Below are 200,629 nucleotides of genomic sequence, written 5' to 3'. Positions count from 1 at the left end.
GCTTCCTTTGTACTCACCCCAGAACACTCTCTGCGGCTTTCCTCCGGGCTTCCCTTCGGTGTTTCCGACTCTATCAGAACCTTTCGGCTCCGATTTCCTCGGCCGCTTTCCAGTCAAGCGCTTTACGCGCTTTTCTTTCCGGCGGGCCCGACTTTATCAGAGACTCTGAGTCGGAATTTCCGTCCCGATCGAGGTGTCCGTACACGCGAGCGTGTGGGCTTCCCCTTCGGGCGGAGCCGTAAACGTACTGGAGCGGGGCGCCCCGATGCAAATCGAGGGGCCCCGCTCCCAGTTCACGTCTCGTCAGACCTCGACCACGACGGGAAGGATCATCGGCCGTCGGCGGTAGTTGTCCGAGACCCACTTGCCGAGGGTGCGGCGGACCAGCTGCTGCATCTGGTGGGGTTCGACCACGCCGTCCTGCGCGGAGCGTTCCAGGGCTTCCTGGATCCTCGGCACGACGTCGCCGAACGCCGCGTCCTCGATGCCGGAGCCACGGGCCTGGATGTGCGGGCCCGCGGTGATCTTCCCGGTACTGGAGTCGACCACGACGAAGACCGAGATGATGCCTTCGTCTCCGAGGATGCGCCGGTCCTTCAGTACGGGTTCCGTGACATCGCCGACGGAGAGGCCGTCCACGTACACATATCCCGCCTGGACCTTGCCGACGATCTTCGCCTTGCCCTCGACGAGGTCCACGACGACGCCGTCCTCGGCGATGACGATCCGGTCGTGCGGGACGCCGGTGAGGGCGCCCAGTTCAGCGTTGGCGCGCAGATGGCGCCATTCACCGTGGACCGGCATCAGGTTGCGTGGCTTGCAGATGTTGTAGAAGTACAGCAGTTCGCCGGCCGAGGCGTGGCCGGAGACGTGCACCTTGGCGTTGCCCTTGTGGACGACGTTGGCACCCCAGCGGGTGAGGCCGTTGATCACGCGGTAGACCGCGTTCTCGTTGCCGGGGATGAGTGACGACGCCAGGATCACCGTGTCGCCCTGGACGATACGGATCTGGTGGTCGCGGTTGGCCATGCGGGACAGGGCCGCCATCGGCTCGCCCTGGGAGCCCGTACAGACCAGGACGATCTCGTGGTCGGGGAGGTCGTCGAGGGTCTTGACGTCGACGACGAGGCCCGGTGGGACCTTGAGATAGCCGAGGTCCCGGGCGATGCCCATGTTGCGGACCATCGAGCGGCCGACGAAGGCGACCCGGCGGCCGTACTCATGGGCTGCGTCGAGGATCTGCTGGATGCGGTGGACGTGGCTGGCGAAGCTCGCCACGATGATGCGCTTGCGGGCGCCGGCGAAGACCTGCCGCAGGACGTTGGAGATGTCCCGCTCGGGCGGGACGAAGCCCGGGACCTCGGCGTTCGTGGAGTCGGAGAGCAGAAGGTCGATGCCTTCTTCGCTCAGCCGTGCGAAGGCGTGCAGGTCCGTGAGGCGGCGGTCCAGCGGGAGCTGGTCCATCTTGAAGTCGCCGGTGTGGACGACCATGCCCGCGGGGGTGCGGATGGCGACCGCGAGGGCGTCCGGGATCGAGTGGTTGACGGCGATGAACTCGCAGTCGAAGGGGCCGATCCGCTCGCGGTTTCCCTCCGCCACCTCCAGGGTGTACGGACGGATGCGGTGCTCCTGGAGCTTGGCCTCGATGAGGGCGAGGGTCAGCTTGGAGCCGATCAGCGGGATGTCCGGCTTCTCGCGGAGGAGGAAGGGGACACCGCCGATGTGGTCCTCGTGGCCGTGCGTGAGGACGATGCCCTCGATGTCGTCGAGGCGGTCTCTGATGGACGTGAAGTCCGGCAGGATCAGGTCGATTCCGGGCTGCTCCTCCTCGGGGAAGAGCACTCCGCAGTCGACGATCAGCAGACGGCCGTCGTACTCGAAGACGGTCATGTTGCGGCCGATCTCGCCGAGGCCGCCGAGCGGGGTGACCCGCAGGCCGCCTGCCGGGAGCTTGGGCGGGGCGCCGAGTTCAGGGTGCGGATGACTCAAAAGACTCTCCTGACCATGCGCGCCACGTACCCGTGGCACGTGGCGCGCATGTCGTTCGTGCATAAGCAGTTGTCGGTGGTCGGACGCGGGACGACGTGGGGTTCGGGCCCGCGGTGGTGCGTATTCAGTTGTGAAGTTGTGAAGTCTGTGCTGACGGGTGTACCCACCCGGGGTTACAGGTGTACCCCGCCGGCGGCGAGATCGATCTTGAGCTGGGCCGTCTCCTCGGGTGTCAGCTCGATCATCGGCAGCCGCAGGGGACCGCCGGGCAGGCCCTGGAGGGCGAGTGCGGCCTTGGTGGTGATGACGCCCTGGGTGCGGAACATGCCGGTGAAGACGGGGAGCAGCTTCTGGTGGATCTCGGTGGCCTTGTGGACGTCGCCTGCGACATACGCGTCGAGGAGGGCGCGCAGGTCGGGTGTGACGACATGGCCCACCACGGAGACGAAGCCGACGGCGCCGACCGAGAGCAGCGGGAGGTTGAGCATGTCGTCGCCGGAGTACCAGGCGAGGCCGGAGCGGGCGATGGCCCAGCTCGCGCGGCCGAGATCGCCCTTGGCGTCCTTGTTGGCGACGATCCGCGGGTGCTCGGCGAGCCGGACGAGTGTCTCGGTGTTGATGGGGACGCCGCTGCGGCCGGGAATGTCGTAGAGCATGACGGGCAGCCCGGTGGCGTCGGCGATGGCCGTGAAGTGCCGGAGCAGGCCCTCTTGCGGGGGCTTGTTGTAGTACGGGGTGACGGTGAGCAGGCCGTGGGCGCCGGTCTTTTCGGCCGCGCGGGCGAGTTCGATGCTGTGCCGGGTGTCGTTGGTGCCGACTCCGGCGACGATGTGGGCGCGGTCGCCCACCGCGTCCAGTACGGCTCGGACCAGCTCGGTTTTCTCCGCGTCGCTGGTGGTCGGGGACTCTCCGGTGGTGCCGTTGATGATCAGGCCGTCGTTGCCTGCGTCCACCAGATGGGCGGCGAGCCGCTGCGCGCCGTCGAGGTCGAGAGCGCCGTCCGCCGTGAACGGCGTGACCATGGCGGTGAGGACCCGCCCGAAGGGGGTCTGCGGAGTGGAGGTCGGAGCCATGGGTAATACGCTACTCGCTGCTCAGCGCGGGGTCCCCCCTCGGGGGATGCGGTCGGATACGACAAAACGCCGGTCGATGTGACAAAGAGCTGCCGGGACGTGACGAGGAAGAGGAGCCCGGCACTGCCTGCTCGGGGGTTCAAGCAGTGCCGGGTCCGTTTGATCAGGCTAGATGAACTTCTCGAAATGCCGCAATACGGACACTTCGCCGCGTTGATCCGCACATCTGTGCCGTGCGGGCCCCGGGCCTGGTGCTACGGAGCCACGCGTCCGTTCGCATTGAAGGCCGCGTGGGTCAAGGGCATGAGCGCCGCCCAGTGCTGTTCCATCTTCTCGCCGACCATCTCGATCTCCCGCTGCGGGAAGGACGGGACCTTGGCCAGTTCGTGCTGGGTGCGCAGGCCGAGGAAGTGCATCAGCGACCGGGCGTTGCACGTGGCGTACATGGAGGAGAAGAGGCCGACCGGGAGGACCGCACGGGCCACCTCGCGCGCGACACCGGCGGCGAGCATCTCCTGATACGCCTCGTACGCCTCGCGGTACGAGTCCTCCATGACGCGGCCGACCAGCTCCTGCTGGGCCTGGGTGCCCTCCACGAAGACGTACTTGCCGGGACGCCCCTCCTGGACCAGCTTGCGGGACTCGTCCGGCACGTAGAACACGGGGTCCAGTTGGCGATAGCGGCCCGATTCCTCGTTGTACGAGTTGTGGACGACGATTCCGTTGGCGAGGAAGTTGTGCCAGGGCCCTTCGACCGAAAGGTCGTACGTCATCTCCTCGCCGTCCGCCTCGATGGCCACGATCGGGTCCGGAACGGCCTTGGCGATCGTGCCGTCGCACCGGAGCAGCGCCTGCTCACCGGCGCTCTTGACGGCATGGCACGGCTCACAGGCCGGGGCGAGGTTCTTCTCGTCGAGGGCCTGCGTCAGATCGTCCGCGGCCGGGACCACATGGTCCAGGGCGAGCTGATCGCGGGGGAAGTCGTGGCCGCAGAGGTGGCAGGTGTCGGTTTCCTTGATCAGCCTCTGTCGCTGCAGGGAGGTCCATACGCCGATGCCGCGCCGCAGGCTCGGCGGGACCGGCGCCTGCGAAGGGCGAGGAGCCGTGCCGGCGGCCATGACGGCTTCCCCGACCGTGAGTTCCCCTGCCTTGCACCAGCCTTCGGGGGTGAACACCGCGTGGTCGACGGTGCACCGGAGGGTCTTCCCCGAGGCCGTGGTGATCTTGATGAGGGGCTTGACGCCGGACTCGATCACATCGACGATCCTGGCCCGCTGGGCGAGCAGGGTCTCCTCGTCGTAACAGCGGACGTGGTTGCGGCGCACCGATTCGAGCTTGCGCAGCCGCGTACTCGGATGCTGTTCGCGGAACTCCGCGACGGCCGACTCGGCCGCCTCCCGGCTCTCGTACAGCCCGAGGTAGTGGTTGGTCTCGCCACGTTGGACCTGAGCCGTCCACTTGCCCGCCCGGCTGTGCCAGGTCACGCCGCCTGCGGAGTGCGGGAGGCGGTCCTCGACGTCCAGATGCCAGAGCTGGTGCAGTTCGGCGATGGTCCGGCGGCGGAGGTTGCCGGCCTCGCCCTCCAGGGTGATCTCCGTGTCACCCGCGAGGCACCAGCCGACCCTGTGGCGCATGAACTCGCGGAAGACGAAGATCGGGGCGCTGATGAAGAAGGTCATCGAGTTGTGCTCGAAGGGGCTGCCGTGGCGGTCTCGCATCAGGTAGTTGATCAGGCCCTTGGAGCGCTCCGGGTCCTTCTTCAGCTCGTCGAGCGACTGCTCTCCGACGGTGGAGACACGGGCGGCGAACAGCACGTCCGAGTCCGTCGCCGCGTGCTTCACCAGTTCGACGGAGACATCGCCGCGGAAGCTCGGCTTCTGATCGTCGGCCGGGGTCTGGGTCACGGTTGGGGGGTCCTTCCCATCACATCCATCGGGCGGCGCCCACTCTACGACCCGGCGCTGACAATCGGTCGTTCGGCCACGAGCGCCGACATAGCCGCGCCGATCGCACCGAATCTCATGGAACTTCTGCGAATTCGGTGAAACAGGGCACCTCTCGCGGGGTTCGTGCGTCTGTATGGGTGACAGTGTCCCGTTCGACACCCGAGGACCCGACACCCCTTCGACACCCGAGGAGACGTGCTTCCCATGTTCCGTCGGCGCGAGCCCGTTCCGTTCGCCTTCATCGCCGAAGCCGACACTTTCCGCAGCAATGTCACACCGCCGCCCCGCGAGCGGGCGACGGCGAGCCAGATGGTCGGCCGCACTCTGATAGGTCTCACCGTGGTGGGTGGCCTGGTCGGCGCCGTGATCTTCGGGCTGCCCGCCCTGTCGGCCGAGCAGTCACCTGCGACGACGCAGCACTCCGAGGCGTCGGAGAACCGCTGACTCGTCCGGACCCCCAAGGGTGGTGGGCGTGGTCACGGCTCGGTTAGCCTCACCGGGCACAGCCCGTGCGTGGATTGAGTGAGGACCAGTCGTGCCCCTGCCCTTTCTGACGGCCGACCGCGCTTTCGACGAGACCGCGGCCGATGTCGCGCTGCCGTTCGACGACCGTGACCGCTGGCGTCGGCCGTATCGGCCCGGCCCGTGGCGAGTGGGGGCCGCCGCGCTCCTGCTGCTGCTCGCCTCGTACGTCCTGTTCGCCGCGATGATCATCGCCTTCGCGGGCGGTCTGTCCGGCGCGACGGCCTGCGGAGCCGGCGCGCTGCTGATCATCGCCGCCGCGCTGCGGCTGCTGCGGATGGGGATCTGGGTGAGCGCGCGGGGACTGCGGCGCGTGGGCTTCCTGAGCACGCAGACGCTGCCGTGGACGCGGGTCACCGCCGTGCGGACGGTTCAGCAGCCCGTGCGGTGGCTGGGGCTGCCGCGCACCGTGCAGGGGCAGGCGCTCGTACTGGTACGGAGCGAGCGGCGGAGTGAACCGGCGGCGCCGCTGTTGACGACGCACAACGCCGACTTCCTGGCGCGCGCCGAGGCGTTCGAGCGGGCGGCGGACTCCGTCGAGGTGTGGGCCGAGGAGTACCACCGCGGCTGACCGACATCCTGGGCTGACCGACATCCTGGACAGCGCCCTGACGGAGTCGCGCTCAGGCGTTGAGCGGCTTTCCGGCGTGCAGCGAGATCGCCCGCTGCATCGCCTTGCGGGCGCGGGGTGTGTCGCGGGCGTCGTGGTAGGCGACCGCGAGCCGGAACCAGCAGCGCCAGTCGTCGGGGGTGTCCTCGGTCTCCGCCTTGCGTTTGCGGAACACGGCGTCGGCCGAGTCGCGGTCGATCCGGCCGCTGGGGGTGCGGACCAACTCGTCGACGGGCAGGCCGCCTTCGGCCTCCAGGGCGGCGGCGAGCCGGTTCGCGTCCCGGACGAACCGGGTGTTCTTCCAGAGGAACCAGACCCCGATCACCGGCAGCACCAGCACGGCGAGGCCGAAGGTGACGGTGAGCGGGGTGCCGTTCCGGATGAGCAGCACGCCACGGCTGCCGACCAGGACGAAGTAGCCGACGAGGACGGCCGCCGTGACGGCGTAGGTGATCTTCGCGCGCATCAGGGTCAGCCGAGGTCCAGGAAGTGTTCCAGGCCGAAGGTGAGGCCCGGGGTCTCCACCACGCGGCGCACCCCGAGCAGGATGCCCGGCATGAAGCTGCTGTGGTGCAGCGAGTCGTGGCGCACGGTGAGTGTCTCGCCCTCGCCGCCGAGCAGCACCTCCTGGTGGGCCAGGAGCCCGCGCAGCCGTACGGAGTGCACGGGGATGCCGTCGACGTCCGCGCCGCGCGCGCCGTCGAGCGCGGTGACCGTGGCATCGGGCTGCGGCACGCTGCCGGCCCGCTCACGGGCGGCGGCGATGAGCTGAGCCGTCCGGGTGGCGGTGCCGCTGGGCGCGTCGGCCTTGTTCGGGTGGTGCAGCTCGATGACCTCGACCGATTCGAAGTACGGCGCCGCGAGCTGCGCGAACTTCATGGTGAGGACCGCGCCGATGGAGAAGTTCGGGGCGATGAGGACACCGGTGCCCGGCGAGGCGGCCAGCGAGGTGTCGAGCTGCGCGAGGCGGTCGTCGGTCCAGCCGGTGGTGCCGACGACGCAGTGGATGCCGTGCCGGACGCAGAAGTCGAGGTTGCCCATGACCGACCCGGGTGTGGTCAGTTCGACGGCGACCTGCGTACCGGTCTCGGCGAGGGTCTCCAGCTTGTCGCCGCGGCCAAGCGCCGCGACCAGTTCCATGTCGTCGGCGGCCTCCACGGCGCGTACCGCCTCCGAGCCGATTCGGCCCCTGGCGCCGATGACCGCCACGCGCAGCTTGCTCATGTGCTTGTTCCTTACGGGGAGTTGGGCGGTTCGGAGCTTCAGGAGACCGCTTCGTGCAGGCGGGCGGCCTGCTTGTCCTTGAGCGGGCCGATGACCGAGAGCGACGGGCGCTGTCCCAGGATGTCGCGGGCGACGGCGCGGACGTCGTCCGGGGTCACCGCGGCTATCCGGGCCAGCATGTCGTCGACGGACATCTGTTCGCCCCAGCACAGCTCGCTCTTGCCGATACGGTTCATCAGCGCGCCCGTGTCCTCCAGGCCGAGGACGGTGGAGCCGGCGAGCTGGCCGATGGCGCGGCCGATCTCGTCGTCCGGGAGGCCGTTCTCGGCGACCTGGTCGAGTTCGTCGCGGCAGATCTTCAGCACGTCGTGGACCTGGCTGGGGCGGCAGCCCGCGTACACCCCGAAGAGGCCGCAGTCGGCGAAGCCCGAGGTGTACGAGTACACGCTGTAGGCGAGGCCGCGCTTCTCGCGGACCTCCTGGAAGAGGCGTGAGGACATGCCGCCGCCGAGTGCGGTGTTCAGGACGCCGAGTGCCCAGCGGCGCTCGTCGGTGCGGCCGAGGCCCGGCATGCCGAGGACGACATGCGCCTGCTCGGTCTTGCGGCCGACCAGTTCGACGCGGCCCGCGGTGCGCAGGGCGCGCCGGCCCTCGCGGGGCGCGATCGGCTCCGCGTCGGTCCGCTCCAGCGCGCCGGCCCTGTCGAAGGCGGCGCGGACCTGGCGTACGACCTTGTGGTGGTCGATGTTGCCCGCGGCGGCGACGACGAGGTGCGTCGGGTCGTAGTGCTTCTTGTAGAAGCGGCGGATGCGGTCGGCGCCGAGGGCGTTGACCGTGTCGACGGTGCCGAGGACCGGGCGGCCTAGGGGGGTGTCGCCGAGCATGGTGTGCGCGAACAGGTCGTGCACGCAGTCGCCCGGGTCGTCCTCGGTCATCGCGATCTCTTCGAGGATGACGCCGCGCTCGGCGTCGACGTCGTCCTGGAGGATCAGCGAGCCGGTCAGCATGTCGCAGACGACGTCGATGGCGAGGGGCAGGTCGGTGTCGAGCACGCGTGCGTAGTAGCACGTGTACTCCTTGGCCGTGAACGCGTTCATCTCGCCGCCGACCGCGTCGATCGCGGAGGAGATGTCGAGCGCCGACCGCTTCTTGGTGCCCTTGAAGAGGAGGTGCTCCAGGTAGTGCGTCGCGCCGTTCAGCGAGGGGGTCTCGTCGCGGGAGCCGACGTGGGCCCAGATGCCGAAGGTCGCGGAGCGTACGGAGGGCAGGGTCTCGGTGACGACGCGGAGGCCGCCCGGCAGGGTCGTACGGCGGACCGTGCCGATGCCGTCCCTGCCCGCGAGGAGGGTTTGGGTACGGGCGACGGCCCGCGTCTCCGAGGAGACACGGGCCGTCGCGCGAGGACTACGGGACGTCACTTGTCGGAGTCGTCCTTCTGGTCCGAGGAACCGTCGGCGTCGCTCTCGCCCTCGACGACGGGGATCAGCGACAGCTTGCCCCGGGAGTCGATCTCGGCGATCTCGACCTGGACCTTGGCGCCCACGGCGAGCACGTCCTCGACGTTCTCCACGCGCTTGCCGCCGGCGAGCTTGCGGATCTGCGAGATGTGCAGCAGGCCGTCCTTGCCGGGGAGCAGGGAGACGAACGCGCCGAAGGTGGTGGTCTTGACGACCGTCCCCAGATAGCGCTCGCCGACCTCCGGCATGGTCGGGTTGGCGATCGAGTTGATCGTGGCGCGCGCGGCCTCGGCCTGCGAGCCCTGGGCGGCACCGATGTAGATGGTGCCGTCGTCCTCGATCGTGATGTCGGCGCCGGTGTCCTCCTGGATCTGGTTGATCATCTTGCCCTTGGGGCCGATGACCTCACCGATCTTGTCCACGGGGATCTTGACGGTGATGATCCGCGGGGCGTTGGGGGACATCTCGTCCGGCGTGTCGATGGCTTCCATCATCACGTCGAGGATGTGCAGACGCGCGTCGCGGGCCTGCTTCAGGGCGGCGGCCAGGACCGACGCCGGGATGCCGTCCAGCTTGGTGTCGAGCTGGAGGGCGGTCACGAACTGCTTGGTGCCGGCGACCTTGAAGTCCATGTCGCCGAAGGCGTCCTCCGCACCGAGGATGTCGGTGAGCGTGACGTAGTGCGTCTGGCCGTCGATCTCCTGCGAGATCAGACCCATGGCGATACCGGCGACGGGGGCCTTGAGGGGCACACCCGCGTTCAGCAGGGACATGGTGGAGGCGCAGACCGAGCCCATCGACGTCGAGCCGTTGGAGCTGAGGGCCTCGGAGACCTGGCGGATCGCGTAGGGGAACTCCTCGCGCGTGGGGAGCACCGGGACGAGCGCGCGCTCGGCGAGGGCGCCGTGGCCGATCTCGCGGCGCTTCGGGGAGCCGACGCGGCCGGTCTCGCCGGTGGAGTACGGCGGGAAGTTGTAGTTGTGCATGTAGCGCTTGCGGGTCACCGGCGACAGGGTGTCGAGCTGCTGCTCCATGCGGAGCATGTTCAGCGTGGTGACGCCCAGGATCTGGGTCTCGCCGCGCTCGAACAGCGCCGAGCCGTGCACGCGCGGGATGGCCTCGACCTCGGCGGCGAGGGTGCGGATGTCGGTGACACCGCGGCCGTCGATGCGCTTCTTCTCCTTGATGACGCGCTCACGGACCAGGGACTTGGTCAGCGAGCGGTACGCGGCGGAGATCTCCTTCTCGCGGCCCTCGAACTGCGGGAGCAGCTTCTCGGCGGCCAGACCCTTGACGCGGTCCAGCTCCGCCTCGCGCTCCTGCTTGCCCGCGATGGTCAGCGCCTGGGCCAGCTCGTCCCGCACGGCGGCCGTGAGGGCCTCCAGGACGTCGTCCTGGTGGTCGAGGAAGATCGGGAACTCGCCGGTCGGCTTGGCGGCCTTCGCGGCGAGGTCGGCCTGGGCCTTGCACAGGACCTTGATGAAGGGCTTGGCGGCTTCCAGACCGGCGGCGACGATCTCCTCGGTCGGCGCGTCGGCGCCGCCCTCGACGAGCTTGATCGTGTGGTCGGTGGCCTCGGCCTCGACCATCATGATCGCGACGTCGCCGTCCTCCAGGGTGCGGCCCGCGACGACCATGTCGAAGACGGCGTCCTCAAGCTCGGTGTGCGTCGGGAACGCCACCCACTGGCCGCTGATCAGCGCGACGCGGACGCCGCCGATCGGACCGGAGAAGGGCAGTCCGGCAAGCTGCGTGGACGCGGACGCGGCGTTGATCGCCACGACGTCGTACAGATGGTCGGGGTTGAGCGCCATGATCGTGGCGACGACCTGGATCTCGTTGCGCAGGCCCTTCTTGAAGGACGGGCGCAGCGGGCGGTCGATGAGGCGGCAGGTGAGGATCGCGTCCTCGCTGGGCCGGCCCTCGCGCCGGAAGAAGGAACCGGGGATCTTCCCGGCCGCGTACATACGCTCCTCGACGTCCACCGTGAGGGGGAAGAAGTCGAGCTGGTCCTTGGGGTTCTTGGATGCGGTGGTGGCCGACAGCACCATGGTGTCGTCGTCCAGGTACGCCACGGCGGAACCGGCGGCCTGCTTGGCCAGGCGGCCCGTCTCGAAGCGGATGGTGCGGGTGCCGAAGGGGCCGTTGTCGATGACGGCCTCGGCGTAGTGGGTCTCGTTCTCCACTAGTGATTTCTCCTCGTCTTCGTCCTCTGCCCGTGTGGCCGGGGACGGTGGCGGAGAAGCGCGCCTTGTGTGCGGGCCGGTCTTCGATCGAAGCACCCGGGGTCCTGTTTCTTCCCGGGGGCCACTACCGAGGACCGGCGGCGGCCGGGGGCGCTTCTCCTCGTTCGGTAATGCGTGGTGCGACCAGACTACAAAGCCGCGGTGACACCGCGCACGCAGAGCGGGCGCGGTGGCGTCGTACGGGTGGTACGGAACGGCGAAGGGAGCGGCCCCCGGCTTGGGGAACCGCTCCCTTCACGGCGTGCTACTTGGCGCCCGCCGCACCGCGCCGGATGCCCAGGCGGTCGACCAGCGTACGGAAGCGCGCGATGTCCTTCTTCGCCAGGTACTGCAGGAGGCGGCGGCGCTGACCGACCAGGATGAGCAGACCACGACGGGAGTGGTGGTCGTGCTTGTGGGTCTTGAGGTGCTCGGTCAGGTCCGAGATCCGGCGCGAAAGCATGGCGACCTGGACCTCGGGGGAGCCGGTGTCACCTTCCTTGGTGGCGAACTCGGTCATGATCTGCTTCTTCGTAGCGGCGTCGAGCGACACGCGTACTCCTCGTTTTCGTCTTCGTGAGGCCACCGAGTGCCCCTGGTCCACATCTCAGGGGAGCTTCCATGACTCGGGAGGCTGGGATCCGCTGGGCGCGGCCCCCGGGATCCCGTGGATTCCGAGGGTGCGTACACATACGGCCGTCGACCAGAATACCAGGGCGGGTGGGCGCCCCCCGCCGGGCTCCGGTAACTCCCTGTGGCGGTTCCGGGGCGCCCAGTAGGGTGCCTGCTGGAATTGCCGCACCGCCGGAAACGGCACGGGCGGAACGGTACGGGAGAGGGGTCGCGGGAGCATGACGGAACCGCAGGGGCACAGCGAGAGCGAAGAGGCCGTGAAGGCGCGCAAGGAGCGCGAGAAGGACGAGCTGTACGGGCTCGACATCTCGGGTGTGGAGTGGCTGAGCGCGCCGGGTACCGAGGAGCACGAGGAGCGCGTCGAGATCGCGTATCTGCCGGGGGGCGCCGTGGCGATGCGGTCGTCGATCGACACGGAGACCGTGCTGCGGTACACCGAGGCCGAGTGGCGGGCCTTCGTACTCGGGGCGCGGGACGGCGAGTTCGACCTCCAGCCGGCGCCGGACGACGGGCCCGCACAGTAGGGCACGGGGCCTGATTCGTGCGTGTGGGCATGTCTTCTGGGCAGGCTGTGACGTAACGGGCGGTGTACGGGGCCGGATGGGCCTGCCCCCGGGGTGGTCGGGGTGATTAGGCTGGGTCCGGGCGCGTCGGTGGAACCTGTCAACGGGTTGCCGGTGTCCCAGGGGGAGAGCCCGGCGGATCTGTCGGATCCGGCGGTCTCGGACGGCGCGAAGCGGTCGCCCCATGACGACTTGAGGGTGCTCGACCACACAGGAGGAATTGTGAACAGCGACCGGGACGGGAACCGCGGGGGCTGGGCCACACCCGACGATGACCGGCCCGACGCCGAGAACCCGGCCGAGACGACGGGCGAGTTCACCCTCGATTACGCGCCGCCGGCCTGGTATACGCAGAACGCTTCGGGGAGTGCCGGGGAGACGCCTTCCGAGCCGCCCGCTCCCCCGGTCGCGTCTGCTCCTCCAGTGACGCCCGCTCCGCCGGTGGCTTCCGTTCCTCCGGTACCGGGTCCTCCGGTTCCTGTTCCGCCCGCGCCCGTGCCCGTGCCCGCGGTTCCTTCCGCCGATGCGGGGAGCGCCACCGCGGTGCCGAATCTGGTGGGGCTCGGGTTCCGTCCGGCGCCCGACGCGCCGGACTCCGGTGACGAGGGCGACGGTGACTCCGCGTCAGGTGATCTGGAGAGCGGTGCCACGATGCGGTTCTCGGCCGTGGCGCTGAAGCGGGAGATCGCCGAACGGACCGCCGCGGACGAGTCGTCCGATGAGCCGTCCGGGGAGTCGGAGGCGTCCGAGGAGCCGGAGGCGTCCGAGGAGCCGGAGGTGTCCGGGGGTGACGATGCCTCGGTGGTCGAGCCCGCGGCCGAGGCCGAGGTCGACGACTTCTCCGCTGCCGAACCCGCCGAATCAGCCAAGGCCGACGCCCCCGACAGCACCGACATCGCTGCCGACCTGGACGCCGACGAAGACGAGGACGAGGTCGCCGACGCCGTCGTCGTCGTGGACGACGTCCAGGACCGGATCCCCGTACCCGAGCCGGTGCGGGACGCGCCGCCCGCCTGGACCCCGCCGCCCGTCGCCCAGGGTGGGGTGCCTCCGCTGCCGCCCGCCTTCCAGCCCGCCGCAGCCGCGCCGGCGCCCGCCGGTCAGTGGCCCACGGACGCGCCGCCCGCGCAGCCGCCGGTTCCGCCGTCCTACGCGCCGCAGCCGCCCGAGCCGCAGACCCCGGCCCCACAGCCGCCCGCGCCCCAGTACCAGCGGCAGCCGGTCGGCCAACCGCAGCCTCCCCAGGCTCCGTTCCAGCCGCAGGCCCCGCAGCCCGCGCCGTCGGCCTGGCAGGCGCCGCCCGCCCCCGTCCCGCCACAGACACCGCAGGCTCCCGGTGGATACGGCTTCCCCACCCCGGGCACACCGCCCGCCGACCCGAACCCGCCCGTCCCGCCCACCGGTTACGGCTTCCCGCAGCCCGGTGCCGCCCACTCGCCCGCCCAGCAGGGCGGTTACGGGTTCCCGCAGGCACCCGGTACGCCGAACCTTCCGGCACCGGTCGCCCGTAACCTCCCGGCGCCCCCGGAGCAGCCGCAGGCCCCCGTACCGCCGCAACCGCAGCCCCACGCGCCGTACGTCCCGCAGGGACAGCAGCCCGGCGGTTACGGGTTCCCGCAACAGGGTCAGCAGGCGGTGCCCGGTCAGCCCGCCCAGGGCGGTCAGCCGCAGCAGCCGCCGCAGCCCCCGGTCGACCCCCGTGCCGGTGCCGCCTGGCCGCAGCCCGTGCAGCACGATCAGCGGGAGCGGACGCATCCGGGTGCGCCTCTCGGGTACACGGCCGCCGTCGAGCTGTCGTCCGACCGGCTGCTCAACAACAAGAAGCAGAAGGCGAAGAGCGGGCGGCCCGCCGCCGGTGGGTCGCGGTTCAAGATCGGTGGCAAGAAGGAGGAGGCCGAGCGGCGGCAGAAGCTCGAACTGATCCGTACGCCGGTCCTGTCCTGCTACCGCATCGCCGTGATCAGCCTCAAGGGCGGCGTCGGCAAGACGACCACGACCACCGCGCTCGGCGCCACGCTCGCCAGTGAGCGGCAGGACAAGATCCTCGCGATCGACGCCAACCCGGACGCCGGTACGCTCGGCCGCCGGGTACGCCGGGAGACCGGTGCCACGATCCGCGACCTGGTCCAGGCGATCCCGTACCTCAACTCGTACATGGACATCCGGCGGTTCACCTCGCAGGCGCCGTCCGGCCTGGAGATCATCGCCAACGACGTCGACCCGGCCGTGTCCACGACGTTCAACGACGAGGACTACCGGCGCGCGATCGACGTGCTCGGCAAGCAGTACCCGATCATCCTCACGGACTCGGGCACCGGTCTCCTCTACAGCGCGATGCGCGGTGTGCTCGACCTCGCCGACCAGCTGATCATCATCTCGACGCCGTCCGTGGACGGTGCGAGCAGCGCCAGTACGACGCTGGACTGGCTGTCGGCGCACGGGTACGCGGAGTTGGTGTCGCGGTCCATCACCGTGATCTCGGGGGTCCGCGAGACCGGCAAGATGATCAAGGTGGACGACATCGTCAGCCACTTCGAGACGCGGTGCCGCGGTGTGGTGGTCGTGCCCTTCGACGAGCATCTGTCGGCCGGTGCCGAGGTCGATCTCGACATGATGCGGCCCAAGGTCCGCGAGGCGTACTTCAATCTGTCGGCGATGGTCGCCGAGGACTTCGTACGCGCGCAGCAGGTGCAGGGGCTGTGGACGTCGGACGGGAATCCGCCGCCGCAGCTCGCACCGCCGATGCCGGGGTATCAGCAGCAGAGTCCCGCCCAGCCGGGGCAGGTCCCGCCGCGGCAGTACCAGCAGCCGCAGCCCCAGCCCGGACAGCCTCAGCCTCAACCTCAGCCCGGCCAGGTCCCGCCCGGGACCGGCTACCCCGGCTCGCCCCCGGCCTGGCAGCACCCGCAGCAGCCTCAGCAGCCCGCGCCGCAGGCGATCCCCCAGCAGCAACCGCAGCCGCAGCCGCCGCACCCCGGAGCCCAGTTCCAGCCGGGCCAGCCCTTCCAGCCGAACCAGCCGGCCCCCGGGCAGCCCTTCCACCCCCATCAGCCGGCGCCCGGCCAGCCCGTACCGCCCGGCGGCCTGCACGCACCCGTCCCGCACCAGCAGCAGCCGCCGGAGCAGCAGCACCAGCCGCCGCCCCCGCAGCAGTAGCCACCACGCCCCCGCACCGGTCCTCCCACCCCGGTCGCACGCCGCACAGAAGTCCGACTCCAGGGCCCGTACCGACCTCCGGTGCGGGCCCTCGTCGTGGCGTGCGGGCCGCATACCGAGACCTGGGGCGCCGTGCGCCGCCACCCCGTGGCCTGGGGGGCTTCAGTGGTCTCGACCAATGTGCGTGAAATGCCGGTCAACTCGTTATTTCCGCAGGCCACATGGGGTTCACCCGCCGTTGACGCGCGCAGACCGGCGCTGGTAGACACACACATCACCAGCTGGCGTCTCATGATCCATCAGACATCCCTGCATCCCTGCGCGAGCGATGACGCGAGGTCACCGACCCATGGACACACAAGATCAGCACGGCAGATCCCCCCTACGCCCCCGGGCGCGTGGCGCTCGGCGCGGCGCCCGTGACGGCGTTCCCGACCGCGCCCGCGCCGCCGGTCGCGCCCGCCTCCGAGGTCTGCGGCTGCTCGCGGCCGGTGGCGCCGCGGCGTTCACCCTGACGGCCGGCCTCGCGACGCCACTCAACCCCGCGCCCCGGCAGGCCGAGGCCGCGGACGGCAGGACCACGCTCACGGTGGCGGTCTCGCAGAGCGTCGACTCGCTGAGCCCCTTCCTCGCCACCCGCCTGGTCAGTACGAGCATCAGCCGGCTGATGTACGACTACCTGACCAACTACGACCCCAAGGACAACCACGCCGTCCCGGGTCTGGCGACCAAGTGGGAGCCGTCGCCCGACAAGCTGACGTGGACGTACACGATCCGCGAGAACTCCAAGTGGTCGGACGGCGAGAAGGTCACCGCCGAGGACGCGGCCTGGACGTTCAACAAGATGATGACCGACGAGGGCGCCGCGACCGCGAACGGCAGCTTCGTCGGCAACTTCAAGGCGGTCACCGCGCCCAGCCCCACCGAGCTGGTCATCGAGCTGAAGAAGCCGCAGGCCACGATGGCGGCGCTCGATGTGCCGATCGTGCCGAAGCATGTGTGGGAGAAGGTCGACGACTTCTCGAAGTTCACCAACGACAAGACCTTCCCGATCGTCGGCAACGGCCCGTTCGTCGTCACGGACTACAAGGCCGACAGCTATGTGAAGCTCGCGCCGAACAAGTCGTTCTGGCGGGGCGCCCCCAAGTTCGACGAGCTGGTCTTCAAGTACTACAAGGACGGTGACGCGGCCGTCGCGGCGCTCCAGAAGGGCGAGGTGTCCTTCGTCCAGGGGCTGACGCCCGCGCAGGCGACGGCGCTGAAGAGCCAGTCGGACGTCAAGGTGAACGACGCGCCGGGCCGCCGTTTCTACGCGCTGGCCACCAACCCGGGCGCGCAGGCGAAGGACGGCACGAAGTTCGGCGACGGACACGAGTCCCTGAAGGACCAGAAGGTACGGCAGGCGCTGTTCCTGGCGGTCGACCGCGAGACGATCATCGACAAGGTGTTCCAGGGGCACGCGGTGATGGGCGAGGGCTACATCCCGCCCCGCTTCTCGACGTACTTCTGGAAGCCTTCCGACGCGCAGAAGCTGGCGTACGACCCGCAGAAGGCGGCGCGGCTGCTCGACGAGGCCGGGTACAAGAAGAACGGTGACGGCAAGCGCGTCGGCAAGGACGGCAAGCCGATCACGTACCGCATCCTGTGCCACGCGACCGACCCGAACGACAAGGCGATCGGCAAGTACCTCCAGGAGTGGTACGGCAAGCTCGGCATCGGTCTGACGGTGGACTGCCTCGACAACGTCACCGACCCCTGGCTCGCCGGGAAGTACGACCTCGCGTTCGACGGCTGGTCGGTCAACCCGGACCCGGACTTCGTCCTGTCGATCCACACCTGCGGCGCGCTCCCGGCGACGCCGAAGGACACCGGCGCCACGGACAACTTCATCTGCGACAAGCAGTACGACGACCTGTACGCGCAGCAGCTCGCCGAGTACGACGAGGGCAAGCGGGCCGACCTCGTCAAGCAGATGGAGTCGCGGCTGTACGACCTCGGGTACATGAACGTCATGGCGTACCCGAACGCCGTCGAGGCGTACCGGACCGACCAGATCAAGTCGATCACGACGATGCCCGAGGCCGCGGGGAACATCTACGGGCAGGACGGCTACTGGAGCTGGTGGTCGGCGGTTCCGGCCGCTTCCGGTGAGTCCTCCGACAACTCCAGCTCCACGGGCGTCATCATCGGGATCGTCGCGGCCGTCGTCGTCCTCGCGGGTGTCGCCGGGTTCTTCGCGATGCGGCGTCGATCCACCGCGGAAGACCGTGAATAACCGGAGGACTGTGAACCACGTGAACCATGTGAACCGCGTGAACAGTCGGGACGGGCGGACCGGGCGCCATGGCAACTGACAGCACATCGGCGCTCGTGGAGAGCGCGGAGCCCGACGGTCCGGCCCAGGCCGGGCCGTCGGCCCGCGGTCCGCGGGCCCGCGCCACCACCGCGTATCTGCGGTATGTGGCGGGCAAGCTGGCCGGCGCGGCCGTGTCGCTGCTCGCCGTGCTCGTGACCAGCTTCTTCCTGTTCCGGCTCATCCCGGGCGACCCGGTCAAGTACATGACGGGCGGGCGCCAGGTGTCGGCCGAGCAACTCGCCTCCTACCGGCGGGAGTTCGGGCTCGATCTGCCGATGTGGCAGCAGTTCACGGAGTACTGCGGCAAGGCGCTCACCGGCGATCTGGGGACCTCGTACCAGTTCCGCGCCCCGGTCATCGACAAGATCACCGAGGCGCTGCCGAACACACTGCTCCTGACGGGGACCGCCTTCGTCCTCTACACCGCGCTCGGGATCTTCCTCGGTACGCGCTCCGCATGGCGCAGCGGCAAGCTCGGGGACCGGGTGAACACCGGGCTGGCGCTGACCCTGTACTCGCTGCCGAAGTTCTGGCTCGGTCTGCTGCTGATCATCGTGTTCTCGGTGGGCATGGGCCCGATCCCCGGACTGTTCCCGACGGGCGGGATGGAGTCGGGCGGCGAGACGGGCTTCGCGTACGTCCTCGATGTCGCGCACCATCTGGTGCTGCCGGTGATCACGCTGGTCGCGGTCGAGTACGGGCAGACGCTCCTGGTGACCCGGTCGGCGCTGCTGGACGAGATGGGCAGCGACTATCTGACGACGGCGCGCGCCAAGGGCCTGCGGGACGATCTGGTGCGGCGGCGGCACGCCGTGCCGAACGCGATGCTGCCGACCGTGACGCTGATCTTCGTCAATCTGGGCGGGGTCGTCGCGGGCACCATCCTGGTGGAGACGGTGTTCTCCTGGCCGGGCCTGGGCGGGCTGTTCTACCAGGCGCTGAGCGTGCCCGATCTGCCGCTCGTCCAGGGCCTGTTCTTCGTGTTCGCCGCCGCCGTGATCGTGATGAACACCCTCGCCGATCTGATCTATCCGCTGCTCGACCCCCGGGTGGGCCGATGACGACCGAGATCACCCCGCCCACCCCGGCGGACACCGCTGCCCCGGCCGGGAGCCCGCAGGGGCCGCGCTCGCCACGGGCGCTGGCCTGGCAGCGCAGACGGCACTCCGTCGTCCGCTTCTGGCAGCAGTACCGCACCCACCGCTCCGGTCTGTTCGGCCTGGCCGCGCTGGTCGCCTTCGCGGTGATCGCGCTGACCGCGCCGCTCACCGTCGGCTCCGACGTGCAGAGCGTGACGAACGCGCCGGGCGGGCCGATGGAGCGTCCGAGCGGTGAGTTCTGGCTGGGCACGGACCAGTTCGGCCGTGATCTGTTCGGTCTGGTGCTCTGGGGCTCGCGGGTCTCGCTGATGGTGGGCCTGCTCGCGGCGGTGCTCTCCGTCGCGATCGGCGCGCTCGTCGGCATCACGGCCGGGCACTTCCGGGGCTGGTACGCGACCGTCATCATGCGGGTCACCGACTGGTTCCTGGTGATGCCGACGCTGGTGCTGGCCATCGCCCTCGCGACCGTGATGTCCCGTTCGCTCGGCACGATCATCCTGGCCATCGGCGTGACCACCTGGCCGACCACGGCCCGCCTGGTGCGCGCCCAGACGCTCGCCGTGGAGTCCCGGCCGTACATCGAGCGCGCCAAGGCGCTCGGCGGCGGCCACGGTCACCTGATGAGCCGGCACGTCCTTCCGAACGTCATGCCGCTCGTCCTCGCGCAGACCACGCTCGGCATCTCCAACGCGATCCTCTCCGAGGCGACGCTCGCCTTCCTCGGGCTCGGCGATCCGACCGTCACGTCCTGGGGCGGGCTGCTCCAGGACGCGCGTGAGGCGGGCGCGGTCAGCTCGGGGCACTGGTGGTACCTGGTGCCGCCGGGTCTGGCGATCGCCGCGGTGGCGCTCGCCTTCACGCTGTGCGGACGCGCGGTCGAGTCCGTACTCAACCCCAAGCTGGGGGTGGCCTCATGAGTACGTCACTGCTGGACGTACGGGACCTCGAAGTGACGTACGCGGGCGGGGCCGCCGCCGTGCGCGGGGTGAGTCTGACGCTGGACGCGGGCCAGAAGCTCGGCATCGCGGGCGAGTCCGGCTGCGGCAAGTCGACGCTGGCGCTGGCGCTGCTGCGGCTGCTGCCCGCCGGGACCAAGGTCTCCGGGCAGATCCTGCTCGACGGCGAGGACGTGCTCGCCATGAAATGGGGGCAGGTGCGGGCGGTGCGCTGGGCGGGCGCGTCGATCGTGTTCCAGGGCGCGATGCACTCGCTCAACGCGGTGCACCGGGTCGGGGACCAGATCGCCGAACCGATCCTGCTGCACAAGAAGGCGACGCCCGGGGCCGCGCGGAAGCGGGCCGGGGCGCTGCTGGAGCAGGTGGGGCTTCCGGCGGCCCGCCTGGACGCGTATCCGCACGAGCTGTCCGGCGGGCAGCGACAGCGGGTGATGATCGCGATGGCGCTGGCCTGCGATCCCCGCCTCGTCATCGCCGACGAGCCGACGACGGCGCTCGACGTGATGATCCAGGCGCAGATCCTGCGCCTCATCGAACAGCTCGTCGCGGAGCAGGACGTCGGCCTGGTGATGATCAGCCACGACCTGGCGGTCCTCTCCGACACCTGCGACCGGCTCGCCGTGATGTACGCGGGCCGCGTCGTCGAGGAGGGCCCGGCCCGGCAGGTGTACGAGGACGCGGTCCATCCGTACGGGAAGGCGCTGTCGGCCGCGTTCCCGCGCATCGGCGATCCGGCGTCGCGGTTCGCACCGCGCGGGCTGCCCGGTGATCCGCCGGATCCGTCGGCGCTGCCGGCGGGGTGCGCGTTCCATCCCCGGTGCGGGGTCGCCCTTGAACCATGCGCGACGGACGACCAGGTGCTGCGGGAGGCGGGGGGCGCGGGACGTCGGGCCGCTTGTGTGCATGTGGGGGCGGTGGTGCCGGGGCAGGCGGCGGAGTCCGCTGACGGCCCGGTCGGCGAGAGCGGTGCCGGGCCGGCCGCGGAAGAGGCAAGGAGCACACCATGACCACCAGCCCAGCGGCCCCCTCGGCGGACGCCGAACCGGTGCCGGACCGGGTCGCCGCCGAACCGCTGCTGAGCGCCGGTGAGCTGCGGGTCGCCTTCCCCGGCCGGCAGGGTGCCGCCACGGCGCGTGCCGTGGACGGGGTCGACCTGGACATCGCGCCCGGTGAGATCGTCGCGCTGGTCGGCGAGTCGGGCTGCGGCAAGACCACGCTGGCCCGCGCGCTCCTCGGTCTGGTGCCGCCCACCTCGGGCCGGGTGACCTTCGGCGGCCGACCCCTCGACTACGGCGCCCGCGCGCTCAAGGCGTACCGCAAGCGGGTGCAACTCGTGCTCCAGGACCCGAGCGGGTCGCTCAACCCCCGGCACACCGTCTACGACGCGGTGGCCGAGGGGCTGCGGATCCACAAGTACGGCGGGGACGAGCGGGCCGCTGTCGCCGGGGCGCTGTCGCGGGCGGGCCTCCGGCCTCCGGAGCGCTTCTTCCTGCGCTATCCGCACGAGCTGTCCGGCGGGCAGCGGCAGCGGGTGGTGATCGCGGGGGCGCTCGTCCTGGAGCCCGAACTCATCGTCGCGGACGAGCCGGTGGCCTCGCTCGACGCCTCCGTGCGCGGCGAGATCCTGGCGCTGCTGCTGAGGCTGCGGGACGAACTCGGGCTGTCCGCGCTGGTGGTGACGCACGACCTGGGTCTCGCGTGGAACATCGCGGACCGGGTCGCGGTGATGTACCTCGGCCGCATCGTGGAGACAGGCGCGGTGGAGGAGGTGCTGACGGCACCCCGACACCCGTACACCCAGGCACTGTTGTCCGTCCTCCCGGAGGCCGAGGGCGCTCCGGTGATCCTCACAGGCGAGCCCCCGGACCCGTCCCGCATCCCTTCCGGGTGCCGCTTCCACGCCCGCTGCCAGATCCTGGCGTCGGGCGAGGCGGAACGGGCCGGGGTGGCGGAGGCGTGCCGTACGGAGGATCTGCCGGTGTTGACCGGGGGGAGCGGGGCGCAGGTGGCTTGCCATTGGGCGAGGGCTTCGGGGGGCGGCGGCTAGCTGGTACTTCAGGGGCGGCGGCCGACAGAGGGCGCGCGATCACCGCGCGCCCTTTCTCGTGGTCGAGCACGAACATGTTCGTCAGGAACGTGCCTGGCCAAGGTGCACACGGGCGGCCAGGCGATGCGCGCTCTCGACAAGCACGCGCGCGTGCTGCGCGGGGCTGCGGACGACACCGGCGACCCTGCTGGGCGACACTGCGCACCTAGTGTCCGCGTACGCCGGCGAGGGCACCAATCCGGCCATGATCGACGGCGCGGACCTCGGCAGCCGCTGGACATGTCCGCGCGGCGTTCGGACGCGTGAGCGGGAACTCCGCGCCCGCCGGAAACCGGCCCGGTCAGGCGCCTACGCCAACAACTCCCGGCACCGCTTGACGTCGTCCCCCATCGCGACGAGCAGCGCCTCGATCGACTCGAACTTCAGTTGGCCCCGTACGAAGGCCAGGAAGTCGACGGAGACGTGCAAGCCGTACAGGTCGAGCCCGACGCGGTCGATCGCGTACGCCTCCACGGTCCGTTCCGTGCCGTCGAAGGTCGGGTTGGTGCCGACGGAGATCGCGGCGGGCATCGCCTCGTCGCCGACGTTCAGCCACCCGGCGTAGACGCCGTCGGCGGGGATGGCGGTGTGCGGGAGGGTTTCCACGTTGGCGGTGGGGTAGCCCAGCTCACGGCCGCGCTGGGCGCCGCGTACGACGATGCCCTCGACGCGGTGCGGGCGGCCGAGGATCTCGGCGGCGCCCTCGACATCGCCCTCGGCGACCAGCCGCCGGGTCAGTGTGGAGGAGAACGGTTCGCCGCCGCCGGCCTCGCCACGGACGACCAGGTCGATGACGTCGACCTCGAAGTCGTAGTCGGCGCCCAGCTCGGCGAGGACGGTCACATTGCCGGCCGCCCGGTGTCCGAAGCGGAAGTTGGGGCCCTCGACGACGGCCTGGGCGTGCAACTTGTCGACCAGCACCTTGACCACGAAGTCGGCGGGTGACAGCTGCGAGAACTCGGTCGTGAACGGCAGGATCAGCAGCGCGTCCACGCCCAGGTCGGCCATCAGCTCGGCGCGCCGGTGGTGCGGGGCGAGCAGCGGCGGGTGGCTGCCGGGGCGGAGGACCTCGCTGGGGTGCGGGTCGAAGGTGACGACGACGGACGGGACGCCCAGCTCCCGCGCGCGCCGTACCGCACGGCCGATGATGAGCTGGTGCCCGCGGTGGACCCCGTCGTAGGACCCGATGGTGACGACGCTGCGCCCCCAGTCCTCGGGGATGTCCTCCAAGCCACGCCAGCGCTGCACTGTGACCGCTCCTCGTAGAACCTGTGCCGTGTTGATGTCCGGTTTCCGGTGTCCGGCGGGTCAGGGTGCCCGCCGAATCCGCAGGTCTAAGAGTGCCATGCCCGCTGCCCGCGACCGGCATCGGCATGGTGCTGTGACGAGGCGCACGCTCCGGGTGCCGGGCGGCCCCGAGCACGGGCGGTCAGGCGGGTACGCGTACGCCCGCGAGGTCCTCGATCGTGCGGCGGGCGCTCGGGCCGACGAGCGCCGCCCACTCCTGCGGCGCTCCGGTGAGCCAGCGGGCGGTCAGCGCGGCGAATCCGGGGACCGCGCGGGCGCGCTCGACCAGGGTCCGGTCGAAGGCGACGGCGCCTTCGGGGGTGCGGACGAGGGCAACGCCGACGCGGTGCACCAGCTCCCGGGTCCGGGCGTCGCCGCGCGCCGCCGCGCCGTCGGCGAGGGCCCGCAGGACGGCGGTGAGGACGTCGGGTTCCCGCTCGGCCGCGAGCAGGGTCTCCAGGAGTTCGGCCCGCAGCGCGCGCGAGGGCTGGGTGCCCGTCGCGGCGAGTACGGGGGCGAGGGCGGCGCGCACCGCAGGGGAGCCGCCGTGCAGGGCACCGGACACCAGCGGGACCAGCGTGGTCCGCGCCGACGGCCCGTGTTCGAGACGCAGCGCGACGAACCCGGCGACCTGAACGGCCGGCTCGGGCCGCCGCCCGAGGAGTTCCCGCACGAGGGCGGCGACCCGGCGGGCCGGGCCGGGCGCGGTGACATCGGCGAGGGTCCGCAGGGCGTCGGCCACGATCGCCGGGGGCGCGTCCCGCAGCCGCTGCGCGAAGGCGGCGAGCACGGGCTCCGGATGGGTACCGAGCGCGGGCGCGAGGGCCGCCGCCGGCAGGGCCGCGTCCCCGGCCGCGAACCGTTGCAGGGCGCGCGGCAGATGGCGGGCACGGGTCCGCGGATCGCGGACGAGGAGGGCGAGCGCCGCGCCGTGCAGGGTGCGGCCCGACGGCCGGGCGAGCAGGGTGAGCGCGGCGTGGCGGAGACGGTCGCGGTCGGCGTCCCCGGTGGCGTAGGGGACGACCTTGACGCCGTACGCGGCGGCGGCGACGTGCCGGTCCGGGCGGATGTCGTGGGCCCAACGGTCGACGGCGCGGCAGAGCGCGGAGGGCTCCTCCTCGGCGAGGACGGTGAGGAGTTCACCGGCGCGCGGATGCGTACAGACGACGAGGGCTTCGGTGAGGTCGTCCATGGCCCGGTGCCGGTGGGTGTGGAGCAGCGCCTGGGCGGCGGTCGCCACGGTGGCGTCGGGCGCCGCCCGCAGGGGCCGTTCGTCGGCGAACCAGCGGGTGAGGTGGGGCTGGACGGCGGCCGGATCGGCGACGAGGAGGGTGGCGGCGGCGTCGAGGTGGCGCTGCGGGGCGGTGGGCGGCCGGGCGCCGCTGTCCTGGGGCGCGTCGGCGACGACGAGCCTGCGCAGCAGGTCCAGCCGCTCCCCGTCCGGCAGCGGCAGCGCGCACCAGAAGGCCGGTCCGAACGCGCCGTCGGAGCCGGGCACCCGCCCGGCGGCGATCCGGTCGGCGAGATCCCGCAGCACTCCGAGGTACGAGGTGGTGTCCCGGACCCGGAGGAGGACACCGGTGAGCAGGCGGGTGGCCCACCAGAGGGAGTCGGACGCCACGCCTTCGACCGGTACGGGCACCGCCTGTCCGGCCGACTCCGCCACGGGAGCGGCGCCCTGCGCGGGCACCCGCACGGCTTCGGAGGCCTCCGGACACGCCGGACCATCCGACCGACCCCGATCCAAGGCGGCCGTCAACTCACCCAGCATCACGGCGAGTTGAGCGTCTCCCCGTTCCCGTCCGAACAGCAGCAGCGCCTGCACCACAGGCCCGATCCGGTGCCGCGGCACGGGCGGAACCGCCCGCCCCCGCCCCCGCCCGGCTCCCACCAGCGCCTCCAACGCCGCCTCCAGATCGAGGTGCGCCCCCTGGATCCAGTCGGCCACCTCCTCGTACGCGAACCGGAAACCGCTGCCCGCCGGGGTGAGCAGCCCTTCCGTGAGGACGGCCGACGCCCAGCCGGTGCGCCAGGGGAACACCGTTTCGAAGGTCGCCCGGTCCAGCTCACCCTGTCCGGGCCCGAGACAGCTCCGTGCCGCCTTGTGGACCTGCCCGGAGACCTGGGCCGCGAGCCTGCGTACGGCGGTGCCGCGCAGGCCGAGCGGGGCGGCGAGGCGTACGGCGATCCGCAGGCACATCAGATCGAGGTACGCGGTGAGGACCTGGTCGCGGTCGGGCTGTCCGTCGGGTGCGCCGGGTGCGCCGGGCGGCGTCGCGGCCCCTACTTCGGCGAGGAGGGCGAGGGTCAGCGGGTGGCGGGCGTCGGCGGGCGGCAGGGTGCCGTCCGGGATGCCGAGCCAGGCGCGGACCTGGTGGGCCTCGGTGTCCGAGAGGTCGCCGAGCGGGACACGGGTGGTGAGGTGGGCGGGGATGTGTGCCTCGGCGTGTTCCCAGTACTCGGGTCGGCAGGCCAGCGCGAGCCGGGCGCCGTGCTCGCACAGCCATGCGGTGGTGCGGGCGGTCCAGTCGGCGAGGCGGTGCGCCAGCGCGGGCGGCATCTCCTCGGGTCCGTCGAGCACCAGCACGAGGGGCCGCCCGCACTCCCGGGCGACCCGCGCGATCCGCTCGGGCGACACGTCCCCGAGGTCGACCTGCCGCACGGCCACCCCGTCGGACACCCCGCCGCACACCCCATCGCCCTCGTACGGCTCCCCCGCCCCCGCTCCCCCGCCCCGCCGCGCCCCCGACGAAGCCCGATGCGCTCCGGCGCCACGGACCCCCCACGCCCGCCCGCCCCGCACACCGGCCCGCTCCCCGGCCCCGGCCCCGGCCTCGCCCCCGGCCGGTTCCGGCCGCACGTCCGGCACCGTCCCGGCGATCCGTGCCGCCCGGGTCAGCGCGCGCAGTGCCGCGTCCGCGAGCGAGGCGTCGTCGGCGTGCAGATCGGCGCCCCGCAGCCACAGGGTGGGCGCGGGCTCCGTACCGCCGGACCGCCGTGCGGCGAAGGCGGCGAGTTCGGTCGTGCGGCCGGTGCCGGGCTCGCCGACGAGCGCCAGCACCAGGGCGCCGGTACCGCCCGCCTCGAAATCCGCCAACTCCCGTACAAAATACGGGCGTTCGACCGTACGGGTCAGGGGCGGGCGGGGCCCGTCGGAGCCCGTCGATGTCGCCGTCAGATGCAGGACGCCCGCGAGATTCAGATCCGTCCCGTACGCGGGCACGGTCCAGGCGTTGACCGCGAGCAGTTCGCTCAGCGCGCCGAATCCGGCCCCGGCGGCCTCCGCGCCCACGGTCCGCAGGGGCACAGCGAACCCCGCCGCGCTGCGCCCGGCCTCCAGCGCCGTCCCGATGACGGCGACCACCGCCCCCGTCCCGGCGTCGATGACCGGTCCCCCGGCCGCGATCCCGCCGAGCCGCAGCGCGTCGCTTCCGGCCGTGCCGACGGCCAACTCCATGGCGGAGCCGATGAGATGGAAGCGGTCGGTCGCGGTGTACGTCACCGGGGTCGTCCCCAGCACCCGCGCCTCACGCCAGCCGCCCGCCGCGATCCGCACATAGGTGCCGGTGGGGATGCGGTCCCGTACGGTCACGGGCAGCGGTACCAGGTCGAGGCCTTCGGTGTGGACGAGGGCGAGTCCGGCGGCGGGCAGGGGGACGACGGCGTCGGACGTGACCACGCAGGTACGGCCGCCGTCGGTGTGGAGCACTATGCGCGGCAGGCCGTCGACGGTCTCATGGGCGGTGACGACGGTACCGCGGTCGTCCGCCGCGAAGCCGACGCCCCGGGGACGCCCGGCCAGATCGCATATCCGGACCAGACTCCGGTCCGGCGCCCCCCGGTCCCCGAGGTCCCCGTGGTCTCCGTAGGGCAGGTCCCGTACCGTCATGTCGACCTCCCGCAGCGCCCCGTTCTTCCGACGGTAGGCGCCCGGTGATCACCGGGACAGGGCGCGGCTCGAACGCGCCCCCTTCCGCTCCCTCGGTTCACTCCGAGCGCCTGCCCGAAGGGGTGAACGGAACGGGCCTCTCGGATACATCCTGGAGGAGGGGGACCGTGGAGCGGCGCGCGGACGGGCAGTCCGCCCGCCGCTCCACAGGAAACGCCACACCGGAAACGTCACGCCGGAAACATGGCGCCGGAAACATCGCGGCGCAAGGCGCTCAGACGAAGACAGCCACGCTCTTCGCCTTGCCCTTCGACTCCTCCACGAGCAGCAGGAACCGCCCGTCCGGGTCGAAGACGGCGACGGGGCCCACGCCCGCGTAGCCGTCCGGCATGTCGAGCCGGACGCCGTTGAGCAGCAGCCGTGCGCGCCGGGCGTCGACGTCCCAGCGGGGAAAGGCCGCGGCGGCGGCATCGGCGAGCGGCATCACCGTCAGCTCCTGCTGCAACGCGTCGAGGGTACGGGCCGCCTCCAGCCGGTACGGGCCCACGCGAGTGCGCCGCAGCGCCGTGAGATGCCCGCCGACACCGAGGTCGGCGCCGAGGTCGCGGGCGAGGGCCCGGATGTACGTACCCGAGGAGCAGACCACCGAGACGACCAGGTCGAGAACGGGGGTGCCGTCGTCGGCGACGGCTTCCCGGACGTCGTACACCGCGAACGAGGAGACCGTCACCGGGCGCGCCGGGATCTCGAAGTCCTCGCCGTCGCGGGCCCGCTTGTAGGACCGCTTGCCGTCGATCTTGATGGCGCTGACCTTGGACGGGACCTGCATGATGTCGCCGGACAGCTTGGCGACTCCGGCGTCGATGGCGTCCCGGGTCACCGCCGACGCGTCCGTGGACGACATGAGGTCGCCCTCGGCGTCGTCGGTGACGGTGTCCTGGCCGAGCCGGATCGTGCCGAGATACTCCTTCTCGGTGAGCGCGAGATGGCCGAGGAGCTTGGTCGCCTTCTCCACACCGAGTACGAGGACGCCGGTGGCCATCGGGTCGAGCGTGCCGGCGTGGCCGACGCGGCGGGTCCGCGCGATCCCGCGCATCTTGGCGACCACGTCGTGCGAAGTGAAGCCCGACGGCTTGTCGACGATGACAAGGCCGTCGGGCGTCGTGTCCTTGCTGGTCATGCCGTGGCGTCGCCGTCCTCGTCACGGTCCGCGCCCGGCTCGCCGTCCTCCTCGTCGGGCTTGCGGTACGGGTCGGCGTCCCCCGCGTACCGCGCGCCGGCCGATGCCTCGCGTACCTTCTCGTCGGAGGCGCGTGCCTTGTCGAGAAGGTCCTCGATGGTCTTGGCGTTGTCGGGCAGGGCGTCGGCGACGAAGGCCAGCGTCGGGGTGAACTTCACGCCCGCCGCGCGGCCCACCTCGGAGCGCAGGACGCCCTTGGCGCTCTCCAGGCCCGCCGCGGCGGCGGCCCGCTCCTCGTCGTCCCCGTACACCGTGTAGAAGACGGTCGCCTCCCGCAGATCACCCGTGACCCGGGTGTCGGTGATGGTCACATGCGTACCGAGCCGCGGGTCCTTGATCCCGCGCTGGAGCTTCTGGGCCACCACCTCCCGGATGAGGTCCGCCAGCCTCTTCGCCCGCGCGTTGTCGGCCACTGGTCCGTCTCCTTCTTGAGCCTGTGCTCGTACTGCTTGCTACTTGCCACGTACTGCCTGCTACGTACTGCTTGCCACTTGCTGTGTTCAGTCTTCGTCGTTGTGGAGCCTGCGTCGCACGGAGAGCAGATCCACCTCCGGGCGCCCCGCGACCAGGCGCTCGCACCGGTCGAGTACGTCGGTGAGGTGCCCGGTGTCCCCGGAGACCACCGCGACGCCGATCTCGGCCCTGCGGTGCAGGTTCTGATTGCCGGTCTCCGCCACGCTCACCGCGTACTTCCGCTGGAGTTCCGCGACGATCGGGCGGACGAGAGAGCGTTTCTCCTTCAGTGAGCGAACATCGCCGAGGAGCAGATCGAAGGACAGTGTCCCCACATACATGTATGCCCGGATGTCCCGCCGGTTCGGGTTCAAGGGCCCCGCCAACCACTTGGCAGGGACATCAGAACCGTACACGCAAGGACCGGGGCCGATCGACGGGAATTTCTTCCCGCCGACCGGCCCCGGACCGGGATGCGTCAGCTACGGAGAGCTACCGCAGCCGGTGAGCTGCCGTGCGCTCAGACGCGCGGCTTCTCGCGCATCTCGTACGTCGCGATGACGTCGTCGATCTTGATGTCGTTGAAGTTTCCGAGGTTGATACCGCCCTCGAAGCCTTCGCGGATCTCGGTGACGTCGTCCTTGAAGCGGCGCAGGCCGTCGATGTTGAGGTTCTCCGCGATGACCTTGCCATCGCGCAGGAGACGGGCCTTGGTGTTGCGCTTGACCTCGCCGGAGCGGATGAGGACACCCGCGATGTTGCCCAGCTTGGACGAGCGGAAGACCTCGCGGATCTCCGCCGTGCCCAGCTCGACCTCTTCGAACTCCGGCTTGAGCATGCCCTTGAGGGCCGCCTCGATCTCTTCGATCGCCTGGTAGATGACCGAGTAGTACCGGACGTCCACGCCTTCGCGCTCGGCCATCTGCTGTGCGCGCCCGGCGGCGCGCACGTTGAAGCCGATCACGATGGCGTCCGAGCCCATCGCCAGGTCGATGTCGGACTCCGTGACCGCACCGACGCCGCGGTGCAGGACGCGGATGTCGACCTCTTCGCCGACGTCGAGCTGGAGCAGCGAGGACTCCAGGGCCTCGACCGAACCGGACGCGTCGCCCTTGATGATGAGGTTGAGCTGCTGGATCTCGCCGGCCTTGAGCACCTTGTCCAGGTCCTCCAGGGAGACGCGGCGCACCCGCTTGGCGAACGCGGCGTTGCGCTCGCGGGCGGCCCGCTTCTCGGCGATCTGGCGTGCCGTGCGGTCCTCGTCGACGACGATGAAGTTGTCGCCGGCGCCCGGGACGTTGGTCAGACCCAGGACCTGGACCGGTGTGGACGGTCCTGCCTCGTCGACCGTGTTGCCCTGGTCGTCGTGCATGGCGCGCACGCGGCCGTAGGCGTCGCCGACGACCATCGTGTCGCCGACGCGCAGGGTGCCGCGCTGGACGAGGACGGTCGCGGTGGCACCGCGGCCCCGGTCGAGGCGGGCCTCGATCGCGATGCCCTGTGCGTCCTGCTCCGGGTTGGCCCGCAGGTCGAGCGAGGCGTCCGCGGTGAGGACGACGGCCTCCAGGAGGCTGTCGATGTGCAGACCCTGCTTGGCGGAGATGTCGACGAACATGGTGTCGCCGCCGTACTCCTCGGCGACCAGGCCGAACTCGGTGAGCTGACCGCGCACCTTGGTCGGGTCCGCGCCCTCGACGTCGATCTTGTTGACCGCGACCACGATCGGCACGTCGGCCGCCTTGGCGTGGTTCAGCGCCTCGATCGTCTGGGGCATCACACCGTCGTTGGCCGCCACCACGAGGATCGCGATGTCGGTCGACTTGGCACCACGGGCACGCATGGCGGTGAACGCCTCGTGACCCGGGGTGTCGATGAAGGTGATCTTGCGGTCTTCGCCGTTGACCTCGGTCCTGACCTGGTAGGCACCGATGTGCTGGGTGATGCCGCCGGCCTCGCCCGCGACGACGTTCGTCTTGCGGATGGCGTCGAGGAGGCGGGTCTTGCCGTGGTCGACGTGGCCCATGACGGTGACGACCGGGGGACGCGAGACCAGGTGCTCCTCGCCGCCCTCGTCCTCGCCGAACTCCAGGTCGAAGGACTCCAGAAGCTCGCGGTCCTCCTCCTCGGGGCTCACGATCTGGACGGTGTAGTTCATCTCCGTCGCCAGCATTTCCAGCGTGTCGTCGGAGACGGACTGGGTCGCGGTGACCATTTCGCCGAGGTTCATCATCACCGCGACGAGCGACGCCGGGTTGGCGTTGATCTTCTCCGCGAAGTCGGTGAGCGACGCACCGCGCGACAGGCGAATGGCTTCGCCGTTGCCGCGAGGCAGCATCACGCCGCCGACCGACGGGGCCTGCATGGCCTCGTACTCCTGGCGCCTCTGCCGCTTCGACTTGCGACCGCGACGCGCGGGACCGCCGGGACGGCCGAAGGCGCCCTGCGTGCCACCGCGGCCACCGGGGCCGCCGGGACGGCCGCCGAAGCCGGGACGGCCACCGCCGCCACCGCCGAAGCCGCCGCCACCACCGCCGCCACCGGGACGACCGGCGAAGCCGCCGCCGCCACCGGGACGACCGGCACCGGCGCCACCGCCGCCACCGGGGCGTCCGGCGAAGCCGCCGCCGCCTCCGGGACGACCGCCGCCACCGCCGCCGCCGGGACGGCCCGCGCCTCCCGGTCCGCGACCGCCACCGGGGCCACCGCCGGGGCGGGGGCCGGCAGCGGGACGCTGCGGCATCATGCCGGGGTTCGGACGGTTGCCACCGGGGCCGCCGGGGCCGCCGCCGGGACGGGGCGCCTGCGGACGGGGCATGCCGCCCGGGGTGGGACGCGCGCCGCCGGGACCGGACTGCGGGCGGGGACCGCCCTGACCGGCGCCTTGGGGACGCTGGCCGCCGGGACCGCCGGGGCGGTCGCCGCCGGGACGCGGGGCGCCGCCGGGACGGGGCGCCTGGGGGCGCGCCATGCCGGTGGAGCCGCCGGACGTGAAGGGGTTGTTGCCCGGACGCGGGCCCGCGGGACGGGCGCCGCCGGGGCGCGGGGCCTGGCCGCCGGAGCGCGGGGCGCCCTGACGGTCACCACGGCCCTGGCCGCCACCCTGGCCACCCTGACCGCCCTGGCCGGGCGCCGGACGGGCGCCGGGCTTGGGGCCGCCGGGACGGGCGGGACCCGAGGAGCGCGGAGCCGCGGGGGCGGCGGGCGCCGAGGAGGCCGCGGCCGGAGCCGGGGCCGACGGGGGTGCGGTGAACTCCGGGACGACCGGGGCGGCCGGAGCGGGCTTGGGAGCCGGCTTCGGGCCGGGCCGGGGGCCGGAGGCGGGTGTCGCGGGAATGCTGGGTGCCGCGGCGGCGGGCGCGGGGCGCTCGGCCACGGCGGGCTTGGGCGCCGGCGGCCTGGGGGCAGCCGGACGTGCCGCCTGCGCCGGGGAGGGCGCGGCGGGCCTGGGGGCGGCCTTCTTGGGGGCCGAGGGGCGCGCGCCGGACTTGCCGGAGCCGTTGCCCTGCTGGAAAGCGTCGGTCAGTTTGCGTACAACGGGCGCCTCGATCGTCGACGACGCCGAACGGACGAATTCACCGAGTTCTTGGAGCTTGGCCATGACGACCTTGCTCTCCACCCCGAACTCCTTGGCGAGTTCGTATACCCGGACCTTAGCCACTTCGCTCCTTTTAGGTCCGGGTTACGCCGGACCGTCGCTACTTCATGGGCGTACTCATCGCGTACTCATCGAGTGCTCATCGCAATCTCGACCTACTTCCGACTCGCGAGGTACCAGAACCGCACGGGGGTTCCGTACGGCACGTCTTTCGGTGTTGCCTTGGTGTTGCCTGCGTCAGCAACGGTCCTGGACGGCCAGGCGCAGCGCTTCCGTGTCGAGCTGTCCCCGGGCGCGGAAAGCCCTGGTGAAAGCCCGACGGCGCACCGCCAGGTCGAGACAGACCGGAACGGGGTGAACGTAAGCACCCCGGCCGGGCAGCGTACCGCGAAGATCGGGGACGCATGCGTCCTCGATCCGTACGATCCGCAGCAGATCGCTCTTGGCCGCTCGCTCCCGGCAACCCACGCAGGTTCGCTCAGGGCAGGCCCGGGTGTGCGTCCGGCCAGACACGCTTTAGTCTACCTCCCCGCGCCGACCTCACCCCTTTGGGGGAAGATTCGAACACTTGCCGGTCCCATACTGTCGTGATCTCGGCGGATCGCGGCCGGGATTTTTCCCCGGCGCTGGTCCGCCGGTGGTCAGCCCCGGTCTTCGGACCGCTCTTCCGGCTGCTCGGTGTCGGGCCTGATGTCGATGCGCCAGCCGGTGAGGCGGGCGGCGAGGCGGGCGTTCTGGCCCTCTTTGCCGATGGCGAGCGACAGCTGGTAGTCGGGCACCGTCACGCGCGCGGAGCGGGCGGCGAAGTCGACTACGTCGACGCGGGAGACCCGGGCCGGCGAGAGCGCGTTGGCGACCATCTCGGCGGGGTCGTCGGACCAGTCGACGATGTCGATCTTCTCGCCGTTCAGCTCGGCCATCACATTGCGGACCCGGCCGCCCATGGGGCCGATGCAGGCGCCCTTGGCGTTGAGCCCGGACCGGGTCGACCGTACGGCGATCTTGGTGCGATGGCCCGCCTCGCGCGCGATGGCGGCGATTTCGACGGAGCCGTCGGCGATCTCCGGGACCTCCAGGGCGAAGAGCTTCTTCACCAGGTTGGGGTGGGTGCGCGACAGGGTCACGGACGGGCCGCGTACGCCCTTCGCCACCCGGACGACGTACGACCGCAGCCGCAGGCCGTGCTGGTAGTCCTCGCCGGGCACCTGTTCCTGCACGGGCAGGATCGCTTCGAGCTTGCCGATGTCCACCAGGACGTTCTTCGGGTCGCGGCCCTGCTGGACGACGCCCGTGACGATGTCGCCCTCGCGGCCCGCGTACTCGCCGAGGGTCGCGTCGTCCTCGGCGTCGCGCAGCCGCTGGAGGATGACCTGCTTGGCGGTCGTCGCGGCGATCCGGCCGAATCCGGAGGGGGTGTCGTCGAACTCGCGGGCCTCCTGGCCCTCCTCCAGGTCGGAGGGGTCCTCCTTGGCCCAGACGGTCACATGGCCGGTGTCGCGGTCGAGCCGCACGCGCGCGTGGCGGCGGCTTCCCTCGGTGCGGTGGTACGCGATGAGGAGCGCCGACTCGATCGCCTCGACCAGCAGGTCGAAGGAGATCTCCTTCTCCCGGACCAGACCCCGCAGGGCACTCATGTCGATGTCCACGGCTACGCCTCCTCTGCCTCTTCGTGCGTGTCGTTCGTGTCGTCGTGCTTGCGGTTGAACTCGATCTCCACGCGCGCCTTGGCGACCGCGTCGAAGGCGAGCCTGCGTGAGGTGGGCTTGCGGCCCTTGACGCCGGGGACTTCGAGGTCGAGCCCGTCGTCGTCGACCGTGAGCACGCGGGCGACGACTTCACCGCCGTCGTGGAGCTGGAACTTGACGAGACGGCCCACCGCGCGCGCGTAGTGGCGGTGTTCGGTGAGCGGGCGGTCGGCGCCGGGGGACGTCACTTCGAGGACGTACTCGCCGGAGCCCATGGCGTCGGTCGCGTCGAGCCGGTCGGAGATCTCACGGCTCAGTTCGGCACAGGTGTCGAGCAGCACGCCCTCGTCGGAGTCCACCACGATGCGCAGCACACGTCGCTTGCCGGCCGGGGTCACTGTGATCTCTTCGAGATCCAGGTCCTGGGAGCTGACGAGCGGTTCCAGTAGTTCCCGCAGCCTCTCGCTCTGGGTGGTGCTCATCCGGGTGACTCCTCGGCCGCGTGTGCTGTTGTGGGAAGGTCCTGTGTCAGGTCAAAGGGTATCCGGTCGCGGAGGGTGTTGCCGTCCACCGACCGGGACCTCCCGGGTACCGTGATCAACGCCGAATCACCCTCCGCACTCCCTTCGCCACACCCTCCCTTCGTGAAGCCCAGAGGACGTCTGCCGTGTCGTTCACCATGCCGTCGCGCTCCCGGTCCGGGCCGCGCCGTAGGAGTCTGCTCGCCGGGATCGCGGGCGCCGGGGCCGTGCTGCTCACGGGCTGCTCGGGCGACGAGTCGCCGGACGGCGGGCCGGGCCGCCCGTCGGCCGTGGTGCGGGCACGCGCGCGTGCGGCCCGGGACAGCGTCGCGCTGGCCGAGCGGTACGACGCGGTGCTCGCGTCGCATCCCGGGCTCGCGGACCGGCTCGCGCCGCTGCGGGCCGAGGTCGAACGGCACGCGGAGGCGTTCGGGCACGAGGAGCCGAAGCGCGCGGAGCCGGAGAAGTCCGCGTCACCGGGATCTGTGGAGGCCGCCGCCGCTTCCTCCTCGCCCTCGTCCGCTCCGTCGGCGGCCTCCGTACCGGCCGATCCGAAGAAGGCGCTCTCGTGGCTGGCGGCTGCGGAGCGGGAGACGGCCGACCGGCGGGTGACGCAGTCGCTGGACCTGCCGGGTGAGGACGCGCGGCTGCTGGCGTCCGTGGCGGCGGCGGGCGCCGCGCACGCGTATGTGCTGACGGAGGGCGACAAGTGACGGACGTGACGAAGGCTCCGGCGGCGCGCGGGGAAAGCGGTGCCGCGAAGAAGGCCGAGCTGAAGGCCGTACAGGCGGCGCTCGCGGCGGAGCACGCTGCGGTCTACGGCTACGGCGTCGTGGGCGGCCGGATCCGCGACGGCCGGTCGGACGACGCCCGCGCGGCGTACGACGCCCACCGCGCCCGGCGCGACGAACTCGCCCGTGCGGTACGGGACTTGGGCGGGCAGCCCGAGCCGTCGGCGGCGGCGTACGCGCTGCCGTTCCCGGTGCCGGACTCGGCAGCGGCGGTGCGGCTCGCCGCGGATCTGGAGGAACGGATCGCGGGTGTGTACGCGGATCTGGTGCGGGCGGCCAAGGGTGAGCGGCGGCGGGCGGCGGCGGACGCCCTGCGGGACGCGGCGGTGCGGGCGGTGCGCTGGCGGGGCGGCAGCGTAGCCTTCCCTGGTCTCGCCGAGCGGGCCGGTACCCCGGAGTCGACGGCGAAGGCGACGCCGCACACGTAGCACGGCCGGACCGCCGTGCCGCTGTTCCGCCCGGAAGGACTGCACGCACCCATGGCTTTCGAACCGCCGGAGCGCCTCACGAGGGCGCTCGGCGAGGCGCGGTACGCCGGTGGCTCCGCCGAAGCGGACGGCACGCGCGCGTGGCTGGAATCGCTCGGTAAGTACGTCGACGAGGCCGTCGAGCGGGGCGGGCTGACCGTCGAGCGGGTGCATGTGCCCGGGGGCCGCAGCAGCGTCGTGGTACTGGTCAGGCGCGCGGACGGCACGCCCGCCGTGCTGAAGCTGGCGCCGGCGCGGTGTCGCCCGGAGAGTGAGCGCGCGGCTCTCGCGCACTGGAACGGTACGGGTGCGGTGCAGCTGGCGCCGGACGACGACGGCTCCCCCGGGGTGCTCCTGCTGGAACGGCTCCAGCCAGATGTCTCCGTGCGGTCGCTGCCGGAGGCGAAGTCGATGCTGGAGGCGGCCGGGACGCTGCGGCGGCTGTGGGTGGAGCCGCCCGCTGACGGCGTCCATGTGTTCGAGACGGTGGCGGAGCGGACCGGGCGGCAGGCCGAGGCGATGCGGGCGTCCGCCGGTGCGGAGGTCGGGGGGCTGGTCGACGCGGCGCTCGCGGCGCGGGACGAGTTGTTGGCCGCGCCGCCTGAGCGGAGGTTGCTGCACGGGACGTTCCGGCAGAGCAAGGTGTTGGCCGGGGAGCGGTTTCCGTGGCTGGCCGTGGGGCCCGATCCGGTGGTGGGTGAGTGTGCGTTCGATCTGGCGCGGTTGGTGCGGGACCGGGTCGAGGATGTGATCGCTTCGCCGTCGGGGGCATCGATCACTCGGCGGCGGGTGAAGCGGCTTGCCGAGTCGCTGGATCTTGATCAGGACCGGGTGCGGGGGTGGGCGTTGTTTCGGGCGGTGGAGTCGGGTGTACGGGCACTTCGCGTGGGGCGGTCGCGGGATGCGGAGCTTTTGTTGGAGTTCTCCGGGTGGCTTTGAGGCCCCCCGGTCCCCCGGGGCCCGTGCCGGGCCGGGCTTTCCTTCCGGGTCACCGGTGGATCGGGCTGTGCCCACCCGTTCCGCCGTGCGGAACGCCTGCCCACAGCGGGTCGGGGCGGGAAGGCGGGTGGGCGGGAGCGGGTCGGCGGGAACGCCTGCCCACAGCGGGGACGGCGGAAGGGTGGGTGGGTTCCTTGGGATCAGGCCGTCAGCCTCGTCAGGGCCTCTTCCGCTGTCAGCTCTTCCCGCGCCCCTGTCCTGCGGTCCTTCAGTTCGAGGATTCCTTCTGCTGAGCGGCGGCCCGCGATCAGGATGGTGGGGACGCCGATGAGTTCCGCGTCCGTGAACTTGACGCCCGGGGAGACTCCGGCGCGGTCGTCCACCAGGACCCGTACGCCGGCGGCCGTGAGGCGTTCGGCGACGTCGAGGGCGAGTTCCGTCTGGAGGGCCTTGCCTGCGGCGACCACGTGGACGTCGGCGGGTGCGATCTCCTGGGGCCAGCACAGGCCCTGGTCGTCCGCCGTCTGCTCGGCGAGTGCCGCGACGGCGCGCGAGACCCCGATGCCGTAGGAGCCCATGGTCACGCGGACCGGCTTGCCCTGCTGGCCGAGGACGTCGAGTCCGAAGGTGTCCGCGTACTTGCGGCCGAGCTGGAAGATGTGGCCGATCTCGATGGCGCGGTCCAGCTTGAGGCCGGTGGAGCAGGCGGGGCAGGGGTCGCCCTCTTCGACCACGACGACGTCCAGGTAGTCGTCGACCTCGAAGTCCCGGCCGCACACCACGTCGCGCGCGTGGGTGTCCTTCTTGTTGGCGCCGGTGATCCAGGAGGTGCCGGGTGCGATGCGCGGGTCGGCGATGTAGCGGATCTTCTCCAGGCCCTGCGGGCCGACATAGCCGCGTACGAGATCGTCGCGGCCCTCGAAGTCCTCGGCGGTGACGAGTTCCACGACGGCGGGTGCGAGGTGTTCGCCGAGCTTGCCGAGGTCGACCTCGCGGTCGCCGGGGACGCCGACGGCGACGATCTCGCCGTCGACCTTGACGAGGAGGTTCTTGAGGGTGGCCGACGCGGGCACGCCCAGGTGCTCGGCCAGGGACTCGATGGTCGGTGTGTCGGGGGTGTCCAGCTCCTCGACGGGCCCGTGCGCGGCGCCGTCGACCGGCTTGAGCGGGAAGGTGACCGCTTCGGTGTTGGCGGCGTAGTCGCAGGCGGGACAGTCCACGAAGGTGTCCTCACCGGCGGCGGCGGGCGCGAGGAACTCCTCGGACGCGGAACCGCCCATCGCGCCGGAGACGGCGGAGACGATGCGGTAGTCGAGACCCAGGCGCGCGAAGATCTTCTGGTACGCGGCGCGGTGCAGCCCGTACGCCTCGGCGAGACCTTCGTCGGTGGTGTCGAAGGAGTACGAGTCCTTCATCTGGAACTCGCGTCCGCGCAGGACGCCGGACCGGGGGCGGGCCTCGTCGCGGTACTTGGTCTGGATCTGGTAGAGCATCACGGGCAGGTCCTTGTAGGACGCGACCTGGTCCTTGACGACGAGCGTGAAGATCTCCTCGTGCGTCGGGCCGAGCAGATACTCGCCGCCCTTGCGGTCCTTGAGGCGGAACAGCAGGTCGCCGTACTCCTCCCAGCGCGCGGACGCCTCGTACGGCTCCTTGGGCAGCAGGGCGGGGAGCAGGACCTCCTGGGCGCCGATGGCGTCCATCTCCTCGCGGACGACGCGCGAGATGTTGTCGAGGACCTTCTTGCCGAGCGGCAGCCAGGTCCAGATGCCGGCCGCGTTGCGGCGTACGTAACCGGCGCGGACCAGCAGCTTGTGGCTGAGCGTCTCGGCGTCCGCCGGGTCGTCGCGCAGCGTCTTGATCATCAAGCGGGACATGCGCTGGACCTGGGCCATGGTGAACTCCTGCTGCGAAAGGGTGATGGGCAGGAGGTTAGCCGGGGCCGCCGGGCCCGAGGAAATCGGTTGTTACCCGTACGGCTCCTCGCGGCGCAGCAGAGGCAGCGGCGCCCCCATGACCGCGTACGGTTTCGGAGCGCTCGGGAACTGGACCTGGCGGGCCAGGTCGCGGTAGCCGAGGGAGCGGTACAGGGCGCGGGCCGGGCTCTCGATGTCGATGGCCGACAGGATCGAGCGGGGCTGCGCGGCGGTGTCGGTGAGGCCGGTGATCAGGCCGCGTCCGATGCCCCGGTTCTGGTAGCCGGGGTGGACGTGGAGTTCCGTGATCACGAAGGACCCGTCGAGCCAACCGTCGTGCCCCTGGAGGCGCAGATAGGGCTGGACGACGGTGGACCACCAGTGGGCGCGGTCGTTGGGCATGCCGTAGACGAAGCCGACGAGCCGGCCGTCCGCGCGGGTGGCGCCGAGTGCGCGGGCCCCCGGGTAGGTGAGGTGCCGCAGCACGATCTGGCGCCGCACGCTGATCTCGTCGTCGCTGAGTCCGAAGGCGTGCGCCTGCACGGCCAGGGCCTCGTCCACGCGTGCCGCGAGGTCCAGCGGCCCGAGAAAGACGTCGTCGTCGGGGATACGGGAGCCGGACCCGGGAAAGCGCAGCATGCCGGGGAGACTACCTCGGGGGCGGTGGGTCGGGGTGGGTCGCGCGGGCGCGCGCCCGGCGGCCACCGGGTCAGAACAGGACACTCATGAAGGCGCCGACCTCCTGGAACCCCACGCGCCGGTACGCGGCCCGCGCCGCCGTGTTGTAGTCGTTGACGTAGAGGCTGGCGACGGGGGCGACATCGGCGAGCGCGTACCGCAGGACGGCCGCCATGCCGGGCGCCGCGAGTCCCTGGCCCCGGTATTCGGGGGCGACCCAGACGCCCTGGATCTGGCACGCCTGCGAGGTCGCGGCGCCGATCTCCGCCTTGAAGACGACCTTGCCGTCCTGATCGACGCGGGCGAACGAGCGCCCCGCGCCGACGAGTTCCGCGACCCGGGCCTGGTAGAGCAGGCCGCCGTCCCCGGCGAGCGGCGATACGCCGACCTCCTCGGTGAACATGGCCACGCACGCGGGCATGATCGTCTCCATCTCGTCCTTGCGGATGCGGCGGACGTACGGATCCGGGGCGACGGTGTCGGAGAGCCGGTCGGTGACCATCAGGGGCTGGTGGGCGCGTACCTCGCGCGCGGGGCCCCAGTTCGGTTCGAGGAGCCGCCACAGCAGGGCGGTGGGTTCGGCGGGGCCGACGATCGAGGAGCAGCGGCGGCCGGCGCGGCGGGCCCGGTCGGCGAAGCCGCGCACCGCGCGCGGGGTCGCGCAGAGCGGGACGAGGTTGGCGCCCGCGTAGCAGAGGGATTCCAGCATCCCGTCCTCGTACCAGCCCCACATCTCGCCGCCGAGGCGCCAGGGGTCGAGTCCGGCGATCTGGACGCGCGAGGTGACGAAGGCGTTGGCCACCGGCTCGCGGTCGAGCACGGCGAGCGCTGCGTCGAGGTCACTCGGTTCGAGGACCCTGGTGGTGGTCTGAGTCAACACGTTCGCGGGGGCCTCACCATACGGTCTGCTGGTCCTGGCACTGTACCTGGCGAGGTTGTGGGGCGCCGCCCGGTGGAGAGGAGCCGCCGGGCGGCGCACCGTGGTGGGGAGGGTCAGCCGTGGCTCTTCGGGTGGCCGTGTCCGACCTGGATCTCGTCGATCTGGAGCTGCTGGTAGAAGCGGGGCACGGTCGGCGAGGACCACGTGGTGGCGACATCGAGCCGGACGTAGCGGGTGCGGACGCCGTCGGTGCCGAGGTCGATGAAGCGGATGCCCCGCGCGCTCTCCAGGACCCCGGCCCGCACCTGCCGCCAGGTGGTGCCGTCCTCGCTCACGGACACGGTGTAGTCCTTGATACGGGCGGAGTCCTCGGGGCGCCCGAAGGTCTCCCGGTTGTACGTGGGTGACCACTCGCGCTGGTTGATGCCGAGGTAGGCGGCCCGCTTCACGCGCCCCAGGTCGAGGGTGAGCGAGGCGGGGAGCGTGCCCTTGTTGTCCCAGTAGGTGGTGAAGTCGCCGTCGGTGAGGGCGGGTTCGCTCGCCTTGACGGAGCCCGTGGGGTAGACGCCTTCGCGGTGCGGCAGGGTCTCGACCTTGAGGACGGTGTCGTACGGGTCCCAGTCGGTCACGGACCGGACGGTGAGGGTGCCGTCGCGCTGGTCGAAGGGGTACCGCTTCCCGGTCCGCAGGTCGGTGACGCGCTTGACGCGGTAGCCGTTGTCCCGGACGCGTACCTGGTCGCCGGTGGTGGGCTTGGTGGTCACGTGCAGGTACTGGGTGGTGGGGCGGGTCCGGCTGACGGTGACATAGCCGTAGGCGCCGTCGTTCCAGGCGCCGGGCTGCATGCCCCCGTACAGATATCCGCCGCCGTCGACGCCGTGCAGGGATTCCCAGATCGGTGGCAGGTAGTCCTTCATGAAGTCGGTGAACGCCTGCTGTTTCGGCGGGAACCTTCCGTCGACCATGGCGGTCAGGTCCATCAGGGACCGGATCGAGGTACCGGCGTTGGCGACATAGCGGCCGACGTTGAGCCCGGTGCTCACCGGCCGGTCCTGGCCGTCGTACCACCAGGAACCGGTGTCCGGGACCTTGTAGCAGGACTCGGTGAGCCGGGGCAGCGGGGTCCAGATCGCGGCGGGCTGGTCGTAGGGCGGGACCATGCCCGTCTTCTGCTCGTGGGACACCATGTCCATGATCGGGGTGTCCTCGTTGTTGTTGCTCAGCGTCATGTCGGGGCGCAGCTCGCGGATCTGCTCGTAGAGCTGGTGCTGTTCCCAGTACGCGTTGTCGTTGTCGATCCAGAAGCCCGCCAGCTTCGGGTAGTTGCGCATGACCTCGAAGAAGTTCTCGTACGAGAATTCCCCGAAGCCGTCCCGTGTGGTGAGGTCGACGTCCTTGCCCTTGTGGGCGGAGTAGGCGGCCGAGTCGAGGGTTTCGATGCCCTGTTCGGCGTGCCACTGGGGGTCGTCGGTCATGTAGAGGATGGTCTTGAGGCCCTGGGCCTCGGCCGCGTCGACGAGTTCGCCGAGGATGTCCCGCCGGGTGGAGCAGGAGCCGGGGATGGCCGATGGCCAGGGGCGGGCGTAGCCGAGGCGGGAGTGGAAGGTGGCCAGGACGATGTAGCTCGCCTTGAGCTTCTTGGCCTCGTCGACCCAGTAGTCCGGGGTCCAGCCGCTGTCGGTGACGGCCTTCTCCCAGGATTCGCAGGTGTAGTGCTTGGGCGCGGTGAACATGCCCCAGTGCAGGAAGAGCCCGGCGGTGGCGTTCCGGAGCATGGATTGGCGGGCCGGGTCGGCGGGTGCGGTGTCGTGGGCCTGGGCGGCGGGGGTGACGGCCAGGAGGAGGCCGGCGAGGAGGGAGAGGACGGCGGCCCACAAGGGGGCTCTGCGGGAGGTACGGGTGGTACGGGTGGTTCCGGTGCGGGAGGTGCGGGTCACGCGGTCACCTCGGTTCCGTAGACGTGGAGGGCGTCGCAGTCGGCCTTGGCGGTTGGCGCGCGCTCCTGGTCATCCGATGAATGGCTGCACTGAACCTCGTATCCGAAGGGGGTGGAACGCTAACAAAGGGCAGCCAGCGCTTTCTTCAGCCGACACGCCCGAATAAGTTGCTGCCAGACATCGGATCTGTCAAGACGATGTGCGGAGAGGGACCGGAGTGAACCCGGACATGGAACCCGGACATGGCTGTGCCCCGCCGCGCGATGCGGGCGGGGCACAGTAAGTACCGGGCGGGCTCAGCCGCTGACGGAGACCTCCGGCTCACCGGACGCGATGCCGTCCCGCTCCATCTGCTCGGCGATCTTCATCGCCTCCTCGATCAGGGTCTCCACGATCTTCGACTCGGGCACCGTCTTGATGACCTCGCCCTTCACGAAGATCTGACCCTTGCCATTACCGGACGCCACACCGAGATCCGCCTCACGGGCCTCACCCGGACCGTTCACGACACAGCCCATCACCGCGACCCGCAACGGCACCTCCATGCCGGTCAGACCCGCCGTGACCTCCTCGGCCAGCTTGTAGACGTCGACCTGGGCGCGTCCGCACGAGGGGCACGACACGATCTCCAGGCCGCGCTGGCGGAGGTTGAGGGACTCCAGGATCTGGTTGCCGACCTTGACCTCTTCGACGGGCGGCGCGGACAGCGAGACGCGGATGGTGTCGCCGATGCCCTCGCTGAGCAGCGCACCGAAGGCGACCGCCGACTTGATCGTGCCCTGGAAGGCCGGGCCCGCCTCAGTGACGCCCAGGTGCAACGGGTAGTCGCACTGCGCGGCCAACTGCCGGTAGGCGTTGACCATGACCACCGGGTCGTTGTGCTTCACCGAGATCTTGATGTCCCGGAAACCGTGCTCCTCGAACAGCGACGCCTCCCACAGCGCCGACTCCACCAGAGCCTCCGGCGTCGCCTTGCCGTACTTCTTCAGCAGCCGCTGGTCCAGCGATCCCGCGTTCACCCCGATACGAATCGGCGTACGCGCGTCATTCGCCGCCTTCGCGATCTCCTTGACCTTGTCGTCGAACTGCTTGATGTTCCCGGGATTCACCCGCACCGCCGCACAGCCCGCGTCGATCGCCGCGAACACGTACTTCGGCTGGAAATGAATATCCGCGATCACCGGAATCTGCGACTTCCGCGCAATCACCGCCAAAGCATCCGCATCATCCTGAGTCGGACACGCGACCCGCACGATCTGACACCCCGACGCCGTCAGCTCCGCGATCTGCTGAAGCGTCGCCCCGATGTCCGACGTACGCGTCGTCGTCATCGACTGCACCGACACAGGGGCGTCCCCGCCCACCGCCACGGAGCCGACCTGGATCTGCCGGCTGTGCCGGCGCTCGGCGAGCTTGGTCGGAACGGACGGCATGCCGAGAGAAATCGCAGTCATCTGCTGTGCAACCCCAAGGTATGGATCAAGGTCCCGTCGTCGGCGGGCTCCAACCCCCGAGATTACGGCACCGGCGGGAAACGGCCGACATCACGTCCCCGAACCCCCCGCAATGGTGGACGGCCGGACAGGTATTCTGTCCGGCCGCCATGAATGAACCGTGATCAGGAGATTCTGACCGGGTTAACGACGTCGGCGATCAGCACCAGGATCGTGAAGCAGATGAAGATTCCGGCGACCACATAGGCGACGGGCATGAGCTTCGCGACATCGAACGGGCCCGGGTCGGGCCGCTTGAACACGCGGGCCGTGTGCCGCCGCACCGACTCCCAGAGGGCTCCCGCGATGTGCCCGCCGTCGAGCGGGAGCAGCGGCAGCATGTTGAACAGGAACAGCGAGAGGTTGAAGCCCGCGACGAGGAACAGCATCATCGCGATCTGGTTCTCCGGCGGGATGTCCAGCGTGAACACCTCGCCGCCGACCCGGGCGGCGCCCACGACACCCATCGGCGAGTCCGCCTCGCGGGGGCCGTCACCGAAGGCCGCGTCCCACAGGGCGGGGATCTTCGAGGGCAGGGCGATGAGGGATTCGACGCCGTTCTGCATCATGTCGCCCATGCGGTTCACGGAGTCGCCGAAGCCCTGCTGGACGATGCCGGACGCGGGCGTGAAGCCGAGGAATCCGGCGTCCACGTACTTGCCCTCGACATAGCCGCCCTGGCCGTCGGTCTTACTGACCTGGTTCTTGATGAGCGTCGCGTGCAGGTCCTGGCGCTTGCCGTCGCGCTCGACCGTGATGGTGGCCGGGCCGATGGTGTCGCGGATACGGGACTGGAGCGTGGACCAGTCGTCGACGGGCTGCCCGTTGAACGCGACGATCTTGTCGCCGCCCTGGAGCCCGGCCTGCTTCGCCGGGGCGACCTCGTCGCTCTTCTCACAGGTCGTACGGTTCTCGCTCTGCTGGATGACGCAGTCCGAGACCTTGCTCACCGTGGTGGTCTGGGTCTGCACACCGAACGTCATCATCACGCCGAGGAAGATCGCGACGGCCAGGATCAGGTTCATGAACGGCCCGGCGAACATGACGATGACCCTCTTCCACGGCTTGCGCGTGTAGAAGAGGCGGCTCTCGTCGCCCGGTTCCAGCTCCTCGAACGCCGCCGACCTGGCGTCCTCGACCATGCCGCGCCACGGCGAGGTGGAGCGGGCCTCGATCCGGCCGTCGGCCCCCGGCGGGAACATCCCGATCATGCGGATGTATCCGCCGAGCGGGATGGCCTTCACGCCGTACTCCGTGTCGCCCTTCTTGCGCGACCAGATCGTCGGGCCGAAGCCGACCATGTACTGCGGAACGCGGATGCCGAAGAGCTTCGCCGTCGACAGATGCCCCAGCTCGTGCCAGGCGATCGAGATCAGCAGCCCGACCGCGAAGACGACTATGCCGAGGATCATCATCAGGGTCGTCATGCACGAGCCTCCGCCGTGTTGTCCGTCGCGTGCGCCGTCAGTTCACGGGCCCGAGCGCGCGCCCAGGTCTCCGCTTCGAGGACGTCCGCGACGGTGAGCGAGGTTCCCGTACGCGGTGTGCCGTGTTCGGCGACGACCTCGGTGACGGTCTCCATGATGCCGTTGAACGGCAGGGCGCCGTTCAGGAACGCGTCCACGCACTCCTCGTTTGCGGCATTGAACACCGCCGGAGCGGTTCCCGCGAGCTGCCCCACGTGCCGGGCGAGCCCGACCGACGGGAACGCGTCGGTGTCGAGGGGGAAGAACTCCCAGCTCGACGCCTTCGTCCAGTCGAAGGCGGGGGCCGCGTCGGGCACCCGCTCGGGCCAGCCGATGCCGATGGCGATGGGCCCGCTCATGTCGGGCGGGGTGGCCTGGGCGAGCGTGGAGCCGTCGGTGAACTCCACCATCGAGTGGACGTACGACTGCGGGTGCACGACCACCTCGATCCGGTCGAACGGGATGTCGTAGAGGAGGTGCGCCTCGATGACTTCCAGACCCTTGTTGACGAGGGTCGCGGAGTTGATCGTGATGACCGGTCCCATAGCCCAGGTCGGATGGGCGAGCGCCGCGTCGGGCGTGACGTCGGCCAGCTCCGCCTTGGTCCGGCCGCGGAACGGCCCGCCGGACGCGGTGACGATCAGCTTCCTTACGTCGGCGCGGGTGCCGGCGGCCAGGGCCTGGAAGAGGGCCGCGTGCTCGGAGTCGACGGGGATGATCTGCCCCGGCTTGGCCAGCGCCTTGACGAGGGGCCCGCCGACGATCAGCGACTCCTTGTTGGCGAGCGCGAGGGTACGGCCGGCCTCCAGGGCCGCGAGGGTGGGGGCGAGCCCGATGGACCCGGTGATGCCGTTGAGGACGGTGTGCGCGTCCGACGCGGCGAGCTGGGTGGCCGCGTCGGGCCCCGCGAGGATCTCCGGCAGCGGCTCCCCGGCCCCGTACGCCGCGCGCAGTGCCTCGCGCAGCGCCGGTACGGCGTCCTCGCGGGCGACGCCGACCGTGCGGACCCGCAGCCGGTGCGCCTGCTCGGCGAGGAGCCCGACGCGTCCGCCGGCGGCGGAGAGAGAGGTGACGCGGAAGCGGTCGGGGTTACGGAGCACGAGGTCGATGGCCTGGGTGCCGATCGACCCGGTGGACCCGAGGATGACGATGTCCCGGCGCCCGTCCACGGGGTCGAAGACGAGATGCGGGTCGGCGAGTGGGGCAGGACTGTCGGTCATCCCCCCATTGTGTCCGCACCACACCCCCGCCCGGACAGGGCGCCCCCGACACATTCGGGTCGGGGGTCGCCGCCGACGCGGGACGGGGGGCCGGACGGCGTCAGTGGACGGACCGGTGGACGTTCTCCTTGCCGGTCGGGCCGGGGGTGGCGTCGGCGATCCAGGGGCCGTCTCCGCTGGGGTCGACCACGCCCTCTTCGAGCCAGGTGTAGGCGCCGGTCATGACGCCCTTGACGACCCTGCGGTCCAGGTCGTCGGTGTTGGTCCACAGGCGGGCGAAGAGTTCGTCGGCGCGGACGCGGGCCTGGCGGCAGAACGCGTCGGCGAGCTGGTACGCCTCGCGGCCGTGGTCGCCGGAGGTGCGGAGCAGTTCGGCGCGTACGCAGGCGGCGCTCATCGCGAAGAGTTCGGCGCCGATGTCGACGATCCGGCCGAGGAAGCCCTGCTTGGTCTCCATACGGCCCTGCCAGCGGGACATGGCGTAGAAGGTGGAGCGGGCGAGTTTGCGGGACGCGCGCTCGACGTACCGCAGATGTGTGGACAGGTCGGTGTGTCCCGCGGGGTGGAACTCGGCGTAGGAGCGCGGGAGCTGGCCGGGGCCCGCGACCAGTTTCGGCAGCCAGCGGGCGTAGAAGCCGCCGGCCTTGGCGCCCGCCCTGGCCTTGTCCTGGAGGGACTTGTCCGGGTCGATGAGGTCGCCGGCGACCGACAGATGCGCGTCGACGGCCTCGCGGGCGATCAGCAGGTGCATGATCTCCGTGGAGCCCTCGAAGATGCGGTTGATCCGCAGATCGCGCAGGAGCTGTTCGGCGGGGACCGCCCGCTCGCCGCGCGCCGCCAGCGACGCGGCCGTCTCGAAGCCGCGTCCGCCCCGGATCTGGACAAGTTCGTCGGCCATCAGACAGCCCATCTCGGAGCCGTAGAGCTTGGCGAGCGCGGCTTCGATCCGGATGTCGTTGCGGTGCTCGTCGGCCATCTGCGAGGACAGGTCGACCACTGCTTCCAGGGCGAAGGTCGTGGCCGCGATGAAGGAGATCTTGGCGCCGACGGCCTCGTGGTACGCGACCGGCTTGCCCCACTGCTCGCGCGCGCCCGACCATTCGCGGGCGATCTTCAGCGACCATTTCCCGGCGCCGACGCACATCGCGGGCAGCGAGAGCCGGCCGGTGTTGAGGGTGGTGAGCGCGATCTTCAGGCCCGCGCCCTCGGGGCCGATACGGTTGGCCGCGGGCACCCGGACCTGGTGGAACCGTGTGACCCCGTTCTCCAGGCCGCGCAGCCCCATGAAGGCGTTGCGGTTCTCGACCGTGATGCCCTCGGACTCCGCCTCCACGACGAACGCCGTGATGCCGCCCTTGTGCCCTTCGGACTTCGGCACCCGCGCCATGACGACGAGCAGATCGGCCACGACCCCGTTGGTCGTCCACAGCTTCACACCGTCGATGACGTAGTCGTCGCCGTCGGGTACGGCGCTGGTGGCGAGCCGCGCCGGGTCGGAGCCCACGTCGGGCTCGGTGAGCAGGAACGCGGAGATGTCCGTACGGGCGCAGCGCGGCAGGAAGGTCTCCCGCTGCTCCTGGGTGCCGAACTGCTTCAGCGGCTGCGGTACGCCGATGGACTGGTGTGCGGAGAGCAGTGCGCCGATCGCCGGGCTGACCGAGCCGACGAGGGCGAGCGCCTTGTTGTAGTACACCTGGGTGAGACCGAGGCCGCCGTACTCGCGGTCGATCTTCATGCCGAGCGCGCCCAGTTCCTTGAGGCCCTTGATGGTCTCGTCGGGGATCTGCGCCTCGCGTTCGATCCGCGCGGCGTCGATCTTCGTCTCGCAGAATTCGCGGAGCGTCGCGAGGAACTTCTCGCCGCGCCGCACGTCCTCGGCGGCGGGGAGCGGATGCGGGTGGATCAGATCGAGGCGGAACCGTCCGAGGAACAGCTCCTTCGCGAAGCTCGGCCGGCGCCAGTCCTGCTCGCGCGCGGCCTCGGCCACCTGGCGGGCTTCCCGCTCGGTGACGGTCGGTCGGGGGGTGGGGGTGTTGGTCTGAGCGGTCATGAGGGGGCTCACCTCGCCGCGAGTCGGTCGGACACGGCCGATGCGTTACCGACCGGTTCTACTCCTCCGTATGTACCCCAATCCCCCGCACCCGGCCAGCCCTCGCGCGGCGTTCGGCTCAACGCTCCGCTGGTCGACCGGTACGAAAGCCTCGGGCCGTCTGTGGGCGGTTGCGCAGTTCCCCGCGCCCCTAAAAGATCGCGCAGTTCCCCGCGCCCCTTGAAAAGTGCGCAGTTCCCCGCGCCCCTTAAAAGATTGCGCAGTTCCCCGCGCCCCTCACAAAGTGCGCCCCCGTTCCCCGCGTAGGTACCGCCACAGGCCCAGTACCAGCAAGCCTCCCAGGCACCAGCTAGCCAGCACGTCCAGGGGCCAGTGGTAGCCCCGCCGTACCAGGCCCAGGCCTACGGCGAGGTTGATGACGTAGTAGGCAGCCGTCAGTTCTCGGCGGGCGTGGGGGCTGAGCAGGGGGAGGAGGAGCAGGGTTGCCGCGCCGTAGGCCACGGTTGCCGTCGCGGTGTGGCCCGAGGGGTAGAAACCGGTGCCGGGTCCCATCACGGGCGGGCCCGGCCGGGCGATCAGTTCCTTCAGTGGGATCACGAGGAGCGGTACGGCGGCCATCGGGACCAGCGCGGCCACAGACGGGCCCCACCAGCGCGGCTCGCCCGCACCTCGCGCCCGCCATGCCACGTACCCCGCGACCAGGACGAGGACCGGTACGGCCACGGCGACACTGCCGAGGTCGGCGAGGAGTTCGGCGATGCCTTGCGGGAGCCGGCCGGCGAGGGCGGCGCGGCTCCAGCGCTCGTCCGCGCGGGCCAGCGGGCCGCCGGCCGCCACCTGCCAGGTGATGACCGCGAAGAGTGTGCCGAGAAGGACGGCGAGAAGGGCGGCCGGGTACGCCGACGGCCGCCCCGGAACAGGGGGGGTCGTTCCGAAGCGGCCGTTCTGATCGGTTTGCCGCACGCCCCGGGGGGTTTGGGGCGGGCGGCCATCCGATCGGTGAGGAAATCCGGAGCCTGAAGCTCCGGGTGTGTGCGCGAAGGCACGACCCGAACGCGACTGGGGAGGCCACGTCCAGGTGTCGCCCACAGTCTCCTGTGAGCGGGGTGTTTCTCTCATCTGCGCCAAACCTACGGGAGGGAATGGGGGACCAACAGCCGGAAGGGTGCCCCGCCATCGCCCTCGCACACGTTCTTCACAGCGTCTGACTCTTCACAGGTCGACAACAGCGCTCAGAGCTGCGAGAACGCGCCTTCGAGGATGTCCAGACCCTCGTTCAGAAGGTCCTCGCCGATCACCAGCGGCGGCAGGAAACGGAGCACATTGCCGTAGGTGCCACAGGTAAGGACCAGCAGGCCCTCCGTCTGGCACGCCTTGGCGAGCGCCGCCGCGGCCTGGGCGTTGGGCTCCTTGGTCGCGCGGTCCTTCACCAGCTCGATCGCGATCATCGCGCCCCGGCCGCGGACCTCGCCGACGATGTCGAACTTCTCCTGGATCGCCGCGAGGCGGGCCTTCATGACCTCGCCGATCCGCAGCGCCCGCGCGTTGAGGTCCAGCTCCTTCATCGTCTCGATGGCGCCGAGCGCACCCGCGCAGGCCACCGGGTTGCCGCCGTAGGTGCCGCCGAGGCCGCCCGCGTGCGCGGCGTCCATGATCTCCGCGCGGCCGGTCACCGCCGCCAGCGGCAGACCGCCCGCGATGCCCTTGGCCGTGGTGATCAGGTCCGGCACGATGCCCTCGTCCTCGCACGCGAACCACTGGCCCGTACGGCAGAAACCGGACTGGATCTCGTCCGCGACGAACACGATGCCGTGGTCGGCGGCGAACTGGCGGATCGCGGGCAGGAAGCCCTTCGCCGGCTCGATGAAACCGCCCTCGCCGAGCACCGGCTCGATGATGATCGCGGCGACGTTGTCCGCGCCGATCTGCTTGCTGATCATGTCGATGGCCTGCGCGGACGCCTCGGCACCCGCGTTCTCGGGGCCGGTCAGCCAGCGGTAGGCGTAGGCCACGGGCACCCGGTAGACCTCGGGCGCGAACGGGCCGAAGCCGTTCTTGTACGGCATGTTCTTCGCCGTCAGCGCCATCGTCAGGTTGGTCCGACCGTGGTAGCCGTGGTCGAAGACGACGACGGCCTGCCGCTTGGTGTAGGCGCGGGCGATCTTCACGGCGTTCTCGACGGCCTCGGCGCCCGAGTTGAACAGCGCCGACTTCTTGGCGTGGTCGCCCGGGGTCAGCTCGGCGAGCGCCTCGGCGACGGCCACGTACCCCTCGTACGGCGTGACCATGAAACAGGTGTGGGTGAAGTCGGCGAGCTGCGCGGACGCGCGGCGTACGACGGCTTCGGCGGAGGCGCCGACGCTGGTCACGGCGATACCGGAGCCGAAGTCGATCAGCCGGTTCCCGTCGACGTCCTCGATGATGCCGCCGCCCGCGCGGGCGGCGAAGACGGGGAGCACGGAGCCGACACCCGCCGCGACCGCGGCGGCGCGTCGGGCCTGCAGCTCCTGCGACTTGGGGCCGGGGATGGCGGTGACGACGCGGCGCTCCTGCGGAAGTGCGGTCATGTCGGGCTCCTGGGGGGTGGTGCGGACGCGGGTTGGACTGATTTCACAGCTTTCTTCCGCAGGCTAGAGCGGGGCCGGAGGACTGGGCATGCTCCATGAGGGAGTTGTTCACGCGGAAGGTTGTCCGTCATGGACATAGTCCCTCGCGGTCGCGGGCCGGGCCCGGCGGCGGCACATTCCCGCAGGCGGGGCGCGTAACCGGGCGCGTAGCCGGTGAAGTCCCCCGCGTGGGCACTAGATTGACCGCAGTTCGACCGCGCTACACGGAGACCGGCAGGTCAGGGGGCAAGGGCCATGGACACCGACGGCACGCAGGACGCTCGCGGTACGCACGCCACACCGGTGCCGCGTCCGGCGGGACCGCCGAACGGGTCGGGCGCCGAACCGCCCCCGCCCAGGCCGGTCCGGCCGCCGCGCCCCACGGGCGCCCCGGGCGGCAGTGCGGGTACCGCCACCCCGCCCCTCCCCCACGGCGGCGACTTCCTCGCCTGGCTGCGCGCCCCCCGCCCCGAGGCGGCCCCCGGCGTCTGGCGGCTGCGGCACACCCCGCGGCCCGAACAGGAGCCCGAGGTCACCCCGGCCCGCCAGCTCGTCACCGGCGCCGTGATCGCGTTCCTGGTGGGCTGGCTCGTCTGGTCCCTGCTGTGGAACGGCTACCTCGGCGGCTGGTGGCTGCTCCCCCTCTACGCGGCGATCCCCGACTCCTGGGCCGAGCCGCACACCCTCGGCGCCGTGATCGTCGTCTACGCGTACTACGGCGCCGTCGCCTTCGGCCTCATGATCGCCGTCGGCCGGCTCGGCCGCTGGGGGGAGCTGTGGCGCCGCTTCGGCCCGCCCGCGTGGCGCCGCGCCGCACCGGCCGCCCCGGTCCGCCCCCCGGCGCCCGGCGAGGACCCCGCCGAGTGGCCGGAGCTGCGGGCGGCCGGTGCCGTGGCCGCAGCGGACCGGCTCGCCGCCGATGCCCGTACCGGACTGATGCGGGATGTCGACCTGGCCCGGATCGCCCGTGCCTGGCAGGGCGTGCGCAACGGGCGGCACAGCATGGCCGACTTCGCGCGGGCCGTCACCGACGAGGGCGCCGCCGCCTGCCTGCACCCGTCCGGCGCCCGTGACCTGCCGGGCCGCTCGGCCCGGCACGACCTGCTGACCGCCCAGGTCCGGATCGGCACCACCGCCGACGACAGCCGCAACCCCTACCACTACCGGGGCGCCGGGCTCGGCATCGGGCCCGATCTGCTCGGCACCGGGCTGCTCGCCGTCGGTCCTGCCGGATCGGGCAAGACCGGCAGTGTGGTCTGGCCGCTCACCGAGTCGCTGTGCCTCCAGGCGCTCGCCGGGCGCGCCGCCGTCATCGTGGTCGGCGCGGCGGGCGCGGGGCTCGGCGCGGCCGAGGGCTATGACGTCGTCGTCCGGATCGGACACCCCGACTCCGTCTACGACCTCGATCTGTACGGCGGCACCACCGACCCCGACGAGGCGGCGGCGGTCCTCGCCGAAGCCCTTGTCGGCGACCTCGCCGAGCCGCACCCCGGCGGCGACAGCAGGCGCTCCACGACGATCCTCGCCCAGCTCATCGGCCCGTTCCGCGCGGTGCACGGCCGCTTCCCCTCCGTCCCCGAACTGCGCGGCCTGCTCGACGGCGCGCCGGGACCGCTCGACGCGCTCCGCAAGGCGCTCACCGAGAGCGGGCAGGACGCCATGCTCCGCGAACTCGACGCCCGCGCACGGCAGTCGGGCCACCCCGGCGATGTCGGCGGGGTCCTCGCGGACCGGGTCGCGCTGCTCGACCGGCCCGCGTTCGCCGGGTTCTTCGACACGGCGGGCCAGGGGCGGCCCTTCTCGCTGCGGGCGCTCGACCACCCCGTACGCGTCCGTATCGACCTGCCGCAGCGCGGCCACGCCGACGCGTCCCGCATCCTCGCCCGGCTGGTCCTCGCCCAGTTCACCGCGAGCGTCGCGGTCCGCGAGGACCGCTCCCTGTTCGCGTGTCTCGTCATCGACGACGCGACCGGCGTCATCACCCCCGACGCGGTACGCGGCATCCAGCGGCTGCGGTCCTCGCACGCCGGGGCCGTCCTGACCCTGCGCACCCTCGACGACGTGCCCCGGCCGCTGCGCGGGCCGCTGCTCGGCGCGATCGGCTGCCGGATGGCGCTGTCCGGGCTCACGCCGTGGGACGGGCAGGACTTCGCGGAGGTGTGGGGCAAGGAGTGGACGGAGGCGCGGGACGTCACCGACCGGCAGATCATCGCGGAGACCCCGCTCGGCAAGACCGTGCACGCGCTGCGTCGGGTGATCACCGGTCGCGCGGTGACCGCCCGCGCGGTGACCGTACGGCAGGTGGAGCGGGAGCGGTGGTCGGCGTCGGAGCTGGCCCACGCGGTGCCGCCGGGGCACGCCGTGCTGTCGCTGACGACGGTCCGGGGCGAGCACGCGCCGCCGCTCCTTGTCGATCTGCGGAGGTGAGTCCGTCCCTACCACCTGCCCCCTCAGCGCGTCAGCCTGAGGAGAGCGGTTTCACGCGGAGGAGCGGTGCCGCCGGCATCGTACGGTGAGGCAGAATCGGTAAAGCCGTTCATACGCGGCGGCCAAGAGATCACCCCCGTATCACCAAGATCACGCCAAAGCACCTCCTCCGCGACCTGAAGGTCCCATGCCCCCCACGCTCGCCTCGCTCGTCCAGCACTCCGCGCTCAAGCTCACCGTGCGCGCGGGCGAGGACCGTCTGGACACCCCCGTCCGCTGGGCCCACGTCAGCGAGCTGGCCGACCCCGTGCCGTACATGGAGGGCGGGGAACTGCTCCTCGTCACCGCGCTCAAGCTCGACGCGGAGGACCCCGAGGCGATGCGCCGCTATGTGAAGCGGCTCTCCAAGGCGGGGGTCGTGGGGCTCGGCTTCGCCGTCGGCGTGCACTACGACGACATCCCCGACGCCCTGCTCACCGCCGCCCGCGAGGCCGACCTGCCGCTGCTCGCGGTACCCCGGCGCACCCCCTTCCTCGCCATCAGCAAGGCCGTGTCCGAAGCCATCGCGCGGGAGCAGTACCGGTCCGTCACGGCCGGTTTCGCCGCCCAGCGCGAGCTGACCAAGCAGGCGCTGAGCGACGGTCCCGACGGTCTGATCGCCGCGCTCGCCGTGCAGGTCGACGGCTGGGCGGCGCTGTACGACGCGTCCGGGGCCCTCGTCTCCACGGCGCCCGACTGGGCGTCCCGCAGGGCCACCCGGCTGACCGCCGACGTGGAGCGGTTGCGGGAGCGGCCTGCGCCCGCGAGCGCCGTCGTGGCCGGCAGCGACGACCGCGTCGAGCTGCACTCGCTCGGCACCGGGCGGCGGCCCCGCGCCGCGCTCGCCGTGGGCACCGCCTCCACGCTGGGCACCGCCGAGCGGTACGCCGTGCACTCCGCCATCGCGCTGCTCACCCTCACCACCGAGCGGTCCCGCTCGCTGCACGCCGCCGAGCAGCGCATCGGCGGCGCCGTCCTGCGGATGCTGCTCGCCGGGGAGCCGGATCACGCGCGGGCCGTCGCGGGCGGGCTGTACGGGGATCTGCTGGACGCGCCGTTCCGGCTGATCATCGCCGAGTCGCCGTCGGCTTCCCTCACGGGGACCGCGGCCGACGGCGGCGCGGCGTCGGCGAAGGCCGGCTCCGGCGACAGTCCGCTCGACGCCCTCACCGACGCCGTCGAGTCCGCGGCGGCTCGGGCCGGTGAGGCGGTGCTGGTCGTCCCGGAGGGCGAGCGGCTGCTGCTCCTCGCGGTCGACGGCGGGGCGGCGGTCGAGGCGTGCACGCGGTACGCGGAGTCCGTCGAGGCGACCCGGGCCGGTGCGGGCGGCGCTGCTGACGAGGCGGCCGGGGCTTCGGTGCCGGAGGGCGACGACCTGGTCGTCGGGCTGTCGGCGCCGGCCGGACCGATCGCCGCCGCGACCGCGTACAAGCAGGCCGAACAGGCGCTCTCCGTCGCCCGCCGGCGCGGCCGGGCGCTGGTCGAGCACGAGGAGCTGGCGGCCGGTTCGGTGCTGCCGCTGCTCGCCGACGACGCGGTACGGGCCTTCGCGGACGGTCTGCTGCGCGCGCTGTACGAGCACGACGCGAAGGGCCGGGGCGATCTGGTGGACTCGCTGCGGGCGTGGCTGTCGCGGCACGGGCAGTGGGACGCGGCGGCGGCGGACCTCGGCGTCCACCGGCACACGCTGCGGTACCGCATGCGACGGGTCGAGGAGATCCTGGGCCGCTCCCTGGACGATCCGGACGTCCGGATGGAGCTGTGGCTGGCCCTGAAGACGACGATGGCGAGCGGTACGTGAGCGCTCCGCTGGAGGCCGGTGTGTCGACTGCGGGTCCGTCGTGGCTGGTCGCGCAGTTCCCCGCGCCCCTTCAAGGCGGACCCCGCAACGCGCGACACCAGACACTCCGCCGGAACCCCCGTGCATCACCTCCGGGTCCGTCGTGGCTGGTCGCGCAGTTCCCCGCGCCCCTTCAGGGCGGACCACGCAACGCGCGACACCACACGCCCCGCCGAAACCCCAGCACATCACCCGCGCGTCCGCCGTGGCTGGTCGCGCAGTTCCCCGCGCCCCTTCAGGGCGCCTCCGACGCCGGAACCCCAGCACATCACCCGCGCGTCCATCGTGGCTGGTCGCGCAGTTCCCCGCGCCCCTTCAGGGGGGACCCCGCAACGCACGACACCGGACGCCCCGCCAAAACCCCAGCACATCACCCGCGGGTCCGCCGTGGCTGGTCGCGCAGTTCCCCGCGCCCCTTCAGGGCGCCCCGCTACGCACGGCACACCGACAATCCGGCCAGCGTCACCGGCGTACCACTCCGTGGCGGACAAACCACCGACCGCCCCTCCGCGCCTACGGTGAGAGTGACCACGACACACCTCACGCGGAAGGGCCGGGACTCGACAATGACTTCCACCCATGCCTTCTGGCTCGCCGGGCGCCAGGCCACCGGCGAGACCGTCTTCGACGTCACCTCGCCCTGGGACGGGCGGCTGGTCGGGCAGGTCAGCGAGCCGACCGAGGCCCAGGTCGAGGAGGCGGTCGCCGCCGCGTACGCCGTGCGGGACTCCTTCGCCGCGACGCCCGCCCATGTCCGCGCCGCCGCCCTCGACCATGTGTCGAAGCGGCTCGTGGAGCGCACCGAGGAGATCGCCCAGTTGATCTCCGCCGAGAACGGCAAGCCCGTGAAGTGGGCGCGGGGTGAGGTCGGCCGCGCGGTCTCCGTGTTCCGGTTCGCCGCCGAGGAGGCGCGTCGATTCAACGGTGGCGAGGCGCAGCGCCTGGACACCGACGCGGGCGGTCAGGGCCGTCTCGCCCTCACGCGCCGCTTCCCCAAGGGCGTCGTCCTGGGCATCGCGCCCTTCAACTTCCCGCTCAACCTGTGCGCCCACAAGATCGCCCCGGCCATCGCCGCCGGTGTGCCGATCATCCTGAAGCCGGCGCCCGCGACCCCGCTGTCCGGGCTGATCATCGGCGACCTGCTCGCCGAGACCGAGCTGCCCGAGGGCTCCTGGTCGATCCTGCCGGTCGGCAACGACCGCATGCCCGCCCTGGTCCAGGACGAGCGCCTGCCGGTGATCTCCTTCACCGGGTCCGAGACGGTCGGCTACGCGATCATGGATTCGGTGCCGCGCAAGCACTGCACCCTGGAGCTGGGCGGCAACGGCGCGGCCGTCGTCCTCGGCGACTACGCCAGTGACGCGGATCTGGACTGGGCGGCGACCCGTATCGCCACCTTCTCCAACTACCAGGGCGGCCAGTCCTGCATCTCGGTGCAGCGCGTGATCGCGGACGCCTCGGTGTACGACCGTCTCGTGCCCCGTATCGTCGCGGCGGTCGAGGCCCAGGTCACCGGGGACCCCGCCGACTCGGCGACCGACGTCGGTCCGCTGGTCAGCGAGGCCGCCGCGCAGCGCGTCGAGTCCTGGGTGGACGAGGCGGCGGCAGCGGGCGCCACGGTGCTCACCGGTGGCAAGCGCGACGGCGCCTCCTACGCGCCGACCGTCCTCGCCGACGTACCCGGCGATGCCACGGTCGCCCGCGAAGAGGTCTTCGGACCCGTTCTCCTGGTGACGAAGGTGCACGGCGAGGCGGAGGCGTTCGCCGCCGTCAACGAGTCCAAGTACGGCCTCCAGGCGGGCGTGTTCACGCACAACGTGCAGACCGCGTTCCGGGCCCACCGCGCGCTGGAGGTGGGCGGAGTCATCGTCGGCGACGTCCCGTCGTACCGCGCCGATCAGATGCCGTACGGCGGCGCCAAGCAGTCCGGTGTGGGCCGCGAGGGCGTCCGCTTCGCGATGGACGACTACACGTACGAGCGCGTCCTCGTCCTCACGGGCCTCGCCCTCTGACACACCGAGAGCCGCAGACGGCCCCTCCGAGACCCTGGTGCGCCCGGGGCCGCGGAGGGGCCGCTGTGCTCAGCCGAAGTACGCGTCGAAGTTCTTCGAGAACTCCCAGGCGCTGAAGCGGTCCCAGTTGATCGACCATGTCATCAGGCCGCGCAGCGCGGGCCAGGTGCCGTGGGTCGTGTAGGAGCCGCAGTTCGTCTTCTTGGTGAGGCAGTCGAGGGCCTTGTTGACCTCGCCGGGCGCCACATAGCCGTTGCCCGCGTTGACGGAGGCGGGCATGCCGATCGCGACCTGGTCGGGCCGCAGCGGCGGGAACACGTTGGCCGCGTTGCCCGCGACGGGGAAGCCGGTCAGGAGCATGTCGGTCATGGCGATGTGGAAGTCGGCGCCGCCCATCGAGTGGTACTGGTTGTCCAGACCCATGATGGGACCGGAGTTGTAGTCCTGGACGTGCAGCAGGGTCAGGTCGTCGCGCAGGGCGTGGATGACCGGGAGGTAGGCGCCCGCGCGCGGGTCCTGGCCGCCCCAGGGGCCGGTGCCGTAGTACTGGTAGCCGAGCTGCACGAAGAAGGTCTCGGGGGCCATGGTCAGGACGAACTTGGCGCCGTACTTGGCCTTGAGGGTCTTCACGGCCTGGATGAGGTTGACGATCACCGGGGTCGTGGGGTTCTTGAAGTCGGTGTCGTTGGCGTTGAGGGACAGCGAGTGACCCTCGAAGTCGATGTCGAGGCCGTCGAGTCCGTACTCGTCGATGATCTTCGAGACGGAGCTGACGAAGGTGTCACGGGCGGCCGTGGAGGCGAGCTGGACCTGACCGTTCTGGCCGCCGATGGAGATCAGGACCTTCTTGCCGGCGGCCTGCTTGGCCTTGATGGCGGCCTTGAACTCGGCGTCGCTCTCGACGTTCGGGCACTCGGTCTGCGGGCAGCGGTTGAAGCGGATGTCGCCCGAGGTGACCGAGGTGGGTTCGCCGAAGGCGAGGTCGATGACGTCCCAGCTGTCGGGGACGTCGGCGAGCCGGGTGTAGCCGGAGCCGTTGGCGAAGCTGGCGTGCAGATAGCCGACGAGGGCGTGCGCCGGGAGGTCGCCCGAGCCGCCTCCGCCGCCGGTGCCCGTCGTCGCCGTGACGGCCGTGGACTTCGCGGACTCTCCCGCGTCGTTCACGGCCGCGACCTGGAAGCTGTACGCGGTGGCCGCCGTCAGACCGCTGACGGTGGCCGAGGTGCCGGTGACCGTCTGGACCTTGGTGCCGTCGCGGTAGACCGCGTAACTCGTGGCGCCGGTGGTGGCGGACCAGGACAGGGCCACGCTGGACGAGGTGACCGTGCCGGTCCTCAGACCGGTGGGGACGGCCGGCGGCTGTCCGGCGTCGACGCCGGGTCCGACGAGGGAGATGTCGTCGGCGTAGTAGGCGGGGGTTCCGTACCAGCCGTGGGTGTAGAGGGTGACCTTGGTGGTGGTGGTTCCGGTGCGGAAGGTGGTGGAGAGCTTCTGCCAGTCGGCGGCCGACGCGGTCCAGGTGGAGACGTCGGTGGTACCGGTGCCGGAGGCGCCGAGGTAGACGTAGCTCCCGCGTACGTAACCGCTGATCGTGTACTGGGAGTCGGGTTTGACGGTGACGGTCTGGGAGCACTGCGCGTTGTCGCTGCCGGCGGGGGTCGCGCGGAGCGCCGAAGTGCCGCTGCGCACGGGCGAGTTGACGACGGCTCCGCTGCCCGCGGTGCAGGTCCAGCCGTCGAGGCCGGACTCGAATCCGCCGTTGCGGGCGAGGTCGGCATCGGCCGCACGGGCGGCCGACGACGTCACGGTGATGCCGGGCACGGCGACCAGCGCGGTCGTGGCGAGCACGGCGAGAAGTCTCGGACGGACGAAGCCGCGTACGGGGGGACGTACGCGTGGTCTGGTGCGATCCACAACGGCCTCCGGGCATGGGGGATTTGGAGTGGGCGGAGCGCGCTCAATTTGGTCCAGACCAATTCGGTTGTCAAGACCTCTGACAGCAATCCGTCACGTTCACCCCCCTGCCGCCGCCTCGTGCATCGCCAGCTCCAGGACCGCCGGATCGGTGAGGGTTCCGCTGCCGTCCGGCGGGATCAGCCAGCGCACGCCACTGTTGGCCGCGCGGCCGGGGTACGGGACGACAATCCAGGTCCCGGTCCCGGCCGTGCGGATCCCGGTACCGACCCAGCGGGCCGCGGTGCCCGACGGCACGAAGAAACCCATCCGGGAGTCGCCGAAGTCGGCGAGCACGGGGCCCGGACGGTCGATGACGCGGGTGAGGACGTCGAGGGTGGGGTACCCCAGCTCCCCCGGCAGGATGAGGACGTCCCAGAGCCTGCCGGCCGGGAGCAGCGCGACCCCGAGGGGGTTGCGCTCCCACTCCCAGCGGCAGGCGTCGGGCTCCGGTGCCACGGACACCAGCCACTCCACGGCCGCTTTGACGGTCGGACCGGTCATGTCGATCTCCCTTGTGTCTGTGATCGCGGTGTGCGGATCACCAGGGAGAGGGGGCGGGGGCCGCAGCATTACGCGGGTTTCCGTACTTACCGGTAGTGAACTGGGTCACACCGGCTGACCAGTACGGACACCCACGCGCATGCGCTAGCTGTCGAAACCGAGCCCCAGCCGGTCCATCGTCCTGAGCCAGAGGTTGCGGCGGCCGTCCTGCTCGTCGGCGCGGGCGAGCGACCACTTGGTGAGGGAGATCCCCGTCCAGGCGAACGGCTCGGGCGGGAAGGGCAGCGGCTTCTTGCGGACCATCTCCAGGTCCGTGCGCTCGGTGCGCTCGCCGGAGAGCAGGTCCAGCATCACGTCCGCGCCGAACCGGGTCGCGCCGACACCGAGGCCGGTGTAGCCCGCCGCATAGGCGACGCGTCCGCCGTGCGCGGTGCCGAAGAACGCCGAGAAACGTGTGCAGGTGTCGATGGCGCCGCCCCACGCGTGGCTGAAGCGGACGCCTTCGAGCTGCGGGAAGTACCGGAAGAAGTGCCCGGCGAGCTTCGCGTACGTCTCGGGCCTGTGGTCGTGCTCGGCGCGCACCTGGCCGCCGAAGGGGTAGATCGCGTCGTAGCCGCCCCACAGGATGCGGTTGTCCGCCGAGAGCCGGAAGTAGTGGAACTGGTTGGCGCTGTCGCCCAGGCCCTGCCGGTTGCGCCAGCCGATCGAGGCGAGCTGGTCGGCGGTGAGCGGCTCCGTCATCAGCGCGTAGTCGTAGACCGGCACGGTGTACGGGCGTACGCGCTTGACGAGCGACGGGAACACATTGGTGCCCAGGGCGACCTGGCGCGCGAAGATCCGGCCGTAGGGCGTGCGGACGCCCATGCCGGCGCCGCGCTGCGTGAGGGAGAGCGCGGGCGTGTGCTCGTACACCCGGACACCGAGGGAGAGGCAGGCGCGCTTCAGGCCCCAGGCGAGCTTTGCCGGGTGGAGCATGGCGACGCCGTCGCGGTCCCAGAGGCCCGCGAGGAACGCCGGCGAGTCGACCTCGGCGCGGACCGCGTCCGTGTCGAGGAGTTCGGTGCCCGACGCGAGGCCCCGGCGGCGCATCTCGCCGTGCCAGGCACGCAACTCCTCGGCCTGGTACGGCTCGGTCGCGACGTCGATCTCGCCGGTGCGTTCGAAGTCGCAGTCGATGGAGTAGCGGGCGACCGCGTCCTCGATCGCGTCGAGGTTGCGGGCGCCCAGCTTCTCCAGGGTGCCGATCTCGTCCGGCCAGCGGCTGAGGCCGTTGTCGAGGCCGTGCGTGAGGGACGCGGCGCAGAACCCTCCGTTGCGGCCCGACGCGGCCCAGCCCACCTCCTGGCCCTCGACCAGGACCACCTCGCGGGCCGGGTCGCGCTCCTTGGCGATCAGCGCGGTCCACAGCCCGCTGTAGCCACCGCCGACGACGAGCAGATCGCACTGCTCGGTGCCGGTGAGGGCGGGCTCGGCGCGCGGACGGCCGGGGTCGTCCAGCCAGAAGGAGACGGGCTGCGCGTCGGACAGGGCCGCGGTCCAGCGGGTCATGGCGCTCGGGGCCATGATTTTCAACTCCCTACAGGGTTATGCCTTGTGCGGGTTGATCGTTGTGCGGGTTATGCCTTTTGCTTGCCACGGCGGTTGCTGATGACCATTCCGGCCAGGACGAACAGTACGGCGATGATGAACATGGCCGTGCCGATGACATTGATCTGAACGGGCGTTCCGCGCTGCGCCGAGCCCCAGACGAACATGGGGAACGTGACGGTCGAGCCCGCGTTGAAATTGGTGATGATGAAGTCGTCGAAGGACAGCGCGAAGGCGAGCAGCGCACCCGCCGCGATACCGGGCGCGGCGATCGGCAGGGTGACCCGGACAAAGGTCTGGAAAGGGCCCGCGTAGAGGTCCTGGGCGGCCTGTTCGAGGCGCGGGTCCATCGACATGACCCGGGCCTTGACCGCGGTGACGACAAAACTCAGGCAGAACATGATGTGCGCGATCAGAATGGTCCAGAAACCCAGCTGGGCGCCCATGTTGAGGAACAGCGTGAGCAGCGAGGCGGCCATGACGACCTCGGGCATCGCCATCGGCAGGAAGATCAGCGAATTGATGGCGCCCCGCGCCCGGAAACGGTATCTGACCAGGGCGAACGCGATCATCGTGCCGAGAATGGTCGCGCCGAGCGTGGCCCAGGCGGCGATCTGGAGGCTCAGGGACAGCGAGCCGCACATGTCGGCGACCCCGCACGGGTCCTTCCAGGCGTCCGTGGAGAAGTTCTGCCATTCGTAGTTGAAGCGCCCCTTCGGTTTGTTGAAGGAGAACACCGTGACGATGACGTTCGGCAGAAGCAGATAGCCGAGGGTCACCAGACCGGCGATGACGACGAGATTCCGCCGGAACCAGCGTACGAGAGCCATCAGACCAGATCCTCCGTCCCGGATTTACGGATGTAGAGCGTGACCATGACGAGGATCGCGGCCATGAGGATGAACGAGAGCGCGGCGGCCGTCGGATAGTCGAGAATCCGCAGGAATTGCGTCTGGATCACATTGCCGACCATGCGGGTGTCGGTGGAGCCGAGCAGATCCGCGTTGACGTAGTCACCGGTCGCCGGGATGAAGGTGAGCAGGGTGCCGGAGACCACACCGGGCATCGAAAGGGGGAACGTCACCTTGCGGAAGGTGGTGGCCGGCTTCGCGTACAGGTCACCGGCCGCCTCGTGCAGCCGTCCGTCGATCCGTTCGAGCGAGGTGTACAGCGGCAGGATCATGAACGGCAGGAAGTTGTACGTGAGACCGCAGACCACGGCGAGCGGTGTGGCGAGCACCCGGTCCCCCGCCGTCATCCCGAGCCAGCTCGTGACGTCCAGGACGTGCAGGGTGTTGAGGGCGCCGACGACCGGGCCGCCGTCCGCGAGGATCGTCTTCCAGGCGAGCGTACGGATCAGGAAGCTGGTGAAGAACGGCGCGATCACGAGGATCAGCACCACATTGCGCCAGCGTCCGGCGCGGAAGGCGATCAGATACGCGAGCGGATAGCCCAGGATCAGACAGAGGATCGTCGCGGAACCGGCGTACAGGACCGAGCGCAGGAACTGCGGCCAGTACTCGGACAGGGCGTCCCAGTAGGTCGCGAAGTGCCACGTGACCTTGAAGCCGTCCTCCAGGGAGCCCGTCTGCACGGACGTGGACGCCTGGTAGACCATCGGCAGCGCGAAGAACACGAACAGCCACAGGATGCCGGGCAGCAGCAGCCAGTACGGAACGAGCCTGCCGCGTCTGCGGGGCTTACGGACCTTCTCGGTCTGCTCGGGCTGCTGGGGCTCGGCCGGCGGGGCCTCGGTGACGGCGGTCATGCCGCCTCCTCGACCGACTCGACACCGGCGTCGATGTCCTGCGTCGCGTCGAGCCCGAAGGTGTGGAGCGGGTTCCAGTGCAGGACGACCTCGGCGCCGGGCACCAGGCGGGGGTCGCGCTCGATGTTCTGCGCGTAGACCTCGAAGTCGGGGCAGACCGGGCTGTTGACGACGTACTGCGTGGAGACGCCGATGAAACTGCTGTCGGCGATCTTCCCGGTGATGCGGTTGCGGCCGTCGGGGACCGTGTCCGCGTCGTCGATGTGCGTGAGCGAGATCTTCTCGGGGCGGATGCCGACGAGGACCTTGCCGCCGCTGGTAGCGGGCGCCGAACATCGCGCGGCGGGCAGCACCAGCTTGCCGTCGCCGGCCCTGAGGACGAGGTCGTCGCCGGAGGTGGAGTCCACGCGGGCCTCGATGAGATTCGAGGTGCCGAGGAAGTTCGCGACGAACGTCGTCCTCGGGTTCTCGTAGAGGTCGGCGGGCGCCCCGAGCTGTTCGACACGGCCCGCGTTCATCACGGCGACCGTGTCGGCCATCGTCATGGCCTCCTCCTGGTCGTGCGTGACATGGATGAAGGTGATGCCGACCTCGGTCTGGATGCGCTTGAGTTCCAGCTGCATCTGACGGCGCAGCTTCAGATCGAGCGCGCCCAGCGGCTCGTCCAGGAGAAGCACCTTGGGGTGGTTGATCAGGGCGCGGGCCACGGCGACGCGCTGCTGCTGGCCGCCGGAGAGCTGGTGCGGCTTGCGGCGCGCGAAGTCACCGAGCTGCACCAGGTCGAGCATGTCCCCGACCTGCTTCTTCACGGACTTGATACCGCGGCGGCGCAGCCCGAAGGCGACGTTCTCGAAGATGTCGAGGTGCGGGAAGAGCGCGTACGACTGGAAGACCGTGTTCACGGGCCGCTTGTAGGGCGGCAGCGCGGTCACGTCCTGGTCGCCGAGCGCGACCGTGCCCGATGTGGGCTCTTCGAGGCCCGCGATCATCCGCAGCGTGGTCGTCTTGCCGCAGCCGGACGCGCCGAGCAGGGCGAAGAAGGAGCCCTGCGGGACGGTCAGGTCCAGCGGGTGGACGGCGGTGAAGGAGCCGTACGTCTTGCCGATCCCGGTGAGGCGGACGTCGCCACCGTGGTCTGTCGTCATGATGGATCCCGGAGTTGAGGGACGGTGAAGGACTGGGGGACGGAGAAGGGCACCCTGGGGTGCGTACGGGTCAGGCGCCGGTGAGCTTGGCGAACTTCTCCTCGTACGCCGTCTCTTCCTTGGAGCTGAGCGAGCGGAAGGCGTGCGACTTCGACGCCATCTCCTTGTCGGGGATGATCAGCGGGTTGTCCGCCGCGCCCTGGTCGATCTTCGCCAGCTCTTCCTTGACGCCGTCGACGGGGCACACGTAGTTGATGTACGCGGCGAGTTCGGCGGCGGCCTTCGGCTCGTAGTAGAAGTCGATGAGCCGCTCGGCGTTCTCCTTGTGCCGTGCCTTGTTCGGGACCAGCAGGTTGTCCGAGGCGATCATGTAGCCGCTGTCCGGGATGACGAAGTCGATGTCCGGGCTGTCGGCCTGGAGCTGCACGATGTCGCCCGCCCACGCCGCACACGCCGCGAGGTCGCCCTTGGCCAGGTCGGACGTGTAGTCGTTGCCGGTGAAGCGGCGGATCTGGCCCTTGTCCACGGACTTCTGGATACGCGCGATGGCCGCGTCGAAGTCGTCGTCCGTGAACTTGCCGGGGTCCTTGCCCATGTCGAGCAGCGTCAGACCCATGGTGTCGCGCATCTCGGAGAGCAGCCCCACGCGCCCCTTGAGCTTGGGGTTGTCGAGGAGGTCCGACATGGAGGTGACCGTCTCGCCGTCGAGAGCCTTCTTGTTGAAGGCGATGACGGCCGGGATACCGGTCCACGGGTACGAGTAGGCGCGCCCCGGGTCCCAGTCGGGGCTGCGGAACTGCTGGGACAGGTTCGCGTACGCGTGCGGCAGGTTCGACGGGTCCAGTTTCTGGACCCACCCGAAGCGGATGAGGCGCGCGGCGAGCCAGTCGGTCACATTGATCAGGTCGCGCCCGGTGTCCTGGCCCGCGGCGAGCTGCGGCTTGATCTTCCCGAAGAACTCGACGTTGTCGTTGATGTCCTCGGTGTACTTGACGGTGATCCCGGTACGGGCGCGGAACTGGTCAAGAGTGGGGTGCTTACGGCCGCTGTCGTCGACGTCCATGTACTCGGTCCAGTTGGAGAAGTTCAGCCGCTTCTCCTTGGCCGAGTGGTCCTCGGACGAGACGCCGTCGGTGTTGCTCGCCGCGGCGGGTATGCCGCAGCCGCTGAGCGCGCCTATGCCACCGACGGCGAGCGCCCCGCCGGTGGTCGCCCGCAGCAGTGAACGGCGGGACAGCGATGCCCTGCCGTTGCGCATGCTGCGCCGCATCGCGGCCACCTGGGCCGGGGAGAGGGGTTCAGGCTCGAACTGCATGCGCGTGGGTGCCCTTCCGGGAGGGTGGGGCCGACCGCGCGCTGTGGCGGCGGCCCCGGCGGCCGAGGCCGCCTGTCGAATACTTAGCGGTCCCCGAAGATCGTGCGGTGCCAGTCCTTTCTGGCCACCGCGGTGTTGTCGAACATGACGTGCTTGATCTGGGTGTACTCCTCGAAGGAGTACGTGGACATGTCCTTGCCGAACCCGGACGCCTTGTAGCCGCCGTGCGGCATCTCGCTGATGATCGGGATGTGATCGTTGATCCAGACGCAGCCCGCCTTGATCTCGCGGGTCGCCCGGTTGGCGCGGTACACATCACGGCTCCACGCCGACGCGGCGAGGCCGTAGGGGATGTCGTTGGCGAGCCGGATGCCCTCGTCGTCGCTGTCGAAGGGTACGACCACGAGGACGGGGCCGAAGATCTCCGACTGGACGACCTCGCTGTCCTGGGCGGCGTCGGCGATCAGGGTGGGCCGGTAGAAGGCGCCCCGGGCGAGGTCGCCGCCCGGTGCGGTGCCGCCGGCGACCACGCGCGCGTAGGAGCGCGCCCGTTCCACGAAACCGGCCACCCGGTCGCGTTGGGCGTGCGAGACGAGGGGGCCGAGGTCGGTGGCCGGGTCGAACGGGTCGCCGACTCGGACGGTCTCCATGAGGTCGGCGACACCGGCGACGAACGCGTCGTACAGCGGGCGCTGCACATACGCGCGCGTGGCGGCCGTGCAGTCCTGCCCGGTGTTGATCAGGGAGCCCGCGACGGCGCCGTGCACGGCGGCCTCCAGATCGGCGTCGTCGAAGACGACGAACGGCGCCTTGCCGCCGAGTTCCAGGTGCAGCCGCTTGACGGTCGCGGTGGCGATCTCGGCGACCCGCTTGCCGACGCCGGTGGACCCGGTGAACGAGGTCATGGCCACGTCCGGGTGCCCCACCAGATGCTCACCGGCGTCCCGTCCCGCCCCCGTGACGATATTCACGACACCTTCCGGGATGCCCGCCTCGATCGCGGCCTCGGCGAACATCAGCGAGGTCAGCGGGGTCAGCTCGGCGGGCTTCAGGACGATCGTGTTGCCGGCCGCGATGGCCGGGAGCACCTTCCAGGCGGCCATCTGGAGCGGATAGTTCCAGGGCGCGATGGAGCCGACCACGCCGATGGGCTCCCGGCGCACATACGACGTGTGGTCGCCGGAGTACTCCCCCGCCGACTGGCCCTGGAGATGACGGGCGGCGCCCGCGAAGAAGGCGGTGTTGTCGATGGTCCCCGGCACGTCGAACTCACGGGTCAGCTTGATCGGCTTGCCGCACTGGAGGGACTCCGCGCGCGCGAACTCGTCGGCGCGGTCGGCGAGCACGGCGGCGAACCGGTGCATCGCGTCGGACCGCTCACCCGGAGTGGTGGCCGACCAGCCGGGAAACGCGTCCCGGGCCGCGCCGACAGCCGCGTCGACATCCGCCGGTCCCGCCAGCTCGTACGTGTAGACCGCGTCGCCGGTCGCCGGGTCCACGACCGCGTAACTCTGTCCGGATGTGCCCTTGGCGGGCCGCCCCGCAACGAACTGGGCACCGTCCGCGAAGCGGTCCTGTGCCGGGAAGCGATGGCCCGGGTTGTGCATGACACTCTCCTCCGCCGTCCTCCCCGTCCCACGGGGGTCGGCGTAGCTCCACCTCGATTTGAGTGCCGATCCTGACAGAGCAGTACTACTCCAACAAGTGATTCCGTTGTTGCCTTTTGGTTACGCGACGGAATCTGTCGACCAGGTGTCGAGTCCCAGCGGAAAACCCAGGACGGAGTGTCAGTGGTGCGTGCCACAGTGGCATGCATGAAGACACCCGATGTACACAGCGTGTCCGACGCCCCGGGAACAGCGCCCAGAGACGCCCTGGTGACGGCGGTGCGCGAGGGCGCCCGGGTGAAGTACGTGCACTTCTGGGGCCACCGCCCACGCCCCGACGGCCGGATCGCGGAGAGCTGCCTGAGCCAGTGGTGGCCCTCACCGTTCACGGTGGACGGCGTGGCGTACGCGACGGCGGAGCACTGGATGATGGCCGCCAAGGCCCGCCTCTTCGAGGACGAGGAGGCGGAGCGCATGGCCCTGGAGGCCCCGAACCCGGCACTCGCCCAGAAGGCGGGCCGCCTGGTGAAGAACTTCGACGAGACGGTCTGGGCCCGGGAGCGCTTCGAGATCGTGGCAGAGGGAAACGTCCACAAATTCAAGTCCGACACCGCCCTGCGCACCTACTTGCTCACCACAGGCGACCGCGTCCTAGTTGAGGCCAGCCCAAGAGACCGAACCTGGGGAATCGGCCTGGCGGCGGACGACGAGCGAGCGGGGGTGCCGGAGCGGTGGCTGGGCTTGAACCTGCTGGGGTTCGCGTTGATGGAGGCGAGGGCGCGGCTGAGGTAACCCGCTTTTTTCAGGGGCGCGCGGAACGGAGGCGGTCACTTTTCAGGGGCGCGGGGAACTGCGCACCCAACCACGGCCGACCCGCACCACGAAGGACGGCGATCACCCCCCACTTCCAGGGGCGCGGGGAACTGCGCAAACGGCGCGCGGCACGCGCCGCCCCCGCTCAGGTCAGCGCCCAGCGCCCCGCCGAATCCACCCTTCCCAACGTCGAGAACCCACTCTCATCCACCGGCCCCTCGTCCTCGTACGAGTTCACCCCCGCGATCACAGTCGCCACCAGCAACATCAGAGCCAGTGCCAGCCCCACGGAACCGCAGATGATGCCGGCAAGCGCCTGCCCAGGATTCGTGGCCTCGCCCCGCCGAGCCTTCGCCCGGCTGACACAGCCGAAGACCACCGCGAGGATGCCGAGGATGATCGCGACCGGCCACAGGCAGAACCCGACGACGGAGATGATCCCGACGACCAGCGACGCCGTACCGAGCCCGTTGCTGGGGGCCACCGGCATACCGGACCAGCCGTACCCGGAGACACCACCCGGCACCCCGGGGAAGTAACCGGCGGGTGCGCCGGGGACGGGCTGCCCGGGGTAGGGGTACGGGGCGGGACCCGGGTACCCGTACGGCGCCGCCTGGCCAGGACCCTCCGGGGACAGCGGGGGCGCCGGAACCTGGCCGCCCGGTATGCCCCCGGCCACCGGGGGATGGCTGTGCGGCGACGCGGTGCCGGACGGCGGGGCGTACGGATTCGCGGGGGACGGCGTCGCGTCCACCGGCGCCGCCCAGGGATCCGGCCCGCCGACCGTCGCTCCGGGGGCTCCCGAATCCGCCGGCGGCGTCTTGCCCAGCGACACAGCCGCCCCGGCGTCCCCGTCCCGTTCCCGCTCCCCGGCCGGCGCCCACGGATCGGGCTTCTCCCCACTGCCCTGAGCGCCACCGCCCTGCGAGCCACTGCCCTGCGCGCCCCCCGGCGCCCCCCACCGATCGCCACTCATCTCGTCACTCACCGCAGCGCCCCCTCCGTCATGCGTCCCGACATGCTACGGCCCCCCTCACCAGCGCCCCGAGCCGCCTACGATGTCTGCGAACCACCGATCAGCCGATCACCGCGCCGACCATGGGCGCCGTTCCCGGGGAGGACCCCTTGACCGATCTGCACGCCTTCATCGCCGGGCTGCCGAAAGCCGAACTCCATGTGCACCACGTAGGTTCGGCCTCTCCCCGTATCGTCTCCACCCTGGCGGCCCGGCACGCCGACTCGAAGGTGCCGTCCGACCCGGAAGCGCTGGCGGACTTCTTCACGTTCACGGACTTCGCGCACTTCATCGACGTGTACCTGTCCGTCGTGGACCTGATCCGCACCCCGGAGGACGTACGGCACCTGACGTTCGAGGTGGCGCGCGAGCTGGCGCGGCAGAACGTCCGGTACGCGGAGCTGACCGTCACCCCGTTCTCGACGACCCGTCGGCGGGTCCCCGAGCGGGAGTTCATGGCCGCCATAGAGGACGCCCGCAAGGCGGCCGAGGCCGAGCTGAACGTGATGATGCGCTGGTGCTTCGACATTCCGGGCGAGGCCGGTTCCGAGGCCGCCGAGGAGACCACGCGGCTCGCCGTGACCGACGGACTGCGTCCCGAGGGGCTGGTGTCGTTCGGGCTCGGCGGCCCCGAAATAGGTGTCCCCCGGCCGCCGTTCAAGCCGTACTTCGACCGCGCCATCGCCGCGGGCCTCCACTCCGTACCGCACGCGGGCGAGACGACCGGACCGCAGACCGTGTGGGACGCGGTGCGGGAGCTGCGGGCCGAGCGGATCGGACACGGCACCAGCAGCGCCCAGGACCCGGAGCTGCTGGCGTACCTCGCCGAGCACCGCATCGCCCTGGAGGTCTGTCCGACGTCCAACATCGCCACGCGCGCGGTACGCACGCTCGAAGAGCACCCGATCACGGCGATGGTGGAGGCCGGCGTCCTGGTCACCATCAACTCGGACGACCCGCCGATGTTCGGCACCGACCTGAACAACGAGTACGCCGTCGCCGCCCGCCTGCTGGACCTGGACGAGCGGGGCGTCGCCGCGCTCGCGAAGAACGCCGTGGAGGCGTCCTTCCTGGAGCCCGCCGGCAAGGCGACACTCACCGCCGAGATCGACACGTACACAACGAACTGGCTCGCCCGCTAGGGGCGTATCGAGAAACGGACCCATGCGCACCCTGACCGCCGTCGCCCACCGCGGCGACCCCTACCGCGTCCGCGAGAACACGCTTCCGTCCCTGCGCTCGGCGCTCGACCGGGGTGCGGACGCGGTGGAGATCGACGTACGGCTCACCCGCGACGGCGTCCCCGTGCTGCTGCACGACGCGACGCTGGAGCGGCTGTGGGAGCACGAACGCCCCCTGTCGGCGCTGTCCGCGGCCGAGGTGCGCGGGCTCACCGACGGGGGCGTGCCCACGCTGGCCGACGCGCTCGACGCGACCGGTGACGGCCGGATCATGGTCGACCTGCCGGGGGCGACGCCGGCGGCGGTACGCAGGATCGTCGGGGTGGTGCGGGACTGCGGCGCGCAGGAACGGGCGTACTACTGCGCGGGCCCGCAGACCATGCTCGCGGTCCGCGCCGCGGACCCGGCCGCGGAGATCGCCCTGACCTGGACGACACTCGCACCGCCACGCCCCGGCCTGCTCGAAGCAGTGCGGCCCCGGTGGCTCAACTACCGCTTCAGCCTGGTCGACCGTGACCTGACGGCCCGGGTCCACCGCGACGGCTACCTCTTGTCGGTGTGGACCCCGGACACCCGCCGCGCGATGCGCCGCCTCATCGAAGCGGGCGTCGACTCGATCACGACGAATCGGGTCGACGTCCTGCACGACCTGCGCAGCCGCGAACTGTAGGGGTTCACGCCCCCGCGTGGGCCTGCGGGGGTGCGATGGCCTGGGCATCCACCCGCTCACCGACCCACAGCCCGATCAGCAGCGCCGCCGTCGCCTCAAGCAGCCCGGCCCGGTCAAGCCCGCCCGCCGCGTACGGCACACAGCCGAGATCGGTGGTCAACTCCCGTACGAGACCCAGCGCGTGGGCGTCGTCACCGGCGAGCGGTACCCCGAGCGGACGGCCGTCGAAGACGGGCGGGGTCAGCCGCCAGACGCCCTCGTGGCACAGGTTGAACGCCTTGACGACGTGCGCGCCCGGCGCCGCCGCCGCGATCCGCAGTGCCGCCGCCGGACCGCCATCGGTGAGCAGGCCGAAACCGGGCCCGACCGGGTTGCAGCAGTCGATGAGCGCCCGCCCGGTGAGAACGTCGGCGAGTTCCGCCGCGACCTCCTCGCCCGCCGGGAACGGCACCGCGAGCAGCACCACGTCCCCGAAGCCCGCCGCCTCCCGGAGGCTGCCCGCACGCCCCCCGACCCGCGCGGCCAGCGCCTCCGCCCGATCCGGACTCCGCCCACCCACCCACACGTCGTGCCCCGCACGCGCCCACCGGGTGCCCAGCGCGTCCGCCATGTTTCCCGTACCGAGAAGTCCTATCCGCATGCGCCGACCGTACGGAAACCGACAGGCACCGATCGGTAAGTGTCGGGCACCATGCCGTAGGTGACGAGCGACGACTTCCTGGCGGACTGCCGTGCCCGCCTCGCCTTCGATCTGCTGGCGCCCACGTGGAACGGTGTCGTGCTCTGGGCGCTGCGCCACGGCCCGTACCGCCCGGGTGACCTGCGGGAACGCATAGGCGGCATCAGCCCGAAGGTCCTCACCGAAACCCTCCGCCGCCTCCAGCACCACGGCCTGATAGAACGCCACGCCTACAGGGAGGCCCCACCAAGAGTGGAGTACCACCTGACCAGCCTGGGCCGCTCCCTACTCGTCCCGCTGGAGGCGATAGGCACCTGGGCATCCACCCACGGAGACGAGGTCATGGACGCGTTGGACCGGCGAGAACCGGGAGAGCCTCACACCGCCCCATGACGGCACCCCCCAGCGGTCACCGCGTATGCCCGTCCCCTACAACCCCGCGATCCCATTCCACCGCTTCGCGAACTCCACCCGTTCGTTTGGAGTGATGTCGCGGGCTATCGCGAGGCGGTCGCGCATCGCGTCGTCCGGGAAGATCAGGGGGTCCTCCGCCAGGGCGGCGAGGTCCTTGTCCTTCGAGGAAGCGAGGACGTCGCGGGCGGCGGGGACCGGGCAGACGTAGTTGACCCAGGCGGCGAGTTCGGCGGCGACCTCGGGTTCGTAGTAGTAGTCGACGAGTGCTTCCGCGTTGCCCTTGTGCGCTGCCAGGTTGGGGATCATCAACGACTCGGACCAGAGTTCGGCGCCCTCGTCGGGCACCACGAACTCGATGTCGGGGTCGTCCGCCTGGAGCTGGATGACGTCGCCGGAGTACGCCTGGCAGGCGAGGACGTCTCCGCTGGAGAGGTCCTTGATGTAGTCGTTGCCGGTGAAGCGGCGGATGTGCTGCGTCCGCACCAGCTTGTCGACCTGCTCGCAGACCTTGTCGAAGTCGGCGGCCTTCCAGCGGGTGATGTCGACCCCGTTGCCCTGCATCAGCAGCGCGAACGCCTCGTCCAGGCCGGACAGCAGCGTCACGCGCCCCTTGAGGTCGTCGGCCCACAGGTCGGACACGTGCCGGATCTCCCGGCCGACCCGGCGCTTGTTGTACGCGATTCCGGTGATGCCGGACTGCCACGGCACGGTGCACTTGCGGCCCGGGTCGAAGTGCGGGGAACGCAGCAGCGGGTCCAGGTACTTGGTGACGTTGGGCTGCCGGGACCGGTCCATCTCCTGCACCCAGCCGAGCCGTACGAAACGGGCGCACATCCAGTCGCTGATGACGATCAGGTCGCGCCCGGTGCGCTGGTGGTTCATCAGGGAAGGGCTGATCTTCCCGAAGAACTCGTCGTTGTCGTTGATCTCCTCGGTGTACTTCACCGAGATGCCGGTCTCCTTCTGGAAGGCGGCGAGCGTGGGCCGCTTCCCGGGATCGTCGTCGTCGACGTCGATGTACAGCGGCCAGTTGGCGAAGGTCAGCCGCTTGTCGTGCGCGGAGCGGTCGTCGGCCGAGCGGTCCCCCGGCGCGATGTACGCGGCGGGCACCCCGCACCCCGCGAGCGCGCCCAGGGCCCCGGCGGTGCCGAGCGATCTGAGCACCGTACGACGTGACAGCGCGTGACGCGCGTGATCCACCATGCCTCCACCCTCCCCAGGAAGCGGCGGGGCGGGCAATGGACAAGGTGTCCACTGCCCGCCCCGCGAACTCGTCGTTCGAACCGGGACCGTCAGCCCCCGGTCGGCAGACCGGAAGACATCAGCCCTCGATCGACGTCATCACGTGCTTGATGCGCGTGTAGTCGTCGAAGCCGTACGCCGAAAGGTCCTTGCCGTAACCGGACTTCTTGAAGCCGCCGTGCGGCATCTCGGCGACCAGCGGGATGTGGGTGTTGATCCACACACAGCCGAAGTCGAGGACCTTGGACATGCGCATCGCGCGCGCGTGGTCCTTCGTCCACACCGAGGACGCGAGGGCGTAGTCCACGCCGTTCGCGTACGCCACGGCCTGGGCCTCGTCCGTGAAGGACTGGACGGTGATGACGGGGCCGAAGACCTCGTTCTGGATGATCTCGTCGTCCTGCTGGAGGCCGGAGACGACGGTCGGGGCGTAGAAGAAGCCCTTGTCGCCGACGCGGTGGCCGCCCGCCTGGACCTTGGCGTGCGCGGGCAGCCGGTCGATGAAACCGGTGACCTGCGCGAGCTGGTTGGGGTTGTTGAGCGGGCCGTACAGCACGTCCTCGTCGTCCGGCTGACCCGTCTTGGTGTCGGCGGCGGCCTTGGCGAGCGCCTGGACGAACTCGTCGTGGATGGACTCGTGGACGAGTACGCGGGTGGCTGCGGTGCAGTCCTGGCCGGCGTTGAAGAAGCCGGCGACCGAGATGTCCTCGACGGCCTTGGCGATGTCGGTGTCCTCGAACACGACGACGGGAGCCTTGCCGCCCAGCTCCAGGTGGACCCGCTTGAGGTCCTTCGACGCGGACTCGGCGACGGACATGCCCGCCCGCACCGAACCGGTGATGGAGGCCATCGCCGGGGTCGGGTGCTCGACCATCGCGCGGCCCGTGTCACGGTCGCCGCAGATGACGTTGAAGACGCCCTTGGGCACGATCGACCCGATGATCTCGGCGATCAGGACGGTCGACGCCGGGGTGGTGTCGGAGGGCTTGAGGACGACGGTGTTGCCCGCGGCGAGCGCCGGGGCGAACTTCCAGACCGCCATCATCATGGGGTAGTTCCAGGGGGCGACCTGGGCGCAGACGCCGATCGGCTCGCGCCGCACGATCGAGGTCAGACCCTCCATGTACTCGCCGGCCGAGCGGCCTTCGAGCATCCGGGCGGCGCCCGCGAAGAACCGGATCTGGTCGACCATGGGCGGGATCTCTTCGCTGCGGGTGAGCCCGACCGGCTTGCCGGTGTTCTCGACCTCGGCGGCGATCAGCTCCTCGGCCCGCTCCTCGAACGCGTCCGCGATCTTGAGGAGCGCCCGCTGACGCTCACTGGGCGTGAGGTCGCGCCAGGCGGGGAAGGCGGCATCGGCCGCGGCCATGGCCGCGTCGACGTCCGCCGACCCGGACAGCGGTGCCGTGGCGTACGCCTCGCCCGTCACGGGATTGACCACCTCGGTGGTCCGTCCGTCGGCGGCGTCCCGGAACTCTCCGTCGATGTAATTACGCAGACGACGCAACTCGGTGGTCACTGCCAGGCCCTCCAGTCAGATGTCCGATGGGTGAGACATCCACCCTAGTCGGATGCTAGTGAGTGACTAACGCTTTCAACATACCCGGCCAGTACTCGCTACGAAATCCGTGACACCAGAAGTCTCAAACAACGAATTTCATCGATTGAGCCTTGCGGAACCGACGAGACCTCGTGCACAGTGACCTGGTGGCCAGTCGCAGCGCAGACCCCAGGGACACCAGGAACGGGAACGGCACCCCCCAGCTCGACGCCGTCTCCCTAGCCATCATCGAACAGCTCCAGGAGGACGGCCGCCGGCCGTACGCCGCCATAGGCAAGGCGGTGGGCCTCTCCGAGGCGGCCGTGCGCCAGCGCGTCCAGAAGCTGCTCGACCAGAACGTGATGCAGATCGTCGCCGTCACGGACCCGCTCACCGTGGGTTTCCGCAGACAGGCCATGGTCGGCATCAACGTCGAGGGCGATCTGGACCCCGTGGCCGACGTGCTGTCGGACATGGCCGAAGTCGAGTACGTGGTGCTGACCGCGGGCTCGTTCGACCTCCTGGTGGAGATCGTCTGCGAGGACGACGACCACCTCCTGGACGTCATCAACAAACGCATCCGGGCCCTTCCCGGGGTGCGCTCCACCGAGAGCTTCGTCTACCTGAAGCTCAAGAAGCAGACCTATATGTGGGGAACCCGATAGCCGTGAGCAAGGACCTCAGCCGAACCGCGTACGACCACCTGTGGATGCACTTCACCCGCATGTCCTCGTACGAGAACGCGCCCGTTCCCACCATCGTGCGTGGCGAGGGCACCTACATCTACGACGACCAGGGAAAGCGCTACCTCGACGGTCTCGCGGGTCTGTTCGTCGTCCAGGCCGGACACGGCCGCACCGAGCTGGCCGAGACCGCCTTCAAGCAGGCGCAGGAACTCGCCTTCTTCCCGGTGTGGTCGTACGCGCACCCGAAGGCCATCGAGCTGGCGGAGCGCCTGGCGCACCACGCGCCCGGCGACCTCAACAAGGTCTTCTTCACCACCGGTGGCGGTGAGGCGGTCGAGACCGCCTGGAAGCTGGCCAAGCAGTACTTCAAGCTCCAGGGCAAGCACACCAAGTACAAGGTGATCTCCCGCGCGGTGGCCTACCACGGCACCCCGCAGGGCGCCCTGTCCATCACCGGCCTGCCCGCCCTGAAGGCGCCCTTCGAGCCGCTGGTCCCCGGCGCGCACAAGGTGCCGAACACCAACATCTACCGCGCCCCGGAGCACGGCGACGACCCCGAGCGGTTCGGCCGCTGGGCCGCCGACCAGATCGAGCAGCAGATCCTGTTCGAGGGCCCGGAGACGGTCGCCGCGGTCTTCCTGGAGCCCGTGCAGAACGCGGGCGGCTGCTTCCCGCCGCCGCCCGGCTACTTCCAGCGGGTCCGCGAGATCTGCGACCAGTACGACGTACTGCTCGTCTCGGACGAGGTCATCTGCGCCTTCGGCCGCCTCGGCACCATGTTCGGCTGCGAGAAGTTCGGCTACGTCCCGGACATGATCACCTGCGCCAAGGGCATGACGTCGGGCTACTCCCCGATCGGCGCCTGCATCGTCTCGGACCGCATCGCCGAGCCGTTCTACAAGGGTGACAACACCTTCCTGCACGGCTACACCTTCGGCGGGCACCCGGTCTCGGCGGCGGTCGCGCTCGCCAACCTCGACCTGTTCGAGCGCGAGGGCCTGAACAAGCACGTCCTGGAGAACGAGGGCGCGTTCCTGTCGACCCTCCAGAAGCTGCACGACCTGCCGATCGTCGGCGACGTCCGCGGCAACGGCTTCTTCTACGGCATCGAGCTGGTGAAGGACAAGGCCACCAAGGAGTCCTTCAACGACGAGGAGTCCGAGCGGATCCTCTACGGCCATGTCTCCAAGAAGCTGTTCGAGAACGGCCTGTACTGCCGGGCCGACGACCGAGGCGACCCGGTCATCCAGCTCTCGCCGCCGCTGATCTCGGACCAGTCCACGTTCGACGAGATCGAGCAGATCGTCCGCGGTGTCCTCACGGAGGCGTGGACCCTGCTCTGATCCGACGGCCGGTTCCGAACCGGCGACCGATTCTGATCCGATCAGCTGTACGACACCGGCCCGTGCGCGCCCATTCGAGTGAGAAGGGCGCGCACGGGCCGTGTGCTTCCCGGGACCCCCGCCCGCGGTTCCCTACCGTGCCGAGTGACCGATCGGCCCAGCCTTCGTTCGCCCGTACGGGGGAGCGGAACTGAACGGAACCGAGGTGTTCGCCATGGAGGCCCCGCCGGACAACGATGTGCTCTGGGCGCGAGCCCTGCACTTCTCGCACAGCGGCTCGCCCGCGCTCACGGGCGTTTCGCTCGGGGTCCGTGAGGGCGAGATCCTCGCCGTCAGCGGCCCGCGCGGCAGCGGGAAGTCGACGCTGCTGCGGTGTCTGTCCGGGCAGTTGCTGCCCCAGCAGGGCGAGGTGTGGTTCAACAGCACGCCCGTGCACACCATGAGCACGATGGTCCGCGACCGGCTGCGCCGTGACCGGTTCGGCTGGATCGACCCGCGCCCCGGACTGGTCCCCGAGCTGACCGCGTGGGAGAACACCGCGCTGCCTCTGATGCTGGCCGGGACCCCGCGCCGGGCCGCGAAGACCGCGGCCCTTGAGTGGCTGGAGCGCCTGGACATCGGCCACCTCGCCCGGAAGCGCCCGCACGCCCTCCTCCAGGCGCAGCGCCAGCGGATCGCCTTCGCGCGCGCCCTGGTCGCCATGCCGTCGGTGGTGTTCGCGGACGAGCCGACCGCTCCCCTGCACCGCGCCGACCGCACCCACGTACTGCGCACGCTGATGAGCGCGGCGCGCTCGCACGGCATCACCGTCGTCCTCGCGACGCACGACCCGGACACGGCCGCGCTGGCCGACCGGACCGTGTCGCTGCTCGACGGGCGGCGCGTCACCACGGTGCATCTGCCCGCCGTCGAGGTGGAGGAGGGCCGGGCCGCGTGCTCGCTCTCCGTCTGACGCGCGGCGCCCGCCCCTCCGTCCAGGCCCGCAGGCTCCTGGTCGCGGCGGCGTCGGCGGGTACCGGTTTCCTGCTCCTGTGCACGCTCGGCTACGCGCTCGGGCACCCCGAGGCAGCGCCCGGCTCCTCGCTCCGGCTCGCCTGGTGCGTCGCCCCGCTCGCCGCGACCGTGTATCTGGCGGTCTCCGTCGCCCGTACCGACCCGGCGACCCAGCCGCGCCCCGGACTGTCCGCGGTGGGGCTCGGGCCCGTCCAGCGGATGGTCCTCGCGGCCGTGTCGACGGCCGTGGCGTGCTCGCTCGGCTCGGTGGTGGCGCTGCTGCTCTTCCTGCATCTGCGCGGCGACGGGACGGGGCTGCCGTTCGACGGTGCCGCTTCCGGGCTGCTCGCCGCCGGCTGGGAGCTGCCGCTCGCCGGGACGCTCACGCTGCTCGCCCTGGTACCGATCGCCGCGTCCGTGACCACCGCCGTGGTGCTGCGTCCCCGGCCGGTCAAGGCCGCGGCCGACACGGACGACCCCGACCGGCCCGAGGCCCCGGCCGGCCCGCCGGCCGGACTGCCCTGGGGCGTGGCGCTGCTCGCGGCGGGGCTCGCCGTCGAGACGTACGCGGGCCGCACAGGACCGGCCCCCGGGCTGCGGCTGCCCGGCGGGCTCGCGGGCAGCTCCCTGGGCGTCCTGGTGGGCTGGGCGGTCACGGCCGTCGGTCTGGCGCTCGCCGGGCCAGGGCTCACGTATCTGTGCGGGCGGCTGCTCCAGGCGGGCAAGCCGGGCGCGGTACGGCTGCTCGGCGGCCGGGTCCTCCAGCAGGAGGCGGTCCGTATCGGGCGCCCGCTGGGTGTCGTGTGCGCGGTGGCGTCGGGGGCGTTCGCCGCCGCCACGCTGTACACCGGGACCGAGCCGGACACCGGTCCGCTGAGCACGCTCGGCGCGCTGCTCGTCGTGGGCTGCGCGCTCGCGACGCTCGGGATGGCGTCGGTCGAGGCGAAGCACGCGCGGTCCCACACGACGGCGGCGCTGCTGCGGCTCGGCGCGCCCGCCACGGTGCTGCGCACGGCCGTCGCGATGCGCGCGGGCGCGCTGCTCCTGCTGTTCGGCCCGCTGACCTGGCTGATCGCGGAGCTGGCGGCGGCCCCGCTGGCGGGCTGACGCAGGCGGCGACCCGACCGCGCCACCGCATCGACGGTGCTCAGGACGGGACGGGGGCCGGGGTCGGCGCCGGGTCGGGGTCACGGCCCAGGACGACGACCTCCGTCGCGTCGAAGGTGACCCCGACCCGGTCCCCCGGTTCCGGCGCGTCGCGCAGACCGCACGCCGCCTCCAGGCGCGGCCCGTGCGCGGGCTGGAGGTGGACGGCGACATGGGTGCCCCGGAAGGTACGGGCCGTCACCGCGCAGGCCAGACCGTCCCGTTCGGGTACGAGCCGCACTCCGGCCGGGCGTACCAGGAGCTGACGGGCCCCCTGGGGCGCCCCCGCCGGGACCGGCACCTTGCCCCACTGCGTCTCGGCCCGCTCGCCCGCCACCGTCGCGTCGGTGACGTTGTCGAAGCCGAGGAAGCGGGCCACGAACGCGTCGGCGGGCCGCTGCCACACCTCCAGCGGCGTACCGCTCTGCGCGATACGCCCGTCCCGCATCACCACGACCCGGTCGGCCAGCGCGAACGCCTCCCCCTGGTCGTGCGTCACGGCGAGCACGGTGGTGCCCAGCGCGGCGAAGAGTTCCCGCAGTTCGACCACGAGCCGTTCCCGCAGGGTCCGGTCGAGCTGACCCAGCGGCTCGTCGAGCAGCATCACCCGGGGGCTCGGCGCGAGCGCGCGAGCCAGGGCGACCCGCTGCTGCTCGCCCCCGGACAGCGTGCCGACCGCGCGCCCGCCCGCGCCGGGCAGACCGACCAGGGACAGCAACTCCTCGACGCGTGCGCCCTGTTCGGACCGTGTGGCGCCCCGCATCCGCAGCCCGAAGGCGACATTGCCGCCGACGTCCCGGTGCGCGAAGAGCTGATGGTCCTGGAACATCAGCCCGACGCCCCGCTTGTGCGCGGGCACCCTGCTCTGGTCCCGGCCGCCGAGCAGGACCCGTCCCGCGTCGAGGTCCTGGAGCCCGGCCACCGCGCGCAGCAGTGTCGACTTGCCGCTGCCGCTGGGGCCGAGTACGCACACGATCTCGTGCTCGGCGACATCGAGACCGACGCCGTCGAGGACGGTCCGGTCGCCGAACCGGACGGTGGCGGCGTCGAGGCTGAGCGTCATCAGAACTCCCCCGTGTGATCGGTCCGGATGCGTTCCAGGAGCAGCAGGGACACCGCGCACACCACCATCAGCAGGGTCGAAAGGGCCATCGCCTGGCCGTAGTTGAGGTCCCCGGCCCGGCCCAGGAGGCGGGCGACGGCGACCGGCAGGGTCGGGTTGTCGGGGCGGGCGATGAAGACGGTCGCCCCGAACTCGCCCAGGGACACGGCGAAGGCGAACCCGGCAGCGATCAGCAGCGCGCGCCGCACCATCGGCAGATCCACCTCACGCCAGGCCCGCAGCGGTGACGCCCCGAGCACGGCGGCGGCCTCCCGGAGACGCCCGTCGACCGCGCGCAGCACGGGCAGCATGGTCCGTACGACGAACGGCACACCGACGAGGGCCTGGGCGAGCGGTACCAGGATCCAGGAGGTCCGCAGGTCGAGCGGCGGTTTGTCGAGCGTGATGAGGAACCCGAACCCGACGGTCACGGCGGACACGCCGAGCGGCAGCATCAACAACGCGTCGAACCCGCGTACGAGACGGCCCGCACGGCGGGTCAGCGCGGCGGCGGCAAGTCCTCCGACGACGAGGGCGATGGCGGTGGCCGCGAGCGCGTACAGGAGGGAGTTCCCGATGGCGTGGATGGGGGCGACGAGGAAGATGCCGCCGTCGGCCGAGGTCAGCGCCCGGTAGTAGGTGAGGCCGTAGCCGTCGGGCCCGTCGAACGAGCGCTGGACCAGCACGCCGAGCGGGACCAGGATCAGGGCCGTGACCGTGAGCAGGACTCCGCCGAGGAGGGCCCACTGGCCGGCGCCGCGCGGCCGGCGGGCGGTCGTGGCGGCGTCGACGAGGCGCAGCGCCGTCTCGCGGCGGCGCACGGTCCAGGCGTGCACGGCGAGGATCAGGCCGACCGCGGCGAACTGCACGAGGGTGAGCACGGCGGCCGTGGCCAGGTCGAAGATCTGCGAGGTCTGCCGGTAGATCTCGACTTCGAGGGTGGAGAAGCCGGGTCCGCCGAGGATCTGCACCACACCGAAGGAGGTGAAGGTGAACAGGAACACCATGAGGGCCGCGGCGGCGACGGCGGGCGCGAGCGCGGGCAGCGTCGTCGTGCGCCACGCGGCGAACCGTGAGGCGCCGAGTACCCGTGCGGCCTCCTCCTGGCGGGGGTCGAGCTGGGACCAGAGGCCGCCGACCGTGCGGACGACGACGGCGTAGTTGAAGAACACGTGCGCGAGCAGGATCGCCCAGACCGTGGTGTCGAGGCGCACCCCCGCCAGCCCGTCGAGAAGACCGCCGCGGCCGAGCAGCGCCAGGAAGGCGGTGCCCACGACGACCGTGGGCAGCACGAACGGCACGGTGACGACGGCCCGCAGCATCTGCTTGCCGGGGAACGCGAACCGGGCGAAGACATACGCCCCCGGCAGCGCGATCAGCAGCGTCAGCCCGGTCGACGCGAGCGCCTGCCAGGTGGTGAACCACAGCACGTGCTGGACGTCGGACTGCGCGAGGACCTCACCGATCCGCCCCAGCCGCCACACCCCGTCGACCTTCAGCCCACGGGCCACGATCGCCGTGACGGGATAGGCGAAGAACAGCGCGAAGAACGCGACGGGCACGGCGAGCAGCCCGAGCCGCGTCGCGTTCCTCCGTACTCCCGTACGGGAGCCGCCCCCTACTTCGGCCGCTGCTTCGGCCGCTACTTCAGTACGAGAGCTGTCCACGCCTTGACCCACTGGTCACGATTGGCCGCGATCTTCTCGGGAGCCATGGTGTGCGGGTCCTTGATCTCCACCGCGTACTTGGCGAAGTCGGCGGGCGCCTGCGCGTCCTCGCTCACCGGGTCCACGAACATGTTCAGCGGCATGTCCTCCTGGAACTCCTTGCCGACCATGAAGTCGATGAGCGCCTTGCCGCCCGCCGGGTTCTTGGCGTTGCTCAGCAGACCCGCGTACTCGACCTGCCGGAAGCAGGTGCCCGTGGCGACACCGGTGGGTGCCTCCTTCGGCTGCGGCTGCGCGTAGATGGCCTCGACGGGCGGCGACGACGCGTACGAGACGACGAGCGGCCGGTCGCCCCCGGCCTTCCTGCCGCCGGCCGACCCGGAGAACTCCTCGTTGTACGCCTGCTCCCAGCCGTCGACGACCTTGAGGCCGTTGGCCTTCAGCTTGTCCCAGTAGCCCTGCCACCCCTCGTCGCCGTACCGCGCGGCGGTGCCGAGCAGAAAGCCGAGACCGGGCGAGGAGGTGGACGCGTTCTCGGTGACGAGCAGGTTCTTGTACGCGGGCTTCGCCAGGTCGTCCAGGGACTGCGGCGGCGCGAGCTTGTGGTCGGTGAAGTACTTCTTGTCGTAGTTGACGCAGATGTCGCCGGAATCGATCGGGGTCACCCGGTGCCCGGCCTGGTCGGCGCGGACCTCGGGCCGGATCCGGTCGGCGCCCTTGGCCTCGTACGGCTGGAAGAGGCCGTTGTCGAGGGCGCGGGACAGCAGGGTGTTGTCGACGCCGAAGAAGACGTCGCCCTGCGGGTTGTCCTTGGTGAGGATCGCCTTGTTGACGGCCTGTCCGGCGTCGCCGTCCTCCAGGATCTTCACCTGGTAGCCGGACTGCTTCTCGAAGTCCTTCAGCACGCTCTTCGACGCGGCGAAGGAGTCATGGCTGACGAGCGTCACCGTCTTCGACCCGGAGCCGGACCCGGAGCCCGTGCCCGACGCGCCGTCGCCGGATCCGCCGCCGCATGCGGCGAGCGTGCCGATGCCGAGCCCGGTCGCCAGGGCGACGACCGAGAACTTCCTGATGGTGCTCACTGAGATGTCCTCCTGGAGTGGACCAGGAAGAGACGCGGCCCTGCCCGCGACCTCGGGGGTACGCGGGCAGGGCGCAACAGCTTGAGTGGTGACCGAACTTCCTACCCGGAATGACCCGGGCGAGGTTCAGAGGGTCTGCGGCCCACCGGTTCCCCGGCTGCCACACTCTCAGCGCTGTGGCGCTCCCCTGTCGGAATATGAAGATGTACGTACCGGCCCCAGCGTACCCGCAGCGTTCACCGGCAGGTCCACGGGAGGTTTCCGGCGCCGGTCTACCTCTCCGAGGCCGCGAGTTGGCCGCAGGCGCCGTCGATCTCCTGACCGCGGGTGTCCCGGACGGTGACCGGCACGCCGTGCGCCGCGATGGCCTCGATGAAAGCCTTCTCGTCCTCGGGGCGGGACGCCGTCCACTTGGAGCCGGGCGTCGGGTTCAGCGGGATCAGATTCACGTGCACCCGCTTCCCCTTGAGGAGCCGCCCGAGCCGGTCGCCGCGCCACGCCTGGTCGTTGATGTCGCGGATCAGCGCGTACTCGATGGAGATGCGGCGGCCCGACTTCGCGCCGTACTCCCAGGCCGCGTCGAGGACTTCGCGGACATTCCAGCGGGTGTTGACGGGCACGAGGGTGTCGCGCAGCTCGTCGTCGGGCGCGTGCAGCGACAGGGCGAGGCGGCACTTGAAGCCCTCGTCGGCGAAGCGGAGCATCGCGGGGACCAGGCCGACCGTGGAGACGGTGATGCCGCGCTGCGAGATACCGAGGCCGTCGGGCTCGGGGTCGGTGAGCCGGCGGATGGCGCCGACGACGCGGTTGTAGTTGGCGAGGGGCTCGCCCATGCCCATGAAGACGATGTTGGACAGCCGCTCCTGGCCGCCCGGCACCTCGCCGTCGCGCAGGGCACGCATGCCGTCCACGATCTGGTGCACGATCTCGGCGGTCGACAGATTGCGGTCGAGCCCGGCCTGCCCGGTGGCGCAGAACGGGCAGTTCATTCCGCAGCCGGCCTGCGAGGAGATGCACATGGTGACCCGGTCCGGATAGCGCATCAGGACGGACTCGACCAGCGTGCCGTCGTGCAGCCGCCACAGAGTCTTCCGGGTGGCGTCGTCGTCGCAGCTGATGTGCCGTACGACGGACATCAGCTCCGGCAGCAGCGCTTCCTGGAGCTTGCCGCGCGAGGCCGCCGGGATGTCGGTCCACTGCTCGGGATCGTGGGCATACCGCGCGAAGTAGTGCTGCGAGAGCTGCTTGGCACGGAACGGCTTCTCACCGACCGCGGCGACGGCTTCCCTGCGCTCGGCGGGCGTGAGATCGGCGAGGTGCCGCGGCGGCTTCTTGGCTCCACGGGGCGCGACGAAAGTGAGTTCTCCGGGTACTGGCATGGTCGTACCAGTGTCGCAGAGATACGAGAAGGGGCTCGCCACCCTGTGGACAACGAGCCCCCGGACCACCTTCTTGACGGGAAAAGCGCAGGTCAGACGGCCGTACGAAGATCAGACCGGCACTATGCAGCTCAGGCCGACCCCACGAAGACCACAAGGAGCAGCCACACCACCGGCGCCGTCGGCAGCAGGGAGTCGAGCCGGTCCATGATCCCGCCGTGCCCCGGCAGCACGGTGCCCATGTCCTTGATACCGAGATCCCGCTTGATCATCGACTCGCCGAGGTCGCCGAGCGTGGCACTGGCCGCGACGGCGAGGCCGAGGAGCAGCCCCTGCCACCAGGTGCCGTCGTCGATGAGGAAGTGCATGCAGACCGCGCCGGCCGCCATCGCGAAGGTGACGGCGCCGATCAGGCCCTCGCGCGTCTTGCCGGGGCTGATGCGCGGGGCGAGCTTGTGCTTGCCGAAGCGCCAGCCGATGGCATAGGCGCCGGTGTCGCTGACGACGGTCAGGAGCAGGAAGGTCAGCACCCGCTGGGGCCCGTCGTGAGCGGTGAGCATCATCGCCACGAAGGTCGCGAGGAAGGGCACGTAGAAGGCGGCGAAAACGCCGGCCGTGACGTCCTTCAGATAGCCGTCGGGCGGTTCCGTCATCCGCCAGACGAGCACCGCGAGCGCGGTGAGCGCCATCGCGACCCAGGCGCCCTCGGCACCGCGCGCGTACCCGGCGACGACCATGGCGGCGCCGCCGACGGCGAGCGGGATCAGGGGCGCCTCGATGCCCTTGCGCTCCTTGAGCCGCGACGTCAGCTCCCACAGACCGACGACGACGGCGACCGCGATGACACCGACGAACACGGCCTTGACGATGAACAGCGACGCGACAATGACCGCACCGAGTCCGACGCCGACTCCTATGGCCGCGCCCAGGTCACGTCCCGCGCTCTTCTTCTGCGGTGCGGAGGGCGGCGGCTGGGGGGCGCTGGGCATGGGCTCCTGTGACCTGTGCGGCGTCACCGGCGGCGGTGACAGGTGGAGGCTGTCGTCGCGGCCCGGGGGACCGCTCAGCCGAGCGGCCCCCCGGTCGTCGTCCTGGTTCCCGCCGGGCGCGGGTATGTCGGGCACGGTGGGCATGGGCCGCTTCTCTGAAGGATGCAGGGCTTCATGCGCATCGTATGCAGGACCCGCCGGGGCCGCCCCCCGGGCGGGTCCCCGGTCGGCCGGGGCCCATGGCCCGGCGTACCCGGCCTGCGACGGCGCGCCCCAGGAAGAGTCGTTCATCAGACTTCGAGCAGCTCGGCTTCCTTGTGCTTCAGCAGCTCGTCCACCTGGGCGACATGCTTGGCCGTGGTGTCGTCCAGCTCCTTCTCGCCGCGGCGGCCCTCGTCCTCACCGACCTCGCCGTCCTTGATCAGCTTGTCGATGGTCTCCTTGGCCTTACGGCGCACGGCGCGGATCGAGATCTTCGCGTCCTCGCTCTTGGTGCGGGCGACCTTGATGTAGTCCCTGCGGCGCTCTTCGGTCAGCTCCGGGAAGTTCACCCGGATGATGTTTCCGTCGTTGCTCGGGTTGACACCGAGGTCCGAATCGCGGATGGCCTGCTCGATGTTGCGCAGCGCGCTCTTGTCGAACGGCGTCACGATGGCCATACGCGGCTCGGGCACCGAGAACGAGGCCAGCTGGTTGATCGGCGTCATCGCGCCGTAGTAGTCGGCCACGATCTTGTTGAACATCGCCGGGTGCGCACGGCCGGTGCGGATCGCGGCGAAGTCCTCCTTGGCGACGACGACGGCCTTCTCCATCTTCTCCTCGGCTTCAAGGAGGGTCTCTTCGATCACCACTTGCTCCTGCGTGTCTTGAGTAGGCCCGGCTCCCGTGGGCGGCGGCCGGCTGCGTCGTGTCTTTTCCTGCACGGTTCCCGACCGGCAGGGCTTTGTCCATCCCTCCAGGGCGAGGGCGGCCCCCGGGTCCTCCAGAGCGGTCCCCGGACTCCTCCGGGGTGCTGCCCAGGTTCCTCCAGGGTGCTGCCCGGAACCGTCCCGGGCGGCCTTGGGTCAGGTCCGGGAGCCCTGGTCGCCCACGAGCGTGCCGATCTTCTCACCCTTGACGGCGCGGGCGATATTGCCTTCGGTGAGGAGTTCGAAGACGAGGATGGGCAGCTTGTTGTCCCGGCAGAGGGTGACCGCGGTGGCGTCGGCGACCTTGAGGTCCCGGGTGATGACCTCGCCGTAGCCGAGCGCGTCGAACTTCACCGCGTCGGGGTTGGTCTTGGGGTCGGAGTCGTAGACCCCGTCGACGCCGTTCTTGCCCATGAGGAGCGCCTCGGCGTCGATCTCCAGGGCGCGCTGGGCGGCGGTGGTGTCGGTGGAGAAGTACGGCATGCCCATACCGGCGCCGAAGATGACGACGCGGCCCTTCTCCAGGTGCCGTACGGCGCGCAGCGGGATGTAGGGCTCGGCGACCTGTCCCATGGTGATGGCGGTCTGCACGCGCGAGTCGATGCCTTCCTTCTCCAGGAAGTCCTGGAGGGCGAGGCAGTTCATGACGGTGCCGAGCATGCCCATGTAGTCGGAGCGGGCCCGGTCCATGCCGCGCTGCTGGAGTTCGGCGCCGCGGAAGAAGTTGCCGCCGCCGATGACGACGGCGATCTCGGCGCCGTCCCGGACGACGGCGGCGATCTCGCGGGCGATCTTGTGCACCACGTCGGGGTCGACGCCCAGTCCCCCGCCGCCGGCGAACGCCTCGCCTGAGAGCTTCAGCAGAAAGCGCCCGGCGATCTTGCCGTCGCCGCTCTTCGCGCCCTTCTCGGCGCCCTGGGCTTTGGTGGTCATGGAGTTCTCGCCCCTTTTACTTGGTGCACGTATACGTGGTGCACATACGAAGAAGGCCATTGCCGGTGGGGTGTTGGTGGCAACCCATGCGCGGCAATGGCCTCCTCGTCAGATCTGCGGTCGTCCGTCGCGTGCGTGCCGCACGTGCCGTGCGCGACGCACAGGCCGGACGTCCGTACGTCACGTACGGCGGTCCGTACGCGGGCGACTGCTGTCGACCCTAGCGGGGTCGGCGGCGATCGCGGTACGGACTCAGATGCCGACCTTGATGCGCGTGAAGCGCTTCAGGGTGACACCGGCCTCGTCCAGGACCTTACGGACGGACTTCTTGTTGTCGTGCGCGAAGGGCTGGTCCAGGAGGGTGACCTCCTTGAAGAAGCCGTTGACGCGACCCTCGACGATCTTGGGGAGCGCGGCCTCGGGCTTGCCCTCGTTGCGCGAGGTCTCCTCGGCGACGCGGCGCTCGGCCTCGACGACGTCGGCGGGGACGTCCTCGCGGGAGAGGTACTTCGGCGCGAAGGCGGCGATGTGCTGCGCGACGCTCCGGGCGACGGCGGCGGCCTCGTCGTTGTCCTTGTCCAGCTCGACCAGGACACCGATCTGCGGCGGGAGGTCGGGCATGGTGCGGTGCATGTACGCCGCGACATAGCCGTCGGTGAACTGCGCGAAGCGGTCCAGGACGATCTTCTCGCCGAGGTTGGCGTTGGCCTCGTCGACGTACGCCTGGACGGTCTTGCCGGGCTCGATCTCGGAGGCGAGGAGCGCCTCGATGTCGGCCGGGGAGGTCTTGGCGACATGCGTGGCGAGAGCGTTCGCGACGGCCTGGAACTTGTCGCCCTTGGCGACGAAGTCGGTCTCGCACTTCAGCTCAAGGAGCACGCCGGAGGTGTTGTCATCGGCGATGAGGGAGACGACGGCGCCGTTCTCGGCGGAGCGGCCCTCGCGCTTGGCGACGCCCTTCTGGCCCTTCACGCGGAGCAGCTCGACGGCCTTCTCGACATTGCCGTCGGCCTCGTCCAGCGCCTTCTTGCAGTCCATCATGCCGGCGCCGGTCAGCTCACGGAGCTTCTTGACGTCGGCGGCGGTGTAGTTCGCCATGAGTCTTGAATCTTTCTCGAAGTCTGGAAGATCGAAGATCTGCGGGGTCACCGGGATCTACGGGGGACACCGGCTAGCTGTGCAGGCCGGTGTGTCCTCCCGCCGACCTACGGGTGGACGGCGGGGGCGGAGTGGATGTCACCGCCCCCGCCGTCGTGTCCGGTCTCGGATCAGCCCGGCTCGCGGCCTGCCGTGGCCTGCGGTCAGCCCTGCTCGGCGTCGGCGGCCGGGGCCTCGACGGCGGGAGCCTCGGCAGCGGGGGCCTCGGCGGCCGGAGCGTCGGCGGGAGCCTCGGCGGCGGCCTCGGCCGGCTTCTCGGCGGCAGCGGCCTCGGCGGGCTTCTCGGCCTCGTCGTCGGCCTTCTTCTCGCCTTCGAGCAGGTCGCGCTCCCACTCGGCCAGCGGCTCGCCGACGGCCTTCTCGCCCGGCTTCGAGTCACCGGTGGCGACACCGGAACGGGCGATGAGGCCCTCGGCGACGGCGTCGGCGATCACGCGGGTGAGCAGGGTGACGGAGCGGATCGCGTCGTCGTTGCCCGGGATCTTGTAGTCGACCTCGTCGGGGTCACAGTTCGTGTCGAGGATGGCGACGACGGGAATGTTGAGCTTCCGGGCCTCACCGACAGCGATGTGCTCCTTCTTGGTGTCCACGATCCAGACGGCGCTGGGCACCTTGGACATCTCGCGGATACCGCCGAGGGTCTTCTCCAGCTTGGCCTTCTCGCGCGAGAGGACCAGCAGCTCCTTCTTGGTGAGGCCGGAGGCGGCCACGTCCTCGAAGTCGATCTGCTCAAGCTCCTTGAGGCGCTGGAGGCGCTTGTAGACGGTCGAGAAGTTGGTGAGCATGCCACCCAGCCAGCGCTGGTTGACGTAGGGCATGCCGACGCGGGTGGCCTGCTCCGCGATGGCCTCCTGCGCCTGCTTCTTCGTACCGACGAACATGACCGTGCCGCCGTGGGCGACGGTCTCCTTGACGAACTCGTAGGCGCGGTCGATGTACGACAGCGACTGGAGCAGGTCGATGATGTAGATGCCGTTGCGCTCCGTGAAGATGAAACGCTTCATCTTCGGGTTCCAACGGCGGGTCTGGTGACCGAAGTGGACGCCGCTTTCCAGCAGCTCCCGCATCGTGACGACGGCCATGGCCGTGTTCTCCTTGGTACTCGGTTGTCGCATCCGCCGGACGGCGGTCGCGCCTGACGCCCCGGCGCGCTGTGCCACAAGGGACCGAGGAGCGCGGACATGGCCGAAGAGGGGCTCATGTCGGGGCGTGCGAAGTCGACCCGGTGACCCGGATCGCCACATGAAGTGTACGGGACCCGCGAGGCACCGGGTGACGGCGTTGTCCACAACTGGCCGGTAGTCCACAGATCACGGCCATGATCCCCACATCCCGCTGCGGTACGGGACCGTTCGGGGATGGAATGCGAACGGGGAGGGAGCGGCGCCCGAGGTGCGCCCTGGCGCAGTTGGGCCGTCGGCTTCGTGGCGCTGGTGACCGTGTGGGCGCTGCTCGCGGCGGCGCCGGGCGGCGCGGGGTCCGGCGGTGCGGTGGGTGCGGTGGGTGCGGTTCCGGCGGTGGGCCGCGGGTGGCCGGTGGGGGTGCGCCCGGCGGTGGTACGGGGCTGGGAACCGCCCGTCACCGAGTACGGCGCGGGCCACCGGGGAGTGGACCTGGCGGCGGCGCCCGGTGCGGCGGTGCGCGCGGTCGCCGCGGGCCGGGTGTCCTTCGCGGGCCGGGTCGCGGGACGCGGCGTGATCGCACTGGAGCTGACCGCGACGGGGGTCCCGCCCCTGCGCACGACGTACGAGCCGGTTCGGGCGGTGGTGGAGCGGGGCGACGAGGTCGCGGCGGGGCAGATCGTGGGCCATGTGGAACGCCCACCGGGTGCTGCGCCAGGCGGGGCCGGTGCGGGCCGGGTCGGCCACTGCCCGGCGTCCTGCCTGCACTGGGGCCTGCTCCGGGGCCGGACCTATCTGAACCCGCTGTCCCTGCTCCCACCCTGGCTACTGACCAGAGGACCGTCCCGCCTACTGCCCCTGACCGGCGGGTCGAACTCGGATCCAGGGGCAGGCAGACGCACCGCTGGGGTTCCGGGGCGCACGGCACCGCGCACCGCACGGCGCACACGCCGGCGGTTCAGCCGCCCACGCCCCGCAGCGCCATCGCGACCGCGGCATCGGCGATGGCCGATGGCTCCTCGGCCGCACCCAGCTCGACCCGTCGCGCTGCCGCATCCACGATCCCCTGGAGCAGCATCGCCGCGAGCCTCGGCTCCTCGTGCCCCAGCGCACGCAGCGCCTCGGCGATCATCGCGACCAGCCCGCCGTGCGCGGCCCGGATCTTCTCGCGGGCCCCCGCGTCCAGTTCGCTCGCGGAGATCGCCACCACCGCGCGGTGCCGCCGGTCCCCGACCAGCGCCAGCTGCTGCCGGACATACGCCTCGATCTTGCCCTCGGGGCTCGCGGCGCCGGCCATGGCGGCCTCGACCTCGGCGGCCCAGACGGGGAAGTCGACCTCGCAGAGTTCTTCCACGACGGCGGCCCGGGACCGGAAGTACTCGTACACGGAGGACCGGGCGAGACCGGTGCGCTCGGCGAGGGCGGGGAAGGTCAGCGCCTCCGTACCCCCTTCGGACAGCAGCGACCGTGCGGCGTCCAGGAGGGCGCCGCGCTGCATCGAACGGTGCTCGGCCACAGAGGCCGCTCGAATCCTTGGCACGCCCCTACTGTACGGACGCGGACCCCACCACGGGAACGGGCACGGTACGGATCTGTCCTGATCAGCCACCGAGGACACCTGGTCGGCGGGGTGCGGTCGCGCCCGCCGGGCGGACGGCAGGGACGATTCAGCGCCCTGCCGACGCACGGGTCACCGGCCGAAACTCGCCAGCTTGGCCCGGAGCTGAAGGACCGATTTGGTGTGGATCTGGCTCACCCGGCTCTCGGTCACGCCGAGGACGTGTCCGATCTCGGCGAGGGTGAGGCCCTCGTAGTAGTAGAGGGTGACGACGGTCTTCTCGCGCTCGGGCAGCGTGTTGATCGCGCGGGCGAGGAACCTCCGCAGCTCCCGGTCCTCGGCGACCTCGACGGGGTTGTCGGCGGCGTGGTCCTCCAGGGTGTCCATCAGGCTGAGCCGGTCGCCGCCCTCGCCGCCGACGTGCAGCAGCTCCTCCAGGGCCACCACATTGGCCAGCGACAACTGGCTGAACACCGCGTGCAGTTCCTCCAGCGCGATACCCATCTCGGAGGCCACCTCGCTCTCCGAGGGGGTGCGCCGGAGCTGCGCCTCCAGCGTGGCGTAGGCCCGCTCGACGTTGCGCGCCTTCTGCCGTACCGACCGGGGGATCCAGTCCAGGGCGCGCAGCTCGTCGATCATCGCGCCCCGGATCCGGGTGATCGCGTATGTCTCGAACTTGATCGAGCGTTCGACGTCGAACTTCTCGATCGCGTCGATGAGCCCGAAGACGCCCGAGGACACGAAGTCGGCCTGTTCGACATTGGGCGGGAGCCCGACGCTCACCCGGCCCGCGACGTACTTCACCAGCGGTGAGTAGTGCAGGATCAGCTGCTCGCGCAACCGTCCGTCGCCTGTCGCCTTGTACGACCTCCACAATTCGTCGAGTGTCGTCGGGGCGGGCGGGCGCACGCTGCCGCGGGCTGCGGGGGGAGCAGCCGCCCGGTCAGACCCGGAGGTGTGCTGGGGCATTCGTCGCCTTGTGCCGTTCTGCCGTGTGCTGGGTGGGGCCGATGAGGTGTCCGCACGGTTCAGGACACCTGACGAGGCCGTCTGTGCGCCGTCGGTCGGAGTCGGAATCCTTGTGAGCGTAGCGTGACTGGAGTGTCGCAGTGTGCGAAGGCCAGGGGATCACACCTGCGCAGATACGTTCCGTTAGGACATCGGACGCGTCGGATCACTCACTCAGCGCGACGGTGACACTGCGTCACTTCATCCATCTCCCGAGGTCAAAGCGATTCTGCACATGCCAGGGGTTGTATCGATCACTCTCCGTACCCAAGTCGTGGTGTCGCGCTTATTGTCTGGCGTGTCAACTGCCAGCCGTCGCCGTGTCGTTCGACGAACCCCAGTGAGTGAAGCTCGTACAGTCGGCCGATCGCGTCGTCCTCGGTCGTCGTCGCGTCGCGCGCGATGTCCGCCGGACCCGCCGGGCGGTCGGCGGGCAGCGCGGCGAGCACACGGGCGGTGGCCGGGGCGAGCAGATCGCGTGGCAGGACGGGCCCGCGCCGGGGTGGCGCCAGCTCCCCGATGCCCCCGACGAGTTCCACGACGTCCGCCGCGTCGGTGACCAGGACGGCATCGGTCCGCAGCAGCTCGTGCACCCCCGCCGAGAGCCCACTGGTGGCGGGCCCCGGCACGCCCATGGTGATCCGCCCGAGGTGCCCGGCGCTGCGGGCCGTCGAGAGAGCACCACTGCGGTACGCGGCCTCCACGACGACCGTGCCCCGGGTGAGCGCGGCAATCACACGGTTGCGCAGGATGAACCGGCTCGGGGTCGGATGGTCACCGGGCGGCAACTCACCCACGACCAGCCCCTGTTCCGCGATCCGCCCGATCAGCCGGGCGTGCCCCCGGGGATAGGGCCGGTCGACCCCGCAGGCCAGCACCGCGACCGTGGCCCCGCCCGCCCCGAGGGCGCCGCGATGTGCGGCACCGTCGACGCCGTACGCCCCGCCCGAGACGACGACCCAGCCCTGTTCGGCGAGGCCCGCCGCGAGGCGGGCGGCCATGTGCGCGCCGTACTCGGTACAGGCCCGCGCGCCGACCACGGCGACGGAGCGCAGGGCCCATATCCGCAGGCTGGGACCGCCCCGCACCCACAGCCCGGTGGGCCGGGTGTCGCCCAGGTCGTCGAGCTGGGCCGGCCATTCACCGTCACCGGGGCACAGGAACCGCACCCCGGCCTCCTCGGCGGTCGCCAGATCCCGGCGCGGACGCATCCGCTCGGCACGGGCACACAACCCTGCCCAGCGGACCGCGGTGACCCCGGGCAACGGCTCCCCGCCCCGCCGCAACCGCCGCGCCACGGTCACCGGCCCGTACTCCCGCAGCCACCGTCCGCCCACCTCGTCACCGGGTTCGATGACTCGGGTGAGGGCGATCCGGGCGAGCCGCTCTTCGTCATCGGCGGGTCCGGGGCCGGCGGCGGGGGCCATCCCAAGGACAGACGCCGACCCGTCGGACGGGCCGGCGCCGTCGTCAGGGCAGGTACCGCCGACCGGCTCGGCGCCCTTATCCGGCCCGGCGCCGTCGCCGGGGCCGGTGGTCGCCGTCATCCCGGCGCCCCGATCGCCAGGGGCACCCCGCGGGGGACTCCGGTCCGCAGTTGCAGGGCCAGGTCGACGTCGGTCTTGTCGGGTCGGCCGCGCCCCGCCAGGTCCGCGATCGTCCAGGCCACGCGCAGGACCCGGTCCAGTCCCCGTGCGGTCAACAGCCCTCGCTCCAGGCACCGTTCGGGCTCGGCCATGGAACCGGGCTCGGGGCGCCAGCGGGTGCGCAGCAGATGGCCGGGCACCTCGCCGTTCGTCCGCCAGGGGGTCTCCCCCAACCGCAGGGCCGCCCGCTCCCGCGCCGCGCGGACCCTGTCGGCGACAGTTCTGGTCGTCTCGCCCCCGGTGCCCACCGCCGTCAGTTCGGCCCGGGTGACCCGCTCGACCTGGACACGGAGGTCTACGCGGTCGAGCAGCGGCCCCGAGAGCCGCGCCTGATAGCGGCGGATCGCCGACGGCGTGCAGTCACACCCGTCACCGGCCTGGTTGAAGCGTCCGCAGGGGCACGGGTTCGCCGCCAGCACCATCATGAACTGGGCCGGAAACCGCACCACCCCGGCGCTGCGCGCGATCACCACATGCCCGGACTCCAGAGGCTGCCGCAGGGCGTCCAGGGCCTGCCCGCTGAACTCCGGAGCCTCGTCCAGAAACAGCACACCCCGGTGGGAGAGAGACACGGCTCCGGGGCGGGCGATGCCCGCGCCGCCGCCGACCAGTGACTGCATCGTCGACGAGTGGTGCGGGGCGCAGTACGGCGGGATGTCCACCAGGGGCTTGCCCGGGGGCAGCATGCCCGCGACGGAATGGATCGCCGTGACTTCCAGGGACTGGGCCCTGGGCAGCGGCGGCAGGATCGACGGCAGCCGCTCCGCGAGCATCGTCTTGCCCGCGCCCGGCGGTCCCTGGAGGAACACATGGTGGCCGCCGGCTGCGGCCACCTCCACCGCCGTACGCGCCGACTGCTGGCCGACGACGTCCGCGAAGTCATGGGCCTGATCGAGGCCGCCCGCGCCGAGCGCGGACAGACCTCCGCCCAGCCCGGCCCCGGGCAGACACAGACCGGCGAGCAGCGGGTCGGGGCGGCCCGTCTGGTCGGGTTCCTCGTGCGGCACGGGCTCGTCGGTGAGTACGGCGATGAGCTGGCGCAGGCTGCGCACGCCCAGCACCGAGATGCCGGGCACGAGCGACGCCTCCGCCGCCGTGCTCTCCGGGACCACCACCTGTTCGTACCCCGCGTCGGCCGCCGCGAGGACCGCCGGCAGGACGCCGCGGACCGGGCGGACCCGGCCGTCGAGGCCCAGTTCGCCGATCATCACGATGTCGGCGAGCACCCGAGGGTCGATGCGCTCGGACGCGCCGAGCACCGCGCTCGCCACGGCGAGGTCGAAGCCGCTGCCGCTCTTGGGGACGGAGGCCGGGCTCAGCCCCACCGTCAGCTTCTTCTGCGGCCACTCCCCGCCGGAGTTGACGACCGCGGCCCTGACCCGGTCGCGGCTCTCACTCAGGCTCTTGTCGGGCAGGCCCACCAGGGTGAAGGCGGCGACGCCCGGTTCCAGGTCGGCCTGGACCTCGACGACGACACCCTCGACACCGACCAGGGCCACCGAGCACGTACGGGCGAATCCCATCAGGCCGCCCCCCGCACATGCTCGACCTCGGGTGCGCCGCGGCGCGGGACGAGGATGCCGACGAGGTCGATCCGGACACCACCGGGTGGCGCGCCCCCGTGTTCCTGGACCCAGCGCTCCGCGAGCCCCCGCAGACGCTCCGCCTTGACCGGGGTGAGCGCGGCCATCGGATGCTGGAAGGAGCGCTCCCTGCGGGTCTTGACCTCACAGACCACCAGGGTGTCGCCCTCGCGGGCCACGATGTCGATCTCTCCGGTCCTGCCCGAGCGCCAGTTCCGCTCCAGGACCGTCATACCGGCCTCGGTCAGCCGCCGCGCGGCCAGCTCTTCGCCGTACTTGCCGAGTGCACCTCGTGCGTTCATGTCGGCACCACCTCCGGCACCCACAGTGCGGCCGGAGCGGCAAGCTATTGGATCTTGGTGGACAACCTCGCGATTGTGGACAATCGCGTCACCCGTCCGAGCGAAGCACCGTCACCCCTCGGGCCCCGTGACGGACCCCCTCAGGCCCCGCGACGGACCCTCCAGGCCCGGTCACGAACCCTCCAGGCCCGCTCAGCCCCCCGGAAGCTCCAGATCACTCTTATTCAGCTCCTCGATGTTCACGTCCTTGAACGTCAACACCCTCACCTGCTTCACGAAGCGGGCCGGCCGATACATGTCCCACACCCAGGCGTCCGCCATCGACACCTCGAAGAACACCTCGCCCTGGACCGAGTGGACCTGCATCTCGTAGTCATTGGTGAGGTAGAAACGCCGCTCGGTCTCGATCACGTATTTGAACAGACCGACGACATCGCGGTACTCCCGGTAGAGCTTCAGCTCCATCTCGGTCTCGTACTTTTCGAGGTCCTCGGCGCTCATGGCATGTTCCCCTTCAGCCGTGCGTCCCCCCATTGTGCGCCAGCACCGCGTGCCCCTAGACGATTTCGGTGTCCAAGGTCTCGGGAACGGCCGGGGGGCCTTCGTCGAGCAGCCTGCGGAGCAGCTCGGCGAGTCTGGTCGGGTACACCGTCTCATGCGCCTCGGCCAACTCCTGGCACGTCCACCAGCGTGCTCCCGCGACACTGCGCCGTTCCAGGTCGGTCAGCGCGGTCGCGGCGGTCGCCGTCTGTGTCGTACGGGCCAGGTAGTACCACTCGTCCTGGTCCCAGCGGCGCCCCGCGAAGGGGAAGGAGCAGACCCGGTGCCACAGGACCGGACCCAGTGCGACGTCCGTGATGCCGGTCTCCTCGGCGAGTTCCCGCAGCGCGGCCTGTTCGCGGGTCTCGTCGCCCTCCAGACCGCCGCCGGGCGTGAACCACCAGGCGTCGGACGGGTCCTCCGGCTCATGACCGTGCAGCAGCAGGATCCGCTGGTCCGGGTCGAGCAGCACGACCCGCGCCACCCGCCGCAGCGCGACATCCCCGCGTGCCGCGTCCCGTGCCACCGCCCGCGCCGCGTCGCCCGTCGGCTCCCCTCCCGACTCAGCCGACACCGGCCGGCTCCCTCCGCCGCGCGGCCCGTTTCGCCAGCGGCCCGTACGCGGCCCCGCCCAGTACCAGGACCGCCCCCACCACGACCAGCGTGAGCATGATCCGCAGGGGCCCCGGCTGCGACAGACCGCCGGGCACCACGTCGAAGCCGTGCGGCCGTTGCAGCATGCCGTCCATGGGCCAGACGACGGCATCCACGCGCGCGGTCACCGCGCTGCGCGGTACGGCGCCACCGCCGACGTCCTGGAGGTGGGCCGTCGAGTCGAGGGAGCCGCTGCGCTCGTCGCCGAGGAGGAAGAGGCGGCCCTCGGGGACGACCGTCTTGGGGATGCCGGTGAGGGAGGCCGCCTGGCCGGCCGGCAGATACGGTTCGTCGATCCGCTTGCCGTTGACGGTCAGCTTGCCGTCGGTGCAGCAGGTGACCGTGTCACCGCCGACCGCGACGACCCGCTTCACCATGGGGAGGTCGCCCCAGGTGGTCTGGTTGAACACGACCACGTCACCACGGTGCACCTGGTCGCCGTCGATGCGCTCGGCGAGCACCCGGTCGCCCGCGCCGATCGTCGGCGTCATGGACTCGGTCGGCACGGTGTACGGCTGGTACACGAGGGCACCCCACACGAATCCGCCGAGGAAGAGCACACAGCCGAGGGCCACGGCCAGTCCCGACAGCACGCTGCCGAGCCTGCCATGGCCCTCGTCCGTACGACGTGTCCCGCTCATGTCCGGTGCTCCCCAGGTCGGAGACCGATGTCCCCGCCGGGTACGCGGCCGGGGATGATCGGCGATCTGGGACGGCACCCTACCCGGCGGTACCCCCGCCAGAAACCCTGGTGTCCGGCGCCGTCGGGACCGCAGACGTCACCGTGGTGTCCGCCGCCGCACCCCGGGCGCCCGCCACCGAAGGCCGGCGCCGGAGCCACAGGACGATCGGCACCGCGCCCGCGAGGCCCAGCGCACCGGGTGCCGCACCGAGCGCCCTGTTGAGGCCCGGCTGGTCGAAGGTGTCGGGCACCGGCAGCGTGGCCCAGCGGGTGGGCGGCCAGGCGATCACGACGGCGCGGCCGACGACATTGTCGACGGGCACCGCACCATGGTCCTTGTCCTGCTGGTGGTACCGGGAGTCCAGCGAGTTCTGCCGGTGGTCGCCCATGACCCAGATTTTGCCCTTGGGCACCGTGATCTTGAACTGGCCGCCCTGGTCGTCGACGCTGCAGGGCGTGTTGCCGGGGTACACATACGGCTCGTTCAGCGCTTTGCCGTTGACCTTCAGCGGGCCGGTGCCCTTGCACTCGACCGTGTCGCCGCCGACGCCGATGACCCGCTTGATGAGGTCCTTCTCCTCGGCGGACGGCATCAGGCCGATCCAGCTGAGGCCCTTCTGCACCGGGTTCACCTCGGGCGTGGGCTCGCCCGCCAGCCAGTTGTCCGGGTCGTGGAAGACGACGACCTCGCCACGCTCGGGCTCGGACCCGAACCACGGTGTCAGTTTGTCGACGAGCACCCGGTCGCCCTGCTGGAGGGTGTTCTGCATCGAGTCCGAGGGGATCGAGAACGCCTGGACCAGGAACGTCTTGATGATCAGGGCGAGGACCAGGGCGATGACGATGAGGAGCGGCAGCTCCTTCCAGAAGGAACGCGGCTTCTTGGGCCGCGCGCCCTGGGAGCCGGTTTCGTCGTCGCCACCGGATCCACCGTCGCCACCGGGACCGTTCGGACCGGGCTTCCCGCCGTCAGGGCTCCTGCCGTCCGGGCCCACACCCTCGCCGTACGCACTCTCGCCGTACGCACCGCCGGGGCTCATGCCGTCAGGGGTCCTGCCCTCCGGGGGATTGCCGGTGCCCTCGGGGTTGTCCGGCCGCTCTTCGGGGCCATCGTGTCCGGATCGTGCGCCGACCGCCAAATCCCCCACATCCACTCCTCACTCCGTGCCGCCGCCTGCCCCGGATGCGACGCAGGCCCACCACTCCCATAACGAGCGGGAGTTCCGCAGGGGTCGGGAGCGGGATCATTCCATTGAGATCCGCGGGGGCCACCCTATGCGACGCCGCTGTGGCGGCGCCCGGCCCGCCACCCGCGTCGGGCACGCGCGCGTAGGTCTCGGGCTCCTCAAGGGCGCGCCAGTGATCGAAGGGGTACGCGATCCAGCGCGCCCGCCCCACGACGCTGTCCTCGGAGACGGTGCCGCTGTACGCCTCGGTGCGGTGGAAGCGCGAGTCGGCGGAGTTGGCCCGGTGGTCGCCCATCACCCACAGCCGCCCGGGAGGCACCTTCACCTCGAAGGCGAACTCGGAGGGCTTGTTGCCGGGGTTGATGTACGGCTCGTTGAGCGGGACGCCGTTGACGGTGACGCGGCCCTGGCCGTCGCAGCATTTGACGGTGTCGCCGCCGACCGCGACGACGCGCTTGATCAGGTCGCGTTCGTTGTCGGACGGCAGCAGTCCGATGAAGGTGAGGCCCGCCTTGATCTGCTTGATGACGACGGGGTCGTTCTTGGGCGGGGCCGTCTCGTCGTCCAGCCAGCCGCCGGGGTCCTTGAAGACGACGACGTCACCGCGCTGGGGCTTGGCGCCGAACCAGGGCGTGAGCTTGTCGACGAGGACGCGGTCACCGATCCGGATGGTCTGTTCCATGGACCCGGACGGGATCACGAACGCCTGCACGAGGAACGTCTTGAGGACCAGGGCGATGACAAGGGCGACGCCGATGAGGAGCGGTATCTCCTTCACGGCGGACCGCTGTCTGCGCCGTTTCACCTTGCGCGCGAGCCGGCGCCGGTCGGCCCGTCCGGGCAGGACGGGTCCGCTGGTCGGCCGGGACCCGGTGGGCAGCCGCGTATCACCCTGGCTGCCGCGCGGGCGGCCCCGGTTACCCATGGGCCCCGCCACCACTGGGCGCGGGCACGCGCGCGTAGGCGTCGGTCGGCTCCAGGGACGTCCAGCGCGAGAAGGGCCACACGATCCAGTCGGCGCGGCCGACGACGGCCGTCACGGGGATCATGCCGCCGCCCGGTGAGCCCAGGTGGTCGCGGGAGTCGCTGGAGTCGCTGCGGTGGTCACCGAGGAGGAAGAGCCTGCCGTTGGGCACGACCACGTCGAACGGCACCTGGGACGGTGCGTCCCCCGGGTGCAGATACGTCTCGTCGACGGATCGGCCGTTCACCTCGACCCTCCCCTGGCTGTCGCAGCACACCACACGGTCTCCCCCCACACCGGCCACGCGCTTGACGTAGTCGGCACCACCGAAGTATCCGGTGCCGTCGAACACGACGACGTCACCGCGCTGCGGCTCGGAACCGAAACGGTACGCCACCTTGTTGACGAGTACGCGGTCCCCGATGTGCAGTCCGGGCTCCATGGAGCCGCTGGGGATCTCGAAGGGCTGGAGCACGAAGCGGCTGAGGAGGAACAGAAACACCAGGCAGGACAGCGCGGTCAGGGTGATCCGGCCGCCGGGTACCGCCTGCGCCAGCTTTCCGGGGCCCTTGGTGCGGCGGCCCGGAAAAACAGAACGCGACCGCTCCTCCTGGTCCTTCGGCTCCGCGGAATCGGGTTCCGCGGGGTCGGAGGGACGGGAGGGGCGGTCGCGCTCGGTGTGCTGTGCTGCGGTGTCCATCGGGGCCAGATGCTATCCGGCCCCGCGGGAGCACCGCGCGCGAGGAGGCCGTGATGCCGCGCACCGGTCGGTCGGCGGCGGCGCCGCGCACTCAGTTGTCGCGCTTCTCCTTGATCTTCGCGGCCTTGCCGCGGAGGTCGCGCAGGTAGTACAGCTTCGCGCGACGCACGTCACCGCGGGTGACCAGTTCGATCTTCTCGACGATCGGGGTGTGCACCGGGAAGGTGCGCTCGACGCCTACGGAGAACGAGACCTTGCGGACCGTGAAGGTCTCACGGACCCCGGCGCCCTGGCGACGGATGACAACGCCCTTGAACTGCTGCACACGGGAGCGGTTGCCCTCGATGACGCGCACGTGGACGTTGACGGTGTCGCCCGGACGGAAGGCCGGGATGTCGGTGCGCAGCGAAGCGCTGTCGACGGTGTCGAGCAGGTGAGTCATGATCGTCTGCTTTCCTCGCCCATGCCACAGGTCATCGGCGGAGTGTCGAAGAGTGAAGTGAACTGCCGTGCTGCGCGGGCGGGCGTCGTGTCCCCCTGTGGCAGGGGCGCACGCCAGGCGGCGCACAGCAGCGGCCTATTCTTCCACGGCGTCCGGCCTGCGCCAAAATCGGCCGTCGGGGCCGGGCGCCCAGCCCAGGATCGAGAGGGTTTCCCGGTCCTTCTTGTCGAGGGCCGAGGGGTCGCAGCGCTCGATCAGGTCGGGCCGGTGGGCGCTGGTGCGCCGCAGGGCCTCGTCGCGGCGCCAGCGGGCGATCCGGCCGTGGTGGCCGCTGAGCAGCACCTCGGGGATCTCCCGGCCGCGCCACTCGGGCGGCTTGGTGTAGACGGGGCCTTCCAGGAGGTCGGCCATGGCGCCGGGGGCGAAGGAGTCGTCGCGGTGGGACTCCGCGTTGCCGAGGACGCCGGGCAGCAGCCGTACGACGGCCTCGGTGACGACCAGGACGGCGGCTTCCCCGCCGGCCAGGACGTAGTCGCCGATGGACACCTCGTGGACGGGCAGCCGGGTCGCGTACTCGTCCATGACGCGGCGGTCGATGCCCTCGTAGCGCGCGGGCGTGAAGATCAGCCAGGGGCGGGCGGAGAGCGCGACGGCGCACTCCTGCGTGAAGGGACGTCCACTGGGGGTCGGGACGACGAGTACGGGGTCGTGGGCGCCGTTCTCGTAGCCGTCGGCGAGGGTGGTGTCGAGCGCCTCGCCCCAGGGTTCGGTCTTCATGACCATGCCGGGGCCGCCGCCGTAAGGGGTGTCGTCGACGGTGTGGTGCCGGTCGCGTGCCCACGCGCGCAGGTCGTGGACCTGGACGTCGAGCTGTCCCCGCGCGCGTGCCTTGCCGACGAGGGAGACGTTCAGCGGTTCGAGGTACTCGGGGAAGATCGTGAGGACGTCGAGACGCATCAGGTGGCGTCCTTCGCGTCGTCCGCCGGGCCGTCCGCCGCGTCGTCGGGGTCCTCGACCGCCTCCACACTGTTGTCGTCGATGAGGCCGGGCGGGGGATCGATGACCGCGCGCTGGGCGTCGAGATCGATCTCGGTGACGATCTCCTCGACGAACGGGATCAGTACCTCGCTGCCGTCGGCGCGCTCCACGACGAAGAGGTCCTGCGAGGGCAGATGGGAGATCTCGGTGATCCGTCCGACGGGGGTTCCGTCCCCGGTGACGACGTCGAGGTCCATCAGCTGGTGGTCGTAGTACTCGTCGGACTCCTCGGGCCGCTCGTCGGGGTCGACGTCGGCGATGAGGAGGGTGTTGCGGAGCGCTTCGGCGCCGGTCCGGTCGCGTACGCCCTCGAAGCGCAGCAGCAGCCGCCCGCTGTGCACGCGGCCGGTCTCGATGGTCAGGGGGCCCGTCGCGGACGGGTCGGTGGTCAGTACGGCACCGGGCGCGAGCCGCAGCTCCGGCTCGTCGGTCCGTACCTCGACGGTGACCTCGCCCTTGATGCCGTGGGCGCGGCCGATCCGTGCGACTACCAGCTGCACTGCTCGTTCTCCTGTCGGACACGACTTCGGACACGACTACGGGCCGGGGTGGGCCGTGAAGCCCTCCCCGGCCCGAGCCGGTGCTGCGTACTGCCTGAGTAAGGCGTCAACTGCCTGGTCGCGGTGTCAGTGGACCTGGTCGACGTCGACGAGGTCGACGCGGACTCCCCGGCCACCGATGGCGCCCACGACGGTGCGCAGGGCGCGTGCCGTGCGGCCGTTGCGACCGATCACCTTGCCGAGGTCGTCGGGGTGCACCCGGACCTCCAGGACCCGCCCTCGGCGCAGGTTGCGCGAGGCGACCTGCACATCGTCCGGGTTGTCGACGATGCCCTTGACGAGGTGCTCAAGAGCCTCCTCGAGCATGCTCAGGCTCCGGTCGACTCAGAGGCGGAGGACTCGGCGGTGGCGTCGTCCTTCTTCTCAGCCTTCTTCTTCTGGGTGATGGCCTCACCCTTGGCGCTGTCGTCGCCGCCGAGGGCGTCGAACGACGGGCGCGTGGCCTTCTCGGCCGGCTGGAGCAGCGGAGCCGGGGCGGGCTCGCCCTTGAACTTCTGCCAGTCGCCGGTCTTCTTGAGGATGGCCATCACGGGCTCGGTCGGCTGCGCGCCGACACCCAGCCAGTACGCGACCCGCTCGGCGTCGACCTCGATGCGCGACGGGTTCTGCACCGGGTGGTACAGGCCGATCTCCTCGATGGCCCGGCCGTCACGGCGGGTACGGGAGTCGGCGATGACGATGCGGTAGTGAGGCGAACGGATCTTGCCCAGACGCTTCAGCTTGATCTTGACTGCCACGGAAGTGGTGTCTCCTGGTCTTGACGGGGTTGGGCACGGGCGGACGGCCGCGTGGGGTTGCGGTACCCGAGTGCCCGATGGACGCGTCAGCCGGAGGAGAGAGGGGTCCTGTTCGACTGTCGAGTACAGCTAGCCATTGTGCCATACGCCCTGAGGGCCGCCGACGCGCGGGGCAGCCCCCGCCGACCGGCCCGCACCGGCCCGGACCGGCGCGGCAGCTCGCGCGCGGGTTCCTGGCGGGAAGCGGACCGGTCGGCGGCCGGCCTTCACCTCTGGGCTTTCGAGCGGCCCTAACTGGCCACGGCGACCGGTTCGGGGATGCGGAAGGGCTTGCCGCAGCCGCCGCAGACGATCGGCGCCTGGGCGAGGACCGACGGGACGACGCGGACATTGCGCCCGCAGTCGCACACCGCCTTGACGCGCACCCCTCCGCCGGAGGAGCCGTGGCGCGCGGCGGGGCCGCGGAAGCTGCGGGCGGTGTCGGACTCGGTGGCCGCGGTGTGCGCCTTGAGGGCACGCTGCAACCGCTCCATCGTCGGCCGATACCGCTTCTTCGCCTCGGGATTGAGCGTGACCAGCGAGAAGCCGCTGCTCGGATGCGGTTCGTCGGGGTGGTCCAGACCCATTTCCTCGGCGATCGCAAGGAATCTGCGGTTGTGGTACCGGCCGGCGCGCGAGGTGTCGCGGACACCTCGGGCGGCGGCGATGCCGTGGACTGCCTCATGCAGCAGTCGTTCGAAGGAGAGTTCGTGCCCGCAGGCGGACGACGACTCCCCGATCAGGGACTCGGGCGCGGCAAGATCGGGCAGTTCGGGGTGGTGCCGCTGAATATCGGCCCACGCCCCTGCCAGCTCTGCGGCGAGAACAGGTGGTGTCGTGCTCACGTCGTGACAACGAGCCGGGGTGCCTCTGTGTTCCTATTCCGGGGCATCCCAAATAATTTGCACGTACCCGTCAGTTGCCGCTGATGCACAGGGACGAGGGCGGGTGCGCTGATCTGCGGAGAAGCCTCACAGGACACCGCAAGGTGGTACGTAGTCGCCCGTACGCCGCAATGCGTAGACATTGTCGTACGTGAGTGGCCGGGGTCCCGGGGTGTGCGGGGACGAAACGGGCGATCCGCAACGGGCGATCAGTAGGCGCGGGCCACGACGGCGACGTTACCCGGTGCGTCCTCGTCGTCCGGTACCGACCCGTCGTCGGCGACCAGACACCGTACGGTCACGGCGTGCTCGGCGAGCTTGGCCTCGCCGTCGGCGCCGAGCGCGGCCCAGGGGATGCGGGCCCAGCCGCCGGCCGTCGTGGCTTCGACGGCCTCGTCCACGCCGGTCACGTCGGAGGTACGGGACTCCCTACGCGCGCGTGCCTGCGTCAGGAGCAGCGCCTGGTCCTCCTCCAGGATCCCCGGCAGCAGTCCGGCCAGGGCGTCGAGACGGACGGGCTCCTTGCCGCCGGGGATGCGGCGTACCAGCATCGCGGTGCCGTTCTCCAGGTCGCGGGGGCCGATCTCGATCCGCACGGGGACGCCCTTCAGCTCCCAGTCGACGGCGCGGCGGCCGAAGGGGGTGTCCGTACGGTCGTCGACATGGACGCGTACGCCCGCGGCCTTGAGGCGGTCGCCCGTCTCGCGGACGGCGGCCAGGACGGCGTCGTCGCCCTTGATGGCGAGGACGACGGCCTGCACGGGCGCGAGGCGGGGCGGTACGCGCAGACCGTTGTCGTCTCCGTGCATCATCACCAGGGCGCCGACCATGCGGGTCGTGGAGCCCCAGGAGGTCTGCCAGACGAACTCCTGCTTGCCCTCCTTGGAGAGGTACTGGGTGCCGAACGCCTTGGCGAAGTTCTGGCCGAGTTCATGGCTGGTGCCGAGCTGCAGCGCCTTGCCGTCGCCCATCATCCCTTCGAGGGTGAGGGTGTTGATGGCGCCGGCGAAGCGTTCCTTGGCGGTCTTGCGGCCCAGGACGAGGTCCATGGCGAGGACGTTCTCCATGAAGGACGCGTACACCTCGCGGTGGATGTGGGCGGCGTACTCGCGCGCGTCCTCGTAGGTGGCGTGCGCGGTGTGGCCCTCCTGCCAGAGGAACTCGCTGGTCCGCAGGAAGAGCCGGGGCCGCAGCTCCCAGCGGACGACGTTGGCCCACTGGTTGATCAGCAGGGGCAGGTCCCGGTAGCTCTGCACCCACTTGGCGAAGTAGTCGTTGATGATCGTCTCGGAGGTGGGGCGGACGACGACCGGCTCCTCCAGTTCCTTGCCGCCGCCGTGCGTGACGACGGCCAGTTCCGGCGCGAACCCTTCGACGTGCTCGGCCTCGCGGGTCAGGTACGACTGCGGGATGAAGAGCGGGAAGTACGCGTTCTGGGCGCCGGCCTCCTTGATGCGGAGGTCCATGTCCTGCTGCATCCGCTCCCACAGGCCGTAGCCGTACGGCCGGATGACCATGGTGCCGCGCACCGGTCCGTTGTCGGCCAGTTCGGCCTTGCTGACGAGGTCCTGGTACCAGCGGGGGAAGTCGTCGGCCCGGGGCGTGAGAACGGGTGCCTTTGCCATCCGCGCATGGTACGGCGCCGCCCGCGCCGAGCGTGAATCGGACAGCGGGGCGTGCGTCCGGCGACGGGCCGGGCAAGGTCGGGCAAACGTCCTGAGTTCCCCCTGGACGCATCGGCGGTCGCGCAGTTCCCTGGCATACGGGGGGCGGTACGCGCGCGACTCACGGGGGTGGGACGGACGGACGGCACGGCAACTCTCGGCGGATGGGGGCCCTTTCGATGACACCTTCGCTCGTGCGGCAGCTCCACGGGACCACGGCACCGGCCTCCCGCGCGGACGGGCGCTCCCGCGCGCGTGACTGGGCGGAGATCCAGGAACGGATGCTGGTCCCGCTCTACGAGGCGGTGTACGAACGGCTCGACGTGGGGCCCGGCACCCGGCTGCTCGGCCTCGGCTGCGGCTCGGGTCTCGCGCTGCTGATGGCGGCGGCGCGGGGTGCGCCGGTCACCGGTGTCGAGGACGCGGAGCCCGAACGGCTCGCGCTGGCCCGTGAGCGGCTGGCGCACTCGGACGACGGACCCCGTCTGGTCGAGGGGCGTCCCCCGGCCACGCGGGACGGCCGCCCGTACGACCTCGTGACCGCCTTCGAGCCGGTGGGCGGGGCGTCCGGAGACAGTGCGGGGATCGGGGAACTTCTCGCCGAGGCCGGGCCGTTGACGAGACGAGGGGCCGCGGTGGTGCTGGCGGGGTGGGGTCCGCCGGAGCGGTGCGCCACGGCCTCGGTGCTGCGGGTCGCCGGGGATCCGCAGCAGGGGTCGGGCGGTCGGCGTCCGGCGGCGAGGGACGGATTGGAGGAGGTGGCGGAGCGAGTGGGGCTGACGCCCGACGGGTCGGGACGGGTCGCCTGTCCCTTCGGGTACGCGGACACGGACAGCGCGGTGCGGGGGCTGCTGTCGACGGGCCTGTTCGACGCGGCGGCGGACGCGACGGACACGGTGCAGGTGGACAAGGAACTCCGGGAGGCGCTGCATCCGTACGAGCGGGCGGACGGCACGGTGTGGATGCCGAATGTGTTCCGGTACCTGATCGCGCGTACGTGATCGTGCGGGCTTGATCGCGCGCGGGCGGTCGGGGCGCCGGTGGGACGCGCACGGGTGGCGGCCGGGGGCGGGTGGCAGCCGGGGGCGAGTGGGTGGCGCGGGTCAGGTGTTCTTGTGCAGGCGGGTGATTCCCGCGACGCGGTAGGCGTCCGCCTCGTCCAGGGTCTCGTTGGCCAGCAGGGCGGTCGCGAGGGCGTCCAACTGGTCGCGGTGGTCGCCCAGTTGGCGGCAGGCGTCCTCGTAGCACTCGTCGACGATGCGGCGCATCTCGCCGTCGATCGCGTCCAGGGTCCCCGGTGCGGCGGCCAGGCCGTACGCCTGCTGGGCGTCGCCGGGGAGCGCCGAGAAGCGGCCGACGCGCGCGCTCATGCCCCAGCGGCCGACCATGCCGCGCGCGATGTTCGTGACCTGTTCGAGGTCGCTCTCGGCGCCCGTGGTGATGACGCCGAAGACGACGTGCTCGGCCGCCATGCCGCCGAGCGCGCCGATGATGCGCCCGCGCAGATAGTCCTCCGTGTAGGCGTACTTGTCGGCGTCGGGGGTCGACAGGGTGACGCCGAGTGCGCGTCCGCGCGGCACGATGGTGATCTTGCGGACGGGGTCGGCGCCGGGCTGGAGCATGCCGAGCAGGGCGTGGCCGCTCTCGTGGTAGGCGGTGCGGCGGCGCTCCTCGTCGGACATGACGAGCGGGCGTTCGGCGCCGAGCTGGACCTTCTCCAGGGCCTCGGACAGATCGGCCGGGGTGACCTGGTCCTGTCGGCGTTTGACGGCGATGAGGGCGGCCTCGTTGGTGAGGTTGGCGAGTTCGGCGCCGGTCATGCCGGGTGTCGTACGGGCGACCTGGCCGAGGTCGACATCGGGGGCGAGCGGGATGTCGCGGCTGTGGATCTTCAGGATGGCCTCGCGGCCTGCCCGGTCGGGCGGGTTGACGTGGACGATCCGGTCGAAGCGGCCGGGGCGGGTGAGGGCGGGGTCGAGGACGTCGGGGCGGTTGGTCGCGGCGATGACGACGACTCCCTCGGAGCCGGAGAAGCCGTCCATCTCGGTGAGGATCTGATTGAGGGTCTGCTCGCGCTCGTCATGGCCGCCCATGCCGCTGCCGCCGCCTCTGGCCCGGCCGATGGTGTCGATCTCGTCGATGAAGACGATCGACGGGGCGACCTTGCGGGCCTCCGCGAACAGCTCCCGTACGCGCGAAGCGCCGACGCCGACGATCATCTCGATGAACTCCGACGCGGACGCCGAGAAGAAGGGCACGCCCGCCTCGCCGGCGACGGCCCGCGCGAGCAGGGTCTTGCCGGTGCCGGGCGCCCCCGCGAGCAACACGCCGCGCGGCATCTTGGCGCCCATCCTGCGGTAGGCGTCGGGGTTCTTCAGGAAGTCGACGACGTCGTTCAGCTCGCCCTCGACCTCGTCGATACCGGCCACGTCGGCGAAGGTGGTGCGCCGGGCGCCCGGTTCGAGGGCGACGGGTTTCGGGGGCTGCTTGCGGCCGAGCATGCCGCCCGCTCCGCCCATGCCCTGGCTCATCCGGCGGGCGATGAACACCCACAGCAGCACGAGGAGCAGCATCGGCGCGAGGGAGATCAGCAGGTTGACGAAGACGCTGCGCTCCTGGACCACGGGCTGCGCAGTGACGACGACCTGGTGTTTCTCCAGGTTCGCCCAGAGGTTGTCGTCGGCGAAGGACGGCCGCTGGGTGGTGAACTTGGTGTAGTCGCCGCTTCCGCTGCCGCTCGGCTTGGGCTGCTTGTTCTTGAGCTGGCCCTGGATCGAGTCGCCCTTGGAGTAGATCTTCGAGACGTTGTTGTCGGCGACCTGCCTGCTGAACTCGGTGTACGAGATGGTGGGCTCGTTGCCCTCGTTGACGTAGGACAGCACCAGGTTGGCGACCAGGTACACGAGGAGCGCGGCGAGGACCAGCCGGGGCCAGCCGCCGGGCAGCCTTCGCCGGGGCGGCGGCGCGGGTTCCGGGGGCGGCGCGCCCTCGGATCGCCAGGGCTGGTCGGTCCGGTCGCGCGGGGGTACGGGGTTGGCCACAGGCCCATGACCGCACAGGTCACGGACCCTTGCCAGTATCCAGAATCCTGGTTACTGTCTGGATCGTGAACGGTTTCGACGAGCGTTTCCTCACCCGTAACGGCTTCGCCGCCCGGCAGCTCGCGGTCCTGCTGCTCGGCCACGAGCCGGACACCCGGCTGCCCCGCGTGCGGGACTTCGCCGAGGAACTGGGGTGCGGGAACGGCACCGTCCAGGCCGCGCTCCAGCTCCTGGAGGAGGCCGGGGCGATCGTGACGACCGCGCGCGGGCACCTCGGCACCTTCCTGGTCCGCTCGGACCGCGCCATACTCTGGCGGCTCTCCGGCCTCGGCACCCTGCTCGCCGCGATGCCCCTCCCCTACTCCCGGCGCTACGAGGGCCTGGCCACCGGCCTCCGCTCCGCGTTCGAGCAGGCCGGGGCGCCCTTCGCGATCACGTTCATGCGGGGCGCCGGCGCCCGGACCACCGCACTGCTCGACGGCAAGGTCGATCTCGTGGTCCTCTCCCGGCTCGCCGCCGACCGGCTGATGGAGAAGCACCCCGTGCAGCTCCTCGCCGACCTCGGACCCGCGACCTATGTGGGCGCGCACGGCCTGCTGCTGCGCGAGGGCGCCCAGCTCGACGCGCCGGGGCTGCGGGTGGCCGTCGACCACGCGTCCGAGGACCAGCGGGTGCTCGCCGAGCGCGCCTTCGCCGGGCGCTCCGACATCGAGTGGGTCGAGTCCTCGTACATGCAGTTGCGGGACCTGTTCGCGAGCAAGCAGGCCGACGCGACCGTCTGGAACCTGGACGAGGTGCAGGGGCGGCTCGGGATGGCCGTGGACGTACTGCCGCTGGGTGACGAGGTCACCCGGGACCTGGCGCTGCGCAACTCCAGTGCGGCGATCATCGGCAGGAAGGAGGGCGCGCAGGCGCTGGCCGCCGTGCGCGACACGCTGGATCTGTCGGTCGTGACCTCCTTGCAGACCGAGGTACTGAAGGGCGAGCGCATGCCTTCGTACTGAGATGGCGGACGCGGACGGGCGGACGACCCTCAGCTGTCGCTCAACAGCCCTTTCCCCAGGGCATTTTGACGGCTCGAATATCCAGAATCCCGATTACTGTCGAATTTAGGAGGGCTCCGATGGACGACACGCTCGCTCTGCGGCTGCGGCTGTTCCGGGAGGGCGGTGAGGTCCGGCCCGAGGTCGTCGACTTCGTGACCGCCGAGCTGGACGCGCTGGCCGCCGAGGGCAGGACCGTCACGGAGGCCACCGCCGGCATGCTCACCAGCCATCTGGTGATGGCGCTCACCCGGCTCCTCGACGGTGAGCCGATCGAGCAGTTCCTCACCGACGAGCAGGTGGCAGCCGAACTCGCCGGGCATCCGGAGGCCGTCGCGCGCGCTTCCGCCGTGTCCGAGCACGCCACGCGCGAGCTGGGCGCCACGCTCCCCGCGTCCGAGATCAACTTCCTCGCCATGCATCTGGCGGTACTGGCCCAGCAGCCCGCCACCTGAGACTCCCGAGCCAACCGAGCTTTCCAGGCTTACCGAGCTTTCCGAGAGAAGGAATCAGCCATGAAGAAGATCCTCACCGGCGGTGTCGGCAAGGTCGAGGTCACGCAGGCCGTCAAGGGCCTCGGGCTCGACGGCATCGACGTGACGCAGTCCAGCGACATGGACGCCGCGATGAAGCTCCGTACCGGACAGGCCGACTACTACCTCGGTACCTGCCATACCGGCGCGGGTGCCTCGCTCGGCGTGCTCGTCGGACTTCTCGGCAAGCCCGCGTGCCACACGTTCGGGCGGTCCGTGCCGAGCGAGGAGGAGATCGCCGCGCTGCTCGCCCAGGGCGTGAAGGTATTCGGCTTCTCGCTCGACCAGATCGACGCCATCGCCCCGGCCATGGCCCGCGCCATCGCGGCCCGCGGCTGACCCCACCCGCACCAGAAGCCGAACCCGAACCCGTACGCAAGCACCGGTACGCAAACACCCGTACCCCCCGCTCATACACAGGCCGACCGCTCCCCCACCGGACAGGCCACCGACCCCGGCCGACGGGCGCCCCGCCTCCGGTCGAGCAGGCCCCCGCCCGGGTCTCGCCGCATCTCTCACCCCGGGCATGAAGGAGTGACCCCGTGAGCACCACTCTCGCCGCAGGCGCCAGTCTGGATTTCTCGCTGGCGCAGCAGTTGACCGTGATCGCCCTGTGTGCGCTGACCGCGTTCATCTCGCACATGGCGCTGGCCGTCTTCAACGACGGCGTGCGCCCCTTCCTCCTGGACTTCATCCAGGGCCGGTCCAAGCGCAGCGCCACCACCGCCGTCTCCTTCGGCCTGTCGGCGGGCTTCATCTTCGGGCTCGGCGCGCCGATGGCCCTGTCCACGGGCGTCCTCAACCCGTGGCTGCTGTTCCTGCCGACGGACATCCTCGGTCTGCTCGCGCCCAAGAAGTGGCTGGCGCCGATCCTGGGCGGGGCCTGGGGCGCGGTGGTCGTCTTCGGTCTGAACGGCGCCAACAACGTCGCGCACGACCTGCCCGTCGACTTCCTGACCGCGATGCAGCAGATGTCGACGCCGATCCTGTTCCTGTTCACGCTGTTCCCGGTGCTCGCGATCACCAAGCAGTTCGGGCGGATGTGGGGCGGGATCGCGGGCGTCCTGGAGTTCGCGCTGGTCGTGTTGACCATGAAGGTCTGGCCGAACATGTTCGCGGGGGCGCTCGCGATGGCCGTCGGCGTGCTGATGCTCATCGGTCTGGCGGTCGCCAAGGACCTCAAGCAGCGCAAGGCGGACCGTGCCGAGGGGATCGCCGAGCCGGTGCCCGACGGCGACGACCCGATGGCCTCGCTGTTCAGCGCCAGTGCGACCCGGCTGCGCAAGTATCTGCCGCTGTTCATGGTGCTGGGCGCGGGCGTGTGCGTACTGGCGCAGATGCACATATTCGGCGGCGGTGAGGCCACCAGCTTCCTGATCGCCAAGGGGCAGTACTCGGAAGCGGCGCAGGTCGACTTCTACCGGGTGTTCGGGTTCATCCCGCTGATCGCGACGACCGCCCTTGCCTCGGGCGCGTACGGCATCGCGGGCTTCACGCTGGTGTACCCGATCGGCTATCTGATGCCGAACCCGTTCCTCGCGGCGATCGTGGGTGCCGCCGTGTTCGCCCTTGAGGTGCTGGCCCTGTCGTCCATCGGCAAGGTGCTCGGCAAGCTGCCCAGTGTCCGGGACTCCTCGGAGCATCTGCGCGGCGCGATCACCGACACGCTGCAACTGGCCATCCTCTTCGGTTCACTGATGGCCGCGAACGCCATGGGCGGCGGCCTCGGCATCCTCGTCGTCGGCGGGCTCTACCTGCTGAACGAGGCCATGGGGCGCCCGATCGTGCGCATGGCGGCTGCGCCCGCCGCGGTGATCGTCGGCGGCATCCTCCTCAACGTCCTGTACTGGCTCGACCTGTTCACGCCGATCAAGAGTTGATCCATGTTGATCGGGATTTGATCCCCCGCCGCTCAGGAGCCGAGGCCGGGACCGCGAGGCCGGGACCGCATGCCGGAAGGAACCCCCCACTCATGACCAGCAACAGGACCCCCGTGGTCCGCACCGTCACCGGCCCCCTCGCGGCGGCGGCCGTACGCGGACCGGTCCTCGCCCACGAGCATCTGGTGCTCGACCTGGACCGGGCGGGCGACCGGGCCGCCATACTCGACGCGGAGCGGCACGGCCCGGCCGTCACCGCCGAACTCGCCGCGCTGCGCGAGGAGTTCGGGCTCGGCCTGGTGGTCGAGCTGACCTGCCGGGGCATGGGACGCGACCCACGCGCCCTGGCCCGTGTCGCCCGCGACGCCGGGGTTCCGGTGGTCGCGGCGACCGGTTGGTACTACGAGCCCTTCCACACCCCGGAGCTGGCCGGCGCGGATGTCGCCCGGCTGACGGAGACGCTCGTACGGGAGATCGAGGACGGTTTCGACACCAGCGGAACCGGAATCGGTACGGAGGCCAACAGTGCTGACACCCCCCGTACGGACACCTCCCGTACCGACACCCCCCGTATCCACCCCGGCGTCCTCGGCGAGGTCGGCAGCCACGGCGACACACCCAGCGAGCCGGAGTCCCGCGCCCTCCGGGCCGCCGCACGCGCCGCCCTCGCCACCGGCCTCTCGGTCGCCACGCACGCCCACCTCGGCCACGGCGGACGCGCCCAGCTCGATCTGCTCACCGCCGAGGGCCTGCCCCCGCACCGCGTGAGCATCGGCCACCAGGACCTCCTGGACGACCCGGCGGCCCACAAGGAGCTGGCGGCGAGCGGGGCGTACGTCGCCTTCGACACCGTCGGCAAGGAGAGCTATCGGAGCGACCGCACCCGGCTGCGGCTGCTGCTCTCCCTCATCGACGCCGGGCACGCCGACCGGGCCCTGCTGAGCTGCGACATCTCACGCCACGGCTACCTCCTGACGGAGGGCGGCCAGGGCTACGGGCATCTGTTCCGCTCCTTCCTGCCCGCGCTCCGGGCGGCCGGCGCGGACGACGACCTGATCGACCTGATCATTCGGCGCAACGCCCTGCGGTTCCTCACCGGAGCGGACCCGGAGGAGTCGACGCGACCGACGGAGGAGACCCCCGTATGAACACCGAAGGCCGCCCCGCGAGCGCCGCGGGCCCCCGCCTCCCCGAGACCCACCCCCTCCCCACCGTCTCCCTGGAGGACGCGGCGGCCCGGCAGTTCCGGCTCATGGAGTGCGTCGCCGCGCACTTCGAGGGGCCGGAGCTGTTCAGCGCGGACGCCGGGGTCGTCCCCGGGCTCGGTCGGCCCCGGACCACCGGGCGGGTGGAGTCGGTCCTCGCGGACTTCTTCGGCGCCGACGCGGCGGCGCTGGTGCAGGGCGCCGGCACCGGGGCGATCCGCGCGGCCCTGGCGGCGTCGCTGAACACGGGCGATCCCCTGCTCATCCACCGCGCCCCCGTCTACCGCACGACCGAGGTGACTCTGCGCGGCCTCGGCGTACGGACCACGGAGGTCGACTTCAACGACCGGGACGCCCTGCGCGCCGCACTCGCCTCCGGCCGGTTCGCCTGGGCGTACGTCCAGCACTCACGCCAGCGGCTCGCCGATTCCTACGACCCGGCCCAGGTCCTCGCGTACTGCCGGGCGGCCGGCGTCCGTACGGTCGTCGACGACAACTACGCGGTGATGCGGGTACCCGCATCCGGCGTCGAACTCGGCGCGGACGCCTCCTGCTTCTCGCTGTTCAAGCTGCACGGCCCGGAGGGTGTGGGTGCCGTGGTGGGCGCCCGTGACCTGGTGGAGCGGGTCCGCGAGGACAACTACTCGGGCGGCGGGCAGGTCCAGGGCCATCAGGCGCTCGACGCGCTGCGCGCCCTGACCCATGTGCCGGTGATGTGGTCGCTCCAGTCCCGGGTGGGCGCCGAGATCGCGGACCGGCTCGCGGCGGGCGAGGTGCCGGGGGTCGCCGAGATCCGCGTCGCCAACGCCCAGGACCGCTGCCTGCTCGTCCGCCTCGACCGGCCGGTGGCCCGCGAACTGCCCGCCGTGGCCGCCCGGTTCGGGGCCGCGCCCTACCCCGTCGGCGCCAACTCGCGCTACGAGATCGCGCCGCTGTTCTACCGGATGTCCAGCTCGTCCCTGGACGACGCACCCGAACTCGCCGACTGGACCGTCCGCGTCAACCCGATGCGGGCAGGCGCCGACCTGGTGATCGACATCCTGCGGCGCGCACTCGCCGCCCTGGACGAACCCCACCGCCTCACGCCTCCGCCGAACGACCCGTACGAAACCCCCGATCCGCGCAACACGATCAACCCGATCAATCTGATCAACCCGATCAACCCGCACGACGCGATCAACCCGATCAACCCGCACCACGCGAACGACTTGAAGGACTGACGACCGTGTTCCTCGACACCCTGCTCACCCGCAACCCCGAGCTGGTCGACACGGCGGCCACGCTCCACCGGCGCGGCGACATCCCGCCGGACACCTATGTGATGGACCTGGACGCCGTCGAGGCGAACGCCGCGCTCCTCGCCGCCGGAGCCGAACGCCACGGTCTGACGCTCTGGTTCGTCGTCAAGCAGCTCGGCCGCAACCCCGAGCTGATCCGCGCCGTGGCCCGGCACATCCCTGCCTTCGCCGCGATCGACGCCCCCGAGGCCCGCACCCTGCACGCCACGGGCGCCCGCGCCGGAAACCTCGGCCACCTGGTGCAGATCCCGCACCGGGCGCTGCCCGAGATGCTGGCGTGGCGGCCCGAGACGGTCACCGTGTTCGACCTCGCCAACGCCCGCGCGGTGTCCGACGCGGCACGGGCGCTGGGCTTCCGGCAGGACGTACTGATTCGCCTGGAGGGCGCCGAAGGCACCGTCTACCCGGGGCAGGAGGGTGGCGTTCCGCTCACCGTCCTCGACGACTTCGCGGCGGCGGCCGAGCGGCTGCCGGGCGTACGGATCGCGGGCGTCACCGCCTTCCCGTGCGTCCTGTGCGACCGCGAGACCGGCATCCCGCAGGCCACCCCGAACTTCGAACTCCTCGTCAAGGCAAGGGAGTTGCTGGCGGCACGCGGCCACCACGACCTCAAGCTCAGCGCGCCCAGCGCCACCTGTATGGCCTCGCTGCCGCTGCTCGCCGAGCGCGGCGCCACCCACGGCGAGCCCGGCCACTCCCTCACCGGCACCACACCCCTGCACGCCCTCGACCCGCACCAGCCGGAGAAGCCCGCCTACGTGTACGTCACGGAGGTCGCCCACACCCTCGCCGACGGCCGCCCCGCACTGTTCGGCGGCGGCTTCTACCCCCGGGCCCACATCGGCAAGGCGCTGCTCCCCCGCACCGGCACCCTCCTGCCGGTCCAGGACGCGCCCGCCGAGAACATCGACTACTACCGCCTGCTCGACCCACCGGCCGACCCCGGCACCGCCCGAGCCGGCGACACAGCGCTGCTCGCCTTCCGTACGCAGATCTTCGTGACCCGCTCGACGGTCGCGGTCGTCGCGGGCCTCGCCTCGGGCAAGCCGCGCCTGACGGGTCTGTACGACGCTCAGGGCAGGGCACTGTGACCGCCGCCGGAACAGACAGCGACCGCACCGGCCGCGTGGTGATCGTCGTCATCGACGGATTCGGCATCGGCGCCATGCCGGACGCCGGCGCCCTGCGCCCCGGCGATCTGCGCGCCGACACCTGCGGCCACGTCCTCGACCACGCCCGCACCGCGCTCGGCCGCCCCCTGCGGCTGCCCGCGCTCGGCGCGCTCGGCCTGGGTCTCGTCCACCCGCATCCGGACCTGGCGCGGAGCACCCGGCTACCGGTGGCCGTGGGCCGGGCCGCGCTCGGCTACCCCGGTGCGGACACCTTCGCGGGCCACCAGACCATGATGGGCGCCGACTTCAGCCGGGTGACGGTGGCCCGGCTGGGCGATCACATCGAGGAGGTGACGGCCGCGCTCAAGGCGGCGGGCCACCGGGTCACGCTCCTAGAAGGGAAGCCGGTGCTGCTCGTGGACGACGCGGTCCTCGTCCACGACAACCTGGAGGCCGACCCGGGCATCAACTGGAACGCCTCCGCCCGCCTGGACGACCTCCCCTTCGGCGGCCCGCACGGCATCCTCGCGATCGCCCGCACGGTACGCGAGGTCGCGCCGGTAGCCCGGGTCATCGCCGTGGGCGGCCACGCGGACGGCCCGCTGCCCTCGTACGTACGGGACGGGGACGGCGGCACGGTCGGGCTCGACACCCCGGCGACCGGTTTCTACCGCAACGGCGGTCTGGAGGTGCGGCACCTCGGCGCCCGGATCGACCACACCCGCCAACTGCCCGACCTCGCCGCACGGGCCGGCATCCCGGTCACGCTGGTCGGCAAGGCGGCGGACATCCTGGCCTGCGACGCGGCGGTACGCAGACCCGCCGTGGCGACCGCCGACGTCCTGGCGGCCACCCTCGACGCCGTCCGCGCGGACGGTCCTTCACTGGTCGTCAGCAACGTCCAGGAGACCGACCTCGCGGGCCACCAACAGGACGCCGAGCGCTACGGAGCCGTCCTGGAACAGCTCGACACGGGCCTGGCCGCCCTGATCCCCCTCCTGACGGCCCCCACCGACCGCCTGATCATCACCGCAGACCACGGCAACGACCCCACGATCGGCCACGCGTACCACACACGGGAGTACGTACCGGTCCTGATCCACGGCACCCGCGACCCGGGCTACCTACAGGACGCAAACTCCTTGGCAGACGTGGGCGCGACAGCGGCAAGGTCTCTGGGCTTGTCACCGAACGACCTGGCCACGGGCACCGTCACCCGCCCCGTACCCGTTGTGGGCAGGCGTTCCGCTGGGGGTCCCCCCAGGCCCTTAAGGCACTGGGGGAGGAACGGGTGGGCACAACCCGAGTCGACGGGCCCCTGAAAGTACCGCTAGCCCATGAACTTCTTGAACTCGTCCGGCAACTCAAAATTCGGGTCACCCTGGCCTGGAAGGCCAAACGCATTACCCTGCGTCTCCGCCTGCTCCCGCCGCGCCACAGCCTCCTGCTCCTGCTGCTTCCGCTTCATCGGGTTCCCGGACCGCTGCTTGCCCTTGGCCTGCTTCTGCTTCTTCTTCTGACGCCCGGGACCGCCCCCCATGCCCGGCACCCCGGGCATCCCCGGCATGCCGCCGCCCTGCGCCATCCGCGACATCATCTTGCGGGCCTCGAAGAACCGCTCCACGAGCCCCTTCACGGCGCTGACCTCAAGCCCGGAACCCTTGGCGATACGGGCCCGCCGCGAGCCGTTGATGATCGTCGGGTCCTGGCGCTCGGCCGGGGTCATCGACTTGATGATCGCGGCCGTCCGGTCCACGTCACGCTCGTCGAGGTTGTTGATCTGGTCCTTGATCTGCCCCATGCCGGGCAGCATGCCGAGCAGCTTGCTGATGGAGCCCATCTTCCGGACCTGTTCCATCTGGTCCAGGAAGTCGTCGAGCGTGAAGTCCTTGCCCTTGCTGGACGCCAGCTTGGAGGCCATCTTCTCGGCCTCTTGCTGCGAGAAGGTCTGCTCGGCCCTCTCGATCAGCGTGAGCATGTCGCCCATACCGAGGATGCGGGACGCCATACGGTCCGGGTGGAACGCGTCGAAGTCGTCCAGCTTCTCACCGTTGGACGCGAACATGATCTGGCGCCCGGTGACATGCGCGATCGACAGGGCGGCGCCACCGCGCGCGTCACCGTCGAGCTTGGAGAGCACGACACCGTCGAAGCCGACGCCGTCACGGAACGCCTCGGCGGTGTTGACCGCGTCCTGGCCGATCATGGCGTCCACGACGAAGAGGACCTCGTCGGGCGAGACCGCGTCACGGATGTCCGCGGCCTGCTGCATCAGCTCCTGGTCGATACCGAGGCGGCCCGCGGTGTCGACGATGACGATGTCGTGGACCTTGGTCTTCGCGTACTCGATGGAGTCCTTGGCGACCTGGACGGGGTCCCCGACGCCGTTGCCCGGCTGCGGGGCGTACACGGCGACGCCCGCGCGTTCGGCGACGACGGCGAGCTGGTTCACGGCGTTCGGCCGCTGGAGGTCGGCGGCGACGAGCAGCGGCGAGTGCCCCTGACCCTTGAGCCAGAGGCCGAGCTTTCCGGCGAGCGTGGTCTTACCGGCGCCCTGGAGGCCCGCGAGCATGATCACGGTCGGCGGCTGCTTGGCGAACCGGAGCCGCCGGGTCTCGCCGCCGAGGATGCCGACGAGTTCCTCGTTGACGATCTTGATGACCTGCTGCGCCGGGTTGAGCGCCTGCGACACCTCGGCACCGGTCGCGCGCTCCTTCACCTGCTTGATGAAGGCGCGGACCACGGGCAGCGCGACATCCGCTTCGAGCAGCGCGATACGGATCTCGCGCGCCGTGGCGTCGATGTCCGCCTCACTGAGGCGACCCTTGCCGCGGAGGTTCTTGAATGTCGCTGCGAGGCGATCGGAAAGAGTGTCGAACACGGCGGTCGCGAATCCTCGGGTCGAAGGCGGGCGGACAGGTCGCCCCCCAGAGTAATCGGTCCGACAAGCACCGGACATGCAGCCGACGGATACGGACGCCCCATCTACCCGGCGCACAGCCGTTGTGGGCAGGCGTTCCGCACGGCGGAACGGGTGGGCACAACCCCATCCAACGGTGCTCCGGATGAAACCCCAGCCCTACTTCCGCAACCCCACCTCAAGCCCCCGAGCAACCTCGGCAGCCCTCCCCCCGGCCAACGGTGCCCCATCCTCACCGGTCACATAAAACGCATCCACCGCATTGGCCCCCAACGTACTGACATGCGCACTACGAACCCGCACCCCCGCCTCCTCCAACGCCCGCCCGATCCGGTGCAGCAGCCCCGGTGCGTCCTGGGCCCGTACCTCGATCACGGTCGCATGCCGGGACGCGGCGGACGCCACGGTCACCCGGGCGGGCGGCGCCACCGTCCCCCGCCGCCGCGGATACGCCGCGTCCCGCTCCGCGAGCCGCCCGGGAATGTCCAGCGACCCGTCGAGCGCCCGTACCAGATCGGCCCGCAGCCGCGCGGCCTGTGGCAGTGACCCGTACTCGGCGGCGACGCGCCAGTTCAGCAGCAGGACGGACCCGTCCATGCCGTCGGGCAGATCGAGCGCCCGCAGCTCGGCGGTCCGTACCGCGAGCCGGTGCATCGCGAGCACCCCGGCCGCCGCGGGCAGCACCCCGGCCTGGTCGGGGACGGCGATGATCAGCTCGACCCCGAGCGGCTCGGGCTCCCCGGGGGCGGCATCGGCGCCCTCGGTGGCCTCGGCGACCGGCTCCGTCTGGGCGCGCAGCGCGAGCACGGGACCGCCGGTGCGGAACGCCTCGACGGCGAGCCGTTCCTGCTCGGCCGTGGGCGCCCCTGGCTCGGGTTCACCGGGCTCGTCGCCGCTGAACAGGGCGGCGACCCGGCGTACCAGGTCGCTGACGAGGGACCCGCGCCATGACGACCAGGCGGCGGGCCCGGTGGCGAGCGCGTCGGCCTCGGTGAGCGCGTGCAGCAGCTCCAGGGTGCCCGGTGACCCGACGGCCTCGGCGACGGACTTCACCGTCGCGGGGTCCTCCAGATCGCGCCGGGTCGCCGTCTCGACAAGCAGCAGATGGTGGCGTACGAGGGTGGCGAGTACGGCGATGTCGGCGCGGTCGAAGCCGATCCGGGCGGCGACGTCGCGCGCGATGATCTCGCCGGCGACGGAGTGGTCGCCGGGCCAGCCCTTGCCGATGTCGTGCAGCAGCGCGGCGACGAGCAGCAGGTCGGGCCGGTGGACACGGCGGGTGAACGCCGACGCGCGGACGGCCGTCTCGACCAGGTGCCGGTCGACGGTCCAGGTGTGCACGGCGTTGCGCTGCGGCCGGCACCGCACCCGCTCCCAGTCGGGCAGCAGCCGGGTGATCATGCCCTCGGCCTCCAGCGCCTCCCACACGTCGACGGTGGGGCGTCCGGCGCCGAGCAGCGTGACGAGCTGTTCGCGGGCCTCGGCGGGCCAGGGCGTCGGCAGCGGCCGGGCGGCGGACGCCATCCGGCGCACGGCGTGCAGGGAGAGCGGCAGCCCGGCCTGGGCAGCGGCGGCGGCGGCGCGCAGCGGCAGCACGGGGTCGCGTTCGGGCCGGGCGGTGCGGGCGAGTCCGACCTCGCCGTCCTGTTCGACGACGCCTTCGGCGAGCGGGGAGCGTTCCTGTGCGGGCTTGGAGCCGCCGAGCATGGCGCGCAGCCGGGGGCGTACGGCGCGGGAGCGCAGGACGCGGCCGACCTCGCGCCAGGTGACGTCGGAGGCGTAGGCGATGGTGCGGGCGGCCTCGTACACCTGGCGGAGCAGGGTGTCGGCGTCGAGGAGGCCGAGTTCGGCGGCGACCTGGTCCTGTTCCTGGAGGGCGAGGCGGTCGGTGGCGCGGCCGGTGGTGAGGTGCAGGGCGTCGCGTACGTCGAGGAGGCGGCGGCGGGCGTCGGCGAGGCCGTCGCGGGGGGCGTCGGCGAGCCAGGAGGCGGCGACGGCGGAGAGCGCGGTGGCGTCGCGCAGCCCCCCGCGGGCCTCCTTGAGGTCGGGTTCGAGGAGGAACTGCAACTCGCCCTGGCGCTGTGCCCGTTCGGCGCAGAGTTCCTGGAGTTCGGGCAGGCGTTTGGGTGCCTGGTTGCGCCAGTCGGCGAGGACGGCGGTGCGCAGCCCGGCGGTCAGTCCGAGGTCGCCGGCGAGGTGGCGGGCGTCGAGCAGGCCGAGGTGCACCTTGAGGTCGTCGCCCGCGGTCTTACGGGCTTCGGCGGGGGTGCGGACCGAGTGGTCGAGTGCGAGTCCGAGGTCCCAGACCGGGTACCAGATCTGATCGGCGAGTGCGGCGACGGCCTTGGCGTCGCTCTTGGTGACGCTCTCGTCGTGGAGCAGGAGCAGGTCGAGGTCGCTGCGCGGGGAGAGTTCCCCGCGGCCGTAGCCGCCGACGGCGACGAGGGCGACGCCGCGCAGGTCGGCGGCGGCGGTGGTGAACAGTCCGCTCAGCCAGGTGTCGGTGAGTGCGGACAGGGCGGTACGGCGCGGCGGCCCTGGCTGCGTCTCCCCTTGGAGGAGGCGCAGCCGGGCCGCCGCGTAGCCGCTGGGTTTCGGTTCCTGGGGTTCCTCGGACTCTTCCTCGCGTACGCCCACACTCGTCACCCAGCGACTCCGTTCTGTTTTTTATCCGGCCGGCCTGGTCACAGGGCGTCCGGGCCGCGCTCGCCGGTCCTGACCCGGACCGCCGTCTCGACGGGCAGGGACCAGACCTTGCCGTCTCCGATCTTGCCGGTCCTGGCGGCCTTCACGACGACGTCGATGAGCTGTTCGGCGTCGTCGTCCTCGACCAGGACCTCGATCCGGATCTTGGGTACCAGGTCGACGGTGTATTCGGCGCCACGGTAGACCTCGGTGTGTCCGCGCTGCCGGCCGTAGCCGCTGGCCTCGGTCACGGTGAGGCCGTGCACCCCGAACGCCTGGAGGGCTTCCTTGATCTCGTCAAGCCGGTGCGGCTTGACGACGGCGGTGATGAGCTTCATGCGTCCACCTTCTTGTTCTGCGAAGCCTCCTGGACCGGGGTGGGCACGGCGGAGCGGGACGAGGTGCCCCCGCCGGCGCCGCTGAAGTCGTACGCGGTCTCCGCGTGCTCGACCTGGTCGATGCCCGCGACCTCGTCGTCCTCGGTGACGCGCATCCCGATCGTCTTGTCGATGAGGAAGGCGAGGACCGCCGAGGCGATGAGGGAGTAGGCGAGGACGCCGCCGACACCGGCGAGCTGCTTCCAGAGCTGGCTGAGGCCGCCGCCGTAGAAGAGGCCCGCGACGTCGGACTGGCCGCCGCCGGTGGCGAAGAAGCCGATGAGGACGGAGCCGGCGATGCCGCCGACGAGGTGGACACCGACGACGTCCAGGGAGTCGTCGTAGCCGAACTTGTACTTGAGGCCGACGGCCATGGCGCACAGGAGACCGGCGATGGCGCCGACCGCGATGGCGCCGAGCGGGGAGATCGCGCCGCCGGACGGGGTGACGGCGACGAGGCCCGCGACCGCGCCGGACGCGGCGCCGAGGGTGGTGAAGGCGCCGTGGCGGATCTTCTCGTAGATGAGCCAGGCGAGCATGGCGGCGGCGGTGGCGACCTGTGTGTTGACGAACATCAGCGCGCCGACGCCGTCGTCGTTGCCGAGCCAGGAGCCGGCGTTGAATCCGAACCAGCCGAACCACAGGAGGCCGGCGCCGAGCATCACCAGGGGCAGCGAGTGCGGGCGCATCGGGTCGCGCTTGAAGCCGACGCGCTTGCCGATGACGAGGATCACGCCGAGCGCGGCGGCGCCGGCGTTGATGTGCACGGCGGTGCCGCCGGCGAAGTCGATGACGCCGAGGTCGAAGGCCCAGCCGCCGGTGCCCCACACCCAGTGCGCGATGGGGAAGTAGACGAGCGTGGCCCACAGGGCGACGAACAGGCCCCAGGCGCCGAACTTGACGCGGTCGGCGAGGGCGCCGCTGATCAGGGCGGGCGTGATGATGGCGAACATCAGCTGGAAGACGGCGAAGACATAGATCGGAATCGTGTAGCCGTCCCAGAGCTGGGTGAGGCCGATTCCGCTGAGTCCCACATAGTCCGATGACCAGCCGACGATGCTGCCGTGGTCGGTGCCGAAGGCCATGGAGAAGCCGTAGAGCACCCACAGAATGGTGACGATCCCCAGGCTGATGAAGCTCATCATCAGCATGTTCAGGGTGCTCTTGACGCGGACCATGCCTCCGTAGAAGAAGGCGAGGCCCGGGGTCATCAGCATGACCAGGGCGGAGCAGATGAGCATGAACCCGGTGTTGGCGGCAGACAGCGTCGGGGCGTCTGCGGCTAGCGTGATGCCTGGGGGCATCGGCGTCTCCTCGTGTTGGTACGGCCCCGTGCGGGCGAAGCCTGAGCGGTGGTGTGAGGGGCGGGCCGGTTATGCGCCAGAGGTTGTCGCAGCGCCGTTTCCGTGGATGCCGCTCGATGTTTCACCGCAGTGACGAAGAGGTCGCGGGTGTTACGCGTACATGAACTGCCGGATCCGATGGCAGGGGATCGTTATCGTGGCGCAACCTTCCGGGTACGGCCCGGACGGCGACGCGAACCGGCCGCGACTGCCCTCCGGGGTGCCTGGCGTGGGGGTGCCTGTTCGGGCTGTTCCGGGAGGGTCGCCGCGGCCGGCGTAGGGGGTCAGACCGCTTCGGCGGTCTCGGGGAGCTGCACCGCCAGACGCTCGGTGAGCTGGACGACGTCGGCGACATCGCCGAAGTCCCGCACGGCCGTGTCGACGGTCTTGCGGATACGGGTGTTGACGCGCTCGGAGCGGACCTTCCTGGCGACGGTGAGCGCTTCGACGGCGAGCTTGGCGCTCTGCTCCGGCTCACGCTGGAGCAGGTGCACGGTCGCCATGCCGATCAGATTGAGTGCGTACGACCGCTGGTGCTCCGAGTCGTCGCCGAAAAGGGTCACCGCGCGGGCCATCACGGGCTCGGCGAGCGAGGCGTAGGTGGGGCTGCGGCCCGCGACATAGGCGAGATCGCGGTACGAGTGGGCGTTCTCGCCGTTCAGCTCGGCCTCGGAGAAGAAGCGGATCCAGTCGGGCTCGGGCTCGTCGAACTCCAGCGCGTCGTGGAAGGTCTCGTCGGCCATCCGGACGGCCCGCTTGCACTTGCCGGGCTGGCCCATGTTGGCGTAGGCGCGCGCTTCCATCGCATACAGCATGGCCTGGGTGCGGGGGCCCGCGCAGTCGCGGCTGCCGTACTGCGCGAGGTGGATGAGTTCCAGGGCGTCGTCGGGGCGTCCGAGGTGGATCATCTGGCGGCTCATGCTGGACAGGACGTACGAGCCGAGGGGCTTGTCGCCGGCTTCCTTGGCGGCGTGCAGAGCGAGCACGAAGTATTTCTGGGCGGTGGGCTGGAGGCCCACGTCATAGCTCATCCAGCCGGCGAGTTCGGCGAGTTCGGCGGCGACCTTGAAGAGCCGCTTGGTGGTGGCCTCGGGCTGGGGCTCCTGGAGCAGGTCGGTCACCTCGTGGAGCTGTCCTACGACGGCCTTGCGGCGCAGTCCGCCGCCGCACTGGGCGTCCCACTGGCGGAACATGACGGTGGTGGACTCCAGGAGGTCCAGCTCCGGCTTGGAGAGCTTGTGGCCGCGCCGCGCCGCCGCGGACTCGGGCTCCACGGGCTCCTCGCGCGGGGCGCCGGGGGTGGGCACCAGCCAGCGCTGCATGGGTTCGACGAGCGACGGCCCCGCGGCGAGCGCCAGTGAGGAGCCGAGGAAGCCGCGCCGGGCCAGCATCAGGTCGCTGCGGGAGAACTCGCCGATGAGCGCGACGGTCTGCGGGCCGGTCCAGGGCAGGTCGACGCCGGACACGGACGGCGACTGGTGGGCGGCGCGCAGGCCCAGGTCCTCGACGGCGACGACGCAGCCGAACCGCTCCGAGAACAGCTCCGAGAGGATCCGCGGGATGGGTTCGCGGGGGTTCTCGCCGTCGAGCCAGCGGCGCACCCGGGAGGTGTCGGTGGAGATGTGGTTGGCGCCCAACTGCCGTGCCCTGCGGTTCACCTGGCGGGCCAGCTCGCCCTTGGACCAGCCGCTGCGCACGAACCAGGAGCCCAACAGCTCATTGGGGCGCTTCTCAGCGTTCGTACCGCTTTCGCCGTTGCCGCCCACCGGAACGCCCCCATCCGTCATGCCACTTGTGCGCGGTCGCCCGCACACGGTCACGTCAAGCCTTAACAGAATGCCGTGTGTCACGGCCGCCCGTCCGCCAGTTGTCACCCGTCGAACTGGAAACCGACATGCCCCCGGCATACCCACGAGCGCACCCACTCCAGGGCGTGTGTACCGAAAGTAATCCTACGATCACCCTTCCGGCGAGGCCGACTGCGGAAACGCCACCATTCGCCACCCCTTCGAATGAACCCAGGGCCTCCCGCACACGATTGACTTGACAGTGGACGGTCGGGATGGGTGCAGCGATGCACACAGGGGCGCGCGATACCGGGCGCACCACCCCGAACGCCTCCGGAAGCCGTCGCGGACCGTACGGCATCCGGGCATCCGCACGACATCCGGGCATGAGGTCAACGGACGGTAAACGCGGCGCTCCACATCGTGACCGGACGCTCGTAACCACCGGCGCGCTGGACCTGTTGGAGGGGGCATGGGCTTCACGATCGGCGGCATCCGCGACATCCGGTCGGGTTCGCGTCGGCGCGGACGCACGGCAGAGTGCACGACGGTGGCCGAGTTCACCGGGCTGTGGGGCTGGGACGTGGTGCCCGGCGCGCGGGCCGCGGCGGGCGTCTGCTCCTGCGGCAAGGCCGACTGCCCCGCACCGGGCGCGCACCCCCTCGACTTCGCGCCGGTGGTCCCGGCCGGCACCACGCTCGACGAGGTCGCGGAGATCTGGGGCGAGTTCCCCGGCGCCTCGGTACTGCTGCCGGTGGGCGGCGCCTTCGACGTCCTGGAGGTCGCGGAGACGGCCGGGCGGCGGGCGCTGGTGCGGCTGGAGCGGATGGGGCTGCCGCTGGGTCCGGTGGTGGTGACGCCGGAGGGCCGCGCGCAGTTCTTCGTGGCGCCGGGCGCCGCCGCCGATCTGCCGGAGCTGCTCTACCGGATGGGCTGGGACGACGCCTCGCTCGACCTGCACGGCCTGGGCCCCGGCGACCATGTCACGGCGCCCCCGTCGGACCGCGCGGACCTGGGCCCGTCCCGCTGGCTGCGCCCCCCGGCCCTGGACTCGGCGACGAACCCGCCGCAGGCCCGGCTGCTCCTGGGGACTCTGGCGTACGTGACGCACCGTTCGCGCGCGTAGGCCCCCGGGGCGACAGGGATACGTTCCCCCGGCCCCGAGGGTGCCTTCTTCCTACGGGATCTCGCTGATCCCTGCTGGTCCTACGGGGAGGCTCAGTCCCCGATCAGCGCGTCCACGAAGGCCCCGGGCTCGAAGGGCGCGAGGTCGTCCGCGCCTTCGCCCAGGCCGATCAGCTTCACCGGCACGCCCAGCTCCCGCTGGACCGCGATGACGATGCCGCCCTTGGCCGTGCCGTCGAGCTTCGTGAGCACGATGCCGGTGATGTCGACCACCTCGGCGAACACACGGGCCTGTACGAGCCCGTTCTGCCCGGTGGTGGCGTCGAGCACGAGCAGGATCTCGTCCAGCGGCGCGTGCTTCTCGACGACCCGCTTGACCTTGCCCAGCTCGTCCATCAGCCCGGTCTTGGTGTGCAGCCGCCCCGCCGTGTCGATGAGGACGACGTCGGCGCCCTCCGCGATGCCCTCCTTGACGGCGTCGAAGGCGATGGACGCGGGGTCCCCGCCCTCGGGCCCGCGTACCGTACGGGCGCCCACCCGCTCGCCCCAGGTCTGGAGCTGGTCGGCGGCGGCGGCCCGGAAGGTGTCGGCGGCGCCGAGCAGGACGTTCTTGCCGTCGGCGACGAGTACGCGCGCGAGCTTGCCGGTCGTGGTGGTCTTGCCGGTGCCGTTCACGCCGACGACCATCACGATGCCCGGCGTCTCCAGGCCCGACTCGGTGTTCACGGTCCGGTCGAAGTCGGGCACGAGCAGTGTCAGCAGCTCCTCGCGCAGCAGGGCGCGCAGCTCCTCGGGGGTGCGGGTGCCGAGCACCCGGACCCGCTCACGCAGCCGCTCGACCAGTTCCTGGGTGGGCTGGACGCCGACGTCGGCGGTGAGGAGGGTGTCCTCGATCTCCTCCCAGGTGTCCTCGTCCAGGTGCTCGCGCGACAGGAGCGTGAGCAGACCCTTGCCGAGCGCGTTCTGCGAGCGCGACAGCCGGGCGCGCAGCCGCACCAGGCGGCCCGCGGTCGGCTCCGGGATCTCGATCGCGGGGGCCGCGGCGGCCTCCTCGACCGCGACGGGCGCTGACGGCTCCTGCCCGGGGCCCGGCAGGTCCACCTCTTCGACGGTGCGACGGTCCTCGTCGCTCGGCGCCCCGGCCTCCTCGCCGATGTGCGGCTCGGCCGGCGGGGCGGTGAGGTCGGGCGTGGTGGGGGGCGCCTGCGGCGGCAACTGCTTGCGCCTGCGGCTGCCGACGACGAGCCCACCGAGCGCGCCGATCACGACCACGGCGATGACTACAGCAAGGATGACGATGTCCATAACGCCATCAGTATCGGTCATGGGCCCCCAGGGCACGGACGCTGTGCCATCCTCCAAGGAATGGCCGGGGACATAAGGCACTTCTCGGACTAACGTACGATGGTCCGGTCGCTCCCCCACCGGCTCCCCGCACCGAGCCGAGCGAGAGGTAACCCCCCGTTCCATGAGCACTCCCCCGCCCGAAGGCACCCTCACGCCCGAAAATCCCGCCGCCGGCGGCCCCACGGCACCGCGCACCATCACGGCACCGCATACGGCCACGGCACCGCACACGACCGTCGAGACCCGGGGCATCGAACCCGTTCCGCTCGCCGAGCGCCGGGGCCGGACGCGGGAGCTGTTCCCCACCTGGGTCGCCGCCAACATCAGCGTGCTGCTGCTCACCATGGGCGCGGGCCTGGTCGTCACGGGCGGGCTGAACTTCTGGCAGGTCCTGATCGTCGCCCTGGTCTCGCCGGTCCTCAGCTACGGACTGGTCGGGCTGATCTCGATCGCCGGCAAGCGCGGCGGCTCCCCCGGGATGACGCTCTCGCGCGCGGTCTTCGGGCAGCGCGGCAATCTCTTCCCCGGCGCGCTGATCTGGGTCGCCCGCTGGGGCTGGGAGACGATCAACGCAGTCACCGGCGCCTATGCCGTGCTGACCGTGCTCGACCTGTGCTTCGGGATCAAGAGCACCACCGCGCTCACGGTCGTCACCCTGATCGGTTTCGTCGCCGGTACCTTCCTCATCAGCGGACTCGGCCGGAAGGTCCTCCAGGTGTGCAGCACCTGGTCGACGTACCTCTTCGGCGCCTTCAGCGTCCTGGTGCTCGCCTATCTGCTCGCCGAGACCGACTGGTCGGCCGTGTTCGACAAGCCCGCCGGGTCCACCGCGATGGTCGTCGCGGGCATCGGCACCATCGCCGCGGGCGGTCTGAGCTGGGTGCCCTCGGCCCCGGACTTCACCCGCTATCTGCCGCCGAGCGCGTCCGGCAGGGCGCTCGTCGGGCACTCGGTGGGCGGCGCGGGCATCGTCGTCGTACCGCTGGTGCTGATGGGCGCCGTGATGGCGGTCGGCACGCCCGATCTGTCGTCCGCTTCCGACCCGGTGTCGTTCCTGGGCGCGCTGCTGCCGACCTGGCTGGCGGTGCCGTATCTGGTGATGGCCCTGGTCGGCATGTTGCTGATCAACTCGATGTCGATGTACTCGGCGGGCTTCACCGCGCAGACCCTGGGAATCAGGGTCCCGCGCGCGTGGGCGGTCAGCGTGAACGCCGTGATCAGTCTGGTCCTCGGCTATCTGCTGATGAACGTCGCCACCGGCTTCCTCGGCTCGTTCGTCTCCTTCCTGACGCTGCTCGCGGTGGCGTTCTCGGCGTGGATCGGCGTCTTCGGCGTCGACATGCTGCACCGGAAGACGTACGACGCCGAAGCGCTGATGGACACCGGGCGGACCAGCGCGTACTGGTACCGGGCCGGGTTCGCCTGGCAGGCGATGACGGCGTGGGGCGTGGCGCTGGGGACCGGGCTGCTGTTCACCCGTGTCGACTGGTTCAGCGGCCCGCTCGCCGAGTCCTGGGTCGGCCGCAACGGTCTCGGCTGGCTGGTGACCATCCTGGTCGCCGCCGGACTGTACGCGGCCCTGCCGAGGAACCGCTCTCCGAGGCCCGCACCCCTGGCCATCTGACGCTGCGTCAGTTACGGTCCCCCCGCTCACCGCATCCAGGCTGAGAGGGACGTCCGCCATGCCCGTCACGGTCGTACGGTTCAATCTGGTCGACCCCGCCGCGACCCCGGAAACGCTCGGTGCCCGCTACCGCGCCGCCGTCGAGATGGCCGCGTACGCCGACGAGCGGGGGATCTCCACGGTGCAGACCGAGGAGCACCACGGCGTCGCGAACAACTGGCTGCCGTCGCCCTTCGCCTTCGCGGGCGCGGTGTTCGGCGCGACCCGGAACATCGCGGTGACGGTCTCGGCGGTGATCGGCCCGCTGCACGACCCGCTGCGCCTCGCCGAGGACATCGCCGTCCTGGACCTGCTGAGCGGCGGCCGGCTCGTGACGGTCGCGGGCATCGGCTACCGGCCCGAGGAGTACGCGGCCTTCGGCGTGGAGTGGAAGCGGCGCGGCCGGATCCAGGACGAGGTCCTGGACACCCTGCTCCAGGCGTGGACGGGAGAGCCGTTCACCTTCCGGGGCCGCACGGTCCGCGTCAGCCCGCGCTGCTTCACCCAGCCGCATCCGCTGCTCCTGGTCGGCGGCTCCTCACGGGCGGCGGCGCGCCGGGCGGCCCGGCTCGGCCTGCCGTTCTTCCCGAGCGCGCATCTGCCGGACCTGGAGGCGTACTACCACGAGCTGCGCGCGGAGTACGGGACCGAGGGCTGGACGATGATGCCAGCGGCCGAGACCCCGCTGCTGCACATCGCCGACGACCCGGACCGGGTCTGGGCCGAGTACGGCACGCACTTCCTGCACGAGGCGCTCACCTACGCGTCCTGGCAGTCCGGGGACATCACCTCGGCGGTGCGCTCGGCGGCGACGACGGTGGACGAGCTGCGGGCCGAGGGCGTGTACCGGGTGCTCACGCCTGACGCGTGCGTGGAGCTGGGCGGGCGCGAGGGCGTGAGCCTGGTGCTGCACCCGCTGTGCGGGGGCATGCCGCTGGACGAGGGCCGGCGCAGCCTCCAGCTCTTCGCGGAACAGGTCGTACCGCGTTTGAAGGACTGACGGGACCGCCGCGACCACCGGGACCGCCGGGCAGGGGCGGGCTCAGCCCATCTCCTCCAGCGTCTTGCCCTTGGTCTCCTTCACGAACAGGAGCACGAAGGGGATCGACAGCGCGGCGAAGCAGGCGTAGATCACATAGGTCGCCGAGAGGTTCCAGTCGGCCAGGGACGGGAAGCTCGCGGTGATGGCCCAGTTGGCGATCCACTGCGCCGACGCGGCGACGCCGAGCGCGGCGGCGCGAATCCGGTTGGGGAACATCTCGCCGAGGAAGACCCAGACGACGACACCCCAGGACATCGCGAAGAAGAACACGAACCAGTGGGCCGCGATCAGCGCCACCCAGCCCTGGACGTTGGGGAGTTTGCCGTCCACCAGGCTGTACGAGAACGCCCACGCCTCCAGGGCGAGTCCGATGGCCATACCCGTCGAGCCGATCAGCGCGAGCGGTCTCCGCCCGATCCGGTCGACGAAGATCATCGCGACGACGGTACCGATGATGTTGATGATCGACGTGGTGAAGGAGTAGAAGAACGACGTCGTCGGGTCGACGCCGACGGACTGCCACAGCGTCGAGGAGTAGTAGAAGGCGACGTTGATGCCGACCAGTTGCTGGAAGGCGGAGAGACCGATACCGACCCAGACGATCGGCAGGAAGTAGAACCGGCTGCCCTTCAGGTCCTTGAACGTCGACTTGTGCTCGCGCCGCATCGCCGTCTCGATCTCCGCGACCCGCGCGTCCATGTCGATCTTGTCGCCCTCGACGTCCGCAAGCACCGTACGGGCCTTGTCGTACTTGCCCGCCGAGATCAGATAGCGCGGCGACTCCGGGATCGCGAGGGACAGCAGCCCGTAGAGCACGGCCGGGATCACCATCACGCCGAGCATGACCTGCCACGCCTCAAGGCCGATGATCTTGCCGCGCTGATTGCCGCCCGCCGCCTGGAGGATCGCGTAGTTGACGAGCTGCGAGACGGCGATGCCGATGACGATCGCGGCCTGCTGGAAGGAGCCGAGCCGGCCCCGGTAGGCGGGCGGTGAGACCTCGGCGATGTACGCGGGGCCGATGACGGAGGCCATGCCGATGGCGAAGCCGCCGACGATCCGCCAGAACGCGAGGTCCCAGAGCGCGAAGGGCAGCGCGGAGCCGACGGCGCTGATGGTGAACAGGACGGCCGCGATCTGCATGCAGCGGATGCGGCCGATGCGGTCGGCGATCCGGCCCGCGGTCGCGGCGCCGATCGCGCAGCCGATCAGGGCGATGGCGATGACCTGCGCGAGCGCCGCTGACCCGATGTTGTAACGGCTGCGGATGGCCTCGACGGCACCGTTGATGACCGAACTGTCGTAGCCGAACAGGAAGCCGCCCATGGCCGCCGCCGCCGCGATGAAGATGACATGGCCCAGGTGCTCGGGATGGGCCGTACGGGCGTCCGGCGGCGGTGCTGTGCTGGTCACATGTACTCCTCTGGCAGCAACCGGCAGCACTGCCGGGGTGGGCGCGAGCCCTTCCAGTGGCGCACACGTCGGCGCCACCCACCACCGGAAGATCACCCGTCACCACCGCGAGATCACCCGACCGCGCCACCCGGCGGCCCGTCAGGTCACCCGCTCAGCGCAGTCGCTGGCTGATCACCTTCGACACGCCGTCGCCCTGCATGGACACGCCGTACAGCGCGTCGGCGACCTCCATCGTCCGCTTCTGGTGCGTGATGACGATGAGCTGGGACGCCTCCTGAAGCTCCTGCATGATCCGGATGAGCCGCTGAAGGTTGGTGTCGTCGAGCGCCGCCTCGACCTCGTCCATCACGTAGAACGGGCTCGGCCGCGCCTTGAAGATGGACACCAGGAGCGCCACGGCCGTCAGCGACCGCTCGCCGCCGGACAGCAGCGACAGACGCTTGACCTTCTTGCCGGGCGGCCGTGCCTCGACGTCCACGCCCGTCGTGAGCATGTTGTCCGGGTCGGTGAGGATGAGCCGCCCGTCACCACCGGGGAAGAGCCGCGAGAACACGCCTTCGAACTGCCGTGCGGTGTCGCGATACGCCTCGGTGAAGACCTGTTCGACGCGCTCGTCCACCTCCTTGACGACCTGGAGCAGATCGGTACGGGTCTTCTTCAGGTCTTCGAGCTGTTCGCTGAGGAACTTGTGCCGCTCCTCCAGCGCCGCGAACTCCTCCAGGGCGAGCGGATTGACCTTCCCCAGCTGCTGATACGCCCGTTCGGCTGACTTGAGCCGCTTCTCCTGTTCGCCCCTGACGAAGCGGACCGGCTGGTTGCGGGGGTGCTCGGGGTCCTCGGGCAGCTCCTCGCCCTCGGCGGGCGGCGAGGGCGGTACGGGCTGGTCGGGGCCGTACTCGGCGACGAGCCCCTCGGGCTCCACGCCCAGCTCCTCCAGCGCCTTGGTCTCCAGTTGCTCTATCCGCATCCGCTTCTCGGCGCCCAGCACCTCGCCCCGGTGCACCGAGTCGGTGAGCTTGTCGAGTTCGCCCTTGAGATCGCGTCCGGTGCCCCGGGCGACGGTCAGTTCGCTCTCCCGCTCGGCCTTGGCCCGCTCGGCGGTGGCCCGCTCCTCCTCGGCCCGTACCAGCGACACCTCGACATGGGCGAGAAGCTGGCGGGCGCCGGACGCGACGGCCCCGGCGACGGCGGCCTCGTGGCGCAGCCGGGCCCGGCGCTGCTCGGCACGCGCGCGTGCGTCACGTTCGGCGCGCGCGGCCCGGTCCAGCGAGTCGGCCCGCCCGGCGAGCCCCTTGACCCGCTCCTCATGGGTACGGACCTGGAGGCGGGCCTCCATCTCGGTCTGGCGCGCGTTGGCCCCGTCGGCGGCGAGCCGGTCCCGTACGGAGGTGTCGGGCTCCTCATCGGCGTCCTCGGCGGACTCCTCGGCGACGGCGAGCCGTTCGGCGAGTTCTTCGGCGTCCTCGACGGCCTTGTCCAGGGCGTCCTGGGCCTTCGCCGCCGCGGCAGTGGAGCGCTCCGCCTCGCCCGCGGCGCCCCGCGCCTGCCCGGAGAGGCGGCCGAGCTGCTGGGCGACGGCCGACTTCTCGCGGTCGGCGGCCCGGCGCCGCTCCGCCAGCTCCTCGACGAGCGCGGCGCACTCCTTGCGCTGTTCGCCCGCGAGGCGCTGCTCGTCGGCGAGCGTCCCGCACCGCTCGCCGAGTTCGACCAGCTCGGCGGCGGCCTCGTCCACGGAGGCCTGGACCTCCAGGAGGCTGGGCGCCCCGGCGGACCCGCCGTGCGCGAAGTGCGCCCCGAGCAGATCGCCCTCGGCGGTGACGGCGGTCAGCGCGGGGCGGGCGTAGACGAGGTCCTCGGCGTCTTCGAGGGTCCCGACGACGACGATGCCGCGCAGCAGCCGCCGTACGGCGGGCATCAGCTCCTGCGGCCCCCGGACGAGGTCGGCGGCCCGCAGTCCGGCGGGCGGTGCGGGGGTGTCGGCGGGGTCGTCCGCGGGGTCGGGTTCGGGGGCTCCGGTGAGCAGGAGCGCGGCACGGCCGCCGTCCTGTTTGCGCAGCAGGCGAATCGCTTCGGCGGCGGACGCGGGGGTGGTCACGGCGATGGCGTCGGCCGCCGCGCCGAAGGCCGCCGCGAGGGCGACCTCGTGGCCGGGGGTGACGGTGAGGAGTTCGGCGGCGGGGCCGAGGAGTCCGGTCAGCCGGTCCCGGGCGGCGAGCAGGGCGCCGGTGCCGTCCTTGCGGCGCAGGCCGAGTGCGAGGGTCTCGTGCCGGGCGGCGACGGCCGCGCGGCGGCGTTCGGCGCCGGTCGCGGCCTCCCGTGCGGCGGTCAGCGCGGCTTCGGCTTCGGCGAGCTGTTCCCGCGCGGTGTCGTGCCGGGCCCCGAGATCCTGGTCCCCGGCGTCGAGCCCGTCGACCTCGGCCTTGAGCTGTTCGTACTCCTCCTGCGCGGCGGCGGCACGTTCCTGCGCGCCGTCCCGCGCGGCGGCCAGCCGGTCGATCTCGGCCTGCGCGGACGCGGCGCGGCTGCGGGCGGCGTTGACCTGGCCGTGCAGCCGGGCCAGTCCCTCACGGCGGTCGGCGATGGCACGTGCCACGTCCTTGAGCCGCCGCTCCTCGACCGTCAACTCGCGCTCCAGTTCGGCGCGGTGGGAGACGGTGTCCTCCAGGGCGCGCTGGGCGGCGTCCAGGGCGGCTTCGAGTTCGGCCTCCTGCTCACGGATCCGCGCGGCCTCGCGCTCCATGTCCTCGGGGTCGCGCCCGCGCCGCTCGTCGGGGGGCGCGGAGGTCGCGCTCTTCACGCGCGCGTCGGCCAGCGAGATCGTGCCGCGTACCCGCTCGGCGAGCTGGGACAGCTCGAACAGGGTCTGCTGGGCGCGCTGGAGGCGGGGGGTGAGCCGGCGGACCTCGTCCTCAAGGGTGGCTTCCCGGGCGAGCGCGGCCTTGAGCTGCGCCTCGGCGGTCTCCTTGCGCAGCTTGAGTTCGGCCTCGTCGGCGATCTCGGTACGCAGCGCGTCCCGCAGCCGTACGAGGTCGTCGGCGAGCAGGCGCAGCCGGGCGTCGCGCAGGTCGGCCTGGATGACGGCGGCGCGGCGGGCGACGGCGGCCTGTCGGCCGAGGGGCTTGAGCTGGCGGCGCAGTTCGTCGGTGAGGTCCTGCACGCGCGCGAGGTTGGCCTGCATCGCGTCGAGCTTCCGCAGCGCCTTCTCCTTGCGCTTGCGGTGCTTGAGGACGCCCGCGGCCTCCTCGATGAACGCGCGGCGCCCCATCGGGTCGGCGTGCAGCACGGAGTCGAGCTGGCCCTGCCCGACGATGACGTGCATCTCGCGGCCGATACCGGAGTCGGAGAGCAGCTCCTGGATGTCGAGGAGCCGGCAGGTGTCGCCGTTGATCTGGTACTCGCTGCCGCCGTTGCGGAACATGATCCGCGTGATGGTGACCTCGGCGTACTCGATGGGCAGGGCGCCGTCGGAGTTGTCGATGGTGAGGGACACCTCGGCGCGGCCGAGCGGGGGGCGCCCGGTGGTGCCGGCGAAGATGACGTCCTCCATCTTGCCGCCGCGCAGTGATTTGGCGCCCTGTTCGCCCATGACCCAGGACAGCGCGTCCACGACATTGGACTTGCCGGAGCCGTTGGGTCCGACGACGCAGGTGATGCCCGGCTCGAACCGCAGCGTCGTGGCCGACGCGAAGGATTTGAAACCGCGCAGGGTCAGGGCCTTGAGGTGCACGCCGCCGGACTCTACCTCTCTCCTGTCGCCCGCCACGGTTCTCGCGGGGCGCTGCGCGTCACACGCGGAATTCCGCGTGTCTCACAGCGTGAACTTGCGGTTTCACCGATGAATGCGAAGGGCACATCAGACGTTAAAGGAAGGGGGGCGGTCAGTGGGGGCGGCAAGACAGAAGGGACGCCGAAGCGTCCCTTGCAGTTCGGAACATAGCGGCTGACAGGGCAGCCCGACCACGGTCCAGCTCTAGCGGTGGTTCAGGAGTTGTGGTCAGGTGAGCGCAGGCTCCGCCTGGGGTACGTCGATGCTCTTGAGGAGCGAGTCGCTGTCGTGAGAAGCGGCAGCCGCCAACGCGTCGTTCTCGGCCTGGATCCGTACAAGCTCGGATTCGAGGTCCTGGACGCGTTGCTGGAGCCGTCGCATCTCGGCGAGGAGTCGCGGGTCGGAGCCGCCGACGTAACCGAGAAGCGCCTTTGCCATGATGGATGGTCCTCCACACTGAGTGACCGACCGAAGCGGTGTGGGTCGTGAGGGAATCGCACCCGCGGTGCTTGGCACTCTGGAGTTCTGACTGTCGTTCTTACATGCCAAACAGCTAAGGTGCGCGGGGCTTCCAGAGTCTCACCAAAAAGTTTGACGGTCAACACGATCACGCCCCGTACCGGCGGGCAACCCGGGGGCTCTGGGCCGTTGTATGACCGGCCTGGCCTCTGCTGCGGGGCCCTGGGGGCGTGGAGATCATCCTTCCCTGCCGGACCCTCCCACCGCAAGTGTTTCTCGGCAACCACCAGGCTCTTTCCACCCCGGGCGGGGGTCACGGACCTGCCGTGCGCCCCCTCCCCGGGGCGGGCCGGGGTGGTCTCGTTCAGCGGATCGCGAAGCCGTCGTAGCCCCCGCGCGGGGTGGCCCAGATCTCCGTCACTCCGTCGACCCTCCCCGGCGTGTCGCCGTCCCTGAGCCACTCCAGAAGACCTTCACAGGACCCCCGCGCGCCCTCCGCCACCACCTGCACGCGTCCGTCGTCCAAATTGAGAGCAAAACCACTCAGCCCCCCTAGCTCCAGCGCCTTGGCACGCGTGTACCAGCGGAAACCCACTCCCTGTACTCGACCGCGTACCCAAGCGGTGAGCCGAACCTCTTCATTCATGGCTGCACGCTAACGGGCCAAATGCACCTATGGGCCCTTCGTCCCTTTCCGCCATGGGGTACCGTCCCGACGCAATGAGCCTCACTCGTTCGGGTGAGACACATTGACCGCATGGACGAGGAAGGCCAGGACATGGGACGCCACCGACGCTCGGACGCCGGCCGCGCCGCCACAGGTCGCGCCGCGGGTACGGATTCCTCCACGGACCACGCCCCCGGGTCGACACCCGGTGGAACGGCCGACGAGATGCCGACGGCCGCGTATCTGCGCGCCGACGCCGCCGAGGCCCAGGCCGCCGCCCGCGCGGACTACTACACGGACGACGCGTACGGGTACGGGCAGCCGCAGGTCGCTCCTCACGGCGGTCCCGCGTACGGATATGGGTACGGGTACGGCGACCAGGCCGCGTACCGCGAGTCGTCCGCCGCCGCCGAGGCCATCGCCGCCTCGGCCTTCCCCGAGCCGGGACCCCGCGACGCGTACGCCTGGGACACCCCTGTGTCGGAGGCCGAGACCGCGACCATGCGGGCGTTCTTCGGTGACGAGGTCGCGCACGGGGGCGACGGGGGCACCGCCGTCTCGCGGGACTCCGGTCACCGGCGCCGTCCCAAGAAGCGGATGTCCACCCCGGTCCGCACCGGACTGCTCGGCGTCTCCGCGGCCGTCGCCATGGGCACCATCGCGATGGCCACCGGCGTGCTGCCCGGCGGCGGCTCCCTTCCCGTAGTCGGGGGCGGCGCCTCATCCGGCAAGGTGCAGACCGGGGACTCGCCGACGGACCTCGAAACCCAGGGCGGTGCGTCGAGCACGCCGGAGGGCGAACCGTCGAGCCCCAGCCAGAGCAGCGACCAGCCCTCCTCGCCCGCGCCCTCGGCCACCGAGTCGAGCGCGAAGCCCTCGGAGAAGCCGTCGGAGAAGCCCTCGCCGCCGAAGACCTCGGAACCGTCCGGCTCGGCGGCGGGCACGGGCACCTCCGCGGGCGGCTCCCAGAAGACGGCCACCCCGCCCAAGGCGCCCGCTCCCGCACCGAAGGCGCCGTCCACGTCGGCGAAGCCGCCGGCCGGGACGAACTCCGCCGAGGCCCAGGTGCTCAGCCTGGTCAACCAGGAGCGCGCCAAGGTCGGTTGCAGCCCGGTGACCGCCGATGCCCAGTTGGCCGCCCTCGCCGAGAACTTCAGCGAGGACATGGCGGCCCGGGGCTTCTTCGACCACACCGACCCGGACGGCGCGTCGCCGTGGGACCGCGCCGACAAGGCGGGGATATCGGGTCTGGGCGGCGAGAACATAGCGCGGGGTCAGGCCGACGCCGCCGCCGTGATGGACGCCTGGATGAACAGCCCCGGCCACCGCGCCAACATCCTCAACTGCGACTTCAAGACCCTGGGCGTGGGCGCACACTTCGCCCCCGGCGGCCCTTGGTGGACCCAGGACTTCGGGTTCTAGGACTTCCCGGACGCTAGGACTCCGTGTTCAGCGGCCCGTTCCCCCGCTTCCGAGCGGTCCAGTAGGCCATGCCCTCGGCGCCGAAGCCGGCCACGAGGAGCAGGGGGAACAGCCAGAAGAGCGACGTGCTCTCCCGCTCCAGGCTGAGGAACAGCGCCAGCATGGCGAGGGTGGACAGCAGCACCCCACCGGCCTCCCACCGCCGTCCCCTGCGCACCTGGTCCACGGTGACGGCCAGCCCGAGCACCGACAGTATTGTCGCGACGATCCACATGGCGCCCAGTCTGTCGTGCCCATGCCCGACGCGCCTCACCTTCCGTGCGAACAGCGCGGCAATTTCCCGGGTCATGTCAGTGAATGGTCGGCTTACCTTTCCACAGCGCACTCTCGCAGTCAGCGCTGAGCCCCCGTACGCTGCTGCCATGGATACCGACACGGACGGCGGCGCCGCCCTCGCCTTCGACGTGTTCTCGCGCGTCTGCCCCTCGCGGGGCACCCTGGAGCACGTCACGGGCCGCTGGGGTTCTCTCACGCTGGGCGCGCTGTACGACGGCACGTTCCGCTTCAACGAGCTGCGGCGCCGCGTGGACGGCGTGAGCGAGAAGATGCTGTCGCAGACACTGCAGGCCCTGGAGCGCGACGGTCTCGTGCACCGCGAAGCCCAGCCGACGAACCCGCCGCGCGTCGACTACACCCTCACCCCGCTCGGCCACCGCGTCACGGAACAACTGATCGCCCTCATCCGCTGTGTCGAGGACCAGATGGGCGACGTACTGGCGGCGCGTGAACGCTACGACGCGCGCGGCGGTCGCTGACAGCGCGGGCAGTAGTAACTGGAGCGGTTCATCCACGACCGCCTGCGGATCGGGGTGCCGCAGCGGCGGCACGGAAGGCCCTCGCGCCCGTAGGCGTCGAGGGACCGGTCGAAGTAGCCGGACTCGCCGTTCACGTTCACGTACAGGCTGTCGAAGCTGGTGCCGCCGACGGACAGGGCGGCGTTCAGCACGTCCCGCACATGGCCGAGGAGTTCGGCGGTACGGGGGCGGGTGAAGGTCGCGGTCGGCCGCTCGTAGTGCAGCCGGGCGCGCCACAGCGCCTCGTCGGCGTAGATGTTGCCCACTCCGCTGATCAGCGACTGGTCAAGGAGTGCCCGCTTGATCGTGGTGCGCTTGCGGCGCAGCGCGTCGTGGAACGCGGCGTCGTCGAACAGCGGGTCCAGCGGGTCGCGGGCGATGTGCGCGATGACGTCCGGGAGCCCGTCGGGGGTGTTCTCGTGCAGGGACAGGCCGCCGAAGGTGCGCTGGTCGACGAAGCGGAGTTCGGTGCCGACCGCGTCCGCGAACCGGACCCGGATGCGCAGATGCTTCTCGTCGGGCGCCTCGTGCGGCTGGACCAGGAGCTGGCCGCTCATCCCGAGGTGGGCGAGGACCGAGGAGGTGGTGTCCTCCAGCGGAAGCCACAGGTACTTCCCCCGGCGCATGGGACCGCCGAAGCGGTGCCCCTTGAGGCGGTGCGCGAAGTCGTCGGGCCCGGCGACATGGCGCCGGACGGCACGCGGGTGCAGCACCTCGGCCTCGGCGACGGTCCGATGGGCGACCCAGCGGTCCAGACCCCGCCGTACGACCTCCACCTCGGGCAGCTCGGGCATGGTCTCCTCCGGAGGGTCACCGGGATCGCCGGGGTCGCGGCGGCCGACGGCACGTGTGCCCGCCCCTGTACGGGAGCGGGCACACGAGTCGCACCTCGGTACGTGTCAGTACGTGGCAGTACGTGTCTGTACGTCAGGCGGAAGTGGGGTCCGAGGCCGGCTCCTCCGAAGGGGCGTCGGTGTCCCCGTCGGTCTCCGCCGCCGCGGTGGTCGCCGCCGAGGCGGCCCGTTCGTCCGCCGCCGCGCGAATCGCGCGCCAGGCGGACTCCGCTGCCTGCTGTTCCGCTTCCTTCTTGCTGCGGCCGGTGCCGGTGCCGTACGAGACGCCTCCGACGCGGGCGGCAGCAGTAAAGGTCTTCTCGTGATCGGGGCCGGTCTCCGAGACCAGGTACTCGGGAACGCCGAGCCCTTCGGTCGCGGTCAGCTCCTGGAGACTGGTCTTCCAGTCCAGGCCGGCGCCCAGATTCGACGACTTCTCGATCAGAGGGTCGAAGAGCCGGTGCACCAGCTCCGCCGCCACGTCGAGTCCCTGGTCGAGATAGACCGCGCCGATCACCGCTTCCAGGGTGTCGGCGAGGATCGACGCCTTGTCCCGGCCGCCCGTGCCTTCCTCGCCCCGGCCGAGCCGGATGAAGGCACCGAGGTCGAGCCCGCGGCCCACCTCCGCCAGCGCACGCGAGTTGACCACCGCGGCCCGCAACTTGGCCAACTGGCCTTCGGGCAGGTCGGGGTGGGTGCGGTACAGCGTGTCCGTGACGACGAGGCCGAGCACGGAGTCCCCGAGGAACTCCAGCCGCTCGTTCGTCGGCAGACCGCCGTTCTCGTACGCGTAGGAACGGTGGGTCAGGGCACGCACCAGAAGGGCGGACTCAAGGTGGTACCCGAGCCGCCCTTCCAGAAGCGTGTGGGACGAGGCCGCGTCCGCCCTTTTCCTGGCGTCGTCCGCCTTCTTGATGACGGCGTCCGCCTTCTTGGCGTCTGGCATCGTGCCTCTCACCAGCCGCTCAGACCTCGATGACCTGACGCTTGTTGTACGTGCCGCAAGCCGGGCACGCGATGTGCTGCTGCTTGGGCTCGTGGCAGCGCTCGCACGCAACCAGGGTGGGGACCGCAGCCTTCCACTGCGACCGGCGGTGGCGCGTGTTGCTGCGCGACATCTTCCGCTTCGGAACAGCCACGGCTACTTCTCCTGCTTCTCGGCGGCGCGTGCTGACTTGGGCGCTTCGCCGCTCATCTCGTCCTTCTCGCCGTCCTGGACGGAACTGGCGAGTCCCTGCAATGCCGCCCACCGGATGTCGACGGCGTCATGATGGTGGTCCGGGTCGTCCGCGAGCCGCACTCCGCACTGGGAGCACAGACCCGGGCAGTCGTCCTGGCACACCGGCTGCATCGGCAGTGCGAGCACCACCGCATCACGCAGCACGGGTTCGAGGTCGAACAAGCCGTCCTCGATGAAGAGCCTGTCCTCGTCCTCCTCGGCGTCGACGTCGTCGGCCGGGCGGGCGACCGCACGGCCCCGCTCGTCGGCGTCGGGGTACGAGAACATCTCCTGGAAGTCCGCTTCGAGCGACAGCTCCAGCGGCTCCAGACACCTTACGCACTCCCCCTTGGCCGTGGCACGGACGGTGCCTGTGACAAGCACCCCTTCCATGACCGACTCAAGGCGCAGATCGATCTCCACCGGCGCGCCCGCGGGCACTCCGATGACGCCCTGGATGCCGAAGACGGCGTCCCCGGCGGGCGCATCGACCGAGCGGGTCAGCCGCTGGAGCGCACCTGGACGCCGCCCCAGCTCGTGCGTGTCGAACACGAGGGGGTTGCGGTGGTCAAGGCGGGCGTTCAGGGCCATTCCTGCTTTCGGTCGGTGAAGCCGCGGAAAAGATCGACGCCGCGGGCTCGAATGGGGGGTGGATGCTGCAAAGGGATCGATCGCGGGCATGCGCACGCGACCGAAGAGCCAGGATACTGGACCTTTCGCTGTCGGCCCAATCCGGCCCCGACCTGGTCCGGACCTAGGTCAGGACCGGCCTCAGCGCCCCTGCTCGTACTGGCGCAGCTGCTCCGCGCTGATCATGCTCGTGTCGAAGAGGCTGGTCTCGTCCAGCGCGGCGGCGGACGCCGGCTGCTGCTGCCCGTACCCCTGGGCCTGCACCTGAGCCTGGGCCTGTGCGGGGTCGTAGGTCTGTGCCGGGTCGTACGCCTGCTGCTGGTAGCCGTAGGGGTCCTGGTAGGCGTACGGGTCCTGCTGCTGTCCGTAGGCCTGCTGCTGGTACGCGTACGGGTCCTGCTGCTGGTACGTGTACGGGTCCTGGGGCGCGTAGGGCTGCTGGTCCGGGACGGGTGGTGCGGCCGGCTGTTCGGCGGCGGGCTCGGGGCGGGGCTGGGACCGGCGCGCGTCGGGGCGGTCGCTCATCTCGGCGAGGTCCGCGAGGTAGTCGGCGTCGCTGGTGTGCACGCCGGCGTCGCCGAGGGAGCCCAGCTCGTCCGTGACGACACGGCCCTGGAGCTTCTGCCGGCCCCTGCCGACCGCGTCCAGCGTCTTGGCGAGGACCGCCTCGAAGGCGCCGAGCTTGACGTCGACGTACTCGTCGGCCCGCTGCCGCAGGGTCTCCGGGTCGTGGCTGCGCTCGGGGGCCTCGGCGTAGTCGGGGTCCTCGTAGCCCTGGGGGTCGAGCCCCTGGCCGGTGCCGAGGAGCTTTTCGCGGCCCCGGCCGACGGAGCCGAGGGTCTTGGTGAGGACGACCTCGAAGTTGGCGAGCTTGGAGTCGACGTAGTCGTCGGCCTCGGCGCGGATCTCGTCGGCCTCCTGGCGGGCCTCGGAGACGATCCGCTCGGCCTCGTTCTGGGAGCGGCGGGCGACCTCCGTGTCGGAGATCAGGGAGCCGCGCTCGGCGTGCGCGGTCTCGATGATCCGCTCGGCCTCCTGGCGGGCCTGGGCGACGACCTGCTCACGGCCGCCGATCAGCTCCTCGGCCTGGGCGAGGGAGCCGGGCAGCGCCTCGCGCACCTCTTCGAGCAGCGCGAGCAGCTCGGCCCGGTTGACCACGCACGAGGCCGACATGGGCATGGACCGGGCGCTGCCGACCGCCGTGACGATCTCGTCGAGCTTCTTCTGCACGTCCACCGTGTGCTCGCCACTCTCTGTGCCTTGGACGGACCCCGTACGACCCGGGGGAGACGGACAAGGCGACTGTACGGGCAGTCGGTGCCGGGCCGACACCGGGTGACGGACTGTCAGGAGTTCACTGCTCACCGAGGCGTTTGGTGAGGGCTTCCAGAACCGGCGGGGGTACCAGGTGGGAGACGTCGCCGCCCCAGGTCGCGACCTCCTTCACCAGGGACGAGGAGAGGAAGCTGTACGTCGGGTTGGTGGGCACGAAAAGGGTCTCGACGCCCGAGAGGCCGATGTTCATCTGGGCCATCTGCAGCTCGTAGTCGAAGTCGCTGACCGCCCTGAGGCCCTTGACGATGGCGGGGATGTCGCGCTGCTTGCAGAAGTCGACGAGGAGGCCGTGGAAGGACTCGACCTCGACATTGCCGAACTCGGCGGTGACGTCACGGATCAGCGCGATCCGCTCGTCGATCTCGAACAGGCCCTTCTTGGACTTGTTGATCATCACGGCGACATGCACCACGTCGTAGAGCTTGGAGGCGCGGGCGATGATGTCGAGGTGGCCATTGGTGATGGGGTCGAACGACCCCGGACAGACGGCGCGGCGCAACTGAAGTCCCTCGCTCTCCGGTCCGCTCATGGTGCGGCTTCGCACATAGAGGCGTCTTCGCTGGTGACGGCGGCGCGACCGTACCAAAACGTTCCCTCGCCGTAGCGACGGGACCGGATCGCTTCGAAGCCGTCCGGCCAGGGGAACACGCCACCTCTGGTACCGCGTTCAACGGTGACGACGGCTTCGTCCGCTAGCCAGCCCTGGGCGCGGAGTGTGAGGAGTATCTCGCCAAGATCGCCGTTCGTAACGGCGTAGGGCGGGTCCAGGAACACGAGGTCGTACGGCTCGTCGGGGGCCGGTCCCGTGACGATCTGCTCGGCCTTGCCGGAGCGGACGTCGGCGCCCGGGAGGCCGATCGCGCGGACGTTGTCCCGGATGGTGCGCGCGGCGCGGGGGTCGGCCTCGACCAGAAGGGTGTGGGCGGCGCCCCGGGAGAGGGCTTCGAGTCCCACGGCGCCCGAGCCCGCGTAGAGGTCGGCGACGCGGACGCCCCGGAGGGTGCCGAGCAGGGACTCCCAGGTGGAGAAGAGCCCTTCGCGCGCGCGGTCGGAGGTGGGCCGGGTGCCGTTCCCCGGCGGCACGGCCAGTCGGCGTCCACCGGCGCTTCCGGCGATCACGCGGGTCATGGGGTCCTCGGGGTCCTGGAGTGCGGAGGGGGTGCGGGGTGTTGCGGTGCGCGGGTGCCGGGGTGCCGCGAGTACGGAGTACCGCGGTCGGCGGCGCCGGCGCTGGTCACGTCCACGATAGGGCGTTTCGACGGCTCGGCCCCCTGCCGCCCCGTCCTCAGCCCTTCGCAGCCTTCCTCAGCCCTTCTCAGCCTTTCTCCAAGTACTGCTCCCGCTCGGCGTCGAGCAGGGCGTCCAGGGCCGTGCGCAGGGCGGGCAGGCCGGTCAGCTCGGGGTCGGCTGCGACGACCTTGACGGCCTCCTCGCGGGCCTCGGCGATGATCTCCTCGTCGTCGATGACGGCGAGCATCCGCAGCGAGGACCGCACCCCGGACTGGGCCTGGCCGAGGACATCGCCCTCGCGGCGCTGTTCGAGGTCGATCCGGGACAGCTCGAAGCCGTCCTGCGTGGACGCCACGGCGTTCAGCCGGGTGCGCGCCGGGCTCGCCTCGGGCGCCTCCGTGACCAGGAGGCAGAGTCCGGGCGCGGAGCCCCGGCCGACCCGGCCGCGCAGCTGGTGGAGCTGCGATACGCCGAACCGGTCGGCGTCCATGATCACCATCGCGGTGGCATTCGGCACGTTGACCCCGACCTCGATGACCGTGGTGGCGACCAGGACGTCCGTCTCGCCCGCACTGAAGCGGCGCATGACGGCGTCCTTGTCGTCGGGTGCCATCCGACCGTGCAGCACCTCGACGCGCAGCCCCTGGAGGGGGCCGGCGGCGAGTCCTTCGGCGACGTCGAGGACGGCGAGCGGGGGGCGCTTGTCGGCGTCGGCCCCGGCCCCGGTCTCGGCTTCGGAGGACGCCTTCTTGGCCTTCGCCTTGGCGCCCTTGCCGGTGCCCGGCTCGGCCGCTTCGTCGTCGGAGTCGCCGATGCGCGGGCACACCACGTACGCCTGATGGCCCTTGGCGACCTCCTCGCGGACGCGCTCCCACGCGCGGGAGAGGAAGTGCGGCTTGTCGGCGGCGGGCACGACATGGCTGGCGATGGGGGAGCGCCCGGCGGGGAGCTGGTCGAGTACCGAGGTCTCCAGGTCACCGAAGACGGTCATCGCGACCGTACGCGGAATGGGGGTGGCGGTCATGACGAGGGTGTGCGGGGTCCGCTTCTCGTCTCCGGTGCCGCCCTTGCCGCGCAGGGCGTCCCGCTGCTCGACGCCGAAGCGGTGCTGTTCGTCGACGACGACCAGGCCCAGGTCGTGGAACTGGACCTTGTCCTCGATCAGCGCATGCGTCCCGATGACGATGCCCGCCTCGCCGGTGACCAGGTCCAGGAGCGCCTGGCGGCGGGCGGCGACCCCCATGGAGCCGGTGAGCAGGACGACCTTGGTGGCGTGCTCCGCGCCGCCCAGCATGCCGCCCTCGGCCAGCTCCCCCATCATCTCGGTGACCGACCGGTGGTGCTGCTGGGCCAGGACCTCGGTCGGCGCGAGCATCGCGGCCTGTCCCCCGGCGTCCACGACAGCGAGCATCGCGCGCAGGGCGACCAGGGTCTTGCCGGAGCCGACCTCGCCCTGGAGCAGCCGGTGCATCGGATGCTCGATCGCCAGGTCGTCGAAGATCTCCCCGGTGACCTTCCGCTGCCCCTCGGTGAGGGTGAACGGCAGCTTGGCGTCGAAGGCGTCCAGCACCCCGCCGGGCGTCGGGCGGCGGGCGGTCGCGGGGAGCTGTGTCTCGGCGAACCGGCGGCGGGCCAGGGCGACCTGGAGGACGAACGCCTCGTCCCACTTCAGCCGCGCGCGGGCGTCCTCGATGTCGGCCTTGGTGTGCGGGCGGTGGATCTTCAGCAGCGCCTCGGGCAGGGGGACGAGGGCGCGTCCGTCACGCAGGCCCGGCGGCAGCGGGTCGACGGCGTCGCGCGCGCTGGGCAGCACCGCGTCGACCGCTTTGGCGATCTTCCAGGACTCCAGTTTGGCGGTGGCCGGATAGATCGGGATGAGCGCGCCGGCCCAGGAGTCCACGGCGTGCTCGGTGGGCTCGGCGCTCTCGGGGTCGTCCGGGTCGTCGGGGCGGGCGCGCAGCAGTTCGTACGCCGGATGGGCCAGTTGGAGTTTGCGGTTGAAGAGGGAGACCTTGCCGGCGAACATCGCGCGGGTGCCGGGCAGCAGGTCCTTGTGCGGCTTGTGGACACCGCGGCCGAAGAAGACGAGTTGGAGCCGGCCGCTGCCGTCGGTGATGACGACTTCGAGGCGCTGTCCGCTGCCGCCGTTGAATCTCAGGACGCGGGCGGTCTCGACCTGGGCGACCACCGTCACATGCTCGTCCAGGGGCAGTTCGGCCAGGCGGGTCAGCTCGCCGCGCTCCGCGTACCGCCGGGGGTAGTGGTGCAGGAGGTCGCCGACGGTGTGCAGGTCGAGATGCTCGGCCATCACCTTCGCGGTGGCGGATCCGAGCACCTTCTTGAGCGGTTCTTCGAGCACGGGCACGAGATCCATTGCACACCACCCCACTGACATTGCCGCATACGTCCTGGAAATCCGCTGGTCAGACGGCTCGTTCGGACCTAGGATTGCCCGCTCCGGCCCTCACCGCGGTCACTCTTCGGAGGACCGCCCGACCCGCGCCGTCGCCTGTCCCCCCACCGGCGCAGCGACGATGAACTCACAGACACCTCAGTCACCCCAGGCACCTCAGCCCTCTCCTTCGTCTCAGACGCCTCAGTCGTCGCCTGGGACACCCGGACCGTCGTCCTCGGCGCCGCGGTCCGAGGGGTCGCCGCACGCCTTCCAGGTCGATCTGCGCGGCCTGGTGGACCTTCTCTCGCACCACCTGTACTCCAGCCCCAAGGTCTATCTGCGGGAGCTGCTGCAGAACGCCGTGGACGCCATCACGGCCCGCCGCGCCGAACAGCCGGACGCCCCGGCCCGGGTGCGGCTGTACGCGGAGGACGGCGCCCTGCGCGTCGAGGACTCCGGCGTCGGGCTCACCGAGTCGGACGTGCACAGCCTGCTCGCGACGATCGGCCGCAGTTCGAAGCGGGCCGGCGGTCTGGAGGCGGCGCGCTCGGACTTCCTCGGGCAGTTCGGCATCGGCCTGCTCGCCTGCTTCGTGGTCGCCGAGCGCATCCGTGTGGTGAGCCGTTCGGCGCGTACGCCCGACGCGGTGCCGGTCGAGTGGACGGCCACCGACGACGGTTCGTACACCGTGCGGACCCTGCCGGACGCGGCCCGCGCGGAGCCGGGGACCACGGTGTACCTCCAGGCGCGCGCGGGCGCGGACGAGTGGCTGACCGAGGAGCGGGTGCTGTCCCTGGCCCGCGACTTCGGCACGCTGCTGCCGTACGACGTGCGGGTCGGCGACACGGCGGTGACGGAGCTTCCGGCGCCCTGGGACCGCCCCTACCCGAGCCCGGCGGCGCGACGGGTCGCGCTGGCCCGGCACTGCCACGACCTGTTCGGGTTCACGCCTTTGGACTCGATCGCGCTGGACGTGCCGGTCGCCGGCGTCCGGGGCGTCGCCTATGTGCTGCCGCAGGCCGTCAGCCCGGCGCAGCGCGCGCGTCACCGAGTGCACCTCAAAGGCATGCTGCTGACCGAGCGGGCCGAACAGGTGCTGCCGGACTGGGCGTTCTTCGTACGCTGCGTCCTGGACACGGACAGCCTGCGGCCCACCGCGTCGCGGGAGGCCCTGTACGAGGACGAGACTCTGGCCGCCGTGCGCGAGGCGCTCGGTGAGCGGATCCGCGGCTGGCTGACCGGACTCGCGGCGGGCGACCCGGAGCGGCTCGGCGCGTTCCTGTCGGTGCACCACCTGGGCGTGAAGTCGCTGGCCCGGCACGACAAGGACATGCTGCGCACGATGCTGCCGTGGCTGCCGTTCGAGACGACGGACGGGCGGCTGTCCCTGGAGGAGTTCGCGCTGCGCCATCCGGTGGTGCACTTCACGCGGAGCGTCGAGGAGTACCGGCAGGTCGCCCCGATCGCGTCGGCGCAGGGCATCGGCGTCGTCAACGGCGGCTACACGTACGACACGGAGCTGGTCGAGGCGCTGCCCTCGGTGCGCCCTGCCACCGTCGTCGCGGAGCTGGACGCGGACACGGTGACCGCGCACCTGGACACCGTCGAACCGGGCGAGGAGCTGGCGCTCGCCGGGTTCCTGGCGGCGGCACGGGCCACGCTCGACCCCCTGGGCTGCGACGTCGCCCTGCGCGCGTTCCACCCGCTGTCCGTCCCGGCGCTGCATCTGGACGACCGCGCGGCCCGGCACGAACAGGCGCGCGCGGAGGCCGAGGAGGGCGCCGACGACCTGTGGGCGGGCATCCTCGGCTCGCTGCGCGGCAGCACCCCTCGCGCGCGGCTGGTGCTGAACCACCTCAACCCGCTGATCCGGCGCATCAGTTCGCTCGGCGACCCGGAGCTGATCGGCACGGCCGTCGAGTCCCTGTACGGGCAGGCCATGCTGATGGCTCAGCGGCCCCTGCGGCCCGCGGACTCGGCGCTCCTCAACCGCGCCTTCATCGGCCTGCTCGAATGGGCCACCCACACCGATCACGGGGAGAGCGGCCGATGAGCCACGCCACGGGTCCCGTCATGGACTTCGACACGCTGCGCCGGGCGATGGCGGAGAACAACGCCCGTCCGGAGGGCCCCGCGCGCAACGCGCGCGCGGAGGCGCTGCTCGCCGAGGCCGAGAAGCTGGGCATCCCGCTCGCGGTCATCGAGGCGCTGGGCCACCAATTGCAGACGTACAACTACAGCTCCGAGAAGGACAAGATGTTCGTCCCCTTCGCGCGCCTGCTGCGCATGTGGGACGAGCGGCCCGACGACTTCGACGCGTACGAGACGCACTCCCTGCACTGGGTGTTCAAGTGGATGTCGGCGGGCATGCTGGGCCAGCCGCACATCCCGCTCGCGTCGATCGAGAAGTGGCTGTCCGAGATGGAGCGCCGCTACCGGATCGCGGGGCACTCCGAGCGGGCGGTGCGCGGCAGCGAGTACAGCGTGGCCCGGCACATCGGCGACCTGGAGCGCGCCGAGCGCGCGTACACGGCGTGGCTGGCCGCCGACCGCGACGACATGAGCGACTGCCACGCGTGCGAGCTGCACGACCAGGCGTCGTGGAAGGCGTACGGGAGGCACGACGCCGAGGCCCTGGAGCTGTGGCGTCCGGTCCTGGACGGCGAGTACACCTGCGCGCACGAGCCGCACGCCGCGCTCGCGTCGACGCTGATACCGCTGGTGCGCCTGGGCCGCGCCGACGAGGCCCGCGCGCACCATCTGCGGGGGCTGCGCCTGGTCCGCTCGATGGAGAGCATGCGCAGCGCGTACGCGCAGCACGTGGAGTTCTGCGCGCTCACGGGCAACGAGGCGCGGGCGCTGGAACTCCTCGCCGAGCGGCCCGCGTACTTCACGGACACCGGCGACCCTCTGAGCCGGATGAACTACTTCGCGGTGGTCACCCTGCTGACCGACCGGCTGGTCGCACTGGGGCTCGGCGAGCAGCCGGTGCCCGGTCCTTCCGTACCCTCGGGGCGTACCTGGACGGCGGGTGAACTCGCCGGGCACGCGCGCGGGGAAGCCCTCGCGCTCGCGGCCCTCTTCGACGCGCGCAACGGCACCGACCACATCAGCGCGGACGTCCTGGAGCGCATGGCACGACAGCCCCTCCTCGACCGCCTGCCCCTGGGCGTACGGACGGCCCGGCCCCTGTCTGTCCCCAAGGCGCCGGTATCCGTGCCCACCGCGCGCGATGCGGCGCCCGAGTCCGGAGGGCTCGAAGGGCTCCTCGTGGAGGCGCGGCGGCTGACCGAGGCACGGCATCCGGACGCGTCCCGGGCGTGGGCGGCCGTCGACCGCATCGCGCGCGAGGAGGGCGCCGAGCTGGCGGCTCGGGACCGCGCCGAGGTCGCCGACCACGAGGCGATGGCACAGGACCCGGCGGACCTCGCCCTGTTCGCGCGCGCGGCCGAGCTGTACGAGGCGGCCGGCGACCCGGCGGAGGCGGCGGAGGCACGCGCGCGGGGCGCGTACACCCGGGCCCTGGAGGGCCGGGTCACCGAGGCGCTGGCGGCGCTCGCCGAGCCCTGCGCGCGGGCGATCGCGGAGTACGAAGCCGCCGTCGCCGAAGCGGCGGACGGGCGGCCCGACCGCCGGACGGCCCGGCACGCGGCCTCGATGCTGTTCTACCGCGCGCGGGTGCTGCTCCTCGCGGTGCACCAGGACGTGAACAAGGACACGGACGAGGACGCCACCGGGGGCGCGAAGGAGCCTGTGGAGCCGTCTGCCGAAGCCGCCGTCACGGCCGTCGAGGAAGCCGTCGGACGGCTTCTCGCGGTCGCCGAACGCGACCCCGACGACCCCCGCCTCACGGCCCGCGCGGGCGCCGCACAGGCCATGCGCGCCGAACTCGCCTCCCACGGCGGCGACCCGGAGACGGCCGCCGGGCTCTACGCGCGCGCGGCGGACGCGTACGTGGCCGCGGGGGTGCCCTGGTACGCGGTGGAGCCGGAGTCCCGGCGCGCCGCCATCGCCGGGCACCTCGGCGACCTGGACACCGCCGAGCGCGCGGGCCGGGCGGCCCTGGAGCACGGCGGGCCGTTCCTGGAGCCGCAGGGGCACGCCCGGCTTCACCTCCAGCTCTCCGACGTGCTCGCCGCCACGGGCCGCTTCGACGAGGCGTCCCGGCACGCCCTGGAGGCGGCGCACTGGGCCGACGAGGGCGGCGAGGGCGCGGAATTCGGCGCCTGGGCACGGCACAAACTCGGCGGACACCTGCTGCGTCTGGGGCGGTACGCCGAGGCGGCCGAGGTCCTGGAAGGGGCGCTGCCCGATCTGACCGAGGAGACCCACGGGGACGGCGCGCTCGTACAGACCCGCTGGTGGCTCGGCGACTGCCTGCGCGAGCTGGGCGGCCACCGCGAGGCCGCCGAGCAATGGCTCCTGGCGGCGGACATCGCGCGCGGGTGGCCCGAACAGCGCGACCACGCGATGCTCGCGCACATGGCCGCCGAGGCCCTGGGCAGCGCGGGACTGTCCGCCCAGGCCGACCGGGCGTACGAGCGCGCTGCCGAGCTGTGGCGCTCCCTGGGCAACACCCATGGGCTCGTCCGCTCCCTGCGCGCCCGCGCGTGGCTGACCGTCGACACGGACGCCGACGCCGACGGCGCGGGCCACCTCGCGGACGCCGGGCTCGACGAGGCCAGGGCGCTGATGGAAGCGGCGCTGAGCGCGTGCACGGAGGCGGTGGAGTCACTGACCGACACCCCAGATGCCGCCGGAGGCCCGGACGACCCGGCCGAGATCCGCGACGCCCTCGTCTCCGAACGCGCCCAGACCCACCGTCAGTTCGGCGAACTCCTGGCCCGCGCCCGTTCCGGTCCCCCGGGCGAGGACGCCACCACGCGCGCGGGGTTCGAAGAGGCGCTGGAGCACCTGGAGCGCGCGGTCATCGGTTTCGGCTCACTCGGCGCACCCGCCCGCGACGACCGCACCGCCGCCGAACTCGCCGCCGGCTGGCTGGAGTCGTCCCTCGGCCACCGTGACCGGGCGGCGGCCCGCGCGCGTGGCGTCATCGCGGTGTACGGGGACGAGAGCGACGGCGCCGCCGCGGCCCGCAGAGCGAACGCCGAGGAACTCCTGGAGCACACAGAGGAGTAGCGCCCGCCGGGACGGAGTTACTCCACACCGATCAGCAGCAGCGCCGCATGACGCCCACCCCGGTAGACCACCGTGTCGACCGCGAGGTGGGCGTCGCGCACATGGCGTTCGAGCCGGTCGGCGACCGTGTCGGGCAGGTCGTCGCCGACGACGAGGGTGACCATCTCGCCCCCGGCCGCCAGCATCCGGTTCAGCACGGTGACCGCGGTCTCGGTCAGGGCGGTGTCGGCGAGCGGGTCCCCGGCCGCTCCGGAGGTGCCGATGACGGCCACGTCCCCGTCGATCAGCCCGAGGACGTCCCCGGCCTGGCAGACGCCCGCCGAGGTCCAGGACTGCCGCTCGGCGACGGCCAGTTCGGCGTAGCGGGTGGCACCGGCGGCCGAGGTCATCGCGACGACGTCCTCGTCGAAGCGGCGGTCCGGCTCGTGGACGGCGAGCGCGGCGATGCCCTGCACGGCGGACCGCGTCGGGATCAGCGCCACCCGCACCCCCTCGGTACGGGCCTGCTCGGCAGCGGCGGCGGCGGTGTGCCGCAGGTCGGCGTCGTTCGGCAGCAGCACCACCTCGCGCGCGTGGGCACGCCGGACCGCCTGCACGAGTTCACCGCTGGCGGGCGGTTCCCCGGGCCGCGCGAGGACGGTGGTGGCGCCCGCGTCGGCGTACAGCGCCGCCAGACCTTCGCCTGGCACGACGGCCACGATCCCGCGCTGCACCCGCTCGCCGGGCGGCCTGCCGTCACCGCCGGGCGGCGCCGTGTGCACGTCCCCGACGCCGAAGTGCGTGATCCGGATCCGGTACGGCCGTCCGGCCTCGACCCCGGCCTCCACGGCGGCGCCCGCGTCGTCGACATGGACGTGGACGTTCCACAGCCCGTCCCCGCCGACGACGACGAGGGAGTCCCCCAGGCCGTCGAGGCGGGTCCGCAGCCGGTCGACGGCGCGATCGGCGGCCTCCAGGAGATAGATCACCTCGTACGCGGGCCCGCCGACCGTTGCCCCGGCTCCCCCGGTGTCGGACCCCGTGTCCGCGCAGGGCTCGGGCACGCGCGCGTGGGCCTCGTCACCGGCGGAGGCGCCCCCGAACACCCCGCCCCGCGCGCGTACGGGCACCCCGGCGGACGGCCGCTCCCCCGTGAACGTCTCCACGAGCGCCCCCAGGACCGCCACCAGACCCCGCCCGCCCGCGTCCACGACACCGGCACGGCTCAACACCGCGAGCTGGCCGGGAGTGGCCTCCAGGGCCCTTCGCGCGCCCGCGTAGGCGGCCCTGGCGACGGCCGCGCAGTCGCCTTCGGCGGACGCGGCGGCGTCCCCCGCCGCGGTGGCCACGCTCAGTACGGTGCCCTCCACGGGGTGTGCCACGGCCTCGTACGCGGACTCGGCGGCCCGTCGCAGCGCGTGCCGCAGCGCTGTCGCGTCCCCGGCCGCGTCCCCGGCCGCGCCCTCCGCCGACAGCACCTCTGCCGACAGCACCTCCGCCATGCCGCGCAGGAGCTGCGCCAGGATCGTGCCGGAGTTGCCGCGCGCGCCGATGAGCGCGCCGTGCGCCATCGCGCGTACCGCCTCGGCGGCCGTCGGACGCTCGGGCTCGTGCCCCGCGAAGGCCGCCTCGACAGCCTGGGCGGCCGACTCCAGGGTCAGATAGAGATTGGTGCCGGTGTCCCCGTCGGCGACGGGATAGACATTGATCGCGTCGATCTCCTCGCGCGCCCTGCCCAGCGCCTCCAGGGCGAGTCCGCACCAGGCACGCACCGCGACGGCATCCAGGGTCTGCGGCACCCGCGCCTCCTCGGTCACTCCCCGACGATCACTCCCGACGACCCCCCTGCTCGATCGTCCGGACTGCGAGGCAGCGTAGACCCCACCCCCGCCCCGGCGGGAACAGGGCCGAGGCCGCGGTCGGAGGCCGGATCCGCCATGGTAGTTTCGTTGTACGGACGCAGTCGTTGTATGCTGCTCCGGTTGCCCGATCCACATCGGGCCTTCCCCCTGGCACCGCCACTCGGATCACTGATTCCGGCATGCCGGGATCAACCGTAAGTGCATCTGAATGCATCTGAAGTCTTTGGAGTGACCCGTGGCTGCCAACTGCGACGTCTGCGGCAAGGGGCCGGGCTTCGGCAACAACATTTCGCACTCGCACCGCCGTACGTCCCGTCGCTGGAACCCGAACATCCAGCGCGTGCGTGCCGTGGTCGGTCGGACGCCGAAGCGGCTCAACGTCTGCACCTCGTGCATCAAGGCCGGCAAGGTCTCGCGCTGACGTAACGCTCAAGCGCGGCCACCCTTCCCGGTTGCTGCACAGCCGGTCCACCTCACGGTGGGCCGGCTTTTTCACGTGCCCGCGGGCGCCCTACGCGCGCTCCCTGAACCGCCACCCGTGATCCACCGGCCCGATCCCCCGCCCCAAAGCGAATCCGGCCGCGATCGCCCCGGTCACGTACTCCTTCGCCGCCGCCACCGCCTCCGGTACCGCGAGACCCTGCGCGAGGCCCGCCGCGATCGCGCTGGCGAGGGTGCAGCCGGTGCCGTGCGTGTGCCGGTTGTCCAGGCGTGGTGCGCGCAGCCAGTGCTCCGCCGAGCCGTCCGTGAGGAGGTCCACGGCGTCCCCGGTGAGATGCCCGCCCTTGATCAGCGCCCACCTCGGCCCGTACGCCAGGATCGCCGCCGCGGCCTCCCGCAGCCCGTCATCGGACGTGACCTCGACGCCGGTGAGTTGGGCGACCTCGTCCAGGTTGGGTGTGGCCACGGTCGCCGTCGGCAGCAGCCGGGTGCGGACCGCGTCCAGCGCGGACGCGGCGAGCAGCGGGTCGCCGTGCTTCGAGACGCCGACCGGGTCCACGACGACCGGCGCGTCCGTGCCCGCGAGCAGGTCGGCGACGGTCTCGACGAGTTCGGCGGACGACAGCATGCCCGTCTTGACGGCCTGCACCCCGATGTCGTCGACGACACTGCGGTACTGGGCGCGCACCGCCTCGACGGGCAGCGCCCAAACGCCCTGGACGCCCAGGGAGTTCTGCGCGGTGACGGCGGTGAGCACGCTCATCCCGTGCGTCCCGAGCGCCAGCATCGTCTTCAGATCGGCCTGGATGCCCGCGCCGCCACCGGAGTCGGACCCCGCGACGGTCAGCACCCGGGGCGGCGCCGTGGCAGCCGTAGCGGCAGGGGTGGCGGATCCGGCCATGATCAGTCCTCGATGTCGCTGAAGTGGTCCCAACCGCCCTTGGCGGTCCACGGCGCCCCGTCCACCGTCACACGCGGCAGCGCCGACGGGTTGAGGACCTCGCCGATGATCTTCCAGCGCGCGGGCAGCTTCACATCGGGCGGGAACGTCGCCACGATCGCGTGGTCCTCACCGCCGGTGAGCACCCACTGGAGCGGGTCGACGCCGACGGCCTGCCCGATGTCGTTCATCTGCGAGGGCACGTCGACCGCGCCCGAGCGGATGTCGATGCGGACCTTGCTCGACTCGGCGATGTGCCCGAGGTCGGCGATCAGCCCGTCGCTGACATCGGTCATCGCGGTCGCGCCGAGCCCGGCGGCGGCGGGACCCGCGTGGTACGGGGGCTCCGGCCTGCGGTGCGCCTCGACGAACGCGCGCGGGGAGCGGAACCCGCGCGAGAGCACCGCGTGCCCGGCCGCCGACCAGCCCAACCAGCCCGTGACGGCGACGACATCGCCGGGCTGCGCGCCGGCCCGGGTGACCGGCTCGTGGTTACGGAGATCGCCGAGCGCGGTGATCGCGACGGTGATGGTGTCCCCGCGTACGACATCGCCTCCGACGACGGCCGCTCCGGCCACCTGGCACTCGTCGCGCAACCCGTCCATCAGCTCCGACGGCCAGGTCGCGGGCAGTTCGGCGGGCACCACCAGACCGAGCAGCAGCGCGGTCGGTACGGCGCCCATCGCGGCGATGTCCGCGAGGTTCGTCGCCGCCGCCTTGCGCCCCACGTCATAGGCCGTGGACCAGTCACGGCGGAAGTGCCGGCCTTCGAGCAGGACGTCCGTGCTCGCGACGACCCGCCGGTCCGGCGCGCTCACCACCGCGGCGTCGTCGCCGGGCCCGAGCCGTACCGCCGGGGTGGTGGTGAGCCGGGAGGTGAGTTCCCTGATGAGCCCGAACTCCCCCAGCTCTCCCACGGTGCCCTTCATACGTGTGCTGCCCCTTCTGCGCCGGTCTGCCTGCCGGATATGACCCCGCTCGCCTTGCGGTCGCGGGCCGTCCCTGTCGTCGGTACCGTCGACGTGACCGTCAACGTGTGTTGTCCGTACCACCCGGTCCGCACGCCACAGCCCCCGCGGGTCTCCCCGCTGCGCGCGACGACGCGATACCGTGGCGTCTCTTCTCCCCACATGATCCTCGTGGCCGCCCTGGAGGTTCCGTGGTACAGGCGTACATCCTGATCCAGACGGAGGTCGGCAAAGCGTCGACCGTCGCCGACACGATCAGCAAGATCCCGGGGGTGATCCAGGCCGAGGACGTGACAGGACCGTATGACGTGATTGTCCGCGCCCAGGCCGACACCGTAGATGAGCTGGGCCGCATGGTGGTCGCCAAAGTCCAGCAGGTGGACGGCATCACCCGCACACTGACCTGCCCGGTCGTCCATCTGTAACCCCCGTCTACCCTTGGCCGATGAGCTTCTTGCGCCGTCGGCCCGTACCGTCGCTCGTCGGGCCGTCCGCCCTCGCCCTGCTGCTGATCACTGTCGCGGGCTGCTCCTCAACGGACGGCCCGGCGAAGGCGGCGGTTCCCTCCCCGGACGGGAAGGTCACCGAGCTGTGCCGGAATCTGCACGAAGAGCTGCCGGAACGGATCGACGGTCTCGCCAGGAAGGACCCGGCGCCCGCGTCCGAACTCACCGCGGGGTGGGGTGATCCGGCGATCATACTGCGCTGCGGTATACCGAAACCCGCCGAGATGAACGACGCGGAGTCCGACGGTGTCGAGGCGGACGGTGTCGGCTGGCTCATGGAGCAGCGGGACGACGGTTCGTTCCGCTTCGTCACGACCCTGCGGCGCGCGTACGTCGAGGTGAGCCTGCCGAAGTCCCGTGCGGACGGCGGTCTGAGCCCGCTCACCGATCTCGCTCCGCCCATCAAAAAGGCGATCCCCGAGGGGATCGCCGACTGAGCCGAGCGACAGCCGGGCAGCAGCCTGACCGACAGCCGGGTCGACCGGGGAGCACGCGCGCGGGATGCGCCGCCGGGCGGACACACCCCTACGCGCGCGTGCGTGCCTCTCAAGCCTGTCGCTAGCGGAGCCCCGTGGAGCGGTTCAGGGCCGCCTGGATGAGGCGGTCGACCAGCTCCGGATAGGAGACGCCGCTCTCCTGCCACATCCGCGGGTACATGGAGATCGGTGTGAAGCCGGGCATCGTGTTGATCTCGTTGATCACGAACTGGCCGTCGTCGGTGAGGAAGAAGTCCGCGCGCACCAGGCCCTCGCAGGACGCGGCCTCGAACGCGGCCACGGCGAGCGCCTGCACCTCGGCGGTCTCGTCATCGGTGAGCGGCGCGGGCACGATCCCGGACGCCGAGTCGATGTACTTCGCCTCGAAGTCGTAGAAGTCGTGTGCCTGGACCGGCGGGATCTCGGCGGGCAGGCTCGCGCGCGGCCCGTCGTCGAACTCCAGGACCCCGCACTCGATCTCCCGGCCGCGCAGCAGCGACTCGACGAGGATCTTGGGGTCGTGGCGCCGTGCCTCCTCGATCGCCTCGTCCAGGCCCTCGAAGGAGTCGACCTTGCTGATGCCCATCGAGGAGCCCGCGCGCGCGGGCTTGATGAACAGCGGCCAGCCGTGCTCGCCGGCGAACTCGGCGATCCGCTTACGGGCGGTGGCCTCGTCGCGCTCCCACTCACGGGCGCGGATCACGACGTACGGGCCGACGGGCAGGCCGAAGGACGTGAAGACGCGCTTCATGTACTCCTTGTCCTGGCCGACGGCCGACGCGAGCACACCGGAGCCGACGTAGGGCGTCCCGGACAGCTCCAGGAGGCCCTGGAGGGTGCCGTCCTCGCCGTACGGGCCGTGCAGCACCGGGAAGACGACGTCGACCTCGCCGAGCGCCTTGGGCACCGCGCCGGGTTCGGTGTACACGACCTCGCGGCTGGACGGGTCGACGGACAGCACCACGCCGCCGTCGGACGATTCGGCGAGCTGTTCTACGCTCGGTACCCGCCGGTCGGTGATCTCCATCCGTTCCGGCTCGTCGGCGGTGAGGGCCCAGCGGCCGTCCCGGGTGATCCCGATGGGCAGCACGTCGTACTTGGTCCGGTCGATGGCGCGCAGGACGGCACCGGCGGTGACGGTGGAGATGCCGTGCTCGGAACTGCGCCCGCCGAACACGACGGCCACGCGCGGCTTGCGGTGTCCAGGGCTCTGGGGTGAGGTGTCGCTGCTCATATCGCGTTGAGGGTACCTGCTGGTAGCCGCCTCGTCAGCGACGCTCGGGCTTGGCGCTGCGCGCCATCAGCTCCTTCAGGGCGACGACCGGCGGCTTGCCCTCGTGGACGATGCCGACGACGGTTTCCGTGATCGGCATGTCGACACCGTGCCGGCGCGCCAGATCCAGCACGGACTCGCAGGACTTGACGCCTTCGGCGGTCTGCCGGGTGACCGCGATGGTCTCCTCCAGGGTCATGCCCTTGCCGAGGTTGGTGCCGAAGGTGTGGTTGCGCGAGAGGGGTGACGAGCAGGTCGCCACCAGGTCGCCGAGGCCCGCGAGTCCGGAGAAGGTCAGCGGATCGGCGCCCATCACCAGGCCGAGCCGGGTGGTCTCGGCGAGGCCGCGGGTGATGAGGGAGCCCTTGGCGTTGTCGCCGAGGCCCATGCCGTCGGCGATGCCCACGGCGAGCCCGATGACGTTCTTGACGGCGCCGCCGAGTTCGCAGCCGACGACGTCGGTGTTGGTGTACGGGCGGAAGTACGGGGTGTGGCAGGCGGTCTGGAGGCGCTGGGCGACCGATTCGTCACGGCAGGCGACGACGGCCGCCGCCGGCATCCGGGCGGCGATCTCGCGCGCGAGGTTGGGTCCGGTGACGACGGCGACGCGGTCGGGGTCGGCCTTGGTGACGTCCTCGACGACCTCGCTCATCCGCATGGTGGAGCCGAGTTCGACGCCTTTCATCAGGGAGACGAGGACGGTGTCGGGCGCGAGCAGCGGCGTCCAGGCGGCGAGGTTGCCGCGCAGGGTCTGCGAGGGCACCGCGAGCACGGTGAAGTCGGCGTCGGCCGCGGCCTCGGCGGGGTCGGTGGTGGCCCGCAGATTCGCGGGGAGTTCGACGCCGGGGAGGTAGTCCGGGTTGCTGCGGGTGGAGTTGACGGCCGCGGCGAGTTCGGCGCGGCGGCCCCACAGGGTGACGTCGCAGCCCGCGTCGGCGAGCACCATGCCGAAGGCCGTACCCCAGGATCCGGTGCCGAAGACGGCCGCCTTGACGGAGTTGGTCACGTGCCGCCTTCCGATTCGTCGCCGCTGCCGGTCGACACGGTGGTGCTGGTGGGGGTGGTGTGGGGGGTGGTGCCGGAGGGAGGGATGCTACGGGAGGGGGGCTCGTTTCCGGAGGGAGACTTGTTTCCGGAGGTGCTGGACGGAGAGGTCGCGTCCTTCTCCTTGGCCGCCGCCCTGCGCCGCTGTTCGATCCGTACCTGGCGCGGGTCGTAGGGGGTCGCCGGTGCCTTCTGGCCGCGCAGCACCTCAAGCTGCTCGGTGATCGCGGCCATGATGACCTCGGTGGCCTCCTTGAGGAGGTCCGGGGTGATCTCCCGGTCGTAGAACCGCGAGAGGTCCACGGGCGGTCCGGCGAGCACGTGGTGCGTCTTGCGGGGCAGCACCTGGGGCTTCTTGGCGTACGGCGGCAGCAGCAGGTTGGCGCCCCACTGGGCGACCGGGACGACCGGGCACCTGGTCTCCAGGGCGACCCGGGCGGCACCGGTCTTGCCGGTCATCGGCCACTGGTCGGGGTCGCGCGTGATGGTGCCCTCGGGGTAGAACGCCACGCACTCCCCGCGCTCCACGGCGGCGATGGCGGCCCGGAAGGCGCTCAGCGCGTCGGTGCTCTCGCGGTAGACGGGGATCTGTCCGGTGCCGCGCATCGCGGCGCCGACGAAGCCCTTCCTGAAAAGGCCGTCCTTGGCCAGGAAACGCGGTACCCGCCCGGTGTTGTACTGGAAGTGGGCATAGGCGAGCGGATCCACATGTGAATTGTGGTTCACCGCGGTGATAAAGCCGCCGTCGGGCGGAATGTTCTCCATTCCGCGCCAGTCCCGCTTGATCAGAACCACCAGGGGTGGTTTGCACAGGACCGCCGCGAGGCGATACCAGAAGCCGATTCTGCGGCGGGACACGCTGGACACCTTCCTTCAAGGACCTGGTCAGCCGCACAAGTGTCGCTCCAGGCCGCCTCTCTGTCGAGGACACCGTACGCCCGGGGCCGCGCGGCCACCTCCTGCCGGGGAAGGGAATTCCACGGGGGCCCGACGGGCCCGGTCCGCCCGGCGGGTCACAATGGGCGCGACGCGACGGGACGGAGCGCTTGTGCAGTGGACCCTGGTCATCCCGCTGAAACCCCTGGTGCGGGCGAAGAGCAGGCTCTCGGACACCGCGGGCGACGCCGTGCGTCCGGCCCTCGCCCTCGCCTTCGCGCAGGACACGGTGGCCGCGGCGGTGGCCTGCCGGGCCGTGCGGGATGTGGTGGTCGTCACGGACGACGCCGTCGCCGGGCGGGAGCTGGCCCGCATCGGCGCCCGGGTCCTGCCCGACACACCGGCCGCCGGACTCAACGCCGCCCTGGCGCACGGCGCCTCCTCGGTACGGGCCGATCGCGCCGATGCCCACGTCGCCGCGCTCAACGCCGATCTGCCCGCCCTGCGCCCCGCCGAATTGGCCCGGGTCCTGAACGCGGCGGCGCAATTCCCGCGCGCTTTCCTGCCGGACACCGCCGGAATCGGAACGACCTTGCTTTCGGCACGTTCCGGCAGCGAATTCCGGCCGTGTTTCGGTACGGATTCCCGGGCCCGGCACCTCGCGTCGGGCGCCGTGGAACTCACGGTGGACGGTGTCGTATCGGTACGGCAGGACGTGGACACGGGCGACGATCTGCGGGCGGCACTGGCCCTGGGCGTCGGCCCGCGCACGGCAGCGGCGGCGGCCCGGCTGCTGATCGCGGACTGAGGGGGTGCGGGAGCGGGCCGGAGCGGCCCGCGCGTACAGGCCCTAGGGTGCAGTCATGCAGGCAACCGCGTACACGTACGACCCCGAAACCCGCAGTGGCAGTGTGCTCCTGGACGACGGGACCCCGGTGCCGTTCGACGGCCCGGCGTTCGACGCGGGCGGGCTGCGGCTGCTGCGGCCGGGGCAGCGGGTGCGGATCGAGGTGACGGGCGAGGGCGGGGCCCGCCGGATCACGCTGGTGACGCTGCAGACGTTCTGAACCGCGGCCCGTCGCCGGCGGAACCCCCCGGACACGCCGCGGGCCGGGCTCCCCGAGGGGAGTCCGGCCCGACGCGTGAGTGCCCGGCGCCCTGTGGGCCCCGCAAGGGCGCGGGGAACTGCGCGACCAGCCACAGTCGGCCCGCAGTATCCGCACCGGTCGTCCAGCGGAGCGTCTAGCGGGCGGTGGCCTTCTTGGCGGTGGTCTTGCGGGCGGTCGACTTCTTGGCCGGCGCCTTCTTGGCGGTCGCCTTCTTGGCCGGGGCGGTCTTCTTCGCCGTGGCCTTCTTGGCGGTGGCCTTCTTCGCCGTGGCCTTCTTCGCCGTCGTCTTCTTGGCGGCGGTCTTGGTCGCGGCGCGGGTGGCCGTGGCCTTCTTGGCCGTGGCCTTCTTCGCCACCGTCTTCTTGGCGGCGGTGACCTTCTTGGCGGTGACGCGCTTCGCGGTCGTCTTCGCCGTGGCCTTCTTGGCGGTGGCCTTCTTGGCCGCGGCCTTGGCGGTCGTCCGGGTGCCGCCGGAAAGGCTGCCCTTGGGCGCCTTCTTGACGGACACCTCGCCACCCCGGGGCAGCTTCTTCGAGCCGCTCACCAGGTCCTTGAAGCCCTGGCCCGCACGGAAGCGGGGCACCGAGGTCTTCTTGACCCGGACGCGCTCCCCGGTCTGCGGGTTGCGGGCGTAACGGGCCGGGCGGTCCACCTTCTCGAACGAGCCGAAGCCGGTGACCGAAACACGGTCCCCCGCGACAACTGCGCGCACGATGGCGTCGAGTACGGCGTCGACCGCCTCGGCGGCCTGCTGACGTCCGCCGACCTTGTCGGCAATCGCTTCTACGAGCTGCGCCTTGTTCACGTCTTCCCCTTCGGAGACATTGCCAGAACGAATGTGTTCAAGCTTTTTCGCACGTTAGGCAGATATATACCGCAAATCAAACACGAAACGGGCTAATCACCCTTGTGCCGCAACGAACTCGACCGCGGTCGACTTCGCCACTGCCCCGATGCGGCGTGAAGCTCAGGCGTCTTCAGGGAAACGACCGTCGTCAGCCCCGCCGAGTTCGTCCAGCTCCACGCTCAATCGCTCCAGACGCCTTGCCGCATCGGCGAGATCGTGCTTGGCCGCGGCCGTGATGACCAGCAGCTTCCGGGTCAGCGCCATTCGTACGCCCTCCGGGACTTGCAGTGTGCGCACCCTTGTGTGCGCTTCCTTGAGTTGGTCCGCGAACGCCCCGTAGAGCTGGAGTTGGTCGTCGCGATCCATGCACCGATTGTGCCATCTGGGGCGAGTTGTCGCCTCCGCAGGGGGCAACTGCCCAGCTCCGGGCCATTTTCCGGGAGTGTCGGCGGCTCATCCCACAAGGCGTCTTTCGGCCTCTTCTCACTGTGTGTTCAAGGGAGTTGGGATGCCATCCGGCGCGCCGGGGGTGGTGCGCGGGCGCGAAAAAGAGCGCACATGGATGTACCCCCAACCGTGGCACGGATGGGGGTACATCGGGGTCCTGCGGTGGGTCCCGGGGGGTCCGGCGGTGGGTCCCGGGGTCGGTCCGGCGGAGCGGTCAGACCTGCACGGTGCGCGGCTTGTAGGAGGGCCGGCGGGACTCGTACGCGGTGATGTCCGCCTCGTTCTGGAGGGTGATGCTGATGTCGTCCAGGCCGTTCAGCAGCCGCCAGCGGGAGTTCTCGTCCAGCTCGAAGGGGGCGGTGACGCCCTCGGCGCGGACTTCCCGGTCCTGGAGGTCGACGGTGATCTCGGCCGTCGGGTCGTCCTCGACCAGGTCCCACAGGGCGTCCACGACCTTCTGGTCGAGCACCACGGTGAGCAGGCCGTTCTTCAGCGAGTTGCCGCGGAAGATATCGGCGAAGCGGGACGAGATGACCGTTTTGAAGCCGTAGTTCTGCAGGGCCCAGACGGCGTGCTCGCGCGAGGAGCCCGTACCGAAGTCGGGGCCCGCGACCAGGACGGAGGCGCCCTGGCGCTCGGGGCGGTTGAGGACGAACTCGGGGTCCTTGCGCCAGGCCTCGAAGAGGCCGTCCTCGAACCCGTCCCTGGTGACCTTCTTGAGCCAGTGGGCGGGGATGATCTGGTCGGTGTCCACATTGCTGCGGCGCAGCGGGACGGCCCGGCCGGTGTGTGCGGTGAAGGCTTCCATGTCTCAGACTCCTGCGGGCGTGGCGGCTGCGGACCGTGACGGACCGGAGAGGTCGGCCGGGGATGCCAGATGGCCCAGCACCGCGGTGGCGGCGGCGACCTGCGGGGACACCAGATGGGTCCGGCCGCCCTTGCCCTGCCGTCCCTCGAAGTTGCGGTTGGAGGTGGAGGCGGAGCGCTCGCCGGGGGCGAGTTGGTCGGGGTTCATACCCAGACACATGGAGCAGCCCGCGTGCCGCCACTCGGCGCCGGCCTCCTTGAAGACCTTGTCCAGACCCTCGTCCACGGCCTGGAGACCGACCCGCGCGGAGCCGGGCACGACCAGCATCCGTACGCCGTCGGCGACTTTGCGGCCCGCCACGATCGAGGCCGCCGCGCGCAGGTCCTCGATACGGCCGTTGGTGCAGGAACCTACGAAGACGGTGTCCACCTTGATGTCCCGCAGCGGCTGTCCGGCGGTCAACCCCATGTATTCCAGGGCCTTTTCGGCGGCGTGCCGCTCCGAAGCGTCCTCGTACGAAGCGGGGTCGGGGACGTTCGTCGACAGGGGCGCGCCCTGGCCCGGGTTGGTGCCCCAGGTGACGAACGGCGACAGCGCGCTCGCGTCGATGACGACCTCGGCGTCGAAGACGGCGTCCTCGTCCGTCTTCAGCGTCTTCCAGTACGCGACCGCCGCGTCCCAGTCCTCGCCCCGCGGGGCGTGGGCGCGGCCCTCGATGTAGTCGAAGGTGGTCCGGTCCGGGGCGATCATGCCCGCGCGGGCACCGGCCTCGATGGACATGTTGCAGATGGTCATGCGGGCCTCCATCGAGAGCTTCTCGATGGCCGGGCCGCGGTACTCCAGGATGTAGCCCTGGCCGCCGCCGGTGCCGATCCTGGCGATGATCGCCAGGATCAGGTCCTTGGCGGTGACGCCGTCGGGCAGCTCGCCCTCGACCGTGATGGCCATGGTGCGCGGGCGGGCCAGCGGCAGCGTCTGGGTGGCGAGGACGTGCTCGACCTGCGAGGTGCCGATGCCGAAGGCCAGCGCGCCGAACGCGCCGTGCGTCGAGGTGTGCGAGTCGCCGCAGACCACCGTCGTACCGGGCTGGGTGAGGCCGAGCTGGGGGCCGACGACATGGACGACGCCCTGCTCGATGTCGCCGAGCGGGTGCAGCCTGACCCCGAAGTCGGCGCAGTTCTTGCGCAGGGTCTCCAGTTGGGCGCGGGAGACCGGGTCGGCAATCGGCTTGTCGATGTCGAGGGTGGGGGTGTTGTGGTCCTCCGTCGCGATGGTCAGGTCGAGGCGGCGCACCCCTCGACCGTTCTGACGGAGCCCGTCGAACGCCTGCGGGCTGGTCACCTCGTGCAGCAGGTGAAGATCGATGAAGAGGAGATCGGGTTCGCCTTCGGCGCGCCGGACGACATGGTCGTCCCAGACCTTCTCCGCGAGTGTCCTACCCATCGCTTTCCCTCCGGCCGGCTTCTTCGTGAGCCGACCCAACTAGAGATGTGTGCGCCTTCGCCCGTACCCCTCGTACCGGACGTCGTCCGCCGGGCCCGCTGGTCGTGGGGGCCGCGTCTGTGTACAGGGTGACAAGTTCCCTGGAAAATTGAACTTGCGTTTCACAGAGTGAGACGCGAATATCGTTGCATGGACAACTCTAGCGGCGTCGGCGTTCTCGACAAGGCTGCTCTGGTACTGAGCGCCCTGGAGTCCGGTCCGGCCACCCTCGCCGGGCTGGTCGCGGCGACCGGGCTCGCACGGCCCACGGCCCATCGTCTCGCGGTGGCGCTCGAACACCACCGGATGGTGGCGCGGGACATGCAGGGCCGCTTCATCCTGGGCCCGCGCCTCGCGGAGCTGGCCGCCGCCGCCGGCGAGGACCGCCTCCTCGCGACGGCGGGCCCGGTGCTCACGCATCTGCGGGATGTGACGGGTGAGAGCGCGCAGCTCTACCGCCGCCAGGGAGACATGCGGATCTGTGTGGCCGCCGCGGAGCGGTTGTCCGGACTGCGGGACACCGTGCCCGTGGGTTCGACGCTGACCATGAAGGCCGGTTCGTCGGCGCAGATCCTGATGGCCTGGGAGGAGCCGGAGCGGCTGCACCGGGGCCTCCAGGGCGCCCGCTTCACCGCGACGGCCCTTTCCGGGGTACGGAGGCGGGGGTGGGCGCAGTCCATCGGCGAGCGGGAGCCGGGCGTGGCGTCCGTGTCGGCGCCGGTACGGGGACCTTCGAACCGGGTGGTCGCGGCGGTGTCCGTGTCCGGACCGATCGAGCGGCTCACCCGGCACCCCGGGCGGATGCACGCCCAGGCCGTCATCGACGCGGCGGCTCGGCTGTCCGAGGCCCTGCGTCGGACCGGCTGACGTCTCCGGCGGTCCGGTGCTTGAGGCGGTCCGCGGCGCGGTCGCCTCTGCGGGAGACGGGGACCGTGCCGTAGGCGCTGCCCAGGCCGTAGCTCGGCATGTGGACGTAGACGTTCTCGTAGTGGCCGTCGGGGACCAGATAGGTCTCGTGCCAGATGCCTACGTGCCCCCCGCCCTTCCGCGCGTGGCGGTTGAAGGAGGACCAGGCCGGGCGGTGCTCCTTGGCGGTGTCGGAGGCGTAGGCGAAGAGCTTGTGCCGGCTCTGCCAGTACTGGACGACACCGAAGTCGCGGGGGCCGCCGAGCGTCACGCGGTAGCCGAGAAGGCCCGCTTCCCGGTCCCGGGACAGCTCGCGCAGCATGCGGAACATGGCGAGGAGTACGGGCAGCCAACTCCACGGCGCCCAGTAGTGGTTGATCCGGCTACCGATGAGGAAGACGACGACATCGCCATCGGCGGCGGCCGTCATCCGCCCCTGGACAGGCTTCTTGCTCGTGACGCTGCCCATGACGTCGCTCGCGGCGTTGCTCATGGTGTTCCCCCTTGAGACGATGGACGAGATGATTGGATAGTGACGCTATCTATTCTTGGATAGTGCCACTCCCCAAAGAGAGGCGCAAGCGGAGATGAGACTTGCCGAGCTGAGCGAGCGCAGCGGGGTCTCGACGGCCACGATCAAGTACTACCTGCGGGAGAAGCTGCTGCCGCCGGGGCGCCGGGTCAGTGCCACGCAGGCCGAGTACGACGACGCGCATCTGCGGCGGCTGCGGCTGGTGCGGGCGATGATCCAGGTCGGCAGGATCTCGGTGGCGCGGGCCCGCGAGGTCCTGGCGGCGGTCGACGACGACTCGATGGACCACCATCTGCGGATGGGGACGGCGGTGTGGTCGCTCCCCCACCATCCGGACCTCGGGGATGCGGAGGACGCGGACGATCCGGCGACCGGTGCGGCGCGCGCGGAGGTGGCGGCCCTGATGGAGGAGGTCGGCTGGACGTTCGCCGCCGAACAGGGCGAGGAGTCGCCGGCGTACCGGATGCTGGTCGGGGCGCTGAGGGAGCTGGCGCGGCTCGGATATCCGTGGGACGTCGAGCACTTGGAGCCGTACGCGCGGCTCGCGGAGCGGATCGCGGTCGCCGATCTGGACATGGTGCAGGCGTACGGGTCGGCCGAGGAGCAGGTGGAGGCGGCGGTGGCGCTGACGGTGCTGTACGAGCCGGTGCTGCTGAGTCTGCGGCGGCTCGCGGACGCGGAGGAGTCCAACCGGCGTGCCGACGGCGGAAGTTGAGCGGTACGGCACGGCGGCGACCATGAAAAAGACCCTCCCCGCGTGGGGAGGGTCTCGACTTGTACCCCCGACCGGATTCGAACCGGCGCTACCGCCTTGAGAGGGCGGCGTGCTAGGCCGCTACACAACGGGGGCCTTGCGGATACGAGATCCGCGGTTTGCAGATGAAGCTCTGCGAGCTGGCCTACCAGGACTCGAACCTAGAATGACGGTACCAGAAACCGTAGTGTTGCCAATTACACCATAGGCCAAAGTGGTTTAGACCAATGCAAGCCCAGACCATCTCGTACCCCCGACCGGATTCGAACCGGCGCTACCGCCTTGAGAGGGCGGCGTGCTAGGCCGCTACACAACGGGGGCCTTGGCGATCCCACCCGGCTCGTCGCCGGGTGATGTCACCGCTGGATCAAAGGGAGCGACCCGAATTGATCACGCGGGATGGATCTGTACCCCCGACCGGATTCGAACCGGCGCTACTGCCGTGAGAGGGCAGCGTGCTAGGCCGCTACACAACGGGGGCTTTGCAGATAAGCTCTGCGAGCTGGCCTACCAGGACTCGAACCTAGACTAACTGAACCAGAATCAGTCGTGCTGCCAATTACACCATAGGCCACCACAACGCAACCCCCCGTGGGGATCTTGTTGGGTATTGTGCCTCCCGGCCGGACCTCTCGGCCCTTCGCGGGCGGCGCAGGAAGAACATTACCCGAAGGTGGACGGCGCTCCAAAACGGGTATCGGCGCGCAACAGGGCGGGGAGTTCGGCCAGCGAGGAGATCCTGCGCAGTCCGGCGGGGAGGTCGCCGGACCGGTGTCCGCGGTCGACCCAGACCGAGAAGAGGCCGGCTGCTTCGGCGCCGGCGCCGTCGATCTCCGGGTGATCACCGACGTACGCCACTTCGTGCGGGGGCAGGCCCAGGGCGTCGCAGGCGGCGTGGAAGGCGTCGGCGGAGGGCTTGGAGACCCCGAGTTCGGCGGCGCACAGGACGGTCTCGAAGCGGTCGCGCACCCCGAGCATGCGCAGCTTGCGGTCCTGGTTGTGCAGGCTGGAGTTGGACAGTACGCCGTGGCGGTGGCTGTCGGCGAGGGTGTCGAGGGCGGGCAGGGCGTCCGGGAAGAGCGCCCAGCCCTCCTCGTAGTGGGCGACGTACCGGCCGAACCAGGCGTCGGCCTCGGTGTCCGTGAGGCGCTGGTTGAGGAAGGCGCGCACGCGGTCGCGGCGCTGCTCCTCGAAGGTGGCCTCGCCCGCCGCGAAGCGCGCCCACTGGAGGTCGGTGATCTCCCGCCACAGCAGCAGGGCCCGCTCGGCCGTGCCGTACCGGTCGAGCAGGCCCTCGGCCGCCAGATGCGTCCGCATGCCCCTGCGGTCGGCCGTGGTGTAGTCGAAGAGCGTGTCGTCGACGTCCCACACCACGGCCTGAATGCTCATGCCACGACCGTACCTGGGCGGTCCCGCCTACGGCAGAAGCGGCTGGCCCGCGAGCTTGGTGAGTGCCCTGTCGATACGGGGCAGGGTGCGGTCCTTGCCCAGGATCTGGAGGGATTCGAAGAGCGGGAGGCCGACCGTGCGGCCCGTGACCGCGACGCGGACCGGGGCCTGGGCCTTGCCGAGCTTGAGTCCGTGCTCCTCGCCGGCGGCGAGCACGGCCGCCTTGAGGGAATCGGCGCTGTTCCAGTCCGCCGTCTCCAGCTTGGCGCGGGCGGTGCGCAGCAGATCGGCCGCACCCTCCTTCATCGCCTTCTGCCAGGACGCCTCGTCGTCGACGGGCTCCTCGCGGAAGAGGAAGTCGACATTGGCGGTGATGTCGGACAGGACGGTCAGCCGGGTCTGGGCGTAGGGCGCGATGGCCTCCCAGGCGGACTGGTCGAAGTCCTCGGGCGCCCAGTTCGCGTGCGGGGCCTCCAGCCAGGGTCCGCACGCCTCGGTGAAGGTCTTCACGTCGAGCATGCGGATGTGGTCGGCGTTGATCGCCTCGGCCTTCTTGAGGTCGAAGCGGGCCGGGTTGGCGTTGACATCGGCGAGGTCGAAGCGCTCGACCATCTCCGGCATCGTGAAGACGTCCTGGTCGGCCGAGTAGGACCAGCCGAGCAGCGAAAGGTAGTTGAGCAGGCCCTCGGGCAGGAAGCCGCGCTCGCGGTAGAGGTTGAGGGACGACTGCGGGTCGCGCTTGGACAGCTTCTTGTTGCCCTCGCCCATGACATAGGGCAGATGACCGAACTGGGGCACCGCCTTGGCGAGACCCAGCTCGATCAGCGCCTTGTAGAGCGCGATCTGGCGCGGGGTCGAGGAGAGCAGGTCCTCGCCGCGCAGGATGTGCGTGATCTCCATCAGGGCGTCGTCGACGGGGTTGACCAGGGTGTACAGCGGGGCGCCGTTGGCGCGCACGATGCCGTAGTCCGGGACGTTGTCCGGGGTGAAGGTCAGCTCGCCGCGTACGAGGTCGGTGAAGGTGATCGTCTCGTCCGGCATCCGGAAGCGGACGATGTGGGTCCGGCCCTCGGTCTCGTACGCCGTCTTCTGCTCGGCGGTGAGGTCGCGGCAGTGGCCGTCGTATCCGGAGGGGCGGCCGGCGGCGCGGGCGGCGTCGCGGCGGGCGTCCAGCTCCTCGGTGGTGCAGTAGCAGGGGTACGCGTAACCGCCGGCGAGGAGCTTGTCGGCGACGTCCCGGTAGATGTCCATCCGCTGCGACTGCCGGTAGGGGCCGTGCGGGCCGCCGTCGCCGTGGCCGGTCGCGGTGTCGAACGGCGCGGGGCCCTCGTCCCAGTCGAGCCCGAGCCAGCGCATCGAGTCGAGCAGCTGCTCGTAGGACTCCTCGGAGTCGCGGGCCGCGTCGGTGTCCTCGATACGGAAGACGAGGGTGCCCTGGTGGTGGCGGGCGTACGCCCAGTTGAACAGGGCGGTGCGGACCAGGCCCACATGGGGGTTGCCGGTCGGCGAGGGACAGAAACGGACGCGGACGTTCGCGTTAACCACGCTTGATCACCTTGTTGGTGAGAGTGCCGATGCCTTCGATGGTGACGGCGACCTCGTCGCCGACGTTGAGCGGGCCGACCCCTGCCGGGGTGCCGGTGAGGACCACGTCGCCGGGGAGCAGCGTCATGGCCTCGGTGATGTTGACGATCAGATCCTCGATGGAGTGGATCATCTCGCTGGTGCGGCCGAGCTGGCGCTGCTGCCCGTTCACGGTGCACTGGATGGTCAGGTCCGACGGTTCGAGGTCGGTCTCCACCCAGGGGCCGAGGGGGCACGCGGTGTCGAAACCCTTGGCGCGGGCCCACTGCTTCTCGGACTTCTGCGCGTCCCGCGCGGTGACGTCGTTGGCGCAGGTGTAGCCGAGGATGACCTCGCGGGCGCGCTCGCGCGGCACCTCGCGGCACATCCGGCCGATGACCACGGCGAGTTCGGCCTCGTAGTGGACCTCGCGCGAGAACGACGGGTACTGGATGGCGTCGCCGGGACCGATCACGGAGGTCGACGGCTTGAAGAAGGCGTAGGGCGAGTCCGGGACCTCGTTGCCGAGTTCCTTCGCGTGCGCCGCGTAGTTGCGGCCGAAGGCCACGACCTTGTTGGGGAGCACCGGCGGCAGCAGCCGGACCTTGCTCAGGGGGACCTTGGTGCCGGAGAGTTCGAAGTCGGCGAAGGGGATGCCCTTGATGATGTCGAGGACGAGGCCCTCGGTCGACCCGGGAGGACTGTCGCCCTCGACCGCGCCGAAGGCGACATTGCCGTCGATGGAGAACCTGGCGATCCGCACGGTGTGGCTGCGCCCCTCTTCAGGTGGTGGCTGAGGTTTCAGGGCTCCTAGGCTAACGCGGGTGCCTGCGGCGGGCTGACCGGTGGTATTCGACCGCCTGCGGCGGGCCGATCATTGGCTCGGGGGCGCCTTCTGCGGGCCGCTGATCGGCCCGTGGCGTGTGGGCGCCTCGCCTGCGGCGGGCCGGGGCGACAGGCGGTAGCGGAGTGTGTCCCAGCTCGGGACATCGCTGATTCCGCCGGACCCACTGCGTGGGGGCTGAGCGCCGCTGCGGCGGGACAGGAAGTTGCGGCTTGCCGAGCCGCCGAACGAACGCGCCGGGGGCGAGCGCCCAGTGGCGTATGGGCGCCTGCGGCGGGCCGGGGCGACCGGCGGTAGCGGAGTGTGTCCCAGCTCGGGCCGTCGCTGATTCCGCCGGACCCACTGCGTGGGGGCTGAGCGCCGTTGCGGCGGGAGATGGGGCTCGGCTTGCCGGGCCGCCCACTGCGTGGGGGCGAGCGCCGTCACGGCGGGCTCGGGCTGTGGCTTGCCTAGCCGCCCAACCCGCGGGGGCGAGCGCCGCTGCGGCGGGACACGGGACGCGGCTTGCCCCGCCGCCCACTACGTGGGGGCGAGCGCCGTCACGGCGGACACGGGCTGTGACTTGCCGGGCCGCCCGCCGCACAGGGGCGGGCCCCGTCGCTGGGCCGGACACAAGCTGCCGGTTGGCGGGAGCGCCCGCCGCGTGAGGCTGAGCAGCATCGTGGCGCGACACGAGCCGTGGCTTACCGAGCCGCGCGCCGCACGGGGGGGCCGAGCCCCGTCGCTGGGCCGGACACAAGCTGCCGGTTGGCGGGAGCGCCCGGCACGTGAGGCTGCGCAGTATCGCGCCGCGACACGAGCCGTGGCTTACCGAGCCGCGCGCCGCACAAGCGCCGACGCGCGGCCGGCCACAGACCGCGACCTGCCCGGCCCTCCCACCGCATGGGGGCTGCGCGCCGTCGCAGCGCGACACGAGCTGTGGCCTACCAAGCCACCCACGCGTGAGGGCTGAGCGCCATCGCGAGGCGGGGCGCGAGCTGCGGCTTACCAAGCCACCCACCGCACGGGGCCCGAGCACCGCCGCGCGGCCGGACATAGACCGCGACTTGCCGGGAGCGCCCGCCGCGTAAGGCTGAGCACCATCGCGGCGCGACACGAACCGTGGCCTACCGAGCCGCGCGCCGCACGAGCGCCGACGCGCGGCCGGCCACAGACCACGGCTTGCCCGGCCCACCCCGCCGTCACGGTAGGACACGAGACTCAGTTCGCCGGGGCCACGTCCCCACGGCGCGGGAGATGAGCGTAGTCGCGGCACCGTCGCGAGGGCGGACGCGGACCGCGACCTGCCCGGCCCTCCCACCGCGTGAGCGCTGAACACCGTCGCGGCGGAACACGCGCTGTCGGTTGCGGGACCGCTCTTCGCACAGGGACCCGGCACCGTCGTGGCAGGACACAAGCCGCCACTTACCCCGCCGCCCACCGCACGGAAACCGAGCGGCACCGCGGCGGGACACGAGCTAAGGGCTACCGGGCCGAGCACCCTCGCGGCGAGTTGCCGGGGGCCCACCCACCGCGCTGAGGTCGAGCACCTGCGCGGCCGTACGCGTGCCCCCCTACCGCTCGACGGCCGCCGCGGACAAGCCCGCCCTAGACCGGGGCGACCGTCGTGTTTTCCGGGGCTTCCGTCAGGATGGTGCGGCGGGGGTTCGCCGTGTGGGGCGGGAGGTCCGTGGTGTGGTTCGGGAGGGGCGAGCCTGTCTCCAGCGCTCCGGCGTCCTCCAGGTGCGCGAGGGTGGTGCGGCGGGGGTTGGCTATGTTGCGGAACATTCCTGACGTCACGGTCGTCTTCATGTGTAGTGCGGACCCTGTCGTTGCGGGCGTCGGGGGCCGCCAAGGGTGGCTGCCCGGACGCAGGTTGTCGTTTTCGCCGTCCTTGTAAAGCGACAGGCTAGACACGCAATTCCCTGCCAAAGGCAGGAAGACTCAGGCATCGGCATGTGAGTTTGCTCACGAAGGGAGGGATAAACCTGGCATTTTGCCCTGCAGGTGGCGGTCGATGAATCGGACATGCCTCGCTGAAGCCACCATTCCGCTCCCGATCATGGCGACTGGGACACCCCGTACGCACCCCGCACGCCCTTGGGGAACGTCGACAAAGGTCCGGTATGTACGAGATGACTTTCTACGTCTCGTGACACGACCCTTACAACGCGTCACCGAGGTCACAGGCTGGCACATGGGCCTTGTTGGAGATCCGGCACTGTGCTGGAATTCCCGGGACCGCCGCGGGATGGAACCGGCGCGCAGGGGCGCAACGCAGCGCCGAGCGGCGGTGGGAAAGGGGGAGCAGCGCCGGTCACTCACGACCACCACAGGGGCGCGGCAGCGCCCTGTTGACGCCGACACCGTCCCGCCGTACGCGGAGGGGCGCCTGGTCCAGAGGTTGCGACGCTAGTGCAGGGACGTTTCAAGAGGGATGGCAGCGCTGCGGCGGAGCCGGAGCCGCGCGGCGGGACCGACCGTGGCTCCTCGCCCCAGCACGCCCAGAACCCCGGACCCGTATCTTCCGGCTCTCCCGGTGACCGTGGTGACGGCGCCCCGCGCCCGTCCGGCGCAGGCGTGAGCGCACCCCCGCCCCCCAAGGCGAAGCCGAAGGCCCCGACCGGCCCCGGCTCACGAATACTGCTGCGCAACTGGCGTATCTCCACCCGTCTGGTCTCGCTGCTCGCGCTCCCCGTGGTGGCGGCGACGTCGCTCGGCGCGCTGCGCATCAGCCAGTCCATGGACGACATCCAGCAGCTCGACAACATGAAGCTGCTGACGGACATGACCAAGCAGGCGACCGAGCTTGCGGTGGCGCTCCAGGACGAGCGCGACAAGTCCGCGGGCCCGCTGGCGCACGGTGCCAAGCCCGACGACTTCGACGTCAAGGGCCCCCGTGAGCGCACCGACCGGGCCCGTCAGTCCTTCCTCGAAGGCACCCAGCAGATCGACGACGCCGGTGACCGCGAGGGCATCCTCGGCGTGCGCACCAGCATCCTCACGATCTCCGGGCAGCTCGCCAACCTCAAGGGCATCCGCGAGGAGGCGTACAAGGACCCGTCGTCCTCCTCGCAGACCGTCGACGCCTACAGCCAGCTCATCGAGCAACTCCTCGCGCTCTCGCAGGACATGGCGCAGGCGACCAGCAACCCCGAGATGATCCAGCGCACCCGCGCCCTGGCGGCGTTCTCGTCCGCCAAGGAGTACGCGTCCGTGCAGCGCGCCGTCATCGCGGCGGCCCTCCCGCCGAACAACACGGACGTCGGCAAGCTCTCGGAGACCGACCGCCGGTACGCGCTCAACGCGTTCGGCAAGGAGGACTCGCAACTCGGCAGCTTCAAGGGCATCTACGGGACCGGCGCCGCCGAACTGCTCAAGCCGATCGACGACGGCAACCCGACGATCAAGGACGCGTCGACGTACGCCCAGCGGGTGCTGCTCCAGGAGAACGGGATGAAGTCCCGGGAGAAGCGCTCGTACAAGGACTGGATCGACGCGGACTCCACCAAGATCCAGGCGATGTCCACCATCGAGCTGACGCTGCTCAACGAGATGGAGCAGAAGGCCCGCGAGCTGCGCAACGAGTCCGAGCGCGGCGCGATCATCTCCGGTGCCTTGATCCTGGTCGTCCTCGGTGTCTCGCTCGTCGGCGCCTTCGTGGTGGCCCGCTCCATGATCCGCTCGCTGCGGCGCCTCCAGGACACGGCCACCAAGGTCGCCCAGGACCGGCTGCCCGAGCTGGTCAAGCAGCTCTCGGAGGCGGACCCGCAGGACGTCGACACCTCCGTCGAGTCGGTCGGTGTGCACTCCCGGGACGAGATCGGCCAGGTGGCCGCGGCCTTCGACGACGTGCACCGCGAGGCCGTCCGCCTCGCCGCCGAGCAGGCGCTGCTGCGGGGCAACGTCAACGCGATGTTCACCAACCTCTCCCGCCGCTCCCAGGGCCTCATCCAGCGTCAGTTGTCGCTCATCTCCGAGCTGGAGTCCCGCGAGGCCGACCCGGACCAGCTCTCCTCGCTGTTCAAGCTCGACCACCTCGCGACCCGTATGCGCCGGAACGGCGAGAACCTTCTCGTCCTCGCCGGTGAGGAGCCGGGCCGCCGCTGGACCCGCCCGGTCCCGCTGGTCGACGTGTTGCGCGCCGCCGCGTCCGAGGTGGAGCAGTACGAGCGCATCGAACTGTCGGCCGTACCGTCGACCGAGGTCGCGGGACGCGTCGTCAACGACCTCGTGCACCTGCTCGCCGAGCTGCTGGAGAACGCCACCTCCTTCTCGTCGCCGCAGACCAAGGTGAAGGTCACCGGTCACGCCCTGCCGGACGGCCGGGTGCTGATCGAGATCCACGACACCGGTATCGGCCTCTCGCCCGAGGACCTCGCGGCGATCAACGAACGTCTCGCCTCGCCGCCGACCGTGGACGTGTCGGTCTCCCGCCGCATGGGTCTGTTCGTGGTCGGCCGCCTGTCGCAGCGCCACGGCATCCGTATCCAGCTCCGCCCGTCCGACTCGGGCGGCACGACCGCGCTGGTCATGCTGCCCGTCGACGTCGCCCAGGGCGGCAAGAAGATCCCCGGCAAGCCCGGTGGTCCCGGTCCGGTCGGTGGCCCGGCCGCCGCGCAGGTCGCGGCCGGTGCCGCGGCGGCGCGTCGCGGGGTCGGTCCCGGTGCGCCGGGCAACCCGGCGGTGGGCGGCGCTCCCGCGCCCGCAGGCCGGCTCGGCGCCGGGGTCACGGGCCCCCGTGCCGCGCTGCCCAGCAGGGACGGCGGCCAGGGCGGCCAGCAGGGCGGCGCCTTCGGCGGTCCGCCCGCTCCCCCGACCGCGCAGGGCCGGCCCGCTCCGGCGGGCGCCGGCGCCTTCGGCCAGGCCCCGGCGGGTCCGGGTGGCCTCCAGGCCGCGGGTACGGGGATGTCCGGCGCCGGACGCCCCGGCGGCGGATTCGACGGTGTCCAGTCCGGTCGCGGTACGGCCGGCGGCAACGACTTCCGGCCCGCTCAAGGCGCGGGTCAGGGCGCAGGCCAGGGTCCGGGTCAGGGTCAGGGGCAGGACGGTTCCGGTGACCGGGGGCGCCGGCCGCAGCTTCCGCCGCGCGGTGGTCCGCGCGCCGAGCTGCCGGGCGGCAACCCGCAGCCCCGGCTGCCGAGCTGGAGCGACGACAACGCCCAGCCGCCGGTCCCGCGCAACCCGATGGACGCCCCGCGCGGCCACGAGGAGCCGGACTCCACCCAGCAGTTCCCCGCCTTCGACGACCGTCAGGGCCCCGGCTCCACCTCGGAGTTCGCGCGGCCCGACTACAACGCGCCCCGCCCGGGTCAGAACTCCGGGTACGGCGCCGGTCCGAACGCGGGCCACAACCCCGGCCAGAACCCCGGGCAGTTCGTCCGCTCCGACGTGTTCGGCGGCCAGGACCCTTCCGGCACCGGCCAGTTCGCGATGCCGGGCTACGACAACCGGCCGCAGGGACGCCAGGACGGCTCGTCCACGGGCCAGTTCGAGCGGCCCCCGGTCAACGGCGCCCGGCCCCCGGGTGGTCCGGGCCTGAGCAGCCACGGCCAGGGTCAGGGCGGTTACCAGCAAGGCGGTTACCAGCAAGGCGGTTACCAGCAGGACGGTTACAGCCAGGGCGGTCAGAGCCAAGGCGGCCAGGGCCAGTCGGGTCCCGGTCAGTCCGGCCTCGGTCAGTCCGGCCTCGGTCAGTCCGGTCCGGGTCAGGGCGCGTGGGACACCGGCAACCAGCAGCGTCAGCCGCTCCAGCGGCCCGGCGGCGGCCCCGTACAGCCGCCGCGTCAGCCGGAGCCCGACGCGCTGCCGCCGGCCGGTCCCGGTGACGGACGGACCCCGCTCTTCGACACGCTGGAGACGGACTGGTTCCGAGGCCAGCGCGCCGAGCGCGCCCCCGAACCGGCCGCGCCGTCGCCGGCCACGCCCGCCCCGGCCGCCCCGCAGCCTCCGCAGGCCGCCCCCGAGCAGAACCGCGCGCCCCTGCCGCCCCGTCCGGCCACGCCCGCTCCGGCGGCGCAGGGCGGTACGAACGGTGCGGGTACCGGCTCGTGGCGGACCTCACCCAACGACGAACTCGTCCGGCAGGCCGAGCGTGTACGTCAGCCCTCAGCGGGCGGCGTCACCACCTCGGGGCTGCCGCGACGGGTGCCGCGCGCGAACCTCGTCGCCGGCACGGCTCAGCAACAACAGCACCAGGCCGGTCCGCAGGTCTCGCGTGCGCCCGACGACGTACGCGGGCGGCTGACCAATCTCCGCAGGGGCATCCAGCAGGGTCGGCAGGCCGGTACCGGCCCGTCGACCGGCAGCTATCCCCGCCCCACTCACCAACAGGAGCGTTAGTTGAGCCCGATGAGCCAGGCGGCACAGAACCTGAACTGGTTGATCACCAACTTCGTGGACAACACCCCCGGGGTGTCGCACACGGTGGTGGTCTCCGCCGACGGACTCCTACTGGCGATGTCCGAAGGCTTCCCGCGCGACCGCGCCGATCAACTCGCCGCGGTCGCGTCCGGACTGACCTCGCTGACGGCGGGCGCGTCCCGCATCTTCGAGGGCGGGACCGTCAACCAGACGGTGGTGGAGATGGAGCGCGGCTTCCTCTTCATCATGTCGGTCTCGGACGGCTCGTCGCTGGCCGTGCTCGCGCACCCCGAGTGCGACATCGGCCTCGTCGGCTACGAGATGGCGCTCCTGGTCGACCGCGCGGGTGCGGTCCTCACCCCGGACCTGCGCGCCGAACTCCAGGGAAGCCTGCTCCACTGATCCGCCCGCCCGTGCATCGCCCGTACGCCGTCCGTCCCACCAGTTCCTGTAGTTGTCCCTTCTTACTCCGAAACCCGCCGACACTGAACCGCCTTACACAGAACCTCCTCACCCAGAACCGTCCTGCACAGAACCGCCGTACAACGACCGTACGCACCACCTCACCGTCCGGCCGCCACATATCGACGCCCCCCACCGGCTCTGTCAGACGGCACGCAGACCATTTGCTGTCCCGCCCGGAGGATTCATGACCCCGCCCACCGCCTCTCACGATCCGTACGGAGCCTCTCACCACGCGCCGTACGGTCCGGAAGGCGACCAGCCGCTGGTGCGTCCGTACGCGATGACCGGCGGCCGGACCCGGCCGCGGTATCAACTGGCCATCGAAGCTCTGGTGAGCACGACAGCCGACCCGGCCCAGCTCATGGGGTTGCTCCCGGAGCACCAGCGCATCTGCCACCTGTGCCGCGAGGTGAAGTCGGTGGCGGAGGTGTCGGCCCTGCTGTCGATGCCTCTCGGGGTGGCCCGGATCCTGGTCGCCGACCTGGCGGAGGCCGGGCTCGTCGCCATCCACCAGCCCGGCGGCGACGAGAATGCCGGCGGTCAGCCGGACGTGACACTGCTCGAAAGGGTGCTCAGTGGACTTCGCAAGCTCTGACGGAGGCGGGCGCTCGACGACCTCCGCGAAGATCGTGGTGGCCGGCGGTTTCGGCGTGGGCAAGACCACGTTCGTCGGCGCGGTCTCGGAGATCAACCCGCTGCGTACCGAGGCCGTCATGACGTCCGCGAGCGCGGGTATCGACGACCTGACCCACACCGGGGACAAGACCACCACCACGGTGGCCATGGACTTCGGCCGTATCACCCTGGACCAGGACCTGATCCTGTACCTGTTCGGTACGCCCGGACAGGACCGGTTCTGGTTCATGTGGGACGACCTGGTACGCGGCGCGATCGGCGCCGTCGTCCTCGTCGACACCCGCCGCCTCGCAGACTGCTTCCCCGCGGTCGACTACTTCGAGAACTCCGGACTTCCGTTCGTCATCGCGCTCAACGGCTTCGACGGACATCAGCCCTACACGCCCGACGAGGTGCGTGAGGCGTTGCAGATCGGTCCGGACGCCCCGATCATCACGACGGACGCCCGACACCGTGCGGATGCGAAGAGTGCGCTGATCACGCTGGTCGAGCACGCTCTGATGGCACGGCTGCGGTAGTACCAAACATGCCTCGGTGTACGGCAGTTGTCGTAGCCGGACTGGAACCGGCTGTGTCGTTTGACACGGCCGGTCACAGTGTTCATAACATTTCGACAGAGAATTGTGGCGCCTTAGCCACGCGTCGCGGTCATGCGGTGCCGCTGCGCCACAAGAGCCCCGCCATTTGGCGGGGCTCGCTCTTTATGACCGTTTTATCTGGGCCCCCGCGGAGGCGGAACCAACGCTTCCGACTGTTTGGAACACCACTGCCTGACGTGCTGGAATGCGCTGAACTGCCCAGTAGGTAGGGGCAGCCTGGAGACAATGCGGCACAAGGATTGGTGCCGACGCCGAGAGGTTGTTGGTCGAGTGAGGCGAAGCAAGAACAGTCCCGAGCCCTCGGCGCGGGGCAACTTCACCCCGCCGCCCCGAGCGGCTGCTCCACCCTCGAACGTGCCCGGACCCGAGCCGGTCACGATCCCCTCACCGAGAGGCGGACGCCTCTCCCCGCGCAACTGGCGCGTGCCGACCAGGCTGAACGCGATCCTGCTCATCCCCGTGGTCGTCGGTCTGGTGATGGGCGGCTTCCAGGTCAAGGGCTCGATAGACACCTGGCGCGAGGCGGAGGACGCGGAGAACACCGCCGTCCTGGTGCAGGCGTCCCTGACCTACGCCAACGCGCTCATCGACGAACGGGACGTCACCGCAGCGCCGCTCCTCCAGGGCAAGAAGGACGACCCGGCCGTCGTCAAGGCGCGCGCGGCCACCGACAGGGCCGCCGGGATCTTCGACGCCGCCGCCCGGAACATGCCGGACAAGCCGGGCCTCCAGCGGCGTCTGGAGGGCTTCCGCAAGGTCGAGCCGGGCCTCGCGGACCTCCGCGCCGCCGCGTACACCGCGAAGCTCGACGGAGTGAAGACCGAAGAGGGCTACGTCGGTGTCCAGCACCCGCTGATGGAGTTCGCCAACGAACTCGGCCTCGGCACCGGAAACATCACCAGCTACGGCCGTACGGTCTACGCCGTCTCGCTCTCCAAGGCCGCCCTGTCGCTGGAGCGGTCCGTCGGCATGCACCTGCTGATCAAGCCGGGGCCCGACGCGTCGAGCCTGGCCCGGCAGCGCATCGCGCTCAGCTCGTACGCGTATCTGGAGAACATCGCCGTACAGGAGTACGTCGGCGGTGGCACGCCCGCCGATGTCGCCAAGCTCGAAGAGGTCACCAAGAAGATCGAGGCCGACGGCGCCGCGCAGGCGACGGCGGCGGCGGACGCCGCGAAGGCCAAGGGCGAGAGCTATGTGCCGCCGCCGGCCATCCCGGACATGGTCGCGAAGATGTCCGCGCTGCCGAGCACCCAGCCGAGCGCCCGGGTCGCCCTGGCCCAGGAGGGCATCACGCCCGAGAACTGGTGGGCGGTCAACACGCTCAAGTTCAACGGCTACCGCTCCATCGAGTCCGACCTCGCGGACAAGGCGGTGAGCGAGGCGGGCGACATCGCGAACACCGCGAAGCGGGACACCTTCATCACCGGTGCGGTCGTCGTCGTCGCGCTGCTCGCCGCCTTCCTCCTGGCCGGACTCATGGCCCGCCAGATGAGCCGGTCGATGCGCCAGCTCCGCAACGCGGCCTTCGGGGTCGCCGAGCAGCGGCTGCCGATGCTGGTCGACCAGCTCTCGCGCACCGAGCCGGGCCGCGTCGACACCCGGGTGCAGCCCATCCCGATCAGCTCCACGGACGAGATCGGCGAGGTCGCCCGCGCCTTCGACCAGGTCCACCGCGAGGCGGTCCGGCTCGCCTCCGAGCAGGCCATGCTGCGGGGCAACATCAACGCGATCTTCACCAATCTGTCGCGCCGCAACCAGTCCCTCATCGAGGGTCAGCTCACCCTGATCACCGATCTGGAGAACAACGAGGCCGAGCCGGACCAGTTGGAGAACCTCTTCCGTCTGGACCACCTCGCGACCCGGATGCGCCGCAACGGCGAGAACCTTCTCGTCCTCGCCGGCGAGGAGCCGGGCCGCCGCTGGGACCAGCCGGTGCCCCTGGTCGACGTGTTGCGCGCCGCGTCGTCCGAGGTCGAGCAGTACGAGCGCATCGAGCTGTCCGGCGTCCCGGAGGCCGAGATCCACGGCCGCGCGGTGACCGACCTCGTGCACCTGCTCTCCGAACTCCTGGAGAACGCCACCACGTTCTCGTCGCCGCAGACCAAGGTCCGCGTCACCGCGACCCGGCTGCCCGACGGCCGGATCATGATCGAGATCCACGACAAGGGCATCGGCCTGACCGCCGAGGACTTCGCGGACATCAACCACAAGCTGGCCAACCCGCCGACCGTGGACGCCGCGATCTCCCAGCGCATGGGCCTGTTCGTGGTCGGCCGCCTCGCCGACCGGCACGGCATCCGGGTCCAGCTGCGGCCCTCGGGCGAGCAGGCGGGCACGACCTCCCTTGTCATGCTCCCGGACGCGATCACGCACGGCGGCGGTGGCGAGCAGCAGCAGCTCCCCGACGACGACCTGTCCGCGATGTCGGAGTTCGCCGTCACGCAGATCGTCCCGGAACAGGGCGGCTACGGAACGCCGGGTCCGATGCGGACGGCCGCGGAACTCGGCTTCGACGACAGCCGCTACACCGATGTCCCCGACGACATAAGGGAACTGGACCCGGTGGGCCGCTCCCTGATGCGCGAGGAGCGCCGCGCCGCCCTGGAGGCCCAGACCGGCACCGGGGACGCACAGGACCTGTACGGCGACGCCACCGGTCAGGACGTACCGGCGGGCTACGCCGATCCTCAGGCCGCGTACCCGCAGCAGACGGCGTACGACGGGCAGGTCGCCTACGACGAGCCGCAGCAGGGCGCGTACGGGACGGCGGGCCAGGACGGCTACGACGGTACGCAGCAGCCCAGTTACGCCGAGGCGTCCCGGGCCGGCTACGACGACCCGTTCTTCCAGTCCTCGCACGGCTATCAGGAACCCACCTATGCGGAGGCGCCCCAGCAGGATCTTCCGGGCATCGCCGAGGAGCCGTACGGCGGTTACGACGCCCAGCCTCACCAGGACGAGTGGCAGCCGCAGGAGGGCTACGCGGACTCGTTCCCGAGCGAATACGAACAGAATCCGGAATCTGTACGGTCCGCTGACGCGGCTGATCCCGACCGCGTAGGCTTCGACCGTCAGGGGCCAGCGCCCAGCTCCGGTCATACACTGACCGATGCCGGTCTCCCGCGCCGTGGCTCCGCCGCGGCGGGCGGAGGCTCCCCCACCGGTGGTCAGCAATGGCCGACGGCCACCGATCAGGACGACAGCGGTCAGCAGAGTGCGGAGCAGGCCCCGCCCACTGCCGACGGCAACGGTGTCCCGGACTGGCGCTCGGCCAACGACCAGCGGTGGCAGCGCGCCGAGCAGCTCCGTAAGCCCAAGGCGGGCGGGGTCACCTCGTCCGGTCTGCCGCGACGGGTGCCCAAGGCGAATCTCGTGGAGGGCGCCGCAGAGCAGACCCCGCAGGGCGGCCCCTCGGTCTCCCGCGCTCCCGAGGACGTCCGGGGCAGGCTGAGCAATCTGCGCCGGGGAGTCCAGCGGGGGCGTGACAAGGCAGGAAGTGACCAGAACGGCCAGGCCACTGGGAATCACCACAGTGGTCCTGGAAGCACCTACAACCAGGAGCGTTAGTGTGAGCCCGATGAGCCAGGCGGCACAGAACCTGAACTGGTTGATCACCAACTTCGTGGACAACACCCCCGGGGTGTCGCACACGGTGGTGGTCTCCGCCGACGGACTCCTTCTGGCGATGTCCGAAGGCTTCCCCCGTGACCGCGCCGACCAACTCGCCGCCGTCGCCTCCGGCCTGACCTCACTGACCGCGGGCGCGTCGCGCATCTTCGAGGGCGGCAGCGTGAATCAGACCGTTGTGGAGATGGAGCGGGGATTCCTGTTCATCATGTCCATCTCCGACGGTTCCTCGCTCGCGGTTCTCGCACATCCCGACGCGGACATCGGTCTCGTGGGGTACGAGATGGCCCTTCTCGTCGACCGTGCGGGCACCGTTCTCACCCCGGACCTCCGCGCGGAGCTTCAGGGAAGCCTTCTCAACTAGCAGACAGCGGTGCGATTTCGCGCCGCGTGGCCGTAAGGTTTCGGAACGCGGCTCCACAGGGATGGGTGCCCGGCACAGTCGGAGGAGGAAGAAGTGACAACACCCCCGGACGGTTCATCAGGCGCCTGGCCCTACGGCCAGGGCCAGGGCGACAACGGACGCAACCGGTACAACTTCCCCTCCACGCCAGGACACCGGCGCTCCCCCTACCCGCAGCAGCCGCAGCAACCGAGCCCGTACGACCAGCCGCACGCGCCACGGATCCAGCCGGTGCAGCCGCACCGGCGGGTCCCCGAACCGGCGCCCGCCGGTTCGGCCAGCAATCCCCTGGTGCGCCCGTACGCCATGACGGGCGGTCGCACCAGGCCGCGGTACCAGCTCGCCATCGAGGCGCTGGTGCACACCACCGCACAGCCGCATCAGCTCCAGGGCCAGTTGCCCGAGCATCAGCGGATCTGCAATCTGTGCCGGGAGATCAAGTCGGTGGCCGAGATCTCGGCTCTGCTGACCATCCCTCTCGGTGTGGCCAGGATCCTCGTCGCCGACTTGGCGGAGGCGGGCCTGGTCGCCATCCATCAGCCCGGCGGCGACGAGACCGCCGGCGGCCAGCCAGATGTGACATTGCTCGAAAGGGTGCTCAGTGGACTTCGCAAGCTCTAGCGGCGGATCCGCCCGGTCGACCACCAGCGCGAAGATCGTGGTGGCGGGGGGCTTCGGCGTGGGCAAGACCACGTTTGTAGGCGCGGTCTCGGAGATCAACCCGCTGCGTACCGAGGCCGTCATGACATCGGCGTCGGCCGGTATCGACGACCTGACCCACACCGGGGACAAGACCACCACCACGGTGGCCATGGACTTCGGCCGTATCACCCTGGACCAGGACCTGATCCTGTACCTGTTCGGTACGCCCGGACAGGACCGGTTCTGGTTCATGTGGGACGACCTGGTACGCGGCGCGATCGGCGCCGTCGTCCTCGTCGACACCCGCCGTCTCGCGGACTGCTTCCCCGCGGTCGACTACTTCGAGAACTCGGGTCTCCCCTTCGTCGTCGCCCTCAACGGCTTCGACGGCAGCCAGCCGTACACCCCGGACGAGGTCCGTGAGGCGTTGCAGATCGGCCCCGACGCCCCGATCATCACGACGGACGCCCGGCACCGCGCCGACGCCAAGTCGACGCTGATCACGCTGGTGGAGCACGCACTGATGGCGCGTCTGCGGTAGCGGTCCCTCCGGTCAGCAGAAAGGTCCCCTCACCCGATTGGGTGAGGGGACCTTTCCGGTTACCGGTACTGGTGTGTCAGCGCCAGCTGTGGGGCGCCCGGAAGCCGGGTTCGCGCTCCAGACGGCGCCAACCCGCCTTGGTGCGGCCCCGGTGCGGTGCCGCGGGCTCGGGGCGGGCGGCGGCGCGGGCCAGCAGGACCGCCGTGATGGCGGCGAGTTCCTCCGGCTCTGCGTGTCCCTTCTCGACCCTCAGGACGTCGTCCTGGCCGGGAGCGGGAGTGTCTGAAGTACTCATGAGTCAGGGTCTCCGTCACGAGGAGGGGAGGTCCGCAGGGTCACTGCGGCGGGTTTCCGTGCTTGCGCGAGGGCAGGTCCGCGTGCTTGGTGCGCAGCATCGCCAGCGAGCGGATGAGGATCTCGCGGGTCTCGGCGGGATCGATGACGTCGTCCACCAGTCCGCGCTCGGCCGCGTAGTAGGGGTGCATCAGCTCGGCCTTGTACTCCTTGACCATGCGCGTACGCATCGCGTCGGGGTCGGTGGCCTCGGCGATCTGCCGGCGGAAGATGACGTTGGCGGCACCGTCGGCGCCCATCACCGCGATCTCGTTGGTCGGCCAGGCGTAGGTGAGGTCGGCCCCGATCGACTGGGAGTCCATGACGATGTAGGCACCTCCGTACGCCTTGCGGAGGATCAGCGAGATCCTGGGCACGGTGGCGTTGCAGTACGCGTACAGCAGCTTGGCGCCGTGCCGGATGATTCCGCCGTGCTCCTGGTCGACGCCCGGGAGGAACCCGGGGACGTCCAGCAGCGTCACGATGGGGATATTGAAAGCGTCGCACATCTGGACAAAGCGCGCAGCTTTCTCACTCGCCTCGATGTCCAGTACGCCCGCGAGGGTCTGCGGCTGGTTGGCGACGATGCCGACCACCTGGCCGTCGAGGCGGGCCAGGGCGCAGATGATGTTGCGGGCCCAGCGCTCGTGGACCTCCAGGTGATCGCCGTCGTCGACGAGCTCCTCGATGACCTTGGCCATGTCGTAGGGCCGGTTGCCGTCGGCGGGCACCAGGTCGAGCAGGACGTCGGAGCGGCGGTCCGCCGGGTCCTCGGACGCGGCGTGCGGCGGGTTCTCGCGGTTGTTCTGCGGCAACATCGAGAGCAGGTACCGCACTTCGGCGATGCAGGTCTCCTCGTCGTCGTACGCGAAGTGCGCGACGCCCGAGGTCTCGGCGTGCACATCGGCGCCGCCGAGGCCGTTCTGGGTGATCTCCTCGCCGGTGACCGCCTTGACCACGTCGGGCCCGGTGATGAACATCTGCGAGGTGTCCCGGACCATGAACACGAAGTCCGTGAGGGCGGGGCTGTAGGCCGCGCCGCCCGCGCACGGGCCGAGCATCACCGAGATCTGCGGGATGACGCCCGAGGCCCTGGTGTTGCGCTGGAAGATGCCGCCGTAGCCCGCGAGGGCGCTGACGCCTTCCTGGATACGGGCGCCGGCGCCGTCGTTGAGGGAGACCAGCGGGGCACCGGCCGCGATGGCCATGTCCATGATCTTGTGGATCTTGGTGGCGTGCGCCTCACCGAGGGCGCCTCCGAAGATCCGGAAGTCGTGCGCGTAGACGAAGACGGTCCGGCCGTCGACCGTGCCCCAGCCGGTGATCACACCGTCGGTGTACGGCTTCTTGGCCTCCAGGCCGAATCCGCTGGCGCGATGCCGGCGCAACTGCTCGACCTCGTTGAACGAGCCCGGGTCGAGCAGCAGCTCGATGCGCTCCCGCGAGGTCAGCTTGCCCTTGGCGTGCTGCGCCTCGGTCGCCTTCTCGCTGGGCCCCCGCAGCGCCAGCTCACGGATCGCGTGCAGCTCGGCCACGCGCCCGCGCGCGTCGGTGGGCTCGTCGCCGGACCCCGGGGAACCCGAGTCGGTCTCGTCCAAAACGGTCATGTAGCGACCATACGAAGTCCACCAAGAAAAACAGGCCGTCGACTCCGTACAGTCTCCGGCCCGTTTTCCTGGTAACCCCGAACAGAACTGTTCCGCCATGCAGCCGAACCGACGGCTCAGGACCGGTTCGGCTTGTGGGGTCCTTACAAAGGGGTCACTGGGGGGTCAGACGGGGTTCACCGGAGTGTCACCTCGCAGCGGTGGGTCGCGCAGGCGGTTCCCGGGGTGATGCGCAGCCGCAGCTCACGGCCGGTGGAGACCACCTCGACGGAGGGGTCGTGGGCGACGACCCGGCGTACCGGACGGCGCCAGACGATCTCCAGGGGCTGCCCGGTCCTCGGCGGTTCGGCGATGTGCAGGGTAGCGGTACGGCCCCGGCCGCGCACCAGGACGCTCGCGGGAGCCGTTGAGGTGAGCGGGCCCGCCGTACCGGCCTGCCAGAAGTTCACGGCGGTGACGCCGAGCGAGTGAATGCTCACTCCTTGTGCGCGGGAATCGTTGGCGAGGACCGACAGCCAGTGCCGGTCGGCGGCGCGGGCCGCGACGGCGCGGCGGGACGCCCCGGGCAGGACGAGATAGGCGTACGCGGCGTCGGTGGGGTCGGTGCCGTGGTCGAGCCAGAGGGTCTGCCAGCGGCGGGTGCGGCGCTCGGTGGAGCTGGTGGTGTTGATGTCGGACCAGGCGCCGGTGCGGTCCTCGCGCAGGGTGCGCAGCGCCGCGCCGCCGGGCAGCACCCAGCCGCCGTGCCCTGCGAGGTGGGCCCAGCGGGGGCGGGAGCGGCCGTCCGTGGTGAAGGCCGGTTCGCCGCCGTCGCCGCCGAGGTTGCGGTTGTCGACGACCGTCTCGACGGGCACCCCGTCGGTGGCCGTGATGCCCGCGCCGAGGCAGATCACGGCGTCGTCCGCGAAGAACCACGACTTGCGGGCCTGGAGGGTGGAGCCGAGGCCCTTGAGGTGCTGTCCGACGGCCGCGAACTCGCCGTCGGTGGTGCCGCCGACCCACTGGACGGCGGGTTTCGGGGCGCCCCACTCGCCGCCCGCGCGGTCGGCGAGCCGCTTGGTCGAGACGGTGGTGCCGGGCAGCCGGTACCAGTCGACGGTGGGCCAGAACCAGTCCGTGTACTGGTCGCTGGGGCGGCCCGACGGCCACCAGTAGAGCATTCCGGCGCCGGTGTGCCAGCCGCGCGGGTTCTCGCCGTTGCCGCACTCGTACGCGGAGATCCGCTCCGACGCCATGGACAGCCCGGCGGCGAAGGCGGGTCGGCGGTGCACGGCGCGGTCCATCGCGGCGAACAACTGGTGCCCGACGGGTTCGGGCGCGGCCGGGACGGCGGAGGCGGCGACCGCGTGCAGCCGGGACAGGTCGCCGACGCCGAACTGGTCGCCGGAGAGGATCGGGGTGACGGTGTCCCGTTCGATCCAGCCCTTGATCCTGCCGTACCAGCGGTCCCGTTCGGCGGGGCTCGCGCCGCCCGCGAGGAGCGCCATGGCGGCGATGATGCCCTGGCCGTGGAAGTGGTCGCTGCGCATCACCTGGCGGTCGTCGCTCTTGAGGTAACCCCGGCTGATGGCGCGGCCGTTGACGCTGTCCATCACGAGGCCGTCGACGATCAGCGGGGCGTAGGCGTGTTCGACGCTGTCGAGGATGATCTGCTTGCCGGGGTCGGTGACCTCCCAGTCGGACCCGGCGAGCAGCGCGAAGAGCCGGCCGAGGCCGTCGAGCATGACCTGTCCGTAGGTGCCGGAGTAGGCGACCCAGGTGTGCTGGATGAACGAGCCGTCGGCGTAGAGGCCGTCGCCTGACGTGACGTACGGGAAGACCGGTGAGAGCGCGTCGCGGGCGAGGGCGATCTTCTCGGGGGCGCGGCCGTTGATGCCGCGCAGGGCGACCGAGCGGCAGAGGTCGACGCGGTTGGCGCCGGTCGAGGTGCCGGAGTAGTCGCGGAGCATGGCGTCGGGGACGAAGTGGTCGACGGCGGCGCAGGCGGCATCGCGCTGGGCGGGGGTGAGCGTGTCGTGGAGGGCCGCGACGATGTCCATGAGGAGGCGGGGGCTGCCGATCTGCCACTCCCACCAGTTGCCGTAGCGCGTGGTGGACGGGTTGTAGACGGTGGCGCCGACGTGGTCGAGGCCGCGCAGGATGTCCGCGAGCAGGTCCGCGTCGCCGGTGGATCCGGTGCCGTCCTGGACGTACGCCTGGGTCATCGTCCACAGCCTGCTGTAGCTCTGGGTGATGCCGCTCGGCGGGTCGAACGGGTACTGGGGCCACAGCGAGCGGGCGGCGGGCGCCATGGTGGAGCGGAAGCCGCGCGCGAGGTCGCCGGTGTTCTTCAGGCGCGACGCGTACGGTTCGGCGCTCGCGTCGTAGCCGGTGCCGAGGGCGAGATCCAGCCAGCGGGCGCGGAGCGTGTCGTACGCGTCATCGGCCGCCGTGGAGGCGCTTTCCGCGGCCGATGCGACGGGGGCGAGTGCGAAGGGGGCTCCGGAGGCGGTCAGCGAGGCGGCGAGAAGGAAGGTGCGACGCGATGGAGTCATGGACATGCCCTATCAGCCGGGGGAAAGCGCTGTCTACGGTGGCGGCACCATGGCCCCACGGGTGGGTGGGGCCATGGTGCGACAGGCCGGAGCGGGGTGCGCTCCGTCGGCGGTGGGTCAACTCCCGCAGTGGAAGCGGGCGTTGCCCCAGTCGGCGTGGTCGTTTCCGTTGCCGTCGCCCCCGTCGCCGACCACCAGGTCGACATAGCGGGCGCCGCCGATGTCCGCGCTCAGCGACCACGCGGGGTCGGTGGCCTTGAGCACGGGGGACTTGATCTTCTCGGTGCCGTCGGCGACGACGCCGAACTGGACGCTGCCGCGCGCCGTCTGGACGTCGTCCACGCCGACCTCGGCCGTGAAGGAGGAGCACCGGCCGCCGAGGTAGTAGCGGATCTTCGCGGGCGCGTGGGTGCCGAGCCCCTTCGCGTAGGTCACTCCCCCGATCCGCAGCGGACCGCCGTCGCCGGTCCCGGTCTCGCCGTTGGACAGGTCCCGTTCGACCGGCCCCCAGCCGTTCTCGCTGTCGGTCCAGTCGAGGTCGCTCGCCCAGGCGTCGGCGGTGGGCGGCGGCGGAAGGGTCCGCAGCGAGGTGTCGGCGGTGAGGGTACGGGCGCTGCCGCCCGCGGTGTACGTCGCCTTGGCGCCGAGCGTGTACGCGCGGTACGGGGCGTCGACCGGCGGGGTCACCTGCCAGGTCGCGGTGGCCTTGGCGCCGGGCGCGACCGGGTCGAGGGTGACGGGTCCGGCGGGTTCGGCCGTCCAGCCGTCGGGCAGGTCGAGCCGGACCGCGAGGTCCCGGGCGTCCGTCGCCTCGTAGTTGGTGACCGTGGCCGTGATCTCGTTCTTCGCGCCGGGCTCCAGGGTCGCGGACTTGGCGGCGACGGCGAGCGTGCCGCAGGCGGGCTGCTCGGCGGCGGGTCCGAGGTCGGTGACGGTGAAACCGTCCAGGACGAAGTCGGCCTTGTCGGAGGCGTCGTCGCGCATCCGCAGGCCCACCCAGGTGTCGCCGCAGCCCGCGGTGACCGTCTCGGTGAAGCGCCCGGTGGTGCGCTGCTGCCCGATCGCGGTGCGCCGGGTCTCGACGGACTGCGGGGCGCCGTCGGCGAGCCGGTCGTAGCCGGTGACCCACTCGAAGGCGCCGGAGTGGCTGGACTGGTAGTCGTAGGCGACGCGGTAGGCGTGTCCTGCCTTGAACGGGACGGTGGCCGGGGTGGTGCGGTAGACGAGGCCGTTGTTGCCCTCGTGGGTCTTCAGGGACTGGCCGCCGCCGATGACGTCGTCGATGAGCTTCCCGTTCCAGCCGGCCTGGGTGTACGGGGCGTGGAGCTGGGAGATGCTGGTGCGCGGGTCGGTGACGCCGCCGCCGGAGCCCTTCACGAAGGGGCCCCAACCCTGGTCGACGTTCTCGAAGTCCTCGGAGACGAGGGTGCCGGACACCTGCGCCGGGTCGTTGCGGACCACGCGGACGTCGTCCACCCGCACCCGCGCCGCCGACCCGGCCGCCGCCTCGACGCGCAGGGTCACGCGGCCGTCCCGTGGCGCGGTGAAGGTCACCTTGGCGCGCTGCATGTAGGTGCTGTGCCAGTCGCTCGCGGCGACCGTGTTCTTGAGCGTGGACCGTTCGACGGCCACGGACGCGCCGCCCGCCGACAGCGTGGTACGGCGCTCCTTGCCGGGTTCGACCTCCAGCCAGGCGGACGCGGTGTACCGCTTGCCGGGCGTCAGACCGGTCAGCCGCTGCTCGACGGCGGCCTGGGAAGTGCCCGTCAGCGAGGCGCTGTTGCGGCCGTTGCCGTCGGTGTCCCGGGCGACCGTGCCGGTGGTCCGCCAGTCGCCGAGCCGGGCGTCGTTGAAGCCGGGGTCCCTGACGGGCGTGCCCTCGCCCCAGGCGGCGTCCGCGGCCTTCGGGGTGCGGCCCACCGGGTAGAGGACGTAGGGCTGTCCGGCCTCGGCGGCCAGGGTGACCTTGCCGCCCTTGGCGCGCACGGTGCCGGTCTTCACGCGTCCGTTGTCGGTGAGCTTGTACACGGTGTACGAGGTGCCGGGCACCGCCCAACTCGTCGTACCGCCGGACTTGTTGTAGTGGTACAGCTTCTTGCCACCGTCCCAGGGCAGCAGGTAGTCCGTGCCGTCGAGGACCTTCCTGCCGTGGTCGTAGTAGGTGCGGCGGCCGTCCTCGACGGTGCCGCGTACGGCGCCCGTGAAGGTGATGTCGTCGCCGTTCCAGCGGGTGATCTGCTCCTGCTGGAGGTACTTGGCCGGGAGGTCGCGCTGCCAGATGGTGTCGTAGAAGGCGTTCCAGTCGTTCTCGCCGGTCCAGCCCTCGAAGTCCTGGAGGGCGGTCTGGCCGAGGACCGGGTCGTTGTTCCAGACGTCCTTCTCGCTGTTGCGGATGAAGCGGATGATCTTCGAGTTGAGGCCCTTGGCGGTGGGGCCGCCGTAGTCGAGGTCGTTGGCCCAGTGCGACCAGAGGGACTGGCGCTCGAACTTGTCCGCCCACTCGGTGGCCAGACCCCAGCCCTGGTCGCGTATGACGTCGGCGGTCTGCTCGGCGATCCAGCCGTGCGTGTAGTACACGTCGACGTAGATCATGGACAGGTTCGGGTCGGTCTCGTCGCGCAGCTCCTTGAAGCGGCGGGCGAGTTCACCGCTGTTCAGATCGCGGCGCTGGTCGATGTAGTAGCTCTGGTTGAGCCAGTCCCAGCCGGGCCTGGACTTGTCGACGAGCTGTTCGCTGAAGTTCTTGGCCTCCGGGTACGCCTCGGTGGCGTTGACGTGCACGCCGAAGGTCGCGCCCCACTTCTTGCCGTTCTTCAGCAGCTTGTTGAGGTCGGTGAGGCCGCCGGCCCGCTGGTTGATGTTGCCGCCGTAGTCCGGGTGGGCCGAGTCGTGGCCCTCGGACGCGTACCCCTTGAGCAGCGCGAACTGGCCGAGCCCGTCGGTGGCGAGGGAGATCCGCTTGACGTCGTCCAGGGTGCGCAGGAAGGGGTGCGTGGCCTGGCTGGCGAAGTTGAACGGGATATGGCTGATCACCCGGTCGGGCGTCTCGTCGGAGCCCTGGGCCTTGACGCCGATGGTGCGGAAGGCGACGGCGCCGTCCTGCCAGTCGACCGTGCCGTCCCCGTTGGCGTCGGGTGTGACGACGACCTTCGCCCAGGGCAGCGCGTCGCCCTTGGCGGGCGCGGGCGCCCCTTCGCCCCGGTAGGTCCACTGACCCGACCAGACCCCGACCCGGGTCGAGCCGTCGGCGTCCTTGCGGGCCTGGTGCCAGAACCGGGCGGCGTCCCCGCCGGTGGCCCCGCTCGGCTTGTCGTACGTGGAGTTGGACTCGACGGCGGCGGCGAGCGTGCCGGTGTTGACCAGCGCGTAGGACGCGCCGACCGGTGCGGCGTCCGCCGGGGTCGCCCCGGTGACCTCGCCGAAGACATCGGCGGTACGGGTCGAGTCGTCGTCGATCCGGGTGAACGCCGTCCGGGCACCGCCGTCCGTACTGCCGACGGACACCAGGTCGTGCCCGGGGATGTCGAGGGTTCCGACACGGAAGGCGGCGGTGTCGCGGACGGCGGTCACCTTGAAGGTGGTGGCGCGCCCGGACACGGACAGCGAGGCGTCGATCTCGACGCCGGGCAGATCGGGGAAGGCCAGCGTGTACGCGGCCGATGACCCCCGGATCACGGGGGCGCCGGTGAGGCGTACGGCGTGGGGCGCCCCGTTCAGGGTGACCTCGGTGACCGGCCGGGTCGAGCCGAGGAGCCGGGCGCCGGTGGCGCGGTCGGTGTACGCGAGGACGCGCGGGAAGTCGTCGGCGACGGTGACGGTGAGCCGGGAGGAAGCGATGTCGGCACCGGCGGCCCGGGGGGCGACGGCTGCCGATGGGGTGGGGGCGGCACCGGCGGGGAGTGCGGGGCCCGCCAGGGCGAACACGACGGACGAAGCGGCGGCAGTGACGCACGCGGCACGGAATCTTCGCGACATGGGGACTTGGGTATCGGCGGCGTGACCACGGGGTCAACGGACGGAGACCGGAAGGGCGGCGGCAGTCCAAGTACCGCTGTCGTTAAGTCCAAGCGACGCCTCGCGGGGCGGCCGGGCACCCCTGGCTTGGGGTACCCGGCCGCGAACCGTCGGTCTGCCGGACTAGCAACCGCCGCAGTTGTAGTACGTGACGTCCCAGTGGTTGCCCTCGTCCGCGTAGACGTTGCCGGAGCCGGACTGCCACTGCGGGGAGCCGTCACCGCGTACGCCTATGTAAGTGAACGTGTTCTTGATGTAGTTGGTGACACAGGTGTTCTTGCCGTAGTCGAGCTTGTAGCCGTTCCAGTGCGAGTACGTGCCGCTGGCGTGGCCGGTCTCGGTGCCTCCGGTGATGTTGAGGGCGCAGCCGGTGGCCCGCTTCAGGGTCTGGGCGCCCTGGGCGGAGGTGAGGTTGAGCTGGTCGAAGGACGTACAGGTCGCCACGTTGCGGTTCGAGCAGCCGCCCGACGACGACCAGGTGATGCCGACCTGGCTGAACATCGAGGTCGCCGTGGCGTGGGTGATCTTGGTGGCGGCGAACGCGTCGCCCGCGCTGCTCAGGACGCCGAATCCCGGCGCCAGGAAAGCGCCGGTGACCAGGGCCAGTGTGGTGATGACGGAACGGAGCCTCGGACGGTGGTTCATGTGGGGGTTCCTCCCTGCTGATGACCGTGCTGTGGGGTGGGACAGCTGAGGACGTGCGGGACCGGACACGGCTGATGACCGTGCCGGCCCTGGTGCGGCTGTGCAGGTGGAGCAAGGAGATGGTGCCCGAGGTCTACGCGCGTCCGCCAGAGGGCAGGCATGAGCACCGCGAAGTAACCGCCACGACACACACCGTTTGATGTTGAAACTTGAACGGAATGGGTCTAGGGTCACTGTCATTGAAGTTTCAACAGCTTCGGCGGAGCCGGGGCTCGTCCCCAGAGGAGCAGTCATGGGAATCTTCGGCCGCAAGAGCGACAACCCCGACGCGGGCCCGGCGGCGGCGACCGATGTCAGCCCGGATCTCGCGGCGCTGACCGGCGACTACACGCTCGACCCGGCGCACACCTCGATCGGTTTCGTGGCCCGGCACGCGATGGTGACCAACGTCAAGGGCAGCTTCCTCCAGTTCGAGGGCGCGCTGCACCTGGACGGCGCGGACCCGTCGAAGTCGACCGCGTCGATCGATGTCTCCATGGACAGCATCGACACGGGCTCGGCCGACCGGGACGGGCATCTGAAAAGCGCGGACTTCTTCGACATCGAGAAGTACCCGAAGATGACGTTCCGTTCGACCGGCGCCGAGGCGCTCGGCGGCGACGACTACCGCATCACCGGCGACCTCTCGATCCTCGGCACGACCAAGCCGATCTCGATCGACCTGGAGTTCAACGGCGCCGCGAAGGACCCCTTCGGCAACGAGCGCGTCGGCTTCGAGGGCAAGACCGAGCTGATCCGCTCGGAGTGGGGCCTGACCTGGAACGCCGCCCTGGAGACCGGTGGCGTCCTCGTCTCGGACAAGATCAAGCTGGTCTTCGACATCTCGGCGATCAAGACGGTCGCCGTCTGAGCCGGAGCGGGCGCCGGCACGGGGGACGGGCGACTCGGGCGACGGGCGGCACGGGGGCGGCTCAGAAGCCGCCCCCGAAGTCCCCTCCCCCGCCGAAGTCCCCGCCGCCACCGAAGTCCCCGCCACCGCCGAACCCGCCGCCGAAGTCGCCCGGGTCGAAGTCGGTGCCCGAGACATCGCCGCCGTCGTATCCGGCGCCCGCGCCGAAGTCCCCGTATCCGGAGCCGTAGTCGGCGGCATAGGCGGGGCTCGCCATCATGCTGCCGAGCATCGTGCCGACGAGCAGTCCGGGCAGCAGCCCGCCGCCGAAGTAGCCGCCCGCCCACGGTCCGTACGCCGGGCCCGCCTCGTAGTAGGGGCGGCGGCCCGTCTCCGTGTCGACCTCGCGGACCATCGGGTCGACGCCGTCCCGCAGCCGGGCCTCGTCCGCCGCGCACACCGGCACCTCGCGCTCGGCGCCCGTCGGCGGCGCCCACACCGCGTCCGTCACGGACGGGCCGTGGCGCGGGTCGAAGAAGCAGGGCGGGCGCCGCTCGGGCAGCGCGCGCCCCTCGCGCCGCGCGGAGAGCTGCGCCAGCGAGAAACGGCCGTCCTCCAGGGCCTGCGTGACCCCCCGGACGTCCTCCGGGCGCTGGGCCGACGCCATGGCCGACTTCGCGTTCTCGTAGGCGTCCAGGGCCCTCTCGTAGTCACCGCGCATCGCGTCGTCCGCGCCCTGCTCGGCGGGGTGGAAGTCGAGCCGGTCCAGCTCCTCGCCGAACGCGGTGATGTCCTCGTCGACGACGACCCGCAGCTTCTCCAGGCCCGCGCGCTGCTCCTCCTCGCGCCGGCGGGTGTTCCGGCGCGACACGGCGTACGCGCTCGCCCCGCCGATGACGACGACCGCGCCGACCCCGATCAGCGCCCCGGTCGGGAACGACGATCCCGGCGACCCCGAACCGGAGCCGCCCCAGGAAGCGGGCGCCGAACCATGGGCCGTCCGCACGGCCCGGTCCACGAAGTCGCTGAGCTGCGTCGCCGTGACGGTCTCGCCCTGGACGCTGGTGACCAGATTGCGGACGGCCGTCTGCGGCATCACGGCGCTGTCCGCGCGGGCGCTGAACTGATCGCCGAGACGGACGCCGTAGACGCCGGTGATGCCGGTGTCGGCGCGCAGGTCGCTGAACAGGTTCTGGGTGGGGAAGCCCTGCGGGAGTACGGCCACGAAGACGGGCTTGTCCGCGTCCTTGATCTTCTTGGCCAGGGCGTTCGCGTCGGCCGTCGACAGTTGGGCGGAGGCGGCCGGGTCGACGTAGACGGGGTTCTGGCGGAGCGCGTCCCCGATGGTGCCGACGTCGGTCGCCGCGGTGGTCGTCGTGGCGGTCGTGGTGGCGGAGCCGGTGGCCGCCTCGGCGGGCGGCGCGGTCAGGGGCAGTGCCACCATCGCGGCGGCGACCAGGAGGAACGCCGGACCCCGTAGCACCCGGAGCCCTCTGTGCGGTGCGGCCATCATGCTTTCGACGCTACCTGAAGCCGTACGGGAACGACCTGGCACGAAGATCGCGAAGAACGCGAAGAGACAGCCCGTCCCGGGTCCGCACCTTGCCCGGGACGGGCTGCCTCGCTCAGGGGGCCCTCGCCAGGGGGCCCTCGATCAGGACCCGGTCACCGCCCGGTACGCGGCCGTCAGCTTCACCACCGCGTCCTTGAAGCGACCGGTGAGCAGCAGATGGTCGGCGTCCGCGAACGGCTTCGCGACCGCCGCCGTCATCGTCCCCCCGGCCTGCCCTCCGACCTTCTGCTGGACCAGGAGCCGCGCCTGTGTGACAGCCTCGCGCCCCGCCCGCTCGGAGTGCGCCTTCTCGGCGACCGACGCCGCGAGCTGGAGCACCTTCAGCGTCAGCTCGCCGCCCCCCGGCACCCGTGTCTTCGTGGTCAGCCCCCAGCCGTACGGGAACTGCGGGTCGTACGCGGCGTCACCGACGTTGATCGGAAGCTGGGCCTCCGACCTCGGCCAGGTGACCGGGAGCTGCCCGGTGAAGGGCCGCTTGCCGTAGACCACGTCCGCGACGCCGTCGCCCTCGGTACCCGGCAGCCACGACGCCACCAGCGCGTCGATGTCACCGAGCCGGTCGCCGATGAGCTGGGGGCGCCCGGAGACGATGAGCACCGCGCACTTCATGGCCGCGCACACCCGGTCGACGGCGGCCCGGTCGGCGGCGCTCAGCTCCAGGTCGTGGCCGTTGCCGACATCGCCGATGCCTTCGGCGTACGGGGTCTCGCCGACGACCACGACCCCCACGTCGTAGCCGTCCATGGCGGCGGACGCGTCCTTGCTGTACGCGATGTCGGCGCCGGGTGCGGCCTTCCTCAGCCCCTGGAGGATCGTCGTACCGTCGGTGGTCTTCCCCGACGCGCCCTGCCAGGTGATGGTCCAGCCGCCGCTCTGGTTGCCGATGTCGTCGGCGTTGGACCCGGCGACGTACACCTTCTGCGACGGCTTCAGCGGGAGGACGCCGCCGTCGTTCTTGAGCAGGACCTGCGACTCGGCGGCTGCCTGGCGGGCGACCGCGCGGTGTTCGGCCGAGCCGATCTTGTTCTGGAGCGAGGTGTCGGCGTACGGCTTCTCGAAGAGGCCGAGCTTGAACTTCTGGGTGAGGATCCGCGCCACGGCGTCGTCGATCCGCTTCATGGTGATCCGGCCCGCGCCGACCTCGGCGGTGAGCGTCGAGTGGAAGGCGGCGTACTCCGTCGGGACCATGATCATGTCGAGTCCGGCGTTGACCGAGGTCCGTACGTCGGACGCGTAGTCGCCGGGGATCTGGTCGATGGCCTGCCAGTCGCTGATGACGAAGCCGTCGAAGCCCATCCGGTCCTTGAGGACGCCGTTGATCATCTCGGCGTCGGCGTGCATCTTCACCGGGGCCTTGTCGTCGCCGATGATGTCGACCGACGAGTAGGACGGCATGACGGTCCCGACACCCCGTTTGACCGCCTCCTCGAAGGGCGCGAGGTGCACGGCCTCCAGCTCCTGCCGGGTGACGCGGGTGACGCCCTGGTCGATGGTGTACGAGCCGGTGGTCGAGGAGCCGTACGCGGTGCCGCCGTCGCCGACGTAGTGCTTGGCCGTGGCCAGCACCTTGTCGCCCCGGGCGAGGTCCTTGCCGCTCGGGTGGCCCTGGAAGCCCTGGACGACGGTCTCCAGCGATGCGACAAGCGCCGGGTCCTCGCCGAAGGACTCGTACGACCGTCCCCAGCGCTCGTCCCGTGTCACGCACAGGCAGGGCGCGAAGTCCCAGGGGATGCCGGTGGCGCGGACCTCGGCGGCGGTGACGGCGCCCGTCTTCTCGGCGAGCGCGGGGTCACGGGTGGCGCCGATGCCGATGTTGTGCGGCATGACGGTGGCGCCGGCGAGGTTGTTGTGGCCGTGCACCGCGTCCACGCCATAGATCAGCGGGATCTGGAAGCGGGTCGCCTGGGCGCGCAACTGGAAGCCGTCGATCATCTTCGACCAGGCGGCGGGCGTGTTCGGGTTGGGCACCGAGCCGCCGCCGGAGAGCAGCGAGCCGAGGTCGTAGGAGGCGATGTCGCCCGGGGTCTTGAGGGCGTTGCGCTCGGCCTGCGTCATCTGCCCGGCCTTCTCGGCCAGCGACATCCGCGACACGAGGTCGGCCACCCGCTTCTTCACGGGCAGCTTCGGGTCGAGATACGGCAGTCCGTGCGCGTCGATGACGACCTGGGGGCTCTCGGCGGGCGGCTTGGCGCCGGTGACGGTCAGCTTCAGCGGAATCGTCTTCGCGGACTCGGCCGCCCTGTCGCGGAGCGTCTGGACGGAGACGGTGCGCGAGGCGCCGGACGCGGTGCCCGCGGGGAAGGTGATCTCGCCGCTGACCGGGGTGTAGTCCTCGCCGGCCGTCGCGGTGCCGCCCTCGGTGGTGTAGGCGACGGTGACCGGCTCTTCGAGCGGGACGGTCCCGGTGGTGGCGACGGAGATCCGCACGTCGGCCCTCGCGCCCTCCTTCACCGGGTACACGGCCGCGTCGGTGAGGACGTTCGCCTTCAGGGACTGGTCGGCCTTGCCGTACAGCTCGACGTGGTCCATGGCGAAGGCGCCGGGGGCGCCGGTCGGGAGGGTGACCGCGTAACCCCACATCTCGGTGAGACCGAGGATGTGGTCGATGCCGCCGACGGGCTGGTAGTCGGTGCGGTACGCGAAGTCGGCGAACGGGATCTCGACCTGGTGCCAGCCCTCCCAGTCGTCCGTGAACGACGTCGTCCACAGCTCGGACGCCTCGCCGTGGGCGCCGCCGTCCTTGATCTCGAAGTTGATCTTCTTGCCCGAACCGGGCGGCAGCGGCGCGGTGTTCTGGCCGTACCACCAGAAGCGGATGCCCTTCGACGCCGACCAGTCGTGGGCGGGCTCGTTCGCGGCGAAGTCGTGGGTGAAGCCGCCGTAGCCGCTGATGTCGTACGTGCCGGAGAGCACCTTGGCGCCCTCGGGGGCGTCGGCGCGGTCCTCCAGCTTCAGCGTGGGCGGGTCGTCCGCGTCGCCGCCCCACGTGAAGATGCCCTCGGCGGGCTGGCCGCCGAACGGCACCTCGCCCTCGAAGCGGTCGACGGAGACGGGTGCGGGGTCGTCGGCCCCGGTCGCCGGTCCGGCGGCGGCGAACGGCAGCAGCCCGGCGAGGAGTCCGGCGGCGACGAGCAGGGCGGTGCGCCGCCTGCCGGTCCCCTCCGGACGGTGGGCACGGGTCCCCACCGGACGACGGGTACCGGTCCCCTCCGGACGGCGGGGGTCAACTCTTCGCATGGGTGTCCCTTCGAGCGGGGCGGCTCACAACCCTCACTGAACTCTCATGACTTAGATCAGGGCGTGAGTTAACTGGCGCGCATTGCGGCCCGTCAAGACTTCACGTCAGATCCGGTACACAGCCAACGTTCCGGCGGCGGAACGCCTTTGTGTGTTCAGCTTATGAAGTCCGCCCCTCTTGACGGGTACGCCACGTCGTCATTTACTCACGCCTCGCACGCGCCTTCACCTTCCCTCACCCCCCATCAGAAGGGTGGCGCTCGATGAGAACCCCCACCAGAGCGGGCCGGATCACCCGGTCCCTGCTCGCCGGATTCCTGGTCGCCGGCGGCCTGACCGGCGCCTTGTCCACTCCGGCGCACGCGGCCGGCGAACAGGTCACGGCCTATCTCACGACGACGGACGACAGCGGCGGACGCCATGTCGTACGGGGTCTTGAGGCCCAGGCGCCGTTCGCTTTCCAGCCGAACAGCGGCGGCAGTGGCGAGAACATCTCGGTCGACGAGAACACCCGGTACCAGACGTTCACGGGCGGCGGCGCGTCCTTCACGGACACGGCGGCGTGGCTGATGAACAGCAGCGGCGCGCTGAGCCAGGCGACGCGGGACGCGACGATGCGCAAGCTGTTCTCGCCGACGGACGGCATCGGCCTGTCGTTCCTGCGCAACCCGATGGGCGGCTCGGATCTCGCCCGGTTCGGCTACACGTACGACGACATCCCGGCCGGGCAGACCGATCCGAATCTGAACCAGTTCACGATCGCACACGATCTCGCGGACGTCGTCCCGCTGACGAAACAGGCCAGGTCGCTCAATCCGGCGCTCACCGTGATGGCGTCGCCGTGGACCGCGCCCGCCTGGATGAAGGACAACGGGCAGCTCAACGGCGGCTGGCTGAAGGCCGAGAACTACGGCGCGTACGCCTCGTACTTCGTGAAGTACGTGCAGGCGTACCAGGCGCAGGGCGTGCCGATCGCTTACGTCACCGCGCAGAACGAGCCGACGTGCTGTGCGGGCTATCCGTCGATGAGCTGGAACGGCTCCGGGCTCGCGTACTTCACCAAGAGCGAGCTGCTGCCGAAGCTCCAGGCGGCGGGCCTGTCGACGAAGGTCCTGGCGCACGACTGGAACTGGGACACCTACGACGCCTACGCGGCGGCGACCGTGAACGACGCGGCGGTGCGCGCGCATCCGAACTTCGGCGGGATCGCGTGGCACGGGTACGGCGGTGACGTGGCGAAGCAGACGGCGGTGCACAACCAGTATCCGCAGCTCGACGCCTTCGGCACCGAGCACTCGGGCGGCACGTGGATCGCCAACCAGCAGCGCGAGGACATGAGCAACATCATCGACTACACCCGCAACTGGGCGAAGTCGGTGACGAAGTGGTCCCTCGCCGTGGATCAGAACAGGGGGCCGCACAACGGCGGCTGCGGCACCTGCGACGGTTTCATCACCGTCCACAACGGGGACGCGCGGCACGGGCAGGTCGACTACACGATCGAGTACTACACGATGGGCCATCTGACGAAGTTCGTCCGGCCGGGCGCCCAGCGCATCGCGTCGACGGCGAGCGCGTCGGTGCCGAACGTCGCGTGGCGCAATCCGGACGGCTCCAAGGCCCTGATCGCGTACAACGACTCCGCGTCGGCGAGGACGGTCACCCTCAACTGGGGCGCGCAGCACGCCACGTACTCGCTGCCGGGCAAGACGTCGGCGACGTTCACCTGGTCGGGTACGCAGTCGGGCGGCTCGGAGACCTCGGGCGCCTTCACCGGGCTGGCGGGCAAGTGCCTGGACGTGGCGGGCGGCTCGGCGGCGAACGGCACGGCGGTGCAGCTCTACGACTGCAACGGCTCGACCGCGCAGCGCTGGACGGTGAAGGCCGATGGCTCGATCCAGGCGCTCGGCAAGTGCCTGGACGTCACCGGGGCGTCCACGGCGGACGGCGCGAAGATCCAGCTGTACGACTGCAACGGGACCGGCGCCCAGCGCTGGACGTACAACGCGTCGACGGGCAATGTCGTGAACGCGGCGGCGAACAAGTGTCTGGACGTCACGGACAACTCGTCGGCGAACGGTGCGAGAGCCCAGATCTGGGCGTGCACGGGCGCGGCGAACCAGAAGTGGCGCCTGGGGTGACCAGTCCACCGGCGGGGGGGGGGGGGCGCCCCCGGGGGGGGGGGGGGGGCCCCCCCCGGCGGGGGGGGGGCCCCCGCCGGGGGGGGGGGGCGCCCGGGGGGGGCCGCCCCCCCGCCCCCCCCCCGCCGGCG

At 71.0% G+C, this 200,629-nt stretch carries 163 protein-coding genes, 5 tRNA genes, 4 pseudogenes and 1 riboswitch; of the genes and pseudogenes, 57 read left to right on the top strand and 115 right to left on the bottom strand.

What is annotated here, in order from left to right:
* Positions 1 to 303: 303 nt before the first annotated feature.
* From ACIQNU_RS26590 to ACIQNU_RS26570, 5 genes and pseudogenes are all read right to left on the bottom strand, one after another.
* Complete coding sequence (locus ACIQNU_RS26590) at positions 304 to 1,989, bottom strand: ribonuclease J (RefSeq protein WP_401371110.1); 1,686 nt, start codon at positions 1,987 to 1,989, stop codon at positions 304 to 306.
* A gap of 173 nt (positions 1,990 to 2,162) precedes the next feature.
* Complete coding sequence (dapA, locus tag ACIQNU_RS26585) at positions 2,163 to 3,062, bottom strand: 4-hydroxy-tetrahydrodipicolinate synthase (RefSeq protein ID WP_401371107.1); 900 nt, start codon at positions 3,060 to 3,062, stop codon at positions 2,163 to 2,165.
* 254 nt (positions 3,063 to 3,316) lie between these two features.
* Positions 3,317 to 3,766: pseudogene (gene thyX, locus ACIQNU_RS26580) on the bottom strand (FAD-dependent thymidylate synthase); the annotation flags it as partial.
* 3 nt (positions 3,767 to 3,769) lie between these two features.
* Positions 3,770 to 4,696: pseudogene (locus ACIQNU_RS26575) on the bottom strand (HNH endonuclease); the annotation flags it as partial.
* Positions 4,676 to 4,966, bottom strand: a pseudogene (locus tag ACIQNU_RS26570) (FAD-dependent thymidylate synthase); the annotation flags it as partial. The pseudogenes ACIQNU_RS26575 and ACIQNU_RS26570, both read right to left, overlap by 21 nt.
* Before the next feature lie 246 nt (positions 4,967 to 5,212).
* Here ACIQNU_RS26570 and ACIQNU_RS26565 point away from each other — a divergent pair.
* Both ACIQNU_RS26565 and ACIQNU_RS26560 read left to right on the top strand, forming a co-directional pair.
* Complete coding sequence (locus ACIQNU_RS26565) at positions 5,213 to 5,452, top strand: hypothetical protein (RefSeq protein WP_401371104.1); 240 nt, start codon at positions 5,213 to 5,215, stop codon at positions 5,450 to 5,452.
* 91 nt (positions 5,453 to 5,543) lie between these two features.
* Complete coding sequence (locus tag ACIQNU_RS26560; RefSeq protein ID WP_401371102.1) at positions 5,544 to 6,101, top strand: hypothetical protein; 558 nt, start codon at positions 5,544 to 5,546, stop codon at positions 6,099 to 6,101.
* Between the two features lie 52 nt (positions 6,102 to 6,153).
* On the opposite strand, the gene ACIQNU_RS26555 is transcribed toward ACIQNU_RS26560, so the two are convergent.
* The 5 genes from ACIQNU_RS26555 to rpsO form a co-directional block, all read right to left on the bottom strand.
* Positions 6,154 to 6,606, bottom strand: a complete 453-nt coding sequence (locus ACIQNU_RS26555) for a hypothetical protein (protein ID WP_401371099.1) — start codon at positions 6,604 to 6,606, stop codon at positions 6,154 to 6,156.
* A gap of 5 nt (positions 6,607 to 6,611) precedes the next feature.
* On the bottom strand, positions 6,612 to 7,364 hold the full coding sequence (gene dapB, locus ACIQNU_RS26550) for a 4-hydroxy-tetrahydrodipicolinate reductase (protein ID WP_401371096.1): 753 nt from the start codon (positions 7,362 to 7,364) through the stop codon (positions 6,612 to 6,614).
* 38 nt (positions 7,365 to 7,402) lie between these two features.
* Positions 7,403 to 8,782 (bottom strand): M16 family metallopeptidase, encoded by a 1,380-nt coding sequence (locus ACIQNU_RS26545; RefSeq protein ID WP_401371094.1) that lies wholly within the window; start codon positions 8,780 to 8,782, stop codon positions 7,403 to 7,405.
* Positions 8,779 to 11,007, bottom strand: coding sequence for a polyribonucleotide nucleotidyltransferase (locus ACIQNU_RS26540; protein ID WP_401371091.1), 2,229 nt, complete (start codon positions 11,005 to 11,007; stop codon positions 8,779 to 8,781). Before ACIQNU_RS26540 ends, ACIQNU_RS26545 begins: the two co-directional genes overlap by 4 nt.
* A 304-nt stretch (positions 11,008 to 11,311) precedes the next feature.
* Positions 11,312 to 11,599, bottom strand: coding sequence for a 30S ribosomal protein S15 (gene rpsO, locus ACIQNU_RS26535; protein ID WP_401371089.1), 288 nt, complete (start codon positions 11,597 to 11,599; stop codon positions 11,312 to 11,314).
* Positions 11,600 to 11,897: 298 nt separating this feature from the next.
* On the opposite strand from rpsO, the gene ACIQNU_RS26530 reads away from it, so the two are divergent.
* From ACIQNU_RS26530 to ACIQNU_RS26500, 7 genes are all read left to right on the top strand, one after another.
* Entirely contained in the window at positions 11,898 to 12,203 is a 306-nt protein-coding gene (locus ACIQNU_RS26530) for a DUF397 domain-containing protein (protein WP_401371086.1), read from the top strand.
* Between the two features lie 261 nt (positions 12,204 to 12,464).
* Positions 12,465 to 15,398 carry an SCO5717 family growth-regulating ATPase gene (locus ACIQNU_RS26525; protein ID WP_401371083.1) on the top strand — a complete coding sequence of 978 codons (2,934 nt, stop codon included), beginning with the start codon at positions 12,465 to 12,467 and terminating at the stop codon, positions 15,396 to 15,398.
* 349 nt (positions 15,399 to 15,747) lie between these two features.
* Entirely contained in the window at positions 15,748 to 17,673 is a 1,926-nt protein-coding gene (locus ACIQNU_RS26520) for an ABC transporter substrate-binding protein (RefSeq protein WP_401371080.1), read from the top strand.
* A gap of 68 nt (positions 17,674 to 17,741) precedes the next feature.
* Positions 17,742 to 18,815 carry an ABC transporter permease gene (locus ACIQNU_RS26515; protein WP_401371077.1) on the top strand — a complete coding sequence of 358 codons (1,074 nt, stop codon included), beginning with the start codon at positions 17,742 to 17,744 and terminating at the stop codon, positions 18,813 to 18,815.
* Positions 18,812 to 19,771 carry an ABC transporter permease gene (locus ACIQNU_RS26510; protein WP_401371074.1) on the top strand — a complete coding sequence of 320 codons (960 nt, stop codon included), beginning with the start codon at positions 18,812 to 18,814 and terminating at the stop codon, positions 19,769 to 19,771. The genes ACIQNU_RS26515 and ACIQNU_RS26510 overlap by 4 nt, the downstream gene beginning before the upstream one ends.
* On the top strand, positions 19,768 to 20,817 hold the full coding sequence (locus ACIQNU_RS26505; protein WP_401371071.1) for an ABC transporter ATP-binding protein: 1,050 nt from the start codon (positions 19,768 to 19,770) through the stop codon (positions 20,815 to 20,817). The genes ACIQNU_RS26510 and ACIQNU_RS26505 overlap by 4 nt, the downstream gene beginning before the upstream one ends.
* A complete protein-coding gene (locus ACIQNU_RS26500; RefSeq protein WP_401371068.1) occupies positions 20,814 to 21,857 on the top strand; it encodes an oligopeptide/dipeptide ABC transporter ATP-binding protein in 1,044 nt (347 codons plus the stop codon). Before ACIQNU_RS26505 ends, ACIQNU_RS26500 begins: the two co-directional genes overlap by 4 nt.
* 348 nt (positions 21,858 to 22,205) lie before the next feature.
* On the opposite strand, the gene ACIQNU_RS26495 is transcribed toward ACIQNU_RS26500, so the two are convergent.
* From ACIQNU_RS26495 to rimP, 9 genes are all read right to left on the bottom strand, one after another.
* Positions 22,206 to 23,144: a bifunctional riboflavin kinase/FAD synthetase gene (locus ACIQNU_RS26495; protein WP_401371065.1), complete on the bottom strand. Its 939-nt coding sequence runs from the start codon at positions 23,142 to 23,144 to the stop codon at positions 22,206 to 22,208.
* Between the two features lie 181 nt (positions 23,145 to 23,325).
* Entirely contained in the window at positions 23,326 to 27,072 is a 3,747-nt protein-coding gene (locus ACIQNU_RS26490; protein WP_401371062.1) for a serine protease, read from the bottom strand.
* A gap of 274 nt (positions 27,073 to 27,346) precedes the next feature.
* Entirely contained in the window at positions 27,347 to 28,252 is a 906-nt protein-coding gene (gene truB / locus ACIQNU_RS26485; protein ID WP_401371059.1) for a tRNA pseudouridine(55) synthase TruB, read from the bottom strand.
* On the bottom strand, positions 28,249 to 28,725 hold the full coding sequence (gene rbfA / locus ACIQNU_RS26480) for a 30S ribosome-binding factor RbfA (protein WP_401371057.1): 477 nt from the start codon (positions 28,723 to 28,725) through the stop codon (positions 28,249 to 28,251). The genes truB and rbfA overlap by 4 nt, the downstream gene beginning before the upstream one ends.
* An 87-nt stretch (positions 28,726 to 28,812) precedes the next feature.
* Positions 28,813 to 29,106 carry a DUF503 domain-containing protein gene (locus tag ACIQNU_RS26475; RefSeq protein WP_401371055.1) on the bottom strand — a complete coding sequence of 98 codons (294 nt, stop codon included), beginning with the start codon at positions 29,104 to 29,106 and terminating at the stop codon, positions 28,813 to 28,815.
* 179 nt (positions 29,107 to 29,285) lie between these two features.
* Positions 29,286 to 32,423 carry a translation initiation factor IF-2 gene (gene infB, locus ACIQNU_RS26470; protein WP_401371052.1) on the bottom strand — a complete coding sequence of 1,046 codons (3,138 nt, stop codon included), beginning with the start codon at positions 32,421 to 32,423 and terminating at the stop codon, positions 29,286 to 29,288.
* Positions 32,424 to 32,597: 174 nt separating this feature from the next.
* Positions 32,598 to 32,873 (bottom strand): YlxR family protein, encoded by a 276-nt coding sequence (locus tag ACIQNU_RS26465; protein ID WP_401371050.1) that lies wholly within the window; start codon positions 32,871 to 32,873, stop codon positions 32,598 to 32,600.
* A gap of 128 nt (positions 32,874 to 33,001) precedes the next feature.
* Positions 33,002 to 34,006 (bottom strand): transcription termination factor NusA, encoded by a 1,005-nt coding sequence (nusA, locus tag ACIQNU_RS26460; protein WP_401371048.1) that lies wholly within the window; start codon positions 34,004 to 34,006, stop codon positions 33,002 to 33,004.
* A gap of 2 nt (positions 34,007 to 34,008) precedes the next feature.
* Positions 34,009 to 34,527 carry a ribosome maturation factor RimP gene (gene rimP, locus ACIQNU_RS26455; protein ID WP_401371046.1) on the bottom strand — a complete coding sequence of 173 codons (519 nt, stop codon included), beginning with the start codon at positions 34,525 to 34,527 and terminating at the stop codon, positions 34,009 to 34,011.
* 185 nt (positions 34,528 to 34,712) lie between these two features.
* On the opposite strand from rimP, the gene ACIQNU_RS26450 reads away from it, so the two are divergent.
* From ACIQNU_RS26450 to ACIQNU_RS26440, 3 genes are read left to right on the top strand one after another with little or no spacing between them, the layout of a single operon-like run.
* Positions 34,713 to 35,279 carry a hypothetical protein gene (locus ACIQNU_RS26450; protein WP_401371043.1) on the top strand — a complete coding sequence of 189 codons (567 nt, stop codon included), beginning with the start codon at positions 34,713 to 34,715 and terminating at the stop codon, positions 35,277 to 35,279.
* 5 nt (positions 35,280 to 35,284) lie between these two features.
* Positions 35,285 to 35,785: a ferritin-like domain-containing protein gene (locus ACIQNU_RS26445; RefSeq protein ID WP_401371153.1), complete on the top strand. Its 501-nt coding sequence runs from the start codon at positions 35,285 to 35,287 to the stop codon at positions 35,783 to 35,785.
* A 51-nt stretch (positions 35,786 to 35,836) separates the two neighbouring features.
* Positions 35,837 to 36,763 (top strand): aminoglycoside phosphotransferase family protein, encoded by a 927-nt coding sequence (locus ACIQNU_RS26440; protein WP_401371040.1) that lies wholly within the window; start codon positions 35,837 to 35,839, stop codon positions 36,761 to 36,763.
* Between the two features lie 200 nt (positions 36,764 to 36,963).
* Here ACIQNU_RS26440 and ACIQNU_RS26435 read toward each other — a convergent pair whose 3' ends face one another.
* From ACIQNU_RS26435 to gabT, 10 genes are all read right to left on the bottom strand, one after another.
* Complete coding sequence (locus tag ACIQNU_RS26435) at positions 36,964 to 38,658, bottom strand: proline--tRNA ligase (RefSeq protein ID WP_401371037.1); 1,695 nt, start codon at positions 38,656 to 38,658, stop codon at positions 36,964 to 36,966.
* A 72-nt stretch (positions 38,659 to 38,730) separates the two neighbouring features.
* On the bottom strand, positions 38,731 to 39,318 hold the full coding sequence (locus ACIQNU_RS26430) for a GNAT family N-acetyltransferase (protein ID WP_401371034.1): 588 nt from the start codon (positions 39,316 to 39,318) through the stop codon (positions 38,731 to 38,733).
* 70 nt (positions 39,319 to 39,388) lie between these two features.
* Positions 39,389 to 40,237, bottom strand: a complete 849-nt coding sequence (locus ACIQNU_RS26425) for a GNAT family N-acetyltransferase (RefSeq protein ID WP_401371031.1) — start codon at positions 40,235 to 40,237, stop codon at positions 39,389 to 39,391.
* A 113-nt stretch (positions 40,238 to 40,350) separates the two neighbouring features.
* A complete protein-coding gene (locus tag ACIQNU_RS26420) occupies positions 40,351 to 42,174 on the bottom strand; it encodes an alpha-L-fucosidase (RefSeq protein WP_401371029.1) in 1,824 nt (607 codons plus the stop codon).
* 296 nt (positions 42,175 to 42,470) lie between these two features.
* Positions 42,471 to 43,628 (bottom strand): flavodoxin-dependent (E)-4-hydroxy-3-methylbut-2-enyl-diphosphate synthase, encoded by a 1,158-nt coding sequence (gene ispG, locus ACIQNU_RS26415; protein ID WP_401371027.1) that lies wholly within the window; start codon positions 43,626 to 43,628, stop codon positions 42,471 to 42,473.
* Positions 43,629 to 43,792: 164 nt separating this feature from the next.
* Positions 43,793 to 45,094, bottom strand: coding sequence for a M50 family metallopeptidase (locus ACIQNU_RS26410; protein WP_401371025.1), 1,302 nt, complete (start codon positions 45,092 to 45,094; stop codon positions 43,793 to 43,795).
* Positions 45,091 to 46,353, bottom strand: coding sequence for a 1-deoxy-D-xylulose-5-phosphate reductoisomerase (gene dxr, locus ACIQNU_RS26405; RefSeq protein ID WP_401371024.1), 1,263 nt, complete (start codon positions 46,351 to 46,353; stop codon positions 45,091 to 45,093). The genes ACIQNU_RS26410 and dxr overlap by 4 nt, the downstream gene beginning before the upstream one ends.
* A gap of 100 nt (positions 46,354 to 46,453) precedes the next feature.
* Complete coding sequence (locus tag ACIQNU_RS26400; protein ID WP_401371021.1) at positions 46,454 to 48,403, bottom strand: acyl-CoA dehydrogenase family protein; 1,950 nt, start codon at positions 48,401 to 48,403, stop codon at positions 46,454 to 46,456.
* Between the two features lie 276 nt (positions 48,404 to 48,679).
* Positions 48,680 to 49,366, bottom strand: a complete 687-nt coding sequence (locus ACIQNU_RS26395; protein WP_401371018.1) for a phosphatase PAP2 family protein — start codon at positions 49,364 to 49,366, stop codon at positions 48,680 to 48,682.
* 269 nt (positions 49,367 to 49,635) lie between these two features.
* On the bottom strand, positions 49,636 to 50,970 hold the full coding sequence (gene gabT / locus ACIQNU_RS26390; protein WP_401371015.1) for a 4-aminobutyrate--2-oxoglutarate transaminase: 1,335 nt from the start codon (positions 50,968 to 50,970) through the stop codon (positions 49,636 to 49,638).
* 294 nt (positions 50,971 to 51,264) lie between these two features.
* Between gabT and ACIQNU_RS26385 the strand changes: the two genes are divergently transcribed.
* From ACIQNU_RS26385 to ACIQNU_RS26375, 3 genes are all read left to right on the top strand, one after another.
* Entirely contained in the window at positions 51,265 to 53,436 is a 2,172-nt protein-coding gene (locus ACIQNU_RS26385; protein WP_401371014.1) for an ATP-binding protein, read from the top strand.
* Positions 53,437 to 53,623: 187 nt separating this feature from the next.
* Positions 53,624 to 55,276: a PucR family transcriptional regulator gene (locus tag ACIQNU_RS26380; RefSeq protein WP_401371011.1), complete on the top strand. Its 1,653-nt coding sequence runs from the start codon at positions 53,624 to 53,626 to the stop codon at positions 55,274 to 55,276.
* A 605-nt stretch (positions 55,277 to 55,881) separates the two neighbouring features.
* The gene (locus ACIQNU_RS26375) at positions 55,882 to 57,327 is read left to right on the top strand and encodes an aldehyde dehydrogenase family protein (protein WP_401371009.1); all 1,446 of its coding nucleotides are present in this window, start codon (positions 55,882 to 55,884) and stop codon (positions 57,325 to 57,327) included.
* A 69-nt stretch (positions 57,328 to 57,396) separates the two neighbouring features.
* Here the strand turns inward: ACIQNU_RS26375 and ACIQNU_RS26370 are convergent, their stop codons facing one another.
* The 8 genes from ACIQNU_RS26370 to ACIQNU_RS26335 form a co-directional block, all read right to left on the bottom strand.
* Positions 57,397 to 59,241 carry a chitinase gene (locus tag ACIQNU_RS26370; RefSeq protein WP_401371007.1) on the bottom strand — a complete coding sequence of 615 codons (1,845 nt, stop codon included), beginning with the start codon at positions 59,239 to 59,241 and terminating at the stop codon, positions 57,397 to 57,399.
* 99 nt (positions 59,242 to 59,340) lie between these two features.
* Positions 59,341 to 59,784 carry a hypothetical protein gene (locus tag ACIQNU_RS26365; protein ID WP_401371004.1) on the bottom strand — a complete coding sequence of 148 codons (444 nt, stop codon included), beginning with the start codon at positions 59,782 to 59,784 and terminating at the stop codon, positions 59,341 to 59,343.
* Positions 59,785 to 59,928: 144 nt separating this feature from the next.
* Complete coding sequence (locus tag ACIQNU_RS26360; RefSeq protein WP_401371002.1) at positions 59,929 to 61,347, bottom strand: NAD(P)/FAD-dependent oxidoreductase; 1,419 nt, start codon at positions 61,345 to 61,347, stop codon at positions 59,929 to 59,931.
* 53 nt (positions 61,348 to 61,400) lie between these two features.
* Positions 61,401 to 62,201 (bottom strand): ABC transporter permease, encoded by an 801-nt coding sequence (locus ACIQNU_RS26355; RefSeq protein WP_401371000.1) that lies wholly within the window; start codon positions 62,199 to 62,201, stop codon positions 61,401 to 61,403.
* Positions 62,201 to 63,139, bottom strand: coding sequence for an ABC transporter permease (locus tag ACIQNU_RS26350; protein ID WP_401370997.1), 939 nt, complete (start codon positions 63,137 to 63,139; stop codon positions 62,201 to 62,203). The genes ACIQNU_RS26355 and ACIQNU_RS26350 overlap by 1 nt, the downstream gene beginning before the upstream one ends.
* A complete protein-coding gene (locus tag ACIQNU_RS26345; protein ID WP_401370995.1) occupies positions 63,136 to 64,284 on the bottom strand; it encodes an ABC transporter ATP-binding protein in 1,149 nt (382 codons plus the stop codon). Before ACIQNU_RS26345 ends, ACIQNU_RS26350 begins: the two co-directional genes overlap by 4 nt.
* A gap of 70 nt (positions 64,285 to 64,354) precedes the next feature.
* A complete protein-coding gene (locus tag ACIQNU_RS26340) occupies positions 64,355 to 65,599 on the bottom strand; it encodes a PotD/PotF family extracellular solute-binding protein (RefSeq protein WP_401370994.1) in 1,245 nt (414 codons plus the stop codon).
* A gap of 83 nt (positions 65,600 to 65,682) precedes the next feature.
* Positions 65,683 to 67,206: a gamma-aminobutyraldehyde dehydrogenase gene (locus ACIQNU_RS26335; protein ID WP_401370991.1), complete on the bottom strand. Its 1,524-nt coding sequence runs from the start codon at positions 67,204 to 67,206 to the stop codon at positions 65,683 to 65,685.
* Positions 67,207 to 67,413: 207 nt separating this feature from the next.
* Here ACIQNU_RS26335 and ACIQNU_RS26330 point away from each other — a divergent pair, with 207 nt between their 5' ends.
* The gene (locus tag ACIQNU_RS26330) at positions 67,414 to 67,998 is read left to right on the top strand and encodes an NADAR family protein (protein WP_401370988.1); all 585 of its coding nucleotides are present in this window, start codon (positions 67,414 to 67,416) and stop codon (positions 67,996 to 67,998) included.
* A 166-nt stretch (positions 67,999 to 68,164) separates the two neighbouring features.
* Here the strand turns inward: ACIQNU_RS26330 and ACIQNU_RS26325 are convergent, their stop codons facing one another.
* Positions 68,165 to 69,007, bottom strand: coding sequence for a DUF4190 domain-containing protein (locus tag ACIQNU_RS26325; protein ID WP_401370985.1), 843 nt, complete (start codon positions 69,005 to 69,007; stop codon positions 68,165 to 68,167).
* A 110-nt stretch (positions 69,008 to 69,117) separates the two neighbouring features.
* Here ACIQNU_RS26325 and ACIQNU_RS26320 point away from each other — a divergent pair, with 110 nt between their 5' ends.
* Together ACIQNU_RS26320 and ACIQNU_RS26315 are read left to right on the top strand one after the other, a co-directional pair.
* Positions 69,118 to 70,176, top strand: coding sequence for an adenosine deaminase (locus ACIQNU_RS26320; protein WP_401370982.1), 1,059 nt, complete (start codon positions 69,118 to 69,120; stop codon positions 70,174 to 70,176).
* A 22-nt stretch (positions 70,177 to 70,198) separates the two neighbouring features.
* Positions 70,199 to 70,885 (top strand): glycerophosphodiester phosphodiesterase, encoded by a 687-nt coding sequence (locus ACIQNU_RS26315; RefSeq protein WP_401370980.1) that lies wholly within the window; start codon positions 70,199 to 70,201, stop codon positions 70,883 to 70,885.
* Between the two features lie 4 nt (positions 70,886 to 70,889).
* Here ACIQNU_RS26315 and ACIQNU_RS26310 read toward each other — a convergent pair whose 3' ends face one another.
* Positions 70,890 to 71,525 carry an NADPH-dependent F420 reductase gene (locus ACIQNU_RS26310; RefSeq protein WP_401370977.1) on the bottom strand — a complete coding sequence of 212 codons (636 nt, stop codon included), beginning with the start codon at positions 71,523 to 71,525 and terminating at the stop codon, positions 70,890 to 70,892.
* Positions 71,526 to 71,585: 60 nt separating this feature from the next.
* Between ACIQNU_RS26310 and ACIQNU_RS26305 the strand changes: the two genes are divergently transcribed.
* The gene (locus ACIQNU_RS26305) at positions 71,586 to 71,957 is read left to right on the top strand and encodes a winged helix-turn-helix transcriptional regulator (protein WP_401370974.1); all 372 of its coding nucleotides are present in this window, start codon (positions 71,586 to 71,588) and stop codon (positions 71,955 to 71,957) included.
* A gap of 36 nt (positions 71,958 to 71,993) precedes the next feature.
* Here ACIQNU_RS26305 and ACIQNU_RS26300 read toward each other — a convergent pair whose 3' ends face one another.
* The gene (locus tag ACIQNU_RS26300; protein ID WP_401370971.1) at positions 71,994 to 73,181 is read right to left on the bottom strand and encodes an extracellular solute-binding protein; all 1,188 of its coding nucleotides are present in this window, start codon (positions 73,179 to 73,181) and stop codon (positions 71,994 to 71,996) included.
* A gap of 118 nt (positions 73,182 to 73,299) precedes the next feature.
* Positions 73,300 to 74,739 (bottom strand): gamma-aminobutyraldehyde dehydrogenase, encoded by a 1,440-nt coding sequence (locus ACIQNU_RS26295; RefSeq protein WP_401370968.1) that lies wholly within the window; start codon positions 74,737 to 74,739, stop codon positions 73,300 to 73,302.
* A 173-nt stretch (positions 74,740 to 74,912) separates the two neighbouring features.
* Between ACIQNU_RS26295 and ACIQNU_RS26290 the strand changes: the two genes are divergently transcribed.
* The 4 genes from ACIQNU_RS26290 to ACIQNU_RS26275 all read left to right on the top strand — a co-directional run bounded on the left by ACIQNU_RS26290 (position 74,913) and on the right by ACIQNU_RS26275 (position 78,889).
* Complete coding sequence (locus ACIQNU_RS26290) at positions 74,913 to 75,425, top strand: Lrp/AsnC family transcriptional regulator (protein ID WP_401371150.1); 513 nt, start codon at positions 74,913 to 74,915, stop codon at positions 75,423 to 75,425.
* Complete coding sequence (locus ACIQNU_RS26285) at positions 75,410 to 76,789, top strand: aspartate aminotransferase family protein (protein ID WP_401370965.1); 1,380 nt, start codon at positions 75,410 to 75,412, stop codon at positions 76,787 to 76,789. The genes ACIQNU_RS26290 and ACIQNU_RS26285 overlap by 16 nt, the downstream gene beginning before the upstream one ends.
* Before the next feature lie 214 nt (positions 76,790 to 77,003).
* The gene (locus ACIQNU_RS26280; RefSeq protein WP_401370962.1) at positions 77,004 to 77,741 is read left to right on the top strand and encodes an ABC transporter ATP-binding protein; all 738 of its coding nucleotides are present in this window, start codon (positions 77,004 to 77,006) and stop codon (positions 77,739 to 77,741) included.
* A complete protein-coding gene (locus ACIQNU_RS26275) occupies positions 77,723 to 78,889 on the top strand; it encodes a hypothetical protein (RefSeq protein ID WP_401370959.1) in 1,167 nt (388 codons plus the stop codon). The genes ACIQNU_RS26280 and ACIQNU_RS26275 overlap by 19 nt, the downstream gene beginning before the upstream one ends.
* A 40-nt stretch (positions 78,890 to 78,929) precedes the next feature.
* On the opposite strand, the gene ACIQNU_RS26270 is transcribed toward ACIQNU_RS26275, so the two are convergent.
* The 9 genes from ACIQNU_RS26270 to rpsB form a co-directional block, all read right to left on the bottom strand.
* The gene (locus ACIQNU_RS26270; RefSeq protein WP_401370956.1) at positions 78,930 to 79,991 is read right to left on the bottom strand and encodes an ABC transporter ATP-binding protein; all 1,062 of its coding nucleotides are present in this window, start codon (positions 79,989 to 79,991) and stop codon (positions 78,930 to 78,932) included.
* A complete protein-coding gene (locus tag ACIQNU_RS26265; protein WP_401370954.1) occupies positions 79,991 to 81,697 on the bottom strand; it encodes an ABC transporter permease in 1,707 nt (568 codons plus the stop codon). Before ACIQNU_RS26265 ends, ACIQNU_RS26270 begins: the two co-directional genes overlap by 1 nt.
* Entirely contained in the window at positions 81,673 to 82,779 is a 1,107-nt protein-coding gene (locus ACIQNU_RS26260; protein ID WP_401370951.1) for a thiamine ABC transporter substrate binding subunit, read from the bottom strand. The genes ACIQNU_RS26265 and ACIQNU_RS26260 overlap by 25 nt, the downstream gene beginning before the upstream one ends.
* An 80-nt stretch (positions 82,780 to 82,859) precedes the next feature.
* Positions 82,860 to 82,978: riboswitch (TPP riboswitch) on the bottom strand.
* 73 nt (positions 82,979 to 83,051) lie between these two features.
* Positions 83,052 to 84,158: a 23S rRNA (adenine(2503)-C(2))-methyltransferase RlmN gene (rlmN, locus tag ACIQNU_RS26255; RefSeq protein WP_401370949.1), complete on the bottom strand. Its 1,107-nt coding sequence runs from the start codon at positions 84,156 to 84,158 to the stop codon at positions 83,052 to 83,054.
* Positions 84,159 to 84,289: 131 nt separating this feature from the next.
* Positions 84,290 to 85,438, bottom strand: coding sequence for a phosphatidate cytidylyltransferase (locus ACIQNU_RS26250; RefSeq protein WP_401370946.1), 1,149 nt, complete (start codon positions 85,436 to 85,438; stop codon positions 84,290 to 84,292).
* Positions 85,438 to 85,995, bottom strand: coding sequence for a ribosome recycling factor (gene frr, locus ACIQNU_RS26245; protein ID WP_389894303.1), 558 nt, complete (start codon positions 85,993 to 85,995; stop codon positions 85,438 to 85,440). The genes ACIQNU_RS26250 and frr overlap by 1 nt, the downstream gene beginning before the upstream one ends.
* A 216-nt stretch (positions 85,996 to 86,211) precedes the next feature.
* A complete protein-coding gene (pyrH, locus tag ACIQNU_RS26240; RefSeq protein WP_401370943.1) occupies positions 86,212 to 86,988 on the bottom strand; it encodes a UMP kinase in 777 nt (258 codons plus the stop codon).
* Between the two features lie 252 nt (positions 86,989 to 87,240).
* A complete protein-coding gene (gene tsf / locus ACIQNU_RS26235; protein WP_401370941.1) occupies positions 87,241 to 88,086 on the bottom strand; it encodes a translation elongation factor Ts in 846 nt (281 codons plus the stop codon).
* Positions 88,087 to 88,289: 203 nt separating this feature from the next.
* Entirely contained in the window at positions 88,290 to 89,228 is a 939-nt protein-coding gene (gene rpsB / locus ACIQNU_RS26230) for a 30S ribosomal protein S2 (protein WP_401370938.1), read from the bottom strand.
* A 276-nt stretch (positions 89,229 to 89,504) separates the two neighbouring features.
* On the opposite strand from rpsB, the pseudogene ACIQNU_RS26225 reads away from it, so the two are divergent.
* Positions 89,505 to 90,134: pseudogene (locus ACIQNU_RS26225) on the top strand (peptidoglycan DD-metalloendopeptidase family protein); the annotation flags it as partial.
* A 91-nt stretch (positions 90,135 to 90,225) separates the two neighbouring features.
* On the opposite strand, the gene ACIQNU_RS26220 reads toward ACIQNU_RS26225, so the two are convergent.
* The 18 genes from ACIQNU_RS26220 to proS all read right to left on the bottom strand — a co-directional run bounded on the left by ACIQNU_RS26220 (position 90,226) and on the right by proS (position 105,416).
* On the bottom strand, positions 90,226 to 90,783 hold the full coding sequence (locus ACIQNU_RS26220) for a TetR/AcrR family transcriptional regulator (RefSeq protein WP_401370935.1): 558 nt from the start codon (positions 90,781 to 90,783) through the stop codon (positions 90,226 to 90,228).
* A gap of 174 nt (positions 90,784 to 90,957) precedes the next feature.
* Positions 90,958 to 91,794, bottom strand: a complete 837-nt coding sequence (gene whiG, locus ACIQNU_RS26215) for an RNA polymerase sigma factor WhiG (RefSeq protein ID WP_389894293.1) — start codon at positions 91,792 to 91,794, stop codon at positions 90,958 to 90,960.
* Between the two features lie 293 nt (positions 91,795 to 92,087).
* On the bottom strand, positions 92,088 to 93,260 hold the full coding sequence (dprA, locus tag ACIQNU_RS26210; RefSeq protein ID WP_401371147.1) for a DNA-processing protein DprA: 1,173 nt from the start codon (positions 93,258 to 93,260) through the stop codon (positions 92,088 to 92,090).
* A 116-nt stretch (positions 93,261 to 93,376) separates the two neighbouring features.
* Positions 93,377 to 95,002, bottom strand: coding sequence for a YifB family Mg chelatase-like AAA ATPase (locus ACIQNU_RS26205; RefSeq protein WP_401370932.1), 1,626 nt, complete (start codon positions 95,000 to 95,002; stop codon positions 93,377 to 93,379).
* Positions 95,002 to 95,364: a YraN family protein gene (locus ACIQNU_RS26200; RefSeq protein ID WP_401370929.1), complete on the bottom strand. Its 363-nt coding sequence runs from the start codon at positions 95,362 to 95,364 to the stop codon at positions 95,002 to 95,004. The genes ACIQNU_RS26205 and ACIQNU_RS26200 overlap by 1 nt, the downstream gene beginning before the upstream one ends.
* Before the next feature lie 192 nt (positions 95,365 to 95,556).
* Positions 95,557 to 95,865, bottom strand: a complete 309-nt coding sequence (locus ACIQNU_RS26195) for a DUF2469 domain-containing protein (protein ID WP_003965949.1) — start codon at positions 95,863 to 95,865, stop codon at positions 95,557 to 95,559.
* Positions 95,866 to 95,920: 55 nt separating this feature from the next.
* Positions 95,921 to 96,430, bottom strand: coding sequence for an NUDIX hydrolase (locus ACIQNU_RS26190; protein ID WP_401371144.1), 510 nt, complete (start codon positions 96,428 to 96,430; stop codon positions 95,921 to 95,923).
* A 37-nt stretch (positions 96,431 to 96,467) separates the two neighbouring features.
* Complete coding sequence (gene lepB, locus ACIQNU_RS26185; RefSeq protein WP_401370927.1) at positions 96,468 to 97,199, bottom strand: signal peptidase I; 732 nt, start codon at positions 97,197 to 97,199, stop codon at positions 96,468 to 96,470.
* A gap of 79 nt (positions 97,200 to 97,278) precedes the next feature.
* Positions 97,279 to 98,388, bottom strand: coding sequence for a signal peptidase I (gene lepB, locus ACIQNU_RS26180; RefSeq protein ID WP_401370924.1), 1,110 nt, complete (start codon positions 98,386 to 98,388; stop codon positions 97,279 to 97,281).
* Positions 98,285 to 99,352: a signal peptidase I gene (gene lepB / locus ACIQNU_RS26175; RefSeq protein ID WP_401370922.1), complete on the bottom strand. Its 1,068-nt coding sequence runs from the start codon at positions 99,350 to 99,352 to the stop codon at positions 98,285 to 98,287. Before lepB (ACIQNU_RS26175) ends, lepB (ACIQNU_RS26180) begins: the two co-directional genes overlap by 104 nt.
* A complete protein-coding gene (gene lepB, locus ACIQNU_RS26170; protein ID WP_401370920.1) occupies positions 99,345 to 100,091 on the bottom strand; it encodes a signal peptidase I in 747 nt (248 codons plus the stop codon). The genes lepB (ACIQNU_RS26175) and lepB (ACIQNU_RS26170) overlap by 8 nt, the downstream gene beginning before the upstream one ends.
* 91 nt (positions 100,092 to 100,182) lie before the next feature.
* Entirely contained in the window at positions 100,183 to 100,533 is a 351-nt protein-coding gene (gene rplS, locus ACIQNU_RS26165; RefSeq protein ID WP_401370917.1) for a 50S ribosomal protein L19, read from the bottom strand.
* Between the two features lie 135 nt (positions 100,534 to 100,668).
* A complete protein-coding gene (gene trmD, locus ACIQNU_RS26160) occupies positions 100,669 to 101,490 on the bottom strand; it encodes a tRNA (guanosine(37)-N1)-methyltransferase TrmD (RefSeq protein ID WP_401370914.1) in 822 nt (273 codons plus the stop codon).
* Positions 101,490 to 102,071: a ribosome maturation factor RimM gene (gene rimM, locus ACIQNU_RS26155; protein ID WP_401370911.1), complete on the bottom strand. Its 582-nt coding sequence runs from the start codon at positions 102,069 to 102,071 to the stop codon at positions 101,490 to 101,492. The genes trmD and rimM overlap by 1 nt, the downstream gene beginning before the upstream one ends.
* A 126-nt stretch (positions 102,072 to 102,197) precedes the next feature.
* Positions 102,198 to 102,437, bottom strand: a complete 240-nt coding sequence (locus ACIQNU_RS26150) for an RNA-binding protein (RefSeq protein ID WP_030361979.1) — start codon at positions 102,435 to 102,437, stop codon at positions 102,198 to 102,200.
* Between the two features lie 2 nt (positions 102,438 to 102,439).
* Positions 102,440 to 102,868 carry a 30S ribosomal protein S16 gene (rpsP, locus tag ACIQNU_RS26145; RefSeq protein ID WP_401370908.1) on the bottom strand — a complete coding sequence of 143 codons (429 nt, stop codon included), beginning with the start codon at positions 102,866 to 102,868 and terminating at the stop codon, positions 102,440 to 102,442.
* 290 nt (positions 102,869 to 103,158) lie between these two features.
* Complete coding sequence (locus ACIQNU_RS26140) at positions 103,159 to 103,752, bottom strand: hypothetical protein (RefSeq protein WP_401370906.1); 594 nt, start codon at positions 103,750 to 103,752, stop codon at positions 103,159 to 103,161.
* A 248-nt stretch (positions 103,753 to 104,000) separates the two neighbouring features.
* Complete coding sequence (gene proS, locus ACIQNU_RS26135; RefSeq protein WP_401370903.1) at positions 104,001 to 105,416, bottom strand: proline--tRNA ligase; 1,416 nt, start codon at positions 105,414 to 105,416, stop codon at positions 104,001 to 104,003.
* 218 nt (positions 105,417 to 105,634) lie between these two features.
* Here proS and ACIQNU_RS26130 point away from each other — a divergent pair, with 218 nt between their 5' ends.
* A complete protein-coding gene (locus ACIQNU_RS26130; protein WP_401370900.1) occupies positions 105,635 to 106,456 on the top strand; it encodes an SAM-dependent methyltransferase in 822 nt (273 codons plus the stop codon).
* 102 nt (positions 106,457 to 106,558) lie between these two features.
* On the opposite strand, the gene ftsH is transcribed toward ACIQNU_RS26130, so the two are convergent.
* Entirely contained in the window at positions 106,559 to 108,496 is a 1,938-nt protein-coding gene (gene ftsH / locus ACIQNU_RS26125) for an ATP-dependent zinc metalloprotease FtsH (RefSeq protein WP_401370898.1), read from the bottom strand.
* A 65-nt stretch (positions 108,497 to 108,561) separates the two neighbouring features.
* On the opposite strand from ftsH, the gene yhfZ reads away from it, so the two are divergent.
* The 8 genes from yhfZ (at position 108,562) to ACIQNU_RS26085 (ending at position 116,889) form a co-directional block, all read left to right on the top strand.
* Positions 108,562 to 109,500, top strand: a complete 939-nt coding sequence (yhfZ, locus tag ACIQNU_RS26120) for a GntR family transcriptional regulator YhfZ (RefSeq protein ID WP_401370895.1) — start codon at positions 108,562 to 108,564, stop codon at positions 109,498 to 109,500.
* Between the two features lie 119 nt (positions 109,501 to 109,619).
* The gene (locus tag ACIQNU_RS26115; protein WP_401370892.1) at positions 109,620 to 109,994 is read left to right on the top strand and encodes a PRD domain-containing protein; all 375 of its coding nucleotides are present in this window, start codon (positions 109,620 to 109,622) and stop codon (positions 109,992 to 109,994) included.
* A gap of 60 nt (positions 109,995 to 110,054) precedes the next feature.
* Positions 110,055 to 110,411: a DUF2620 domain-containing protein gene (locus tag ACIQNU_RS26110; RefSeq protein WP_401370890.1), complete on the top strand. Its 357-nt coding sequence runs from the start codon at positions 110,055 to 110,057 to the stop codon at positions 110,409 to 110,411.
* 203 nt (positions 110,412 to 110,614) lie between these two features.
* A complete protein-coding gene (locus ACIQNU_RS26105) occupies positions 110,615 to 111,952 on the top strand; it encodes a YhfT family protein (RefSeq protein ID WP_401370887.1) in 1,338 nt (445 codons plus the stop codon).
* Positions 111,953 to 112,044: 92 nt separating this feature from the next.
* Complete coding sequence (locus ACIQNU_RS26100) at positions 112,045 to 113,100, top strand: phosphotriesterase (protein ID WP_401370884.1); 1,056 nt, start codon at positions 112,045 to 112,047, stop codon at positions 113,098 to 113,100.
* On the top strand, positions 113,097 to 114,377 hold the full coding sequence (locus ACIQNU_RS26095) for an aminotransferase class V-fold PLP-dependent enzyme (RefSeq protein WP_401370880.1): 1,281 nt from the start codon (positions 113,097 to 113,099) through the stop codon (positions 114,375 to 114,377). The genes ACIQNU_RS26100 and ACIQNU_RS26095 overlap by 4 nt, the downstream gene beginning before the upstream one ends.
* Before the next feature lie 5 nt (positions 114,378 to 114,382).
* Positions 114,383 to 115,546, top strand: a complete 1,164-nt coding sequence (locus tag ACIQNU_RS26090) for an alanine racemase (RefSeq protein WP_401370877.1) — start codon at positions 114,383 to 114,385, stop codon at positions 115,544 to 115,546.
* Positions 115,543 to 116,889: a phosphopentomutase gene (locus ACIQNU_RS26085; RefSeq protein WP_401370875.1), complete on the top strand. Its 1,347-nt coding sequence runs from the start codon at positions 115,543 to 115,545 to the stop codon at positions 116,887 to 116,889. The genes ACIQNU_RS26090 and ACIQNU_RS26085 overlap by 4 nt, the downstream gene beginning before the upstream one ends.
* An 8-nt stretch (positions 116,890 to 116,897) precedes the next feature.
* On the opposite strand, the gene ffh is transcribed toward ACIQNU_RS26085, so the two are convergent.
* From ffh to ACIQNU_RS26060, 5 genes are all read right to left on the bottom strand, one after another.
* Positions 116,898 to 118,448 (bottom strand): signal recognition particle protein, encoded by a 1,551-nt coding sequence (ffh, locus tag ACIQNU_RS26080; protein WP_401370872.1) that lies wholly within the window; start codon positions 118,446 to 118,448, stop codon positions 116,898 to 116,900.
* A 198-nt stretch (positions 118,449 to 118,646) separates the two neighbouring features.
* Complete coding sequence (locus tag ACIQNU_RS26075) at positions 118,647 to 121,124, bottom strand: [protein-PII] uridylyltransferase (RefSeq protein WP_401371141.1); 2,478 nt, start codon at positions 121,122 to 121,124, stop codon at positions 118,647 to 118,649.
* Positions 121,125 to 121,171: 47 nt separating this feature from the next.
* Complete coding sequence (locus ACIQNU_RS26070) at positions 121,172 to 121,510, bottom strand: P-II family nitrogen regulator (protein ID WP_007493361.1); 339 nt, start codon at positions 121,508 to 121,510, stop codon at positions 121,172 to 121,174.
* Positions 121,507 to 122,853: an ammonium transporter gene (locus ACIQNU_RS26065; protein ID WP_401370868.1), complete on the bottom strand. Its 1,347-nt coding sequence runs from the start codon at positions 122,851 to 122,853 to the stop codon at positions 121,507 to 121,509. Before ACIQNU_RS26065 ends, ACIQNU_RS26070 begins: the two co-directional genes overlap by 4 nt.
* Positions 122,854 to 123,176: 323 nt before the next feature.
* On the bottom strand, positions 123,177 to 124,658 hold the full coding sequence (locus ACIQNU_RS26060; protein ID WP_401371138.1) for a hypothetical protein: 1,482 nt from the start codon (positions 124,656 to 124,658) through the stop codon (positions 123,177 to 123,179).
* A gap of 493 nt (positions 124,659 to 125,151) precedes the next feature.
* Between ACIQNU_RS26060 and ACIQNU_RS26055 the strand changes: the two genes are divergently transcribed.
* Entirely contained in the window at positions 125,152 to 125,805 is a 654-nt protein-coding gene (locus tag ACIQNU_RS26055; RefSeq protein WP_401370865.1) for a bifunctional DNA primase/polymerase, read from the top strand.
* Positions 125,806 to 125,897: 92 nt separating this feature from the next.
* On the opposite strand, the gene ftsY is transcribed toward ACIQNU_RS26055, so the two are convergent.
* The gene (gene ftsY, locus ACIQNU_RS26050) at positions 125,898 to 127,109 is read right to left on the bottom strand and encodes a signal recognition particle-docking protein FtsY (protein WP_401371136.1); all 1,212 of its coding nucleotides are present in this window, start codon (positions 127,107 to 127,109) and stop codon (positions 125,898 to 125,900) included.
* Positions 127,110 to 127,272: 163 nt separating this feature from the next.
* Here ftsY and ACIQNU_RS26045 point away from each other — a divergent pair, with 163 nt between their 5' ends.
* Together ACIQNU_RS26045 and ACIQNU_RS26040 are read left to right on the top strand one after the other, a co-directional pair.
* Positions 127,273 to 128,775 carry a purine-cytosine permease family protein gene (locus ACIQNU_RS26045; protein ID WP_401370862.1) on the top strand — a complete coding sequence of 501 codons (1,503 nt, stop codon included), beginning with the start codon at positions 127,273 to 127,275 and terminating at the stop codon, positions 128,773 to 128,775.
* Positions 128,776 to 128,833: 58 nt separating this feature from the next.
* On the top strand, positions 128,834 to 129,814 hold the full coding sequence (locus ACIQNU_RS26040; protein WP_401370860.1) for an LLM class flavin-dependent oxidoreductase: 981 nt from the start codon (positions 128,834 to 128,836) through the stop codon (positions 129,812 to 129,814).
* Between the two features lie 42 nt (positions 129,815 to 129,856).
* On the opposite strand, the gene ACIQNU_RS26035 is transcribed toward ACIQNU_RS26040, so the two are convergent.
* From ACIQNU_RS26035 to ACIQNU_RS26020, 4 genes are all read right to left on the bottom strand, one after another.
* Complete coding sequence (locus tag ACIQNU_RS26035) at positions 129,857 to 131,269, bottom strand: sugar porter family MFS transporter (RefSeq protein ID WP_401370858.1); 1,413 nt, start codon at positions 131,267 to 131,269, stop codon at positions 129,857 to 129,859.
* A 154-nt stretch (positions 131,270 to 131,423) separates the two neighbouring features.
* The gene (gene smc, locus ACIQNU_RS26030; protein WP_401370855.1) at positions 131,424 to 134,999 is read right to left on the bottom strand and encodes a chromosome segregation protein SMC; all 3,576 of its coding nucleotides are present in this window, start codon (positions 134,997 to 134,999) and stop codon (positions 131,424 to 131,426) included.
* Between the two features lie 267 nt (positions 135,000 to 135,266).
* A complete protein-coding gene (locus ACIQNU_RS26025) occupies positions 135,267 to 135,476 on the bottom strand; it encodes a hypothetical protein (RefSeq protein WP_389894231.1) in 210 nt (69 codons plus the stop codon).
* A gap of 385 nt (positions 135,477 to 135,861) precedes the next feature.
* The gene (locus ACIQNU_RS26020) at positions 135,862 to 136,143 is read right to left on the bottom strand and encodes an acylphosphatase (protein WP_401370852.1); all 282 of its coding nucleotides are present in this window, start codon (positions 136,141 to 136,143) and stop codon (positions 135,862 to 135,864) included.
* A 111-nt stretch (positions 136,144 to 136,254) separates the two neighbouring features.
* On the opposite strand from ACIQNU_RS26020, the gene ACIQNU_RS26015 reads away from it, so the two are divergent.
* On the top strand, positions 136,255 to 137,586 hold the full coding sequence (locus ACIQNU_RS26015; RefSeq protein ID WP_401370850.1) for a CAP domain-containing protein: 1,332 nt from the start codon (positions 136,255 to 136,257) through the stop codon (positions 137,584 to 137,586).
* Positions 137,587 to 137,599: 13 nt separating this feature from the next.
* Here the strand turns inward: ACIQNU_RS26015 and ACIQNU_RS26010 are convergent, their stop codons facing one another.
* On the bottom strand, positions 137,600 to 137,935 hold the full coding sequence (locus tag ACIQNU_RS26010) for a hypothetical protein (RefSeq protein WP_401370847.1): 336 nt from the start codon (positions 137,933 to 137,935) through the stop codon (positions 137,600 to 137,602).
* 73 nt (positions 137,936 to 138,008) lie between these two features.
* On the opposite strand from ACIQNU_RS26010, the gene ACIQNU_RS26005 reads away from it, so the two are divergent.
* A complete protein-coding gene (locus ACIQNU_RS26005; protein ID WP_401370844.1) occupies positions 138,009 to 138,401 on the top strand; it encodes a winged helix-turn-helix transcriptional regulator in 393 nt (130 codons plus the stop codon).
* Here ACIQNU_RS26005 and mutM read toward each other — a convergent pair.
* The 8 genes from mutM to recG form a co-directional block, all read right to left on the bottom strand.
* Positions 138,377 to 139,234 carry a bifunctional DNA-formamidopyrimidine glycosylase/DNA-(apurinic or apyrimidinic site) lyase gene (gene mutM / locus ACIQNU_RS26000; RefSeq protein WP_401370842.1) on the bottom strand — a complete coding sequence of 286 codons (858 nt, stop codon included), beginning with the start codon at positions 139,232 to 139,234 and terminating at the stop codon, positions 138,377 to 138,379. The genes ACIQNU_RS26005 and mutM overlap by 25 nt on opposite strands.
* Positions 139,235 to 139,367: 133 nt before the next feature.
* Positions 139,368 to 140,231: a ribonuclease III gene (gene rnc, locus ACIQNU_RS25995; RefSeq protein WP_401370839.1), complete on the bottom strand. Its 864-nt coding sequence runs from the start codon at positions 140,229 to 140,231 to the stop codon at positions 139,368 to 139,370.
* Between the two features lie 7 nt (positions 140,232 to 140,238).
* On the bottom strand, positions 140,239 to 140,412 hold the full coding sequence (gene rpmF, locus ACIQNU_RS25990; protein ID WP_389894217.1) for a 50S ribosomal protein L32: 174 nt from the start codon (positions 140,410 to 140,412) through the stop codon (positions 140,239 to 140,241).
* 2 nt (positions 140,413 to 140,414) lie between these two features.
* Entirely contained in the window at positions 140,415 to 141,083 is a 669-nt protein-coding gene (locus ACIQNU_RS25985) for a YceD family protein (RefSeq protein ID WP_401370836.1), read from the bottom strand.
* 180 nt (positions 141,084 to 141,263) lie between these two features.
* Positions 141,264 to 142,358 carry a cell division initiation protein gene (locus ACIQNU_RS25980; RefSeq protein ID WP_401370833.1) on the bottom strand — a complete coding sequence of 365 codons (1,095 nt, stop codon included), beginning with the start codon at positions 142,356 to 142,358 and terminating at the stop codon, positions 141,264 to 141,266.
* A gap of 118 nt (positions 142,359 to 142,476) precedes the next feature.
* Positions 142,477 to 142,956: a pantetheine-phosphate adenylyltransferase gene (gene coaD, locus ACIQNU_RS25975; RefSeq protein WP_401371134.1), complete on the bottom strand. Its 480-nt coding sequence runs from the start codon at positions 142,954 to 142,956 to the stop codon at positions 142,477 to 142,479.
* Between the two features lie 26 nt (positions 142,957 to 142,982).
* Entirely contained in the window at positions 142,983 to 143,585 is a 603-nt protein-coding gene (gene rsmD / locus ACIQNU_RS25970) for a 16S rRNA (guanine(966)-N(2))-methyltransferase RsmD (RefSeq protein WP_401370830.1), read from the bottom strand.
* 187 nt (positions 143,586 to 143,772) lie between these two features.
* Positions 143,773 to 146,061: an ATP-dependent DNA helicase RecG gene (gene recG / locus ACIQNU_RS25965; protein WP_401370827.1), complete on the bottom strand. Its 2,289-nt coding sequence runs from the start codon at positions 146,059 to 146,061 to the stop codon at positions 143,773 to 143,775.
* A gap of 160 nt (positions 146,062 to 146,221) precedes the next feature.
* On the opposite strand from recG, the gene ACIQNU_RS25960 reads away from it, so the two are divergent.
* Together ACIQNU_RS25960 and ACIQNU_RS25955 are read left to right on the top strand one after the other, a co-directional pair.
* Positions 146,222 to 148,135 carry an HSP90 family protein gene (locus ACIQNU_RS25960; protein WP_401370824.1) on the top strand — a complete coding sequence of 638 codons (1,914 nt, stop codon included), beginning with the start codon at positions 146,222 to 146,224 and terminating at the stop codon, positions 148,133 to 148,135.
* Positions 148,132 to 151,221: a tetratricopeptide repeat protein gene (locus tag ACIQNU_RS25955; protein ID WP_401370821.1), complete on the top strand. Its 3,090-nt coding sequence runs from the start codon at positions 148,132 to 148,134 to the stop codon at positions 151,219 to 151,221. Before ACIQNU_RS25960 ends, ACIQNU_RS25955 begins: the two co-directional genes overlap by 4 nt.
* A 17-nt stretch (positions 151,222 to 151,238) precedes the next feature.
* On the opposite strand, the gene ACIQNU_RS25950 is transcribed toward ACIQNU_RS25955, so the two are convergent.
* Positions 151,239 to 153,017 (bottom strand): DAK2 domain-containing protein, encoded by a 1,779-nt coding sequence (locus ACIQNU_RS25950; protein ID WP_401370819.1) that lies wholly within the window; start codon positions 153,015 to 153,017, stop codon positions 151,239 to 151,241.
* 280 nt (positions 153,018 to 153,297) lie between these two features.
* Between ACIQNU_RS25950 and rpmB the strand changes: the two genes are divergently transcribed.
* A complete protein-coding gene (gene rpmB / locus ACIQNU_RS25945; RefSeq protein ID WP_003957616.1) occupies positions 153,298 to 153,483 on the top strand; it encodes a 50S ribosomal protein L28 in 186 nt (61 codons plus the stop codon).
* 90 nt (positions 153,484 to 153,573) lie between these two features.
* Here the strand turns inward: rpmB and thiD are convergent, their stop codons facing one another.
* Both thiD and ACIQNU_RS25935 read right to left on the bottom strand, forming a co-directional pair.
* On the bottom strand, positions 153,574 to 154,404 hold the full coding sequence (gene thiD, locus ACIQNU_RS25940; RefSeq protein ID WP_401370816.1) for a bifunctional hydroxymethylpyrimidine kinase/phosphomethylpyrimidine kinase: 831 nt from the start codon (positions 154,402 to 154,404) through the stop codon (positions 153,574 to 153,576).
* Positions 154,405 to 154,406: 2 nt separating this feature from the next.
* On the bottom strand, positions 154,407 to 155,372 hold the full coding sequence (locus tag ACIQNU_RS25935; RefSeq protein ID WP_401370813.1) for a thiamine-phosphate kinase: 966 nt from the start codon (positions 155,370 to 155,372) through the stop codon (positions 154,407 to 154,409).
* Between the two features lie 230 nt (positions 155,373 to 155,602).
* On the opposite strand from ACIQNU_RS25935, the gene ACIQNU_RS25930 reads away from it, so the two are divergent.
* Positions 155,603 to 155,836, top strand: coding sequence for an Lrp/AsnC family transcriptional regulator (locus ACIQNU_RS25930; RefSeq protein WP_017947604.1), 234 nt, complete (start codon positions 155,603 to 155,605; stop codon positions 155,834 to 155,836).
* A 20-nt stretch (positions 155,837 to 155,856) separates the two neighbouring features.
* Entirely contained in the window at positions 155,857 to 156,354 is a 498-nt protein-coding gene (locus ACIQNU_RS25925) for a DUF3515 domain-containing protein (RefSeq protein ID WP_401370810.1), read from the top strand.
* Between the two features lie 121 nt (positions 156,355 to 156,475).
* Here the strand turns inward: ACIQNU_RS25925 and ACIQNU_RS25920 are convergent, their stop codons facing one another.
* From ACIQNU_RS25920 to ACIQNU_RS25910, 3 genes are read right to left on the bottom strand one after another with little or no spacing between them, the layout of a single operon-like run.
* Positions 156,476 to 157,627: a D-alanine--D-alanine ligase family protein gene (locus ACIQNU_RS25920; protein WP_401370807.1), complete on the bottom strand. Its 1,152-nt coding sequence runs from the start codon at positions 157,625 to 157,627 to the stop codon at positions 156,476 to 156,478.
* A gap of 34 nt (positions 157,628 to 157,661) precedes the next feature.
* Entirely contained in the window at positions 157,662 to 158,672 is a 1,011-nt protein-coding gene (locus ACIQNU_RS25915) for an NAD(P)H-dependent glycerol-3-phosphate dehydrogenase (protein ID WP_401370804.1), read from the bottom strand.
* The gene (locus ACIQNU_RS25910) at positions 158,669 to 159,568 is read right to left on the bottom strand and encodes a lysophospholipid acyltransferase family protein (protein WP_401370801.1); all 900 of its coding nucleotides are present in this window, start codon (positions 159,566 to 159,568) and stop codon (positions 158,669 to 158,671) included. Before ACIQNU_RS25910 ends, ACIQNU_RS25915 begins: the two co-directional genes overlap by 4 nt.
* A 190-nt stretch (positions 159,569 to 159,758) precedes the next feature.
* Between ACIQNU_RS25910 and cofC the strand changes: the two genes are divergently transcribed.
* Both cofC and ACIQNU_RS25900 read left to right on the top strand, forming a co-directional pair.
* Positions 159,759 to 160,394, top strand: coding sequence for a 2-phospho-L-lactate guanylyltransferase (gene cofC, locus ACIQNU_RS25905; RefSeq protein ID WP_401370799.1), 636 nt, complete (start codon positions 159,759 to 159,761; stop codon positions 160,392 to 160,394).
* Between the two features lie 55 nt (positions 160,395 to 160,449).
* Positions 160,450 to 160,653, top strand: coding sequence for a hypothetical protein (locus tag ACIQNU_RS25900; RefSeq protein WP_401370796.1), 204 nt, complete (start codon positions 160,450 to 160,452; stop codon positions 160,651 to 160,653).
* Positions 160,654 to 160,828: 175 nt separating this feature from the next.
* Here ACIQNU_RS25900 and ACIQNU_RS25895 read toward each other — a convergent pair whose 3' ends face one another.
* From ACIQNU_RS25895 to leuC, 4 genes are all read right to left on the bottom strand, one after another.
* On the bottom strand, positions 160,829 to 161,500 hold the full coding sequence (locus ACIQNU_RS25895; protein WP_401370793.1) for an HU family DNA-binding protein: 672 nt from the start codon (positions 161,498 to 161,500) through the stop codon (positions 160,829 to 160,831).
* Positions 161,501 to 161,662: 162 nt separating this feature from the next.
* On the bottom strand, positions 161,663 to 161,908 hold the full coding sequence (locus ACIQNU_RS25890; protein WP_401370790.1) for a hypothetical protein: 246 nt from the start codon (positions 161,906 to 161,908) through the stop codon (positions 161,663 to 161,665).
* A gap of 295 nt (positions 161,909 to 162,203) precedes the next feature.
* Positions 162,204 to 162,797, bottom strand: a complete 594-nt coding sequence (gene leuD, locus ACIQNU_RS25885; protein ID WP_401370787.1) for a 3-isopropylmalate dehydratase small subunit — start codon at positions 162,795 to 162,797, stop codon at positions 162,204 to 162,206.
* A gap of 3 nt (positions 162,798 to 162,800) precedes the next feature.
* Entirely contained in the window at positions 162,801 to 164,240 is a 1,440-nt protein-coding gene (gene leuC / locus ACIQNU_RS25880) for a 3-isopropylmalate dehydratase large subunit (RefSeq protein ID WP_401370785.1), read from the bottom strand.
* 189 nt (positions 164,241 to 164,429) lie between these two features.
* On the opposite strand from leuC, the gene ndgR reads away from it, so the two are divergent.
* Positions 164,430 to 165,146, top strand: coding sequence for an IclR family transcriptional regulator NdgR (ndgR, locus tag ACIQNU_RS25875; protein ID WP_015036427.1), 717 nt, complete (start codon positions 164,430 to 164,432; stop codon positions 165,144 to 165,146).
* Here ndgR and ACIQNU_RS25870 read toward each other — a convergent pair.
* Positions 165,097 to 165,615: a DUF4188 domain-containing protein gene (locus ACIQNU_RS25870; RefSeq protein ID WP_401371131.1), complete on the bottom strand. Its 519-nt coding sequence runs from the start codon at positions 165,613 to 165,615 to the stop codon at positions 165,097 to 165,099. The two genes, ndgR and ACIQNU_RS25870, sit on opposite strands and share 50 nt — an antisense overlap.
* A gap of 157 nt (positions 165,616 to 165,772) precedes the next feature.
* Between ACIQNU_RS25870 and ACIQNU_RS25865 the strand changes: the two genes are divergently transcribed.
* The gene (locus tag ACIQNU_RS25865) at positions 165,773 to 166,432 is read left to right on the top strand and encodes a MerR family transcriptional regulator (RefSeq protein WP_401370782.1); all 660 of its coding nucleotides are present in this window, start codon (positions 165,773 to 165,775) and stop codon (positions 166,430 to 166,432) included.
* Between the two features lie 62 nt (positions 166,433 to 166,494).
* On the opposite strand, the gene ACIQNU_RS25860 is transcribed toward ACIQNU_RS25865, so the two are convergent.
* The 9 genes from ACIQNU_RS25860 to ACIQNU_RS25820 all read right to left on the bottom strand — a co-directional run bounded on the left by ACIQNU_RS25860 (position 166,495) and on the right by ACIQNU_RS25820 (position 172,058).
* Positions 166,495 to 166,567: transfer RNA gene (locus tag ACIQNU_RS25860), tRNA-Glu, on the bottom strand.
* Positions 166,568 to 166,611: 44 nt separating this feature from the next.
* Positions 166,612 to 166,683 (bottom strand) — tRNA-Gln (locus ACIQNU_RS25855).
* Between the two features lie 36 nt (positions 166,684 to 166,719).
* Positions 166,720 to 166,792 (bottom strand) — tRNA-Glu (locus ACIQNU_RS25850).
* An 87-nt stretch (positions 166,793 to 166,879) separates the two neighbouring features.
* Positions 166,880 to 166,952, bottom strand: a tRNA-Glu gene (locus tag ACIQNU_RS25845).
* Between the two features lie 21 nt (positions 166,953 to 166,973).
* Positions 166,974 to 167,045 (bottom strand) — tRNA-Gln (locus ACIQNU_RS25840).
* Positions 167,046 to 167,134: 89 nt separating this feature from the next.
* On the bottom strand, positions 167,135 to 167,860 hold the full coding sequence (locus ACIQNU_RS25835) for an HAD family hydrolase (RefSeq protein WP_401370780.1): 726 nt from the start codon (positions 167,858 to 167,860) through the stop codon (positions 167,135 to 167,137).
* 27 nt (positions 167,861 to 167,887) lie between these two features.
* The gene (gene gltX / locus ACIQNU_RS25830; protein WP_401370777.1) at positions 167,888 to 169,405 is read right to left on the bottom strand and encodes a glutamate--tRNA ligase; all 1,518 of its coding nucleotides are present in this window, start codon (positions 169,403 to 169,405) and stop codon (positions 167,888 to 167,890) included.
* Positions 169,398 to 170,186, bottom strand: coding sequence for a fumarylacetoacetate hydrolase family protein (locus tag ACIQNU_RS25825; RefSeq protein WP_401370774.1), 789 nt, complete (start codon positions 170,184 to 170,186; stop codon positions 169,398 to 169,400). The genes gltX and ACIQNU_RS25825 overlap by 8 nt, the downstream gene beginning before the upstream one ends.
* A 1,668-nt stretch (positions 170,187 to 171,854) precedes the next feature.
* Positions 171,855 to 172,058 (bottom strand): hypothetical protein, encoded by a 204-nt coding sequence (locus ACIQNU_RS25820; protein WP_401370771.1) that lies wholly within the window; start codon positions 172,056 to 172,058, stop codon positions 171,855 to 171,857.
* A gap of 603 nt (positions 172,059 to 172,661) precedes the next feature.
* Between ACIQNU_RS25820 and ACIQNU_RS25815 the strand changes: the two genes are divergently transcribed.
* The 8 genes from ACIQNU_RS25815 to ACIQNU_RS25780 all read left to right on the top strand — a co-directional run bounded on the left by ACIQNU_RS25815 (position 172,662) and on the right by ACIQNU_RS25780 (position 183,525).
* Positions 172,662 to 176,588, top strand: coding sequence for a nitrate- and nitrite sensing domain-containing protein (locus ACIQNU_RS25815; RefSeq protein WP_401370769.1), 3,927 nt, complete (start codon positions 172,662 to 172,664; stop codon positions 176,586 to 176,588).
* A 9-nt stretch (positions 176,589 to 176,597) separates the two neighbouring features.
* Positions 176,598 to 177,011, top strand: a complete 414-nt coding sequence (locus tag ACIQNU_RS25810) for a roadblock/LC7 domain-containing protein (protein ID WP_363149602.1) — start codon at positions 176,598 to 176,600, stop codon at positions 177,009 to 177,011.
* 247 nt (positions 177,012 to 177,258) lie between these two features.
* A complete protein-coding gene (locus ACIQNU_RS25805; protein ID WP_399340624.1) occupies positions 177,259 to 177,669 on the top strand; it encodes a DUF742 domain-containing protein in 411 nt (136 codons plus the stop codon).
* The gene (locus ACIQNU_RS25800) at positions 177,650 to 178,228 is read left to right on the top strand and encodes an ATP/GTP-binding protein (protein WP_389894166.1); all 579 of its coding nucleotides are present in this window, start codon (positions 177,650 to 177,652) and stop codon (positions 178,226 to 178,228) included. The genes ACIQNU_RS25805 and ACIQNU_RS25800 overlap by 20 nt, the downstream gene beginning before the upstream one ends.
* Positions 178,229 to 178,579: 351 nt before the next feature.
* Positions 178,580 to 181,879 carry a nitrate- and nitrite sensing domain-containing protein gene (locus tag ACIQNU_RS25795; RefSeq protein ID WP_401370766.1) on the top strand — a complete coding sequence of 1,100 codons (3,300 nt, stop codon included), beginning with the start codon at positions 178,580 to 178,582 and terminating at the stop codon, positions 181,877 to 181,879.
* 10 nt (positions 181,880 to 181,889) lie between these two features.
* The gene (locus ACIQNU_RS25790; protein WP_037791334.1) at positions 181,890 to 182,303 is read left to right on the top strand and encodes a roadblock/LC7 domain-containing protein; all 414 of its coding nucleotides are present in this window, start codon (positions 181,890 to 181,892) and stop codon (positions 182,301 to 182,303) included.
* 93 nt (positions 182,304 to 182,396) lie between these two features.
* Positions 182,397 to 182,963, top strand: a complete 567-nt coding sequence (locus tag ACIQNU_RS25785) for a DUF742 domain-containing protein (RefSeq protein WP_401370763.1) — start codon at positions 182,397 to 182,399, stop codon at positions 182,961 to 182,963.
* Positions 182,944 to 183,525 carry a GTP-binding protein gene (locus ACIQNU_RS25780; protein WP_401370760.1) on the top strand — a complete coding sequence of 194 codons (582 nt, stop codon included), beginning with the start codon at positions 182,944 to 182,946 and terminating at the stop codon, positions 183,523 to 183,525. The genes ACIQNU_RS25785 and ACIQNU_RS25780 overlap by 20 nt, the downstream gene beginning before the upstream one ends.
* A 76-nt stretch (positions 183,526 to 183,601) precedes the next feature.
* On the opposite strand, the gene ACIQNU_RS25775 is transcribed toward ACIQNU_RS25780, so the two are convergent.
* The 5 genes from ACIQNU_RS25775 to ACIQNU_RS25755 all read right to left on the bottom strand — a co-directional run bounded on the left by ACIQNU_RS25775 (position 183,602) and on the right by ACIQNU_RS25755 (position 192,658).
* Complete coding sequence (locus tag ACIQNU_RS25775) at positions 183,602 to 183,820, bottom strand: acyl-CoA carboxylase subunit epsilon (protein ID WP_401370758.1); 219 nt, start codon at positions 183,818 to 183,820, stop codon at positions 183,602 to 183,604.
* A gap of 40 nt (positions 183,821 to 183,860) precedes the next feature.
* Positions 183,861 to 185,465 (bottom strand): acyl-CoA carboxylase subunit beta, encoded by a 1,605-nt coding sequence (locus tag ACIQNU_RS25770; RefSeq protein WP_401370756.1) that lies wholly within the window; start codon positions 185,463 to 185,465, stop codon positions 183,861 to 183,863.
* Positions 185,466 to 185,641: 176 nt separating this feature from the next.
* Positions 185,642 to 188,005: a polysaccharide lyase 8 family protein gene (locus ACIQNU_RS25765; RefSeq protein ID WP_401370754.1), complete on the bottom strand. Its 2,364-nt coding sequence runs from the start codon at positions 188,003 to 188,005 to the stop codon at positions 185,642 to 185,644.
* Between the two features lie 111 nt (positions 188,006 to 188,116).
* Positions 188,117 to 191,974 (bottom strand): endo-alpha-N-acetylgalactosaminidase family protein, encoded by a 3,858-nt coding sequence (locus tag ACIQNU_RS25760; protein WP_401370752.1) that lies wholly within the window; start codon positions 191,972 to 191,974, stop codon positions 188,117 to 188,119.
* Positions 191,975 to 192,136: 162 nt separating this feature from the next.
* Positions 192,137 to 192,658 carry a hypothetical protein gene (locus tag ACIQNU_RS25755; RefSeq protein WP_401370749.1) on the bottom strand — a complete coding sequence of 174 codons (522 nt, stop codon included), beginning with the start codon at positions 192,656 to 192,658 and terminating at the stop codon, positions 192,137 to 192,139.
* Positions 192,659 to 192,950: 292 nt separating this feature from the next.
* Between ACIQNU_RS25755 and ACIQNU_RS25750 the strand changes: the two genes are divergently transcribed.
* Complete coding sequence (locus ACIQNU_RS25750; protein WP_401370747.1) at positions 192,951 to 193,568, top strand: YceI family protein; 618 nt, start codon at positions 192,951 to 192,953, stop codon at positions 193,566 to 193,568.
* A 61-nt stretch (positions 193,569 to 193,629) separates the two neighbouring features.
* On the opposite strand, the gene ACIQNU_RS25745 is transcribed toward ACIQNU_RS25750, so the two are convergent.
* Together ACIQNU_RS25745 and ACIQNU_RS25740 are read right to left on the bottom strand one after the other, a co-directional pair.
* Positions 193,630 to 195,060, bottom strand: coding sequence for a hypothetical protein (locus ACIQNU_RS25745; RefSeq protein ID WP_401370744.1), 1,431 nt, complete (start codon positions 195,058 to 195,060; stop codon positions 193,630 to 193,632).
* Between the two features lie 141 nt (positions 195,061 to 195,201).
* Positions 195,202 to 198,306: a glycoside hydrolase family 3 protein gene (locus tag ACIQNU_RS25740; RefSeq protein WP_401370741.1), complete on the bottom strand. Its 3,105-nt coding sequence runs from the start codon at positions 198,304 to 198,306 to the stop codon at positions 195,202 to 195,204.
* 314 nt (positions 198,307 to 198,620) lie between these two features.
* Between ACIQNU_RS25740 and ACIQNU_RS25735 the strand changes: the two genes are divergently transcribed.
* Positions 198,621 to 200,498, top strand: a complete 1,878-nt coding sequence (locus ACIQNU_RS25735; protein WP_401370739.1) for a ricin-type beta-trefoil lectin domain protein — start codon at positions 198,621 to 198,623, stop codon at positions 200,496 to 200,498.
* The last annotated feature ends 131 nt before the right edge of the window (positions 200,499 to 200,629 follow it).

Origin of the sequence: Streptomyces sp. NPDC091292, assembly GCF_044757265.1 — a bacterium.
GTDB lineage: Bacteria > Actinomycetota > Actinomycetes > Streptomycetales > Streptomycetaceae > Streptomyces.
This window is presented reverse-complemented; position numbering and strand designations above follow the sequence as displayed.

Coding starts and splice junctions, on each gene's coding strand:
- ACIQNU_RS26380 (WP_401371011.1), top strand. CDS start 53,624: ATGCCCCCCACGCTCGCCTCGCTCGTCCAGCACTCCGCGCTCAAGCTC.
- ACIQNU_RS25765 (WP_401370754.1), bottom strand. CDS start 188,005: ATGTCCATGACTCCATCGCGTCGCACCTTCCTTCTCGCCGCCTCGCTG.
- ACIQNU_RS25870 (WP_401371131.1), bottom strand. CDS start 165,615: ATGACGGCCGCCGCCGATGGCGATGTCGTCGTCTTCCTCATCGGTAGC.
- ACIQNU_RS26205 (WP_401370932.1), bottom strand. CDS start 95,002: ATGGGATTCGCCCGTACGTGCTCGGTGGCCCTGGTCGGTGTCGAGGGT.
- gabT (WP_401371015.1), bottom strand. CDS start 50,970: ATGACCGCACTTCCGCAGGAGCGCCGCGTCGTCACCGCCATCCCCGGC.
- rsmD (WP_401370830.1), bottom strand. CDS start 143,585: ATGACCCGCGTGATCGCCGGAAGCGCCGGTGGACGCCGACTGGCCGTG.
- ACIQNU_RS26315 (WP_401370980.1), top strand. CDS start 70,199: ATGCGCACCCTGACCGCCGTCGCCCACCGCGGCGACCCCTACCGCGTC.
- dapB (WP_401371096.1), bottom strand. CDS start 7,364: ATGAGCAAGCTGCGCGTGGCGGTCATCGGCGCCAGGGGCCGAATCGGC.
- ACIQNU_RS26055 (WP_401370865.1), top strand. CDS start 125,152: ATGGGCTTCACGATCGGCGGCATCCGCGACATCCGGTCGGGTTCGCGT.
- ACIQNU_RS25890 (WP_401370790.1), bottom strand. CDS start 161,908: ATGGATCGCGACGACCAACTCCAGCTCTACGGGGCGTTCGCGGACCAA.
- ACIQNU_RS25760 (WP_401370752.1), bottom strand. CDS start 191,974: ATGTCGCGAAGATTCCGTGCCGCGTGCGTCACTGCCGCCGCTTCGTCC.
- ACIQNU_RS26070 (WP_007493361.1), bottom strand. CDS start 121,510: ATGAAGCTCATCACCGCCGTCGTCAAGCCGCACCGGCTTGACGAGATC.
- ACIQNU_RS25810 (WP_363149602.1), top strand. CDS start 176,598: ATGAGCCAGGCGGCACAGAACCTGAACTGGTTGATCACCAACTTCGTG.
- ACIQNU_RS26020 (WP_401370852.1), bottom strand. CDS start 136,143: ATGAATGAAGAGGTTCGGCTCACCGCTTGGGTACGCGGTCGAGTACAG.
- ACIQNU_RS26010 (WP_401370847.1), bottom strand. CDS start 137,935: ATGACCCGGGAAATTGCCGCGCTGTTCGCACGGAAGGTGAGGCGCGTC.
- ispG (WP_401371027.1), bottom strand. CDS start 43,628: ATGACTGCGATTTCTCTCGGCATGCCGTCCGTTCCGACCAAGCTCGCC.
- ACIQNU_RS25865 (WP_401370782.1), top strand. CDS start 165,773: ATGAGACTTGCCGAGCTGAGCGAGCGCAGCGGGGTCTCGACGGCCACG.
- ACIQNU_RS25755 (WP_401370749.1), bottom strand. CDS start 192,658: ATGAACCACCGTCCGAGGCTCCGTTCCGTCATCACCACACTGGCCCTG.
- ACIQNU_RS26490 (WP_401371062.1), bottom strand. CDS start 27,072: ATGACGGTACGGGACCTGCCCTACGGAGACCACGGGGACCTCGGGGAC.
- rimP (WP_401371046.1), bottom strand. CDS start 34,527: ATGAGCACCACCCAGAGCGAGAGGCTGCGGGAACTACTGGAACCGCTC.
- ACIQNU_RS26310 (WP_401370977.1), bottom strand. CDS start 71,525: ATGCGGATAGGACTTCTCGGTACGGGAAACATGGCGGACGCGCTGGGC.
- lepB (WP_401370920.1), bottom strand. CDS start 100,091: ATGGACACCGCAGCACAGCACACCGAGCGCGACCGCCCCTCCCGTCCC.
- ACIQNU_RS26040 (WP_401370860.1), top strand. CDS start 128,834: ATGCCCGTCACGGTCGTACGGTTCAATCTGGTCGACCCCGCCGCGACC.
- ACIQNU_RS26095 (WP_401370880.1), top strand. CDS start 113,097: ATGAACACCGAAGGCCGCCCCGCGAGCGCCGCGGGCCCCCGCCTCCCC.
- ACIQNU_RS26025 (WP_389894231.1), bottom strand. CDS start 135,476: ATGGCAAAGGCGCTTCTCGGTTACGTCGGCGGCTCCGACCCGCGACTC.
- pyrH (WP_401370943.1), bottom strand. CDS start 86,988: ATGACCACCAAAGCCCAGGGCGCCGAGAAGGGCGCGAAGAGCGGCGAC.
- ACIQNU_RS26200 (WP_401370929.1), bottom strand. CDS start 95,364: ATGAACGCACGAGGTGCACTCGGCAAGTACGGCGAAGAGCTGGCCGCG.
- ndgR (WP_015036427.1), top strand. CDS start 164,430: ATGGACAACTCTAGCGGCGTCGGCGTTCTCGACAAGGCTGCTCTGGTA.
- whiG (WP_389894293.1), bottom strand. CDS start 91,794: ATGCCCCAGCACACCTCCGGGTCTGACCGGGCGGCTGCTCCCCCCGCA.
- ACIQNU_RS26475 (WP_401371055.1), bottom strand. CDS start 29,106: ATGTATGTGGGGACACTGTCCTTCGATCTGCTCCTCGGCGATGTTCGC.
- rpsB (WP_401370938.1), bottom strand. CDS start 89,228: ATGGCCGTCGTCACGATGCGGGAGCTGCTGGAAAGCGGCGTCCACTTC.
- ACIQNU_RS26365 (WP_401371004.1), bottom strand. CDS start 59,784: ATGACCGGTCCGACCGTCAAAGCGGCCGTGGAGTGGCTGGTGTCCGTG.
- leuC (WP_401370785.1), bottom strand. CDS start 164,240: ATGGGTAGGACACTCGCGGAGAAGGTCTGGGACGACCATGTCGTCCGG.
- ACIQNU_RS26045 (WP_401370862.1), top strand. CDS start 127,273: ATGAGCACTCCCCCGCCCGAAGGCACCCTCACGCCCGAAAATCCCGCC.
- ACIQNU_RS25820 (WP_401370771.1), bottom strand. CDS start 172,058: ATGAAGACGACCGTGACGTCAGGAATGTTCCGCAACATAGCCAACCCC.
- ACIQNU_RS25735 (WP_401370739.1), top strand. CDS start 198,621: ATGAGAACCCCCACCAGAGCGGGCCGGATCACCCGGTCCCTGCTCGCC.
- lepB (WP_401370922.1), bottom strand. CDS start 99,352: ATGGGTAACCGGGGCCGCCCGCGCGGCAGCCAGGGTGATACGCGGCTG.
- ACIQNU_RS26335 (WP_401370991.1), bottom strand. CDS start 67,206: ATGCACAACCCGGGCCATCGCTTCCCGGCACAGGACCGCTTCGCGGAC.
- ACIQNU_RS25955 (WP_401370821.1), top strand. CDS start 148,132: ATGAGCCACGCCACGGGTCCCGTCATGGACTTCGACACGCTGCGCCGG.
- ACIQNU_RS25745 (WP_401370744.1), bottom strand. CDS start 195,060: ATGATGGCCGCACCGCACAGAGGGCTCCGGGTGCTACGGGGTCCGGCG.
- ACIQNU_RS26530 (WP_401371086.1), top strand. CDS start 11,898: ATGACGGAACCGCAGGGGCACAGCGAGAGCGAAGAGGCCGTGAAGGCG.
- truB (WP_401371059.1), bottom strand. CDS start 28,252: ATGACCAGCAAGGACACGACGCCCGACGGCCTTGTCATCGTCGACAAG.
- ACIQNU_RS25985 (WP_401370836.1), bottom strand. CDS start 141,083: ATGGCCCTGAACGCCCGCCTTGACCACCGCAACCCCCTCGTGTTCGAC.
- ACIQNU_RS26435 (WP_401371037.1), bottom strand. CDS start 38,658: ATGGCCCAGGTCCAGCGCATGTCCCGCTTGATGATCAAGACGCTGCGC.
- ACIQNU_RS26115 (WP_401370892.1), top strand. CDS start 109,620: ATGGACGACACGCTCGCTCTGCGGCTGCGGCTGTTCCGGGAGGGCGGT.
- ACIQNU_RS26195 (WP_003965949.1), bottom strand. CDS start 95,865: ATGAGCGCCGAGGACCTCGAAAAGTACGAGACCGAGATGGAGCTGAAG.
- lepB (WP_401370927.1), bottom strand. CDS start 97,199: ATGAGCGGGACACGTCGTACGGACGAGGGCCATGGCAGGCTCGGCAGC.
- thiD (WP_401370816.1), bottom strand. CDS start 154,404: ATGGCCGGATCCGCCACCCCTGCCGCTACGGCTGCCACGGCGCCGCCC.
- ftsY (WP_401371136.1), bottom strand. CDS start 127,109: ATGGACATCGTCATCCTTGCTGTAGTCATCGCCGTGGTCGTGATCGGC.
- ACIQNU_RS25835 (WP_401370780.1), bottom strand. CDS start 167,860: ATGAGCATTCAGGCCGTGGTGTGGGACGTCGACGACACGCTCTTCGAC.
- ACIQNU_RS26515 (WP_401371077.1), top strand. CDS start 17,742: ATGGCAACTGACAGCACATCGGCGCTCGTGGAGAGCGCGGAGCCCGAC.
- proS (WP_401370903.1), bottom strand. CDS start 105,416: ATGGCAAAGGCACCCGTTCTCACGCCCCGGGCCGACGACTTCCCCCGC.
- ACIQNU_RS26555 (WP_401371099.1), bottom strand. CDS start 6,606: ATGCGCGCGAAGATCACCTACGCCGTCACGGCGGCCGTCCTCGTCGGC.
- ACIQNU_RS25960 (WP_401370824.1), top strand. CDS start 146,222: ATGAACTCACAGACACCTCAGTCACCCCAGGCACCTCAGCCCTCTCCT.
- ACIQNU_RS26015 (WP_401370850.1), top strand. CDS start 136,255: ATGGACGAGGAAGGCCAGGACATGGGACGCCACCGACGCTCGGACGCC.
- ACIQNU_RS26005 (WP_401370844.1), top strand. CDS start 138,009: ATGGATACCGACACGGACGGCGGCGCCGCCCTCGCCTTCGACGTGTTC.
- ACIQNU_RS26430 (WP_401371034.1), bottom strand. CDS start 39,318: ATGCTGCGCTTTCCCGGGTCCGGCTCCCGTATCCCCGACGACGACGTC.
- ACIQNU_RS26375 (WP_401371009.1), top strand. CDS start 55,882: ATGACTTCCACCCATGCCTTCTGGCTCGCCGGGCGCCAGGCCACCGGC.
- ACIQNU_RS26440 (WP_401371040.1), top strand. CDS start 35,837: ATGGCTTTCGAACCGCCGGAGCGCCTCACGAGGGCGCTCGGCGAGGCG.
- ACIQNU_RS26400 (WP_401371021.1), bottom strand. CDS start 48,403: ATGACCGCTCAGACCAACACCCCCACCCCCCGACCGACCGTCACCGAG.
- ACIQNU_RS26360 (WP_401371002.1), bottom strand. CDS start 61,347: ATGGCCCCGAGCGCCATGACCCGCTGGACCGCGGCCCTGTCCGACGCG.
- ACIQNU_RS26410 (WP_401371025.1), bottom strand. CDS start 45,094: ATGACGACCCTGATGATGATCCTCGGCATAGTCGTCTTCGCGGTCGGG.
- ACIQNU_RS25920 (WP_401370807.1), bottom strand. CDS start 157,627: ATGAGCAGCGACACCTCACCCCAGAGCCCTGGACACCGCAAGCCGCGC.
- mutM (WP_401370842.1), bottom strand. CDS start 139,234: ATGCCCGAGCTGCCCGAGGTGGAGGTCGTACGGCGGGGTCTGGACCGC.
- ACIQNU_RS26330 (WP_401370988.1), top strand. CDS start 67,414: ATGAAGACACCCGATGTACACAGCGTGTCCGACGCCCCGGGAACAGCG.
- ACIQNU_RS25805 (WP_399340624.1), top strand. CDS start 177,259: ATGACCCCGCCCACCGCCTCTCACGATCCGTACGGAGCCTCTCACCAC.
- ACIQNU_RS26510 (WP_401371074.1), top strand. CDS start 18,812: ATGACGACCGAGATCACCCCGCCCACCCCGGCGGACACCGCTGCCCCG.
- rlmN (WP_401370949.1), bottom strand. CDS start 84,158: ATGCCAGTACCCGGAGAACTCACTTTCGTCGCGCCCCGTGGAGCCAAG.
- ACIQNU_RS26350 (WP_401370997.1), bottom strand. CDS start 63,139: ATGACCGCCGTCACCGAGGCCCCGCCGGCCGAGCCCCAGCAGCCCGAG.
- leuD (WP_401370787.1), bottom strand. CDS start 162,797: ATGGAAGCCTTCACCGCACACACCGGCCGGGCCGTCCCGCTGCGCCGC.
- ACIQNU_RS26565 (WP_401371104.1), top strand. CDS start 5,213: ATGTTCCGTCGGCGCGAGCCCGTTCCGTTCGCCTTCATCGCCGAAGCC.
- ACIQNU_RS26500 (WP_401371068.1), top strand. CDS start 20,814: ATGACCACCAGCCCAGCGGCCCCCTCGGCGGACGCCGAACCGGTGCCG.
- ACIQNU_RS26340 (WP_401370994.1), bottom strand. CDS start 65,599: ATGCAGTTCGAGCCTGAACCCCTCTCCCCGGCCCAGGTGGCCGCGATG.
- trmD (WP_401370914.1), bottom strand. CDS start 101,490: ATGCGTCTCGACGTCCTCACGATCTTCCCCGAGTACCTCGAACCGCTG.
- ACIQNU_RS25790 (WP_037791334.1), top strand. CDS start 181,890: ATGAGCCAGGCGGCACAGAACCTGAACTGGTTGATCACCAACTTCGTG.
- ACIQNU_RS26520 (WP_401371080.1), top strand. CDS start 15,748: ATGGACACACAAGATCAGCACGGCAGATCCCCCCTACGCCCCCGGGCG.
- ACIQNU_RS26320 (WP_401370982.1), top strand. CDS start 69,118: ATGGGCGCCGTTCCCGGGGAGGACCCCTTGACCGATCTGCACGCCTTC.
- ACIQNU_RS26385 (WP_401371014.1), top strand. CDS start 51,265: ATGGACACCGACGGCACGCAGGACGCTCGCGGTACGCACGCCACACCG.
- ACIQNU_RS26110 (WP_401370890.1), top strand. CDS start 110,055: ATGAAGAAGATCCTCACCGGCGGTGTCGGCAAGGTCGAGGTCACGCAG.
- ACIQNU_RS26150 (WP_030361979.1), bottom strand. CDS start 102,437: ATGCTCGAGGAGGCTCTTGAGCACCTCGTCAAGGGCATCGTCGACAAC.
- ACIQNU_RS25750 (WP_401370747.1), top strand. CDS start 192,951: ATGGGAATCTTCGGCCGCAAGAGCGACAACCCCGACGCGGGCCCGGCG.
- rplS (WP_401370917.1), bottom strand. CDS start 100,533: ATGACTCACCTGCTCGACACCGTCGACAGCGCTTCGCTGCGCACCGAC.
- recG (WP_401370827.1), bottom strand. CDS start 146,061: ATGGATCTCGTGCCCGTGCTCGAAGAACCGCTCAAGAAGGTGCTCGGA.
- ACIQNU_RS25775 (WP_401370758.1), bottom strand. CDS start 183,820: ATGAGTACTTCAGACACTCCCGCTCCCGGCCAGGACGACGTCCTGAGG.
- ACIQNU_RS26300 (WP_401370971.1), bottom strand. CDS start 73,181: ATGGTGGATCACGCGCGTCACGCGCTGTCACGTCGTACGGTGCTCAGA.
- dapA (WP_401371107.1), bottom strand. CDS start 3,062: ATGGCTCCGACCTCCACTCCGCAGACCCCCTTCGGGCGGGTCCTCACC.
- ACIQNU_RS26355 (WP_401371000.1), bottom strand. CDS start 62,201: ATGGCTCTCGTACGCTGGTTCCGGCGGAATCTCGTCGTCATCGCCGGT.
- ACIQNU_RS26065 (WP_401370868.1), bottom strand. CDS start 122,853: ATGCCCCCAGGCATCACGCTAGCCGCAGACGCCCCGACGCTGTCTGCC.
- ACIQNU_RS26505 (WP_401371071.1), top strand. CDS start 19,768: ATGAGTACGTCACTGCTGGACGTACGGGACCTCGAAGTGACGTACGCG.
- dxr (WP_401371024.1), bottom strand. CDS start 46,353: ATGACCGACAGTCCTGCCCCACTCGCCGACCCGCATCTCGTCTTCGAC.
- ACIQNU_RS26280 (WP_401370962.1), top strand. CDS start 77,004: ATGGAGGCCCCGCCGGACAACGATGTGCTCTGGGCGCGAGCCCTGCAC.
- dprA (WP_401371147.1), bottom strand. CDS start 93,260: ATGGCCCCCGCCGCCGGCCCCGGACCCGCCGATGACGAAGAGCGGCTC.
- ACIQNU_RS26100 (WP_401370884.1), top strand. CDS start 112,045: ATGACCAGCAACAGGACCCCCGTGGTCCGCACCGTCACCGGCCCCCTC.
- ACIQNU_RS26270 (WP_401370956.1), bottom strand. CDS start 79,991: ATGACGCTCAGCCTCGACGCCGCCACCGTCCGGTTCGGCGACCGGACC.
- ACIQNU_RS25770 (WP_401370756.1), bottom strand. CDS start 185,465: ATGACCGTTTTGGACGAGACCGACTCGGGTTCCCCGGGGTCCGGCGAC.
- ACIQNU_RS26130 (WP_401370900.1), top strand. CDS start 105,635: ATGACACCTTCGCTCGTGCGGCAGCTCCACGGGACCACGGCACCGGCC.
- ACIQNU_RS25925 (WP_401370810.1), top strand. CDS start 155,857: ATGAGCTTCTTGCGCCGTCGGCCCGTACCGTCGCTCGTCGGGCCGTCC.
- tsf (WP_401370941.1), bottom strand. CDS start 88,086: ATGGCGAACTACACCGCCGCCGACGTCAAGAAGCTCCGTGAGCTGACC.
- ACIQNU_RS25900 (WP_401370796.1), top strand. CDS start 160,450: ATGCAGGCAACCGCGTACACGTACGACCCCGAAACCCGCAGTGGCAGT.
- ACIQNU_RS25935 (WP_401370813.1), bottom strand. CDS start 155,372: ATGAAGGGCACCGTGGGAGAGCTGGGGGAGTTCGGGCTCATCAGGGAA.
- ACIQNU_RS26250 (WP_401370946.1), bottom strand. CDS start 85,438: ATGAACGACTCTTCCTGGGGCGCGCCGTCGCAGGCCGGGTACGCCGGG.
- ACIQNU_RS26345 (WP_401370995.1), bottom strand. CDS start 64,284: ATGACGACAGACCACGGTGGCGACGTCCGCCTCACCGGGATCGGCAAG.